General features: G+C 61.7%; 211 protein-coding genes (2 of these 211 cut by a window edge). 130 read left to right on the top strand and 81 right to left on the bottom strand.

Annotated elements, in window-relative coordinates:
• From PPGU16_RS38485 to PPGU16_RS38460, 6 genes are all read left to right on the top strand, one after another.
• On the top strand, positions 1-402 hold the 3' portion of the coding sequence (locus PPGU16_RS38485; RefSeq protein WP_180726036.1) for a GNAT family N-acetyltransferase. 36 nt of this gene lie to the left of the window's left edge; only the last 402 of its 438 coding nucleotides appear in the window; its start codon lies off the left edge, out of view; its stop codon occupies positions 400-402.
• Positions 399-1,058, top strand: a complete 660-nt coding sequence (locus PPGU16_RS38480; protein WP_180726035.1) for an FMN-dependent NADH-azoreductase — start codon at positions 399-401, stop codon at positions 1,056-1,058. Before PPGU16_RS38485 ends, PPGU16_RS38480 begins: the two co-directional genes overlap by 4 nt.
• Before the next feature lie 23 nt (positions 1,059-1,081).
• Positions 1,082-1,540 carry a carboxymuconolactone decarboxylase family protein gene (locus PPGU16_RS38475; protein WP_180726034.1) on the top strand — a complete coding sequence of 153 codons (459 nt, stop codon included), beginning with the start codon at positions 1,082-1,084 and terminating at the stop codon, positions 1,538-1,540.
• Between the two features lie 387 nt (positions 1,541-1,927).
• Entirely contained in the window at positions 1,928-2,170 is a 243-nt protein-coding gene (locus tag PPGU16_RS38470; protein WP_180726033.1) for a hypothetical protein, read from the top strand.
• A gap of 60 nt (positions 2,171-2,230) precedes the next feature.
• Entirely contained in the window at positions 2,231-2,986 is a 756-nt protein-coding gene (locus tag PPGU16_RS38465; protein ID WP_180726032.1) for an SDR family oxidoreductase, read from the top strand.
• Between the two features lie 33 nt (positions 2,987-3,019).
• Positions 3,020-3,436, top strand: a complete 417-nt coding sequence (locus PPGU16_RS38460) for a cupin domain-containing protein (protein ID WP_180726031.1) — start codon at positions 3,020-3,022, stop codon at positions 3,434-3,436.
• A gap of 9 nt (positions 3,437-3,445) precedes the next feature.
• Here PPGU16_RS38460 and PPGU16_RS38455 read toward each other — a convergent pair whose 3' ends face one another.
• Positions 3,446-4,342 carry a LysR family transcriptional regulator gene (locus PPGU16_RS38455; protein ID WP_180726030.1) on the bottom strand — a complete coding sequence of 299 codons (897 nt, stop codon included), beginning with the start codon at positions 4,340-4,342 and terminating at the stop codon, positions 3,446-3,448.
• 151 nt (positions 4,343-4,493) lie between these two features.
• Here PPGU16_RS38455 and PPGU16_RS38450 point away from each other — a divergent pair, with 151 nt between their 5' ends.
• Together PPGU16_RS38450 and PPGU16_RS38445 are read left to right on the top strand one after the other, a co-directional pair.
• Positions 4,494-5,333, top strand: coding sequence for an amidohydrolase family protein (locus tag PPGU16_RS38450; protein ID WP_180726029.1), 840 nt, complete (start codon positions 4,494-4,496; stop codon positions 5,331-5,333).
• Positions 5,334-5,362: 29 nt separating this feature from the next.
• On the top strand, positions 5,363-6,193 hold the full coding sequence (locus tag PPGU16_RS38445; RefSeq protein WP_180726028.1) for an aldo/keto reductase: 831 nt from the start codon (positions 5,363-5,365) through the stop codon (positions 6,191-6,193).
• Positions 6,194-6,969: 776 nt separating this feature from the next.
• Here PPGU16_RS38445 and PPGU16_RS38440 read toward each other — a convergent pair.
• On the bottom strand, positions 6,970-7,752 hold the full coding sequence (locus tag PPGU16_RS38440; RefSeq protein ID WP_180726027.1) for an IclR family transcriptional regulator: 783 nt from the start codon (positions 7,750-7,752) through the stop codon (positions 6,970-6,972).
• A gap of 180 nt (positions 7,753-7,932) precedes the next feature.
• Here PPGU16_RS38440 and PPGU16_RS38435 point away from each other — a divergent pair, with 180 nt between their 5' ends.
• Together PPGU16_RS38435 and PPGU16_RS38430 are read left to right on the top strand one after the other, a co-directional pair.
• Positions 7,933-9,300: an MFS transporter gene (locus PPGU16_RS38435; protein ID WP_180726026.1), complete on the top strand. Its 1,368-nt coding sequence runs from the start codon at positions 7,933-7,935 to the stop codon at positions 9,298-9,300.
• A 16-nt stretch (positions 9,301-9,316) separates the two neighbouring features.
• Complete coding sequence (locus PPGU16_RS38430) at positions 9,317-9,775, top strand: type II 3-dehydroquinate dehydratase (protein ID WP_180726025.1); 459 nt, start codon at positions 9,317-9,319, stop codon at positions 9,773-9,775.
• 10 nt (positions 9,776-9,785) lie between these two features.
• Here PPGU16_RS38430 and PPGU16_RS38425 read toward each other — a convergent pair whose 3' ends face one another.
• Together PPGU16_RS38425 and PPGU16_RS38420 are read right to left on the bottom strand one after the other, a co-directional pair.
• Positions 9,786-10,829, bottom strand: coding sequence for a porin (locus tag PPGU16_RS38425; protein WP_180726024.1), 1,044 nt, complete (start codon positions 10,827-10,829; stop codon positions 9,786-9,788).
• A gap of 92 nt (positions 10,830-10,921) precedes the next feature.
• Positions 10,922-13,342, bottom strand: a complete 2,421-nt coding sequence (locus tag PPGU16_RS38420) for a membrane-bound PQQ-dependent dehydrogenase, glucose/quinate/shikimate family (RefSeq protein WP_180726023.1) — start codon at positions 13,340-13,342, stop codon at positions 10,922-10,924.
• A gap of 889 nt (positions 13,343-14,231) precedes the next feature.
• On the opposite strand from PPGU16_RS38420, the gene PPGU16_RS38415 reads away from it, so the two are divergent.
• Genes PPGU16_RS38415 through PPGU16_RS38400 form a run of 4 tightly spaced genes read left to right on the top strand, consistent with a single transcriptional unit; the run spans position 14,232 to position 17,180 of the window.
• Complete coding sequence (locus tag PPGU16_RS38415; RefSeq protein WP_180726022.1) at positions 14,232-15,473, top strand: SpoIIE family protein phosphatase; 1,242 nt, start codon at positions 14,232-14,234, stop codon at positions 15,471-15,473.
• Positions 15,474-15,475: 2 nt separating this feature from the next.
• Entirely contained in the window at positions 15,476-16,039 is a 564-nt protein-coding gene (locus tag PPGU16_RS38410) for a SiaB family protein kinase (RefSeq protein ID WP_180726021.1), read from the top strand.
• A gap of 18 nt (positions 16,040-16,057) precedes the next feature.
• A complete protein-coding gene (locus PPGU16_RS38405; RefSeq protein ID WP_007578566.1) occupies positions 16,058-16,453 on the top strand; it encodes a DUF1987 domain-containing protein in 396 nt (131 codons plus the stop codon).
• 1 nt (position 16,454) lies between these two features.
• Complete coding sequence (locus PPGU16_RS38400) at positions 16,455-17,180, top strand: GGDEF domain-containing protein (protein WP_180726020.1); 726 nt, start codon at positions 16,455-16,457, stop codon at positions 17,178-17,180.
• Positions 17,181-17,200: 20 nt separating this feature from the next.
• Here PPGU16_RS38400 and PPGU16_RS38395 read toward each other — a convergent pair whose 3' ends face one another.
• Both PPGU16_RS38395 and PPGU16_RS38390 read right to left on the bottom strand, forming a co-directional pair.
• Positions 17,201-18,328 carry a nickel/cobalt transporter gene (locus tag PPGU16_RS38395; protein ID WP_180726019.1) on the bottom strand — a complete coding sequence of 376 codons (1,128 nt, stop codon included), beginning with the start codon at positions 18,326-18,328 and terminating at the stop codon, positions 17,201-17,203.
• Positions 18,322-18,915 (bottom strand): DUF1007 family protein, encoded by a 594-nt coding sequence (locus PPGU16_RS38390; RefSeq protein ID WP_180726018.1) that lies wholly within the window; start codon positions 18,913-18,915, stop codon positions 18,322-18,324. The genes PPGU16_RS38395 and PPGU16_RS38390 overlap by 7 nt, the downstream gene beginning before the upstream one ends.
• 218 nt (positions 18,916-19,133) lie before the next feature.
• On the opposite strand from PPGU16_RS38390, the gene PPGU16_RS38385 reads away from it, so the two are divergent.
• Entirely contained in the window at positions 19,134-19,712 is a 579-nt protein-coding gene (locus tag PPGU16_RS38385) for an NnrU family protein (protein ID WP_180726017.1), read from the top strand.
• A 16-nt stretch (positions 19,713-19,728) separates the two neighbouring features.
• Here PPGU16_RS38385 and PPGU16_RS38380 read toward each other — a convergent pair whose 3' ends face one another.
• Entirely contained in the window at positions 19,729-20,580 is an 852-nt protein-coding gene (locus PPGU16_RS38380) for a LysR substrate-binding domain-containing protein (protein ID WP_180726016.1), read from the bottom strand.
• Between the two features lie 107 nt (positions 20,581-20,687).
• On the opposite strand from PPGU16_RS38380, the gene PPGU16_RS38375 reads away from it, so the two are divergent.
• Positions 20,688-21,326, top strand: coding sequence for a LysE family translocator (locus PPGU16_RS38375; protein ID WP_180726015.1), 639 nt, complete (start codon positions 20,688-20,690; stop codon positions 21,324-21,326).
• A gap of 13 nt (positions 21,327-21,339) precedes the next feature.
• Here the strand turns inward: PPGU16_RS38375 and PPGU16_RS38370 are convergent, their stop codons facing one another.
• A complete protein-coding gene (locus PPGU16_RS38370) occupies positions 21,340-22,278 on the bottom strand; it encodes an AraC family transcriptional regulator (protein ID WP_180726014.1) in 939 nt (312 codons plus the stop codon).
• 113 nt (positions 22,279-22,391) lie between these two features.
• On the opposite strand from PPGU16_RS38370, the gene PPGU16_RS38365 reads away from it, so the two are divergent.
• From PPGU16_RS38365 to PPGU16_RS38355, 3 genes are all read left to right on the top strand, one after another.
• Positions 22,392-23,468 carry a zinc-binding dehydrogenase gene (locus PPGU16_RS38365; RefSeq protein ID WP_180726013.1) on the top strand — a complete coding sequence of 359 codons (1,077 nt, stop codon included), beginning with the start codon at positions 22,392-22,394 and terminating at the stop codon, positions 23,466-23,468.
• Between the two features lie 243 nt (positions 23,469-23,711).
• The gene (locus PPGU16_RS38360) at positions 23,712-24,851 is read left to right on the top strand and encodes a succinylglutamate desuccinylase/aspartoacylase family protein (RefSeq protein ID WP_180726012.1); all 1,140 of its coding nucleotides are present in this window, start codon (positions 23,712-23,714) and stop codon (positions 24,849-24,851) included.
• Positions 24,852-24,862: 11 nt separating this feature from the next.
• Positions 24,863-25,819: a threonine/serine dehydratase gene (locus PPGU16_RS38355; protein WP_180726011.1), complete on the top strand. Its 957-nt coding sequence runs from the start codon at positions 24,863-24,865 to the stop codon at positions 25,817-25,819.
• A 36-nt stretch (positions 25,820-25,855) separates the two neighbouring features.
• Here PPGU16_RS38355 and PPGU16_RS38350 read toward each other — a convergent pair whose 3' ends face one another.
• The 4 genes from PPGU16_RS38350 to PPGU16_RS38335 form a co-directional block, all read right to left on the bottom strand.
• Positions 25,856-26,356: an EF-hand domain-containing protein gene (locus PPGU16_RS38350; protein ID WP_180726010.1), complete on the bottom strand. Its 501-nt coding sequence runs from the start codon at positions 26,354-26,356 to the stop codon at positions 25,856-25,858.
• A 393-nt stretch (positions 26,357-26,749) separates the two neighbouring features.
• Positions 26,750-27,367: a TMEM175 family protein gene (locus PPGU16_RS38345; RefSeq protein ID WP_180726009.1), complete on the bottom strand. Its 618-nt coding sequence runs from the start codon at positions 27,365-27,367 to the stop codon at positions 26,750-26,752.
• 253 nt (positions 27,368-27,620) lie between these two features.
• A complete protein-coding gene (locus tag PPGU16_RS38340) occupies positions 27,621-28,172 on the bottom strand; it encodes a GNAT family N-acetyltransferase (protein ID WP_180726008.1) in 552 nt (183 codons plus the stop codon).
• A 755-nt stretch (positions 28,173-28,927) separates the two neighbouring features.
• Positions 28,928-29,221: a hypothetical protein gene (locus PPGU16_RS38335; RefSeq protein WP_180726007.1), complete on the bottom strand. Its 294-nt coding sequence runs from the start codon at positions 29,219-29,221 to the stop codon at positions 28,928-28,930.
• 669 nt (positions 29,222-29,890) lie between these two features.
• Here PPGU16_RS38335 and PPGU16_RS38330 point away from each other — a divergent pair.
• Positions 29,891-30,607, top strand: a complete 717-nt coding sequence (locus PPGU16_RS38330; protein ID WP_180726006.1) for a transposase — start codon at positions 29,891-29,893, stop codon at positions 30,605-30,607.
• Between the two features lie 137 nt (positions 30,608-30,744).
• On the opposite strand, the gene PPGU16_RS38325 is transcribed toward PPGU16_RS38330, so the two are convergent.
• Both PPGU16_RS38325 and PPGU16_RS38320 read right to left on the bottom strand, forming a co-directional pair.
• On the bottom strand, positions 30,745-32,190 hold the full coding sequence (locus PPGU16_RS38325; protein ID WP_180726005.1) for a DEAD/DEAH box helicase: 1,446 nt from the start codon (positions 32,188-32,190) through the stop codon (positions 30,745-30,747).
• Between the two features lie 199 nt (positions 32,191-32,389).
• A complete protein-coding gene (locus tag PPGU16_RS38320) occupies positions 32,390-33,088 on the bottom strand; it encodes a GntR family transcriptional regulator (protein ID WP_180726004.1) in 699 nt (232 codons plus the stop codon).
• A gap of 226 nt (positions 33,089-33,314) precedes the next feature.
• On the opposite strand from PPGU16_RS38320, the gene PPGU16_RS38315 reads away from it, so the two are divergent.
• The 5 genes from PPGU16_RS38315 (at position 33,315) to PPGU16_RS38295 (ending at position 38,097) form a co-directional block, all read left to right on the top strand.
• Positions 33,315-34,610, top strand: a complete 1,296-nt coding sequence (locus tag PPGU16_RS38315; protein ID WP_180726003.1) for an MFS transporter — start codon at positions 33,315-33,317, stop codon at positions 34,608-34,610.
• 37 nt (positions 34,611-34,647) lie between these two features.
• On the top strand, positions 34,648-35,376 hold the full coding sequence (locus PPGU16_RS38310; RefSeq protein WP_180726002.1) for a maleate cis-trans isomerase family protein: 729 nt from the start codon (positions 34,648-34,650) through the stop codon (positions 35,374-35,376).
• A gap of 10 nt (positions 35,377-35,386) precedes the next feature.
• Positions 35,387-36,802 (top strand): dihydropyrimidinase, encoded by a 1,416-nt coding sequence (gene hydA, locus PPGU16_RS38305; protein WP_180726001.1) that lies wholly within the window; start codon positions 35,387-35,389, stop codon positions 36,800-36,802.
• A gap of 14 nt (positions 36,803-36,816) precedes the next feature.
• On the top strand, positions 36,817-37,569 hold the full coding sequence (locus PPGU16_RS38300; RefSeq protein WP_180726000.1) for an aspartate/glutamate racemase family protein: 753 nt from the start codon (positions 36,817-36,819) through the stop codon (positions 37,567-37,569).
• 108 nt (positions 37,570-37,677) lie between these two features.
• Positions 37,678-38,097, top strand: a complete 420-nt coding sequence (locus PPGU16_RS38295) for a DUF3830 family protein (protein WP_180725999.1) — start codon at positions 37,678-37,680, stop codon at positions 38,095-38,097.
• An 85-nt stretch (positions 38,098-38,182) separates the two neighbouring features.
• On the opposite strand, the gene PPGU16_RS38290 is transcribed toward PPGU16_RS38295, so the two are convergent.
• Positions 38,183-39,079, bottom strand: coding sequence for a LysR family transcriptional regulator (locus PPGU16_RS38290; protein WP_180725998.1), 897 nt, complete (start codon positions 39,077-39,079; stop codon positions 38,183-38,185).
• A gap of 179 nt (positions 39,080-39,258) precedes the next feature.
• Here PPGU16_RS38290 and sdhC point away from each other — a divergent pair, with 179 nt between their 5' ends.
• The 8 genes from sdhC to PPGU16_RS38250 all read left to right on the top strand — a co-directional run bounded on the left by sdhC (position 39,259) and on the right by PPGU16_RS38250 (position 46,162).
• The gene (gene sdhC / locus PPGU16_RS38285) at positions 39,259-39,717 is read left to right on the top strand and encodes a succinate dehydrogenase, cytochrome b556 subunit (RefSeq protein WP_434064439.1); all 459 of its coding nucleotides are present in this window, start codon (positions 39,259-39,261) and stop codon (positions 39,715-39,717) included.
• A 4-nt stretch (positions 39,718-39,721) separates the two neighbouring features.
• Entirely contained in the window at positions 39,722-40,090 is a 369-nt protein-coding gene (gene sdhD, locus PPGU16_RS38280) for a succinate dehydrogenase, hydrophobic membrane anchor protein (protein ID WP_180723227.1), read from the top strand.
• A gap of 3 nt (positions 40,091-40,093) precedes the next feature.
• A complete protein-coding gene (sdhA, locus tag PPGU16_RS38275) occupies positions 40,094-41,869 on the top strand; it encodes a succinate dehydrogenase flavoprotein subunit (protein WP_180723228.1) in 1,776 nt (591 codons plus the stop codon).
• 35 nt (positions 41,870-41,904) lie between these two features.
• Positions 41,905-42,609, top strand: a complete 705-nt coding sequence (locus PPGU16_RS38270) for a succinate dehydrogenase iron-sulfur subunit (protein WP_180723229.1) — start codon at positions 41,905-41,907, stop codon at positions 42,607-42,609.
• 83 nt (positions 42,610-42,692) lie between these two features.
• Positions 42,693-42,965, top strand: a complete 273-nt coding sequence (locus tag PPGU16_RS38265) for an FAD assembly factor SdhE (protein ID WP_180725996.1) — start codon at positions 42,693-42,695, stop codon at positions 42,963-42,965.
• A 295-nt stretch (positions 42,966-43,260) separates the two neighbouring features.
• Positions 43,261-44,820: a methyl-accepting chemotaxis protein gene (locus PPGU16_RS38260; protein ID WP_180725995.1), complete on the top strand. Its 1,560-nt coding sequence runs from the start codon at positions 43,261-43,263 to the stop codon at positions 44,818-44,820.
• Between the two features lie 128 nt (positions 44,821-44,948).
• Positions 44,949-45,236 (top strand): hypothetical protein, encoded by a 288-nt coding sequence (locus tag PPGU16_RS38255; RefSeq protein WP_180725994.1) that lies wholly within the window; start codon positions 44,949-44,951, stop codon positions 45,234-45,236.
• The gene (locus PPGU16_RS38250) at positions 45,236-46,162 is read left to right on the top strand and encodes a YncE family protein (RefSeq protein WP_180725993.1); all 927 of its coding nucleotides are present in this window, start codon (positions 45,236-45,238) and stop codon (positions 46,160-46,162) included. The genes PPGU16_RS38255 and PPGU16_RS38250 overlap by 1 nt, the downstream gene beginning before the upstream one ends.
• 16 nt (positions 46,163-46,178) lie before the next feature.
• On the opposite strand, the gene PPGU16_RS38245 is transcribed toward PPGU16_RS38250, so the two are convergent.
• Complete coding sequence (locus PPGU16_RS38245; RefSeq protein ID WP_180725992.1) at positions 46,179-47,105, bottom strand: LysR family transcriptional regulator; 927 nt, start codon at positions 47,103-47,105, stop codon at positions 46,179-46,181.
• A 944-nt stretch (positions 47,106-48,049) separates the two neighbouring features.
• Here PPGU16_RS38245 and PPGU16_RS38240 point away from each other — a divergent pair.
• The gene (locus tag PPGU16_RS38240; protein WP_180725991.1) at positions 48,050-49,375 is read left to right on the top strand and encodes an epoxide hydrolase family protein; all 1,326 of its coding nucleotides are present in this window, start codon (positions 48,050-48,052) and stop codon (positions 49,373-49,375) included.
• A 52-nt stretch (positions 49,376-49,427) separates the two neighbouring features.
• Here the strand turns inward: PPGU16_RS38240 and PPGU16_RS38235 are convergent, their stop codons facing one another.
• Complete coding sequence (locus PPGU16_RS38235) at positions 49,428-50,411, bottom strand: aldo/keto reductase (protein WP_180725990.1); 984 nt, start codon at positions 50,409-50,411, stop codon at positions 49,428-49,430.
• A gap of 102 nt (positions 50,412-50,513) precedes the next feature.
• Between PPGU16_RS38235 and PPGU16_RS38230 the strand changes: the two genes are divergently transcribed.
• Positions 50,514-51,437, top strand: coding sequence for a LysR family transcriptional regulator (locus PPGU16_RS38230; protein ID WP_180725989.1), 924 nt, complete (start codon positions 50,514-50,516; stop codon positions 51,435-51,437).
• Between the two features lie 34 nt (positions 51,438-51,471).
• Here the strand turns inward: PPGU16_RS38230 and PPGU16_RS38225 are convergent, their stop codons facing one another.
• A complete protein-coding gene (locus PPGU16_RS38225; protein ID WP_180725988.1) occupies positions 51,472-51,819 on the bottom strand; it encodes a GFA family protein in 348 nt (115 codons plus the stop codon).
• 156 nt (positions 51,820-51,975) lie between these two features.
• Between PPGU16_RS38225 and PPGU16_RS38220 the strand changes: the two genes are divergently transcribed.
• The 6 genes from PPGU16_RS38220 (at position 51,976) to PPGU16_RS38195 (ending at position 58,763) form a co-directional block, all read left to right on the top strand.
• Positions 51,976-53,664 carry a methyl-accepting chemotaxis protein gene (locus PPGU16_RS38220; protein ID WP_180725987.1) on the top strand — a complete coding sequence of 563 codons (1,689 nt, stop codon included), beginning with the start codon at positions 51,976-51,978 and terminating at the stop codon, positions 53,662-53,664.
• Positions 53,665-53,710: 46 nt separating this feature from the next.
• Positions 53,711-54,181: a nucleoside deaminase gene (locus PPGU16_RS38215; RefSeq protein ID WP_180725986.1), complete on the top strand. Its 471-nt coding sequence runs from the start codon at positions 53,711-53,713 to the stop codon at positions 54,179-54,181.
• 145 nt (positions 54,182-54,326) lie between these two features.
• A complete protein-coding gene (locus tag PPGU16_RS38210) occupies positions 54,327-55,376 on the top strand; it encodes an aromatic ring-hydroxylating oxygenase subunit alpha (RefSeq protein WP_180725985.1) in 1,050 nt (349 codons plus the stop codon).
• 60 nt (positions 55,377-55,436) lie between these two features.
• The gene (locus PPGU16_RS38205) at positions 55,437-56,798 is read left to right on the top strand and encodes an MFS transporter (protein WP_180725984.1); all 1,362 of its coding nucleotides are present in this window, start codon (positions 55,437-55,439) and stop codon (positions 56,796-56,798) included.
• Between the two features lie 21 nt (positions 56,799-56,819).
• Positions 56,820-57,779: a PDR/VanB family oxidoreductase gene (locus PPGU16_RS38200; RefSeq protein WP_180725983.1), complete on the top strand. Its 960-nt coding sequence runs from the start codon at positions 56,820-56,822 to the stop codon at positions 57,777-57,779.
• A gap of 75 nt (positions 57,780-57,854) precedes the next feature.
• On the top strand, positions 57,855-58,763 hold the full coding sequence (locus PPGU16_RS38195) for a LysR substrate-binding domain-containing protein (protein WP_180725982.1): 909 nt from the start codon (positions 57,855-57,857) through the stop codon (positions 58,761-58,763).
• Between the two features lie 18 nt (positions 58,764-58,781).
• On the opposite strand, the gene PPGU16_RS38190 is transcribed toward PPGU16_RS38195, so the two are convergent.
• Positions 58,782-60,017, bottom strand: coding sequence for a citrate/2-methylcitrate synthase (locus PPGU16_RS38190; RefSeq protein ID WP_180727226.1), 1,236 nt, complete (start codon positions 60,015-60,017; stop codon positions 58,782-58,784).
• Positions 60,018-60,286: 269 nt separating this feature from the next.
• On the opposite strand from PPGU16_RS38190, the gene PPGU16_RS38185 reads away from it, so the two are divergent.
• From PPGU16_RS38185 to PPGU16_RS38150, 8 genes are all read left to right on the top strand, one after another.
• Complete coding sequence (locus tag PPGU16_RS38185; protein ID WP_180725981.1) at positions 60,287-61,414, top strand: cupin domain-containing protein; 1,128 nt, start codon at positions 60,287-60,289, stop codon at positions 61,412-61,414.
• 28 nt (positions 61,415-61,442) lie between these two features.
• A complete protein-coding gene (dapA, locus tag PPGU16_RS38180; RefSeq protein WP_180725980.1) occupies positions 61,443-62,336 on the top strand; it encodes a 4-hydroxy-tetrahydrodipicolinate synthase in 894 nt (297 codons plus the stop codon).
• A gap of 41 nt (positions 62,337-62,377) precedes the next feature.
• Positions 62,378-62,932, top strand: a complete 555-nt coding sequence (locus tag PPGU16_RS38175; RefSeq protein ID WP_180725979.1) for a hypothetical protein — start codon at positions 62,378-62,380, stop codon at positions 62,930-62,932.
• Positions 62,929-63,918 (top strand): ornithine cyclodeaminase family protein, encoded by a 990-nt coding sequence (locus PPGU16_RS38170; RefSeq protein WP_180725978.1) that lies wholly within the window; start codon positions 62,929-62,931, stop codon positions 63,916-63,918. Before PPGU16_RS38175 ends, PPGU16_RS38170 begins: the two co-directional genes overlap by 4 nt.
• Before the next feature lie 139 nt (positions 63,919-64,057).
• On the top strand, positions 64,058-65,119 hold the full coding sequence (locus tag PPGU16_RS38165) for a porin (RefSeq protein WP_180725977.1): 1,062 nt from the start codon (positions 64,058-64,060) through the stop codon (positions 65,117-65,119).
• A 14-nt stretch (positions 65,120-65,133) separates the two neighbouring features.
• Positions 65,134-66,495 carry an MFS transporter gene (locus tag PPGU16_RS38160; protein WP_180725976.1) on the top strand — a complete coding sequence of 454 codons (1,362 nt, stop codon included), beginning with the start codon at positions 65,134-65,136 and terminating at the stop codon, positions 66,493-66,495.
• Between the two features lie 44 nt (positions 66,496-66,539).
• Complete coding sequence (locus PPGU16_RS38155) at positions 66,540-67,529, top strand: substrate-binding domain-containing protein (protein ID WP_180725975.1); 990 nt, start codon at positions 66,540-66,542, stop codon at positions 67,527-67,529.
• Between the two features lie 13 nt (positions 67,530-67,542).
• Complete coding sequence (locus PPGU16_RS38150; RefSeq protein WP_180725974.1) at positions 67,543-68,463, top strand: alpha/beta hydrolase; 921 nt, start codon at positions 67,543-67,545, stop codon at positions 68,461-68,463.
• Positions 68,464-68,511: 48 nt separating this feature from the next.
• Here PPGU16_RS38150 and PPGU16_RS38145 read toward each other — a convergent pair whose 3' ends face one another.
• Positions 68,512-69,150 (bottom strand): GNAT family N-acetyltransferase, encoded by a 639-nt coding sequence (locus tag PPGU16_RS38145; RefSeq protein ID WP_180725973.1) that lies wholly within the window; start codon positions 69,148-69,150, stop codon positions 68,512-68,514.
• A gap of 184 nt (positions 69,151-69,334) precedes the next feature.
• Here PPGU16_RS38145 and PPGU16_RS38140 point away from each other — a divergent pair, with 184 nt between their 5' ends.
• Positions 69,335-70,300 carry a GlxA family transcriptional regulator gene (locus PPGU16_RS38140; RefSeq protein WP_180725972.1) on the top strand — a complete coding sequence of 322 codons (966 nt, stop codon included), beginning with the start codon at positions 69,335-69,337 and terminating at the stop codon, positions 70,298-70,300.
• Positions 70,301-70,369: 69 nt separating this feature from the next.
• Here the strand turns inward: PPGU16_RS38140 and PPGU16_RS38135 are convergent, their stop codons facing one another.
• The 4 genes from PPGU16_RS38135 to PPGU16_RS38120 form a co-directional block, all read right to left on the bottom strand.
• Positions 70,370-71,311 carry an ABC transporter substrate-binding protein gene (locus PPGU16_RS38135; RefSeq protein ID WP_180725971.1) on the bottom strand — a complete coding sequence of 314 codons (942 nt, stop codon included), beginning with the start codon at positions 71,309-71,311 and terminating at the stop codon, positions 70,370-70,372.
• A 92-nt stretch (positions 71,312-71,403) separates the two neighbouring features.
• Positions 71,404-72,429, bottom strand: a complete 1,026-nt coding sequence (locus PPGU16_RS38130; RefSeq protein WP_180725970.1) for an ABC transporter permease — start codon at positions 72,427-72,429, stop codon at positions 71,404-71,406.
• A gap of 19 nt (positions 72,430-72,448) precedes the next feature.
• Entirely contained in the window at positions 72,449-73,960 is a 1,512-nt protein-coding gene (locus PPGU16_RS38125; RefSeq protein ID WP_180725969.1) for a sugar ABC transporter ATP-binding protein, read from the bottom strand.
• Positions 73,961-74,005: 45 nt separating this feature from the next.
• Positions 74,006-74,767, bottom strand: coding sequence for a GntR family transcriptional regulator (locus tag PPGU16_RS38120; protein WP_180725968.1), 762 nt, complete (start codon positions 74,765-74,767; stop codon positions 74,006-74,008).
• A gap of 150 nt (positions 74,768-74,917) precedes the next feature.
• Here PPGU16_RS38120 and PPGU16_RS38115 point away from each other — a divergent pair, with 150 nt between their 5' ends.
• Both PPGU16_RS38115 and PPGU16_RS38110 read left to right on the top strand, forming a co-directional pair.
• Positions 74,918-76,216 (top strand): L-fuconate dehydratase, encoded by a 1,299-nt coding sequence (locus PPGU16_RS38115; RefSeq protein ID WP_180725967.1) that lies wholly within the window; start codon positions 74,918-74,920, stop codon positions 76,214-76,216.
• 31 nt (positions 76,217-76,247) lie between these two features.
• A complete protein-coding gene (locus PPGU16_RS38110; protein ID WP_180725966.1) occupies positions 76,248-76,970 on the top strand; it encodes a haloacid dehalogenase type II in 723 nt (240 codons plus the stop codon).
• 55 nt (positions 76,971-77,025) lie between these two features.
• Here the strand turns inward: PPGU16_RS38110 and PPGU16_RS38105 are convergent, their stop codons facing one another.
• From PPGU16_RS38105 to PPGU16_RS38090, 4 genes are all read right to left on the bottom strand, one after another.
• Positions 77,026-78,054 (bottom strand): alpha/beta hydrolase, encoded by a 1,029-nt coding sequence (locus PPGU16_RS38105; protein ID WP_180725965.1) that lies wholly within the window; start codon positions 78,052-78,054, stop codon positions 77,026-77,028.
• Positions 78,055-78,094: 40 nt separating this feature from the next.
• A complete protein-coding gene (locus tag PPGU16_RS38100) occupies positions 78,095-78,520 on the bottom strand; it encodes an organic hydroperoxide resistance protein (protein WP_035993017.1) in 426 nt (141 codons plus the stop codon).
• 190 nt (positions 78,521-78,710) lie between these two features.
• Positions 78,711-79,277, bottom strand: a complete 567-nt coding sequence (locus tag PPGU16_RS38095) for a TetR/AcrR family transcriptional regulator (RefSeq protein WP_180725964.1) — start codon at positions 79,275-79,277, stop codon at positions 78,711-78,713.
• Between the two features lie 82 nt (positions 79,278-79,359).
• Positions 79,360-80,280: a LysR family transcriptional regulator gene (locus PPGU16_RS38090; protein ID WP_180725963.1), complete on the bottom strand. Its 921-nt coding sequence runs from the start codon at positions 80,278-80,280 to the stop codon at positions 79,360-79,362.
• 73 nt (positions 80,281-80,353) lie between these two features.
• Here PPGU16_RS38090 and PPGU16_RS38085 point away from each other — a divergent pair, with 73 nt between their 5' ends.
• Positions 80,354-81,094, top strand: coding sequence for an SDR family NAD(P)-dependent oxidoreductase (locus PPGU16_RS38085; protein WP_180725962.1), 741 nt, complete (start codon positions 80,354-80,356; stop codon positions 81,092-81,094).
• A 26-nt stretch (positions 81,095-81,120) separates the two neighbouring features.
• On the opposite strand, the gene PPGU16_RS38080 is transcribed toward PPGU16_RS38085, so the two are convergent.
• Entirely contained in the window at positions 81,121-82,197 is a 1,077-nt protein-coding gene (locus tag PPGU16_RS38080; protein WP_180725961.1) for a LacI family DNA-binding transcriptional regulator, read from the bottom strand.
• 498 nt (positions 82,198-82,695) lie between these two features.
• On the opposite strand from PPGU16_RS38080, the gene PPGU16_RS38075 reads away from it, so the two are divergent.
• From PPGU16_RS38075 to PPGU16_RS38015, 13 genes are all read left to right on the top strand, one after another.
• Complete coding sequence (locus PPGU16_RS38075; RefSeq protein ID WP_243460702.1) at positions 82,696-83,058, top strand: RidA family protein; 363 nt, start codon at positions 82,696-82,698, stop codon at positions 83,056-83,058.
• 124 nt (positions 83,059-83,182) lie between these two features.
• Positions 83,183-84,487 carry an MFS transporter gene (locus tag PPGU16_RS38070; RefSeq protein ID WP_180725959.1) on the top strand — a complete coding sequence of 435 codons (1,305 nt, stop codon included), beginning with the start codon at positions 83,183-83,185 and terminating at the stop codon, positions 84,485-84,487.
• A gap of 62 nt (positions 84,488-84,549) precedes the next feature.
• Positions 84,550-85,173: a flavin reductase family protein gene (locus PPGU16_RS38065; RefSeq protein ID WP_180725958.1), complete on the top strand. Its 624-nt coding sequence runs from the start codon at positions 84,550-84,552 to the stop codon at positions 85,171-85,173.
• A 131-nt stretch (positions 85,174-85,304) separates the two neighbouring features.
• On the top strand, positions 85,305-86,468 hold the full coding sequence (locus PPGU16_RS38060) for an acyl-CoA dehydrogenase family protein (protein WP_180725957.1): 1,164 nt from the start codon (positions 85,305-85,307) through the stop codon (positions 86,466-86,468).
• Complete coding sequence (locus tag PPGU16_RS38055) at positions 86,458-87,990, top strand: AMP-binding protein (RefSeq protein ID WP_180725956.1); 1,533 nt, start codon at positions 86,458-86,460, stop codon at positions 87,988-87,990. The genes PPGU16_RS38060 and PPGU16_RS38055 overlap by 11 nt, the downstream gene beginning before the upstream one ends.
• 17 nt (positions 87,991-88,007) lie before the next feature.
• The gene (locus tag PPGU16_RS38050) at positions 88,008-88,802 is read left to right on the top strand and encodes a citryl-CoA lyase (RefSeq protein ID WP_180725955.1); all 795 of its coding nucleotides are present in this window, start codon (positions 88,008-88,010) and stop codon (positions 88,800-88,802) included.
• A complete protein-coding gene (locus tag PPGU16_RS38045) occupies positions 88,799-89,275 on the top strand; it encodes an acyl-CoA thioesterase (RefSeq protein WP_180725954.1) in 477 nt (158 codons plus the stop codon). The genes PPGU16_RS38050 and PPGU16_RS38045 overlap by 4 nt, the downstream gene beginning before the upstream one ends.
• 44 nt (positions 89,276-89,319) lie before the next feature.
• The gene (locus tag PPGU16_RS38040) at positions 89,320-90,087 is read left to right on the top strand and encodes an enoyl-CoA hydratase/isomerase family protein (RefSeq protein WP_243460701.1); all 768 of its coding nucleotides are present in this window, start codon (positions 89,320-89,322) and stop codon (positions 90,085-90,087) included.
• Between the two features lies 1 nt (position 90,088).
• Positions 90,089-90,838, top strand: a complete 750-nt coding sequence (locus PPGU16_RS38035; protein ID WP_180725952.1) for an electron transfer flavoprotein subunit beta/FixA family protein — start codon at positions 90,089-90,091, stop codon at positions 90,836-90,838.
• Between the two features lie 15 nt (positions 90,839-90,853).
• Positions 90,854-91,810 (top strand): electron transfer flavoprotein subunit alpha/FixB family protein, encoded by a 957-nt coding sequence (locus PPGU16_RS38030; protein WP_180725951.1) that lies wholly within the window; start codon positions 90,854-90,856, stop codon positions 91,808-91,810.
• A gap of 31 nt (positions 91,811-91,841) precedes the next feature.
• The gene (locus tag PPGU16_RS42820; RefSeq protein ID WP_243460700.1) at positions 91,842-92,168 is read left to right on the top strand and encodes a hypothetical protein; all 327 of its coding nucleotides are present in this window, start codon (positions 91,842-91,844) and stop codon (positions 92,166-92,168) included.
• Positions 92,165-93,541 (top strand): NAD-dependent succinate-semialdehyde dehydrogenase, encoded by a 1,377-nt coding sequence (locus PPGU16_RS38020; RefSeq protein WP_180725950.1) that lies wholly within the window; start codon positions 92,165-92,167, stop codon positions 93,539-93,541. Before PPGU16_RS42820 ends, PPGU16_RS38020 begins: the two co-directional genes overlap by 4 nt.
• A gap of 38 nt (positions 93,542-93,579) precedes the next feature.
• On the top strand, positions 93,580-93,990 hold the full coding sequence (locus PPGU16_RS38015) for a GFA family protein (RefSeq protein WP_491565749.1): 411 nt from the start codon (positions 93,580-93,582) through the stop codon (positions 93,988-93,990).
• 94 nt (positions 93,991-94,084) lie between these two features.
• On the opposite strand, the gene PPGU16_RS38010 is transcribed toward PPGU16_RS38015, so the two are convergent.
• The 3 genes from PPGU16_RS38010 to PPGU16_RS38000 all read right to left on the bottom strand — a co-directional run bounded on the left by PPGU16_RS38010 (position 94,085) and on the right by PPGU16_RS38000 (position 97,456).
• The gene (locus tag PPGU16_RS38010; protein WP_180725949.1) at positions 94,085-94,735 is read right to left on the bottom strand and encodes an ureidoglycolate lyase; all 651 of its coding nucleotides are present in this window, start codon (positions 94,733-94,735) and stop codon (positions 94,085-94,087) included.
• Positions 94,736-94,895: 160 nt separating this feature from the next.
• A complete protein-coding gene (locus PPGU16_RS38005; RefSeq protein WP_180725948.1) occupies positions 94,896-96,125 on the bottom strand; it encodes an MFS transporter in 1,230 nt (409 codons plus the stop codon).
• A 221-nt stretch (positions 96,126-96,346) separates the two neighbouring features.
• Positions 96,347-97,456, bottom strand: coding sequence for an alkene reductase (locus tag PPGU16_RS38000; RefSeq protein ID WP_180725947.1), 1,110 nt, complete (start codon positions 97,454-97,456; stop codon positions 96,347-96,349).
• A 323-nt stretch (positions 97,457-97,779) separates the two neighbouring features.
• On the opposite strand from PPGU16_RS38000, the gene PPGU16_RS37995 reads away from it, so the two are divergent.
• The 14 genes from PPGU16_RS37995 to PPGU16_RS37930 all read left to right on the top strand — a co-directional run bounded on the left by PPGU16_RS37995 (position 97,780) and on the right by PPGU16_RS37930 (position 116,122).
• Complete coding sequence (locus PPGU16_RS37995) at positions 97,780-98,769, top strand: zinc-dependent alcohol dehydrogenase family protein (RefSeq protein WP_180725946.1); 990 nt, start codon at positions 97,780-97,782, stop codon at positions 98,767-98,769.
• Between the two features lie 45 nt (positions 98,770-98,814).
• Positions 98,815-99,933, top strand: a complete 1,119-nt coding sequence (locus PPGU16_RS37990) for a Gfo/Idh/MocA family protein (protein ID WP_180725945.1) — start codon at positions 98,815-98,817, stop codon at positions 99,931-99,933.
• A 695-nt stretch (positions 99,934-100,628) separates the two neighbouring features.
• The gene (locus PPGU16_RS37985; RefSeq protein WP_243460698.1) at positions 100,629-106,226 is read left to right on the top strand and encodes a discoidin domain-containing protein; all 5,598 of its coding nucleotides are present in this window, start codon (positions 100,629-100,631) and stop codon (positions 106,224-106,226) included.
• Positions 106,227-106,298: 72 nt separating this feature from the next.
• The gene (gspG, locus tag PPGU16_RS37980; RefSeq protein WP_180725943.1) at positions 106,299-106,763 is read left to right on the top strand and encodes a type II secretion system major pseudopilin GspG; all 465 of its coding nucleotides are present in this window, start codon (positions 106,299-106,301) and stop codon (positions 106,761-106,763) included.
• A gap of 75 nt (positions 106,764-106,838) precedes the next feature.
• Positions 106,839-108,026, top strand: a complete 1,188-nt coding sequence (locus PPGU16_RS37975; protein WP_180725942.1) for a type II secretion system F family protein — start codon at positions 106,839-106,841, stop codon at positions 108,024-108,026.
• Positions 108,023-109,711, top strand: coding sequence for a GspE/PulE family protein (locus PPGU16_RS37970; RefSeq protein WP_180725941.1), 1,689 nt, complete (start codon positions 108,023-108,025; stop codon positions 109,709-109,711). Before PPGU16_RS37975 ends, PPGU16_RS37970 begins: the two co-directional genes overlap by 4 nt.
• Positions 109,704-110,501, top strand: coding sequence for a hypothetical protein (locus PPGU16_RS37965; protein WP_180725940.1), 798 nt, complete (start codon positions 109,704-109,706; stop codon positions 110,499-110,501). Before PPGU16_RS37970 ends, PPGU16_RS37965 begins: the two co-directional genes overlap by 8 nt.
• Entirely contained in the window at positions 110,498-111,049 is a 552-nt protein-coding gene (locus PPGU16_RS37960) for a PilN domain-containing protein (protein ID WP_243460697.1), read from the top strand. Before PPGU16_RS37965 ends, PPGU16_RS37960 begins: the two co-directional genes overlap by 4 nt.
• A gap of 2 nt (positions 111,050-111,051) precedes the next feature.
• Entirely contained in the window at positions 111,052-111,645 is a 594-nt protein-coding gene (locus PPGU16_RS37955; RefSeq protein ID WP_243460775.1) for a hypothetical protein, read from the top strand.
• Positions 111,642-112,166, top strand: a complete 525-nt coding sequence (locus tag PPGU16_RS37950) for a hypothetical protein (protein WP_180725937.1) — start codon at positions 111,642-111,644, stop codon at positions 112,164-112,166. Before PPGU16_RS37955 ends, PPGU16_RS37950 begins: the two co-directional genes overlap by 4 nt.
• Positions 112,167-112,192: 26 nt before the next feature.
• A complete protein-coding gene (locus PPGU16_RS37945) occupies positions 112,193-114,700 on the top strand; it encodes a secretin GspD/PilQ domain-containing protein (protein WP_243460696.1) in 2,508 nt (835 codons plus the stop codon).
• The gene (locus tag PPGU16_RS37940; RefSeq protein WP_180725935.1) at positions 114,697-115,203 is read left to right on the top strand and encodes a type II secretion system protein; all 507 of its coding nucleotides are present in this window, start codon (positions 114,697-114,699) and stop codon (positions 115,201-115,203) included. The genes PPGU16_RS37945 and PPGU16_RS37940 overlap by 4 nt, the downstream gene beginning before the upstream one ends.
• On the top strand, positions 115,197-115,595 hold the full coding sequence (locus PPGU16_RS37935; protein ID WP_180725934.1) for a type II secretion system protein: 399 nt from the start codon (positions 115,197-115,199) through the stop codon (positions 115,593-115,595). The genes PPGU16_RS37940 and PPGU16_RS37935 overlap by 7 nt, the downstream gene beginning before the upstream one ends.
• Before the next feature lie 2 nt (positions 115,596-115,597).
• Positions 115,598-116,122 (top strand): type II secretion system protein, encoded by a 525-nt coding sequence (locus PPGU16_RS37930; RefSeq protein WP_180725933.1) that lies wholly within the window; start codon positions 115,598-115,600, stop codon positions 116,120-116,122.
• Between the two features lie 87 nt (positions 116,123-116,209).
• Here the strand turns inward: PPGU16_RS37930 and PPGU16_RS37925 are convergent, their stop codons facing one another.
• The 4 genes from PPGU16_RS37925 to PPGU16_RS37910 all read right to left on the bottom strand — a co-directional run bounded on the left by PPGU16_RS37925 (position 116,210) and on the right by PPGU16_RS37910 (position 120,303).
• The gene (locus PPGU16_RS37925) at positions 116,210-117,370 is read right to left on the bottom strand and encodes an NAD-dependent formate dehydrogenase (protein WP_180725932.1); all 1,161 of its coding nucleotides are present in this window, start codon (positions 117,368-117,370) and stop codon (positions 116,210-116,212) included.
• A gap of 128 nt (positions 117,371-117,498) precedes the next feature.
• Positions 117,499-118,485, bottom strand: coding sequence for an NAD(P)H-quinone oxidoreductase (locus tag PPGU16_RS37920; RefSeq protein WP_180725931.1), 987 nt, complete (start codon positions 118,483-118,485; stop codon positions 117,499-117,501).
• The gene (locus PPGU16_RS37915) at positions 118,482-118,853 is read right to left on the bottom strand and encodes a carboxymuconolactone decarboxylase family protein (RefSeq protein WP_180725930.1); all 372 of its coding nucleotides are present in this window, start codon (positions 118,851-118,853) and stop codon (positions 118,482-118,484) included. Before PPGU16_RS37915 ends, PPGU16_RS37920 begins: the two co-directional genes overlap by 4 nt.
• Before the next feature lie 13 nt (positions 118,854-118,866).
• Positions 118,867-120,303, bottom strand: a complete 1,437-nt coding sequence (locus PPGU16_RS37910; RefSeq protein ID WP_180725929.1) for an NAD-dependent succinate-semialdehyde dehydrogenase — start codon at positions 120,301-120,303, stop codon at positions 118,867-118,869.
• 342 nt (positions 120,304-120,645) lie between these two features.
• Here PPGU16_RS37910 and PPGU16_RS37905 point away from each other — a divergent pair, with 342 nt between their 5' ends.
• Entirely contained in the window at positions 120,646-121,593 is a 948-nt protein-coding gene (locus tag PPGU16_RS37905; RefSeq protein WP_180725928.1) for a LysR family transcriptional regulator, read from the top strand.
• A gap of 14 nt (positions 121,594-121,607) precedes the next feature.
• Here PPGU16_RS37905 and PPGU16_RS37900 read toward each other — a convergent pair whose 3' ends face one another.
• Complete coding sequence (locus PPGU16_RS37900; RefSeq protein WP_180725927.1) at positions 121,608-122,633, bottom strand: AraC family transcriptional regulator; 1,026 nt, start codon at positions 122,631-122,633, stop codon at positions 121,608-121,610.
• A 191-nt stretch (positions 122,634-122,824) separates the two neighbouring features.
• On the opposite strand from PPGU16_RS37900, the gene kce reads away from it, so the two are divergent.
• From kce to PPGU16_RS37880, 4 genes are read left to right on the top strand one after another with little or no spacing between them, the layout of a single operon-like run.
• Positions 122,825-123,763, top strand: a complete 939-nt coding sequence (gene kce / locus PPGU16_RS37895; protein ID WP_180725926.1) for a 3,5-dioxohexanoate:acetyl-CoA acetone transferase — start codon at positions 122,825-122,827, stop codon at positions 123,761-123,763.
• 41 nt (positions 123,764-123,804) lie between these two features.
• On the top strand, positions 123,805-125,151 hold the full coding sequence (locus tag PPGU16_RS37890) for an MFS transporter (RefSeq protein ID WP_180725925.1): 1,347 nt from the start codon (positions 123,805-123,807) through the stop codon (positions 125,149-125,151).
• 34 nt (positions 125,152-125,185) lie between these two features.
• Positions 125,186-125,926: a 3-oxoacyl-ACP reductase FabG gene (gene fabG, locus PPGU16_RS37885; RefSeq protein ID WP_180725924.1), complete on the top strand. Its 741-nt coding sequence runs from the start codon at positions 125,186-125,188 to the stop codon at positions 125,924-125,926.
• Positions 125,927-125,956: 30 nt separating this feature from the next.
• Complete coding sequence (locus PPGU16_RS37880) at positions 125,957-126,748, top strand: SDR family oxidoreductase (RefSeq protein ID WP_180725923.1); 792 nt, start codon at positions 125,957-125,959, stop codon at positions 126,746-126,748.
• Between the two features lie 30 nt (positions 126,749-126,778).
• On the opposite strand, the gene PPGU16_RS37875 is transcribed toward PPGU16_RS37880, so the two are convergent.
• Complete coding sequence (locus tag PPGU16_RS37875) at positions 126,779-127,612, bottom strand: oxidoreductase (RefSeq protein WP_180725922.1); 834 nt, start codon at positions 127,610-127,612, stop codon at positions 126,779-126,781.
• A 138-nt stretch (positions 127,613-127,750) separates the two neighbouring features.
• Between PPGU16_RS37875 and PPGU16_RS37870 the strand changes: the two genes are divergently transcribed.
• Entirely contained in the window at positions 127,751-128,662 is a 912-nt protein-coding gene (locus tag PPGU16_RS37870; RefSeq protein WP_180727224.1) for an AraC family transcriptional regulator, read from the top strand.
• Between the two features lie 80 nt (positions 128,663-128,742).
• Here PPGU16_RS37870 and PPGU16_RS37865 read toward each other — a convergent pair whose 3' ends face one another.
• The 5 genes from PPGU16_RS37865 to PPGU16_RS37845 all read right to left on the bottom strand — a co-directional run bounded on the left by PPGU16_RS37865 (position 128,743) and on the right by PPGU16_RS37845 (position 133,851).
• Complete coding sequence (locus PPGU16_RS37865) at positions 128,743-129,741, bottom strand: transketolase family protein (protein ID WP_180725921.1); 999 nt, start codon at positions 129,739-129,741, stop codon at positions 128,743-128,745.
• Positions 129,738-130,583: a transketolase gene (locus PPGU16_RS37860; protein ID WP_180725920.1), complete on the bottom strand. Its 846-nt coding sequence runs from the start codon at positions 130,581-130,583 to the stop codon at positions 129,738-129,740. Before PPGU16_RS37860 ends, PPGU16_RS37865 begins: the two co-directional genes overlap by 4 nt.
• A gap of 40 nt (positions 130,584-130,623) precedes the next feature.
• Positions 130,624-131,952, bottom strand: coding sequence for an MFS transporter (locus PPGU16_RS37855; protein WP_180725919.1), 1,329 nt, complete (start codon positions 131,950-131,952; stop codon positions 130,624-130,626).
• Between the two features lie 77 nt (positions 131,953-132,029).
• The gene (locus PPGU16_RS37850; RefSeq protein WP_180725918.1) at positions 132,030-132,779 is read right to left on the bottom strand and encodes an SDR family NAD(P)-dependent oxidoreductase; all 750 of its coding nucleotides are present in this window, start codon (positions 132,777-132,779) and stop codon (positions 132,030-132,032) included.
• Between the two features lie 172 nt (positions 132,780-132,951).
• Positions 132,952-133,851, bottom strand: coding sequence for a LysR substrate-binding domain-containing protein (locus tag PPGU16_RS37845; protein ID WP_180725917.1), 900 nt, complete (start codon positions 133,849-133,851; stop codon positions 132,952-132,954).
• A gap of 430 nt (positions 133,852-134,281) precedes the next feature.
• Between PPGU16_RS37845 and PPGU16_RS37840 the strand changes: the two genes are divergently transcribed.
• The 5 genes from PPGU16_RS37840 to PPGU16_RS37820 all read left to right on the top strand — a co-directional run bounded on the left by PPGU16_RS37840 (position 134,282) and on the right by PPGU16_RS37820 (position 140,890).
• Entirely contained in the window at positions 134,282-135,808 is a 1,527-nt protein-coding gene (locus tag PPGU16_RS37840) for an ATP-binding cassette domain-containing protein (protein WP_180725916.1), read from the top strand.
• Between the two features lie 60 nt (positions 135,809-135,868).
• Entirely contained in the window at positions 135,869-136,867 is a 999-nt protein-coding gene (locus PPGU16_RS37835) for an ABC transporter permease (protein ID WP_180725915.1), read from the top strand.
• A gap of 88 nt (positions 136,868-136,955) precedes the next feature.
• Entirely contained in the window at positions 136,956-137,915 is a 960-nt protein-coding gene (locus PPGU16_RS37830) for a substrate-binding domain-containing protein (protein ID WP_180727223.1), read from the top strand.
• 73 nt (positions 137,916-137,988) lie between these two features.
• A complete protein-coding gene (locus tag PPGU16_RS37825; RefSeq protein WP_180725914.1) occupies positions 137,989-138,885 on the top strand; it encodes an amidohydrolase family protein in 897 nt (298 codons plus the stop codon).
• Between the two features lie 169 nt (positions 138,886-139,054).
• Positions 139,055-140,890: an ABC transporter ATP-binding protein gene (locus PPGU16_RS37820; RefSeq protein WP_180725913.1), complete on the top strand. Its 1,836-nt coding sequence runs from the start codon at positions 139,055-139,057 to the stop codon at positions 140,888-140,890.
• Positions 140,891-140,896: 6 nt separating this feature from the next.
• Here PPGU16_RS37820 and PPGU16_RS37815 read toward each other — a convergent pair whose 3' ends face one another.
• Complete coding sequence (locus PPGU16_RS37815) at positions 140,897-141,829, bottom strand: LysR family transcriptional regulator (RefSeq protein WP_180725912.1); 933 nt, start codon at positions 141,827-141,829, stop codon at positions 140,897-140,899.
• A gap of 133 nt (positions 141,830-141,962) precedes the next feature.
• On the opposite strand from PPGU16_RS37815, the gene PPGU16_RS37810 reads away from it, so the two are divergent.
• The gene (locus tag PPGU16_RS37810) at positions 141,963-142,730 is read left to right on the top strand and encodes an SDR family NAD(P)-dependent oxidoreductase (RefSeq protein WP_180727222.1); all 768 of its coding nucleotides are present in this window, start codon (positions 141,963-141,965) and stop codon (positions 142,728-142,730) included.
• 43 nt (positions 142,731-142,773) lie between these two features.
• Positions 142,774-143,391: a glutathione S-transferase family protein gene (locus PPGU16_RS37805; RefSeq protein ID WP_180725911.1), complete on the top strand. Its 618-nt coding sequence runs from the start codon at positions 142,774-142,776 to the stop codon at positions 143,389-143,391.
• 134 nt (positions 143,392-143,525) lie between these two features.
• Here PPGU16_RS37805 and PPGU16_RS37800 read toward each other — a convergent pair whose 3' ends face one another.
• Entirely contained in the window at positions 143,526-146,204 is a 2,679-nt protein-coding gene (locus PPGU16_RS37800) for a TonB-dependent receptor plug domain-containing protein (protein WP_180725910.1), read from the bottom strand.
• A gap of 1,054 nt (positions 146,205-147,258) precedes the next feature.
• On the opposite strand from PPGU16_RS37800, the gene PPGU16_RS37795 reads away from it, so the two are divergent.
• The 13 genes from PPGU16_RS37795 to PPGU16_RS37740 all read left to right on the top strand — a co-directional run bounded on the left by PPGU16_RS37795 (position 147,259) and on the right by PPGU16_RS37740 (position 162,503).
• The gene (locus tag PPGU16_RS37795; protein ID WP_180725909.1) at positions 147,259-147,870 is read left to right on the top strand and encodes a MotA/TolQ/ExbB proton channel family protein; all 612 of its coding nucleotides are present in this window, start codon (positions 147,259-147,261) and stop codon (positions 147,868-147,870) included.
• Between the two features lie 32 nt (positions 147,871-147,902).
• Positions 147,903-148,322, top strand: a complete 420-nt coding sequence (locus tag PPGU16_RS37790) for an ExbD/TolR family protein (protein WP_054931012.1) — start codon at positions 147,903-147,905, stop codon at positions 148,320-148,322.
• Entirely contained in the window at positions 148,319-149,092 is a 774-nt protein-coding gene (locus PPGU16_RS37785; RefSeq protein WP_180725908.1) for an energy transducer TonB, read from the top strand. Before PPGU16_RS37790 ends, PPGU16_RS37785 begins: the two co-directional genes overlap by 4 nt.
• Before the next feature lie 194 nt (positions 149,093-149,286).
• On the top strand, positions 149,287-151,092 hold the full coding sequence (locus PPGU16_RS37780) for an extracellular solute-binding protein (RefSeq protein ID WP_224028076.1): 1,806 nt from the start codon (positions 149,287-149,289) through the stop codon (positions 151,090-151,092).
• 10 nt (positions 151,093-151,102) lie between these two features.
• Complete coding sequence (locus PPGU16_RS37775; protein ID WP_180725906.1) at positions 151,103-152,155, top strand: microcin C ABC transporter permease YejB; 1,053 nt, start codon at positions 151,103-151,105, stop codon at positions 152,153-152,155.
• Complete coding sequence (locus tag PPGU16_RS37770; protein ID WP_180725905.1) at positions 152,109-153,221, top strand: ABC transporter permease; 1,113 nt, start codon at positions 152,109-152,111, stop codon at positions 153,219-153,221. Before PPGU16_RS37775 ends, PPGU16_RS37770 begins: the two co-directional genes overlap by 47 nt.
• Complete coding sequence (locus PPGU16_RS37765; RefSeq protein ID WP_180725904.1) at positions 153,221-154,834, top strand: ABC transporter ATP-binding protein; 1,614 nt, start codon at positions 153,221-153,223, stop codon at positions 154,832-154,834. The genes PPGU16_RS37770 and PPGU16_RS37765 overlap by 1 nt, the downstream gene beginning before the upstream one ends.
• 227 nt (positions 154,835-155,061) lie before the next feature.
• Positions 155,062-155,586 (top strand): VOC family protein, encoded by a 525-nt coding sequence (locus PPGU16_RS37760; protein WP_180725903.1) that lies wholly within the window; start codon positions 155,062-155,064, stop codon positions 155,584-155,586.
• Between the two features lie 1,375 nt (positions 155,587-156,961).
• Positions 156,962-157,267 (top strand): MSCRAMM family adhesin SdrC, encoded by a 306-nt coding sequence (locus PPGU16_RS42815; protein WP_243460695.1) that lies wholly within the window; start codon positions 156,962-156,964, stop codon positions 157,265-157,267.
• Positions 157,209-158,957 carry a glycoside hydrolase family protein gene (locus PPGU16_RS37755; RefSeq protein WP_243460694.1) on the top strand — a complete coding sequence of 583 codons (1,749 nt, stop codon included), beginning with the start codon at positions 157,209-157,211 and terminating at the stop codon, positions 158,955-158,957. Before PPGU16_RS42815 ends, PPGU16_RS37755 begins: the two co-directional genes overlap by 59 nt.
• 458 nt (positions 158,958-159,415) lie before the next feature.
• Entirely contained in the window at positions 159,416-160,063 is a 648-nt protein-coding gene (locus PPGU16_RS37750) for an O-methyltransferase (RefSeq protein WP_180727221.1), read from the top strand.
• 100 nt (positions 160,064-160,163) lie between these two features.
• Positions 160,164-160,787 (top strand): glutathione S-transferase family protein, encoded by a 624-nt coding sequence (locus PPGU16_RS37745; RefSeq protein WP_180725901.1) that lies wholly within the window; start codon positions 160,164-160,166, stop codon positions 160,785-160,787.
• A gap of 258 nt (positions 160,788-161,045) precedes the next feature.
• Positions 161,046-162,503: a sensor histidine kinase gene (locus PPGU16_RS37740; protein ID WP_180725900.1), complete on the top strand. Its 1,458-nt coding sequence runs from the start codon at positions 161,046-161,048 to the stop codon at positions 162,501-162,503.
• Here the strand turns inward: PPGU16_RS37740 and PPGU16_RS37735 are convergent.
• Positions 162,500-162,997, bottom strand: coding sequence for an acyl-CoA thioesterase (locus tag PPGU16_RS37735; RefSeq protein WP_180727220.1), 498 nt, complete (start codon positions 162,995-162,997; stop codon positions 162,500-162,502). The two genes, PPGU16_RS37740 and PPGU16_RS37735, sit on opposite strands and share 4 nt — an antisense overlap.
• Positions 162,998-163,199: 202 nt before the next feature.
• Between PPGU16_RS37735 and PPGU16_RS37730 the strand changes: the two genes are divergently transcribed.
• Positions 163,200-163,655, top strand: coding sequence for a CBS domain-containing protein (locus PPGU16_RS37730; protein ID WP_180725899.1), 456 nt, complete (start codon positions 163,200-163,202; stop codon positions 163,653-163,655).
• A gap of 7 nt (positions 163,656-163,662) precedes the next feature.
• Here PPGU16_RS37730 and PPGU16_RS37725 read toward each other — a convergent pair whose 3' ends face one another.
• The 6 genes from PPGU16_RS37725 to PPGU16_RS37700 all read right to left on the bottom strand — a co-directional run bounded on the left by PPGU16_RS37725 (position 163,663) and on the right by PPGU16_RS37700 (position 169,956).
• Positions 163,663-164,136 (bottom strand): helix-turn-helix transcriptional regulator, encoded by a 474-nt coding sequence (locus PPGU16_RS37725; protein ID WP_238269371.1) that lies wholly within the window; start codon positions 164,134-164,136, stop codon positions 163,663-163,665.
• Positions 164,137-164,484: 348 nt separating this feature from the next.
• The gene (locus PPGU16_RS37720) at positions 164,485-166,779 is read right to left on the bottom strand and encodes a sigma 54-interacting transcriptional regulator (protein WP_180725898.1); all 2,295 of its coding nucleotides are present in this window, start codon (positions 166,777-166,779) and stop codon (positions 164,485-164,487) included.
• Between the two features lie 219 nt (positions 166,780-166,998).
• Positions 166,999-167,646 (bottom strand): glutathione S-transferase family protein, encoded by a 648-nt coding sequence (locus PPGU16_RS37715; protein ID WP_180727218.1) that lies wholly within the window; start codon positions 167,644-167,646, stop codon positions 166,999-167,001.
• A 77-nt stretch (positions 167,647-167,723) separates the two neighbouring features.
• A complete protein-coding gene (locus tag PPGU16_RS37710) occupies positions 167,724-168,470 on the bottom strand; it encodes a glucose 1-dehydrogenase (protein WP_180725897.1) in 747 nt (248 codons plus the stop codon).
• A 220-nt stretch (positions 168,471-168,690) separates the two neighbouring features.
• The gene (locus tag PPGU16_RS37705; RefSeq protein WP_180725896.1) at positions 168,691-169,149 is read right to left on the bottom strand and encodes a DUF4437 domain-containing protein; all 459 of its coding nucleotides are present in this window, start codon (positions 169,147-169,149) and stop codon (positions 168,691-168,693) included.
• A 114-nt stretch (positions 169,150-169,263) separates the two neighbouring features.
• The gene (locus tag PPGU16_RS37700; RefSeq protein ID WP_180727217.1) at positions 169,264-169,956 is read right to left on the bottom strand and encodes a glutathione S-transferase N-terminal domain-containing protein; all 693 of its coding nucleotides are present in this window, start codon (positions 169,954-169,956) and stop codon (positions 169,264-169,266) included.
• Between the two features lie 376 nt (positions 169,957-170,332).
• On the opposite strand from PPGU16_RS37700, the gene PPGU16_RS37695 reads away from it, so the two are divergent.
• Positions 170,333-170,899, top strand: a complete 567-nt coding sequence (locus PPGU16_RS37695; protein WP_180725895.1) for a cysteine hydrolase family protein — start codon at positions 170,333-170,335, stop codon at positions 170,897-170,899.
• Between the two features lie 92 nt (positions 170,900-170,991).
• Here PPGU16_RS37695 and PPGU16_RS37690 read toward each other — a convergent pair whose 3' ends face one another.
• A complete protein-coding gene (locus PPGU16_RS37690; RefSeq protein ID WP_180727216.1) occupies positions 170,992-171,897 on the bottom strand; it encodes a LysR family transcriptional regulator in 906 nt (301 codons plus the stop codon).
• Positions 171,898-172,091: 194 nt separating this feature from the next.
• On the opposite strand from PPGU16_RS37690, the gene PPGU16_RS37685 reads away from it, so the two are divergent.
• On the top strand, positions 172,092-172,433 hold the full coding sequence (locus PPGU16_RS37685) for a LysR substrate-binding domain-containing protein (protein WP_345961197.1): 342 nt from the start codon (positions 172,092-172,094) through the stop codon (positions 172,431-172,433).
• Positions 172,434-172,454: 21 nt separating this feature from the next.
• On the opposite strand, the gene PPGU16_RS37680 is transcribed toward PPGU16_RS37685, so the two are convergent.
• Positions 172,455-173,201 carry an SDR family NAD(P)-dependent oxidoreductase gene (locus PPGU16_RS37680; protein ID WP_180725894.1) on the bottom strand — a complete coding sequence of 249 codons (747 nt, stop codon included), beginning with the start codon at positions 173,199-173,201 and terminating at the stop codon, positions 172,455-172,457.
• Between the two features lie 33 nt (positions 173,202-173,234).
• Positions 173,235-174,101 carry an alpha/beta fold hydrolase gene (locus PPGU16_RS37675; protein WP_180725893.1) on the bottom strand — a complete coding sequence of 289 codons (867 nt, stop codon included), beginning with the start codon at positions 174,099-174,101 and terminating at the stop codon, positions 173,235-173,237.
• Positions 174,102-174,556: 455 nt separating this feature from the next.
• Between PPGU16_RS37675 and PPGU16_RS37670 the strand changes: the two genes are divergently transcribed.
• Positions 174,557-175,615 (top strand): NHL repeat-containing protein, encoded by a 1,059-nt coding sequence (locus PPGU16_RS37670; RefSeq protein ID WP_180725892.1) that lies wholly within the window; start codon positions 174,557-174,559, stop codon positions 175,613-175,615.
• A 47-nt stretch (positions 175,616-175,662) separates the two neighbouring features.
• Here the strand turns inward: PPGU16_RS37670 and PPGU16_RS37665 are convergent, their stop codons facing one another.
• Entirely contained in the window at positions 175,663-177,396 is a 1,734-nt protein-coding gene (locus tag PPGU16_RS37665) for an FAD-dependent oxidoreductase (protein ID WP_180725891.1), read from the bottom strand.
• Positions 177,397-177,664: 268 nt separating this feature from the next.
• Between PPGU16_RS37665 and PPGU16_RS37660 the strand changes: the two genes are divergently transcribed.
• The 5 genes from PPGU16_RS37660 to PPGU16_RS37635 all read left to right on the top strand — a co-directional run bounded on the left by PPGU16_RS37660 (position 177,665) and on the right by PPGU16_RS37635 (position 184,571).
• Positions 177,665-178,066: a hypothetical protein gene (locus PPGU16_RS37660; protein ID WP_180725890.1), complete on the top strand. Its 402-nt coding sequence runs from the start codon at positions 177,665-177,667 to the stop codon at positions 178,064-178,066.
• Between the two features lie 1,043 nt (positions 178,067-179,109).
• The gene (locus PPGU16_RS37655) at positions 179,110-181,662 is read left to right on the top strand and encodes a type VI secretion system Vgr family protein (protein WP_180725889.1); all 2,553 of its coding nucleotides are present in this window, start codon (positions 179,110-179,112) and stop codon (positions 181,660-181,662) included.
• Between the two features lie 8 nt (positions 181,663-181,670).
• Positions 181,671-182,474, top strand: coding sequence for a DUF4123 domain-containing protein (locus PPGU16_RS37650; protein WP_180725888.1), 804 nt, complete (start codon positions 181,671-181,673; stop codon positions 182,472-182,474).
• Positions 182,475-182,521: 47 nt separating this feature from the next.
• Positions 182,522-182,968, top strand: a complete 447-nt coding sequence (locus PPGU16_RS37645) for a DUF3304 domain-containing protein (protein WP_180725887.1) — start codon at positions 182,522-182,524, stop codon at positions 182,966-182,968.
• Positions 182,969-182,978: 10 nt separating this feature from the next.
• On the top strand, positions 182,979-184,571 hold the full coding sequence (locus tag PPGU16_RS37635) for a T6SS phospholipase effector Tle1-like catalytic domain-containing protein (protein WP_243460693.1): 1,593 nt from the start codon (positions 182,979-182,981) through the stop codon (positions 184,569-184,571).
• 273 nt (positions 184,572-184,844) lie between these two features.
• On the opposite strand, the gene PPGU16_RS37630 is transcribed toward PPGU16_RS37635, so the two are convergent.
• From PPGU16_RS37630 to PPGU16_RS37575, 12 genes are all read right to left on the bottom strand, one after another.
• Positions 184,845-186,182 (bottom strand): MFS transporter, encoded by a 1,338-nt coding sequence (locus PPGU16_RS37630; protein WP_180725886.1) that lies wholly within the window; start codon positions 186,180-186,182, stop codon positions 184,845-184,847.
• 40 nt (positions 186,183-186,222) lie between these two features.
• Positions 186,223-187,347 (bottom strand): dihydrodipicolinate synthase family protein, encoded by a 1,125-nt coding sequence (locus tag PPGU16_RS37625; protein WP_243460692.1) that lies wholly within the window; start codon positions 187,345-187,347, stop codon positions 186,223-186,225.
• Positions 187,298-189,022, bottom strand: a complete 1,725-nt coding sequence (locus tag PPGU16_RS37620; RefSeq protein WP_180725884.1) for a GMC family oxidoreductase — start codon at positions 189,020-189,022, stop codon at positions 187,298-187,300. Before PPGU16_RS37620 ends, PPGU16_RS37625 begins: the two co-directional genes overlap by 50 nt.
• A 10-nt stretch (positions 189,023-189,032) precedes the next feature.
• Positions 189,033-189,812: a 3-ketoacyl-ACP reductase gene (locus PPGU16_RS37615; RefSeq protein WP_180725883.1), complete on the bottom strand. Its 780-nt coding sequence runs from the start codon at positions 189,810-189,812 to the stop codon at positions 189,033-189,035.
• Positions 189,813-189,842: 30 nt separating this feature from the next.
• The gene (locus tag PPGU16_RS37610) at positions 189,843-190,949 is read right to left on the bottom strand and encodes an ABC transporter ATP-binding protein (RefSeq protein WP_180725882.1); all 1,107 of its coding nucleotides are present in this window, start codon (positions 190,947-190,949) and stop codon (positions 189,843-189,845) included.
• A gap of 3 nt (positions 190,950-190,952) precedes the next feature.
• The gene (locus tag PPGU16_RS37605) at positions 190,953-191,846 is read right to left on the bottom strand and encodes a carbohydrate ABC transporter permease (protein WP_243460691.1); all 894 of its coding nucleotides are present in this window, start codon (positions 191,844-191,846) and stop codon (positions 190,953-190,955) included.
• An 85-nt stretch (positions 191,847-191,931) separates the two neighbouring features.
• Positions 191,932-192,906: a carbohydrate ABC transporter permease gene (locus PPGU16_RS37600; protein WP_131241999.1), complete on the bottom strand. Its 975-nt coding sequence runs from the start codon at positions 192,904-192,906 to the stop codon at positions 191,932-191,934.
• 78 nt (positions 192,907-192,984) lie between these two features.
• Positions 192,985-194,241: an ABC transporter substrate-binding protein gene (locus PPGU16_RS37595; RefSeq protein ID WP_180725881.1), complete on the bottom strand. Its 1,257-nt coding sequence runs from the start codon at positions 194,239-194,241 to the stop codon at positions 192,985-192,987.
• Positions 194,242-194,329: 88 nt separating this feature from the next.
• Positions 194,330-195,871 (bottom strand): aldehyde dehydrogenase family protein, encoded by a 1,542-nt coding sequence (locus tag PPGU16_RS37590; RefSeq protein WP_180725880.1) that lies wholly within the window; start codon positions 195,869-195,871, stop codon positions 194,330-194,332.
• Position 195,872: 1 nt separating this feature from the next.
• Positions 195,873-196,655 carry an enoyl-CoA hydratase/isomerase family protein gene (locus tag PPGU16_RS37585; RefSeq protein ID WP_180725879.1) on the bottom strand — a complete coding sequence of 261 codons (783 nt, stop codon included), beginning with the start codon at positions 196,653-196,655 and terminating at the stop codon, positions 195,873-195,875.
• Positions 196,648-198,240: an acyl CoA:acetate/3-ketoacid CoA transferase gene (locus PPGU16_RS37580; protein ID WP_180725878.1), complete on the bottom strand. Its 1,593-nt coding sequence runs from the start codon at positions 198,238-198,240 to the stop codon at positions 196,648-196,650. The genes PPGU16_RS37585 and PPGU16_RS37580 overlap by 8 nt, the downstream gene beginning before the upstream one ends.
• Positions 198,241-198,259: 19 nt before the next feature.
• Positions 198,260-199,279: a Gfo/Idh/MocA family protein gene (locus PPGU16_RS37575; protein WP_180725877.1), complete on the bottom strand. Its 1,020-nt coding sequence runs from the start codon at positions 199,277-199,279 to the stop codon at positions 198,260-198,262.
• A gap of 176 nt (positions 199,280-199,455) precedes the next feature.
• On the opposite strand from PPGU16_RS37575, the gene PPGU16_RS37570 reads away from it, so the two are divergent.
• Positions 199,456-200,472, top strand: a complete 1,017-nt coding sequence (locus tag PPGU16_RS37570; protein WP_243460690.1) for a LacI family DNA-binding transcriptional regulator — start codon at positions 199,456-199,458, stop codon at positions 200,470-200,472.
• Between the two features lie 375 nt (positions 200,473-200,847).
• On the opposite strand, the gene PPGU16_RS37565 is transcribed toward PPGU16_RS37570, so the two are convergent.
• The 4 genes from PPGU16_RS37565 to PPGU16_RS37550 all read right to left on the bottom strand — a co-directional run bounded on the left by PPGU16_RS37565 (position 200,848) and on the right by PPGU16_RS37550 (position 203,682).
• A complete protein-coding gene (locus PPGU16_RS37565; protein WP_180725875.1) occupies positions 200,848-201,405 on the bottom strand; it encodes a GNAT family N-acetyltransferase in 558 nt (185 codons plus the stop codon).
• Positions 201,406-201,422: 17 nt separating this feature from the next.
• On the bottom strand, positions 201,423-201,890 hold the full coding sequence (locus PPGU16_RS37560) for a hypothetical protein (protein WP_180725874.1): 468 nt from the start codon (positions 201,888-201,890) through the stop codon (positions 201,423-201,425).
• Between the two features lie 111 nt (positions 201,891-202,001).
• The gene (locus PPGU16_RS37555) at positions 202,002-203,099 is read right to left on the bottom strand and encodes a hypothetical protein (protein WP_243460689.1); all 1,098 of its coding nucleotides are present in this window, start codon (positions 203,097-203,099) and stop codon (positions 202,002-202,004) included.
• Positions 203,100-203,256: 157 nt separating this feature from the next.
• On the bottom strand, positions 203,257-203,682 hold the full coding sequence (locus tag PPGU16_RS37550) for a response regulator transcription factor (protein WP_180725873.1): 426 nt from the start codon (positions 203,680-203,682) through the stop codon (positions 203,257-203,259).
• 428 nt (positions 203,683-204,110) lie between these two features.
• On the opposite strand from PPGU16_RS37550, the gene PPGU16_RS37545 reads away from it, so the two are divergent.
• The 7 genes from PPGU16_RS37545 to PPGU16_RS37515 all read left to right on the top strand — a co-directional run bounded on the left by PPGU16_RS37545 (position 204,111) and on the right by PPGU16_RS37515 (position 209,503).
• On the top strand, positions 204,111-204,545 hold the full coding sequence (locus PPGU16_RS37545; RefSeq protein WP_180725872.1) for a VOC family protein: 435 nt from the start codon (positions 204,111-204,113) through the stop codon (positions 204,543-204,545).
• Positions 204,546-204,622: 77 nt separating this feature from the next.
• Entirely contained in the window at positions 204,623-205,252 is a 630-nt protein-coding gene (locus PPGU16_RS37540) for a TetR/AcrR family transcriptional regulator (RefSeq protein ID WP_238271756.1), read from the top strand.
• A gap of 71 nt (positions 205,253-205,323) precedes the next feature.
• Positions 205,324-206,169 carry an SDR family NAD(P)-dependent oxidoreductase gene (locus PPGU16_RS37535; protein WP_180725871.1) on the top strand — a complete coding sequence of 282 codons (846 nt, stop codon included), beginning with the start codon at positions 205,324-205,326 and terminating at the stop codon, positions 206,167-206,169.
• Between the two features lie 46 nt (positions 206,170-206,215).
• The gene (locus tag PPGU16_RS37530) at positions 206,216-207,073 is read left to right on the top strand and encodes an SDR family NAD(P)-dependent oxidoreductase (RefSeq protein WP_180725870.1); all 858 of its coding nucleotides are present in this window, start codon (positions 206,216-206,218) and stop codon (positions 207,071-207,073) included.
• A gap of 3 nt (positions 207,074-207,076) precedes the next feature.
• On the top strand, positions 207,077-207,751 hold the full coding sequence (locus PPGU16_RS37525; protein WP_180725869.1) for a Rossmann-fold NAD(P)-binding domain-containing protein: 675 nt from the start codon (positions 207,077-207,079) through the stop codon (positions 207,749-207,751).
• 140 nt (positions 207,752-207,891) lie between these two features.
• Positions 207,892-208,737 carry an ureidoglycolate lyase gene (locus PPGU16_RS37520; protein ID WP_180725868.1) on the top strand — a complete coding sequence of 282 codons (846 nt, stop codon included), beginning with the start codon at positions 207,892-207,894 and terminating at the stop codon, positions 208,735-208,737.
• A gap of 13 nt (positions 208,738-208,750) precedes the next feature.
• Entirely contained in the window at positions 208,751-209,503 is a 753-nt protein-coding gene (locus PPGU16_RS37515) for an SDR family NAD(P)-dependent oxidoreductase (RefSeq protein WP_180725867.1), read from the top strand.
• 3 nt (positions 209,504-209,506) lie between these two features.
• Here PPGU16_RS37515 and PPGU16_RS37510 read toward each other — a convergent pair whose 3' ends face one another.
• The gene (locus tag PPGU16_RS37510) at positions 209,507-210,457 is read right to left on the bottom strand and encodes a LysR family transcriptional regulator (protein WP_180725866.1); all 951 of its coding nucleotides are present in this window, start codon (positions 210,455-210,457) and stop codon (positions 209,507-209,509) included.
• A 165-nt stretch (positions 210,458-210,622) separates the two neighbouring features.
• On the opposite strand from PPGU16_RS37510, the gene PPGU16_RS37505 reads away from it, so the two are divergent.
• The 6 genes from PPGU16_RS37505 (at position 210,623) to PPGU16_RS37480 (ending at position 219,775) form a co-directional block, all read left to right on the top strand.
• Positions 210,623-212,356 (top strand): IlvD/Edd family dehydratase, encoded by a 1,734-nt coding sequence (locus tag PPGU16_RS37505; RefSeq protein ID WP_180725865.1) that lies wholly within the window; start codon positions 210,623-210,625, stop codon positions 212,354-212,356.
• 11 nt (positions 212,357-212,367) lie between these two features.
• Complete coding sequence (locus PPGU16_RS37500; protein WP_180725864.1) at positions 212,368-213,957, top strand: aldehyde dehydrogenase (NADP(+)); 1,590 nt, start codon at positions 212,368-212,370, stop codon at positions 213,955-213,957.
• Positions 213,958-214,153: 196 nt separating this feature from the next.
• Entirely contained in the window at positions 214,154-215,503 is a 1,350-nt protein-coding gene (locus PPGU16_RS37495; RefSeq protein WP_180725863.1) for an MFS transporter, read from the top strand.
• 43 nt (positions 215,504-215,546) lie between these two features.
• Complete coding sequence (locus PPGU16_RS37490; protein ID WP_180725862.1) at positions 215,547-216,476, top strand: dihydrodipicolinate synthase family protein; 930 nt, start codon at positions 215,547-215,549, stop codon at positions 216,474-216,476.
• A gap of 142 nt (positions 216,477-216,618) precedes the next feature.
• Entirely contained in the window at positions 216,619-217,938 is a 1,320-nt protein-coding gene (locus PPGU16_RS37485; protein WP_180725861.1) for an MFS transporter, read from the top strand.
• A 697-nt stretch (positions 217,939-218,635) separates the two neighbouring features.
• On the top strand, positions 218,636-219,775 hold the full coding sequence (locus tag PPGU16_RS37480) for an IS481 family transposase (protein WP_180725860.1): 1,140 nt from the start codon (positions 218,636-218,638) through the stop codon (positions 219,773-219,775).
• Between the two features lie 160 nt (positions 219,776-219,935).
• Here the strand turns inward: PPGU16_RS37480 and prpF are convergent, their stop codons facing one another.
• From prpF to prpB, 4 genes are all read right to left on the bottom strand, one after another.
• Entirely contained in the window at positions 219,936-221,117 is a 1,182-nt protein-coding gene (gene prpF / locus PPGU16_RS37475; protein ID WP_180725859.1) for a 2-methylaconitate cis-trans isomerase PrpF, read from the bottom strand.
• A gap of 36 nt (positions 221,118-221,153) precedes the next feature.
• Positions 221,154-223,751: a Fe/S-dependent 2-methylisocitrate dehydratase AcnD gene (gene acnD / locus PPGU16_RS37470; RefSeq protein ID WP_180725858.1), complete on the bottom strand. Its 2,598-nt coding sequence runs from the start codon at positions 223,749-223,751 to the stop codon at positions 221,154-221,156.
• 247 nt (positions 223,752-223,998) lie between these two features.
• On the bottom strand, positions 223,999-225,168 hold the full coding sequence (gene prpC / locus PPGU16_RS37465; RefSeq protein WP_180725857.1) for a bifunctional 2-methylcitrate synthase/citrate synthase: 1,170 nt from the start codon (positions 225,166-225,168) through the stop codon (positions 223,999-224,001).
• 20 nt (positions 225,169-225,188) lie between these two features.
• Positions 225,189-226,082 (bottom strand): methylisocitrate lyase, encoded by an 894-nt coding sequence (prpB, locus tag PPGU16_RS37460; protein ID WP_180725856.1) that lies wholly within the window; start codon positions 226,080-226,082, stop codon positions 225,189-225,191.
• Between the two features lie 196 nt (positions 226,083-226,278).
• On the opposite strand from prpB, the gene prpR reads away from it, so the two are divergent.
• Positions 226,279-228,228 (top strand): propionate catabolism operon regulatory protein PrpR, encoded by a 1,950-nt coding sequence (gene prpR, locus PPGU16_RS37455; RefSeq protein ID WP_180725855.1) that lies wholly within the window; start codon positions 226,279-226,281, stop codon positions 228,226-228,228.
• A gap of 21 nt (positions 228,229-228,249) precedes the next feature.
• Here the strand turns inward: prpR and PPGU16_RS37450 are convergent, their stop codons facing one another.
• The 4 genes from PPGU16_RS37450 to PPGU16_RS37435 form a co-directional block, all read right to left on the bottom strand.
• A complete protein-coding gene (locus PPGU16_RS37450) occupies positions 228,250-228,828 on the bottom strand; it encodes a DUF4337 domain-containing protein (RefSeq protein ID WP_180725854.1) in 579 nt (192 codons plus the stop codon).
• A 119-nt stretch (positions 228,829-228,947) separates the two neighbouring features.
• A complete protein-coding gene (locus PPGU16_RS37445; protein WP_243460688.1) occupies positions 228,948-229,937 on the bottom strand; it encodes a helix-turn-helix domain-containing protein in 990 nt (329 codons plus the stop codon).
• A gap of 271 nt (positions 229,938-230,208) precedes the next feature.
• Entirely contained in the window at positions 230,209-230,457 is a 249-nt protein-coding gene (locus tag PPGU16_RS37440) for a hypothetical protein (RefSeq protein ID WP_180725852.1), read from the bottom strand.
• A 61-nt stretch (positions 230,458-230,518) separates the two neighbouring features.
• Positions 230,519-230,686, bottom strand: partial view of a glycosyltransferase family 4 protein gene (locus tag PPGU16_RS37435; RefSeq protein WP_180725851.1) — the final stretch only. Its footprint extends 960 nt past the window's final position; the window shows 168 of its 1,128 coding nt (coding positions 961-1,128); its start codon lies off the right edge, out of view; the stop codon is at positions 230,519-230,521.

Raw genomic sequence — 230,686 nt, 5'->3', positions numbered from 1 at the left:
GATGCCGATGTGCTGGCCTGTTTCGACGTCATGCATCAACTGCGTCCCCAATTGAATTCGCCCGAGGACTTTGTCGCTCGCGTCGCGCTGCAACGCGCACAAGGCTACCGCCTGCTGGGCGTCTGGGAAAACGGCAAGCCCGTCGCGCTGGCCGGCTATCGGCGTATCGACAACCTGATTCACGGCCGCTTTATCTACGTCGACGATCTGATCACAGACGAGGCGGGACGCGGCCGGGGGCATGGCGAACGCCTGCTTGCCGAACTGGGCGCGCTGGGCCGCGTCGACGATTGCCAGCGTCTGGTGCTCGACACGGCGCTCGCCAACGCGCTCGCGCAACGCTTCTATTTCCGCTGCGGCCTGCTGGCGCGCGGCCTTCACTTCAGCATGGAGCTGGCATGAACAGCCTCAAGGTGTTGCTGCTCGATTGCAGCCCCCGGCGCGACAACTCGACGAGCCGACACTTCACCCGCCATTTGCTGCCTGCCATGGCCGGGCGTCTTGGGCGGGACATCGAAATTACGCGGCGCGATCTCGGCGCGCAGCCGTTGCCGGCCATCACGGAAGCGTACGCGGAGTCGCTGGTGCTGCCCGGTAACGTGGCGAAAGCGCGGTTTGGCGAGGCGCTCGCTGTGTCGGACGAACTGATCCGTGAACTGGATCAGGCGGACATGCTCTGGATCTCGACGCCCGTGCACAACTTCACGGTACCTGCCGTGCTCAAGAACTGGATCGATCACGTGGTGCGTATCGACGTGACGTTCAAAGCGGGCGCGAACGGCAAGGTCGGCTTGCTGCGCGACCGGCCGACTTTCGTCGCCGTGACCGCCGGCGGCGCAATGTTCCGCGAGCCCGCCTATCAGCCGGACTTCTTTCGGCCTTATCTGTCCGCGGTGCTGGGCGTGATCGGACTCAAGGACGTCACGTTCATGCATGCGGCGAGCCTTGTATCGACGGATGAGCCGCTTGCGCTCGTCGAGGCAAAGGCGGCGCAGTGGCTGCGCGACAACCCGCAGCGCTACGCGTCATCCGAATTCAACGCTTCTTCCATTGCTTAACCCCTTACTTTCTGGAGTTCATCATGAATGCACCTCGCCTCGCGTGGACCACGCTCGCACCTGCGCAATTCAAGTCGCTATATGCCGTCAGCCAGTCGCTGGCCGAGTCGTCGCTTGGCAGCAAGCTGATCGAACTCGTGCAGACGCGCGTCTCGCAAATCAACGGCTGCGCCTACTGTCTCGACATGCATGCGCGCGAACTGCGCAAGGGCGGTGAATCGTGGCAGCGCCTGAACGTGTTGTCGGCGTGGCGCGAGACCGACTTCTTCACGGCCAGAGAGCAGGCCGCTCTGGCATGGGCCGAATCGTTGACGCGCCTTCCTGACGGCCATGCGGACCGCGAAGTCGAATATCAGGCATTGCGCGAGCACTTTAACGACGCGGAAATCGTCGAATTGACGTGGGCCGTCGCCGTCATCAACGCGTGGAATCGTATGGCGATTGGCATGCATCAGCCTGTCGACGCAAACCCCATCGACTGATAGCGCGTAAGCGAGGCTAACGATGCGAAGCGGCGAGCGGGACTTGCATTCAAAAGCAGTACGCGGGCCTTTCAAATTGATGTTCCATTTTCCTGAAGAACGTCTATGTTTTTATGGTGCGTTTTCTTTACGCGCGCGGGGCTTACCGGCCCTTTGACGATTCTTCAGGTGCATCTGCCACCTCGAACGCCACCCGCGGTGATAGCCGCGTCTCATTTCCCATGAACCAGGCAGCAGGCCAGGCGCACAGCCGTGCATCGGCTCGTCTGGCCGCTTGGGGAATCGCGAGCAGTGCCTGTCGGGCACCGCTCGTCGCTGCGTCGGCTTCGACGAAGCCAACGCGGTTGCAGGTTCCCGAACCTGATGTCGTATTGAAGGAGTCAAATCATGAAGACACGATTCATCCTTTCCGCCGCATGCACCGCAGCGCTCGCTCTGACGAACGTGGCGCACGCTCAAGGCACGCCGGCGCAACAGAATGCGCAACCGCCCGCCACCACGTCCAGCACCACCGAGTACGGCGGCGTATCCGGAACCACCATGGCGATGGGCAATCCAGCCCACGCAGCGTGGGCACCGCCGGCCAGCTGCGGCCACCTGGCCCGGTGCACCCCGAATTCGGGCCACTGAAGCAGCGTTCGCGTTCGAACCGTTGAACGCTCTGCAACGATCGACGATGGAGGGTGAATCATGAAGATCGTTATCATCGGCGGCACGGGCCTGATCGGCTCGAAGACGGCCGCGATCCTGCGCCAGGCCGATCACGATGTCGTCGCCGCTTCGCCCAGGAGCGGCGTCAACACCATCACGGGCGAAGGGCTCAAAGAGTGCCTGACGGGCGCGCAGGTGGTGATCGACCTGTCCAATTCGCCCTCGTTCGAAGACAAGGCGGTGCTGGAATTCTTCGAAGCGTCTGGCCGCAATCTACGCACGGCCGAGGCGCAGGCGGGCGTCCGGCACCATGTCGCGCTGTCCATCGTCGGAACGGATCGCACGGCCGAGAACGGCTACTTTCGCGCGAAGGTCGCGCAGGAGAAGCTGGTCGAGGCTTCCGGCATTCCCTACACGATCATCCGCTCGACCCAGTTCTTCGAATTTCTCGGCGGCATTGCCGATTCAGGCATGCAGGACAATGCGGTCCGGCTCTCGCCCGGCATGTTCCAACCCATTGCGGCCGATGACGTCGCCGCGATCGTCGCCGATGTTGCGCTTGCCGCGCCGCGCAACGGCATCATCGAAATTGCCGGACCCGAGCGCGCGCCGTTCGACGAAATCGTCGCCCGTTATCTGAAAGCGGCCGGCGATCCGCGCGAAGTCGTGCGCGACCCCGAGGCCCGTTACTTCGGCGGCCTGGTGGGAGATCTGTCGCTCGTGCCACTGGGCGACGCGCGCCTCGGCAAGATCGGCTTCGATGAATGGTTTCGACACTCGCAGAGCAAAGCCTGATTGCGCATCCTTCGAACTAAGAACAGGTGTGACATGAAACGCATCCTCTGTACGCTGCTCGTCGCGAGCTTGCCGTTCGGCAGCGTGCTTGCGCAGACGCCAAAAGAAAAGAGCGCCAAGGTGACGCTCGTCTATCAGCACGAACTGCCCAACGTTCCAGGCAAGAGCATCAAGGGCGTGCTGATCGAGTATGGTCCGGGCGGCTATTCGTCCGGTCATACGCACGCGAAGTCCGCGTTCATCTATGCGACCGTGCTGGAGGGTGCGATCCGCAGTCAGATCAATGACGGACCCGTGACGGTCTACAAGGCCGGGCAGAATTTTTCCGAAATGCCCGGCGACCGCCACGGCGTCAGCGCGAATGCGAGCAAAACGAAGCCGGCAAAGCTTCTCGCTGTCTTCGTGGTGGATACGAACGAGACGGAACTGACGACGCCATTCGGCAATTGAGCTAAAGGCTCAACGGGTCCGTCTGCCGAGTTCGTCTGCGCGACGGCAGACGGCTTGCATCAGCACTGTCGCGCTGCGCGACGGCGGAGAGAATTTCGAATAGACGAACGTCGATACCATCTCCAGATCCTCGACGAGCGGACGCACGATGCAGTCGACCTCGCCCGCCGCGAACTCGTCGACGATCGCCAGTCCGAGGCCGCCGCGCACGAGCGCGAGCGCCTGATCGGCGCGTGTGACGTCGACCACGGATGTCAGTTCGACATTCGCCTGCTGGCATGCGCGCACGATGATCGTGCCGAACGGGATGTCGCGCCGGAAAAGGATCATCGGCTCCTGCTGCAGGTCCGCGAGCGCAATCCGTTCGCGGGCGGCGAGCGGATGGCCCGGCGGCAATGCGCACACCATGCGGCCGCGCATGAACGGCACGGCCTCCAGATGCTCATGCTCGAGCGGCAGCGACGTGATCGCGATATCGACGGTTTTGCTCAGCACTTCGAGCGGCATGTCGGCCATCAGCGTGGTGTGCCAGTCGACGCTGAGCCCCGGCAACTGCCGCTTCAGCTCGACGATGGCGGGCGCGACCACGCCAGGCGCGAGCGACGGGCTGCACGCGACGCGCAGCAGGCTTGCCGGGCCGAGCGCGAGCGCCCGCGCGAATTCATCGACACGCAGGGCCGATTGATAGACCTGCTCGACCTCGCGATACAGCGCCTGCGCTTCGGCCGTCGGAATGAGCCGACCCTTTGCGCGCTCGAAGAGACGCAGTCCGAGCGTCGTCTCGGTGTGTGCGACCAGCTTGCTGACGGCGGGCTGCGAGACATACAGCATCTTCGCCGCCGCGTTGATCGAGCCCGTCAGCATCACCGCGCGGAACACTTCCATCTGTCGCAACTTGAAACGCATCGTTGTTCCGTATCCGTGCAGGCATTAACCAAAGGTTATAGGGTAGCCTAAACACGGCATACGACAGCGGCACGGCAACCCCTTAGTATTGCCGTGCCGCGATTGGCGCTGCTGCGCGCAGCAGACACGACGGCCTGCATAGGGAACTGGGATGAGCGTATTCGACGAAGACAAGATCGATTGCCACTGCCATATCTTCGATCCCGTTCGCTTTCCCTACCGGGACGACACCGCGTATCGGCCGGCACAGCAGGAGATCGGCACGGCTGCACAGTTCGTTCGCGTGATGGATGCATATGGCGTGCGGCACGCGCTGCTGGTCGGCCCGACGAGCGGCTACCGGACCGACAACCGCTGCCTGCTCGACGCATTGGAGACGTACCAGGAGCGCTTTCGCGGCATCGCGGTGGTCGACAACGATATCGGCAGAGGCGAGCTATCGGCGCTGCGTCGCGCTGGCGTGGTTGGCGTCGCATTCAATCCGGCGATGGAAGGCGTCGAACTCGTGCGCGATGCAGGCGCGCTGTTCGCCATGCTGGCCGACTTCGGGATGTTTGCGCAGATCCAGGTGTGCGGCGATCAACTGGTCGCCCTGGCGCCCTGGCTTGCGCAGCAGGAAGCGCAGATCGTCATCGACCACGGCGGGCGGCCCGATATCGAAGCGGGCGTCGATCAACCGGGTTTTCAGGCGCTGCTGCGGCTTGCGGATTCCGCGCGCGCGAGCGTCAAGCTGTCGGGCTGGCAGAAGTACTCGCGCAACGCGTACCCCTATGAGGACGCGTGGCCTTACGCGCATGCGCTACTGAGCGCGTTTGGCCCGCAACGTTGCGTATGGGGTTCCGACTGGCCGTTTCTGCGCGCGCCCGAGCGGCTGGACTATGGGCCGCTGCTGACGCTGTTCGGGCAGATCGTTCCCGACGCACAAACGCGGCATCAGATTCAGTGGGAAACACCGCGACGCCTTTTCGGTTTCGACAGGCAACGATCTTGACACCCGTATCAATGATGGAGAAACAACGCTTGGAACACATCGTCAACCGACACGGCCTCGACATGCCGAAGCTCGGCCTCGGCACCTGGCCGATGGTCGGCGAAGAATGCACGCGTGCCGTCGTTCAGGCTCTCGAACTGGGCTATCGGCATATCGACACGGCGGCGGGCTATCAGAACGAAGATGCCGTCGGCGCCGCGCTCGCAGCGTCGCCGGTGCCGCGCGAGCAGATCCACGTGACCAGCAAGGTCTGGTGGGATCAACTCGAGCCGCAGGCGCTGCGCGCGTCATGCGAGCGTTCGTTGCGAGACTTGCGCAGCGAATACGTGGATCTGTTTCTGATTCACTGGCCGACGACGGACATGGATCTGCGCCGCTCGATCGATGCGCTCGTCGGTTTGAAGGAGCGCGGGCTTGCGCGGGCGATCGGTGTTGCGAACTTTCCGTTGCCGCTGCTGCGTGAAGCTGTCGAGACGATCGGTGCGCCGCTTGCGGCGATTCAGGTCGAGTATCACGTGACGCTCGGTCAGACGAAGCTGCTCGATTTCGCGCGGCAGCATGAGATGGCGCTGACAGCGTATAGCCCGCTGGCGCGGAATCGTGTGTCGGAGATTCCTGCAGTTGTTGCTATTGCGCGCAAGCATGGTGTGCTGCCGACGCAGATCGCGCTGGCGTGGCTGCTCGAGCAGGGGAATGTCGCTGCTGTGCCTAAGGCTGGTGGCGCGGTGAATCAGGCGTCGAATCTGGCATCGCTGGATGTGCGGCTCGATGATGAGGACCGTGCGGGGATTGCGGCGTTGCCGAAGGGTGAGCGGCTGGTGAGTCCTGCGTTCGCGCCGCAGTGGGATGAGGCTATGTGATTTGGGGAGTGGTTTTTGCCGGCCGGCGGTTTGGGGTTTTGGGGTTTTTGCTGGCATCCGCGTTTTGCTTCTGGTTTGCTAGCGTTGCCCCTGTGCGGGGCGGCACCTACTTTTCTTTGCCGCCGCAAAGAAAAGTAGGCAAAAGAAAGCGGCTAACACCGCCAGCACGTGTGCCTATCCACGGGCCCCAACGTCCCCATGCTTCACACGGCAGCATTTCTGTTTGCGCGCATTGCCCACGCTTCGAATGAGCGCCTCACCCACTTCAAATGCCCGCACTTGGGCCAGCGGCAGCGAATGGTTCGTGCCGCCCAGGTGGCAAACTGTGTGTAGGTTGTCACGTCGTAAAAGGTAGCGCTCTTACGGGGTGGAACGCATGCGCTATCGGTCCGAAGTGAGGCGTATGGAGTCCTTGGGCCTACACACAGTTTGCCACCTGGGCGGCAGCGGACTATCTGGCACGGCGTGCTGTGATGCGGGTGCGTGAAGTGGGTGAGGCGTACAGAGAGAACGTTGGCAACGAGCACGAACCAGGGCATTGCCGTATGAAGCGTAAGACCCGTTGGGGGCCCTCAGGCAGGAACAAGGATTGGCGGTGTTAGCCGCTTTCTTTTGCCTACTTTTCTTTGCGGCGGCAAAGAAAAGTAGGTGCCGCCCCGCACAGGGGCAACGCTTGCGAACCAATAACATCACGCGGATGCCAGCGAAAACGCAAACCGCGGATGCCAGCAAAAAGCCCGAAACTCCAAAAACCAAACCGCGCAGGCCGCCCCCCCCTACCTCACACGCGCAAACAACGGCGAAGCAAGACTCGCCGCCGCGAGTTCACTAGCAGCAGCAACCAGCGTCGGCCCAAGCGCCTCCATGCGCTTCTCCGTGAGCCGCACCAACGGCCCAGCAATGCTGATCACACCAATAGCCGGATAGCCACGCCGCTGCACGGGCGCAGCCATCGCCGTCATCCCCGGCGCGAAAACTTCATTGATCGTCGCATAACCGCGCTCACGCGCAGCGTGAACAAACTTGAGCAATCCATCGACCGTAGTGGGCGCCTTCGGCCCATATTGCTTCGGTGAACCAAAACCCTGCCGTGTAACGAGTTCGAGCGCGCGCTCGTCGCTCATCGTCATCATCCACGCGTGACCTGTCGCGCTGCAAGACAGGATCGTATCCATGCCCATATCCGGGTCGTAGCGCAGGCCCTTCAGCGCGCCTTGCGATTTCGCCACCCACGTCAGCCGGTCGCCGTCGACGATGGCGAGCCGCACCAGTTCGCCCGATCCCTCCGCCAGCCGGTCCAGCATGGTCTGCGCAATGTCGACGATACCCGACGTCGCCAGATAGCTGAGTCCCAGGCCGACCATCTTCGTCGTCAGCACGTAGTCGCCGTGCTCGCGAAGCTGCCGCACATAGCCGCATTGCTTCAGATCGACCAGCAACCTGTGGCAGGCGCTGCGCGGAATCTCGAGCTGGTCTGAGATCAGCGCGAGCGGCGTTCCCTCCATTTGCGTCGCCAGAAATTCAAGGACGGCCATGGTCCGTTCGGTCACGCCCGGCATCGTGTGCGTCTCCTGTCTGCGTCAGTTTTTCGCGATGATTGCACGATACGGGATGAAATTCCACCCTGGAATGACATCCCAGCAGCGCTGTTAATCTGTGCACGTCGCGCGGCGCATGCCGCCGAAACAACAACGTCCCGGCACATCGCGTAGCCGGCAAAGGTTTGGAGAGGAGACACCATGAGCAACCCATCGCATCTACCCGCGCAACAGGCGATGCGCACCCGCGCCGTCACGGCGGCCGCCATCGGCACCGCGCTCGAATGGTTCGACTTCACGCTATACGGCGCACTCGCCGCGACCGTGCTGCCCAAGCTGTTCTTTCCGGCAATGGATTCGACATCGGCATTGCTCGCGTCGCTGGCAACGTTCGGCGTCGGCCTCGCGGCGCGGCCGCTGGGCGCCATCATCTGCGGGCATCTGGGCGACAAGCTCGGCCGCCGTAACCTGATGCTCGCGACCGTATCCGTGATGGGCCTGTCGTCGATGCTGATGGGCCTGTTGCCGACCTACGCGAGCATCGGCGTGTGGGCGCCGTTACTGCTCGTGTTGCTGCGCATCTTGCAAGGCTTTGCGCTGGGCGGCGAATCGACGGGCGCGCAACTGATGGCGATCGAACATGCGAGCGCCGACCGGCGCGGCAAATACTCGGGCCTGCTCGGCCTATGCTCGCCGCTCAGTCAGATCATGGCGAATGGCGTGTTGCTAGGGCTGTCGTCGACGATGTCGACTGAGGCATTCGACAGCTACGGCTGGCGCATTCCGTTCGTGATGAGCTTCATTCTCGTGATCGTCGGCGTGTATATCCGTCTGCGGGTCAGCGAGACGCCCGCATTCGAAGCGCTGCGCAAAACGGAAGTCGTGGACGTGGGCAGTCCGTTGCGCGATGCCCTGCGTCTGCACTGGCGCACGGTGCTGCGCTGGATGCTGTTCTTCTGCGGCCCGGCGGCGATTTTCTATCTGATCGTCGTGTTCTCGCTGAGCTATGTGACGAAGACACTCGGCGTGCCGAAACAAACCGGCTTTCTGCTGCTGATGGGCGCGAATGTCTGCGCGATCGCCGGCGCGCTCGCGGGCGGCATGCTGAGCGATCGCATCGGACGACGCAAGGCGCTCGCGCTGGGATCGTGCATGACGCTCGCCATGCTGTTCTTCTACTTCCAGATTCTCGATACGAAGAGCTTCCTGCCGATGCTGCTCGCAATGGGCTTCTTTCTCGGCTTCACGCAATTCCAGAGCGGCATTCAGCCGGTCGCCTTCGCAGAAGCCTTTCCGACCAACGTGCGTTATTCGGGCTCGGCGCTCGCGTACACAGGCGCCAACCTCGTTGCCGGCGGCCCCATGCCCGTCCTCGCCGTATGGCTGTTCGCGGTGTGCAACGGTTCGCCGTGGGGCGTGGTTGCCGTATGCGTCGCGTTCAACGTGATCTCGCTCGTCGCGATTCTGACCGCACCCGAAACGCTCGGCATCGATATGAACCGGGCCGATTCGAAAGCGGAAGTGCTGGGCGCTTCCACGCACGGCTCGATGCAATCCCATTCCCATTGAAACGCAGGCAAGCAAGATGAAACCAACGGTTTATGTGTTGAACGGTTCGAACCTCAACATGCTCGGCAAACGCGAGCCGCATCTGTACGGCACGACGACGCTCGCGCAGATCAAGGAAAGAACGGAAGCGCTCGCGGAAGAACTCGGCGTGCGCTGTGAGTTTCGCCAGACCAATCACGAAGGCGTGATGGTCGACTGGCTACAGGAAGCATACGAAGCGGACGCGGCCGTCGTCATCAATCCTGCTGGCTTTTCGTTCGCTTCGATTCCCGTGCTGGATGCCGTCAAGCTGATCCGTCAGCCGGTGATCGAAGTGCACATCACGAATATTCATCAACGTGACGAGCAATACCGGCATTCGCTGATTTCGCTGGCGGCGCGCGGTGTGATCTGCGGCCTCGGCCCGGACGGTTATCTGCTCGCGATGCGGGCTGTCGCGAGTAGCCTTTCGCAGCAGGCAACGGCAGCGCGATGAGACAGACAGCCTAAAAGCGGTCGATCATCCCGAACTGCACGCCTCGCACCGTCGCGCCTGGCCACGACGGTGTGAGGCCCGTGACGTTCACGCCCTTGAGCGTGAATTCTCCCTGTCCGCGGTTCCTCAACCAGCCCGCGCTCGCATAGAGCAGCACGCGTTTCGACAGATCGTATTCGCACGCCGCGCTGAACTGGTCGGCGTTATTGTCGCCGCCCGAGCGGTCGCGCAGATACGCGTAGCCGAGTGAAGTGCGAAAACGTCCATTGACCGCGTAGCGCGCCGACACCGACACGCCGTCGTTGTGATAACGCGGCGTGCCGCCATCGCCATTGAAGAACGAGACGAAACCCGTCAACGCGCCATACGCGTACGACATGCCGCCAAGATTGGCACGCAGCGCGCCGTCGCCATGCGTCTGTTGATGCGCATAGGAAACCCGCAACGGGCCATTGCGCCATGCGAAGGTTTCGATATGGCCGGCGAGACCGTTGCCGTCGCCGTCGGCGGGGTCGCGCATCATCGCCATCACTGTCGTCGAGAAGCCGTGAAATTCGGGTGACAGATACGTGATTGCGTTGCTCGCGTACGGCGTGATCTTCGACAGGTTGTTCAGGCCCGAGGCGATCGTGCCGGCGCCGAACGCGTCGAGTTGTCCCTTGAACGGGATGTAGATCGGCGAATACTGACGGCCGATACGCACGGTACCGTACGGCGTCGCAGCGCCGATCCACGCCTGGCGATTGAAGATCGTATTCGCGACGGCGAGCGAGCCGTTGCCCGAACTGAATCCATTCTCCAGGTCGAACAGGATCTGGACGCCGTTGCCGATATCTTCCGCGCCGCGCAGCCCCACGCGCGAGCCGCGATACGCGCCGGAATCCATGCGCGCGACGTAGGCCGCGCCCGGATTTGTGATTTCGATGCTGGTATCGAGCGCGCCGTACAGCGTGACGGACGCCTGCGCATGAGCGCTCGCGACGTGCGCTGCGAACACGGCGAATGCAATGGACGTGCGCCGCGCAACAGGCGACGCAAGTAATGAACGTTTCATGAGGGAAGCGGTGAGTCCGTGCGCAACTGGCACGATGAAAAGCGCCTGATGCGCGCCGCGAACGCGCACGCATCAGGCTCGCACTGCACGCGTTATTGCGGCAGCGCGTAGGCGATCACATAGTCGCCGCGATCGGGCGACTGGCGCGCGCCACCCGCCGATATCACGATGTACTGCCTGCCGTTGAGCACATAGCTCATCGGCGTGCCCTGGCTACCCACGGGGAGCCGTGCCTTCCACACTTCCTTGCCCGTCGAACTATCGAATGCGCGCAGGTAGTAGTCTTGCGTCGCGGCGAAGAACACGAGGCCGCCGCCCGTGCTGAGCGACCCGCCGATGGTCGGCATGCCGATCGGCGTGGGCATATGCATCTGCACGCCCCACAGACGCGTGTCGCGCACCGTGCCGAGCGGGACCTGCCACGCGATGCTGCGCGTTTTCAGATCGATCGCCGTCAGGCTGCCGAACGGCGGCTTCTGGCACGGAATGCCGAGCGGCGAGAAGAAGCGGTCCTTCGTCACCGAATACGGCGTGCCGCCGAGCGGTACTGCGCCCATCCCCGCGTTCACCGCCTCATTGCCGTTCGACGTGCCGCCCTTGCGCTCTTCCTTGACGAGATGAACCCACAGCCCGAGGCGCATGTCGTTCACGAAGATCATGCCCGCGTTCGGGTCGTACGACAGACCGCCCCAGTTCATGCCGCCGAGCGAGCCGGGGAAGCTCAGCGACGTGTCGGTATCCGGCGCGGTGAACAGGCCGTCGTAGCGCATGCCGTGGAAGATGATGCGGCACATCATCTGGTCGACGGGCGTCACGCCCCACATGTCGGCGCCCTTCAGCACATCGGCGCCGATCTGCGGCATGCCGACCGACAACGGCTGGGTCTTCGCATACGGCTCGCCTGGAATCGTCGCGGACTTGACCGGCTGTTCGATGACCTTCGTCAGCGGCTTGCCCGTCAGGCGATCGAGCACGAACAACTGCCCCATCTTCGTGCCGACGATCAGCGCCGGCACGGTCTTGCCGTCGACGGGGAAGTCGACGAGCGTCGGCTGCATCGGCACGTCGTAGTCCCACAGATCGTGATGGACCGTCTGGAAGTGCCACTTCTCTGCACCCGTCGTCGCGTCGAGTGCGAGAATCGAGGCGCCGTACGATTCGTCGAGCCTTGTGCGTTTCACGCCCCACAGGTCGATCGCCGCGCTGCCGACAGGCAGGTACACGGTGTTCGATGTGGCGTCGTACGACATCGGCGCCCACACGTTCGGCGTCGAGCGCACGAAGGTCTTGCCGGGCGCGGGCGCCTGTTTGTCCTGCGGGTTGCCCGGATCGAACGCCCACTTCATCGCGCCCGTCATCACGTCGAAGCCGCGCATCACGCCGCCGGGCATGTCGAGCGATACGTTATCCGCGACCCGTCCACCGACCACGACGGTCGTGCCTGCAACGGTCGGCGGCGACGTCAGTTCGTACAACGGGCTCGCCGCGTGGCCGAGGCCAGCCTTGAGATCGATCACGCCGTGATTGCCGAAGTCCTCGCACAGCTTGCCTGTGTCCGCGTCGAGCGCTACGAGTTGCGCGTCGATCGTGTTCATGTAGATGCGGCGACGGCAGGCGGCGTGTTGGTCCGGCGTTGCAACGGGCGTGACGGGTGTCGAACCGGCGACGCTCGGCTGCTGCACGGGTTTCGTCGCGTCGAAGTAGGCGAGGCCGCGGCAGCGTACCCAGACAGTCGTTCTGGTCGGGAATTCATGGCGCCATTTTTCGTGGCCATTCGCGGCGTCGAGCGCGATCACCGTGTTGTGCGGCGAGCACAGGAACAGCGTGTCGCCGATCTGCAGCGGCGTTTCCTGATCTTCCGCGCCGCCGCCCGCCGGGCTGATGGGCACGTCGCCCGTGTGGAAGGTCCACGCGACCTGCAGGTTCTTCACGTTGTTGCGGTCGATCTGCGTGGCGCCGGCAAAGCGGTCGCCGCCCGCCGAGTGGCCATACGCGGACCAGTCGCCGGTGCCGGCATCGGACTTCGCGTTGATTGCGCCGGACTCGCTGCCGAACGTGCCGTGCGGCACGAACATGCCGTACACGAACAGCGCATTGCACGCCAGCAGCACGAGGCCCGCGGTCCACGCGGCGCCCTTCGCCGGGTGTTTGCCCTGGAATCCGCGCAGCGCGGGATACACGGGCGCGAGCAACATGCCGATCATCGTGAACATGAAGATGCGCGCCTGCAGCGGCCAGAAGTCGAATCCGCTTTCCCAGATCGCCCACAGCACGGTCGCAACGATCACGAACGCGAAGATCACGCAGGCGCTCGATTTGCGTCGTGCCAGCTGGATGCCCGTCGCGCAGACGGCGAGGCCCATCAGCAGGTAGTACCAGGTGCCGCCGCGCGCGACGAGCAGCGCGCCGCCGATCGCGAAGTACAGGCCGAGCAGCAGGCCGAGCGCTCCGGCGAGCGTCAGGCCGACGCGGGCCGCCGTCGATAGTGGCTTAGTTTGAGGTTGCTTGGACATGGCTTGTCTTCATGGGTACGCAAAAATTGGGGCATGCAAAGCGCCACGGACCACGCGTTCGCGTGCAGCGGGCCGTGAGGTCGACGCGAGATCGCTTCCATCGTGATGGGGCTGGCTCGGGCGGCTGCTGGGTCGCGGGCTTGCGCCGTGACGAACAGCCAGTTCAGCGCGCTTCGGCATGCGCTACGAACGGCGCGAAGCCTGTTGGCACTGAGCCGTGGGCGTCGTTGCATTGCGCGCCGGGCGATGGCTGGGCGCGATGTGGGCAAATGCGCCCGAAAGTACGGCGCTAATTTTCACCTGACTAACTAGTTCGTACATTTTAACGCAAAATGCGCGGACACCCAAACCAAGGCAACATCACCCGCCGGACGGGCCGCCCTTCGATTTCCGGGAGCGGCGGGGAGAGGCGATTGTGACGATCGACCTTTGATGCGATGTCGATGAGCGGCGCTTACTGAAATTGCCTACTTCTGATTTACGCCATGTCAGGTCAATAAAGCTTTCGCTTTTTATGAACTGATTTGTGCAGACTTAACGTCAGGCAATCGTTTGCGGTCGATAAAAAGCGACAAATGAGTAATGCGATATTTTCAAGTCAGCTGTTTTCCAGTCGACATGGCGGGAGCTAAGACAACCCTTCGATTTCGCGCAAACGCCCGTCAAATAAGGTGATCTTGCAGTATTCCGGATAGCAAACGTTTGCATAAACGCGTATTGCAATGAACATCGCCAAAGAGTAGATCTTTTCCAAATTTCAATCAAACAATTGAATAGAGAAGGCGCGAAATTATTTCGCTAATCGTCTAAAGAAAGTACTCACTGTCACGCAAAGTACACAGAGAAATATTAGCGTGCAGGGTTTCTTCATCGACTGGCTCGCCTCGCCATGCATCCCGCGTTTTCACGGTTACGCCGTCCATCCGCACAGGGAGAACCACGCTCTGCGGGCGACCTGTGTCAGCAGGTTCCATCCGTCGACGCAGAAGATCCCAACTCGGTGGTCATGGAGATTTTCTCTTCGCGTCACGACATGAAGAGTCTCGCCGTGATCGAAGGCAATCGGCCGATCGGGCTGATCAATCGCGATATCTTCCTGTCGCAGATGAGCAAGCCTTTTCACCGCGAGCTTTACGACAAGAAGAGCTGCATCGCGTTCATGGACAAGGAGCCGCTCGTCGTCGACGCCGACATGAGCATCGAAGCGCTCACGTTCAAGACCGTCGAAGTCGGTGAAAAGGCGCTGGTGGATGGCTTCATCGTGACGCGCGACGGTTACTTCGCGGGACTCGGAAGCGGCTTGCAGCTGCTGGGCGCCGTAGCCGAAATGCAGGCGGAGAGAAATCGCCAGATCATGCAGAGCATCGAGTACGCGAGCGTGATCCAGCGCGCGATGCTGCGCGCGTCGAGAGACACGCTGGCCGCGAGGCTGCCCGATGCCGCGCTCGTATGGGAACCGCGCGATGTGGTTGGCGGGGACTTTTATCATTTGGCGGCATTCCCGCACGGCTGGTTCGGTGCCGCCGCCGACTGTACCGGTCACGGCGTGCCGGGCGCATTCATGACGCTGCTCGCATCGGCGTCGCTGTCGCAGGCACTCGAGCAGATCGGACCGCGCGACCCTGCTGCCTTGCTCGCGGCAGTCAACCGCAACGTGAAGAGTTTGCTGGGTCAGGTGCACAGCGCAGCCGAAGTCTCGCAATCGGATGACGGTCTGGACGCTGCATTTTTCTGGTTCGATGCGCGGGAAAGCGAGCTGCATTTCGCGGGCGCGAGGATCGCTCTGCATATTCTCCCGCCGGACGCGGACCAGTTCGAAACGATCGCGGGTGACCGGATGGGTGTCGGCTATGTCGACAGTCTTGCCGACTATGAATGGAAGTTGCGCAAGCTTTCCGTGCCGCCCGGCAGCCTGCTGTTCATTTGCACCGACGGTCTGATCGATCAGATTGGCGGCCCGAAAAATATCGCTTTCGGACGCCGTCGCGCGTTGGACCTGATTCTCGCGAACCGTGCCGAAGCACCGTCGGCAATCTGCGAACAACTGCGGCAGGCGCTCGCCGAATGGCAAGGCGCGCAACCACGCCGCGATGACCTCACCCTGTTTTGTGCCCGCATTACCGACCAATAAGCATGTCTCAACTACTCGATCAAGACAGCGCCTTTTTCGATCTGGCGCAGCGGCGAAACGTCCTCTTCTATCACAAGGGTTATTTTTCTCATAACATCGTGGCCGCCATGGGCGAGGTCGTCAAACTGCAACTGGAAATCGCTGGCGTGAGCGGTCCGACGCGCCGCAAGCTGTTCTCATCGTTCGTCGAACTGTCGCAGAACATCGTCCACTATTCGTCCGATTCCCTTCAACCCGGCAACGACGGCGGCGGGTCCATTCGCGAAGGCGCGGTGTGCATCACCACCGACGGCGAAAGGCATCTGATGATGTGTGTCAATCCCATCTCGGCGGAAGACGTCGAGGGTCTGCGCAACAAGCTGGAACCGTTGCGCAGCATGTCGGTGGAAGAGATCAAGCAGGCCTACAAGGTCACCTTGAGAGCCGACACGCCCGAGGAAAGCAAGGGCGCGGGCCTGGGCTTCCTGACGATGGCGCGCGACGCGAGCGCGCCGCTTGAATTCGCTTTTCATCCGCGTGCTGACGAACCCGGAACCACGCTGTTTTGCCTTAAAGCCATCATCTGAGTAAAAGGCGCACGAGCTATGGACAATCTCTACATTGCCGCTACGGCGACGTCTCCGGAAGTCGACTTTCGGTTCGACCAGCATTCGCTGCTGCTCAGGGGCGAGTCGTACCCCGAGAATGCAGCCGCGTTCTACGCGCCCATCATCGAACAGTTGCGTCAGTACCTCGCGGAATCGGTCGGCGCGGTGATTACCGTCGACGTCGTTCTCACTTACTTCAACAGCTCTAGCACGAAGATGCTGTTCAGCGTGTTCGATGCACTCGATGAAGCCGCGCAGTCCGGCAGCCGCGTGCTGATGAACTGGTATCGCGACGAAGAAGACGAAACGATTGCCGAATTCGGCGAAGAACTGAAGGCCGATTTCCACGCGATCGAATTCACCGATCGCCCCGTCGCTCACCAGGGACAATAAGGTGCCGCGGATATCCTCCCTGGATGCGCCTGCAAACGATGCGCCCGATCTGTTCCAGAACGAGAACGAGGCGCTCGACAAGGCGCGCGCGATCCATGCGGCGGCCGATGCGGATGCGGGCGATTACCGCCAGTCGCTTGGCGAGCTGATTGGGCATTTCGAGCGCCTGATGCGTGAGACGCGGCGCCTGATCGGCCGCAGCGACCGCGCCGAACGCGAGATGCAGGCGTTGACGCAGCAACTGGCGCATCGCGCGACTCACGACGCGCTGACGGGCGTACTCAACCGCAGTGCAGTGATCGAGCGGGCGTCGAAGGCCCTGCGTCACGACAGCGCGGTCATGATCATTCTCGATATCGACGAGTTCAAGCGGGTCAACGACGATTTCGGTCATCCGGCAGGCGATGCCGTCATCACGGGGATCGTCGCCTGTCTGCGGCGCATCGTCGGCGAGCGGGGCGTTATCGGACGGGTGGGCGGCGAAGAATTCACCGTGCTGCTGCCGGGGTACGAAGTGGCCGATGCGCTGCGGCAAGCCGACAACATGCGCGAAGCGATCGGCAAGCATGTCTTTGCGTCGCCCGTGGACCGTCGCATCACGGCCAGCTTTGGCGTCAGCGCAAACCCTGCTGGCACCAGTTTCGACACCGCGTATGGCCTCGCGGACGCGGCGCTCTATCGCGCCAAGCGTGGCGGGCGGAACCGGGTGGAATTTGCGAATCCGTAAAGCTGCGCGTTCGGCTGCTGCTACGTCAATGCGGGTTGCAGATAGCCGGTCAGAATCAGCGCAGTCTGCACAGCGCCGAACAGCACGATAACGAGTGCGCCCGTGACAGCGACAACGCGCTTCGTCGCTTCGATCCGCGAGCGAAGGCGAACGCTGCGCGCCATGATGAAACGGTTCGCGCCCACGGCGCCGAGGCCGAACAGCGTAACGGTCACCGCCACGCCCGCACCGATCGCAAACGTTGCCGCGATGCCTATCCACGGCGCGTGCGCTGCGACCGACGCAATCAATACGAAGATCGACCCGACGCATGGCCGCACGCCCGATGCAAAGCCAGTCGCGAGGATCTGCGACGTCACCGAAAACTTCGATCTCCCGAAGCGCGTCGTGCGACCGGACTGCCGCATGTGCAGTTGCAGTTTCGTGCCGAGGTAAGCAGGTTCATGCACGGACGTCTGCGACGATGCTGTAGAACGCTCAGCAGGCACGAGCTTCAGCGCGCGAGGATCGACGCAGCAGTCACGACGCCCGAGCGTGCTGTAGATCGTCCAACCGCCTGCGACGCACAGCAGAACATAGCTGACGATATCGAGCGAAGCTGCGTTCGACAACACGCTCGAGACGCCCGCCTTCGCAAACCATACCGCGCCGAACACGAGCACGATCGCGCTCATCGCCTGTACGGCTGCGCTCCAGCTCGCCAGCGCAACGGCCTGCGCGATGCGCGTGTCACGCGAGCCGAGCCACGTGCCGGCGACCAGCTTGCCATGTCCGGGCCCGATCGCATGCAGCACGCCGTAGGCGAACGCGAGGCCGATCAACGCGAGCCATGTCCAGGGTGTCGATGTGCGATGCAACTGTTGCGCGGCGTCGGCGATGCGCGCGTTGAGTTTGCCTTGCCAGATGATCGACGTCGCCAGCGCCGTGCGTGCGAACTCGGGGAGCACGAACGTGGGGTGGGTTTCGCTGGCAGCGGGCGTACTCGCCGGAATTGCGCTTTCCGCCGGTGAAGAAGACGATTGAACGGGCCGCCCGAAAACATCGACAGCGGCCGATGCTGCATGCGACGGCGCAGCCAGCGCGAAACCTGCGACTGCCAAGCAAACCGCAAACAGGATGCGCAGCAGCCTGCGTTCGAGCTTCAGCATGATATGGCCGTCGCTTGTGGCACGACGATGCCGTTGAAGATCGGATGCGCACGATCCTGAAAGGGTTTCGCCGCGCAGCTCGATGCGGCGTGTCCCTCTATCGTCACGGCGGTTGCGCCGTCCGGTTCGTAATCGACGAAGAACGAGTCGTCCCAGATGCCGAGCGACACCTTATGGGCGCTCACATCGACCGGTTTTTTCAGCGCTAGCGTAAAGGTGTAGACGAGCTTGCCATGATCGACCGACACGCGAAAACCCATGGGATCGCCTAAACGCTGCGCCTCGCCGTCGACGAAAAGATGAGTGAAGTACTGAGCGCCCGCGAGCGATGAAAATGCCTGATCACGGAAGATGGCGGTCTGCTTCGCGTCGAGCGGCCCGTTGTCGGGCAACGTGTCGATGCCTACGAGCTGGACTGGAAAGCCTTCTGAAAAGCGCCACATTTGCGCGATCGAAATGACGGACGTGCCTTGCATCTGCACGCGCGCCGAAAACCGTGTCCATACGTGCGGATGCGCGGCAGCTACCCCGGATGCGACGAATAGGGCGACGCCGATGAGCCGACTGATGACAGAAAGATTCAACATCGCTTTTGATTGTTAATTCCACGATGACACGCCGGCATGTCTCGAACGACTGTTGAGCATGCCGTTGCTTTCTTTCAGGAGTAAGGCGGTAGCGCGAGAAAGCGCGTCATTGTCGCATGAGCGGTTGCGGGACGCTCGCCGCAGCGTGGGATTGGCAGAGCGTGTCATCATGCGTGACAATCGTCGCCATCCGTCGATGTCTGTCATGAGGAGCCGTCATGTCGATACTGATCTTGGGCTTGCTGCTATTCCTGGGCGGACATTCCGTCCGCATCTTCGCGGAAGACTGGCGCAAGGCGCGCATCGCGCGGATGGGCGAGAAGAACTGGAAGTCGGCGTATTCGGTGGTGTCGCTGATCGGCTTCGTGCTGATCATCTGGGGCTATGGCATTGCGCGGCGAGAGCCAACCGTGCTCTGGTCGCCGCCCCTATGGGCGCCGCATCTCGCGGGCCTGTTGACGCTTGCCGCATTCATTCTGTTGCCCGCTGCTCATGCACCGGGCAACCACTTCAAGGCAATCTTCAGGCATCCGATGACGCTCGGCGTCGCGCTCTGGGCGTTGGCGCATCTGCTGGCGAACGGGACGTTGAACGCGCTCGTGCTGTTCGGCGCGTTCCTCGTTTGGGCGGTCTTGGATTTTGCCGCTGCGCTTCGGCGGGATCGTGTGGAAGGCGTGGTCTACTCGAGTGGCGCGTTGTCACGCGATGTAATGCCCGTCGTTGCCGGTGTGATCCTCTGGGTTGCCTTCGCATTCTTGCTGCACGGCTGGCTGATTGGCGTGAAGCCTTTCGGTTGAAGCGCTGCGGAAAGACTTACGGCCGCAGATCGGCCAGCATCTGCTCTGCGAGAAAATCGCACGGCGGCCGCGCTGAACGCGCGCTACGGGCAAGAACGACTTCGAGCGCACCCAGCGGCGGCAGGTCTTCCGCTTCGCCAAGTTGCGCAAGATGCGCCGGGACACTGCAACGCGCGAGCGGCGCGACTGCGAGACCTGCCTCGACCATGCAGATCAGCCCTAGAAGACTAGGGCTTTCATACGACATCCGGTACTTGATATTGGCCTGTTGCAGCGCGCCGATCGCGTGCGCGCGTGCCGTGCTGCCTGGCGCAAACACGGCAATCGGCAGCGGGCGTTCTTTCCATATCTGCTGATTGCCGCGCGCGGCGGCCCACACCATTGGCTCCGAACGGATCGGTTCGCCTGTGATTCCGCGCGTCTTGGTGATGCACGCCAGATCGAGCGTATTGTCCTTGAGCAAGGGAACGAGCGCGCTGCTCGGCATGCCGAGCACGCGCACCTGCACGCGCGGGTGCGCGACCGCGAATTTTCGTAACACGGTTGGCAGCAGCGACGATGCGTAATCGTCCGGTACGCCGATCGTGACGCGGCCGCGTATCTCCGGACGCACCACCGACGACCACGCTTCTTCGCGCATCGCCAGCATGCGCCGGCCGTAATCGATCAGCGTCCTGCCTTCTTCCGTCAAGGCGACGTTGCGCGTCGTCCGCACGAAGAGCGGCTTGCCGAGCGCTTCTTCGATGGTCTTGATCTGCATGCTCACAGCGGAAGGCGTGCGATGCAGGGACGTCGCGGCACGCGCAAACGAGCCGGTGTCAGCCACGGCGACGACCATTTCCAGAACGTCGAGATCGAGCTTTTTCATCAGTCAGAAAAATTAAAGAATTCATTCAGTTTAAATCGTTTTACTTAGCTGTCGTGCGCTCCGATACTGCAATCGCGATAGGCATCACGGACGTGACGAGGTAGCGCATGAGAACGATGGTCGAATTCATTACGTTGGGCGGCATGCTGGCCGTGACGCCCGGTCCCAACATGGTCTACGTGATGATGCGTTCGGTCGCGCAGGGCACGAAAGCGGGGCTGATCTCGCTGGCGGGCGTGATGCTCGGCTATCTGACGTACATGTTCGGCGCAGCGTTCGGCATCACCACGCTGTTTCTTGCGATACCCGGTGCAGGCCGCATTCTCGCCGTATGCGGCGCGCTGTACCTGCTTTATCTGGCGTGGCAGATGCTCCGGCCGGGCGGGCGTTCGCCGTTGCAGATCGAGGCGGCGTCGATCGAAAGGCCGCGCCGGCTGTTCGCGATGGGCGCGACGACGAGCCTGCTGAACCCGAAGCTCGCGCTGATCTTCCTGTCGTTATTGCCGCAATTCATCGACTATCGCGCGGGCGGCGTGTTCAGGCAGTCGCTGACGCTGGGCTTTTCGCTGATCTTCGCGTTCGCTTCCGTGAATACGGCCGTGGCGGCATTCTCGGGCAATCTCGCGAGGTTTCTTTCGACGCGGCCCAACTGGCTCGGTGTTCAGCGCTGCGTGATGGGCGCGATGCTGTTCGCGCTCGGCGCGAAGATGGCGCTGGATGCGTGGCACTGGAGTCTGTCCGCGTGATGCCTCGCCACCGCTAGCGGACCTCCGCTTCCTGCCGATGCCGGACGCGATAGCGGCCAGGACTGACGCCTGTTGTGCGTTTGAACGCGATGCTGAACGCGGTATCGGACAGATAGCCGATCTTCCCGGCGATCAGAAGCAAAGGTTCGTCCGACTGTTTCAGCGCGCTCATTGCAATCGTCATGCGCCATTGATGCAGATACTCGAGCGGCGCGCTCCCGACGAGCTGCCGGAACCGCGATGCAAACGCCGTCCGCGACATCCCCACATTCGCAGCGAGCGACTCGACGGTCCAGCGCTGTTGCGGCGAGCCGTGCATCAGCGAGAGCGCCGCGCCGATCTTGTTGTCCGATAAGGCATTGAGCCAACCATCCGGCACGTCGCCGCGCTCGATGAACGCCCGCAGCGCCTGCACCAGCACGAGCGTGGCGAGACTCGTCCTGGCAACGTCCGACCCCGGCTTCACGAAGGCTGTTTCGGCGCCAAGCAGCGCGAGCACATGCGACAGCGCGTGGGCCGAGACATCGGCCGCTTTCAGATGCACGATGGGCGGCAAGTGCTGCAGCAAGAGTCCCGTCACGTCGTTGTCGAACACGAACCGTCCGCTCGCAAGCTCGATCGGGCCGGTGGCGCCTTTGCCGCGAAAGCGCACGACGCCATCCGCGCCGCGAATCGACCGATAGGTGGCGGGGCCGTCGAGCGGCGGGCAATCGGGAACGCTCGCGGAGCAAAACGGCTGGCCGTTGGTCAGCAGATAGAAATCGCCTTGCTCGATGATGTGCAGCCCGTCCTGCCCCGCCATTCGCAGATAGAGCCGTCCGCGCAGCACCGTGCCGAACTTCAGGTGCTGGTACGCCGGGAAACTGAACGCCCATGCGCCGCTTCCTTCGAAACGGTCTGACACGCCGCTGCGCACTCTGAGCATCGACAGCACTTCGGACAATGCGTCCATCAATGTACGCTCGATAAGAAAAACCGGTCAGTTGATTATAGGTAGAACGCCATTCCCGCGCGATGATGGTCGGGTTGCGCCGCGTGGCGCGCGTTGAAACCGGGAGCGATCCGATGAAAGCATGGCAGCTCGACCGATTGGGCGGCACCTTGAGGATGATCGATGCGCCCGTGCCCGCACCGAGGCCCGGCGGCGTCGTGGTGCGGATGCAGGCGTCCGCGATGATGTCGTACATGCGCGACTACGTAGCGGGCAAGCTGCCCGTCTATCACGCGCCCGACCATCCGTTCGTTCCGGGCGGAAACGGCGTGGGCGTCGTGCACGCGGTCGGCGGCGATGTGTGGCACCTGAAGCCGGGACAGCGCGTGGTCGTGTCGTCGCATTTCGTTGCGAACGAGAACGTCGCCGATCCCGCGCAAATACTCGTCGGCATCACGGCCACCCAGGCCGACAGTTACGCGATGCAGGCGGACTGGCCCAACGGCACGCTTGCCGACTACGCGCTGCTGCCCGCCGCGACGTTGACGCCCGCCGATGCCGTCGCGGACCTGCCCGCAGCGCAGCTTGCAGTGGCGATGCGTTATGTCGTGCCATTCGGCGGCCTGTTGCGCGGCCGGCTTGCAGCGGGCGAGACGATCGTGGTGTCGGGCGCGACGGGCGCCTATGGGTCGGCGGCGGCGTTGCTGGCGTTGGCACTGGGCGCGGCATGCGTCGTCGCCGTGGGCCGCAATGCTTGCGCGCTGGACGAACTCGTGGCGGCGGGCGGCGGCCGTTTGGTGCCCGTCGTGGCGACAGGCGATGCAGCAGCCGATACCGAGGCGATCCGTTCCGCCTGTGCAGGCCGCGCCGACATCGCGTTCGATATGGTCGGAAACGCCAGCGATCCGAACCTGACGCTGTCGGCGTTGCGCAGCTTGCGGCGCGGCGGAAGGCTGGTGCTGATGGGCAGCATGTGCGTGGATCTGCCGTTGCCCTATACAGAGGTGATGCTGAATGACTGGGAGATTCTCGGCCAGTTCATGTATCCGCGCGACGCGTGGCGACGGCTGCTGACGCTGGTGAGCGCGGGCATGCTCGACCTGCGCGCGATTCGTGCCGTCGAATTCGCCATGAACGATGTCCCGTCAGCCATCGAGCGTGCCGCCAGCGCGTCGGGCCTCGAATGCATTGTCGTCGATCATCAGAGGTGAGCGATGCCGGTTCTGAGGACGATGCCGTAGCGGGCAGAAACGTGACCGTGCGGCATCCCGACGGGTTAGTCGTCGAATACTTCGAGCCCGCGAGAAGCGCGGGCGCGTGAAGCCTGGCGATCTCGCTTGGAAAAAAATCGGCGGTTGGTCTATTATGGACAAAAGTGTCCATGTGAGACTTCGCAGTCTCCGGTGATGAACGTGGACGTTTTCGACCAACCTTTGGAAAGGGGCGAGATCGACGTGACGGTACGCAAAGAGACGACAGAACTGCCGCAGGTTGCGCCCGGCGCGGCGCATCAGTTGATCCGGTACACATTCGACGGGTCAGGCGAGACGCCACGCAGCGCCTATATTCAGGCGGGCTTGCATGCCGACGAGCATCCCGGTCTGCTTGTCGTGCATCATCTGCTGCGCATGCTCGCGGCGCTCGATAAAGACGGGCGCATCAAAGGGCGCGTGGTCGTGTTGCCGTTTGCGAATCCGATCGGAATGAGCCAGCGCATTTTCGGCATGCCGACGGGGCGCTTCAATCTCGAGAACGGCGAAAACTTCAATCGCCACTTTCCGTCGATTGGCGGCGCAGTCGAACAGGCGCTGGGCGACACGCGCTACGAGCGCAACGACGTCGTGCAATTCAAGTCGCTGTTCGACAGGCTGCTGGCCGCGCACGAGCCGCGCGATCCCGTGCGGGCAATGAAATCGCATCTGCTGCGCGAAGCGTTGCGGCACGACATCCTGCTGGATCTGCATTGCGATACGAGCGGCATCCTGCATCTGTACAGCACCCGCGCGCAACAGCCGCGCGCGCTGCGGCTCGCGAAAGCGCTGCGGATCGAAGCCGTGTTTCTCGAAGATCGCGCGGGCGGCGGACCGTTCGATGAAGCCTTCATGGAGCCATGGAACGCGCTGTCGTCGGCGGGTCTGGTCGATGCGGATCACTGCGGCTTTGGGGCGTCCATCGAGTTGCGAGGCCAGGCCGATGTCAGCGACGAGCTTGCAATCGCGGATGCGCGGGGCATCCTGCGCTTTCTCGCCGCGGAGTCGATCGTCGATTACGACGAACGCGATACGGATGATGCAGTCGATCCGCGCATCTATCCTCTTGAAGGCGTCTCGCATGTGAGCGCGCCCTCGACGGGCATTGTCGTGTATCGGAAGAAACCGGGCGATGCCGTTGCGCGCGGCGATGCGATCGCGGAGATCGTGCGTATCGATGCACCGCCGGATACGCCGCGCGACGTCGTGCTCAGCAATGTCGACGGCATCTTCGTCGTCGCGCAGCATTTCAAGCTCGTGAAAGCGGGGCAGCGTATCGCGCTGCTCGCCGGCATGACGCCGTTGCCGGGCCGCACGGCCGGCAATCTGTTGAACGATTTCTAAAGGGCCTGACGATGGACGATCTTTACCAACGCATTCTCGACGCGCACCAAGCACTCAGACCACAAGTGCGCGTGACGCCGCTTGAACACAGCGCGCTGCTGTCGGAGCAGACAGGTTGCGACGTCTATCTGAAGTGCGAGCATCTGCAGCACACGGGGTCGTTCAAGTTTCGCGGCGCGTCGAACAAACTGCGGCTGCTCGGTGCCGACGTTCGACGCCGCGGTGTCGCGACCGTATCGACAGGCAATCACGGCCAGGGCGTGGCGCTCGCGGGCAAGCTTGCTGGCGTGCCCGTGACGGTCTATGCATCGGTGTCCGCTTCGCCCGTCAAGCTGAACGCGATCCGTGCGCTCGGTGCATCGGTCGTGACCATCGACGCATCCACGCTGGAAGTGGAACTCGAAGCGGCGCGGCGCGCAAAAGAAGCCGGGCTGCCATTCGTCTCGCCGTACAACGACATCGACGTGATTGCCGGGCAGGGCACCATCGGCGTCGAACTGAGTGAGCAACATCCCGATCTTGCGGCGGTGTTCGCATCGGTGGGCGGCGGCGGACTGATTTCGGGCATCGGTTCAGCGATCAAGGCGACGAGTGCGAGCACGGACGTGGTGGGATGCTGGCCCGCGAATGCGACGACGCTCTATCGCTGCATGCAGGCTGGCAAGGTCATCGACGTCGAGGAAACGGACACGATTTCAGACGGCACGGCGGGCGGCGTGGAGCCGGGTACGATCACCCTGCCGATTGCGCAGCGGGTGATCGACCGGTGTGTGCTGGTCAGCGAAGACGAAATCAAGGCGGCAATGAAACGGCTCGCGCAAACGGACCGCTGGATGATCGAGGGCGCGGCGGGTGTCGCGCTTGCGAGTTTCCTGCAGGTTGCGCCCTCGTATCGTGGCCGCGCAGTTGCCGTGGTGCTGTGCGGCCGGAACATCATGCTCGACAAGTTCGTGGCAGCCGTGCAGTGAAGTGACGTGCTGGACGCTTCACGCGGCAAGCCTTTATCACGAAGTGGCTTTATCGGCGGCGACCTTCTCTGCCGCGATCATCGTGGATTCGAATGCCGTGAACTCGGCGGTGCTCACCGTTCCGTCGCCATTGCCGTCCATCCGCTTTAGCAGCGATTGCGCTGTCGGATCACTGGGCGTACTCGCCGTGTGGTTCACGGCGCTCAACCACTCAGCGTTCGACAGCGACCCGTCGTGATCGTTATCGAGCGCGGCGAAGAGGTTGTCCGCATCGGTTTTGTTGTCACCGAATTCGGCGAGTACTGTTTCGAAGTCCGACTGCGAAATGTATCCATTCGCTTTTCCGTCTCTTCCTTCGATCGTGGATTGGGCGAACGGCAGGCGGCTTTTGATCGCCGCGCTAATCTGCTGAATGTAGTCGGCGTCCGACTCGCCGGGCGCGCGCGACGTGTTCAATCCCACGAGGCTGACTGTCGCAACGGACACGCCGGTGGTCTTGAATTCGGCGAGAGCCTGCGCATCCGGACTGAACGTCACCTGTGTCGATGAGCTTGCAGCTGATGTCGACGGGGCTGCGGATGTCCCATCATTTGAAAACGTCGACGGCGTTTTGGGCTGTGGCTGAGTGACCGCTCTCTGGCTGCCGATTCCGGAAACTGACATGTACGACTCCATGATGATCCGGATGCTCTGTATCCGGGATTGAAGAGGATCCACCGCAGCGATGGAGTCCGGACTTTTTCAGAAATCGAGGTGGGTCATTCTTCAGAATAGAGGCAGGAAACGCCCCCAATCTTCGCCGGAATCGTAACTATGGTCGTCGAAGGCTTATGCAGTCAGGTCGTTTCCTCTCTGGATCTAAAGGTAGTTTTTATTAACGCTGAGGCAACTATTGGTATTCGAAGTCGAGGTTTAAGGAAACCGTTCCGACTAACGTTCTTTGGAAATACCTTCGCTCGCGACTTCCCGATTCAGGAGCGGATCGGGTCGTGTGTAAAGGATGAGAAACGCGCCCAGCAATCCCATTCGCACCAGAGCCGGAAGAAACACGGCGAGTGCCGCAAAGGCGAACAGCGCCAGCATGATCCACGCCCTGATCCATTGCACGCGGCGTCGGGCGAGAGTCGACGCATCGCGTGAAGGGTGCTGCCGGAAGCTTTCGTACATCAGGACCATGTAGGTCAGCTCGACAAGCAGGAAGACCGTTGCGTACGCCGTCAACGGCACACTTGCAACTCTGCTCGATGCCAGCCACGCCGTCGTGAAAGGGATAAAGGAGATCCAGAAAAGATTGGCGAAATTGGACCAGGCCAGCAAGCCTGTGAGAGAGGTCGCATGTTTGAACACGTGATGATGGTTCAACCACACGACGGCAATGAACGCATAACTCACCACGTAACTGATCAGATCCGGCCACAGTTCGAGCAAGGCGCTGCCATCGTTGCGCGTGGGGATTTTCAGCGCCAGCACCATGATCGTGATGATGACGGCAAAGATGCCGTCGGAGAGGGCGCTGAAACGGTCGAGGTTTTCATCCGGATCGTTCATGGCACGCGATTTTTTCTTTCAGCTTCATGACTCACTCCTTTCGATTGACGGAAGAAATGCGAGAAGCGGAACGGCGCGCTCAGTGAGTTTCAGGCGATAGAGCTTCGCCGATGTGACGAAGGCCAGCGTACTGGCTGGCATCCCTTCGGGAGGTTTCGATTATGCACCTGGACGCGTTGGGTGCGCGGGCAAGGGGATGGGTTCATCGGCCGACGCAAGCAGGCCGCTTATGCGCCGAAAGGGCAGGTGCTTGTTAGCAATGACGAGGGACATCGGCGCGCAACAACGCGAACTGCAGAAGATCGTGGTGAGTGCCATGCCAGTACCCGGCCTGACGCTGGTACCCCTCGCGGAGGAAGCCCAGCGTCTCTAGCGTACGAATGGACGGTGCATTTTGCGGGTGAACCTGGGCTTCGACGCGGTTTATCTGCATCGCTTCGAAACCGTAGTCGATCGTGGCATTCAGCGCTTCCGTCATGTAGCCGTTACCACGCGCAAACGGAGCCAGCTCATAGCCGATGACGCAGCTTCGCCAGTTCCGATTCCATCGGAAGAGTCCGCACGTGCCAAGGAAGGCGCCGTCCGATGGCCTCTCGATAGCCCAGCGGATGCCCGAGCCGCTATGCCGCCAGTCGGCGAATACCTGAATCAGTTTTTCCGCTTCAGCTGGATCGGTCATGGCATCGGTACCGAACCAGCGCATGTCTTCAGCGTCGTGATGGACCGCGTACAACGACGGTGCGTCGCTCGGCAAAAGCTCCCGAAGTAACAGTCGCGAAGTTGTCAGCGTTGGGAACGTGGTCATTTGTCGTGGCTTGCCCTGTTTGCCGGTTCTCGGAGGAACTCAAGCTGTTGCGCACCTTGTACCCAGCCTGACGCGTGCTAGCTGAAATAGCTGCGCGTTCTATCTCATGCCTTATCTACACCGAAGGTCCTTCGGCTTGCCGTCCCATCGCCACCAGTTTCCTGGCCACGACCATTGCAGTGTCATCGCCGCCCAGGTCGTGATCGAAGGAAATTTCAAGGGGACAGCCGCGAGCCATCGATAAACAAGCGGTATCGGGTTTCCAGTTTTATCGATCCTGGGAGCCTCGTCGCGACGACATCTGCGGTCCGGGCGCCAGATAGGCTGTGATCTGCCTTGAGATAGTACAGCTTCGTGTGGAGACAGGAGCGAGCGTGGTCCACGATGACGTGCTCGACACCGAGCGCGGCCAGTCCATCGGCGGCGTCCTGTTCTGTGTGCTTGTCGCTGGAGTAAAAGATGACGCGCGCTCCGCCATCTACGGCCTTCGTCGCAGGGACCTTTCGTGCCTATGACGGCCATGCGCAAACAGGCAGGCTTACCTTCGATGGGACGGGCGATCGCTATCGGCCTGCGAGCCTGAACTCCTCTATGCGGTCCCGGAGCGGCATCCTATGTATCGTGACAGCGGTGGTTCGCCTGACTGATGTACGGCGAACCACCGCATGGCGACGGCGTAGCCACGATTAGCACCGCCCCCTGCGCAATTGCAACGCCGGGTAGCTTTGCGCCCTGGTTGTCGATCTCAACTACTGCTATTTGACGGGCGAAGCGGTGCTGGGAGTCGCCAGCGTGTTGTTGACACCGTAAGCGCTGTTGGTGGGTGTCGAACTACTGCTTGTGCTCTGCGCGCTCGAGTTCGGCGAACCGGTGCCTGTACCGCTTTCCGAGTTGGCGCCGCCAGGCGTGCCATAGTCGCTGGTCGTCCTGGGGGCTGCTGGCGACACAGTGCTCGGGGTCGCCAGCGTGTTGTTGCTCTGCGCGTAAGCGCCGCCCGACAGCGTGAGTGCGGCGACGGCCGCGAGCAATGTGCTGCTTGTCCTGTTCATGATCTGCTCCTCCTTTTTGGATTGGAAATTCGTCGCAAACGATCCGTTTGTATTTCTCGCGCGAGACTACGTCCGCCTGAACCGTCGCTGACGACGGCACTTCGTTCAGGCGCCCGATGCCCTCTATGCCTCCTTCACATCATGCGTCCGAGCAATAAGGCCTCTCGGGCTGTTATTGCTCCGCATTGCGGACACACATTGCAACCTGCAGCCCGAAATTGGGCGCGTGGCAGCAGACAACAGTTTAGAAACGCTGTCTCTGATAATTAAGCGCATTATTCGCAAGGATCAATTTCGATTTTCGAGGTGACCTGCGATAGCTCCGAGGCTGCAACGCGTCACGCGATCCGGCCTGCGAAATCGTTCCAGTGTGAAATTCATGCGACAGGCTTACACCAACCCGCAGCAAGCCACTGCCCCGTTGTCCTGCCTGATGTATTGGTGCCAGATGGCACGCACGCTGCGCGTGTGAAAAACGCAGCGCAGCTCTTCAGCGGCGGCATAAAAAAGACGCTGGTCGCAATCGTCAAATCAACGAAAAGAGGCCAGAAAAAAGGTCTATTCGTGACGCGAGAGCACGCACATGGCCAATAGAATTTTGTTACGCACCGTCACGCGTCCGATACCTGTCGGAACGCACTCTCACATCGGATTTCCGGTTAATTCAGCATGACACGGCTTGCACGGCACTACGTCCCAGAACAACCGCAACACGTTATCTTGCAGGGGCTCACGGGGCCCGCATTCCTGGACGAAGGAGACTACCTGTATTTCCTCGCCTGCCTGGCAGACGCAGCGCGCGTCGCCGATCTGGCAGTCCACGCGTGGGTACTCATGCCTGACGCGGTACAGTTTCTCGTCACGCCTTCATATGAGTCGAGCGTGGCCATGGCGATGCAGGCGATCGGCCGTCGCTATGTCGAGACCTTCAATCGCCGCCATGGACGCCGCGGTACGGTGTGGCGCGGCGGGTACTGCGCAACAGTGATCGAGCCTGACCGGTATTTCCTGCTGGCGAGCCAGGTCATCGATCACGCGCCGGTGCGCAACCGCCTTGCGGCCGAGCCGGGAAGCTACCCGTGGTCGAGCTACACGCATCACATCGGGCTGCGTGTCGACCGCTTCATCAAGGATCATCCCCTCTACCGGGCGCTCGGCGATACGCCTTCCGATCGACACCAGGTTTACCGCGATCTGAGCGCACAGCCTCTTGACGAACTTGCTGTCGATAACCTGATGCAGTCGACGCTCAAGGGCTGGGTACTCGGCAGCGCTGCGTATTGCGAGTGGGCGGCGCAGACAGCGAACCGGCGTTTGATGCCTCTGCTGTTGCGCGACCGGCCGCCCAGGGATCGCACGACACGCGCCCTCGCACACGTGGACTAATCAATAGAAAAACAAGCAAGGAAACCTCCTTGCCTGTTTGAGAGGTGCCAGGTGGGGTCGGCGCGGTTCAAGCCGCTCGGCTGGTGTCGCAAATCGCCAGCCGGTTTCCACGCTGGCGTTACTGAAGCGCGCAGGGTTCAGGGTTGGCGTTTGCCGCGGCCACCAGCGGGTTTGCCAGCCGGCTTACGTGAAACTGCGGCTGGCTTGCTGGCGGGCTTGCTGCGTGGCTTTTGCACGCTGAATGGGCTACCGCTGGAGAAGCTTGTGCCTTTATCCGCGGCCACAGCGCGTTGCGCCGCAGGCTTGTGTTTGTTTTCGCCACTTTGCGGGCGCGGCTTGTTGCTGGGCACCTGCATGGCGCCCGACGCTGCTTGCGGCACTTTCGGCTTCTTGGGCTTTTTGGGTTTCTTGATGATCTGGCCCGTCGCGCTGGTTTCGGGCACGCGGTGTTCGGCTTCAAAACCCGGCTCTTCTTCACGGGGCAGCGTTTGCCGGATCAACGCTTCGATCGCGGCCAGTTGCGGCGCTTCATCGGCACACACAAGGGACACCGCCACACCGCTGGCGCCCGCGCGGCCGGTACGACCAATACGGTGCACATAGTCTTGCGCCACGATCGGCAGATCAACGTTGATCACCAGCGGCAGGTCGTCGATATCCAGCCCGCGCGCAGCCACATCGGTAGCGACCAGCATATTGACTTCGCCCGTCTTGAAGCGCTCCAGCGCACGCATGCGAGCGGGTTGCGGCTTGTCGCCGTGGATGGTGTCGACCGCATAGCCCGCTTCATCCAGCATGGCCGCCAGGTAATCGACGCCATTGCGGGTTTTGACGAACACCAGTGCATGCTCCCATTTGTTCTCAGCCACCAGGTGCATGAAAAGGTCAGGCTTGTTCCTTTTATCTACCGGCACCACCCACTGCTTGATCTTGCTGGCCGTAGCATTGGGCGGGCTGACGCTGATATTGACCGGGCTGCGCAGAATGCCCGCCGCCATCGCGCGGATATCATCGGTAAACGTGGCAGAGAACAGCAACGTCTGGCGCTGAGTGGGCAAGGCAGCAAAGACGGCGTTGAGTTCGCGCGCGAAGCCCAGATCCAGCATGCGGTCGGCTTCATCCAGCACCAGCGTTTGCACCTGATCAAATTGCACGGCGTTCTGGCGATTGAGATCCAGCAAACGGCCCGGCGTCGCGACGAGCACATCCACGCCTTTGCGCAACTTCATCATCTGCGGGTTGATGCTCACGCCGCCGTAGGCGGCCAGAAATCGTAAGTCGAGGCCTTTGCCGTAAGCGACGAAACTTTGCAGGACCTGTTCAGCCAGTTCACGCGTGGGCACCAGCACCAGAACACGCGCGCGGTTGCTGGACACCGCAGGCCCATGTTGCACCAGCCGTTGCAAAAGCGGCAGCGCAAAACCCGCTGTTTTGCCAGTGCCCGTCTGCGCCGCAGCCATGACATCCTTGCCGCTGAGCACAGCAGGAATCGCCTTGACCTGCACCGGCGTCGGTGTCTGGTAATTGAGGTCCTGCACATTACGCAGCAAGGGATCGATCAGGCCGAGCGAGGCAAAAGACATGGACGTGTTCCGGGCTAAAACCGCAATTCTAGCGGGCACCGCGCTGATTGCACCGCGGAAATCAATGCTCGAATAGACCGGCGACGATTGCCGCTGAAAAACGTAGCGGTGCCGGGCGCCGCGCCAACGGTGGCGTCTCATGAAGCGAGATGAACATGGACAGTGCGGCAGAAAGCCGTCATCCGCTCAAGCGCCTTCGCTATTTCGCGGTCGTGGCCTGCAACACTTTCATCACTTCCGCCGCCGTATGTTCCGAATGTTCGCGCAGCAACCGGGCCAGGCGTGCGCCATCGCGCCTGGACAGCGCGTCCAGTATTTCACTGTGTTCGCCAAGAGACTCGGCCCAGCGGAGCACATCGGCATTGGCTGCGCCCCTCGCGCGGTGGATCTTGCTCATCAAGGACGCGTACATGTCGGATAGCACAGGATTGCTGGCGACATCGACGATCTGCTGATGCACTTTCTGGTTGGCGCGGTAGTAGGCCGTCCGCTTGCCCTCGCGGTGATAGGTTTCCATGGTGCGGTGGCGCTCCAGCAGTACCTTCATCTGCTTGTCGTCGATGCGCTGCGCGGCGAGCCGTCCGGCGGTTTCCTCCAGTCCATGCAGCACTTCGAAGATGGCGGCGATCTCGTCCCGATTGATCGGTGCGACCTGAAAGCCCATGTGCTGCCGGTGGGTCACGTGCCCCTCGGTCACCAGCGTTTTGAGCGCTTCGCGCAATGGCGTTCGGGAGATGTCGAACTGTTCGCACAGCGCTTTCTCGTCGATATGGTCGCCGGGCGGCAATTCACCTTCGAGAATCATCTCGCGCAACCGCTCCGCGATCGCCGCGTACATACCCGTGCCGCGCAGGCTGATGCGCTTGCGTGTTTCCGCTGGTAGTGACTTCATGTCCATGTCGCCTGTTTCCGTTTGTATCTTCCGTCTTTGCTTAATTGTCGTACAGGTTAGTCAGACTATCTACAAAAAATAAAACACAGCAAAATCAATGGATTGCAGCGCTTGTAATTCATAATTGGGCATCATATACTGCGTTGGCGCATGCAGCGCACCGGGCCGGAAGCGGTCCCGGTCACAGACATGAAACCCGAAGGCCTGGATCAGGCGAACGGAGGAGACATAGATGCGAACCGTAAATGCGGCCGTGCAGGCCGAGGTCAGGACCGGCGTACGCTGGCGAGTCTTTCTGATCATGTTGATGCTGATTTCGATCAACTATGTGGACCGGGCCTCGCTGTCCGTGGCCATGCCGCTGATCGCGAAGGAGTTTCACATCGCCCCCGCCATGCAGGGACTGATTCTCAGCTCATTCTTCTGGACCTATGCGTTCATGCAGATTCCGGGTGGCATGCTGGCTGACCGTTTCAAGCCGCGTATCGTGATCGCGTGCGCCACGTTGTTCTGGGGCTTCTTCCAGGGCATTGCCGCCCTCTGCACGACGGCCACTGCGCTGATCCTTACCCGTCTGGGCCTGGGTGCTGCGGAAGCACCAATCTACCCGGCGGGCGGCAAGCTCAACGCCATGTGGATGACGCGGCACGAACGCGGCCGCGGTGCAACGCTGCTCGACGGGGGCGCCCCGCTGGGAGCGGCACTCGGTGCCGTGATCATCTCGGGGTTGATCAGCGAGTTCGGGTCGTGGCGCACTTCCTTCGTGGTGGCGGGTGCGGGCACCATGCTTGCCGGCCTGTTTGCCTGGTACTACATCCGTAACAATCCGCGTGAGCATCCGGCTGTGAATCAGGCGGAAGCAGACTATCTCGAAGCGGCCATGCTGGAAGAACACCGCAGTGAGCCGGTTCATGCCAGCGGACGTAGCCTCGATTTTTTCCGCTATCGCTCGGTGTGGGGCATGTTCTTCGGCTGGATGTGCTTCAACTCGCTGTTCTACGGCTTGCTCACCTGGATGCCGAACTATCTGAACAAGGTTCACGGATTCAATATCCAGCAGATGGGCGGCGCCAGTTTCGCGATCTTCTTCAGTGGCTTCGTGGGTGAACTGGCGGGCGGATGGATCGCCGACAAGTGGAAGGCGGCGGGCGGTTCGCCTAATCGCGTGATGCGCACGCTGTTCAGTATCGCCGCCGTGGCGGCCACCGCATCGATCTTTTCGGTCGCCTATGTCGGGAATCCTGTGACGGTGGTGGTGTTGCTCGCCTCCACGTTGTTTTTCCTGCGCTGGTGCGGTCTGTACTGGTGCCTGCCTTCCATTCTCGGCACACGCAACAAGATTGGGTTTCTCGGCGGTCTGATGAACCTGGGCGGCAATATCGGCGGAGTTCTCGTTCCGATCATCGTTGGCTTGATCGTGCAGACTACCGGCTCATACTTTCTGGCCCTGATGTTTTTCGCGGCAGCAGGCGTAGGCCTCCTCGTCTGTTCGACGCTGATCGACTACGAGCGCAAGTTGCCCGTCTGAGCTTTCTCACTTTTAACAACTGTTTCCTGACTTCATCATGAGCAAACGCGTCCTGCTCGGCATGCTTACCCCGTCGTCCAACACCGCGCTCGAGCCGATTACGAGCGCGATGGTGGCCCAATTGCCCGGTGTCAGTGCCCATTTCTCGCGCTTCACGGTCACCGAAATCTCGCTGTCCGATAGAGCACTCGGGCAATTCGACACAACCAACATCATTCAGGCCGCCAGACTGCTGGCAGACGCCAAGGTCGATGTGATCGCATGGAACGGCACTTCGTCCGGCTGGCTCGGTTTCGAGACCGATCGCCGACTGTGCCGCGAAATCGAGGCGGCGACGGGCATCCCCGCCACCACGTCGGTGCTGGCGTTGAACGAGATTCTGGACAAGACCCGTGTGAAGAAATTCGGCCTGGTCACGCCTTACCTCAAGGAAGTCCAGCAGAAGATCGTAGCCAATTACCGCGAGAGCGGCATCGACTGCTCTTCGGAGAACCATCTCGGCCTGACGGTGAACTTCCAGTTCTCCGAGGTCACCGAAGATATGCTGCGCGCGCAGATTCGCGAAGTTGCGACGCAAGGCCCGGAGGCGATCGTCACCTTCTGCACCAATCTGCATGCCGCGCATCTGGCCTCGGAAGTGGAGCAGCATCACGGCATCCCGTTCTACGACACGATCTCCACAGTAGTGTGGAAGTCGTTGAAGCTGGCCGGCTACGATACGACCCGGCTCGCGGGTTGGGGTCGGCTGTTTTCCGAAGTTGCCTGAGAGGCTTGCCATGACATCTGTGTACGACCTCGTGATCCGCAACGCCGACGTGGTTACCGCGTCCGAGCGCTTCAACTGCGATATTGGCGTGAAGGACGGCATCGTCGTAGCGCTGGGCCGCGATCTGGGCGCAGGCAGGCGGGAGATCGACGCGACGGGCCTGCTGACGTTGCCCGGCGGTATCGACGCGCACTGCCATCTCGATCAGCCCATGCCGGAAGGGCTGAAGATGGCGGATGACTTCCTGAGCGGCACACGCGCCGCTGTGTGCGGTGGCACGACGACGGTCATCCCGTTCGCCGCACAGGCAAAGGGGCAATCGCTCAAAGCCGCAGTGGCCGACTACCATCGCCGCGCCGATGGTCGCGCGGTCACTGACTACGCGTTCCACCTCATCGTCTCCGATCCGACGCCCGAGGTACTGGAGCGGGAGTTGCCAGAACTGATCGCGGCCGGCTACACGTCTTTCAAGATTTACATGACCTACGATGATCTCAAGCTCAGCGACCGCGAGATCCTCGAGGTGATGGACGTTGCACGCCGCAACCAGGCGCTGGTCATGGTGCATGCCGAGAATTCGGACTGCATCGCGTGGCTGACCGACAGGCTCACGGAAGCCGGAAAGTACGCGCCCATGTATCACGCGCTTTCGCGCCCGGCCGTGGTCGAGCGGGAGGCGACGCATCGCGCAATTGCCTTCTCCGAACTCGTCGACGTACCGATCCTGATCGTCCATGTATCGGGCGAGGACGCGATCGAGCAGATCGAATGGGCGCAGCAACGCGGCCTGAACATCTACGCCGAGACCTGCCCGCAGTACCTGTATCTGACTGCGGAAGACCTCGGTCAGGAGGACGGCTATCACGGCGCGAAGTGCGTTTGCAGTCCGCCGCCGCGCAACGCGTCCAGCCAGAAGGCTGTGTGGAGCGCGCTAAAGCGTGGCGTATTCAGCGTGTTCTCGTCCGACCACGCGCCGTTCTCATTCGACGATCCGCAGGGCAAGAAGCCCGGCGGGGAAGCAGTCTCGTTTGAACACATCCCGAACGGTATTCCCGGCATCGAAACCCGACTGGCGCTGCTGTTCGATGGCGTGAGCCGCGGCAAGCTGTCGGTGCACAAGTTCGTGGAACTGACGTCTTTGAATCCCGCGAAGCTGTACGGCCTTTATCCGCGCAAAGGAACGATCGCGATCGGTGCAGATGCCGACATCGTGCTGTGGGACCCGCTAAGGCAAGTTGCCATCGCGAACGACGCGCTGCACCACAACGTCGATTACACGCCGTACGAGGGCCGCACCGTCCAGGGGTGGCCGATGCACTGCCTGTCACGCGGCGAACTGCTGGTCGAGAGCGGTCGCTATCTCGAGCCGGAAGCGGGCCGGGGCCGGTTTCTCGCTGCTGGCAAGCCGCAGTACGTCGACCTCTGATATCGGAGAGCAGCATGAAGATCCTGGTAATCAACCCCAACATCTCCGAAAGTGTCTCGACGCTGATTCAGGCAGAAGCCCAACGCAGCGCTTCTCCGGGAACGGAGATCGCGGTCGCGACCGCGCCGTTCGGCGTTGCATATATCGAGACCCGCTTTGAAGCGCTGGTCGGCGCTTACGCGACCGCATGTGTGGCGGCCGAACACCACGGTACCTACGATGGCGTCGTGGTCGCAGCGTTCGGCGACCCTGGCCTGCAGGGCATCAAGGAATTGATCGACGTGCCGGTGGTCGGGCTGACCGAGTCCTCACTGATGACCGCTGCAACGCTCGGGCAGCGATTTTCGATCATCGCGATTTCGCCACGCATCAAGGCGTGGTACCGCGAGACGGTCGAGCGCAGTCGTCTGGCGAGCCGGCTTGCGAGCATCCGCGCGCTCGACGAACCGCTGCGCGATATCGGCAGCGTGCAGCAGGATTACGCTTCGAGATTGAAGGCGCTGTGCAACCAGGTGGTCGACGATGACGGTGCCGACGTGATCATCATCGCCGGCGCGCCTCTCGCCGGGCTCGCTCGTGAGATCCGTGATGAATTGCCGGTGCCCGTCGTCGATGGCGTGTCGAGTGCGATTACCCAGCTCGAGGGCCTTATCCGGCTAGGTCCGAAAAAGGCGGCGAAGGGCAGTTTTGCCCAGCCGCCAGTCAAGCCGAACCGGGGCTTGCCCGGACCGCTTGAACGGCTGCTGAGCGGCGGTCAAACGGATTGATCCGGGTCCGGGCTCTGGAGCCGTTACTATAGACTCCGACCTTGCCGCGCGGAGAGAACCAGGCACGTCAACTGTTGGGTAGTTGATAGATCATCACATGGAGACGATATGAAAAAGATTCTTGTAGAGGCTGGACCATTCCGCTTCGTCGGACAACTCGAAGAACAGAAAGCGCCGCGCACCTGCCAACGCTTCGTCGAATTGCTGCCATTCAGGAACAAGGTCATCCATTCTCGCTGGAGCGGTGAAGCAGTGTGGATTCCGCTTGGCGATTTCGATACCGGTCTGACTTTCGAGAATCACACCAGCCACGCGTCACGTGGCGATATTCTTCTTTATCCGGGCGGCTTCAGCGAGACGGAATTTCTGTTCGTCTATGGCAGCTCCATCTTCGCGAGCAAAATGGGCCAACTGGCCGGCAATCATTTCTTCACGTTGATCGAAGGCCACGAGCACCTGGAAGCATTCGGCAAACTCGTTCTATGGGAAGGCGCGCAAGACATTACGTTTTCGTTGTTGAACGCGTAGCGCCCGTCAGTCGGTTCAGCGGCACATGCGCACGTGATCGCAGCCGTAGCGCTATCGCCAGTCACGCTTACGTTAGCGCCGCAAACTACCGCACGTCCGCCGCAAACACCAACGCCTTCTCAAGAAAATTCGCCGTCTTTGCTGGCGTCGATTCGATCCGCGATGCCAGCACCAGCCGGATCGAAATAGGTTTGCCGAGCGCGTCGGTGTACACGACGCCTTCAACCTGTATCTGACAAACAGAAGCCGGCACCAGCGACACACCGAACTCCGCCGCCACGAGATTCACCACCGACGACAACTGCGGCGCCTGCTGCCCGGCAATCGGCTCGAAGCCAGCGTCCCTGCACGCACCGACGATCACATCATGCAACGTCGGGCTCGCCTCGCGCGGCAGCATCACGAACGGGTCTTCGGCCAGATCCGACAGCGCGATCTTGCGCTTCTTCGCAAGACGATGCGTGGCGGGCAACACGATCTTCATCGGCTCGACAGCGATGTGATGGAATTGCACGCCAGCGGGCGACTGACTACCCAGCCGCACGAACGCGACGTCCACGCGGCGTTCGTCGAGATAGGCGAGCAGTTGCGCCGTGTTGCCTTCCGCCAGCGTTAGCGTGACGTTTGGATAAGCCTGCCGGTAAGCGCGGATCAGCTTCGACACGACAGGATTGAAAGCCGCCGAGCCCGTAAAGCCGATGTTCAACTGCCCGATTTCACCGCGTCCGGCGCTCTGCGCCTTTTCGACGGCAATACGCGTGTCGTGCAGGATGCGTTTGGCGTCGGCGGCGAAGGCTTCGCCCGCTTCCGTCAGCACGACGCCGTGCCCTGTGCGGCGAAACAGGCGCACGCCCATTTCGTCTTCGAGCGCGTGGATTTGCTGGCTGAGGGGCGGCTGACCGATGCCCAGCCTTTCGGCGGCGCGGGTCACGTTGCGCTCTTCGGCAACGGCGAGGAAGTAGCGGATATGACGCAGTTCCATGCGATATATGGAAAAGCTATTTCAGAAAGACGCGATAGATATTGGACAGTATAACAGTCCCGCGACAAAATATCGCTATCGCGCGGTCCGCCGCCCCTGTACGTCTCCCCGGATAACGTCCCCAACAATCGTCAAGAGGAGCAAGGCAGGACGCATCGCGCCTGTGGTGGCGTGCGGCTATGCCGACGTTGTTTCGTTTGAAGAACCGAAAGGGGTCTACTGTGGCAGACACATTGAAAAAACCGAGGCCGGAATACCGGAACATCGGTATCGGGCAGATATTGACGGCATATCGTCTTCCTCTCGCGGGGCGGGTGTCGATTCTTCACCGCGTGAGCGGCGGCCTGCTGTTCATCTTCCTTCCGTTCCTGCTGTACCTCTTTGACCAGAGCCTGACCTCCGAGCTGAGCTACGAGGTGTTCAAGGGCTTCCTGTCCAACATCATCGTCAAGCTGATCGTGCTGGTGCTGGCCTGGGCGTTCCTGTTCCACTTCTGCGCGGGCGTGCGCCATCTGACGATGGACATGAACCACGACGCGGTGTCGAAAGAGCGCGGCAAGAGCACGTCGGTCGTCGTGCTGGTGGTGTCGTCGATCCTGACGATCGCCTTCGCGCTCAAACTGTTCGGAGCATTCTAAAAACATGTCCTCCAATAACCGGATTGGTTCGAAGCGCCTCGTCGTGGGCGCGCACTATGGCCTGCGCGACTGGCTCGCGCAGCGCATCACGGCCGTCATCATGGCCGTGTACACCGTCATCCTGCTCGCCTGGTTCTTCGGCGCGCACGCATTCTCTTACGACGGCTGGGCCGGGATCTTCGCCACGCAGTGGATGAAGCTCGCCACCTTCGTCACGCTGCTGGCGCTGTTCTATCACGCGTGGGTCGGCATCCGCGATATCTGGATGGACTACATCAAGCCCGTTGGCACGCGGCTTCTGCTGCAGGCGTTGACGATCGTCTGGCTGCTCGCGTGTGCGGGCTACGCTGCGCAGATTCTCTGGAGAGTGTAAAGAATGGCTGCAATCAAGAATTCCCTGCCGCGTCGCAAGTTTGATGTGGTGATCGTCGGCGCAGGCGGCTCCGGAATGCGCGCATCGCTGCAACTCGCACGTGCGGGTCTCTCCGTCTGCGTGCTGTCGAAAGTGTTCCCGACGCGTTCGCACACGGTCGCGGCGCAAGGCGGTATCGGCGCGTCGCTCGGCAACATGAGCGAAGACAACTGGCACTACCACTTCTACGACACGATCAAGGGCTCCGACTGGCTCGGCGACCAGGACGCGATCGAGTTCATGTGCCGCGAAGCACCGAACGCCGTCTACGAACTGGAACACTTCGGCATGCCGTTCGACCGTAACGCGGATGGCACGATCTATCAGCGTCCGTTCGGCGGCCACACGGCCAACTACGGTGAGAAGCCCGTGCAACGCGCGTGCGCAGCCGCTGACCGTACCGGTCACGCACTCTTGCACACGCTGTACCAGCAGAACGTCGCGGCCAAGACCACGTTCTTCGTCGAATGGATGGCGCTGGACCTGATCCGCGACGCCGAAGGCGACGTGCTCGGCGTGACCGCGCTGGAAATGGAAACGGGCGACGTCTACATCCTCGAAGGCAAGACCACGCTGTTCGCCACGGGCGGCGCGGGCCGGATCTTCGCGGCCTCGACCAATGCGTTCATCAACACGGGTGACGGCCTCGGTATGGCCGCACGCGCGGGCATCCCGCTCGAAGACATGGAATTCTGGCAATTCCACCCGACGGGCGTCGCAGGCGCGGGCGTGCTGATTACGGAAGGCGTGCGCGGCGAAGGCGGCATCCTGCGTAACTCGGACGGCGAGCGCTTCATGGAGCGCTACGCGCCGACGCTGAAGGATCTGGCGCCGCGCGACTTCGTCTCGCGCTCGATGGACCAGGAAATCAAGGAAGGCCGTGGCGTCGGTCCGAACAAGGACCACGTGCTGCTGGACCTGTCGCACATCGGCGCCGAGACGATCATGAAGCGTCTGCCGTCGATCCGCGAAATCGCGCTGAAGTTCGCGAACGTCGACTGCATCAAGGAACCGATCCCGGTTGTGCCGACCATCCACTACCAGATGGGCGGCATTCCGACCAATATTCACGGTCAGGTCGTGGGCACCGCGAAGGGCCACGAAGACCCGATCAACGGTTTCTACGCCGTGGGCGAATGCTCGTGCGTGTCGGTGCACGGCGCGAACCGCCTGGGCACGAACTCGCTGCTGGATCTGGTGGTGTTCGGCCGCGCGGCCGGCAACCATATCGTCAAGCACGTGAAGGAAGTCAAGGAGCACAAGCCGCTGCCCGCGGATGCCGCTGACTTCGCGCTCTCGCGTCTGGCGAAGCTGGACAAGTCCAGCTCGGGCGAATACGCGCAGAACGTGGCGAACGATATCCGCTCGACGATGCAAAAGCACGCAGGCGTGTTCCGTACGTCGGCGCTGCTGGCCGAAGGCGTCGAGCGCATCCGCGAAGTGGCCGCGCGTGTGGACAACATTCACCTGAAGGACAAGTCGAAGGTGTTCAACACGGCGCGCGTGGAAGCGCTCGAAGTGGAGAACCTGATCGAAGTGGCGCGCGCGACGATGGTGTCGGCGGAAGCGCGCAAGGAGAGCCGTGGCGCGCACGCGCAGAACGACTTCGAACATCGCGACGACGAGAACTGGCTGCGCCATACGCTGTGGTACAGCGAAGGCGACCGCCTCGACTACAAGCCGGTGCACATGAACCCGCTGACGGTCGAATCGGTGCCGCCGAAGGCACGAACCTTCTAAGCGCGTACCTTCTAAAGCACAAAGGACCCCACACCATGGCCAAGCGTACATTCGAAATCTACCGCTACGACCCGGACAAGGACGCCGCGCCGCGCATGCAGACGTACGAGATCGAGATCGACTCGCACGAGCGCATGCTGCTCGACGCGCTGGTGAAACTGAAGGCACTGGACGAAACGCTGTCGTTCCGTCGCTCGTGCCGCGAAGGCGTGTGCGGCTCGGACGCGATGAACATCAACGGCAAGAACGGTCTTGCCTGCCTGACGAACCTGAACGACCTGCCGCAGAAGATCGTGCTGCGACCGCTCCCCGGCCTGCCGGTGATTCGCGACATGATTGTCGACATGACGCAGTTCTTCAACCAGTATCACTCGATCAAGCCGTATCTGATCAACGACACGCCGCCGCCGGAGAAGGAGCGTCTGCAGTCGCCGGAAGAGCGTGACGAGCTGGACGGGCTGTACGAGTGCATTCTGTGCGCGAGCTGCTCGACGTCGTGCCCGAGCTTCTGGTGGAATCCGGACAAGTTCGTCGGCCCGGCGGGGCTGCTGCAAGCGTATCGCTTCATCGCGGACAGCCGCGATGAAGCGACGGGCGAGCGGCTGGACAACCTGGAAGATCCGTACCGTCTGTTCCGTTGCCATACGATCATGAACTGCGTCGACGTGTGCCCGAAGGGGCTCAACCCGACCAAGGCGATCGGCAAGATCAAGGAATTGATGGTCCGCCGGGCTGTCTGAATGATTAACCCCCACGCTCCCTATCGTTCGCTGCCCCCCGAGGGGCGGTCAGTCCGCTTGGGAGCGGCCCTGCGCGTACTGACATGGACGAATCATCGCATCAGTCCGACCCGCTGCGTCGCGCGCGTCTGAAGTGGCGCGCCCGGCGTGGCCTGCTGGAAAACGATCTGATTTTCGAGCGTTTTTTCAGCCGATATGAGCATGATCTCAGTGATGCGGACGTAGGCGCGCTCACGCGCCTGCTCGAACTGAGCGATAACGACCTGATGGACTTGCTGCTCATTCGCAAGGAACCGGAAGGCGACCTTGCCGACGCCGATGTCGTGCGGGTGCTGGAGATGCTGCGTACTGTGTGAACCACAGTCGCGCAGATAGATCTGGCAAAAGCAGCGCCTCTCTTCACGTATTGCTCGCCCGGGCGAGGTCAACCGCCTCCGCCCGACGCGAGATTTCTTCGCGGCGTTTCGCCGACCCCTTCCCCGCACATCGCAATTAGCGCGCTCGCGCCGCAATAGCCCGGTTCACGCGTCATCGCCGACACGACGATCATCGCAATCGTCGATATTTCCCGAACGTCCTAAAGCGTTCCCCGATATTGCCGTTAAAGCTGTTCACTCAACTCTTCGCCAGCGCGTGCTGGCATCGCTCAGCATGCGCAACGTTACGGTACGGGCCAGCCTTCTTGCTTTGCTTGTGGTATTCGCGTCGATGATTCTGCTGGGCGGCGTGGTCGGCATCGGGGCGTTGAAGATCACCAACGGCAACGCGCAAAATCTGCGTGAAATGGCGCGTCAGACCATTCTCGTCAACGATGCGTACAAGGACACGACGCGCACGCGTTCGGCGATGGTGCGCGCCTACTCCGCGCTGAAAGAGCGCAATGACACGGCCACGCGCGACTCGGCGCTGCAAAGCGCGCAGCGCTCGCTCGACCTGTCCGTGCGCGAGACGCAGGCTTTCGAGAAGTCGGACGCGTTCGACGGCATGGACGCCGCGCTCAAGCAGCAGCTGCTCGATTCGGCAACGCAACTTGCCACCACTCTGAACCGTGCCGCCGACGCATTGCGCAACGGCGACACGGCCACCTACGCGGCCCTCAACGATCGCGATATCACCGCGTCGGGCGCGGCCTATTCGGCTAACGTCGAGAAATTCCAGAAGCTCGCCAACCAGCTTTCCGAAGATGCGCTGGCGAGCGGCAACGCTCGCTATCAATGGATCGTCGGCACGGTGATGCTCGGCATCGCGATCGCAGTCGGCCTGATCGTACTCGCGTACATCGCGTTGCAACGGACTGTCACCACGCCGCTTGCGCAGGCGGCCGACGTGCTCGATCGCATTGCTTCCAACGATCTCACGGTGCGCGTGCCCGAAGCGAGCAGGAGCGAGATCGGCCAGCTGTTCGCCGCGATGCACCGCATGCAGTCGGGTCTCACGCGAACGGTGTCCGGCGTGCGCGAAAGCTGCGAAGCGATTCATACGGCGGCGCGCGAGATCGCGGCAGGCAATCTCGATCTGTCGAGCCGCACGGAAGAGCAGTCGGCGTCGCTCGAAGAAACGGCGGCGAGCATGGAGCAACTGACATCGACCGTGAAGCAGAACGCCGAGCACGCGCGCGAAGCCAACAGGCTTGCGACGAATGCAGCCGATCTCGCGCAGCAGGGCGGCGACGTGGTCGAGCGCGCCGTGCATACGATGGCCGAGATCAGTTCGAGTTCGGGCAAGATCGCGGACATCATCGGCATGATCGACAGTATCGCGTTCCAGACGAATATTCTGGCGCTGAACGCGGCCGTCGAGTCGGCGCGTGCGGGCGAGCAGGGCCGCGGCTTCGCGGTCGTCGCAGGCGAAGTGCGCACGCTCGCGCAGCGCAGCGCTGGCGCCGCACGCGAGATCAAGGCGCTGATCGGCACGTCCATCGATCACGTGCAGAACGGCAACGGACTCGTCGCGCAGGCGGGCGCGACGATGACCGAGATCGTGCGGTCGGTGCGCAACGTCGCGGGCATCATGGGCGAAATCACGACGGCGACGGCCGAGCAGAGCGACGGCATCGAGCAGGTCGGCCTCGCGGTGAGCCAGATGGACCAGGTCACGCAACAGAATGCGGCGCTCGTCGAGCAGGCGGCCGCTGCAGCGAGCGCGCTGGAAAGCCAGGCGCAGACGATGCGCGAAGCCGTGTCGGCATTCCGGCTTGCCAAGGCGTTTTGATTCTCCGCAGGCCCGCATTTTTCAGGCTCCGTAAAAGAGCCTTTTACGGAACGCCGCCTTTTTCCGCTCGAGCATGCTCCCTAGACTGCACGTGAGTTCAATCACACGGAAAAGTCGAAGGAGTTCTCATGCAGTTTCTGTTTGCAATGCGCGTCAAGCAAGACGCCACACCCGTCACGAACGAGCAGCGCGCGATGGAAGTCGCGTATGTCAAAGCACAGTACGCGACGGATACGATCCGTCAGGTGTGGACCCGCGCGGACTTGCCGGGTGCGTGCCTGCTGATCGAAGCTGCGGATGAAAGTGCGGCGCGCGCCACGATCGAAGCGCTGCCGCTGATGCAGGCGGGCAAACTCGAGATCCAGCTGTTCGTTCCGCTGCTGCCGTATCGCGGCTTTGCCGTGGCGGGTCAGTGATGGAGCACGCGCTCCTGGACAGCCACGTCGAACGGGCGGACGCATCGGATGACATGCGTCTGTACTTCCTCGACCACGGCGGCAATCGCGTGCTCTCGGCGATGATCGACGGCAGCGGGTTCGAAGTGCTGGTCGACGATTGCTGTGCGGGACCGGACGGCATCGCCATCGACACGGCGCGCGGTCATCTCTACTGGACCAACATGGGCGTGCCGTCGCGTAACGACGGCTTCATCATGCGTTGCGATCTCGATGGCGGCGATCTGACGACCATCGTGCCGCCCGGCCTGACGCACACGCCGAAGCAACTGCTCATCGAGCCGCGCGGCGGACATCTCTACTGGTGCGACCGCGAAGGCATGCGTGTGATGCGTTGCAAGCTCGACGGATCGTCGCTGGAGACGCTCGTGCAAACGGGCTATGGCGCGCACCATCAGGCTGACGCGCGGAACTGGTGCGTCGGACTCGCGCTCGATGTCGAACGGCAGCAGATGTACTGGACGCAAAAGGGCGCGACGAAGTCGAACACGGGACGCATCCTGCGCGCGCCGTTGAATCCGCTCCGCAAGAGCGTGTCGCCAGCCTCACGCGACGATATCGAAACGCTCTTCGACAACTTGCCGGAGCCCGTCGATCTCGAACTCGACGCGGCAACCATGACGCTTTACTGGACCGATCGCGGCGCGCCGCCGTGCGGCAACACGCTGAATCGCTGCCGGCTTCAGCAGCGTGGCGAAACCGGATTGCATGCCGAAGTCCTGTTCGAAGGCTTCAACGAGGCAATCGGATTGTCCGTGCATCCTTACCGCAACGTCGCGTATGTGAGCGATCTGGGCGGCACGATCCGTCGCGTTTCGCTGGACGGCTCCGATATGCACGTCGTGCTGCGCGACGCCGGCAATCTGACGGGAATCGTCGCGGTGTGAGCGACGGCATGCGTCGTCACGAAACCAATGTGGCTTCCTGGGCCGCGAGCCGCTTGCTGAGATCGTCCTTGAGGAAGTCGACGAACGTACGGATCTTCGCATCGACATAGCGGCGCGACGCGTAGACGGAATAGACATTGCGCGTCGGCAGCTGGAATTGCGGCAGGACGCGAACCAGCGTGCCCGCGCGAAGATCGTCGATCGCCGAATAGACCGCGAGCGCGCCGATGCCCGCGCCGGCCCGCAGCGCCACGCGCAACGCTTCAGGATCGTTGATCCGGTAGCGGGCCGCCGACGCATTCAGCAGCACGTCGCCGTCCGCGCCTTCGAGTTGCCATCCATCTGTCGGCGAGGCGGGCGACTGCAGCCGCACGAATGCGTGACCGTCCAGATCGTCCGGCGAGTGCAAAGGCGCATGCTTCTCCAGATACGACGGCGCGGCGACCAGCATGCTGTAGCTGGTGCCCGTCACCTGGCTGACGTAACCCGAATCGGGTAGCGTCTGCGCCGTCACGACGGACACGTCGAACTGTTCCTCGACGAGCCGCGGCATCGTCGACGACAGCACGAGTTCGATCTCGATGTTCGAATAGCGCGCCTGATAGCCGACGATGCATGCGGCGAGATGAGTTTGTCCAAGGCCCGGCATCGCGTGCACGCGCAGCGTGCCGTGCGGCTCGTTCATCGCGTTGCCGGCTTCGGCGTCGGCGTAGTCGAGGTCGGCGAGAATCTGCTGGCATCGCTCGTAATAGCGCGCGCCTGCATCGGTGAGCGTGATGCGTCGCGTCGTGCGATGAAAGAGCCGTACGCGCAAATCGTCTTCGAGTTCCGAAACGGCACGCGAGACGCGCGCCACGTTGCTGTCGAGTACATTGGCTACGGCAGTGAAACTGCCGGTTTCGACGACCCGCGAAAAGACGCGCAGGCTGTGAATCTTGTCCATGAAGCGGTTTCCGTCTGTGGTGATGCGCCGGCGTTCATGCACTTCGAAACAGCACGAACGCGCGACCGATAAAACGCACAGGCCGCGCGCCCAACCCGGCTCACATCCTTTCCGAATGGGGAATCGTGACGTCTCACGATCTGCATCGCGATTAGGCAAGATATAACTATGATAATCATAGTGTCAAGCGCCTTGCGCTTCCAAGGCGTTGTCCGGTGCCAGATTCGAGCAGGTAGTCATGCGCGAAGAAACGCTTTGGGAAGTGCCGCGACAGCATATGACTGTCTGTGAGGTGGCTGCATCCGAAGGGGCATGTGGGTTCATCGTCTTTGCAGACGGCTCGCGCTAAGGGCTTGCCTGGCAACAATGGAGAACTTTCTTTCTCGCAGAGAAAGAGCGTGCTTTTATGTCGGCCTTGTCCGTTCCAAACGTGTCGCACGCAACCAGACAGTTGGGCTGCGGGTGTGGGATTGAACGCTTCAAGACGCGGAATCATCGACATTCATGCGTTAGCGTCGCGTCAATTGCACGGCTGTCCTTGCGCTGCGTGACATTGGCCAGGTCTATAAGATCACGCGTGACGAAGGTTCCCTTTCCGCTGTCCTGCCTTCCGGATTGGCCGGACATTCAATAGCACTACTGTTTTCCGATGATCAGACGCTCCATGGCATCGACCATGAGTTGTTCATCGCCGACACAAGTGTTGTGCCGCCGCTGGTATTTACGCCATGTGGCCGCGTTCACATAATCCGCTCACTTGCTGCGAATTATGAATCACGAATCACGAATTTCGATTCGCAGCGAACCGGTGACGATGTGAGTTTTGCCGAATGGCTCGACGTATGGGCTTTCAGACGGGCAGTGACAAGCGGTATGCCCGGGATATCAATCGCTGCGGCGCTCATCGCTCCACCTACTCGTGCTTATTGCCAACAGGAGCTTCCATGCAAAACGATATCCTTCCTCAAGTCCCGTCGCGTCGCCGCTTCATCGGCGTGGCCGCTGCCGCGGTTGCCGCAGGTTCGTTGAGTCAATTCGCGTTTGCGCAAACCAGTCAGGGCATCACTGAAATCACGCCCGCCACAGGCGGCGACAAGATGGCCATTCGCAAGCTTCGCGTGCACGTGCCGGAGTCGCAGTTGACGGATTTGCGCAGACGCATCAAGGCAACCAGATGGCCCGAGCGCGAGACTGTCACCGATGCCTCACAGGGCGTGCAACTCGCGACGATGCAAAAGCTCGCCACTTACTGGTCGACCAACTACGACTGGCGCAAGGTAGAAGCAAGACTGAATGCGCTGCCGCAATACGTCACGGAAATCGACGGGCTGGATATTCACTTCATCCACGTACGCTCGAAGCAGAAAGACGCGTTGCCGATGATCATCACCCATGGATGGCCTGGCTCGATCATCGAGCAGATGAAGGTGATCGATCCTCTGACCAATCCGACAGCGCACGGCGGCAATGCATCGGATGCGTTCGATGTCGTGATTCCCTCGCTTCCTGGCTACGGTTTCTCAGGCAAGCCGACGGCGACGGGTTGGGACCCGGCCCGCATTGCACGCGCGTGGGTGGTGTTGATGCAGCGTCTCGGCTACACGCGCTACGTCGCGCAAGGCGGGGATTGGGGCAATGCCGTCACCGAGCAGATGGCGCTGCTCACGCCGCCCGGACTGATCGGCATTCATACGAACATGCCCGCCACCGTGCCCGACGACATCGCGAATGCGCTCAAGTACGGCAACCCGCCGCCCGCCGGTCTGTCGCCCGACGAACAGCACGCATTCGATCAACTCGACTACTTCTACAAGCACGGCTTGGGCTACGCGCAAGAAATGGCGGGTCGGCCGCAAACGCTGTATGGCATCGAAGATTCGCCGATCGGTCTTGCCGCGTGGATGCTCGATCACGACGCCGCGAGTCAGGCGATGATTGCGCGCGTGTTCGACGGTCAATCGGAAGGGCTGTCGCGCGACGATGTACTCGATAACGTCACGCTGTATTGGGTGACGAATACGGGCATCTCGTCGGCGCGTCTCTATTGGGAGAACAAGCTCAACTTCTTTGCACCGAAGCACGTCACGCTTCCCGTCGCGGTCAGCGTGTTCCCGGATGAAATCTACTCGGCGCCAAAGAGCTGGACTGAAAAGGCGTATCCGAAGCTGATCCACTACAACCGTCTGCCGAAAGGCGGCCACTTTGCAGCGTGGGAACAACCGCAAGCGTTCACGGACGAAGTGCGCGTGAGCTTCCGCTCGCTGCGCTGACATGCGAGAACGGACGACGCGATATACACGTCGTCCGTATCGCGCCGGCTGGTTAGCGGTCGACGCGTTGCTGAAGATGCGCCGGATAACGGTCGCCGACAATCGCAATACCGTTCAGCGCCGTATCGATCCGCGCGAGTTCATCCGCCGACAGCACGATCGCAGCCGCGCCGATGTTTTCTTCGAGACGAGCCAGCTTCGTGGTGCCGGGAATCGGCGCCATCCACGGCTTTTGCGCCAGCAACCAGGCCAGCGCGATCTGCGCGCGCGTCACGCCTTTGCTATCGGCAATCGCGCCGAGCGCTTCGACGAGCACCGCATTGGCCTTGCGGTTTTCTTCCGTGAATCGCGGCACGATGTTGCGGAAGTCGGTTTTGTCGAACGTCGTGCTGGCATCGATGGCGCCTGTCAGGAAGCCTTTTCCTAGCGGACTGAACGGCACGAAGCCGATGCCGAGTTCTTCGAGCGTCGGCAGCAAGGAGGCTTCCGGCTCGCGCCACCACAGCGAGTACTCGCTTTGCACGGCAGCGACGGGTTGCACGGCGTGCGCGCGACGGATCGTGCTGGCGCCTGCCTCCGACAAACCGAAATGCAATACCTTGCCTTCCTTGATGAGATCGCGCACGGTGCCCGCGACGTCTTCGATCGGCACGGCGGGATCGACGCGATGCTGGTAGAGCAGATCGATGCGGTCTGTCTTCAAGCGCTTGAGCGATGCTTCGGTGACGGCCCGGATGGTTTCCGGCCGGCTGTCGAGTCCTTTCGGCGGCAGGCCGTCGATGAAGCCGAACTTGGTGGCGATGACGACCTTGTCGCGATTCGCTGACAGAGCGTTGCCAAGCAAGGTCTCGTTCGTGTGAGGGCCGTAGGCTTCGGCGGTGTCGAAGAAGGTGACGCCCTGGTCGAGCGCCGAGTGAAGCAGACGGATTGCCTGCTGCTCTTCCGTCGCGGGGCCGTATGCAAAGCTCAGTCCCATACAGCCCAGTCCGATGGCGGATACCTTGAAACCGGACTTGCCCAGTTCGCGCTGCTGCATGATTTCCTCTTTGATAGTCAGGTGCGGACATACAGAATAGGCTCGATAATTGCGCTCAACAATCGGCCTGGGTTTGCAAGACCTTATGAGAGATTTTCATTAATGCCGCGTCCTGGTCTGTCGGAACTATCGGCCTTCGTTTCCATTGCGCAGCACCGCAGCTTCAGTGCCGCTGCGCGCGCAATGGGTGTGACGCCATCCGCGCTGAGTCACGCCATGCGCGCGCTGGAGGGACGTCTGAACGTACGGCTCTTTACGCGCACGACGCGATCGATGGCGCTGACCGAGGCTGGCGAGCAACTGCTGCGCCGCGTGAGTCCCGCGATTCGCGACCTCGAAGACGCGGTGGATGAGGCCACGTCGGGGCAGCACCGGCCCTCGGGATCGATTCGTATCAATTGCTCGGAGAATGGCGCGAAAGAAGTGATCCAACAGGTGCTGCCGGCATTTCTCGAGAAATATCCCGAGATTCAAGTGGAGTTCGTGGTGGATACGCGGCTCGTCGATATCGTCGCGGGTGGCTTCGATGCGGGTATTCGCGTGATGGAAGACGTGCCGCGGGACATGATCGCGATCCGCTTCGGACCGGAGATGCGCTTTTGCGCGGTCGCTTCACCGGAGTACATCGAGCGGCATGGGCGGCCGCAGAATCCGAATGATTTACTCGATCACCGCTGCATCCGTTTTCGCTTCGAAAGCGGCGCGCTGTTCCGCTGGGATCTCGAACATCGCGGCCGACGTGTATCACTCGATGTCGGCGGGTCAGTCACACTCGGCAACCTGAATCTGATGGTGTGGGCCGCGCTGTCGGGCATCGGCATAGCGTGGGTGCCCGAGACGCTCGTGAGCGAGCTGCTTGCAGCAGGCGTGCTGATCGACTTGCTGCCGGCGGCGGGGCCGTCGTTCGGGCAATGGTGCCTCTATTACCCGGCGAACCGGCACACGCCGCCCGCGCTGCACCTGTTCGCGAACGCGGTGCGCGAATGGTCGCGCGAGCAAAGTGAGCAGATACCCAATCCCGCCTGAGCTTGACGCGCGAGCAGCGTCCTGGACGCGACCGTTAGTGCGACCGGCCGTCGAAGTGCGTGACGGGCAATGCGTCGATGTCGATATCCTCGAGACAGCGCACGTTGATGGCCGCCATCGGACGGCCGTCGGGCGCAGTGCCTTCGCCGTACGGATGCATGCCGCAATTGGGGCAGAAGCGGTGACGGATCACGTGCTTGTTGAAGGTGTACGTGCTGGCGTTCTGCTCGGGTGTCGTGAGATGGAGATGCTCGAAAGGGACGAACCACATCAGCGCGCCCTTGCGCTGGCATATCGAACAGTTGCACGCCATGACGCCCGTCGGCTCGCCTTCGACCTCGAACGCGATGCGTCCGCAATGACAGCTTCCTTTGTGCGACATGGCGATCTCCTGATGGGTATTGGAGGGTGCCGTCACGCATCGGTAACGGCTATTCGCGAACGTCCGTATTCTATTCGCAGTGTGGCATAAAGCCGCCTTCAGTCGTTCGTTGGTTTGCCGTAAACAAGTTGTAACCAACAACGGGGCACGACTGCAATGAAGCTGCGCAACCTGAATGTCTCGACCCGCCTGCTTGCCGGATTCGGCTTGTTGACGGGCTTGCTGCTCGCTGTGGCGATGATCGGTTTTTACGGCCTATGGGCGTTGAACGGCAAGCTCGATGAGATTGCGCGCGTCAACGGTACCCAGGCGCGTCTCGCCAATGAGCTTCGCGCATCAATACAGGACCGCGCGATTGCGATGCGCAACGTCGTGCTTTACACGACTGCCGCAGACCGGCGGACCGAAGCCGAACGGATCGCGAAGCAGGGCGAACTTTATGCGGACGCTTATCAGAAGCTCGACCGTATGTTCGCGGAAGAGGCTGGAACCGACCCGCGCGAGCGTTCGCTAATGGCCGCGCTCAAGCAGGAAGAGTCCGCCGCCGTGCCGCCGATGAGCAAGGTGGTCGAACTCAGTCTCGCGAACGACACGATCGCCGCGACGCAGTTGCTGCTCGAACGCGCGAGGCCGACGCAACGCACCTGGCTTGCGCGCGCGGTGGAGCTGGCGGACTTCGAAGACGAGTCGAATCTCATCGCGCAGCAGGATGCCATCGCGACCTACGCGCGGATTCGCGTGCTGATCGCGGTGATCGTGGTGGCGGCGATTGCGCTCGCGCTCGTCACGGCAACGCTGATTACCCGCAGCATCTTGCGACAGCTGGGCGGCGAGCCGCGCACCGCACAGGAGATCGCCGCGCAGATTGCGCAGGGCAATCTCGCCGTCAAGGTCGATCTTGCGAACAGCGATGCCGACAGCCTGATGGGATCGCTGGACACGATGCGCTTGCGTCTCACGTCGATTGTCGGCGACATCAAGAAATCGGCCGAATCGATCTCGGTCGCGGCGAGTGAAATCGCGCAAGGCAATACCGATCTGTCACAGCGTACGGAAGAGCAGGCGGCGTCGCTGGAAGAAACGGCGGCGAGCATGGAAGAGCTGACATCGACGGTCCGGCAGAACACCGAAAACGCTCGCCAGGGCAGCACGCTCGCGAGCAATGCGTCGCAGACGGCGACCACGGGCGGCGACGTGGTACGCAAGGTCGTCGCGACGATGGACGACATTTCATCGAGTTCGTCGCGCGTGTCCGAGATCATTTCGGTGATCGAAGGCATTGCGTTCCAGACGAACATTCTCGCGCTCAATGCCGCCGTCGAAGCGGCGCGCGCCGGCGAAGAAGGCCGCGGCTTCGCGGTCGTCGCGGGCGAAGTTCGCACGCTCGCACAACGCAGCGCCGCCGCTGCGAAAGAGATCAAGGCGTTGATCGAAACATCCGCTGCGCACGTGTCGACGGGCTCGACGCTCGTGCACGACGCGGGCGAGACGATGAACGACGTGGTCCGCTCGGTGAAGCGTGTGACGGACATCATGAGCGAAATCGCGGCGGCGTCGACGGAACAGTCGACGGGTATCGAGCAGGTCAATACGGCTGTCGCGCAGATGGATCAGGTGACGCAGCAGAATGCCGCGCTCGTCGAGCAGGCGACGGCGGCCGCGCAGGCAATGGCCGATCAGGCTGCGAGCCTCAAGGCGGCGGTGGCGATGTTCAGGCTCGATGGCGGGCAGCGGGCGACGGACGCGACGCCGTTGCCCGCTCGCGCGGTTGCTGTGAAGAAAGCAGGCGTGCAACGCGAGCCAGCCGGTCAATCAAGGGCAGAAGTCGACTGGCAGACGTTTTGAAACGTCGTAGCGTAAACTCCTCGGACGTATTCAAGGAGTGACTGCCATGACCCCGCAACAACGTTACCTGGCTGAGGCCATCGAACTTGCTTACCGCAATGTCGAAAGCGGCGGCCGGCCGTTCGGCGCCGTGATCGTCAAGGATGGCGAAGTCGTCGCAACCGGCGTGAACGAAATTCTGCACACCAACGATCCGACTTCGCATGCGGAGTTGAACGCGATCCGCGCGGCGAGCCAGAAACTCGGCTCGCCGAATCTCGCGGGCTGCACGGTATATGCAAGCGGTCATCCGTGTCCGATGTGTCTTGCCGCGATGCGGATGGCGGGCATCGGTGAAGTGTTTTACGCGTACTCCAACGAGGATGGCGCGCCTTATGGGCTATCGACAGCGGCTGTGTACGCCGATCTGGCGAAGCCGTTTGCGGAGCAGACTATCAAGATCCGTTATGAGCCGGTTCGGCTGGAGGCGCATGCGGATCTTTACGCTGACTGGAAGCAGCGCCAGGGCGCACAGTAACTTCCTGATCGGGCCTGTCGTTTCCCCCGATACAGGCATCGAAAAATTGCGACTCAGCCGCCAAATAATTGCGTTTGTCGTACTCGTGTTTCGCCGATAACCTGCCCTTGTCCCCAACGACAGCGTTATTCGAGGAAAGCGAGTCATGAAATTGCTGAGGAACACGTGGTACGCCGCGGCGTGGAGCCGCGACGTCGGCGCCGATTTATCCACCCGGGAGCTTCTCGGCGAGCCGATGCTGCTGTACCGCAAACGCGATGGCGCGCCCGTCGCGATGATCGACCGCTGCCCGCATCGATTTGCGCCCCTGTCGATGGGCAAGCGTGTCGGCGACGGCATCGAATGCGGCTATCACGGCTTGCAATTCGACTGCAGCGGCGCCTGCGCGAAGAATCCGCACGGCGACGGCCGCATTCCGCCCGGCGCGCGCGTGCGCAGCTTTCCAGCGGAAGACCGGCATGGCCTCGTGTGGATCTGGGCGGGCGAACCATCGCGCGCCGACGCGAGCCTGATCCCCGATTTCTCGCATCTGGTGTCGCCGCGACTGAAGACCGTCGGCGACGAGATGACGCAGAAGGCGCACTACGAACTGGTCGTCGATAATCTGATGGACCTCTCGCATGTGAACTATCTGCATGCGCCGTATCAGCAGGTCGATGATTTTCTTCAGGCGAAACACGACGTCGTGCAGGATGGCGGTGCGCTGGAAAGTCGGCGCACGGTGGCCGCCACGCGCGCGCCGCAATCGTTTCGCCCGTTTCTCGACGATCCCGATGCGCCCGTGGACTACTGGCTGAACATACGCTGGCACGCGCCGGGCTGCTGCCTGCTGGAGACGGGCGTGGTAGCTGCCGGCAGGCCGCGCGAGCATGGCCTCGTGCGGATCGGCACGCACATCGTGACGCCGATCGGCGCGGCGTCGACGCAGTATCTGTACGCGAGTTCGCGCAACTACCGTCTCGACGATCCTGACGCTGACGACGAAACGGCACGCTGGCAGCAAATGGGCTTTCACGAACAGGACAAGCCGATGATCGAAGGCGTGCAGACGCGCATGGGCGAGCGCGAGCTGTTCTCGATGCGCCCTGTGCTGCTCGCCACCGACGCCGCCGCGATTCGCGCAAGGCGTCTGCTGGCCGCGATGATCGACGCCGAGACGCGTAGCGATCAGCCCGCGCCTGCAGCGATGGTGTGAACGACGCAAGAAACCAGAAAAAACAGGCCGGACGCACGGCGCCCGCTCATGGAGACAGACATGCAATCGACCGCAACGCCTGGCGCTGCCGCCGCGCTGATCGACGGCCGGCCGCTCTCGGCCTATCAGCGGCTGATCCTCGTGTTATGTGGATCAGTCATCTTCCTCGATGGTCTCGACACGCAGTCCATCAGCGTTGCCACGAAAGCGATGGCCCACGCGCTCGACGTGCCGCTCGCGAGTTTCGGCGCGGTGTTCTCGGTATTGCAACTGGGCGGATTGATCGGCACCTTTGTGTTCGGCTATCTCGCCGACCGCGTCGGACGCCGGCCACTCGTGATCGCCGCCGCATTGCTGATCGGCGCGCTCACGCTGGGAACGGCGTCCGTGCAGACCTATACGCAACTGCTGATCGTGCGCTTTCTCGGTGGCATTGGCCTTGGCGGCATCTTTCCCTGTGTGCTGGCGCTCGGCGCGGAATACGTGCATAGCCGCTCCAGAGGTCTCGCGGTCGCGGTGCTGTTTGCCAACTATTCGCTCGGCGCGGCAGTGGGCGCAGTCGTCAACGGTTATGTGCTCGCGCATTTCGGGTGGCGTGCGGTGTATGTGGTGGGCGGCGCGCTGTCGATCGCCGCGGCGCTCGCGATCGTTGCGTGGTTGCCGGAGTCGCCGCATTTCCTGATTTCGCGCGGCAAGATGCACAAGCTGCGTGCCGTGTTCAAGCGGCTCTTTCCGAACGAGGTCATCGACGTCGAGCAGTTGCGGTTGAATGCGGCGACAGGCGCAGGTCAGACGGCGCGCAAAGGCGTGCCCGTGCGGGAAATATTCAGCGAAGGCCGAGCGGGCATCACGTTGCTGCTGCTGGGCATCCTGATGCTGAGTTACGCGACCATCAAGGTGATGACCGTATGGCTCACACCGCTCCTGCAGACAGCGGGTATTTCGATCGTGCACACCTCGTATGTGCTCGCGAGCCTCGATATCGGTTCGATGCTCGGACTCGGGTTTGCCGGATACCTGGTGAGCCGCTTCGGTCCGACACGTTCGCTGTTGCCCGCGTTGCTCGTGCTCGCCGTGACGACGGTGGTCGTGGCATTCGAGGTCACTCGCTTCGCCGCGCTGCTGCCGAGCGGTTTCGTGATCGGCTTTACGGGCGGTATCGGACAGTCCGCGCCGCTCGCGTTGTTCGCGCTGATCTTTCCGACGCGAGTGCGTTCCACGGCGCTCGGCCTCGGCGGCGCGGCGGGACAGATCGGCAAGATCGGCTCGCCGATGCTGGTGGGCGCGGTGCTCGCGAACGGCTGGAAGCCGGACACGATTCTCTTTGCTGTCGCACTGCTGCCTGCTATCGGCGTGCTGCTGATGCTGCTCGTGAGGCTGTCGCGCCGCTACGCGGTGGCGAGCGTGAGCCAGAGCGCCTGACGTCATCAATCCGAATCCCCCATGAAAACAGGTATCAGAAGGATCGAAGAGGTTGCGGACGGCATTCGCATGTTCGAACTCGCGCCGCTCGACGGCACGCCGCTGCCGCACTACACGCCGGGCGCGCACATCGACGTGCATCTGCCGGCAGGTCTCGTTCGACAGTACTCGCTCTGCGGGCGTCCACAACAAAGCGACGCATACGTGATCGCGGTGCAGAACGACGCGGCATCGCGCGGCGGCTCCCGCGCGATGCACGCCTTGCAGGTGGGCGACACGTTGCGTATCGAAGGGCCGCGCAATCATTTTCCGCTCGCGCACGATGCGCGGCATTCGGTGCTGCTCGCCGGCGGCATCGGCATTACGCCGCTGCTGAGCATGGCCGAGCGGCTCGCGCAGACGCAGGCTTCGTTCGAGTTGCACTACTGCGTGCGCAATCGCAAGCGCGCGGCCTTTCTCGACCGGCTCGATGCGCTGGATCTGCGAGGCCGTTGCACGCTCTACACCGACGATGCACCCGCCGATGCGCGAATGGACTTTGCACGCGTCGTGCGCGATCCGCCGCCTGGTTCGCATCTGTATGTGTGCGGCCCGTCTGGCTTCATGGACCATGCGCTCGATGCCGCGAAACAGGCTGGCTGGGTGGACAGCCATTTGCATCGCGAGTACTTCAGCGCGCCCACAGCCGACACCCGCGATAACACGCCTACGGCACACGCGTTCACCGTACGGCTGGCGCGCAGCGGCAAAGTGGTGCGCGTGAGCGAACGGGAAACGGTGGTGCAGGCGCTGGCCGCGCACGGCGTGCGCATCGAGACGTCGTGCGAGCAGGGTGTCTGCGGCACGTGTCTCACACGCGTGCTGGCGGGCGACCCCGAACATCGCGACCTGTATCTGACGGACGACGAGCGCGCCCGCAACGACCAGTTCCTGCCATGCTGCTCGCGTTCGCGATCGGACGAACTCGTTCTCGATCTCTGATCGCGGCAATCCCGGATTGCGACGCGCGGCGCGGCTGGATACGATGGGTGACGTCCATCGACGGAGCCTTTCCCCTTGAGCACACAAGCGCTGCCTTCGATCAATCATCTGCGCAGCTTCCAGGTGATCGGCCACCATCTGAACCTCGTGCATGCGGCACGCGAACTGCATCTGAGCCCATCGGCGCTCAGCTATCAGCTTGGCGTACTCGAAGAGCGGCTAGGCACGCGGCTGTTCACACGCACGGGACGTGGACTCGCTTTCACGGAAGCGGGGCGGATGCTGCACGGCGAAGTCGATCAATGTCTGCAACGGCTTTGGTCGGCGTGGCAGCGCGTAGCAGCAAACGAGCGCTCGGCGCCGCTCGTCGTGAACTCGCTGCCGACGTTCGCGATGCATTGGCTGTTGCCGCGGCTCACGGCCGTGCAGGAACAGTTCGCCAATGTCGAGATTCGCGTATCGATTGCGCAGGTGGATCTGGAACGCGAGGCGCTCGATTGCGCCATCGCCTATGGCGACGGTCACTGGCCCGGCGTGCATTGCGATTTCCTGCGCGAGGAGTCGCTGATCGTCGTGTGTTCGCCTGAAACGCTGACGGCGAATGGGCCGCTGTCAAGCGTCGTCGATCTCGCGCGCTTCACGCTGCTCTCGGCCAAAACGCGGCCAGACGATTGGGCCTTATGGGCCGATGCTGCGCAGGATACATTGCCGCCGGGTGGCCGTCAGTTGCTGCTCGCCTCGCGCAACATGGTGATCCAGGCCGCCTGCGAAAGCCTGGGTGTCGCCGTGGTGGACCCGGCAATGGTGCGGACCGAACTGTCGTCGGGCCGTCTCGTGCAGGCGTTGCCGCAGACCGCGAAAGGCCAGGGCTCGTATTACCTCGTTTATCCGGCGGGCGAGGAGTCTCTCGCGCGTGTTTCGGCATTTCGCACATGGCTGCTCGCGGAAATGGCGCGTGACACGGTTTCGGGCCTTACTGTCTGAAGTCGCGCGCGGGTCGCGCTACATCCGCAACGCCGCAATGTACTTCGCTCGCGGCCGCAGCAGAAAAGCCTGCGCGCGCTGTTCCAGCACATGCGCCACCCAACCCGCCGTACGGCTGATGATCCACAAGGCCGTGGCCGTGCCATCCGGCAGGCCGAGCGCACGTGCAAGAACGACGAGCGCGATCGCCACGCCGGGATGCATCGACAGTTTGTCTTTTGCGAGCGAGAGGAATTCGAGTGTCGGGACGGTCTCCGGCGTCGCATGCTGCAGCGCGCGCACCTGTTCGAGAATCAGATTGGCGCGCACGTCGCCTTCCGGATAGAGCGGATGGTTGAAACCGAACAGACTCGCGCCCACTTCGCGGACCATCTGCAGGCGTGGTGCCGTATCCGGATTGGCAACGTCGCGTAACAGCAGCGTTTCGACTTTCTCCGTCGCCGTGCCCGTCGAAAAGCCGACGTGCGAGCCGATCGCCGCCGCGACGCAGTTGTAGAGGTCGGCATTCGTCGATGCCGCGACTCGCGCCGCGAAAGTGGCGGGCGCCAGTTCGTTGTCGGCGAGTACCGTCAGCGCGCCGTTGACGGCAAACACGGCATCGGGCGTACACGTGCCGCCCGCCGCGCGCAGCAGATAGGCGGCCAGACTTTCGCCGCGCTCGCGCATCACGAACGCGCGCGCTTTGCTCAGGAATCCGAGACATCCCGCCATCGTCTGCATGATGAGGCGCGCGGCCTGCACCGCGCTGCCATCGGAAATCTCCGCCGCGCCGCGGCCCTGCATGCCGAGCGCGAGCGGCACCATGCCGAGCAGGTTGGCGATATCGCTGCCGTCGAGCTTGCCCGCGTACGCATCGAATAGCGGCAACACGGCTTGCGGCGTGTCGAGCGCGCCCCACGCGGTGACGCCGTCCTGCCAGACGCCCGTCATCAGCAGTTGCGAAACGGATTCGAACGACGAGCCTGCCTTCGCCATTTCGACGGCTGACCGGTTGCGGTACAGGGGACCTTGCGGCGTGATGTGCGTGATCGCGGAGGCGAGCACGGGCTCGCCCCAGCGCATCGTCGATTCGGCCGACGCCGCCTTCGGCATGCGGCCCCGCTTGCGGCTGCCCACCCGTTCGACATCGGCGCGCACGTACAGACTGCGCCGTCCGTCGTCATGCGGCGCGGTGCCGATCAGGCCGCGGCTCACGTACGAGTAGAGGGTGGCCGGCTTGATGTTGAGCCGGGCCAGTACCTCCTCACGCGTCATCAGATCTCGGGTCGTCATGAAATCAATCTAATCAATATAAATCAACTAAAAAGGGTGTAACGATCGGGCATTCCGCAGTCTAGCAGAATGGCTGTGAATAATGACTTTCGGACGTTTTGCATCGTAGCAGCAAGCGCTTTCGATGTTTATGTTGATTTGAAATATCAATCTTGATCGACAGAGCTTCGGCGAGTAATTTTCAGTCCTCGATTCCATTTTTGCACCGCGCCGCGAACCGCTTCGGGCGGGTGCCTTGAGGAGACTTTCCGATGCATGACCTGAGACGCGAATTCGGGCCGGCGCAAGCGAGCTTCGTCGATCAGACGGGCCAGCGTCCCCGCGACAATCATTACTGGGCGCCCGTGATCGTGAGCCGCGAACAGATCGACGCGGAAGTGGAGCGCCTGGCCGCGCTGCCGAGGCCCGCAGACGGCCGCCGTCATTCGTTGATCGTTCATCCGTCAGCGCGCGCTGGCTCGCCCGGACTTGCGCCCGGCATTCAGGTGTCGCTGCAAGTCCTGTTGCCTGGCGAATCGACCGAGCCGATGCGCCACAACGCGACCGAGGTGAACTTCTGCATCCGGGGCGGCGGCTCGACGCGCGTCGCGGGCCGCACCATCGCGTTCCGTCAATACGACGTGTGGAATCACCCCGCCTTCGTCGCCTTCGCGCATACGAACGACACCGACGACATCCAGGTGCGGCTGGTCTACTCGAATGCGCCGCTGCTGCAGCACATGGAAGTGTATGTGCCCGAGTTCGGCGTCGAACTGGAAGTGCCGACGCAAACGCTCACCGCGCACGCGAGCGACGACCCGAAGCGCCGCAGTCCGTTCGGCACGTTCCCGATCGGCGAAGACGGCGGTCTGCTGATGCCGTACGAAACGCTGATCAATCCGCAGGTGGTCGAGTCGCGTCCGCTGCATTTTTCGTGGCAACAGGTGAAGGCCGAACTCGACAAGCTCGAGGCGCTGGGGAGCGACTACGTCGGCCGCCGTCTGTACATGATGTACAACCCGGTGACGGGCCGCACCAACGGCATCACGCCGAATTTCTTCGCGACCATGACGATCCGTCCGCCGAAGATCGTCGACCGTCCGCATCGCCACGTATCCGCGGCCATCAACTACTACTTTTCGGGCTCGGGCTACAGCATGGTGGCGGGCAACCGCTACGAGTGGAAGGCCGGTGACCTGATGCTGTCGGCGCCCGGCTGGGCCGTGCACAACCACGCGTCCTACGACGACTACGTGTACGAGCTGACCATTCAGGACCAGCCGCTCAACATCTACATGCAGTCGCTGCTGTGGCAGGAGAGCATGAAGGAGCCGCCCGCGCTGCTCGGCACGCAGACCGGTTTTTCGACCAATCGCACGAATGCCGCCAAGGCCGCATAAGCCGCTTCATCGACAAGGAATCCAGATCATGCGCGAACTTTCCTGGCTGAAGGGCTCGATCACCCCGATCGTGACGCCCTTCCGCAATCAGGCCGTCGACTACGAAACGTATGCACGGCTCGTCGACTGGCAAATCGTCAATGGTGGCCACGGCGTGCTCGTGAACGGCACGACGGCCGAGCCGAGCCTGCTGACCGTGGCCGAGCGCAACCGCCTCGTCGACGTCGCCGTCGAGGCAGCGGCTGGCCGCGTTCCCGTGCTGGCCGCGACAGGCTCGCAATCGCACGCGGAGACGGTCGAACTGACGCAGCACGCCGACAAGGCGGGCGTCGATGCGATGCTGGTCGTCACGCCTTACTACATCCGTCCGCCGCAGCGCGGGCTGGTCGAGTACTACGCGGATGTCGCCGCGCGCACCGAACGGCCGCTGCTGATCTATCACATCCCGGGCCGCGCGGCGGTCAGCATGGACCTCGCCACCGTCAAGGCGATCCGCGAGCGCGCGCCGAATCTCGTCGGCATGAAGCACGCGGTCAACGACATGGCCTTCGTCACGCACATGCTCGATGCGTTCGGACCCGAGTGGCGCGTGTTCGTCGGTCTCGAAGAGCTGAGCTATCCGATGCTGGCGGTCGGCGCGTGCGGGCTGATGAACGCGGTCGGCAATCTGGCGCCGCGCAAGGTCGCCGATCTCGTCGAAGCCGTCGAACGTGATGACTACGAGGCGGCCCGCAAGCTGCATTTCGCACTGTTCGAGCTCAATCAGTCCGTGTTCTACGACACGAATCCGATCCCCATCAAATACATGATGAAGCGCATGGGCCTGATTCCCGCGAACGAACATCGCTTGCCGATGATGCCTGCTACGCGCGAACTGGAAGCGCGGCTCGATGGCGTGCTCGATCGCGCTGGCCTGCTTTGAGTGCCCGCGACGATCCGAACGACAACGAAACGGAGACCCTGATGAGCGACAGGATTCCACGGCTGGAAATGGCCGACATGCGGGCCGATCTGGCCGCCTATCTGACGCCGCGCGTCGAGCGCTTGCGCTATCTCGGCGAGCTGTTCAAGTGCGCGGGCCATGCGCCCGACGTGCTCCTGCAATTCATGCATTTCACCGACGCGCTCAAGCAGGCGCTGCCCGACCGGCTCACGGAACTCGGCGCGCTGACGGTGGCGAGTTACATGGAGAACCGTTACGAGCGTCACCAGCATGAACGACTGAGCGTGAAGCTCGGTTTCCCGCGCACGTGGATCGCGCAGGTCAACCGGCTCGATCCCGCCGCTGCGACGGAACTGAGCGACGTCGATAAAGCCGCGCAAGCGTGTGCGCTGAAGGCATTGCGTACGCGCGGTCTCGAAGCGCAGGCAGAGTTCGACGCATTCGCGAGCCTCGTGACGCCTGCGGAAGCCATGGCTTTCGTGATGCTGATCGGCCGCTACGTCACGCATGCGATCGCCGTCAATACGCTGCGGCTCGAACCGCCCGTCGCGTCGATTTTCGAGGATGAGCAATGAACGCGGCCAGCACACCCGTGTGGATTTCCGAGCAGCAGATCGTCTCGCTGATGAATCTGTCGGGCGCCATCGAAGCGCTCGAAGCAGGCCTCGCGCAGCAGGCGAGCGGCGCGGCGAGCAACATGGGCAAGACACATGTCGCGTGGGGACACAGCAATCTCCACGCGATCGGCGCGGCATTTCAGGACGCCGGCACAGTCGGCACCAAGACGTGGGCGCACACGGAAGGCGGCGCATGTCCGCTGCTGATTCTCTTCGATAGCGCGAACGGCCAGCTGAAGGCGATTCTCGAAGCGTTCGCGCTCGGCCAGATGCGCACGGGCGGCATCTCCGGCGTGGCGACGAAGTGGCTCGCGCGGCCCGATGCGGAGGTGCTCGCGCTGATCGGCACCGGCAAGCAGGCGCTCGCGCAACTTGCGGCCGTCGCTGCCGTGCGTCGTCTGAAGCTGGTGCGTGTGTACAGCCCGACGCCGGACAAGCGGCGTGCCTTCGTCGAGCGGGCACGCGAGAAATTCGACATCGAGATCGTCGAGGCGGCGTCGGTGGAAGCCGCCGTCGCCGACGCGCCGATCGTCACGACGGTGACGCGCGCCACGCAAGCGTTCCTGCCTGCATCCGCGCTTGCCTACGGAACGCACGTGAACGCGGTAGGCGCGATTACGGAAGAACGCATCGAACTCGCCGACGATGTGTTCGCCCGCTGCACGCGTGCCGTGGTCGACGATCTCGGCGCGGCGAAACGCCTGTCGACCGAGTTCGTGCGTGCATATGGCGCGCGCGACGCATGGAACGAAGTGACGCCGCTGTGCGACGTGATCGCCGGGGGACGCGCACGCACCGCATCCGACGACATCACGGTATTCAAGGCAATGGGCATGGGCGTATCGGATCTCGCGCTCGGTCTGCGTCTGTATGCACTCGCGCTCGAGAGAGGGCTCGGATCGCCCTTGCCGCAGCCTCGGCGCGAACCGCCGCGCCTGAACTGACACGCGGTTCGTCGAAGCAGTAGCGCCCGTGGATACACGGGCGGGTTTGTCCGCGCCCGGCGGCGCGCGTGCCGCCATGCCGGCCGGACAAACCGGATCAACACAAACACACGAATACAAAAACTTTGGAGACACTCTAGTGAAGAGACGCCACACTCTCGCCGCGTTCGGCCTGACATGCGCCGCCACCTCTTGCGCGTATGCGCAAGGTTCGGTGACGCTCTATGGCATTACGGATGTCGGCGTGGAAGTCGCCAATCACGTGCCCGGTCCGAACGGCACGTCCGGCACGGCTGTACGCATGGAGTCCGGCAGCCTTGCCGGTTCGCGCTGGGGCTTGCGCGGCACAGAAGACCTCGGCGGCGGCCTGAAGGCCATATTCGTGCTGGAGAACGGTTACTCGATCAACAACGGGACGCTCGGGCAAGGCGGCCGGCTGTTCGGGCGCAAGGCGTATGTCGGGCTGAGTACGCCGTATGGCGACGTGACGCTCGGCCGGCAATACAACTTGCTGTATGACCTGATGTACGTGTACGACGCGCTTCAGTTCAATCCGAGTTATTCGGCGCAAGGTTACGACGCAACGCTCGTGGGGCGTGCCGACAATGCCGTCCGCTATACGGCGCGTTTCTCGGGCGTGACGTTCGCGGCGCTGTATAGCACCGGGTTCGATTCGACGATCCCCAACGGCGCGCAGGTGCCGGGCCATTCGAAGGTCGGACGCGAATACAGTTTCGCGCTGCAGTACGCAAACGGCTCTGCCAACGTCGGCGTTGCCTATGATCAGATGCAAGGGACGTCGATCGCCACGCAGGATGCCACGCAGATGCGCGTCGTGGGCGGTGCGACCTATACGTTCGGACCTGTGAGGGCGTATGTCGGAACGCGCTGGCTCAACATCCGTAACACGACGGCGCTGCAAAGTTCGCTGCTGTACTGGCTGGGCGCGTCGTGGCAGCCTACTTCGCCGCTGATCTTCTCGCTTGGCGGGTATCAGGAACGCATTCATGGCACGGGACAAAAGGCCACCAGCGGCGTGCTGCTGGCCGACTACTTTCTGTCCAAACGCACGGATCTCTACGCCGAAGTATCGTACGTCACCAACTCGAACGGGTTGAACGTCGGTGTGCGCGCGACGGGCGACGTGACGACGGGCGGCAACCAGACGGGTGCCATGGTCGGCATCAAACACACCTTCTGACAGTGGAGAACATCATGGCCCAACACAAAGTGTCGATGCCTGCGGGACGCATCGACGTTCGCCAGGAACTGGAGGAAGCGCCGCTGGGCGGCTTTCATATCCGGCTCGGCGTCCTGATCGCGATGATTCTGCTGTTCGACGGCTACGACCTGTACAACTCGGCGTACATCGTCCACTACGTGGCGGGTCCGTGGGGACTGTCGCCGGCGCGCATCGGCATCATGCTGTCGAGCGGGCTGGCGGGGTTCGCCGCGGGTTCGGCTGTCAGCGGACTGCTCGGCGATCGCTTCGGGCGTCGCAGCATTCTGCTGCTCGGCTGCTGGGGCTCCGGCGTGATGAGTCTGGCGATTGCACTGTTCGCGCACAGCCTCGCGTCGTACATCGCGCTGCGCGTGACGATGGGCCTCGCGCTCGGGCTGCTGATGCCGCTCGCGATCACCTACATCAACGAGATCGCGCCGAAGCGTTCGTCGAACGTGTTCACGAGTCTGTTCTTCTCGCTTGGCTGGGTGAGTGGCTCGTCGTCGGCGGGATTGATCGCGGCGTGGCTCACGCCGCATTACGGCTGGCAGAGTCTTTATTACGTCGGCGGCGTCGCGCTCGTGTTCGCGCTTGCGATTCAATTGTGGTTGCCTGAATCGCCGCGCTTTCTCGCCAGCCGTGGACGTTGGGAAGAGGTCAAGCCGTTGCTGTATCGCTTGCGTCCGGACCGCGCGGCAGCCTACGACGCGGGCCAGTTCGCCACGGGCGGCGCGGTCTCGCACAGAAGTCCGCTCGGCCTGCTGCTGTCGCGCGACTATCGGCTGCGCACGCTGAGCTTCTGGGCTGCTGGCGCGTTGAGCCTGTTTTCGGCCTACGGCCTGTCGGGCTGGCTGCCGACCATCATGCTCAAGCGTGGCGAGAACCTGTCGTCGAGTTTCGCGTATGGCTCGCTGTTCGCGGGCATGGCGGTGGCGGGCGGCCTGATTTCGGGCTTTATCGCTGACCGCGTCGGCGATCGCCGTCGCGTGATCTCGGCATCGTACCTGCTCGGCGCAGCGATGGTCGCGCTGCTTGCCTGGGCGACCGACCGCACCACCACGCTGATTGCGGTCGCGGGTGCGGGCGCGTTCGTGGTCGGCTCGCAGATCGTGCTCAATAATCTGGTTGCCGCTGCTTACCCGACTGAAATGCGCGGCACGGGCGTTGGCGTGTTCCTGGGGCTGTCGCGTATCGGCGCGATGTTCGGGCCGGCCGTGGCGGGTGTCTTGCAGCAGTGGTCGGGCGGACCGGGCATCATGTTCGCAGCGATCGGCGCCGCCGTGCTGATGACGGCAATGCTCGTGCTGACCGTCGGTCCATCGCAGCCGCATGTGGTCGTCACCAATGCCCACTGAGGCCCACTGAGGCTCACTGAACTTCCGTTTCAAAGAGAACCATTATGTCGAGATTAACGCTCAGCCTCGCTGTCAGCGACTATGACCATGTGCGCGACCTGGTAAGCGGGCGCGTGCAGCCCGAAGGCATCGAGCTGGTGCCGTCCGTGCTCGATGTCGAAGAGATCTTTTATCGCACGACGCATTTCCAGGAGTGGGACATTTCGGAAATGTCATTCGGCAAGTATTCGTCGCTACGCTCGCAGGGCGATGACCGGCTGGTCGGCATTCCCGTGTTTCCGTCGCGTTCGTTCCGCCAGTCGTCGCTCTATGTGCGCCGCGACGGACGCGTTCGGCGTCCCGAGGATTTGCGCGGCAAGCGCATCGGCATTCCCGAGTGGGCGCAAACAGCCGCGATCTACTCGCGCGGCTGGATTGCCCATTCGCTCGGCATCCCGCTTTCGGAAATCGAATGGGTGCAGGGCGGTGTGAATCAGGCGGGCCGCAAGGAGAAGGTGAAGGTGCGCGTGCCCGAAGGCGTGTCGTATCGGTCGGAGCCGGAGCATTCGCTCACATCGCTGTTGCTCGACGGCGAGATCGACGCCGTGCTGAGCGCGCGTCCGCCCGAGCCGGGACACGAACGCGCGGATGAGATCGTGCGGCTCTTTTCGCAGTTCGCCGACACGGAACGCGAATACTACGAGGCCACGCGCATTTTTCCGATCATGCACCTGATCGTGTTGCGCCGTGAGACGTTTGAAAAGCATCGGTGGATAGCGGGCAATCTGCTGAAGGCGTTCGAAGAAGCGAAGCGCAACAGTTTGTACCGGCTGAGCGATATCACCTGCTCGCATTTCCCGCTGCCGTGGATGCCCGCGCGTGTAGCCGAAGCGCAAGCGCTCTTCGGCGCGGACATCTGGCCGTACGGGTTGGAGCCGAATCGAACGACGCTCGAAGCGTTCCTGAAGTTCGGCTATGAACAGGGTGTGTGCCATCGCCTGCTGAAGCCGGAGGACCTGTTTCCGGCCGAAACGCTCAGTGCGGTGCGGGTGTGACCCGGGGCGAGCGATGATCACGCTTCAGAAGACTGGCAGTTTCTTCGTCGGCGGACGGCGTGTGAACGTCACGGGGCAAGCGCCGCATCGCGTCACGCTGTCGTCGACGTCGACGCGCGACTACGATCCGAACGGCACTTACTGGATCGAAGCGGCCTACGTGCAGTACTTTCTGCAGGCTACGCCGCGCTATTCTGTGCCACTCGTGCTGATGCACGGCGGTGGCCTGACGGGCGCGATGTGGGAAGACACGCCGGACGGCAGGCCCGGCTGGCTTCAGCGGCTACTCGAGGCAGGTGTGTCGGTGTATGTGGTGGACAACGTCGAGCGTGGGCGTGCGGGCTTCTGCGCGCTCGACGGTATCTGGCCTGACCGGCCGTTGTCGCGCAGCGATGAAGAGTCCGCCGGGATCTATCGCTTTGGTTACACGGGCCACCGCTTTCCGCTCGATGCGATGCAAGGCCTGTCGGCGCAAACCGTGCCGCGTTGGGCAAGCACGAGTGCGCTGCAAAGGCAGGCGTTGATCGATGCGGTGCGGCGTATCGGCCCGTGTGCGCTGCTTGGTTTCAGTCAGGGCGGCGGTCTGGTTTTCGATGCAGCCGACGCGGCGCGCGATCTCCTGCGCGCATGTATCGCGCTCGAACCGCACGGCGTGCCTGCGTCGTTCGATGCCGGTTTGCCGGGCACGCCGGCACTCGTCGTGTTCGGCGATTTCATCGAAGAAGATAGAGCGTGGCGCGCGCATGCGGCTCGCGCGAGCGCGTCGATCGACGCGTGGAATGTCGCGGGCGGAAAGGGCGAACGTATCGATCTGCCGGCGCTCGGCATGCGCGGCAACACGCACATGATGATGATGGATGAGAACAGCGACGACGTATTGCGTGTCGTGCTCGACTGGCTGGATGGTTGTGATGGGATGCGTTCGCTGCGTTGATCGACGCAACATGCAGCCAGCTACGACTCCGTTCGCCAAACCTGATCTTCACGCCGCGAAGCGAACAAGGCGCGCGCCCGGTAACGCGATCTGGTGCGTCCACGCGGCCAGCGTGCGCGCGACGACGGGCGCCTTGCTGAGAATCGCGCTGTCGTACACCTTGCCCGCAAAGCGGATCGCGTCGACGATGCGGAAGCCCTGCCCGCGATAGAAAGCAACGAGATGCGAAGCCGGATACGGCGTATCCAGCGCCAGCTCTGCATAGCCACGCGTCGCGGCCCAATGCTCGGCGAACGCCAGCATCGATTTACCGATGCCGCGGTTCTGCCACGAAGTATCGATGGCCAATTGACGAATCGTCGCGACGTCGTGCCGATGATAGTGCTCGCAGAGCGACTCGCTGTCGCTCGCATATAGCGTCATCGTGCCGATGATCTTTCCACCACTGACCATCACGAAACAGTCGCCACGTTGAGCGCGTTTCATCGTGACGGCCACATCCTGATCCACACACGTGCAGTTCAACCCCATCATGCCGAGTCGCGCAAACGCGCGATGCAGCATGGTCGTGAGTTGCTCGTACGAGTCGCGCGACGGATCGAAACGCCGTAGCACCACACTGCCGCTGCTCCGTTCGCTATAAGAAGGGGGTGTGTGCTTTTCGATTGTCGCGCATCGTTTCGACATGGTGTCTCTCCGGGCTTCCTGACTTTGAGTGAAGTCTAGAATTGGCCATGACGGGTCACAAGAAAAAATCTCGTAAAAATTGCGAGCCTCTTTCCAGGCGCGTCGCGCGATCGGCAATCAGATCTGGCCTTCAGCCGGAAAAGGCGGTATCGTCGCATATGACAACGTTAGGGTCATTTACGCCATGCGCATCACCGTGCTCGCACTCGATGGACTGTTCGACACAGGGCTCGCCGTTACGCTCGACGCGCTCGGCGCCGCGAACAAGCTCGCTTCCCGCATGATGGGCGCCACGCCCAAATTCAACGTGACCGTCGTGGGCGTGCGCAAGCGTGTGCGCTCGGGACAGGGCTTCACGATTCCCGTGCAGGCGATCACGCCGGACCTGAAGCCGGACTGGGTCATCGTCCCCGCGCTCGGCAAGACCACGCCGGATGAACTGATTCCCGCGCTGGATCGGGCGGACGTGAAGCAGGCCACCGCGCAACTGGTGAAGTGGCGCGCCGAAGGTGCTCTGATTGCCGCTTCCTGTATCGGCACCTTTCTGCTTGCCGAAGCGGGTCTGCTCGATCATCGTGAAGCGACATCGACCTGGTCGCTCGCACCGCTATTCCGGCAACGCTATCCGAAGGTCTCGCTCGACGAAACGCGCATGCTCGTTGCGACCGATATCGGCGTGACGGCGGGCGCAGCATTAGGGCATCTCGATCTCACGCTCTGCCTGATCCGAAAGGCGAGTCCGGAACTGGCAACGCTCGTTTCGCGTTACCTGCTAGCCGATATCCGCTCGCTGCAGGCGCCGTACATCATTCCCAATCATCTGGCGCTCGCGGACCCGTTGATGCAGCGTTTCGAACGATGGTCGCGAGACCATCTGAAGGAGGGTTTCTCGCTGCAGGATGCCGCCAATGCGCTGGCGACGAGCGCGCGGACGTTGCAGCGCCGCTGCCAGGAAGTGCTGGGAAAATCGCCGCTCGCGTACTTTCAGGACTTGCGCGTCGAACGCGCGCAATCGCTGCTTCATGGCAGCGGTCTCGATCTCGAAGCGATTGCGGCCGAAGTGGGTTATGTCGACGGCGCGACGCTGAGAACCTTGTTACGTCAGCGTTTGGGGCGGGGCGTGCGCGAGTTGCGCGCGGATTTGCGGTAACAGCAATCTATGCGGCGTTCGATAAAAAAAGAGGAAGGTCTCGAACCTTCCTCTTTCATCGCACGCTACTTAGTCATAGAGCACAGCAGCGATCTTCGGATCATTCATGTTTGACTTGTCGTACCAGTAAAAACCGGTATCGACTTTCTTCGGCAGCTTCTCGCCCTTGAGCGCTTTCACGGCCGAATCGATCACGCATTTGCCGATCCCAACCGGGTTTTGCGTAATCGCGCCCGCCATCAGGCCGGACATGATGTCCTCTTTCTGTTCCTTGCCCGAGTCGTAGCCGATCAGCACCAGTTTCTTGCCCGATTCCTTCACGCCGATGGCCGCGCCTTCCGCCGAACCTTCGTTGGCGCCGAAAATGCCTTTGATGTTCGGATTGGCCTGAATCATCGCCTTGGCAATCTCCGCCGATTTCAGGTGATCGCCGCCACCGTATTGCACCGAAACGATCTTGATGTTCGGATGCTTCGACTTCATTTCGTTCAGGAAGCCGTCGCGCCGGTCGATGCCCGTGCGGCTCGTCTGGTCGTGAACGATGACGCCGACTTCGCCCGTATTGCCGATCATCCCGGCCATCTTGTCCGCGGCGAGCGCAGCGGCCGCAAGGTTATCCGTCGCGCACGTGGTCAGCGGAATATCGCTGTCGACGCCCGAGTCGAACGCGATGACGGGAATCTTGCTGGACTGCGCACGCTTGAGCAGCGGAATGGCTGCCTTGCTGTCGAGCGCGGCAATGCCGAGTGCCTGCGGTTTCTTCGCGAGCGCAGCCGACAACATGTCGATCTGTTTATCGACCATCGCCTCCGTTTCCGGGCCTTCGAACGTGATGCGCACGTTGTTTTCCTTCGCGGATTGCTCCGCGCCCGATTTCACGGCCTGCCAGAACTGATGCTGGAAGCCTTTTGAAATCAGCGGAATGTAGGGCTCGTCCGCGTACGCCAGACTGCTCGCACCGACGAGTGCGCCGACACCGATCGCGATACTGAGTACTTTTCTTTTCAACATGGTTTTCTCCTCCTAAGGTGGCTATTGACCTCCAGCCGTTGAGAGAGCCTTCCGGTACTCTCCTTTCTTTGATTTCTATTCTTTGTGCAAGCTCAGCGTTTCCGGCGTCGCAAGATGTCGGCGTACACGGCGAGAATGATGATGAGACCTGTCACCACGATCTGCCATTCCTGTGCAACCGACATGATGCGCAAGCCGTTGGTCAGCACGCTCATGATGAATGCGCCGATGATCGTGCCGAGTATCGTGCCCGAACCGCCGCTCAGCGACGTGCCGCCAATCACCACTGCCGCAATCGCTTCCAGTTCGTAGCCCTGGCCGAGGGCCGGTTGCGCCGAATTCAAACGCGATGCGATCAGCAATCCAGCAATGCCGCAAATCGCGCCGCCCAGACCGTAAATCGCAATCTTCCATCTGTCGACGTTGACACCCGACAGACGCACGGCTTCTTCATTGCTGCCGAGCGCGAACGTGTAACGGCCGAGCGCCGTGCGATTCAGCGTGATCGAACTGACGATGGCGAGCACGAACAGAATCAGGACGGCATTCGGCACGGGGACACTGGGCAGGAAATACGCGATCAGAGAATCTTGCGAGATCATGTAGAAGTTCTCTGTGTCGGTGAAATAGATCGGCTTATCGACCGATACGACGAGCGAAAGTCCTTTGAGCAGCAGCATCATGCCCAACGTCGCAATGAACGGCGGTATTTTCATTTTCGCCGTCAACGTGCCCGAAATCGTGCCGCACACTGCGCCCGTCGCGATGGCGGCGAGTACGCCCATCCACATCGGCAAATGCCAGTACGTCAGGAATACGCCGCAGATGACGGCCGTAAATGTCATCAGCGTGCCGACGGACAGATCGATGCCGCCCGTGATAATGACGAAAGTACTGGCAATGGCCAGCACACCATTGACGGCCGTCGCTTGCAGAATGCCGAGGATGTTGTCCATCTGCATGAACGCAGGGGACGCAAAGCTGAAAAAGATCAGCAGCAATATCAGGCTTGTGAACGCGAGCAGCTTTTGCAAAGCCGTCGGCGAGAAAAGACGGGCCCTGAAGCCCGATAATCTTCTTTCGTTGGACAGTGCCGCGGTATCCGATTGCGATGTCATCGATCCGACCTCTTCAGGCTCATGCTGTTTTCAGGGATTCGCGCTGCGTCGCGAGATGCATGATGCTTTCCTGCGTGGCCTCGCTGGCGGAAAGCTCGCCAGTAATGCGGCCTTCGCACATCACCACGATACGGTCGCTCATGCGCAGAATTTCCGGCAATTCCGACGAGATCATCACGATCGCCTTGCCTTGCGCGGCGAGCGAGCGCAACAGCTTGTAGATCTCGCTCTTTGCGCCGACATCGATGCCGCGCGTCGGCTCGTCGAAGAACAGTACGTCGCAGTCGCGCTCCAGCCATTTCGCAATGACGATCTTTTGCTGATTGCCGCCCGACAGCAGTCGGACAGGCTGTGTAGGAGACGGCGTGCGAATGGCGAGCAGATTGATGAAATGCGAAGCCCGCTTGCGTATCTGCGCGCGACGGAGGAACACACGCAGTGACAGGAATTTGCCGAGATCCGACATCACGATGTTCGATTCGACGTCCATGCCCGTCGCGAGACCGAAGCGTTTGCGGTCCTCGGAGAGATAGCCGATGCTGTGCGCGACGGCATTGCAGGGTCTTTTGATGAGCGCTTTCACGCCTTTCACGAAGATATCGCCCGACTCGATCGGGTCCGCGCCGAATACCGCGCGCGCGACTTCCGTGCGGCCCGCGCCCATCAAACCCGCAAAGCCCAATATCTCGCCCTTGCGCAGCGTGAAGCTCACGTCCCTGACGAGTGGACCGGCGTTCAGATGCTTCACCTCGAGCGCGATATCGCCCGTGCATTCGTCTCCTTGATAGGGCGTGACGTCGGCGAGCGTGCGGCCCACCATCATGCCGATGATCGTGGCCACAGTCGTGTCGGCCGTCGAAACCGTGGCCACATACTCGCCGTCGCGCATCACGGTGACGCGATCGGAGATCTGCTTGAGCTCATCCATCTTGTGCGAGATGTAGATGATGCCGACGCCGCGTTCCTTCAGCTGACGGATGATGCGGAAAAGCTCGGCAATCTCCGCGTCGTTGAGCGCGGAGGTCGGCTCGTCCATGATGAGCACGCGCGAATCGAACGACAGGGCCTTCGCGATCTCGACCATCTGCTGGCTCGCGACCGTCAGCGACTCGACGACGGTACGCGGATCGAGATTCACATGCATGCGCGCGAGGATCTCGCGAGCCTGCGCGTTGAGTTTGTCTTCGTCGAGAAACAGGCCCAGGCGCCCGCGCGGCTCGCGGCCAATGAACATGTTCTGCGCGACGGTCAGATGATTCATCAGCTGAAGTTCCTGATGAATGATGCCGATGCCTGCCGCCTGGGCTTCGCGCGGGCTGGTGAAATCGACGGGCTTGCCGTCGTAGAGCATTTCGCCGGAATCGCGCGTGTACACGCCGGCGAGAATCTTCATCAGCGTGGACTTGCCTGCGCCGTTCTCGCCCATCAGCGCATGCACTTCGCCCGCCATGAGCTCGAACTGCACTTCGTGCAGTGCCCTCACGCCGGGAAAGCTCTTGTTGAGCTTGCTGACGGAAATGAGCGGTGTCATGGCGCGGCAGTCGTGCAAAGAGAAGCCAGAGACATGGCCTTGTCCTTAAGGTGCGAAAAGATCGGGTCTTTCTTGCGCGGACCGGTGCAATTCGGCGACCACCTCGTCGAGATGATCGTGCATGGCTTTTGCAGCCGTATCGGCGTTTCCGGCGCGGATCGCCGCGAAGATGCGCTCATGCTCATCGAGCGTATGCGCGAGGCGCTCCGGACTTGCTAACAATTGTCTTGCGCGATCCAGTGCATTGCGCGATACAGCGACGATTTCCTTTACGCGCGGCAAATTCACCGCGTCGAGCATGATTTCGTGAAAAGCCAGATCGAGTACATGAAACGTCAAACGCTCTCCGTTGCCGGCGACGTCGCGCTGCTGATCGAGATTGACGGCGAGCGCGTCGATTGTCGCGGCGTTCCGCATCAGCGCGACGGCGCGCACCGTTTCGACCTCTAGCGCGCTGCGTATGAACAGATGCTGGTGTATGTCGTGAAGCGCGATGGGTTTGACGCGCGTGCCGCGCTGCGGCAGAACTTCGACGAGGCCCGCATGTTCGAGCCTCGCCAATGCGGCGGAAACCGGAAAGCGCGATACGCCCATGCGCTCGCACACGGCGAGCTTGTCGATCATCATTCCGGGTTCCAGCACCAATGTCACGATCGCTTCTCTCAGCGCCAGTTCCACCGCGTCGGTCAGGCTGCCTCGCTCGCCGCCTTTGACCTTTTGCAGTGCGACATACGGATTACTGGCGGCATTCGCTACATCTGACGAAGAGCTCACGGCACGCTTGATTTCCAGAAGACATGCTAGCATGCTAGGAAGTGGATTGAGCGTTGTCAACGCGTGCAAACGCCTGGTAGGTCTTATCAGGGTGTACCCGGATCTATACCGGCAATGCACGCATCATGCGGTTCGTCTTCGCTAGCAGGTCAATGCCGGTAGCCATCCCTGGAGGGTGCTCAGATGACCACGATCACGAGGCTGTCCGTTCGCGACATTCGTTTCCCCACTTCCCGTTCTCTCGATGGCTCCGACGCAATGAATGCCGCGCCGGACTATTCCGCCACGTACGTCACGCTCGAAACCGATTCGCCGCAACCACTCACCGGCCACGGGCTGACGTTTACGATCGGGCGCGGCAATGAAATCTGCGTGACAGCGGTGAATGCGTTGACGCCGCTGATCGTCGGCAAGAAGCTCGAAGATATCGCCGCGAATATGGGCGCATTCTGGCGCGCCTTTACCTCGGATAGTCAGTTGCGCTGGATCGGTCCCGACAAGGGCGCCATTCATCTGGCGACAGCCGCTGTCGTGAATGCCGTATGGGACCTGTGGGCGAAATCGGTTGGCAAGCCTGTGTGGAAACTGCTTGTCGACATGAGCCCGGAAGAACTCATGCGCTGTCTGGACTTTCGTTACGTGACGGATGCGATCACACCTTACGAAGCGCTGGCGCTATTGAATCGCCACGCGAAGACGAAAGGCGAACGCGAAAAGGAAATGCTTGCGCAAGGCTATCCGGCTTATACGACATCAGCGGGCTGGCTGGGCTATGACGACGACAAGATCCGCAGGCTCGCACGTGAAGGTGTGGCGCAGGGATGGACGCATTTCAAGCAGAAGGTCGGCGGCAATCTCGAAGAAGATGTGCGGCGCGCGCGCATCCTGCGCGAAGAGATCGGCGAGAACCTGAAGCTGATGATGGATGCGAATCAGGTGTGGGACGTCGATGAAGCCGTCGCGAACATGCGGCGTCTTGCAGAGTTCGACCCATGGTGGATCGAAGAACCGACGAGTCCCGACGATGTGCTCGGTCACGCAGCCATTCGTCGGCGGTTGGGAACGATCGGTGTCGCCACGGGCGAGCACTGCCAGAACCGTGTGATGTTCAAGCAGTTATTGCAGGCTGAGGCGATCGATTTCTGTCAGGTCGATAGTTGTCGTCTGGGCGGACTGAATGAAGTACTCGTCGTGCTGCTGATGGCGGCGAAGTTCGGCGTGCCTGTGTGCCCGCATGCGGGTGGTGTCGGATTGTGCGAGTACGTGCAGCACATTTCGCTATTCGACTATATCTGCGTGTCGGCGTCGCTGGAAAACCGTGTGCTCGAATATGTCGATCATCTGCATGAGCATTTCGTCGATCCCGTCGTCATTCGCAATGGCCACTATATGCCGCCGCAAAAGCCGGGATACAGCATCGAGATGAAGGCACCGTCACTCGACACCTATGTATTCCCCGATGGCGAGGCATGGCAGCCTTGAGGCCGTCGAGTAACTAAAACTGGATTGCCACATGACTACAGCGGACGTAAAGGCCTGCGTATTCGATGTATTCGGCACGCTAGTCGATTGGCGAGGCGGCGTTGCGCGTGAAGCGGCCGCATTTCTGCAGAGGCATGGACGAAGCGCGCAGGAAGCTGAAGCATTCGCAGATGCGTGGCGCGCGCACTATCAGCCCGCGATGCAACGGGTCCGCAGCGGCGAGCGTGCGTTCACGAAGCTCGATGTATTGCACCGTGAGAACCTCGAAGCCGTGTTGCGCGAATTCGGCATCGACGCCGGACAGGTCGAGACTACGGAACTCGACGATCTCAATCTGGCGTGGCATCGGCTCGATCCATGGCCGGATACCGTAGAAGGACTCACGCGGCTCAAGTCGCGATACATCATTGCGCCGTTGTCGAACGGCAATGTCAGGCTGATGGTCGATATGGCAAAACACGGCGGCCTGCCATGGGACGCGATTCTCGGCGCGGAAGTGGCGCAAGCGTATAAGCCATCGCCCGAAGCGTATTTGCGCACGGCGGAGATTCTGGCGTTATCGCCTGAAGAGGTATGCATGGTCGCCGCGCACAATAGCGATCTTGCGGCGGCACAGAAATGCGGGTTGAGAACCGCGTTCATCGCACGTCCCCATGAACACGGCGCGTCGCAAACAACCGATCTACAGGCGCAAGGGAATTGGGATTGGGTCGCCAACGACCTCGTGAATCTGGCGAAACAGCTTGGCGGGTGAACGAAACACGGCATGATGGCGCGCAAGCCCATCATGCCGTTGAAACAAACCGCGATTACTTCAGGCGCGTCTTGATCTCATTCGCGAGTTGCTTCGTTGCGGCCTGTGTCGGCGCATCGGCAGCGAGTGCGTTGAGCAGACCGAAATCGTGGATCGTGCCGTTGTAGCGTGTCGTCGTGACTTCGTTGCCCGCTGCATCGAGCTTGCGTCCATAGGCTTCGCCTTCGTCACGCAGCACGTCGAATTGCGCGACCTGAATCAGCGCAGGCGGCAGACCCTTCAACTCTTCCTCAGACGCACGCAACGGCGATGCGTAAATCTGCGCGCGCTGTGCCGGGTCCTTCGTGTACGCGTCCCAGAACCACTGCATCATCGCGCGGGTCAGGAAGTGCTTGTCGCGATACGCGAGGTACGAGCCATCGTTGAAGTTGGCATCGGTGACGGGCCACATCAAGCCCTGGAAGCGGATTTGCGGACCATGCTTGTCCTTCGCCATCAGGCTGACGACGGCGGCCATGTTACCGCCCACGCTGTTGCCCACCACGGCGAGGCGGCTGCCGTCCACGCCGATGTCGTTGCCGTGCTCGGAGACCCACTTCGTCGCGGCATACGCCTGATTGATCGCGACGGGGTAACGAGCCTCGGGCGACGGCGTGTAATTCACGAACACGGCCACTGCGCCGGATTGCACGACGAGGTCACGCACGAGTCGTTCGTGGGTCGGGAAATCACCAAGGATCCAGCCGCCGCCATGGAAGAACATGAACACCGGCAGCGTGCCCGTCGCGCCTTGCGGGCGCACGATCGTAATCGGCACGCTGATCCCGTCCTCTTCGATGGTGCGGTTCGACACGTCGATGCCCGACAGGTCGACCTTCACGCTGTTCTGCGCATCGACCAGCACCTGACGCGCCTTTGCGGGCGGCAGCGTGTTGAGGGCAGGACCCGTGCCGCTGTTGAGCTGCTTGAGGAATCCCGTGGTGACGCGATCGGGCGTCGGTTGCGTGACGGGTGTCGCGGCGACGGCAATTGCGGCGTTTGCTGCGAGAACGGCGGCAAGGACGAGTGGCTTCAGGGCTTTCATTTTTTTACGCTCCAGTGTTCTGTTTATCAGGCGAAGTCGATCAAACCAGCGTCAACGTGACGTCGATGTTGCCGCGCGTTGCATTCGAGTACGGGCATACGATGTGGGCCTTGTCGATCAGCGCCTGAGCGGCGTCGCGGGGCATGCCGGGCAGCGAAATCTTCAGTTCCACTTCGATGCCGAAGCCATTCGGAATCGCGCCGATGCCGACGCTGCCGTCGATCGATACGTCCGCGGGGATCGCGGTCTTGTCGCGCGCCGCGACGAACTTCATCGCGCCGAGGAAACATGCGCTATAGCCGGCCGCGAACAGCTGTTCCGGATTCGCGCCTTCGCCGCCCGCGCCGCCGAGTTCACGCGGCGTGACCAGCTTGAAATCGAGTTTGCCTTCGGGGACGACGGCGCGGCCGTCGCGGCCTCCCGTTGCATGAGCGTGGGCGCGGTACAGAACTTTTTCGATCGACATGATGTAACTCCTGACTGGCAATAGTTGAGTGAACCTGCAAGATTGAATCGATTTGCTATCTACTACTAGATAGACAACATGGCAAACCTCTGTACATCAACAACATCTCTTTGTATCCGTTATTTATCTACTAGAAGATAGACAACGGGATCAAACAAAAGGCGGTCGACCGCAACCGCCTCGAATACCGCTACTTCGAAACCTTCCATGAAGCCTCGACGTCTTCGAGCCGAGCCTTCGTCCTGAACAGCCGGCTTGCCAGCACGCTGCCCTGATAAGCGGCGTACAGTGCTCGCGCCGCATTTTCAGGCTTGCCGTTGACGTGCAACGTGCGCTCCTTGACGCCTTGCGCCAGCACCTTCGCGAGCCAGCTTTCGTTGGCCTTGAAGAATGCCTGCACGGCTGTGCGCACGTTATCGGGCAATGCCTCGATATCCGCGGCGAGCATGCCGCATAGGCAGATCTGGTCGCCTTCGCCAAGGGTTCTGCCAAACAGCTTCGTGTACTTGCCGAGCTTCTGATCCGCCGGAAGAGAAGTATCGATGGAGCCGAGCGCGCCGAGAATCTCGTTGCTGTACTGGCTGACGGCTTCGAGCACCAGGTCGTCTTTCGACGGGAAGTAATAGTGGATGCTCGAAGTCTTCACCCCGACCAGCTCCGACAGATCGCGATAGCTAAAGCCGTTGTAGCCGCGCAGCATCATCAGCGTGATGGCGTGCTCCAGAATCTGATCGCGGACTGTAGTGGTCGGTTCCATGGGTTGAACTTTATCTACTGCTAGATAGAGAGTCAAGCACTTTTTTCGAAGGCTTCATGTTCGTGTGCAATCGCGGCGCAAATCACGACCGCGTCTGCATGAAGTCGATGAACGCACGTAGCTTGCGCGGTACATGCACGCGGCTCGAATAGTAGAGGTGGAAGCCCGGAAAACTCGGCCACCACGGTTCGAGCAGCGGAATCAGGCGGCCGGCGCGGATGTCGTCGGCGATCACGGCTTCCAGCGTGCAACCGATGCCCGCGCCGCTGCGAATCGCGGAGAGCAGCAGATCGCCGTCGTTGGTCAGAAACGGCCCTGGCGTATCGACGCTGAACTCGCGCTCGTCGGCCTGATAGGCCCAGCGGAAGAGGCCGTTTTGCAGGCGCACGTTGAGGCAGCGATGCGCGGCGAGATCGCGCGGTTCACGCGGCAAGGTTCGTCCGCTCAAATAGTGCGGCGCGGCCACGGTCGCGAGGCGCTGCGTGCTGCCGAGCGGCACGGCCACGACATCCTGCGACAGGTTTTCCGAAAGCCGGATACCGGCGTCGAACCCTCCGCTGACGATATCGATCAGTGCATTGTCGCAATGCAGCTCGACTGTGATGTCCGGATAGGCTTCGAGAAACGGCGTGAGATGCGGCATCACGAGTATCTCGGCGGCGATGCGCGACACGTTCAGGCGCAATAGCCCGGCGGGTTTGTCGCGCATGTCGTGCACTTCGTTGACTGCGCCGCGCAGCGCCGCGAGCGCAGGCTGCGCGCTTTGCAGGAAGCGCTGGCCAAGTTCGGTCAGGCCGACCTTGCGTGTCGAGCGTTCGAGCAGCCGCACGCCGAGGCGCGCTTCGAGCGTGCGCAGCGTCTGCGAGAGCGCCGACGTCGATACGCCCAATTCGTGCGCCGCCTTCGTGAAACTGCGGTGATGGGCGACCCGCGCGAAGGCCGCTATGCCAGGAAGCAGTTCCGGCAAATTCGCGGGATTGTGAAGCGCGTCTTCATGGTTCATCCTGCTTTGCGCCTTTATCGGGTGACTCGGGCAGCCTAGCATACAGTTTGACTTCACAATCAAGGAGCAGGGCATGAGTCGACTGGCAGGCAAGGTGGCGATCGTCACGGGTTCGTCCAAGGGCATCGGCGCGGGCATCGCGGAACGGCTCGCAGCAGACGGTGCGAAGGTCGTGGTGAACTACACGCGGGACGCTTCACATGCGGATGCCGTCGTCGCGCGCATCGTTGCAGCAGGCGGCGCGGCGATTGCGGTGCGCGCCGATGTCGCGAAAGAGGGCGAGCCGAGGGCGCTCGTCGACGCAACGCTGGAAGCGTTCGGCAAGCTCGATATCCTCGTGAACAACGCCGGCATCTACGATATCGATTCGCTCGATACGCTGACGACCGAAAGCATGGACCGGCATTTCAGCGTGAATGTGCGCGGCCTGCTGCTGATGACGCAAGCGGCGGCGCGCGTGCTGCCTCAGGGTGGCGTGGTGGTGAACATCAGTTCCGGCGTCGCGAAGAGCCCGAATCCGATGGCACATGTGTATTGCGCGACCAAGGGCGCTGTCGACGTGCTGACGCGCTCGCTCGGCATGGAACTCGGCGCGCGGCAGATTCGCGTGATCGGCGTGGCGCCCGGGTTCACGGAGACCGAGGGCAACAGCCACTTGCCGCGCGATCTCATTCAGCCGTTCATTGCGAAGACGCCGCTTGGCCGCGCCGGGCTGCCGAAGGATATCGCGGCAGCCGTGTCGTTCGCGGTATCGGATGACGCCGCGTGGGTGACGGGGTCCACCATCGATGTCGCGGGCGGTCTGGTTTTCTAGTTCGCCTGGACCGGCGCCCGCGCGGCCTACGCCTGAACAGCGCGTGAACGTTTGAGCGAGACCGCTTTGTTGTCCGCGCCGCTCGCGTCCGGGACGCGATGCGGGCCGTCGGACGCACGAATGATCAGTTCCGGCGCCCACACTTCCTGAAGCTCCTGCGGCGGCGTACCCGCGAGCCGCGCGAGCAGCATCTCCGCCATGCGCTTGCCGGCGCGGTGCGTTTCGGCCGAAAACGTCGTCAGCGCGGGCTGCACATAGCGGCCAATCGGATGATTGTCTCCGCCGATGACACCCACGTCGCGGCCGGGCACCCGGCCAGTTTCGGCGATACCGCGCAGCACACCCAGCGCGATCAGATCATGCCCGCACACAATGGCCGTAGGCGGATCCGGCAGCGCGAGCAGACGGCGGGCGGCGTCTGCTCCGCCTTCTTCGGATATTGCCGCTTCGACACACAGTGACTTGTCGAAGCGGATTTTCGCGGCGCGCAATGCTTCCGCGTAGCCCTGGTGTTCGAGGTGGCTGAACATCAGATACTCGGGCGCATGCACGAGCGCGATCCGCCGATGACCCAGTGCGATGAATCGTGCGCAACCGGCGCGACCCACGACGTGATGATCGATGTCGACATAGGGGTAATCGTCGGATGTCTCGCTTCGGCCGAAAGCGACGAACGGAATGTCGCGCTCGAGCAGATAGGCAATGCGTTCGTCTTGCCTGCGGGTGCGGCCGAAAAGAAGTGCATCGACGCGTTGACGCTCGATGAGGCGCTTGAACACGTCGATTTCCGTTTCCACGCTTCGCGCGGAAGCGACGATGACCTGGAAACCGCTGTTATCCATCGCATCGTTCACACCCATCAACATATCCAGAAAGAACGGGTGCGCGAATGATGTTTGCGGAGGCGATACGACGAACGCGATCGTATCGGCCGATTGCCGGCGCAAGCGGCGTGCCGCGGGGTCGGGAGAAAACCCGTGCCGCTCGGCCGCTTCGAGTACGCGCTTGCGAGTCTCGGGGCTCACGTCTTCCCGGTTGTTCAACGCCTTCGACACAGTGCTGACGGAAAGCTTGAGCGTGGCCGCCAATTCCTGAATGTTCATTCCGCCTGTTCTCCCCAAGATTTCCTTTCGGTGCCGCGCCGAAAACGATTTTCGACATTCTACCCGTCTCGGTGCGCCTTTAATCGTCGGCAGCGACTGATCTGACAAAAACGATTTCGATCCTTGGGCGTTTCGACCATACGTCGGGTCGCTCGGGCGTCGGTGTTTACCCGCCGTTCCCCCGAAGAGCATGTCGCGAGAACGGCCGTGCCATTAGGGCTGAGGTGCTTGTGGAGCATGGCTGCAACAGCGATGGCAATCTTGCGTGGCGCAGAACGCGGCGTCGAAATCGATTTCGAACTTCTTGAATTTCTCCGGGACGGCTGCTATCTTTCAATCGAAATCGTTTTCGAAAGAAGGTGGCGATGCCGACGAACCGCGTGACAGCTGCGGCGCTCATGGCAGCCAGATGAGCTTTTCCACAACGTCTACACAATGGTGAGCGTGTTGATCGAACATATCGTGACTGCGAAAGCGCCTCTACCGCGAGGGCATTACGTGCAAGCAACCAAAGCAAACGGCTTCGTCTTTGTCTCGGGGCAACTGCCCGTGCTGGACGGCAACGGCGACGTCGTTCTTGCGGAAGGGCTCGATGCGCAGGTCCGCCAGGCGCTCTCGAATGTGCGGGAAATACTCGTTGCAGCAGGAAGCGACATCAGAAAACTGCTGAGCGTGCAGATCTACGTTTCCGACATCGAAAACTGGCCGCGCGTGAACGAGATTTACCGGGAGTGGATCGGCGATCCCGCGCCAGCGCGCACGGTCGTGCCGTGCGGACCATTGCACTATGGGGCGCAGGTGGAGATCAGTGCGATCGCCCTTTGCGGCGATGTGTACAAAACGCGCGACGGAGGTGCATGACACGACGGGTCGAGTCTAGAACGCAGGTCTAACGAGGTTGCGCATGTCCCCAGCACGCCGTCGCGACGAGTGGCGCTGCAAACGGGGACTGCCCATCAGCGGTGTTCCAGTTTAGGAGGTCATGGTGCAGGCATTTGATTGGTATCGAGCCGCTGCCCCTGCAGAGCGGCGCACGTTCTGGGGATGCTTTTGTGGTTGGACGCTGGATAGCTTCGACAACCAGGTGTTGGCGTTTCTGTTGCCGACTCTGATGGCGGCGTGGCATTTCTCCAAAGGCGAGGCAGGCCTGATTGCAACGTCGTCGCTGCTCGCCGCGGCGATCGGCGGATGGATTTCCGGAATCTTGAGCGATCGGCATGGACGCGTACGCGTTCTGACAGGGTCGATCATCTGGTTCACAGGGTTCAGCGTCATTGCTGGTTTTACGGGTTCGTATCACCAGTTGCTGGTCGTGCGTGCGTTGCAGGGTGTGGGGTTCGGTGCGGAGTGGGCCGTTGGCGCGGCGCTGATGGCCGAGGTCATCAATCCCGTCCATAGAGGGAAAGCACTTGGCCTGGTACAGAGCGGCTTCTCTGTCGGTTGGGCGCTTGCGGCAGTGGTGACAGGCGTGCTTCTGGCGAATCTCCCTTCATCGATTGCATGGAGGTCGGCGTTCTGGATTGGCGTCATCCCCGGCGTGGTCGTGCTGCTGATCCGTCGATATATCCCGGAGCCGGAAATGTTCCGCGAGATGAAGAAGGCGACAGGCGGCGCGATTGTTGCGACATGGCGCTCCGCGTTTCATCGGGATGTCCGGCGCGCCAGCTTTCTCGCTGCGCTTCTCGTGACAGGGCTGCAGGCGAGCAGTTACGCCATCATGATCTGGCTGCCCACGATGCTCGTGCAGTCCCGTCACCTGGCCGTGTCGTCGGTCGCACTGATGGTGACGATGATGAGCGTCGGATCGTTCATCGGACAAGTGAGCTTCGCTTACCTCAACGACTCGCTCGGTCGCAGGTCCACAGCGATTGCGTTCTGTCTCTTCTCGGCGTTCGTCACCGGCTGTTATCTGTTCATTCCCATGGACGCGTGGATGCTCGCGGCGTTGGGGCTTCCCGTCGGCATGGGCATCAACGGCGCATTTGCTGGAATCGGTCCGATGTTGTCGGAGCTGTTCCCGACGCAGATTCGAACGACATGCATGGGCTTTTCGTACAACGCCGGCAAGTCGCTTGGTGCGCTGAGCGTCGCGCTGGTGGGCATAGCCGCTGAGCATCTGGGTCTGGTCAGCGCGATTGGCGTGTTCTGTTTCATTGGCTATTTCTGCGCGCTGGTTGCCTTGAGCTTCCTGCCCGAAACACGTGGCCGGGATCTGAAAAGCGTTGCCTTCCGCGACGAGACATTCGACGAGATGGATTTGCTGGAGCCGGCAAGTCCGACCCGGAGATAGTCACGATGGCATGCATTGAAACATTGGAGACATACATGAGTAGCGAATCGGGAATCGCGGTAATGGATTCCACGTCAGATGTTGCGTTTTACGATCCTGCCGCTGGCCACGGCTTGCCGCACGATCCCTTCAAGGCGATCGTCGCGCCGCGCCTGATAGGCTGGGTATCGACGCATTCTGCAACTGGCCGGTTGAATCTCGCGCCCTACAGCTTCTTTGGTGCATTCGCGAGCTTTCCGCCCATCATCGGCTTTTGCAGCGAAGGGCGTAAAGACAGCCTCCGCAATATCGAAGAGACGCATGAATTCGTGTGGAATCTCGCGACACGTCCGCTTGCCGAGCAGATGAACCGTACGTCGGCGTCCGTCGCGCCGGATGTCGACGAGTTCGAGCTAGCGGGTCTCACGCCGGTGGCGGGACGCAACGTGTCGGTGCCGCGTGTCGCCGAATCGCCAGCAGCGCTCGAATGCAGGCTGCTACAGATTACGCAGTTGCACGATCTGCGCGGCAAGCCGACGGACAACTGGCTTGCGCTTGGGCAAGTGGTTGGCGTGCATATCCAGAAGGCGTATCTGAAAGACGGTCTGTTCGATACGCGCGCCGCGCAGCCAATCCTGCGTGCCGGCTATCTCGGCGACTACGCGCAAATCGGCGAGATATTCCAGATGTTTCGCCCGACCCTCTAGGCACTGCGCGCGACTCGCGCGGAGCATTCATCAATCAATATCTACCGCGATTCAGATAACACCAGCTAGCGCTTCATCACTGGCAGGCTTTCGCAAACACAGCATCGAAATCGTTTTCGTAAGAGAGCATCATGAACCAGATCGACAACGAAGTATCCATGATCCGAGAAACCGCACATCGATTCGTGCGCAACCGGCTCGTACCCCTCGAACAGCAGATCGAGACCGACGATGACGTCAGCAACGAACTGCTCGCGCAGCTGCGCTCCGAAGTCGCGGCACTCGGCTTGTACGGATTCAACCTTCCCGAAAGCATTGGCGGTCCGGGGCTTTCGGCGGCTGCGAAAGTAGCGATTCTCGAAGAAGTCACGCATACGTCGGTGCCGTTGAGCGAAGTATTCGGTCACCTGCCGCTGCAACTTACGCAGGCGAATGAACGTCAGCGAGCGGAGCTTCTGCCGGACATTCTGTCGGGCAGGAAGATCGTCACGTACGCACTGACCGAGCCGAATGCGGGATCGGATCTCAGCGGACTTCGCACGAGAGCCGGGAAAACGGCGGGAGGATGGCTGCTCAACGGCAGCAAGCATTTCATCTCGCACGCCGAAACGGCCGACTACATCATCGTGCTCGCTGTCACCGAACCGTCGGCCGCACTCAAGAACAAGCTCACGACGTTCATCGTTCGCCGCGGCAATCCGGGCGTCGTCGGCATGACGCGTTATCGGAAGATGGGCTGGCGCGGCTATCACCTCAACGGCTTCACGCTCGAAAACTGCTTTGTGCCCGACGAAGATCTGCTCGGCGAGCCCGATGCGGGCTTTCTCGGCATGATGCAGTCGATCAATCAGGACCGGTTGCTGTCCGCAAGCCGCTCACTCGGTCTTTCCGCACGCGCCCAGGCAATGGCCTGTGAATACGCGCTCGAACGCAAGGCGTTTGGCGCGAGCCTCGCGCAACATCAGGCCGTCCAGTTCATGGTGGCCGACAACGATGTCGAAATCGAAGCGGCGCGAATGCTGATTCGTGCGGCAGCGGAGATGATCGAAGGCAATGATCCGCGAGCACACGTGGCGGCATGCCGCGCGAAGCTGTATGCGAGCGAGATGGGATGTCGGGTGACGGATCGCGTGCTGCAGATCTTCGGCGGCATGGGCTACATGACCGAGCTTCCCATCGAACGTTTCTATCGCGATGCGCGCGCATTCCGGATTGGCGAAGGCACTTCGGAAATGCAGCGCATCCAGATTGCGCGCGGCGCTTTTGCTGCGGCGGGAGCGCGTCATGGCCTTTGATCTGCTCGAATCAGGCAATGCCGATCGCGTCGCCTTGCATCACGGCGCGCACACCTTGACTCGCGGCGAACTGGCAATCGCATCGCGGAGAGCGGCTTCGTTTTTGCGCGAGCTTGGTATCAGGCGCGGAGACACGGTAGCCGTCTGGTTGCCCGATGGCGCCGTGTGGATGCAACTGTTCTTCGCCGCGGCTCAACTCGGGGCGCTGATGGTCCCCGTGAGTACGCGCTTCAGGTTGCAGGAAGCGTTGCATGTCGTGAAGACGGCTCAAGCACACGTGCTCGTGGTGCCACAGCGATTTCTGGATTACGACTACGCGGGCGCCGCGAACGAAATCAAGGCCGCTAGCGCTGTGTTGCAGCACGTAATCGAAGTCTCGCAATTCGATGACCTGCAATGGGGCGCATTCGAGCCGTATCCACAGTGGGAAGGAAGGGACACCGATCTGCTCTGCACGTTCATGACGTCGGGAACCACGGGACAGCCCAAGCTCGCGGCACACACGGCGGGCGGGATAGCGCGGCATGCGCGCAATGTCGCCCGGTACAACGACATGCGTGTTGGCGACGTCGTGCTGTGCGCGCTTCCGCTCTATGGCGTGCTCGGGTTCGTGCAGGCCATCGCCGGGCTCGCTTCGGGCGCAGCCTGCGTGCTCTTGCCGGTGTTCAAGGCGGATGCCGCCGCAGCCGCCATCGAGCGCCACCGCGTGACGCATTTCTTCGGTTCGGACGCCATGTTGGACATGGTGCTCAACGCAGGGGATTTTTCTCTGGTGAGCTGGCGGCGCGGTGCATTTCCCGAGTACGCGGGCCTTGGCCAAAGCGTGATTGCGAAGGCATGGACGGACTGGGGCGTGCGCCTGACCGCCTTGTACGGCATGTCCGAATGCTTTGCGATGACAGCGATGCGCGACTCCCAAGGCGAGCCCGAGCAAAGAGGCATGCCGGGCGGTACGCCCATTTCTGCCGAGATCGCGTTTCGAATTGCCGATCCGGCAAGCGGAGCCCAATTGCCTGACAGGCAACAAGGCGAATTGCAATTGCGCGGCTATAACGTGATGGCAGGCTATCTGAACAATCCTGTCGCGACGGCTGGCGCATTCACACCTGACGGCTGGTTCAAGACCGGCGATCTCGCTTACGCCGACGGCGGCGCCTTCTGCTACGTCGGGCGGATACGTGACAGTCTGCGACTGCGAGGCTACCTGGTCGACCCTGCCGAGATCGAGATCTTTCTCACACAACATCCCGGCGTGCTCGCAGCGCAGGTTGTCGGCGTGCATATCGACGGTGAAGGCGATGTTGCTGTTGCGTTCGTTCGCAACTCGGCGGCACCCGCAACTGAGCACGAGCTGATCGCGTATTGCAAGCAGGGAATCGCCGGCTTCAAGGTGCCGCGGCGCATCGTCACCGTCGATGCATTTCCGCAGCGTGACGGTCCCAACGGAGTCAAGATCCTGAAGAACGAATTGCGGGCAATGGCCTCGCAATGTCTCGGCCTTGCTCAAACCTCATCGGTATAACAGACGGGAGACCAATCATGAAGCAAGCTGAAATTCGTTCGGACATTGCGTGGGCGACGCCGAAACAGGTAGTGATTCACGGTCTGGATCTGTGTGAAGAGATCGTCGGCAAACTCGACTTCGGTCAGATGACATTTCTGCAGTTGTTCGCGCGTCTACCTGCAGAGCGCGAGTTGCGGATGTTCAACGCGATGATGGTCATTCTCGTCGAACATGGCATCACGCCATCTTCGCTGGCGACGCGCATGACCTATGCGGGCGCCCCCGAAGCGGTTCAGGCGGCCGTCGCTGCAGGGTTGTTGGGACTGGGTTCGGTATTCGTCGGATCGCTCGACAACGCCGCGAGACTGTTGCAGGCGTCTCTGCCTGATCGCGACAACGTACCGGATATCGACATGCTCGCCAACGCGATCGTCGACGACTATCGCGCGCGCAAGGAAATCTTGCCGGGCATTGGGCATCCGTTTCACAAGCCGGTCGATCCACGTGCGCCTGCGCTATTCAAGGTCGCGCAAGAGACCGGTTATGACGGCCCGTACATCCGCCTGATGATGGCGATCGGCAAACAGGCTGAGCGGAAGCTCGATCGTTCGCTGCCGGTGAATGTCACGGGCGCGATGGCCGCGGTCGCCTCGGAGATGGGCATCCCCTGGCAGATTTGCCGGGGCCTGGCGGTGGCCGCGCGCTCAGTGGGGCTCGTCGGGCACATCCTGGAAGAAATGCGCCAGCCGATCGCAACCACGCTTTACCTGCGCACCGAACACGAAGCGAGTGCACATCTGATCCCTGACGAACGCCAGGAACAGGCATGACGGCATTCGATGGAGGCCAGACGCCGCCCACGCAGCGCATGGATGCGCAGCGCGGCAGCTTTCGATTCTGGACCGAAGAGAAGTTGCGCAATGCGGATACCGACCAGTTCAGACACGTCAATAACGCCGCAATCGCCACATTCTTCGAGGCGGCCCGGATGGAGATCTTTGCCCCGTCTTCTGTCAACACGTTGATGAACGGGGCGAATCTCGCCGTCGTCAGGTTGCTGATCGAGTTCAGCACGGAGTTGCATTTTCCCGGACGCGTGTATGTGGGCAGCACGGTCGTCGAAACAGGCAACACGTCGTTCAAGGTACGGCAGGGCATGTTTGATTGCGTGCACGACAACTGTTGCGCAGTCGCGGAAGCCATTTGCGTGCTCGTTCGTGGCGATACGAAACGCCCCTCGACTATCGCACCCGAATTGCGCGCGTATCTATTGAAGAATGACGACGCGGAGAACTTCGCATGAGTGGAAACAAGGTTCTTTATGAGCGGCGCGGAGAGATTGCGCTGGTGACGTTGAACGACCCCGACCGGCGCAATGCCCTATCGCGAGAGATCGTGCGCGGACTGTCGGAGGCATTGGACACGGCGTTGGGCGAAGGCACGCGCGCGGTCGTGATCGCAGCGAACGGATCGGCATTTTGTGCCGGCGCCAATATCGACGATCTCCGAAACGGATGGATGGAGTGTCCCGATCCTGCCGAAGATCCCGCAGTGATGTTCAGGCGTATTGCCGAATTTGACCGGCCCGTGATCGCTGCTGTGCACGGTGCAGCCGTGGGCGGCGGCATGGAACTTACGCTTGCTTGCGATCTGGTCGTCGCTGCCGAGGCCGCGTGGTTTTCGATGCCCGAACTCGGGCACGGCGTGATTCCGAATACCGGCCTCGCATTGCTCTCTCGCGTGGTAGGCACGCGCAAGGCATTCGAACTCATATTGACGCGACGCCGTGTGTCTTCGGTCGAGTCTTTGGACATGGGTCTCGTCAACCGTATCGCGCCCAATGACGAACTGACTGAGAGTGCGTTGTCTCTGGCCGGGCAGATCGTCGAGTCAGTGCCACCCGGCGCGCTTAAGGCAGCCAGGCTCAATTTGCGCGCGCATATGGCAATTGATTGGGGCCGTGTGCTGAGTTCGCCGCTCGATGTCCCGCGTAACGAGTGGCAAGAGGGCCTTGATGCCTTTACGGAAAAGAGAGCGCCGGATTACGGGCGCTTCTGGGCAGAGATCAAGGAAAACCGTGGCACACGGGTATTGCAGAGTATTGAAGGAGAGTGATGTGAAAGTGCTGGTTTCAGTCAAGCGATCCGCGGACGCCAACGTAAAGGTTCGCGTGAAGTCGGATAACACGGGCGTCGACCTTGCGAACGTGAAGATGTCGATGAATCCATTCGATGAGATCGCCGTCGAAGAAGCGGTGCGCTTGAAGGAGGCAGGCGTTGCCAGCGAGGTCATCGCTGTTTCTTGTGGCGTCGCGCAATGTCAGGAAGTGCTGCGCACAGCGCTGGCGATCGGGGCCGATCGTGCTGTTCTGGTCGAGTCGGGTGAAGACCTGCAACCGCTGGCAGTCGCGAAGCTATTGAAGGCGCTGGTCGACAAGGAACAACCTTCACTGGTGATCCTCGGCAAGCAGGCGATCGACGACGATTCCAACCAGACGGGCCAGATGCTCGCTGCGCTGGCCAATCTGCCGCAAGCGACGTTTGCATCGAAGGTCGTTGTGGCTGACGGCAAGGCGACGGTGTCGCGTGAAGTGGATGGCGGCGCGGAAACGTTGTCGCTGACATTGCCCGCGGTCATCACGACGGATCTGCGCCTGAACGAGCCGCGCTACGTGACGCTGCCCAACATCATGAAGGCGAAGAAGAAGCCGCTGGAAACCGTGACGCCCGAAGATCTGGGCGTCGATGTCACGCCGCGTCTGAAGACGCTGAAAGTCAGCGAGCCGCCGAAGCGCTCGGCTGGTGTGAAGGTGGCCGACGTAAAGACGCTGGTCGAGAAGCTCAAGACCGAAGCCAAAGTTCTCTGACGTACGGGAAAGAACATGACGATTCTGGTAATTGCCGAACACGACCACGCGTCGATCAAGGTGGCGACACTGAACACGATTGGCGCGGCGGCGGTCGTCGCGACATTCACGAACCAGCCGATCCACGTGCTGGTGGCAGGACACGGCGCACGCGCGGCGGCGGACGCTGCGGCGAGAGTGGCGGGCGTCGGGAAAGTACTGCTCGCCGATGCCCCGCAACTAGCCGAAGGTCTCGCGGAGAACCTCGAAGCGACGGTGCTGAACGTTGCAAAAGACTATTCGCACATCCTCATACCGGCCACCGCGTATGGCAAGAACATCGCGCCACGCATCGCGGCAAAGCTCGACGTCGCACAAATCAGCGAGGTAACAGCGGTGGTCAGCGCCGATTCATTCGAGCGCCCCATTTACGCGGGAAACGCGATCGCAACTGTCCAGTCTCTGGATTCCATCAAGGTGATCACCGTTCGCGCGACGGGCTTCGACGCGGTGGCGACGGAAGGCGGCGGCGCGTCGATCGAAACGATCGCCGCACCGGCAGATGCAGGCGTTTCGCAGTTCGTGAGCCGGGAAGTGACGAAGCTCGACCGCCCCGAGCTGACGTCGGCGAACATCATCGTGTCGGGTGGCCGCGGACTCGGCAGCGGCGAGCACTACCGAGAGGTGCTGGAACCGCTCGCGGACCGGTTGGGCGCAGCGCTGGGCGCATCGCGCGCAGCCGTCGATGCTGGCTACGTGCCGAACGACTATCAGGTCGGCCAAACGGGCAAGATCGTCGCGCCGCAACTGTACATCGCAGTCGGCATCTCCGGTGCGATTCAACACCTTGCGGGCATGAAGGACTCGAAGGTCATCGTCGCGATCAACAAGGACGAAGAGGCGCCCATTTTTAGTGTCGCGGACTACGGACTGGTCGGCGATCTTTTCGATTGCGTTCCTTCTCTATTGAATGAGTTGAACGCTCATCAATGAGCGTATCGCGCTCGACAACCCGGAACCGGCTTTGAATCCGATCGATATCGTCCGTTTGCAAGGACTCGCGGTCGCAAACGCGGAAGACGCGACATTGTGGCGGTGGTTCTCACTGATGCTGCAAGACGCGCGCATACGGTGGCGTCATGCGCACGGCAACTGGCTGGTTTCGATCGATCATCGACATGTGGCGACTGAAGCAACGTTCGACGAAGCGATGCGCGCAGCCAAAGCCAGGTTCGACTCACCCGACAACCGGCGACGAATAGCGGATTCGTCAATGCACCGTTCGACGCCCGGCTCAATAGAGCCGCCCACCCGTGTTTTATCAAATTCAGAAAGGAGTAAAAGACTATGAGCTTTCGTACTGTCAATCCGGCTACCGGAGAAGTAGTCAGGGAATATCCATTGCAAACGGATGAACAGGTATTCGCCGCGCTGAACACAGCAGACAAACGCTATCGCGAGGACTGGAAGTTCCGGACGGTGGCCGAGCGGGCCGGCATCGTTCGCAGGGCTGCGCAGATCCTGCGTGAAAAGCGCGACGAATACGCAACCTATCCGACTTTGGAAATGGGCAAGATCACGCGCTTCAGCTATCTCGAAGTCGATCTGGTCGCCGATATCCTCGACTACTACGCGGAGCACGGCGAAAAATTTCTCGCACCACAGCCTGTGCCTGGCGAGCCGGGCGCGACGCTGCATGCCGAGCCAGTTGGCGTGCTGCTGGCCATCGAGCCATGGAACTTCCCGTTCTATCAGCTCGTTCGCGTCGCCGCGCCGCAACTCATCGCGGGCAACGTCGTGTTGATGAAACATGCGGAGAACGTGCCACAGTGTGCGCTCGCCTTCGCGCGGTTGTTCGACGAAGCGGGCGCGCCCGAAGGCGTCTATACCAATCTCTTTTGCAGCATCGACCAGATCGCAAAGCTGATCGACGATTTCCGCGTACGCGGCGTGGCACTGACGGGCAGTGAAAGGGCAGGGGTGTCCGTCGGCGAACGCGCGGGGCGCAATCTGAAGAAGGTGATCCTCGAACTGGGCGGCAGCGATCCTGCGCTGATTCTGGAAGGCGCGTCTCTCGATCTGGCCGTCGAGCAATGCGTGATGGGACGCACGTTCAACTCGGGACAGGGCTGCGTCAACATCAAGCGCGTCATCGTGGTGGGCAAGGCGCGCGGTGAGGCGATGCTGGCCGCGTTGACGGAGCGCTTCGCGGCGATCAAGGTGGGCGATCCCACGGACGAGTCGACGGCGCTCGGCCCACTCGTAAGCGAGCGCGCGCTGGAAGGGCTGCTTGCGCAGATCGACGACGCTGCAGCAGCGGGCGCGCGAATCGTACACGGCGGCAAACGCGTCGACCGTCCCGGGTTCTATCTCGAACCGACGATCATCACGGACATCGGGGAGAACAATCCGCTCTATCAGCAAGAGGCATTCGGCCCTGTGTTGTCTTTCTATGTCGTCGACAGCGAAGAAGAAGCGATCAGGCTCGCCAATGCGACCAAGTACGGCTTGGGCGCGTTTGTGTTCGACGCGGATGTCGAGCATGCGAAACAGGTTGCGTCGCGTATCGAATCCGGCATGGTGTACATCAATTCCTGTTTCTCCGATTCGCCGGGATTGCCGTTTGGCGGAATCAAGAACTCTGGCTTTGGACGTGAACTGTCGGAGCTGGGTATTGGCGAATTCCTCAACCGTAAGCTGGTGCGAGTCGCCGGCGAGGCCTGAGAGATGCGACGCGATAGCCACACGCTTAGGGAGAAAGAATGATGCAGTACCGGAAAGGGGGCTGCTTGTGCGGCGCCGTGCGATACGTGCTGAAGGCGGAGCCGCAAGCAGCCGCGATATGTCATTGCACGCATTGTCAGAAGCAAAGCGGGAGTGTGTTCTCGTTCAACCTCTTCATCGACGAAGCGGATTACGAGCAAACTGGCGAGACGATGGTATACGAGGACCGAGGCAACAGCGGCCATCTTTCATACCGTCATTTTTGCGGGAGTTGTGGCTCGCCTGTCATCACGAAGGTAGAGATGCTGCCCGGTAAGGTGATCGTGAAGGCCGGTACGCTTGACAGCATGGAAGGTCTGCAAGGTCCTCAAACGGAGATCTATACCGACCGTGCAGTGAAATGGCTCGAACCGTTTGCAGGCGTTACACGCTTTCCGCGGAGTCCGTGACGCCCTTGCTCTTTTGCGGGCGCGCGCGGTGATTCATCAAGCCTTTGGCACGTCGATCACCGCGCGCAGTCGTCTCACCGCGAACGCTCCGGCTTTACGGATGAACGATGGGCGCTTCGACCAGACAACCGAACTCTTGCGCAAACTCGACGGACACGCGTGCATGAACGGCGCCCTGTTTGTCGAAGAAGCGCTGTGTCCCGCCTGGCGTGAATACGCCTTCGTGCCAGATGTTCGGATGAATATAAAGACCTTGCCGTCCATCGAAGCGAAAGCACACGAACTTCTCGGGCGTCACATCGTCGCCGGGCAGCGCCAGCGGAACATAGAACGGCCGATGATCGAGCGGGAAGAACAACTGTCCGCCGTCCGGATGGTAGTTCGCGTGCCAGAGCAGCATGCGCTCGGGCGGCGCGGCGTTGTCTTCTCGCGCTTCGTCTGGCTCGGTCGCGTATGCGAGGACGTAGTGGCCGCCTACTGCTTCGTTGCGACCGTAGAGGATGTCACCGCGCCATTCGCTGACGAAGACACCTTCCGTCGTGCCCGCTTCGTCACCCGTGCCCGGATCGATCGGCCGCGATCCCATCGCCGGCCATTGCACGATTTCGACGCGGCATTCGTTCGGGTCGTCGACGAGCCTGCCGTAGCCGTCGAGTGTCGCCGGTGTCGCGTCGACGACGGGCATGGTGACGCGCCGAAGCCCCTTGGGTAGCGCCGGGTTCAGATAATCGATCGGTGTGGACATCGTCAAACCCTTTCAGGAGTCGAGGTATCGGGGCAATGCGTCAGGGCAATGCCCGAAGATGATACTTGAACACCCTGTACGCCGACTCCTGGCGCGCAATTTCTTTGCATGCAAACAGACGTGATGACTTCGACACACGCCACTGCAGCAGAAAAAGCACTCAATCTTCGAGCACGCTTGCCAGCGTGCGCCGCGCGGTGGCGAACGATGCGAGCACCGCAAGCCCCAACGCCGAGAGCAGCACGCCAAGATGCATCGCGCCCGTTGCGCCCGCGTGATCGACGGCCACGCCGCCCGCGAGTGAACCCGCAGCAATGGCGGTCTGCACGGCGCTGACGAACAACGCCGATGCGGCTTCCGGATGCTTCGGCGAAGTCATCTGCATCCACACGCTCAGGCACAGCGGAATCGCACCATAGGCGATACCCCACGCGAGCACGCCAGCGATGACCGCGCCGTGCGTGTGCGCCAACGCGGGAAGCGCCACCAGCGACGCCATCACGAGCGCAGTCATCGTGAACAGCGACAGCCGCGGATGCGATGTCACGAACGCCGACGCGACGAAGTTCGATATGAAGCCGACGATGCCGAAGCCGAGCAGCAGCGCCGTCACCCACGTTGCGCCGAGCAACGCGTTGTCTTCGAGAAAGGGCGCGATATAGGTGTACGCGCAGAAGTGAGCACCGAACAGCAATGCCACTAGCAGCAGGCTGCGCAACACCGTCCCTCGCGCGAGCATGCGGCCGAAATCGGCGATGCGCGCTGCCGCGCGCGGCGGCAGATCGGGCAGCAGCGTCGCCTGCATCAGCAGCGCGGCGAGTGCGAGCGCGGCCGTAGCAAAGAACGAAACGCGCCACGACGACAGTTCGGCAATGAACGTCCCAAGCGGCACGCCAATGACAGTCGCCAGCGTGATGCCCATGAAGATCGTCGCACTGGCTTTGGCGCTTTCCTCTTCCGCGACGATCTGACCGGAAACGCCGAGCGCGACGGTCCAGAATCCGCCGAGGCTGATACCGAGCAACGCGCGTCCGACCAGCATCGTCGCGAAGTTCGTCGCGAGCGCCGCGACGAGATTCGACGCGACCAGCGCGACCGACAGCAACAACAGGATCGAACGCCGGTTCAGGCGGCCAGCCGCGAGCAGCAGCATCGGCGCGGAGATCGCGGCGATGAGTCCGGGCGTGGTCGTCATCAGGCCTGCCGTGCCGGGCGTGACACCGAGGTCGGCCGCGATCTTCGGCAGTACGCCGACGGGCAGATATTCCGTCGTCACGAAAGCGAACGAGCCGAGCGCGATCGAGAACACCGCGAGCCAGCGTCGTTGGCTCGCGCTGGATGACGACGATATGGGCGCGTCGGCAAGCGACGCGGATTGATCGGTATTCATGTGAAAAGCTCCAGCAAGCGCGCGGCCGTAGCCGGGCGCGAAGTGCATCGCGCGCGGCAGCTGCGAAGCGCAATGAGAAAAAAGCTGAGGAAGTAAAGAGTCGGCGTCAATCGAGACAATTGACGCGCGCTATCGAATGCCATTGACGCCAGAAGCGACCATGCGTGAACGCATGGTCGCTTCTGGCTGCGCTACGAATCAGCTGTTACGGCTTACGCATCTCACGCTGCGACAGCGGCTTCGTCGTGGAACGCGTAGTCGGTGTAACCCACGTCCGTGCCGCCGAAGAACGTCGCGCGGTCATACGCGTTCAGCGTCAGGCCCTTGCGCAGCCGCTCCGGCAGATCCGGGTTCGCGATGAAATGGCGTCCGAATGCCACGAGATCGGCATCGCCGGATTGCAGGATCGCTTCGGCGCTTTCGCCATCGAAGCCGCCCGCCGCGATGATCGGCCCATGAAAATGCGCGCGCAGCGATTTCGCGGCGACGGGTTGCTGGTCGCGCGCTTCGTCTTCGACGTTGCCCGCGATGCGCGGCTCGATCAGATGCAGATAGGCGATGCCGAGCTTGTCGAGTTCATCGGCCACATAGGTGAACAAGGCTTCCGGGTTGCTATCCGACATGTCGCCCCATGAGCCGCTCGGTCCGAGACGCACCGCAACCTTGTTCGCGCCCCATACGGAAATTACAGCGCGCGTGGCATCGAGCAGCAGGCGCGCGCGGTTGGCGATCGAGCCGCCGTATTCGTCCGTGCGCTTGTTGCTGCCGTCCTGCAGGAACTGATCGAACAGATAGCCGTTGGCGCTGTGCAATTCGACGCCGTCGAAGCCTGCCTTCACGCCGCGCTCGGCGGCGGTCCGGAAACTCTCGACAATGCCCGCGATCTCCGCCGTTTCCAGCGCACGGTTCGGCGTGTTGGGCACCCAGCCTGCTTCGGTGTACGCGACTCCGCCGTGCGGCACTTCGGAAGGTCCGACGGGACGGCCGCCATCGGGCTGCAGTTGCGAGTTCGATTGACGGCCCGCGTGATAAAGCTGAAGAAAGATCTTGCCGCCTTTCGCATGCACCGCATGGGTGACGGCTTTCCAGCCGGCGATCTGGTTGTCGTCATACAGACCGGGCGCGCCGAGATAGCCATTGCCGTTCGGCGCCGCGATCGTGGCTTCGCCGATCAGAAGCGCACCCGGCGACGTACGCTGCGCATAGTATTCAGCCATCAGCGGGCCGGGGCGCGCGCCGCTCTCGGCACGCATGCGGGTGAGGGGAGCGAGGACCACGCGGTGAGCGATGTCGTACGAACCGACCGCGACTTTCGAAAACAGTTTGGACATTTCAATCTCCACAATCCAGTGATTCAGGGAAGCTGTTGCGTAGTGCCGGTGATCGGCGACGCTTGACGCTAATGTAGATGCGGCGATGCGCCAGAAAAACAGCCCATGGGTTCGCTTACTTGGGACTCCCGTGTCCGCAATCGCGCGAGCCTTGCTGCACGCGGCTCCGCGCGTCCGAAGGACCATTGTTGGCGGCAAGAGAACAGTGATGTCGGCGGGACCGCATTTATCCTGCGAAGCGCGATTCCGATAATTCGAGCCACTTGAAAGGGCGTTTCGTTTCGAGGCGCCTGTAATGGATGGATTGAAAAAAGGAACGAATCATGGCGAAAGTCATTACCTTTGCGCAGCACGGCGGTCCCGAGGTTTTCGAATACACGGAAATCGGCACGCCCGAGCCTCGCCCTAACGAAGTGCGTATTCGTGTGAAGGCCATTGGTCTGAACCGCGCGGAGTCGATGTGGCGGCGCGGCGAATACGTCGAGCCGGCGAACTTGCCGGCACGTGTCGGGTATGAAGCGTCGGGCGTGGTGGATGCCGTTGGCGCGAACGTCACGCATGTGGCAGTCGGCGATAACGTCAGCACTGTGCCGTCGTTTTCGATGAACGATTACGGCGTATATGGCGAACTCGTGCTGGCGCCTGTGCACGCTGTCGTGAAGAGTCCCGCGTGGCTTTCGCACGAAGACGCGGTAGCGATCTGGAATGTGTTCATCACGCCCTATGCGGCATTCACGGAGAACGAACGCGTCAAACCCGGCGATGTCGTGCTGATTCCCGCGGCGTCGAGTGGGGTAGGCATCGGCGCGATTCAGGTGGCGAAGCGTCTGGGCGCGACGGCCGTCGCACTTACGCGGACGCGCGAAAAACGCGATGCACTTGTCGCACTCGGTGCCGACCACGTTATCGTCACCGACGAAGAAGATCTCGTCGAAGCAGTGCAGCGCATCACCGAGGGACGCGGTGCCGACCTCGTATTCGATCCCGTCGGCGGCAAGACATTTGCGCGCCTGATCGAAGCAACGCGGCCCGGCGGAACGATCCTGCTGTATGGCGCACTGAGTCCCGACGACACCGTATTGCCCGTGTTGCCACTACTCTTTAAGCGCATCACCGTGCATGGCTACAACCTCTTTTCGACGACCACGGACGCGCAACGCCAGGCCGACGCGGCGGCATTCATCTTCGACGGATTGCAGTCGGGGGCGCTCAAAACGGTGATCGCGCATCGCTTTGCCTTCGACCAGATCGCGCAGGCGCATACGGTGCTCGAACGCAACGCGCACTTTGGGCGCATCGTGGTGTCGGTGTGATACGCGCGACGTCACCGTCTGTCATTCACTGGAGAATCGAGAATCATGGAAGCATCACTGAATGTGCCATTGCGCGTCGGCGTGATCGGCGTCGGCAACTGGGCGAAGCACGGGCATCTGCGCGTACTCGATCTGTTGCCGCAATACACGTTGCAAGCCATTTATAGCCATCGACATGAAGCCGCTGAAGCGGCGGCGCAGGAACATCGGATCGGTCGCGTGGCTGGGTCGATCGACGAACTGATCGAAAGTCCCGACATCGATCTCGTGATCGTGCTGAACACGGCTCCGCAACATGCGCAGACAGTGAAACGCGTGATCGCGGCGGGCAAGCATGTGTACTGCGAGTGGCCATTGACGACCACGCTCGCAGAATCAGAAGAACTATTGCGACTCGCAGAGGAACACGGCGTGCGTCATTTCGTCGGCTTGCAAAGACGTCACGCGCCGCATAACCGTTATGTGCGCGATCTCATTCAGCAAGGTTATGTCGGCGAACTGCGTTCGGTGCGCATGCATGTGAGCATGAACTACTTCCAGGCGACGCGTTCGCGCGCACTCGAATGGACGGTACCGCCGGAGAACTTTTCTTCCGTGGTGTCGATCTATGGCGGCCACTTTCTCGACATGCTCTTTTCGGGAACCGGTTGGCCCGTTTCTATCGCAGCGCTTACGCCTAACCAGTTTCCGTCGGTGACGATCAGGGAGACAGGTGTTTCGATACCGACATCGACACCCGATCAGCTGGTACTCGCAGGCATGTTGAACGACAGCGCAGTGGTGTCGGTTCATATCGAAGGCGGCAAGCGCAACGGTTCTGGCGTGCAGATCGATATCACCGGGACGGAAGGCGATTTGCGGATTACGAACGTATCGGCTTTTGGCGACGTGGGCGACGACTATGCAATCTTCGGCGCGCACGGCGACAAGCTGCCGCTCGAACGGCTCAAAGTACCGGTGAGCTATTTGCGCCTGCCCGAATCGGATCTGCCTTCTGCCGTGCTGGAACTGGCCGAACTCTATTGGGCTTATGCGCACGATGTGGCGAATGGCACGCGCACGGCGCCGACGTTCGCTGATGCAGTGCGTATGCACCAACTTATCGAAAGCGCACAGATTTCCTTTGCGTCGGGTGAGTTCGCGCACTTGAATCCCACAATGTAAATCGCGAGTGGGACGGTCGGGCAATGTTGCCCACTATGCAACATGATGTTGACTACGTTGCGCTTGCATTTGAAATTTGATGAATGTCTAATGCCCGACCGGATGAGTGGCTGTGAGCAGACTGAAAGCTTGTGCTGAATGGAAAAAGATCTGAGAACTTTCCATTCAATGACAGGCTTAAGCGATTGTTGCTCATTTGAAATTGTTCGTAACATCACCGTCATAAAACTAAAGAAAAATGCTGCGCCAACGCCAGGATCGATCAAAGGCACTAGCAATTGCACTGGAACGGGGAACCTCACATTCCATGCGATGCTGATCGAAACCGGGCACAGGTATTAGAAGAAAGAGATCAAAACAACTATCACCTTCACATGAAAAATTAAATAGTGGGATTGGGGCGTCTTTAAGCCAGCCTGTTCAAATCGAAGAGCAAACGTTTGCCTGGCATTTGGGTGGTTCGGCAAAAATTGAAAAGTGGCGAAGTCGTACTCGCCGGTGCACCAGGCGCGCATGTCGCGCTAAAGCACCGGCGAGCGCGCGTGCTCGTGCATCGATAACGTTGCAGGGCATGGCGCGAGCGTAAAGCCACATCTATTCAAAGAAAGACCGGGAAGAACGACAAGGAAACCATAATGCGCTATCGCGTTCGGTTGTTTACGGGGCAGCTTGCAAGCTGTTTAGTAGTACTTTGGATGATGTTGCTTTGCGTTGCGACTCACGCTGTCGCGAGCGAAGCGCTGCCGCCATCCAATCACATCAGGATCAATCTGGGGGCGACGCCCTGGAAGTACGTCAAGGACAACGACGACGCCAATTCGATGCAGCCGGGTTTCAACGACTCGGGCTGGGCGCAGGTCGGTGTCCCGCAGACGCCGTCGGATAACGACACCTTCCTGAACTGGAGGTCGGGCGGCGATCAGGGATACCTGACCGGCAATATCAACTGGTATCGCAAGCACTTCACGCTCGATCCGTCCTTTGCGAACCGCAAGATCTATATCGAGTTCGAGGGCGCGCATACGGGTGCGCAGGTCTATATCAACGGCACGTTGATTCGCGGCAATAGCCAGATCAACCGCGACGCGACGCACGTGCTCGGCTTCATTCCGTTCATCGTCGATATCACGAACTATGTGAAATTCGACGGCTCGGACAATGTACTGGCCGTCAAGGTTGCGCGCGGCGACAAGTTCTTCGAGTCACCCGATTTCGCGGGCGCATTCCGTTTTGGCCAGGACGATACGGGCCTGTTCCGTCCGGTGTGGATGCACATCACGGACCGCGTGCACATTCCCGAGAACATTTACGCGGTGCTCAATACATGGGGCACGTATGTCGCGACGGTTGCGGCGAGCCCATCGTCGGCAACGATCCGTGTGCAGACCAACGTGCTGAACGAGTACTCGACGGATCAGAAGGTGACGTTGACGACGCAGATCGTCGACGCGACCGGCGCCGTCGTGGTGACCGCGCAGGATACGCGCACGGTGCCCGCCAACGTGCAGCCGGGCCTCCAGCCCACCTTGTTCAATCAGGTGCTGACGGTTTCCAATCCGAACCTCTGGTATCCGAACAACAGCATCTACGGCAAGCCGTATCTGTACCGCGTGATTCACTCCGTCAGTATCGACGGCGTGGTCGTCGATACGACGGAAAGCCCGCTCGGCATCCGCACGATCACGTGGGACCAGAACTTCCCGATCATCAACGGACATCCGCACTATCTGTGGGGCGCGTCGGGCCGTTACGACTATCCGGCGCTCGGCTCGGCCGTGCCGCCCGAGCTGCAATGGAAAGACCTGAGCCTGCTCGCGCAGGCGGGCGGCAGTCTGTACCGTCCGGGCCATTCGAGCCAGGGCCGCGATTTTCTCGATGCCGCCGACGCCTACGGCGTGATGATGGTTCAGCCGAGTGGCGAAGGCGAGGGCGGCTTCGCCGTCATCTGCACGGCGCAGACCGCTCCCGACGTCAAGTGCATGACGCAGAACAACGTCACGCTGAAGACCGAACTGCATCGCGACATGATCGTTCATGATCGCAACCATCCGTCCGTGCTCGCATGGGAAGCCGACAACGGCGCGACCGACACGGCCTTCGCGCAATCGCTGAAAGCGCTGTCGCAAGTGTGGGACCCCATCAACACGCGTGCCCAGGCCGACCGTACGCCGAATCCGAACAACGGCGACCTTCTCGGCTGCAGCGGCAACGGTTGCGACATCAACGTCAAGAAGGACTACCCGAATTCGCCTGCCTGGGGCTCGGAATATTGGGGCGACGGCGTCGGCCGATGGAAGTACGACTTCGAGCTGGCGTTCGCCGTCAAGTATCTGAAGACCTGGGTGGCGAGCGTGGCCGGCAAGTCGTTTGGTATTGCGCACTGGTACCTCGCCGATACACCAGGCGAAATCAACACGCAGACCGACGGCATCGCGCCCGAGGCCGTGCGCGGCAATGGCGCGTCGATGATGGACGCGAACCGCCTGCCGCGCCTGATCTACTACATCTATCAGGCGGCATGGACGCCGTTCGAGATCAAGCCCGTGGTCAAGCTTGCGCACACGTGGAACCGCGCTGGTACCGTGACCGTCAACGCGTTCAGCAACTGTCCCGCAGTGCGGCTGCGCCTGAATGGCGAGCTGATCGGCGGCGACCAGGTGCCGAATCCGACCTCGATGGACCCGACCGATCTCACGCAGAACACCACGTCGCTGCCGACGCAGGTGCATTGGGACAACATCAAGTGGGCGCCGGGCACGCTGACGGCGGAGTGTCTCGACAACAACCGCCAGGTCGCGGCATATGACTCGCTGGTGACGGCAGGTCCCGCCGACCATATCCTGTTGACGGTCGAACCCGAACTCGTGAAGCCGAGCGGCGAATCGTTCGCGCTGACTGCGAACGGCACGGATGCCGCCGTCATCACGGCGACGGTCGTCGATGCGAACAACGTTCGCGTGCCGGACGCATCGCAGACTTTGACGTTCAGCGTCAGCGGCCCCGGCACATATCGCGGCGGCTCCGACCATGACGTGACGCCGAACCAGCCGCTGTCGTATCACGCGCCGGGCGATCCGAACCTGTCGGTCGAAGGCGGCATGACGCGTGTCGCGGTCAAGACGCAGTTCACGCCGGGCGCCGTCACGGTGACGGCGACATCGCCCGGACTCGGCAGCGGCACCGCGACGTTCAACGTCGTGCCGACCAGCGCGCAGCAAACCTTCAACGGCAATGCGCTGGTAGTCGGTCCGCAGCCGCCGAGCGCGCTGAAGATCATCACGCAACCGTCCGACCAGCGTGTCACGCAAGGCCAGAGCGGGCAGTTCTACGTGCTGTCGGCGGGCGCGGCGCCCATCAGCTATCAATGGATGAAAAACGGCGCGGCGATTCCCGGCGCGACCGGCTACACGTACACGACGCCTGCTGTACAGACGAGCGACGACGGCGTCACCTACAGCGTCGCCGTGCGCAACGCCAACAGCAGCGTTACGTCGAACGCCGCGCGCCTGACGGTCGTGCAGCCTGCTGCGCCGACCATCACGACGCAACCGCTGTCGCTGAGCATCACCAGCGGGCAGAGCGCGGAATTCACCGTGCTCGCGGCGGGCTCGCCCGTGCTGTCGTATCAGTGGCTGAAGAATGACGAGCCCATTCCGGGCGCGAACCAGCCGGTGTACGACACGCCCGCGACGCAGACGTCGGATAGCGGTTCCGTCTACAAGGCGGTCGTGACCAACAGCGCCGGCACGATCACGTCGGCGGGCGCAACGCTGACCGTGAGCGTCGCGACGCCGCCCGTCATCGTGTCGCAACCGCACAGCCAGAGCGTGCCGTTTGGTCAGAGCGTGACCTTCAACGTGCTCGCGAGCGGCTCGGCCCCGCTGAAGTATCAATGGACCAAGGACGGCAAGCCGTACGGCACGAACTCGGCGAGCATCGTCATTGCGTCGGCGCAGGGCAGCGACGGCGGCAACTACGCCGTCACCATCACCAACAGCGCAGGCAGCGTCACGAGCGACCCGGCCACGCTGACGGTGAGCGGCGCGGACAACAGCAACCTCGCGCTCAACGCGAAGGCGATGTCGAGCAGCGACCAGAACGGCGGCCTGAAGGCGCAGTACGCAGTCGACGGCTCGGTCGCATCGCGCTGGTCGTCGGCACCGGAGATCGATCCTTCGTGGATCACCGTCGATCTCGGCTCCATCCAGACCTTCAACAAGGTCGTGCTGATGTGGGAAAACGCGGCTGCGTCGGCCTACAAGCTTCAGGTATCGAACGACAACAGCAACTGGACCAACGTTCTGCCGAACGACCAGATCATCGCGGGTCACGGCGGCACGGAAACGACGGTGTTCCCGAGCACGTCGGCGCGCTATGTCCGCATGCTCGGCCTGCAACGCACCACGCAGTATGGCTATTCGCTGTTCGAGTTCCAGGTCTTCGACGCACCGCAATGCGGCAGCGAGACCGAGCGCTTCACGTTGCTGGGCGCAAAGCCGGGCACGTGGAATTCGACGATCGCAGGTCTGCCGTCGGGCCCGTACGTGCCGAATGTGAAGGACAACGTCAGCGGCCTCGTCTGGCAGCAGTACTACACGACGTTCCCGAATCAGGGCGCGCAGTTCACGCAGACGGTCGCGAAGCAGTATTGCGCGGCTATCGGCATGCGCCTGCCGACGCAGAACGAAGCATTGACGGTGGCTCGCTCGAACTTCGCATCGTGCGCGTTCCCGGCTCCGTGGGGCACGTGGACCACGACGGGTGTGCCGAATGCGTCGACGCAGGCGTATCTCGCGTTCTCGTCGGGTCAGTCGGTGCCCGGCATCATCGACAACACGCCGGGCTGGTCGCTGTGCGTGTCGGGCAATACGGCCGATGCGCCCGTCATCTCGGCGCAACCGGCGAGCGTGAAGGTCAGCGAAGGGCAAGCGGCGCAGTTCTCGGTGGGCGTGACGGGCACGGGACCGTTCAGCTTCCAGTGGATGCGCGGCACGACGGTGGTGGCGATCACGACCAATCCGACGTACACGACGCCGCCGACCACGGTGGCAGCCGATAACGGCGCTGCGTACAGCGTCGTGGTCACCAATGGTGGCGGCAGCGCAACCAGCGCCACGGCAATCCTGACCGTGATAGCAGCAACGGGCGGCGATGGCGGTAACGGCGGTGATGGCGGCAACGGTGGCGATGGTGGCAATGGTGGTAATGGCGGTGACGGTGGTGACGGTGGCAATGGCGGTGTGCCGAGCGCCAACCTCGCGCGCGGCAAGGTCGCGACGTCGAGCGGCGTGCAGGACGAAGGCTATGCGCCGACGAATGCCGTCGACGGTAACCTCGGCTCGCGCTGGTCGTCGGACTTCAATGACGACGCGTGGATCACGGTCGATCTCGGCCAGCAGACGCAGTTCGACCGCGTCGTGCTGAACTGGGAGAACGCTTACGGCAAGGCCTATCTGATTCAGGCGTCGAACGATAACCAGACGTGGACGAACATCATCCCGCAACGTGCCGGCGCGGGCGGTGTCGAGGATATTTCGCTGCCTGTCACGAATGCTCGCTATGTCCGCATGCAGGGCGTCAAGCGCGCATCGCAGTACGGTTATTCGCTGTTCGAGTTCGAGGTGTACAACTCGGCGGCGACGCCGAAGCTGACGGTCACGGCGAGCAGCAGCGCCAACGGCACGATCAGCCCGTCGGGTGCAGTCGGCGTGATCCAGGGTGGCTCGCAGACGTTCACTGCGCTGCCGGCAGCCGGCTACGGCGTGGGTTCGATGACCGTGGATGGCAAGAACCTCGGCGTGCAATCGACGTACACGTTCACCAACGTCACGGCGGAGCACAGCATCAGTGTGAACTTCGTGCCGCTGTCGGCAAGCGTGAATCTGGCGCAGAACCGGCCGGCCACGTCGAGCGGCGACGAGAACGACAACACGCCGCCCACGCTGGCCGTCGATGGCAACACGGGTACGCGCTGGTCGTCGAAGTTCATCGACCCGTCGTGGATCATGATCGATCTCGGTTCGGAGCAGACCTTCAACCGCGTGGTGCTGAACTGGGAGAACGCGCACGCGATCGCGTATCAGATCCAGACCTCGCACGACAACGTCGACTGGTCGAACACCGTCTACACGGCGACGGACAGCAAGGGCGGCGTGGAAGACCTGTCGTTCCCGGCCACGACCGCGCGTTACGTGCGCCTCTACGGCACGAAGCGCTCGACGGACTACGGCTACTCGCTGTTCGAGTTCGGTGTGTACAACAACGTGTCGTCGACGCAGCGCGCGCGTCAGTAACGCGCACGCAGGTTTAGCAACGTGGGATGGACGCCCGCCTGGCGGGCGTCCAACTTTTTCAAGGAAGTGTCGATGCAGTCAGTCAACCATCGCCACGCAGCCAACGCGAGACGATCGCGGCGCGCGCGGCTCATGAAACAGGGCGGCTTCACGCTGCTCGAACTGCTGGTGGTGCTCGTCATCATCGGCATGCTGGCGGCGCTCGTGGGGCCGCGCTATTTCTCGCAGCTGGGGAAGTCGCAGGCGACTATCGCGCGTGCGCAGATCGACGTCTTCACGAAGTCGATCGATAACTTCCGGCTCGACGTCGGCCGCTATCCGACCGCCGACGAAAACCTGGCCGCGCTCTTCGCGAAGCCCGCGAACGCGGACAAATGGGCCGGGCCGTATCTGAAGAAAGAAGCACCGCTCGACCCGTGGGGACATCCGTATGTGTATCAGGTACCGGGCACGAAGGGCGACTATGCGGTGATCTCGTATGGCCGCGATGGCCAACCGGGCGGCACGGGAGAAGACGCCGACATCAGCAGCGAATGAAGCATGGATGAAGCACACATGTAGCGGGCGGCAACGGGGCAGCAGCAGACCACAACAAACCAGTAGCACAGCACTATGCCGTATGAAGTGAGGGCGCTTTCGCCCGACAACCAGATCGTCGCGCTCGTCGTCGATGCGCAGGACGAAGACGACGCGCGCCGTCAGGTCGAAGCGCGCGGCCTGCACGCGACCCAGTTGCGCGCGTTGCGCACGCTGCGTCCGTCGAAGGGGGCGCGCGGCGGCATCTCGCTCGTGCTGTTCAGCCAGGAACTGCTGGCGCTATTGACGGCGGGGCTGTCGATCGTCGAAGGGCTGGAAGCGCTGGTGGAACGCGAAGGCAACGCAAGGCTGCGCGGCATTCTCGAACGGCTGCTGGCGGGCTTGCGCGAGGGCAAGCGCTTTTCGAGCCTGCTCGCCGAACAGCCGGACGTATTCCCGCCGCTTTACGTCGGCATCGTGCGCGCAGCGGAAGGCACCAGCGACTTGCCGCTCTCGCTGCAACGCTATGTCGACTATCAGGCGCGCATCGACATGGTGCGCAACAAGCTCATCAGCTCCGCGATCTATCCAAGCATTCTCTTTATCGTGGGCGGCGGCGTGTCGACCTTTCTGATCACCTTCGTAGTACCGCGCTTCGCGACGATCTATGAAGGCACGGGCCGCAGCTTGCCGTGGATGTCGCAGGCGCTACTCGACTGGGGCAAGTTCGCGGCGGCGCATGGACTGCCTTTGTTAGCCGCCGCCATAGCCATTGCAATCGCAGGCGGCGCGGCCGTGCGCGCCACGATTGCGCGCGTGGGACTCGTCAGCCTGCTGGGCCGCCTTCCGCTGCTGGGTCCGCACTTGCGCATCTATCAGCTTTCGCGGCTCTATCTGACGCTCGGCATGCTGCTCGAAGGCGGGATCCCGATCGTCTCGGCGATGGAGACGGCAGGCGGCACGATCTCGCCTGCGTTGCGCGATGGCTTGCTGCGGGCGCGCGCCGCCGTTCAGGCCGGCGCGCCGCTGTCCAGTTCATTTCACGCGGAAAATCTCACCACGCCGATTTCGCTGCGCATGCTGCGCGTCGGCGAGCGCTCGGGCGAACTCGGCAACATGCTCACGCAATCGGCGGCGTTCTACGACGGCGAGATCAGCCGCTGGATCGACCGCTTCACGCGCATGTTCGAACCGCTGCTGATGTCGGCGATCGGGCTGGTGGTCGGCACGATCGTCGTGTTGCTCTACATGCCGATCTTCGATCTCGCGGAAGGACTGTCATGAACGCGCCCGAGACCATCGCGCCGTTGTTCGACGCCGCCTTGCTGGCGCGCGCCCGCGCGGCGGCTGCGGCCACGCAGCGGCATCTCGTCGTCGAACTGGAGGCGCTGACGGGTGCCGAGCCGCGCCAGCTGTTGCAGGCGCTTGCGCAAATGCTGGACATGCACGTCATCGAGACGGCCGACATGCTGGCGCTCAAGCCCGCCTTCGACCGCGTGCCGCTGTCGCGCGCGATGCAGCGCCGCTGCGTGCTGCTGCGCGACGAAGCCGGGCGCTGCATTGGCGTGGTCACGAATCCATTCGATCTCGATCTGCAAACCTGGCTCGCCGCGCAAGCCGGTGCCGCGATCGACATACGCCTTGCGCTGCCATCCGATCTTCAGGCTTATCACGCGCGCATGGAGGAATCGACGCGCGCCATCGACAGTCTCGTGACGGGCGGCGTCGAAGCGCAGGTCGAAGGGCGCACGGCGCAGGTGCTGTCGTTCGAGACGGTCAGCGAAGCGGCCAGCCCGGCCGTGAAGCTGGTGAACTCGACGCTCTACGACGCACTGAAAGCCGGCGCATCCGATATCCACCTCGAAAGCACGCCGAGCGGTCTCGCACTGAAGTATCGCGTGGATGGCGTGCTCGACGCGGCGGCCACGCTGAACGGCGTGGAGACGGCCGAGCAGGTGATCTCGCGGCTCAAGGTGCTCGCGGAACTGGACATCGCAGAGCGGCGCGTGCCGCAGGACGGCAGCTTCCGCGTGGCGGCGGGCGGGCGCGACATCGATCTGCGCGTGTCGATCATGCCGAGCATTCACGGCGAGGATGCCGTGATCCGGATTCTCGACAAGCGCGCGATGATCGAAGCGTACGGCTCGTTGACGCTCGAAGCGCTCGGTTACGACAGTGAATCGCTGGTGGCGCTGCGCGCGCTGGCGGAAGAGCCGTACGGCATGCTGCTCGTCACGGGGCCGACCGGCTCGGGCAAGACCACGACGCTCTACGCGGCGCTGACGGAAATTCACAATGGCCGCGACAAGATCATCACGATCGAAGACCCCGTCGAATATCAGTTACCGGGCATTCTGCAGATTCCCGTCAACGAGAAGAAAGGGCTGACGTTCGCGCGCGGCTTGCGCTCGATCCTGCGGCACGATCCGGACAAGATCATGGTCGGCGAGATCCGCGACCGCGAGACGGCGGAGATCGCCGTGCAGTCGGCGCTGACGGGCCACCTCGTGCTGACGACGGTGCACGCGAACAACGTGTTCGACGTGTTCGGCCGGTTCAGCCATATGGGCATCGATCCGTATGCGTTCGTGTCGGCGCTCAACGGTATCTGGGCGCAGCGGCTGATGCGCGTGAACTGCGCGCACTGCGCCGCGCCGTACACGCCGACCGATGCCGAACTCGCGCGTCTCGGCTTGAGCCGCGCCGACGTCGCCGGTTTCGATTTCCGCCAGGGCACGGGTTGCGGCGACTGCCGCGGCACCGGCTACCGTGGACGCCGCGCGATTGCGGAAATCCTGATTCTCGACGACGAGATCCGCGACATGGTGGTCGAAAAGCAGCCGATCCGCGCAATCAAGGACGTCGCGCGTAAAAACGGCACGCGCCGCTTGCGCGATGTCGCGTTGAATCTGGTGAAGCGAGGCGAGACGACACTCGCGGAAGTGAAGCGGGTGACGCTCAATGCGTGACAGGCTGATGCGTATTTTTCCGCGCGGACATTGCCGGGTTCGGCTGTCGTGCGACGCAGTGTCCGTGCTGCGTGTGAGCGGCTCACGCAAGGCGACGCCCGTTCTTGTCGAACGGCCTTTGCCCGCGTTCGCGAGCGCGACGCCCGATATGCTCTCTGCGCCCATTGCGGCGGCGCTCGACGCGGCGGGCGCCGCTCGCGTGCCCGTACACGCGACGCTCGACGACGATCTCGTGCGCTATTTCATCGTCACGCCGCCCGCCAACGCCGCGCGCATGCAGGACCTGCGCGCGGCGGCCGGCGTGCGCTTCCAGGTGTTGTACGGCGAGCCGCTGGCGGACTGGCATCTCGCCGCCGACTGGCAATGCGCAGCGCCGTTTCTGGCCTGCGCGGTTTCGCGACGTCTGCATGCGGCGCTGCAGCTTGCGGTAAATGCGCAGCGCGCATGCCTCGCTTCCGTGACGCCGAGCTTCGTCGCTGCGTGGAATCGCTCGCGGCGTCGCCTTGGCGCCGATACGTGGCTCGCGACGCTCGGCGAGCACGCGCTCACCTTGGGTCTCGTCGCTGGCGTAAAGAAGCCGCATCTTGCCGCCGTGCGCACGCTGCAGCTGCCTAAAACGATTCCGTCGATGGCCTGGCTGCACGATCAGTTGGCGCGCGCGGCGCTGCTCGACAATGTGCCCGCGCCTTCCGTGCTGCACATCCACGGTCGTCCGCTCGATGAGTGGCAGCCCGATCCGGCGTCATCCGCTGATGTGGGTTTGAGCGTCCAATGGCATCCGCAACGATGAAACGCCTGCACATCGACCTCGCGCCGTTCGGCTGGCGTCGCACGCTGTATCGGACTCATGCTGTGGTGCGCGTGCTGGCCCTCGTCGCGCTGGTGTTGTGCGTGCTTGCCGGCTTGTGCGCATACAAGCTGTTCGCAAATCTCGATTCGCTCCAGTTCGAAGCGGCGCGTCTCGCGTCGCGCACGGAACGCATGGTCCGCGCTTCGGGCGCATCGTCCAGCGCGCCTATCGACGCGAAGCAGGCGGCAGCCGTCAATGTCGCCGTGGCGCGTCTCAATCTGCCGTGGGGCAGCATCCTCGATGCTGTCGAATCCGCGACGCCTTCGCAAATCGCGCTGCTCTCGATCACGCCCGAACCGGGTCGCGCGCTGCTCAAGATCGAAGCCGAGTGCGCCAGCAGCAAGGACATGATCGACTATCTGACGCAGCTGGAACAGCAGCCCTTGTTCGAGCGCGTCACACTGGTCCGGCACGAACGCATGCGCGACGGCATGGACGGCGTCATCCGCTTTCAGATCGAAGCGCAGTGGCGGAGGGCGCAATCGTGAGCATGCCGAATGTCGGGCGGATGCTGTTGCGTCTGTTTCTCGCGTCGCGTCGATCAGGCGTGGTTGCCGTGCTGGCGGGCGCGCTCGTGCTCGGCGCGGCCGCATTGTGGCTTGCGCTGTTGCCGGCACTCGCGTCGCGTATCGATCAGCAGACGCGCACCGTTGCCCGCGCGCGCTCCGCGCCACCGCCGCAGCCGGTCGTCACCGCGCCTGCGATGGCCGCCGCGCGCCTGTCGGCCTTCTATGCGGCACTCGGCGACGCGGCGCATAGCGAACAGATCGTCGCCCATCTGTTCGATGCCGCCGACGAAGCAGGCGTCGCGCTGGACAAAGCGGAATACAAGCCCGCTCGCGATACCGCCGGACGCTTCGAGACCTACACGATCGTGCTGCCCGTGAAAGGCGACTACGGGCATCTGCGGCGCTTTTGCGAAAAGGTTCTGCTGACGGTTCCGTACGCCGCGCTCGACGACATGCGCTTCAGGCGCAGCTCGGCGAGCGACACCGCCGTCGAGGCGAGCCTGCGCTTCACGGTCTTTCTGCGTCCTGCCGCGTCGCTGGATGCGCGTGCCGATGCGGCAGAGGTGCGGCGATGAAGCGCAAGCACATTGTTCTCGCGCTGGTGTTTCTGCTTTGCGCGGGACTGCTCGCATTCGGCCGAACGAATCCGGTAGATCAGGTCGTCGAAGCGGTACCGCGCGCCAGTGCGCACGCGGCGACGCAATTCGCGCGAGCGGCGGGCGCAGAGACTGTCGGCATTGCGGCGCTGCGCGCGCGCACCGAACTCATCGGCGCGGCCACGGGCGAACACCATGCGCTATTCGGCAGCCGCTCGATGGCGCCGCCGCTGCCGTCCGCGGCACCCGCCGGGGCGGAGATCCCGCCGCTGCCGTCCGAACCGGCCGTGCCCGGCCTGCCGTTCACCTATCTCGGCAAGCAGGGCGCCGACGGTAACTGGGAGGTGTATCTGACGCGCGGCGACGAGACGCTGATCGTGCACGACCAGATGGTGATCGACGGGACGTATCGCGTCGATGCCATCAGGCCGCCGACCATGACGCTCGTCTACCTGCCGCTAAAGCTGGTTCAGACCATGGATATCGGCAGCGCCGACTGATGAACGCAACCAAAGGAAGTGAACAGTTGGCTACGCCACTTGCAACATCATTCACGCGACGCGGTCTGTGCCGTTTCGCGGCACGCCACGCACGCACGCTCGCACTGCTCGTCGCCGTGCCGATCCTGCTGACGGGCTGTGCAGCGGAACGCGCATACCGCGACGGCAAGGACCTCGTTGCCCAGGGCAAGGTCGACGAAGGGCTGGCGAAGCTGCAACAAGCCGTCACGCAAGATCCGCATGACGCGCATTACCGCGCGGCCTGGCTCGCGGAGCGCGAGAGCGCCGTCGCGCGTTTCGACGAGGAAGGCGACCGCCTCGCGGCGGGCGGCGCGCGCGCGGCGGCGCGCAAGTCGTATCAGCATGCGCTGACCATCGACCCCGCCAACGAACGCGCGCTCTCCGGCATCGCCGCGCTGGAAGGCGCGGCGCGCATCGATGGACTCGTCGAGCGCGCGGAAATGCTGGCCGCGAAGCAGGATAGCGACAGCGCGCGCGGCGTGATCGCGAAGGTGCTGACGGAAGCGCCCGCGCATCCGCGCGCGCTCGCGTTGCAACGCAAGCTGAACGCCGACATGGGCTTTCTGCGCGTCGAAGCCGCGCTGGCGAGCGCGTATCGCAAGCCGGTTCGGATCGACTTCAAGGATGCGCCGCTCAAGCAGGTTTTCGAAGTGATCTCGCGCAGCGCGGGGCTCAACTTCCTGTTCGACAAGGACGTCAAGACCGATCAGCGCACGTCGATCTATCTGCGCAACAGCACGATCGAGGCCGCCGTGCGCTACGTGCTCGCGACCAATCAGCTCGCGCAGCAGGTGCTCGACGAAAACACGGTGCTGATCTATCCGAACACGCCTGCCAAGCTGAAGGATTATCAGGAACTGGCCGTGCGCACCTTCTTCCTGTCGAACGCGGATGCGAAGACGGTGGCGAACACGTTGAAGACGATCGTCAAGTCGCACGATGTCGTCGCTGACGAAAAGCTCAACGTCGTGATCGTGCGCGACACGCCCGACGCGATCCGGATGGCCGAAAAGCTCGTCGCGCTCGAAGACGTGCCCGAGCCGGAAGTGATGCTGGAAGTCGAAGTGCTGGAAGTGCAGCGCAACAGCATGCAGGATCTCGGCATCGCATGGCCGTCGTCCATCACGTTCACGCCGACAGCGGCGGGCAGCACCTTCGGTGCAATATCGTCAGGGAGCGGCTCGTCGTATGGTTCCTCGTCTTCCAGTGGCTCGGGTGCTTCGCCCGCGCTGTCATTGCACGATCTGCTGAATCAGACGTCGCGCACGGTCGGTGTCTCGTCGCTGCAGGCGACGGTGAATGCAAACCGCCAGGACTCGAACGCAAAGCTGCTGACCAATCCGCGCATCCGCGTGCGCAACCACGAAAAGGCCAAGATCCTGATCGGCGAGCGCGTGCCGAACATCACGTCGACGGCGACGTCGACGGGTTTCGTTTCGCAGTCGATCAACTATCTCGACATCGGCCTGACGCTGAACGTCGAGCCGACCATCTATCTCGACGATACGGTCGGCATCAAGGTCGCGCTCGAAGTCAGCAGCCTGCTCAACCAGATCACGGGCTCGTCGGGCACGACGGCGTACGAGATCGGCACGCGCACGGCGAGCACGGTGCTGCAGTTGAAGAACGGCGAGACGGACGTGCTGGCGGGTTTGATCGACAGCCAGGAGCGCACGTCCGGCAACAAGATTCCCGGCCTCGGACAGTTGCCCGTGCTGGGCCGCCTGTTCGGCGCGACCACCGACGACGACAAGAACACCGAAATCGTTCTGTCGATCACGCCGCACCTGGTCCGCAATATCCGGCATCCGGATGCGTCGCTGGCGTACTTCACGTCCGGCACCGAAACGAACATGCAGAGCATGATCAAGTCGAATGGGATCGTGACGCCCGCGCCTTCCAGCGGTTCATCGGCAACGACACAAGCTGCGGATTTCGGCGGTTCTGGGCAGCGCGGTGGGTCGAACACGCCGCAGACGGGCGCATATGGAGCATCGGGCGCGTACGGCGCGGGATCGAACGCCTACGGGGCAGGCGCGGGCGCCTATCTCGGCGGCGAGACGACGCCGCTCGTCGGAGGCGCGGGAGCGCCGGGCACGGCCGAGATGTCGATCCAGGGGCCGCCACAGGTGAAGACGGGCGACTCGGTCACGGTCGCGTTGCTGATGCAGGCCGATCAACCCGTGACGAGCGCGTCCGCGACCGTGAGCTACGACGTGTCGAAACTGCAGTTCACGGGCGTGACGGAAGGCGACTTCCTCAAACAGGGCGGCGCGCAGACGAGCTTCTCGAACCGCGTCGCGCAGGGCGGCCAGTTGATTCTGGCCGACTCGTCGCCGGGCGGCACGGGCGGCTCCGCGCAGGCCACCTTCGCCGTGCTGAGTTTCAAGGCGCTCGCGCCCGCCGCGCAGACGTCGATCCAGGTCCAACCCGGCTCCGTGCTCGGTGCGAGCGGCCAGTCCGTGACGATGCCGCCGCCGTCTGCCTACAACCTGAGCGTGGGCGCGCGATGACGAAGGCCGTCGTGCGCACAGCAACGCGTCGCAAGGCGGCGAGCGGCTTCACGCTGATCGAGATGCTCGTCACGCTGGCGATTCTCGGTGTGCTCGCCTGCATGACGGTGCCCGTCGCGCAGGTCATGCGTCAACGCGAACGCGAGCAGGAACTGCGCGTCGCATTGCACGAAATACGCAACGCCATCGATGCCTACAAGGCCGCGAGCAAGGAAGGGCGCATTGCCAAAGAGGCGGGCGCGACGGGCTATCCGACGAGTCTCGATGTGCTCGTCGACGGCGTGAAAGACCAGACCGATCCCAAAGGACACAAGCTGTACTTCCTGCGCCGCATTCCGCGCGATCCGATGAACCCCGACGCGCAATCGGGCGATGCGGGCACGTGGGGCAAGCGCGCCTACGCGAGCGAAGCCGACGATCCGCAGGAAGGCGACGACGTGTACGACGTCTACTCGACTTCCGTGGGCATTGGCCTCAATGGCATTGCCTACCGCAAATGGTGACGCCGATGACCGCGCGCGTGCGTGCCGCGAAGGGCTTTACGCTGATCGAACTGCTGATCGTGCTGTCGGTGATCGCACTGATGCTGACGATCGCATTGCCGAACTACTTCCATTCGATCGACGCATCGAAAGAAAAAATCCTCGCGCAGAATCTGCTCGCGACGCGCGATGCGATCGACAGGTTTTATGGCGATGCCGGGCGTTATCCGGATTCTCTGGAAGAACTGGTCGAGAAACACTATTTGCGTTCGCTGCCCATCGATCCCATCACCGACAGCGCGACGACCTGGCACATCGTGCCGCCCGACGAGCCGTATCCGGGCAAGGTCTATGACGTCAAGAGCGGCGCGCAGGGCGTGGACAGCAACGGCAAGCCGTACGAGGCGTTATAGCGATGCGAAGCGCAAAAGCGTGCAGGCGGCGGACTGCGCAACGAGGTTACGCGTACCTCTCGCTTCTGATCCTGATCTCGATCATCGGCGTCGCGGCTGCCGCGACGGCGCAACTTGGTGCCGTCTATCAGCGGCGCGTGGCTGAACAGGAACTGCTGTTCGTCGGTGGGGAGTTTCAGCGCGCGTTGCTGAGCTATGCATTGGCGACGCCCGTAGGGCAGCCGAATCAGCCGCGCACGCTCGACGACCTCGTGCGCGATCCGCGTTATCCGAATGTCGTGCGGCACTTGCGCAAGCTGTATGCGGACCCGATGACGGGCAAGGCCGATTGGGAGTTAGTCAGATCGCCGGATGGGCAGACCATTGTCGGCGTTCATAGCGTGTCTCATGCGCGGCCCATTCAGATCGCGCATTTTTCGGGCGAATTTCGCGGTTTTAACGACGCCAAGACCTATATGGACTGGGTGTTCGTCGCTCGCCTTCCTGTCGTGGTGCGGGATGGTGGGTCTTCGTCCGGTACGCCATAGCCGCTCCGCGCGCGTTTACCAGAAAGGATCTGTATTCAATTCGGGGCCTGCGCGAAGGCCCCGAACTGAAACGCATGTGCGTGAAGATCAGCTCAGCTTGTACGAGCTGGCGCCCGTTCCCGCGAGATTGCCGCCGTCGACGATCAGATACTCAGGGCGGATCGGCTTGCCTTCGAAGAAGCACTGAAGAATTTCGAGCGTGCCAGCGGCGTACCGCGCCTGGCCCGACAGCGAACTACCCGAGATGTGCGGCGTCATGCCGTTGTACGGCATCGTGCGCCACGGATGATCGACGGGTGCCGGTTGCGGGAACCAGACGTCGCCCGCATAGCCCGCCAGTTGGCCGGACTCCAGCGCCTTCACGATCGCATCGCGGTCGCACAACGCGCCGCGTGCCGTGTTGATGAGGTAAGCGCCGCGTTTGGCGAGGCTCAACATGCGCTCGTTGAAAAAGCCTTCGGTGGACGGGTACAGCGGCATCTGCAGATTGATGATGTCGCAGACCTTGACGAGATCTTCGGGCGTCTCATGATGAATCAGTCCGAGTTCCGCTTCGACTTCGGGTGCGAGACGATGACGCTGATAGTAGTGAAGCTTCACGTCGAACGGTTTGAGCCGGCGCAATACCGCGAGTCCAATGCGACCCGCGCCGAGCGTGCCGAAATGCATCCCTTCCAGATCGTAGCTGCGGCTCACGCAATCCGCGATGTTCCAGCCGCCGTTGACGGCATACTGATGCGCGGGAAGATAGTTACGCACCAGCGAGAGCACCATCATCACCACATGTTCGGCGACGCTGATGCTGTTCGAGAACGTCTCTTCGGCAACGGTCACGCCATGCGCCGCAGCCGCCTGCAGATCGACGTGATCCGAGCCGATGCCTGCTGTCAACGCGAGCTTGAGCTTCTTTGCTTTCGCGATCCGCTCCGCCGTCAGATAGGCTGGCCAGAATGGCTGCGAAATGACGACGTCGGCGTCGACGAGATGCTTGTCGAAGGTAGAGTCGGCACCGTCCTTGTCGCTCGTCACGACGAGTTCATGGCCGTGCGCTTCCAGATAACTGCGCAGACCCAGTTCGCCGGATACGCAGCCAACCAGTTCACCCGGTTTGAATCCAAGCGGTCCTTGCGGCGACGGCACCGTTTGACCGTTTGGATATTGCGTAATGACGGGGATGTCGTCGCGCACGTACCTGGGTGGATACCCGGTTACGGGATCGGGATAGAGAACACACAATACTTTTGCCATGTCAGTTCCTTGAGGACTGTGAGCGCATTTCGCGAATCAGGGTCCTCATTCAACTCCGTCTGATCGATGGCGTCTTTCGTATTTGCACGGGTATTTCCCGGGCATGGCGCGACGAAGGGAGGCTGAACTTATTGCATCGTCAGGATGATCTTTCCGACATTCGCCGAAGACTCCATGCGCCGATGCGCATCCGCCGCGCGAGCGAGCGCGAACGTGCTGTCGACGACAGGTTCGAGGCTCGCGCCGCCTTCGAAACGGTCGAGCCAATGCTCGCGAAAACGCCGCACCATTGCATGCTTTTCTTCCTGTCGGCGCGATTTCATCACCGTCCCCTTGATCTGCAGATGGCGGTAAAGAATCTCTTCGAGCGCAACGGAAACCTGACCGCCACCGCCCAGAATGCCAACCTGAACCAGCCGCCCGCCGTCGCTCATCGACGCCACGTTGCGCGCGAAATACGGCGCACCGACGAAGTCGATCACGACGTCGACGCCGCGACCTTCCGTGGCCTTTGCGATCACGTCAGCGAAATCCTCGCTGCGATAGTCGATCACGACGTCGGCGCCGAGTTGCGCAACGCGTTCGAGCTTGCTGCCTTCCGCTGTCGCGAAGACTCGCGCCCCCGTCGCGTACGCCAGCTGTACGGCGGCGGAACCGACCCCGCCCGCTGCAGCGTGAATCAGCACCGAGTCGCCGCGCTGCAAGTTGCCCAGATGCAGCATCGCTTCGTGAGCGGTGACGAACACCTCGGGAATGGCCGCGGCGTGCACATAATCGAGCGATGCGGGAACGGGCATCGCCATCCGCCAGTCGATGCGCGCGAGCTCCGCATAAGCGCCGCCGCCCACCACGCCCATAACGCGGTCACCCACCTTGTAGCCTTGCGTGTCGCGGCCCACTTCGATGACTTCGCCCGCTATTTCAAGGCCCATGATGGTCGAGTCGCCGAAGTTCGGGCGACCATAGCCGCCGCGCCGGTGCGTGAGATCGGCGCGATTCACGCCGGCGGCGTGCACGCGCACCAGCAGATCGGTGGGGCGCACTTCGGGCGCGGGAGCGTCGGCGAGTTGAAGCACGTCGGCTTCGCCGAACTGTTCGAATGCAATGGCTTTCATGATGACTGTTCCTTCGTTGCGCGATCTGCCTCGCGGTTGACGTCGTGTTGAGCGGCGAGCGTGGTTTGCGCCACGGCGGAGGCCGATATGGCCGCCGGAAAGCCGGCGTAGAACGCGAGGTGCGTGATCGCGGCCGACAGCTCTTCGTTCGTGAGGCCGTTGCTCACTGCGCGGCGCAGATGCGCGGGCAATTCGTCGAGGTGGCCTCCGGCGATCAGTGCGCCGATCGTGACGAGACTGCGGTCGCGCGGCGACAGCGCCGGGTCGTTCCAGATCTGCGGATAGAGCGTGCTGTCGACGAATTCCGCGAGCTTCGGGGTGAATGCGCGCGCGGCTTCGCGCGGGCTGCTGAAATCTGCGTGGGACATGGTTGCGCTCCTTTCATGCCTGGCTGATGAACTTGTGCGTGAGGTAATACTCGATGCCCTCGACGCCGCCTTCCGAACCATGCCCGCTTTCCTTCATGCCGCCGAACGGCAGTTCCGTTGCGATGATCCGATACTGGTTGATGCCGATCATGCCGGCTTCGAGCCCATCGGCGACGTCGATGGCGGTGCGCGCGTTTTGCGTGAAGGCATACGCCGAGAGGCCATAGGGCAGGCGGTTTGCTTCGGCGAGTCCATCGGCGAGCGTATCGAATGGCATCAGCACGGCAATCGGGCCGAACGGTTCTTCGTGCATCACGCGAGCGTCCATCGGCACATCGGCGAGTACGGTCGGTTCGAAGAAGAAGCCTTCGCGAGCGATACGCTTGCCGCCTGCGAGCACCTTCGCGCCGCGTGCCACCGCGTCGGCTACGAGTTCTTCCATCTTCGCCAGCTGACGTGGATTGGCGAGCGGGCCGACCTGGGTGCCAGATTCGCTGCCGTCGCCGACTTTGAGCGCTTGCGCGGCCTGCACGAACTGTTCGACGAATACGTCGTAGACGCCGCGCTGGATCAGAAAGCGTGTCGATGAGATGCAGATCTGGCCGGTACCGCGAAAGCGGTTGGCCGCGCCTTCGACAGCGGCCTTCTCGACGTCGGCGTCGTCGAATACGAGCACGGGGCCGTGTCCGCCGAGTTCGAGCGTGATCGGCTTGACGCCTTCGGCGGCGCGCGCCGACAGCAGGCGACCAATCGGCACCGATCCCGTGAACGTGACCTTGCGGATCACGGGCGACGCGATCAGCTGCTTCGAGACTTCGTCAGGCACGCCGAACACGACTTGCAGCACGCCTTTCGGCAAACCGGCATCGTCGAGCGCGCGGGCCAGCGCGAGGGCCGTCGCGGGGCTTTCCTCGCCCGGCTTGATGATGACGCTGCAACCCGCCGCAAGCGCCGCCGAGAGCTTGCGCGCTGGCGTAATGGCAGGGAAATTCCACGGCGTGAAGGCAGCGACAGGGCCGATGGCCTGTTTCTTCACGAGTTGCTGCACGCCTGGCCGGTTCGACGGTACGACGCGGCCGTCGATGCGGCGCGCCTCTTCGGCAAACCATTCGAAGTAGTCGGCGGCGCGCAGCACTTCGTCGCGGCTTTCTGCGAGCGGCTTGCCTTCTTCCAGCGTCATCAGTTCGGCGATATGCTGCACGCGTTCGCGGATCAGGTTCGCGGCGCGTTTCAGGATGCGGGCGCGATCGGCGGGCACAGTGTTGCGCCAGACGTCGAAAGAGGCTTGTGTCACGGCGAGTGCACGGTCGAGATCGGCCGAGGTGGCGAGCGGCACGCGGCCCAGTTCGCGCTCCGTGGCCGGGTTGACGACGGCAGCGGTGTTGCGTTTATCGGCGGCGATCCATTCGCCGTCGATGAACAGATAAAGCGGATCGTAGTTTGTGTTCATGACAGGTTCCTATGCTGGTAATTGATTCGGTATCCGTAATATGTAGACATCTCGTTAGCCCTTGCGGATGCTGCGCATTTCCCTGAATGTGCGTAACGGGTGTCTGACTACGAAACGAAGTCTATGCGGGAAGCTCTGGCGCTTTTAGTGGGGCGGGAAAGAATGAATGTTTCCGCTAGAGGGAAAATCGAAAATCGCGTATCGAACGATCGTGCGAAGTGGGGCTCACGCCTGCGGGAAGGGCCTCGCGCGTGTCATCATGCGGCTTGCGCATGAGGTACGGCTTCCGGCGTGCCGTGCTCGTCGAAAGAATAATGAAAGATCACCGAGGTTTTTGCCCGAATGGACAAGCTCTACAACATGTCGGTGTTCGCGAAGGTCGTCGAGATGGGCAGCTTCACGGCTGTCGCCAATCATCTGGACACGACGGTCGGCAATGTGTCGCGTGCGGTTTCGGTACTCGAAGAGGGGCTCAATACGCGTTTGCTGCAACGCTCGACACGCCGTCTCGTCATCACCGACGCGGGCCGGCGCTTTTACGAACGCAGCGTCGCGATTCTCTCTGACCTCGAACACGCCGAAGCCGAGGCACGCGATGCGCTGCTCGAACCGCGCGGCACGCTGCGCGTTCATGCTGTGCCCGGCCTTGGCCGTCAGTTGATGACACGGGCGGTGCTTGCTTACCGCGACGCATACCCGGATGTGTCCGTCGATTTATTGCTGTCGCAGCGCATGCCGAACCTGCTCGAAGAACAACTGGACGTGGCCGTCGTGATTGCGCGCGCGTTGCCCGATTCGGCGTACGTGAGTCAAAGAATCGGCGCGAGCCACTGTGTACTGGCGGCTTCACCGGCGTATCTGGCGAAGCATCCCGCGCCCGAGCGGCCCGAGGACCTGGCCGATCACACCTGCATCCAGCTCGGCACCGTCGATTACGCGCCGGATGAATGGCAGCTCGAAAGTGCCGAAGGGAATGCGACGTATCGTCCGGCAGGGCCGCATTTCAGCGTGAACGATATGGAGGCAATGAGCGTTGCCCTGCGCGACGGCGCGGGAATCGGCTTGCTGGCGGCGTTCTCCGCCATCGACGATTTGCGTGACGGCAAGCTGGTGCGCGTGCTGCCGCAATATCACACCTGTGAACGAAGCGTCTACGCGATGTATTCGTCGCGACAATTCGTCGATGCGAAGATCAAGCGCTTCGTCGATGTGCTGAAAACGCACGTCGGTGACGAACTGACTGCGTATGCGGAAGAACTCGGTATCGCCGTTGCCGATGCCCGCGCGTAGCGATGCCGGCCGCGCTACTTCCTCAACTCCCCCGGCCCTTTCCCCGTCCACCGCTTCAACGCGCGGCGAAAATTCGCGGCATCGCTGAACCCCAGCAGCATCGCGACATCTTCGGTGCTCATTTTCGTCGACTGAAGGTATTCGAGCGCGAGCGAACAACGGACGTCGTCGACGATGGCGACGAACGACGTTCCTTCCGCTTCGAGATGCCTGCGCAACGTGCGGCTCGTCAGGTTGAGCCGCGTCGCGACTTCTTCCATGCCGGGGAACACACCGGGCGTGCTCATCAGGATCTGATAGACCTCGCCGGACGTGCCCACCGACGTCTTCGCCTGCCCGATCAACCGGTCGCAGGTTTCCTGCAATAGCGTCGCCGTGAGCTGGTGCGCGAGTTGCGGCTTCTGGTTCAATATCGCGCTGTCGTAAATCAGCTCGCATTGCGGCGCGTCGAACACGCACGTGCAGCCCAGATACTGCGGATAGAGATCGGCATGCGCGGGTGCCGGGTACGAGAAGCGCGCCTCGAGCGGCGGGCAGCTATGGCCCGCGACATCCTGAAGATGCGTGACGTGTTGCGTGAACTGCTGCTCGATGATGAACTCGCGCAATTCGCGCGACGGGCTCGAAACGAACGCGTCCGGAAAGGTCCACACGGCCTTGTCGGGATACTCGGTCCATTCGATTGTCACCGTCGGCGTCGCAAGGCCGTGATACTTGACGCCAAACCTGAAGTAATCGCGCAACGACAGACATGACATCAAGGCATAGCCGTACATGCCGTAGGCGGAAAGATGCAGGCGCGAGCCCACCTTGAACGGCGTGGCGGGATCGTGCGACAGCATCACCGCGTTGCGCGCCACGATCGCGTACTGATGAACCGAGGTCATCACCGACGCGTCGTCCAGTTGAGCGACGCTCAACCCGCTTCCCTTCAGACTGTCGTCGGGCGCAATGCCTTGCTCCGCGAGCACTTCGACCAGTGCGGCAATTTTGTACGGCGCATAAATACGCTCGTTGATCGGGGGGCGACTCGACGCCATGCAAGCTCCCAAAGAATGTCCTTCGAAGACATCCTCGTGTCCGTAAATGACCTTACGGGCGCCATCGTATCCCACTAAGATGGGTATTCACAAGCGTTGCGTCTTCGACAGGCCAGCGCGTGGATACAACCTCGGAGACAGCGTGCGCGCCGAGATTTCAGCGCGTACGCCGACAAGATCAGGATTTCCCAATGAGCGACACCAGCCGCAAGGTCATCATTTCGTGCGCGATCACGGGCGCAACCCACGTCCCGTCGATGTCCGAACATCTGCCCATCACGCCCGCGCAAATCAGGGATCAGGCCATCGAAGCGGCTGAAGCCGGCGCCGCGATCATCCATCTGCATGCGCGCGACCCCCATGACGGCCGCCCCACGCCGAGTCCGGAGATCTTCAAGGCCTTCGTGCCCGCCATCGCCGAAGCAACGGACGCCGTCATCAACATCACGACAGGCGGCAGCACGCGCATGACGCTCGAAGAACGTCTCGCGTATCCGCGACTCGCGAAGCCTGAAATGTGCTCGTTGAACATGGGATCGATGAACTTCTCGATTCATCCCGTCGCCGCGAAGATCTCGTCGTGGCGCTACGGCTGGGAGAAAGATTACGTCGAAGGAATGGAAGACATGATCTTCCGCAATACCTTCAAGGACATTCGCAACATTCTTCTGGAGCTTGGCGACAACGGTACGCGTTTCGAGTTCGAGTGCTATGACGTGGGGCATTTGTATAACCTCGCGCATTTCGTCGAGCAAGGGCTCGTCAAGCCACCGTTCTTCATTCAGTCGGTGTTCGGCATTCTGGGCGGATTGGGCACGGACCCGGAGAACATGGTCGTGATGCGTTCGACGGCGGACAGGCTGTTCGGCCGCGAGAACTATCAATTCTCCGTGCTCGGCGCGGGCCGGCATCAGATGCCGCTCGTGACGATGAGCGCGATTCTCGGCGGCAATGTGCGCGTGGGTCTCGAAGACAGCGTGTATCTGTCGAAGGGCGTGAAGGCGGAGACCAACGCGCAACAGGTCCGTAAAATCCGCCGGATTCTCGAAGAACTCTCCTTCGAGATCGCGACGCCCGCGGAGGCGCGCAAGATGCTGGGACTCAAGGGCGCCGACAAGGTAACGCTGTAGGCCCCTAAAAAAGCCATTAAAACGATATTGGAGACGACGTCATGGACACTACTGCCATCGACCATCGCGTTGAACAGCTGCATCGCCTGGCCACGCACAAGGCCATGCTCAGGCTGATCCCGCTGATGTGCGCGATCTACTTCATGTCCTTTCTCGATCGCACGAATGTTGCGCTCGCGAAGATTCAGCTTGCGGCGGATGTCGGCATCAGCGCTGCCGCATATGGCTTCGGCTCGGGCATTTTCTTTCTCGGCTATGCATTGCTCGAAGTGCCGAGCAATCTTGCGGCTCACCGCGTCGGCCCGCGACGCTGGATCGCACGCATCGCGGTGACATGGGGCATTCTGTCCACCGCAATGATGTTCGTGCAGGGTCCCTCATCGTTCTATGTGTTGCGCGTTCTGCTGGGCATCGCGGAAGCGGGTCTCTTTCCCGCGCTGATGTATATGGTGACGCTGTGGTTTGCGCCGCATGACCGGCCCGTCGTGGTCGGCTGGATCTACATCGCGCCCGCGCTCGCGCTGATGCTCGGCAATCCGCTCGGCGGCGCGCTGATGCAGATGAATGGGCTCGGCGGATTGCATGGCTGGCAATGGATGTTCATGATCGAAGGCATTCCGAGCGTGATCGTCGGTATCGTGCTGTTCTTTGCGATGCCGGAGCGGCCGCGAGACGCGCGTTGGCTGTCGGCGGCCGAGCGCGACGTGCTCGAATCGCATGCTGTCATCGACGTGCATGGACGCGCGGAGTACTCGTCCGCAAACTGGATTGCCGCACTCAAACGTCCCACTACCGTGCTGATCGGCTTGATCTATTTCCTGAATCAGGTTGCGTTCGTGGGGCTGTACTTTTTTGCGCCGGCCATCGTCCATCAGATGCATGTCGATTCGCCGCTTCTGATCGGCTTCCTGGCCGCAAGCGTCGGGCTCGGGTTTCTGCTCGGCGTGCTGATTCTGCCGCGCATCCACCGGCGCGTGAATAGCGATTGCGTGTTTCTCGGCGTGCTGACGGCGGGGCTTGTCGTCGGGGCATGCGTTTATCTTGCCGTGACGACGCCTGCTGCGCGGATCTGCCTGCTCACGGTAACGGCGTTCTTTGGCGGCGGCGTGTTGCCGTCTTATTGGGCCATTGCGATGAAGCGCCTGCAAGGCATCCAGGCCGCGGCAGGTCTGGCGTTCATCAACACGATCGGTTTGATCGGCGGCTTTGTCGGGCCGTATCTGTTCGGTATGGCAGAGACGTCTTCCGGCCGAAGCGATGCCGGCTTCACCGTGATTCTGGTCGCGGCGGTGCTCGGCCTCGCTCTGGTCCCGCTACTGGCGAAAGCGATTCGCAGTGAGGATCATGTAGAGTCCTTGCGCGAGCCGGCTGCGCAAATGAAGCCGTAGACGAACTGCGTTCTATCGAAGGAATACACCAACAATGAAGTTGAACGGAAAAGTTGCCATCATCACGGGCGCGGGGCAGGGGATCGGCGCAGCAACCGCGTTGAAGTTCGCGCGTGAAAACGCGGTCGTGATCGCGTGCGACATGAATCTCGATGCTGTCGAAACGGTCGCGCATCTGTGCCGTGAAGTGGGTGCGAAGGCGGATGCGTTCGCCGTCGATGTCACGCAACGTGCGCAAGTCGATCAGATGGTCGCCAGCGTGCGCGACAAGTATGGGCGCGTCGATGTCGTCGTGAACAATGCGGGCATCACGCGCGATGCCCGTCTGCAAAAGATGACGTTGCAGCAGTTCGAAGATGTGATCGACGTGAATCTTCGCGGTGTCTTTCATACCGCGCAGGCAGTCGTCGATTCGATGATCGAGCAAGGTTCCGGTGTCATCCTGAACGCCAGCTCTGTGGTGGGCATTTACGGCAACTACGGGCAGACGAACTATGCCGCGGCCAAGTTCGGCGTGATCGGCTTTACGAAGACCTGGAGTCGCGAACTGGGCCCGAAGGGTATCCGGGTCAACGCGGTTGCGCCTGGCTTCATCGACACGCCTATCCTCAAGACCATTCCGGAAGACGTGCTCGCGAAGATGCGCGAAGACGTGCCGCTGCGCCGGCTCGGCAAGCCCGAAGAGATCGCGAATATTTACGCGTTCCTGGCCAGCGACGAAGCAAGCTATATCAACGGCGCAGTGATCGAAGCGACGGGCGGATTGACGCTGTGATGCGTGTGCAAATTGTGAAGAGGTAGCGGCATGAATATCATTGATCTCCTGAAACCGCGCGCCGGCCTGCGTGTATTCGTCTCGGCGGGCGCGGCGGGAATTGGCGCGGCAATCGCCGAGGCGTTCGTACAGGCGCAGGCGAAGGTTTATATCTGCGATGTGAACGCGGCGGCTGTCGCTGACGCCAGATCGCGCTTGCCGGGCCTTCACGCGGGTATCGCCGACGTGTCGGACCGGGCGCAGGTCGACGCCATCATCGACGATGCGCGGCAGAAGCTAGGCGGACTCGATGTGCTCGTCAACAACGCCGGCATTGCGGGACCGACGGGCGCAGTCGAAGATCTCGATCCGGCGCAGTGGGAAAGCACGGTGTCCACCAACCTCAACAGCCAGTTCTATTTTCTGCGCAAGGCGGTGCCCGTTTTGAAGGAGACGTCGGATTGCGCGAGCATCATCGCGATGTCTTCGGTGGCGGGACGTCTGGGCTATCCGTTTCGAACGCCGTATGCGTCGACGAAATGGGCGATCGTGGGACTGGTGAAATCGTTGGCGGCTGAACTCGGCCCGAGCAATATCCGTGTGAATGCGATTTTGCCGGGCGTCGTAGAAGGCGAACGGATGAGCAAGGTGATTGCCGCGCGTGCCGACGCGCTCGGTATTTCGTTCGATGCGATGCGCGACGAGTACCTGAAGAAGATTTCTTTGCGCCGGATGGTCACCGTCGACGATATTGCCGCGATGACCTTGTTCCTCGCGTCGCCGGCTGGCGGCAATATCACGGGGCAGGCGATCAGCGTCGACGGGAATGTCGAGTACCTGTGAGTCTGTTAATTCAGACCTGGATATCGACGCTTAACCGTCCGTCGACCGGCTGACGGCCTCCCACGCGTCGATTTCGCCGCCGATAGCCGAGAGCTTCTCGCGCACAAGTCCAAGCGCATCACTTCCCAGAAGCAGATGCGCCGGCGGATTGTCGCTGCCAATCGCGGACAGCATCGCGCGCGCCGCCTTCACGGGGTCGCCCAACTGCTTGCCGCTTTTTGCCTCGCGCGCTTGTCTGATGGGATCGAAGAGCGGGTCGTAGTCCGGGATCGAACGCGGCGTCCGGATCATCGAGCGGCCGGCCCAATCGGTCCGGAACGATCCCGGTGCGACGGCAGTAACGAAGATGCCCAATGCCCTCACTTCCTTGCCGAGCGCCTCGGAGATGCCCTCCAGCGCGAACTTGCTGCCGCAGTAATAGGTAATGCCGGGCATCGTGATGAAGCCGCCCATCGACGTGATGTTGACGATATGGCCGCGCCGCCGTTTGCGCATGCCCGGGATCACGGCCTTCATCATCGCGACGGCGCCGAATACGTTGACGTCGAACTGCCGGCGCATCTCATCCAGCGAAGACTCCTCCATCACGCCCTCATGACCGTACCCGGCGTTGTTGACGAGCACGTCGATCGGGCCGACCGTCGCCTCGATTTCAGCGACGACGCCGTCGATCGCTTCGAAGTCGGTCACATCGAGCACACGACCCACGGATTTACCCGGAGCCAGTGCTTCGAACGCATGCCTGGCCTGTTCGCTTCGGACGGTGCCGACCACGCGGTGACCTGCGGCAAGCGCTTCTTCGGCGAGCGCGCGTCCGAAGCCGCTGCTGACGCCGGTAATGAGGAGAGTTTTGAACGATGGCATGCGCACCTCGAAAGAGAAGAGAGACGAATGCATAATATTCTTTCGCACAGGTATGATTCAGGTCTTATAGTCTTGACTTATTGCCTATTCCTATGACGAGGGTGAAGCGTGGTCAGTAAGATCGACGGGCAGCAAGCGATGATCGCATTGATGAAAGCACTCGCGCCCAATGAGGGATACAACCTCACGGCCTTGCCGGATGTGCGCATCCTGCGTTCGGATCGTGCGTTGTCCCGCACGCCTGTTCTCTATGATCCCGGCATCGTGATCGTTTGCCAGGGAACCAAGCGCGGCTATTTCGGCGATCAGGTCTACGTGTACGACGAGCAGCAGTATCTCGCCGTCGCTGTGCCCGTGCCGTTCACGATGGAAACCGACGCTACGCCGCAACGCCCGTTGCTGGCCATCTACCTGCATCTGGATTTTACGCTGGCGGCCGAACTGATGCTGGAGATCGACCGTCATCATGCGCCCGTTCAGGCATACGCCCCGCAAAGCATGATGTCCAGTCCGATGGACCCGGCACTTCGAATGTCCGTGATGCGATTTCTGGAAGCGATGAGCCGGCCGCTCGACGCATCCATCCTCGGTCCGGCGCTGAAGCGCGAGCTGTATTTCCGCGTGCTGACGGGCGAGCAAGGCAACGCGATGCGCGCGGCTTTGGCGATGCAAGGGCAGTTCGGCAAGATCGGCAAGGCGTTGCGCCGCATCCACGCGACCTATGCGCAGCCGCTCGATGTGTCACAGCTTGCGAGCGACGCGGGTATGAGCGTACCGACCTTTCACAGCCACTTCAAGACGATCACGCAAACCTCGCCGATGCAATATGTGAAATCGGCGCGGCTGCATCAGGCGCGACTGTTGATGCTGCGTCAAGGCATCACGGCCGAAGCGGCGTGTCACGCCGTCGGCTACACGAGCGCGTCGCAGTTCAATCGCGAATTCAAGCGTCTGTTTGGCGCGACGCCCGCAGCGGAGACGAAGCGTATGCGCGAGACGTTCTCGATGCCGCCGGCGTTTGCGGATTCGGATTATGTGTCGTCGCACTGACGTAGTCGAAAAAACGACCGCATCCTTTCGGCTCGCGGTCGTTCGATCATGCAACCAGGGTGCGATAGGAATTCGATTCGTTACCCGAGCCACGTCTTGATGTTAGCGGCCATGATGCTGGTCGAGATGCCATAACGGTCGTGCAGCGTGGGCAGGGCGCCTGCATCGAGGAACTCGTCGGGCAGCGCGATCTGGCGGAACGGCGGCGTCACGCCCGCGCCAAGCAGCGTGCTGGCCACCGCTTCGCCGAGCCCACCGATCACCGTATGGTTCTCCGCGACAATCACCATGCGTCCCGTGCGCTTTGCTTCGCGCAGGATGGTGGCGGTATCGAGTGGCTTGATGGTCGGCACGTGCAGCACGCCGACGCCGATGTTGTCCGCTTCGAGTGCCTTGGCGACTTCGAGCGAGCGCATCGTCATGATCCCCGACGAGATCAGCAGCACCTCCGCGCCGTCGCGCAGCAGCTTGGCCTTGCCGAGTTCGAACGTGTAGTCGTACTCGTCGAGCACGGCGGGCACGTTGCCGCGCAACAGGCGTGCGTAGACAGGGCCTTTGTGCGCAGCGATCGCGGGCACCATCTGCTCGATATCGAGCGCGTCGCACGGATCGATCACCGTCATGTTCGGCATCGCGCGCATCAGCGCGAGGTCTTCGGCGGCCTGGTGGCTCGGGCCGTAACCTGTCGTGAGACCGGGCAGCGCGGCAACGATCTTCACGTCGAGGTTGTCTTCGGCGATCGTCTGATGGATGAAGTCGTAGGCGCGGCGTGTGGCGAATACGGCGTAGGTCGTCACGAACGGTTGCGCGCCTTCATGCGCGAAACCAGCGGCAGCGCCCATCAGCAGTTGCTCGGCCATGCCCATCTGATAGTAACGGTCCGGAAACTCTTTGCCGAAGATATGCAGGTCCGTGTACTTGCCGAGATCGGCCGTCATGCCGACCACGTTGCTCTTCGAGCGCGCCAGTTCAGCGAGCGCGTGGCCGAACGGCGCGGAACGCGTGACCTGGCCTTCGCCTGCGATCGACGCGATCATCGCCGATGTCTTCAGGCGCGGCTTCTTCATAACGGTGCTCATGCTTGTCTCCCGGCTTCGAGTGCTTCGAGCGCGAGCTTCCACTCGTGTGCGTCGACGCGGATGAAATGGTTCTTCTCACGTTCTTCGAGGAACGGCACACCGCAGCCCATCTTCGTATCGCAGACGATGATGCGCGGTTGCGGCTTGTCGTGATGGCGGGCGTTGTCGAATGCCTGCTTGACGGCATCGATGTCGTTGCCGTTCACGCGCTGCGTGTACCAGCCGAACGCTTCGAGTTTTTCGACGAGCGGCTCGAAGGCCATGATCTGCGTCGACGGGCCGTCGGCCTGCTGGTTGTTCACATCGACGATCGCGATCAGGTTGTCGAGCTTCCAGTGCGCGGCGGACATGAGGCCTTCCCAGATCGAGCCCTCATCGAGTTCGCCATCGGAGAAGAGCGTGTAGACGAATGCATCCGAGTTCTTGCGCTTCAGTCCCAGGCAGCGGCCGACGGCGATCGTCAGACCGTGGCCGAGCGAGCCGCCCGACATTTCCATGCCGGGCGTGTAGCTCGCCATGCCGGACATCGGCAGACGGCTGTCGTCGCTGCCATAGGTCTCGAGTTCGTCGGCGGGCAGGATGCCGGCTTCGAAGAGCGCGGCGTACAGCGCAATCGCGTAGTGACCATTCGACAGCAGGAAGCGGTCGCGGCCTTCCCATTCGGGATCTTCGGGGCGGTAGCGCATCGCGCCGAAGTAGGCGACGGCGAGCGCGTCGGCAATGTCGAGCGCCTGGCCGATATAGCCCTGGCCCTGTACTTCGCCCATCAGCAGCGCGTTTCTACGAATGCGGTAGGCGTGCTCGGCGAGCGTGACCGTATCGTTGACGGTTTCAGTGTCCATCGATAGCTCCAGTGTTCAAACGAAAAGGTTGCAAAACGGATTAGCGGTTGACGGATCGGGCAGGCACCAGAAACACGAGCGCTGCGCCAAGCGTGATCGCGACGGAGATGAAGATCAGTCCGGCCGTGGACTTCCCCGTGAAGTCGTTCAGCCAGCCGACGATCGCCGGGGAGAAGAAGCCCGCCAGGTTGGCGAAGCAGTTCACGGCGGCGATGCCCGCTGCCGCCGACATGCCGCCCAACAGGGCTGTCGGCAGCGACCAGAATTGTGACGACGACGCGAGAATGCCCGCCGCTGCGATACTCAGACAGACGATCGACGCCCCCACGCTGCCGAGCATCGGCAAGGTCGCGAAGCCCGCAGCGGCGACCAGCATCGGAATGGCGAGGTGAAACCGGCGCTCGCGTCGACGATCCGCGCTCATGCCGATCAGCGGCAAGGCGATGATGGCGCACAGATACGGAATGGCCGTGAACGCGCCCACCCACAGCGGATCGGCGACACCCGCCTTGCGGATGATGGTCGGCAGCCAGAAGGTCAGGCCGTATTGCCCCAGCACGACGCAGAAGTAGATCGAGGCCATCAGCCACAGGCGGCGGTCGCCGATGAACGCGCGGATCGAGACGTGCGCGGTCTTGTGTTCGGCATCGGCGGCGACGTTGCGGGCGAGCAGCGCTTTCTCGGCATCGTTCAGCCACTTCGCCTGCTTGATGCCGTCGTCGAGATACAGCAGGATCGCGAAGCCGAGCACGAGCGACGGCAACGCTTCGAGCAGGAACAGCCACTTCCAGCCGGCCATCGACATCGCGCCTTGCAGCGAGTGCATGATCCAGCCCGACAGCGGTCCGCCGATCATCCCTGCCAGCGGAATCGCCATGAAGAACAGCGACAGTGCCTTCGCGCGGCGCTCGGACGGAAACCAGTACGTGAGATAAAGAATCACGCCGGGCGCAAAGCCCGCTTCCGCGACGCCGAGTAAAAACCGCAGCACGTAGAAGGCCGTCGGTGACTTGACGAACACGAAGCTCGCCGAGATCACGGCCCAGGTCAGCATGATGCGCGCAAGCCAGCGGCGCGCGCCGACGCGATGCAGGATCACATTGCTCGGCACTTCGAACAGGAAATAGCCAAGAAAGAAAATGCCCGCGCCCATGCCGTAGACGGTTTCGCTGAAACGCAGATCGCTGAGCATCTGCAGCTTCGCAAAGCCGACGTTGACCCGGTCCAGATAGGCGCCGAGATAGCACAGCATCAGGAAGGGAATCAGCCGGCGGCCGACCTTGGCGTAGGTCTTCGCTTCGAAAGTCTGCGTATCGTTGCGCGGCAGTACATCACCTGTGATCGGTGACGCGGTGTACTTCGCTTTCATGGAATGTCTCCTGCCATGTTTGCCCCGGGTTTTCCCGGGTGCGTCGATTGCGCCGCCTTGGGGCGGCGGCGCGGTTCTCAGTGAATCAGCATGCCGCCATTGACGTCGAGCGTAATGCCCGTCAGATAGCTCGACAGATCGCTCAGGAGGAACAGGCATGCGTTGGCGACGTCGGCGGCATCGCCGAGCCGGCCGAGCGGAATGCCCTTGATGATGTCTTCGCGCATCGCGGGCGTCAGCTTGTCGCCCGTGATGTCGGTCTGGATCAAGCCCGGCGTGATCGAGTTGATGCGAATGCGGTTCGGGCCGAATTCGCGCGCCATTGCTTTCGCGAGACCCAGCACGCCAGCCTTCGCCGCGCTATAGTGCGGGCCGCCGAAGATCCCGCCGCCGCGTTGTGCGGACACCGACGACATGCAGACGATGCTGCCGCCGTTCTGTTCCTTCATCGCGGGAACCACGGCTTGCGACATGTACAGCGTGCCGCGCAGGTTCACGTCGACGATGGCGTCGAAGTCCTTGCCCGTGATGTCCATCGTGCGAACCGGCTGTGTGATGCCTGCGTTGTTCACGAGTCCGTCGATGCGGCCATAGCGTTCGAGCGTGATGCGCGCAGCGGCCACGCAGGCGTCTTTATCGGTGACGTCGCAGGCGAGGCCGAGGTGTCCGGCGCCGAGGTCGGCTGCGGCGGCTTCCGCGTCTTCCTTGCGCAGATCGAGGATCACGACGCGCGCGCCCTGCGCAACGAGTGCGTTGGCCGTCGCCCGGCCGATCCCTCGCGGCGAGGCCGCGCCCGTCACGATGACGATCCTGTTCTCGAGCAACATGGGTTGTCTCCTGTGTGTTGATGTGTGCCCAGAGTGTCGGCTGACGGGGCGCGCGCATCAACGCGGAAACGTTCAACAATGGCTGAGAAAAATTCAGATGAAGCTCGCGCGCGAAATGGCCGCGATTCGTTGCAGCGCAGTAAGACCGTACCGACGCACTGCCACGCCGCGACTATGACTGGCGCGGAGGCTCAGCAGCGGCCTCGCGCTCGATCCACGCGAGAAAGCGCGCCACGCGCGGCAGCTCCGCGTTTTGCGCCGGATAGACGACGTGATGCGCGCCGACTTCGACGGCATAGCTGTCGTCGAACACGGGCACCAGCAAGCCTTCGCGAATCTTCACCGACGCCAGCATCACGCTTTCGAGCGCGATCCCCAGGCCGAGCGCCGCCGTTTCGAGCGACATGTACGAGCGGTCGAACGAAAAATCGAAAGTCTTGTGCGCCGCCGATACCCCCGTTCTGCCGAACCATTGTTTCCACTGCACGAGCGGCGACTCCGAATAGATCAGCCGGTGCGACAGCAGATCTTCCGGCGTGTTCACGGGATGACGCGCGAGGTACGTGGGCGATGCAAGCGGCGCGATGAATTCGCCGCGCACGGTCTTGACTTCGACGTTGCTCCAGTTGCCGTAGCCGTGCCGCACGTCGATATCGTAGAAGCCATTCGAGAACGAGACATTCTCGTAGGAACACGCGAGGTTCAACTGGATGTCGTCGTTCGCTTCCTGAAACGACGACAGCCTCGGCATCAGCCACATGAGGCCGAAGCTCGGGCTCGAATGCACGCGCAGGATGTCGACGTCGGTGCGGCTCGACGCGCGCTCGGTGGCGCGGCTCAGATCGGCGAGCGAACCCGTCACGTCGGACAGATAGCGCTCGCCCGTCGGCGTCAGCACGAGACCACGCCCCGAGCGCTGGAACAGCGGCTGCCCGATGATCGACTCGAGGTTGCTCAGCTGATGGCTCACGGCCGATGCCGTCAAACCCAGCTCGTCGGCCGCGCGATTCACGCTGCTGGTTCGGGCGACGCTTTCGAAGGCGATGATCGCCTTGAGCGGGGGAATACGCATAGTGAAATTTTTTTCAGTTGTAGTTGAACGAAACCGCCTTGTTTGCGAGTGACAGGCGCTGCCATTCTGTCGACAAGCCGCACAGGTCCGTGATGCATGACAGCAGGGACCCACGATGCGGCAGGCTGGAAGGCTTCACGCTTCCACCTCAGACCGGCATGGCGCAGTGCACCACTGCGATGACCGATGCCGGTCGACACAGGAGACAGCAATGCATTATCCGTTTTTCCCTCTTCCCGCGCGATTACGGCGATCGCCCATCCGACGTTGTATCGGGCGTCGCGTCCTGCGCTACATCCTTTAAGCAAGCAAGGTTCGATCCGCGTCCGCGCGCTGCCTGTCGCGTACGTCTTCCTCCTTCTTTCCATCTGTGCACGCCGCACCGGCCTCATGCCGCGCGCGCGTTTCGTATCGCGCCGGGAGAATCGACATGGCTCAACCGCCATTCCTGCTGTCTGCACGTTCCATCGTCAAGAGCTTCGGCCCGACGACCGTCTTGCGAGGCTTCGATCTGTCGATCGCGCCCGGTGAAGTGCACGCCTTTCTCGGCGGCAACGGCGCGGGCAAATCCACCTTCATCAAGATCATCTCGGGCCAGCACGAACGCGATGGCGGCACCCTCGAATTCGACGGACAGGATCTCGGCGCGTCCGTTGCCGCGCATGTCGATGCGGGCGCGATTGCCGTCGTGAATCAGGAGCTGGCGTTGCTGCCGCATCTGTCCGTTGCCGAAAACATCGCGATGCCGCGTTTGCGGCGCGCGACACGCATGTATAGCGAGCGGTCGTCGAAGGCGCTGGCCGTCGATGCGTTGTCGCTGATCGACCCGCATTTCGCTCGCGAATCCGTTGGACGTCTGGTTGGCGAGCTGACCTTGCATGAGCGGCAACTCGTCGAAATTGCGCGTGCGCTCGGTTCGGGCGCGCGGCTGCTGTTGCTCGACGAGCCCACGGCCAATCTGACGGCCGCGGAGACGGGGCGCCTGTTCGCCGTCATTCGCAGGTTGATCGCCGACACAGGTCTTGCCGTGCTGTTCGTATCGCACCGGATGCGCGAGATCCGTCAGATCGCCGATGTCTGCACGATCATCCGCGACGGCAAGACGGCTGTCGACCGTGCCGCGCTCGACGCAATCACCGACAGCGAAATCGTCGAATGCATGGGACAGAGCGTCGAGCCAGACGAGCATGCGGGCGCTGCGGCGGCAGACGCCATGCAGATCAAGTCCGAAGCGGGCGCGACGCTGAGTCTTTCGCAAGGCGATGCCATCACGATCGAACAGGCGGGCATACGCGTCGAGATCCGCCGTGGTTCGATCGTCGGGCTGGCGGGCGCGCCGACTGGCCCATCCGCGCTGATCAACGCGCTCACCGGCCTTGCGGCCGGGAATGATTGGGACGTCCGCCGCAACGGCGCGCCGATGCGTTACGCGAGTCCTTCGGCGGCGGCCCGCGACGGCGTCGGCTTCATCTCCGGCGACCGCGCGAACAAAGGCATCCTCGAAACGCTGCCCATCGTCGACAACCTGGTCGCGGCGCAGCGCATCGTCGAGCGGCGCAGCGTGGCGCGCAACCAGGAAGTGCAACAGGGCACGCGGCTGCTCGAAGCACTGAACATTCGCGCGGGCTCGCTGTGGGACTTGCCGTCGACACTGAGCGGCGGCACCCAGCAGAAGCTGCTCGTCGCCCGGTGGCTACCCCTCAAGCCGAAGCTGCTGGTGCTCGAAGAACCGACGCGCGGCGTCGACATTCGCACCAAGCGCGAGATCTACGCACTGATTCGCAAGATGGCGTCGCAGGGCACGGCCGTCGTCTGGTGGTCGACGGAGTACGTCGAACTGGTCGAGCTATGCGACACGGTGCTTGCCTTCGATCTCGACGGACATCCGACGGGCGTGCTGACTCACTCCGACGTCAACGAAACCAGGCTCGCCAGCGCGACGGGCATGGCTGCCTGAAGACGGCGCACCTGATGTGCGGCACCTGAACGCCACACGCATACCAATCCGGAGACACTCATGAAGACAGCCACCACTCACACGATCGCAAGCGAGCGCCGCCAGCCGGGCAGGGCGGGACGGCGGCTGCTGTCGACGTATCGCACCGAAATCGCGATCGCCATTGCGATCATCATCATCGAGCTGGCCGTCGGCATGGTCGTGCCCGCCGCGCTGTCGGGCGGCAACATCGCGAACGTTTCGCAGGCCGCCGCGCCGCTCGTCATCATGGCGTTCGGCGTGCTGCTCGTCATCATCACGGGCGGCATCGATTTGTCCGTCGGCTCGGTGTTCTCGCTGACGGGCATGGTGACGGGGCTTGCGATGGCGCACGGGTTCGGCGCCATTGCCAGCAGCCTTGCGGGGCTGTCGGTCGGTCTCGTAATCGGCCTCATCAATGGTGCGCTGGTCACGTTCGTCGGCCTGGCGCCGTTCGTCGTCACGCTCAGCACCTATGCGATTGCGGGCAGCCTGTCGTTCATCGTCACGGACGGCCATTCGCTGCCGATCTCCGATCCCAACTACTGGCTGCTCAACTCCGGCTCGCTGATTCCCGGCTTGCCGAACTACGCGCTGTGGTGCGTGCTGTTGCTCGTCGCGATCGAATTCTGCCTGCGCAAGGTCGTGGCAGGCCGCTGGCTGTATGCCGTGGGCAGCAGCAGTTCGTCGGCGCGCGTGATCGGCATTCCCGTCAATCGCGTGCGACTGGCGGCGTATCTGCTGTCGGGGCTGTTCGCATCGTTTGCGGGCATCGTCAGCGTTTCGTACATCAGCAATGCGGAGGCGACGGCGGGTTCGAGCCTCATGCTGCAGGCGATCGCGGCCGTCGTGATCGGCGGCGCGAGCCTGTTCGGCGGCACGGGTTCGGCCATCGGCGCGCTGCTCGGCTCGCTGATGATCACGATCATTCAGAACGGCGCAAACCTGATCGGTGTGAACAGCTTCTGGCAAGGCACCGTCACGGGGATCGTCATTCTTATCGCGGTGCTCGTCGACCGCATCACCAAAGCACGGCGTTAAGCCGCGGCCAACAAGGTTCAAGGAGACAAACATGATCACGATCGCAACGAAGCAGGCCGGCGGCGCGCGAAAGCCACTCGGCCGGGTGATGGCGGCAGCCGTTCTGCTGGCTGCAACGATGACCGCGCAGCCGGTGTTCGCCCAGGCGAAGAAGACGGTCGCCTATATCGCGCCCTCACTGGATATTTCGTACTGGCAATGGGTCGCGTACGGCGTCAAGCAGCGCGCCAAGGAACTCGGCATGAACTACGTCGAACTCACGTCCGAGAACTCGCCCGCCAAGCAGATGGACAATGTTCGAACCGCACTGACGCGCGGCGTCGATGCAATCGTGATGGGACCGGTCAGTTCGACGAGCACGCCACCCGTGTTGCGTCTGCTGAAGGAGAAGTCCGTGCCGATCGCCTTCACGGGCATCGGGCCGCAGGCGGGGCAGACCGATTTCACGTCGGCCGTCACGGCGAACAACTATGAAACGGGCAAGGCGCAAGGGTCTTTCGTCTGCAAGCTCGCGAAGGAGCGCGGCGGCAACAAGATCGCCATGCTGTCGCTGCCGCAGGATCGCGAGAATGCGCAGAAGTACATGAAGGGCGCGAAGGAATCGTTCAAGGCCGATGGCTGCGATCTCGTTCAGGTGCTGGAAACGCATGGCCTGACTGTCAACGAAGCGGTTTCGCAAGCGAACGACATTCTCACCGCGCACCCGGACGTGAAGGCGATCTACGGCATGTACGACGAAGCGGCGACAGGTGCGGCGAAGGCGTTGCAAACGCGCGGCATGACGGGGAAAGTGGCCGTCGTGACAGCGGACGGCAGCCCGACGACGATACGCCTGCTGCGCGACGGCTCGATTCAGGGCATTTTCCTGCAGGAAGCCGTCGGCCAGGGCATCGACGCCACCACACAGGTATTCAACGCGCTGAACCACAAGCCGACCACGCAGGAACTGGCGCTGAAGGAACCGCTCGTGACGAAGGACACGATCGATCATCCCGATGCGCAGGCGACCGTGAAGCGCGTGTATCCGCCGTCGGCCGGCAATTATTGAGCAGGACCTGAGAGGCATGCCGCCCGTATGGGCGGCATTGCGTTGCGAATGAATTCGTCATACCGGAGATACCGTGGACAATCTGCCCATCATCGATCCGCACCACCACCTCTATGATCTGAAGACAGGGAATTACCCGTGGCTGCAGGGGCCGATGCTCGATCGCGTGTTCGGCGACTATTCGGCGATACGCAAGGATTATCTGATCGACGACTTTCTGGCCGACATCAAGAATCAAAACGTGGTGAAGACGGTGCATCTGCAGGTCGAGTACGACCATAACGACCCTGTCGCCGAAACACGCTGGCTGCAATCCGTCGCTGACACGCATGGGTATCCGCATGGCATCGTCGGGTTTGCGGATCTGTCTTCTGCCAATGCGCAGGCGGTGATCGAAGCGCATTGCGAATTTCCGAATGTGCGCGGCATCCGCCAATGCCTGAACTTCCATCGCGACCCGGTGAAGACGTTCATCGACAGCCCGCATCTGATGAGCGACGGGCAATGGCGCAGCGGCTATGCACTGCTCAAGCGCTATAACCTGTCGTTCGATTTGCAGCTGTACTACACGCAGATGGAAGAAGCCGTTGCGCTGGCGCGCGATTTTCCGGATACGCCGATCGTGCTGAATCACACGGGCATGCCCGTCGACCGCTCGCCGGAAGAAATCGAAGCATGGAAGAAAGCGATGAAGCTGCTGGCGTCCGCGCCCAACGTGTCATGCAAGATTTCTGGTCTTGGCATGGGCGACTGGAAATGGACCGTCGACAGTATCCGCCCGTTCGTGCTGCACGCAATCGAAGCATTCGGTGTGGAGCGTTGTCTGTTCGCGAGCAATTTTCCCGTCGATAAGCTTTTCAGCAGTTACGACGACGTGTTCAACGCATTCAAAACCATTACGAAAGACTTTTCGCCGCAGGAACGCGCGGCGCTCTTTCACGACAATGCGGAGCGTGTTTACCGTCTGTGACGCGCGCGACGCCGCGCCTTCCCGGCCCCCATTGTTTCGCCATCCGCGTCAAGGCGCGGGAACAGCGTATGCTTGACCGATGCGTCGCCTTGGTCGGCAGAAGAGTCGTTCGACTATTCGCGCGTTCGACGATTCGTTTCATCGAGGCGGAACACCGGAGCGGTCCACAATGGGTATGCCGAGTTCAGAGGCGGCGGGCGTCGCGCCAGCCGTGCGCACGCGCGGGCGGCGCGTCAAGGAGCTTGCGGGTTACGCGTCCAGTCCCGTGAGCCTGTTGTTCCGCTACGTTCGCCTGCATCCGGCGCAACACGCGGTCGTTGTCTTGTGCATCGTTGCCGCTGTCGGTTGCTCGCTCGGGTCCCAGTTCGCCATCCGGAATCTCATCGACGCGCTGCCCACTGGCCGCGAACATCCCGCGAACGTGGTGCATGCGTTTCTTGTCATCCTCGGGCTGCTGTTCGCCGACAATCTGTTCTGGCGGGTCGCGGGCTGGGCCAGCGTGCGGACTTTCGTCGAAGTCACAGGCGACGTGCGGCGCGAACTGTTCGGCTATCTGATCGGCCATTCGACAGGCTATTTCTCGAACGTGCAGCCCGGCACGCTCGCCAGCCGCATCTCCGCGACGGCCAATGCCGTGTTCACGATCGAGAATCTGACGGCATGGAATGCGCTGCCGCCGCTGCTGTCGGTTATCGGGTCGGTTGTGTTGATCGGCTGGATCAGCGTGTGGATGGCGCTTGCGCTCGTCGCCATTTCCGTCTGCATGACCGCCTTTCTGTTCTGGCTCGCGAAACGGGGCGGCGACCGTCACGTGCACTTCGCGTCGCGCGCCGCGTCCGTCGACGGCGAGATGGTGGACGTGATCGGCAATATGGCGACGGTGCGCACTTTTGTTGCGACGGCGCGTGAATGTCTGCGTATCGGGAGCTTTCTCGAGCAGGAAATGGTGTCCCGCGAGGCAAGCCTGCGGCACCTCGAAAAACTCCGGCTGGTGCACGCGCTCATCACGGTGGTGCTGTCCTGCTGCCTGCTCGGCTGGATTTTGTGGCTGTGGACGCAGGAGCGTGCGACGACGGGCGATGTGGTGCTGGTCAGTTCGCTCGGTTTCGCGATTCTGCACGGCACGCGCGATCTTGCCGTGGCGCTGGTGGGCATGATCCAGCATCTGGCGCGGCTTGCCGAGGCCGCGCAATCGCTGCTCGTGCCGCGCGAGATGGAAGAGACGGTTGGCGTCCCGACCTTGCAGGTCCGCGACGCGAACATCGACTTCGAGAACGTCACGTTTTCGTACCCCGGGCGCCGGCGCGTGCTGGATCATTTCAGCCTTCATATCGATGCGGGGCAACGCGTGGGTCTGGTGGGGCCGTCGGGCGCGGGCAAAACCACGATCCTCGCGCTGCTGCAACGGTCATTCGATCCGCCGCCAGGTTTGGGCGCCGTGTGTATTTCCGGCCAGCGTCTGAGCGATATCAGCCTGGGCAGCCTGCACGACGCAGTCGGCGTCGTGCCGCAGGATATCTCGCTGTTCAATCGTTCGTTGCTCGACAACCTGCGTTACGGCCGTCCCAACGCGACGGAAGACGAAGTGCTGCAAGCGTGCGAGAACGCCAATAGCCTCGATCTGATCCGCTCGTTGCCCGACGGCTTGCAAACCAATGTTGGCGAGCGTGGGACGCGGCTGTCCGGCGGACAACGGCAGCGCATCGCGATTGCACGCGCGTTCCTGAAAAACGCGCCTATTTTGCTGCTCGACGAGGCGACGTCGGCGCTCGACAGTGAATCGGAAGCCAAGATTCAGGACGCGCTGGACCGGCTGATGAAGGGACGCACCGTGGTGGCGATCGCTCACCGTCTGTCTACGTTGCAGAATTTCGATCGTATCGTGGTGATCCAGCATGGGCGGCTGGTCGATGATGGCGCGCCCCAGGAGCTTGCGTCCCGGCCCGGCATTTACCGCGATGTGCTGCTGCGTCAGGAGCGCCGCACGGCGGGGGCGCATGCGTGATCGGTCTTACGGTGCCACACCGCGCTCGCTTCTCGCCGTCGATTCATTCCCCGCAAACAGTTCCGCCAGCCAGTCGATGAACACCCGCACCTTCGTGCTCAGGTGCCGGTTGGGCTGATACGCGACGAACACGGGCACGGGGTCCGAGACCCAGTCGCTCAGGACGGCTTCCAGCGCGCCGCTTCGAAGATGCGTATTGGCGGAGAACGTCAACGCATGCACGACGCCGAGACCCGCGAGGCTCATCGTCAGGCACCCCATGATGTCATTCGACGTGAGCGCGCGCCGGTTCTGCACCTCGATGCGCTGGCCATCCTTTGTCACGACGATCGGAAAGGGCCGGTTGGTGCGCGACGCGATCGTGCGAATGACGACGTGTCCCTGTTCGAGATCCGACGGATGCGAAGGCCGCCCGTGCCTGTCCCAGTACGCTGGCGTCGCGCACAGAATCTGCCGGACCGCGCCGATCTGCCGTGCCGCCAGCGACTGATCGAAGATCTCTCCCGCACGCACGACGCAATCGACGTTCTCCGCAATGAGGTCGACGGGGCGGTCGCTGAGCCCGAAATGAAACTCGATGTTCGGATACCGTGCGGTGAACGTCGGCAGCGCCGGAAGGATCACGGACAAGCCTAACGGCACGGGCAGATCGACACGCAGTCGTCCGCGCGGATTGCTTTTCGCGTGCGACATCGAGCTTTCCAGCTCCGCGAGATCGCCCATCAATTGCAGCGCGCGCTCGTAATAGGCCGCGCCGTCCGCCGTCGTCGAGACCCTGCGTGTCGTGCGGTTGAGCAGCTTCGTGCCCAGTTCGATTTCGAGCGACGCGATCAGGCGGCTCACCGCTGTCTTCGGCAGATCGAGCATCTGCGCCGCCCTGGTGAAGGTGCCGCTTTCGACCACCCGGATGAACGCCTGCATCGCCTGAAACTTGTCCACGGTCCCGCTCCTGTCTCGGTCTGCATTGTTTCATGGGAGAAACAATGTGGAATCGTAGCAGCGGTTTATCCCTTCGAGCACCCCAGGTATCGTTCAGTCATTGCAATCGTCGGAAAGGGAAAGACCCATGTCCATGTCTATCACTGGAGCAACGCCTGTCGCGGACCGCCCGAAAGCGGTCGTCATCGGAGTCGGACCCGAGCACGGACTCGGCGCGGGACTGTCGCGCCGCTTCGCCGCCGAGGGGCGCCACGTCATCATCGCGGGGCGCACGGAAGCGAAGGTCGAACGCGTGCGTGAGCGCATCGTCGAGGCGGGCGGTTCGGCGAGCGCTGTCGTCATGGACGTGACGCGCGAAGCCGACGTAATCCGGCTGTTCGATATCGCGATGCAGGCAGACGAAAACGGCGGCAGCGCGGATCTCATCGCGTACAACGCGGGCAACAATCAGCCGCTCGATCTGCGCACGATGGAAGCCGACGTTTTCGAATCGTTCTGGCGGCTGAACTGCTTCGGTGGATTTCTGGCAGGACGCGAGGCTGCACGGCGCTTTACGCCGCTCGGGCGAGGCTCGATTCTGTTCAGCGGCGCGACGGGTGCGCTGCGCGGCATGCCGAACTACGCTCACTTTGCCTCGAGCAAGGCGGGGCTGCGCATGCTCGCGCAAAGCATGGCGCGCGAATTCGGGCCGCTCGGCTTGCACATCGCGCATGTGGTGATCGACGGCGGCATCGACGGGGAGCGCGTGCACACGCGCTTCGCCGAGCACGTCAAGCATAAGGGCGAGGACGGACTGCTCGATATCGACGCGATCGCCGATGCGTTCTGGTCGCTTCATGTCCAGCACCGTTCGGCGTGGACGCATGAACTCGATCTGCGTCCCTTCAAGGAATCGTTCTGAACGCGCAGACGTCCACTACATTGAATTTTTCGAGGAATCAGCAATGAAGCTTATTGGCCCATGGTTTTCCGGCTATACGCGCCGGGTCGGCATCACGTTGAAGCTGCTCGGCATACCCTTCGAGCATTTGCCCTATCACGCGTATGAACAGAAAGATCTCATTCGCCCGTTCAGCCCGATGGTGAAAGTGCCGGCACTCGTGCTCGACGAAGGCGAGATTCTCTACGACAGCGGCAGCATCATCGACTATCTGCACGAACAGGTCGGCCCCGCTCGCGCATTGCTCGCAACAGGCGGCGCGCAACGGCGCGACGCGTTGCAGTTCATCGGCATCGCCTCGGCGATCTACGGAAAGCTCAGCGACATCTATGACGAATCGATCCGCCCACCCGAGCGCCAGATTGCGTCGATTACCGAATCGCTGCGCGAGCAGGCGCTTGCCGGATTCACGATGCTCGAATCGAGAGCCGGCGATGGCTGGCTGATCTGCGACGCACTCTCGCAAGCCGACGTACTGGTTGTGATCACATACCAGTCGGCATCGCTCGCGATGATGCCCGATGTCGTCAATCCGGCTGCATTCCCGAAGCTTGCTCGACTGGCGGCGCGCGCAATGGAACTCGAAGCGTTCTCCAGCACGCTGCCGTTCAGCCAAACGTGAAAGCGAAAAAGCGGCGGTGCGAATCATCGCACCGCCGGTAAGCCCCAAAAACAAGGGGTGGAATTGCAACAACAACGTCTCCCGCGGCCGGGAGACTCCTTCATCACACGCTAGAACATTCGATAACGCGTGAATCAGAACCGGTACGTCGCACCGACCTGGAAGAAGCGGCCGAGATCGGTGTACAGCGACTGGTCATAACCCGTGATGTCAGGCACGGCTTGCCACTCGACGTCGAACGGCGGCTTCTTGTCGAACAGGTTCGTGATGCCGCCGTAGATCGTCCAGTGCTTGAAGCCGCGATACGTGGCCATCAGGTTGAACTGGCTATACGATGCGACCGACAACGTGCCGCCATCGCCGAATTCCGCGGCGACAGCATTCGTGTACGGGCCCGTGTACTGCCACGTCAGCGTCGTCGTGAACTTCTGGTAATCCCAGCTCAGGCTCGTGTTGCCCTTCCAGCGCGGGTTACTCGCGCCGAACGGCTGCAGCAGCGCGAGGTTGTTGCCCGCGAAGTCCTGCGTCGGGCTGCCCGGGCTGTTCAGCTTGAAGTGCCACACGTAGGCCCAGTCGCCCGACAGCGTGAACGTGCCGTACCTGGTGCCGACCGACTTGCGGAAGTTCATGTCGAAGCCGTCGGTATCGAGCGAGCCGAGATTCACGAACTGCTGCGCGACATAGCGGATCGTGCCGTCCGGATTGCGTATGACGACGGACGGATCGTTCTGCTGAAGCAGCGCGTTCGGATCGTTGGTGCCGATCACGCCGTCGATATGAATCTTGTAGAACGATGCGCCGATATCCGTCGACGTATCCGGCGAGAGCTGGAAGCCGATGTTGTAGTTCTTCGTATGCTCCGGCTGCAGATCGGGGTTGCCGTTGATCTGCTCGGTCGTGAAGTGCTTGGTCGGCACGCCGCTCGGGTCGTTCGGGTCGACGAGGTTCTGGTGCGCGAGATACGCGGCCTGCGAGTTCTCCACCAGCGTCGGCGCGCGGAAGCCACGGCTATACGATGCGTACGTCGTGAACATCTGCACCGGCTGGAAGCGCAACGCGAAGCTCGGCGAGAACGCGCCGCCGAAGTCGCTGTAGTGGTCGTAGCGACCCGCCTGCGTGAACGTGAGGTTGCGGATGATCGGAATCTCGACCTGGTAGAACACGGCCGCGACGTTGCGCGAACCGTCCACGCTCTGCACGTTCGCCGGCGCCGCGATGCCTTCCGATGCAAACGTGCGCGGATTGATCGTCGAGCTTTCGTGACGGAATTCCGAGCCGATGCCGAAGCCGACATTGCCCGTCGGCAGCGTGAACAGATTGCCCGTCGATGTCTTCGCCGTCACGCTATCGAGCTTCGAGATTGCCTGCTGATAGTCGTCCATGAACGCGCCGTTCAGGCCATTCGGCGTGGAAGCGGGATTCGCGAAGTTGTAGACGCCGTTCGCAAGAATGTTCTCGACGCCTGCCACGTTCAGCGAGTTCGAGTAGTGCGTATCGACCGTGCTCTGCGAGTGGCCGTATTCCGCCGACCAGTCCCAGTCGCCGAGCTTCTGCGTCGTGAACGAGCCTTTGACGCCCGTCGATGCCTTCCAGAACGTCGACACCGTATCGGCCGACGCGACGTTGTTCGGGAACGTGAGGTTGATCGGCGTGTCGACACCGAACGGGTTGAACGGATTCGTGCCGGCGACGGTGCGCGGCAGCGGCGCGACCGAGCCCGTTGCGGGGTTGAATACGTTGGTGGTCGACGAAATCGAAGCCGGGCCCATCAGCTGCACGGTTTCGTTGCGGCTCGCCCAGAAGTCGGCGAAGGCCTGCGTTTCGTCGTTGATCTTGAACGTGCCGCGCACGTTGGCATTCAGGCGCGTCGTCGACGGAATCAGCGATGTCGCGGCGGCCGTGTTGTACGTGCACGATGCGCCTGCCGTGTTCGCCGCGCTGCTGCCGGGCGGGCACGGGCTGAGTGCCTGCGTCGAGCCGTCAGGCAGGCCCCAGTAGGACTGCTGGTTCGGACCAAGTGGCGCCTTGAGGCCGCCCGGATATTGCGTGAAGTCCTGGTTCTTCGTCATGTCGCGATCGGCCAGCGTCGAGCCGCTGTCGCGGTAGTAGCTCGCCGCCGCCGTCACGTTGAAGCGGTCCGCGTTGAGATCGCCGAAGCCGCCCAATACGCTGAAGCTGCCCTGGCCATCGCCGGGATGCTGCGCCTTGCCCAGTTGTCCGTCGATCTGCAAGCCCTGGAAGTTCTTCTTCGTGATGATGTTCACCACGCCCGCAATCGCGTCGGAGCCGTACTCGGAAACGGCACCCGTTTTCACGATTTCGATGTGATCGACCATGTTCAACGGGATCGAATTCAAGTCGAAAAACGTGTCGGTGAAGTTCACGGCCTGCGCGTAATTGGCGACGCGCTGCCCATCGACCAGCACCAGCGTGTACTTCTCGCTCAGCCCGCGCAGCGCGATACCCGCGCCGCCAGGCGCCGTGCCGTTCATCGTGCTTTGCGACCAGCTGCTCGCGGAGTTCGCCGATGTGCCGCGCAGGAAATCGGCCACGGTGGTGTAGCCACTCGCCTGGATTTCCTTCGGCGTGATGGTCTGGACTTCGACGTTGCCGACCTTGTCCGATGTGCGGATCAACGACCCGGTGATCTCGACCTTGTCGAGTTTGCTGACGGCCGGTGCGCTGGCCGCAGTCGGCGCGGCTGCGCTATCGGGTTGGCTCTGTGCATGCGCGAGCGGGATGAATGCCGCCGTCAGCACCAGCTCGGCTCCTATGATTGTCCTGATCGCCGAGACCAGTCTCTTCTGTTTCACTTGCGCTCCTTCTTGTCGTTGAGACGACTTCTGTTGAACGATCTGCACGCATGCGAGTTGCTGTGTGCAGTCGTGCGACCGGGTTCAGCAAGGTCCTCGCTGCTGACGCGTTACGGCGCCATGTCGCACGTCCCGTCCAGAGCGCATTGCCGATCGTGTCGGGCGCGCTCTGGTTCAAAGCGAGCGCTCCCGAAAGCGAAACGCATGCCACATCGGCGGGAAAAGAAGCGTGTCGTGGCGTTCGACACCAATTAATTCGCGCGCAAAGGATTGATTGAACTGGTAAAAAACAAAGTTAGATGGGAATCCGAAACGTCTATAAAAATGATTAAAAAAACTTTCGCGCGAGTAACACAATGGAAGAATTGTGAGCATCCGGAAACGACGTTTAGAGCCATTCGTCTATTTCCGTTTACAGTGCGTAAACAGCACTAATTAAAGGCGTGTTTTTCAAATCGGTGCGAAGCATTACATTCGACTTAAAATCTGTTTAGTGACTAAATCGGGGCATCCGCTTTAGCGCACAAAGCGATGCTCATCAAACTTTGTTTGCATGGATGTCGTACTCAATCCCTTGCTGGACAAGAAACCTTGCACGACACGCAAGTGCCGACATAAGGTCTCCAGATCTATTAATGCAAATGTAAATAACTTGTCTAATTCGAATTGGATAAATGCACTGTTTATTTACACGGAAAACCGCCATGCACCAATTGCGCAACTAAACAACGCGCCTGTCTCCGTGAAAATAAGCGTGCGTAGGTCTAAGTCACAGTGTTGCTATTTAATTTGACGCGCTATACGCACGCGCGAGATCGACATGCGGCGGGCGGAGTTGTTTTATCGGTGAAATTCGGTAATGCCTTGAAAGGCGGGCTTCAGCGCGTCGATGCGCGGGTGTCGACGCACGCGCACGCGCTTCGCATGCGGCCACCTGGTACGGCCTTTGCATTGGAGGGCGCGCCTTTTTTCCCGGCGACCCACGAAGCCGCCGGTCCACTGAAACCCATGCCGTCATGCAACGGCTGTTCGATCGTACTAACCGGAGTCCGCAGTGCTGAATACGCTCATTACCTACTCGATCCAGTCGATGGGTCTGATTCCCCTTCTTGCCTTTATCTTCCTGCTCGGCATCGCCATCATCATCGAGCGCTTCATGTTCTTCTCGCGCGCCGTGCAGGCGGGCAAGACGCTCGAACACGATCTGAAGCTCGTCGATCCCGCCAAGCCGGACGACGCCGCGAAGGTCGCCGAACACTACCGCTCGACGGTGCAGGGCGAACTCGTGAAGACGGCCATGAAGGCGAAGGGCAAGACGGAAGCCGTCGTCGAACGCGAGATCGAAGAGACGATCATGTTTCAGCTGCCGCGCCTCGACCGCAATCTGTGGATTCTCGATACGGCCGTGACGCTGGGACCGCTGCTCGGTCTGCTGGGCACGATCATCGGCATGGTGGAGTCGTTCAACGTGCTCGGCACGAGCGGCACGGCCAATCCGAACGGCGTGACGGGCGGCATCGGTCACGCGCTGACGGCGACGGCCTGCGGCCTGACCATCGCGATCATCTGCGTGATCTTCCTGAACTATTTCAACAAGCGCATCCGCATGACGGTCAACCAGTTCGACCTCATCAAGTCGCTGCTCGTTTCGCGTTTCGCAGCATGACGCGCCCGCTATTGCCGTAAAGGAGAAGCACCATGCGAAACCATCGCAGCCACTATCTGGGCGGTGAAGAAAAGGCGCGCATCGAGATCATTCCGATGATCGACATCATGATGTTCCTGCTCGTCTTCTTCATGCTCGCCACGTTGAAGATGATCCAGGGCGCGGGCATCAAGCTCGACCTGCCGCAATCGAGCACGGCCGAACAGTTGCAGCAGACGGTGAAAGTGTCGATCGGCGTCACGAAGAACGACGAACTATATCTCGACGCCAAACAGGTCACGCCCACCGAGCTGACGGCACGTCTGGAAGGGCTCGTGCACGACGCGAAGAAGGTGGACGTCGCGATCGCAGGCGATGAGGGAACGAGCTACAAGAACATCGTGAAGGTGATGGACCTGGTGCGCGCGGCGGGCATCAGTTCGGTCGCGCTGGCCACGAATCCAACCACATGAGTTCACCCACCATCGACATGAAAGAACCACAACGGCGGCTCAATGGCGCATTGTGGGCATCGTCGACGCCATCGCATCACGGTCGCATTCCGATGCGGCTCGCGATAGGCGCGGCGCTGCTGATCGAACTGCTGTTGGTCGTTGGGCTATCGCACGTGAAGTTTCAGCAGGACCCGCCGCCTGCGCCGAAAGAAATGCGCGTGCAGATTGCTCCGCCTCCGCCGCCACCGTCGCCGGAAGTGAAGAAGATCGAGCCGCCGCCCGCGCCCGAGCCGCAAAAGACCGTGCCGAAGCAGGTGCAGCCGAAGCCGCAACCGGTGCCGAAGCCGCCCCCCGCGAAGCCGTCCCCGGCACCGAAGGAAGCGAACATCCCAGCGGCAGCGAATCCGGCAGCGAATGCCCCCGCGCTCGCTACGGCGCCGCCGTCAGCGACACCCGCGCCCGCTACGGCGGCTACGGGGACGGCGCCCGTTGCGCCGCCCGCGCTGCATGGTGTGGTCGATGGACGTGGGCATTGCCAGTCGGTGCAGCCGCAGATACCGCGTCGCGCGCTGGAGCAGGGCATCTCGGCGAACGTGCTGGCGCATCTGTCAATCAACGCGGACGGCAGCGTCGGCGATGTGAAGATCGTTCGCGTCACGCCGCCTACGACCGTCTTCAACGAGGCGGTCGTCGCTGCGGGCCGTGCGTACAAGTGCGAAAAGAACGCGGAGCCGTATGTCGGCGAGGTGGAGTTTTCGTTCAAGACGACGGCATCGGACGACGATTGACAGATTAAGGGCATGACCTGAGAGACAGTCGACGCGCACAGGCAGCCACCCGCTGCCGATGCGCCCGTTCGATGCAGCGCGCGCGGGTTACGAGCCCGCGCGCGTATTCAACCACGCTGATGATGAGACTCACCCCGTATCTCCGTTCCCGCGCGACGGCCGGCCACGTATGCGCGCTTGCGCTCATGGCCTGCATGACGCTTCATGCAATGCCCGCGCAGTCGAAGCCATCGATCGCGCAATACGACGAGCCCAAATACCCGGCCGAATTCACGCATTTCGACTACGCGAATCCCGATGCGCCGTCGAATGGCTCGCTCAATTTCCAGAACTACAACGAAGCGCAAAGTTACGATTCGCTCAATCCGTTTCTCGTGCGCGGTTCTCCCGCACCCGACATCCAGCATCTGATGTTCGATACGCTGATGCAGCGTAGCTGGGACGAACTCGCCTCCGAATATCCGTTGATTGCCGATGACGTGGAAGTCGCGCCCGATGGATTGTCCGCGACATTTCATATCGATCCGCGCGCGCGCTTTTCGAATGGCGACGCGGTGACGGCAGCGGACGTCAAGTACTCGTTCGATACATTGAGCAGTTCTGCCGTATCGCCGCTATTCAATTCGCAGTTTGCGCTGATTAAAAGCGCCACCGTGATCGATGCCTCGCGGGTGCGTTTCGACTTTCGGCACGCAGATCGCGCTGCGCCGCTGATCGCGGGCGACATTCCTGTCTTTTCGCCGAAATGGGCCGCACAGGCCGACGGCAAACGCATTGCGTTCGATCAGTTGACCAACGTACCGCCCATTGCGAGCGGCCCGTATCTGATCGAGCAACGCAAGAACGACAAGCAGATCGTTTACCGGCGCAACCCCGCGTACTGGGCCGCCGATCTGCCCTCGCGGCGCGGCATGTACCGCTTCGAGCGCATCACGTTCAAGCTTTATCTCGATCACTACACGCAGCTCGAATCCTTCAAGGCAGGCGACACCGATGTGCAGGTCGAGTACAGCTCGACACAATGGGCGCGCAAGTACATCGGCAAGAACTTCGACAATGGCTTGCTGACGCGTCAACTCTTTTCGAATCACGGCGCGCAGATGCAAGGCATGATGTTCAACACGCGCAAACCGATGTTTCGCGATGCGCGCGTGCGCAAGGCGCTGTCGTACGCGTTCGATTACGACTGGATGAACCGGATGATGTTCTACGGTCAGTACCGGCGTCTGAACAGCTACTTCCAGGACAGTCCTTTTGCGGCAAGCGGCCTGCCTTCGGAGCAGGAGCTTGCATTGCTGGAACCCTACCGTGCGCAATTGCCCGCGAGCGTGTTTGCAGCGATGCCGAAGCAACCTGACACGCTGCCGCCGCACACGCTGCGCGACAACCTGAGACAGGCGCGCGACCTGCTTGCCGAAGCAGGATGGCACGTGCGCGATGGACAGTTGCGCGACGCGAGCGGCACGCCGATGAGCATCGAGATCATCGACGACCAGCCGGGCATGGACCGCGTGATCCTGCCGTTCATGCGCAACCTGCAGACGCTCGGCATCGACGCGCGCTTGCGGGAGATCGACAGCGCGCTCTATCAGAAGCGGCTCGACAACTTCGAGTTCGACATGACCACCTTTATCTATCCGACCGTGACGATTCCGGGCGTCGAACTGGAACATCGCTTCGGCACGGCGTCGGCATCGCAAAGCGGATCGGAGAATTATCCCGGCGTGCGTTCGCCTGTCGTCGATGCGCTGATTCGCGCCGTGTTGCGGGCGAAATCGCTGGAGGAACTGCAAACGGCGACGCATGCGCTCGACCGCGTGCTGATCGCCGGCTGTTATCAGATCCCCGAGTACTATTCGCCCGCTTCGCGCATTGCGTACCGCACTTCGCTCGGCTTTCCCGATCTCGTGCCATATACCTATCAGGCGGAAGACTGGGTGATCAGCTATTGGTATCGCAAGCCGTCGGCTGCGAGCGTTGCGTCCGCGAACGCGCATTGAGGAGCAGACCGTGCTGATGTATATCCTGAAACGCCTGGCCCTGATGGTGCCGACGCTCATCGGCGTGGTCACGCTGACTTTCGTCGTCACGCAGTTCGTGCCGGGCGGCCCCGTCGAGCAGATCATGACGCAACTGCGCCACGGCGCGCGCCCGGGCGGCGAAGGCGGCGCGGGAGGCGGTGGCTATCACGGCAGTCAGGGCGTGGACCCGCAGCAGATGGAGCAGATCAAGAAGCAGTTCGGCTTCGACAAGCCGCCGCTCACGCGCTACTTCGCGATGCTCGAAGACTACGCGACATTCGATCTCGGCCAGTCCTACTATCACCACCAGAGCGTGTGGGGCGTCATCCGTTCGAAACTGCCCGTCTCGATCACGCTCGGATTATGGACGGTGATACTCACTTACCTCGTGTCGGTGCCGCTCGGCATCGCGAAGGCGGTCCGCAACGGGTCGCGTTTCGATACCGTCACGAGTGTCGCCGTGCTGGCGGGCTATGCGATTCCTGGCTTCGTGTTCGGCGTGCTGCTATTGATGCTGTTCGGCGGTGGCACGTTATGGCAGGTGTTTCCGATGCGCGGCCTGACCTCCGACGACTTCGACGATCTCAGCGCGATCGGCAAGGTGCTCGACTATCTGTGGCACATCGTGTTGCCGGTGACGGCCGCCGTGGTCGGCAACTTTGCGGTCGTCACGATCCTGACCAAGAACACGTTTCTGGAAGAGATCGGCCGCCAATACGTGCTGACTGCAAAAGCCAAAGGCGTGCCGCAACGCGACGTGCTGTTCAGACACGTGTTGCGCAATGCTGCGATTCCGCTGCTGACGGGCTTGCCCGCGGCATTCGTCGGTGCGTTCCTGAACGGCAATCTGCTGATCGAGACGTTGTTTTCGCTCGACGGCATGGGCCAGCTTTCTTATGACTCTGTGATCCGTCGCGACTATCCCGTCGTGCTCGGCTCGCTATTCCTGTTCACCTTGATTGGTCTCTTGACCAAACTCATCGCTGACGTGTGCTATGTCCTTGTCGACCCCCGCATCCAGTTCAACCGCACAGAGCGCTAGAAGCGCAGTCGCCGCGCTGCCCGTGTCGCCGTCGCCGTGGCGGCGCGTGTGGCGGCGTTTCAGAAGTCAGCGCCTCGGTTTCGGGAGCGCGGTGATCTTTTCGACGCTGTTCGCGCTGAGCCTGCTAAGCGACGTCGTTGCAAACGACAGGCCGCTTCTCGTGCGCTACGAAGGCCACTATTACTTTCCGATTGCGAAGGATTACCCGGAGACGCTATTCGGCGGTGACTTCACGACCAGGGCGAATTACCTTGATCCGTTCATTCGCAGCCGCATTCAGTCGAACGGCAACTTTGCGATCTATGCGCCGAATCATTACCGCTACGACACGATCGATTATTTCGCCACGCGTCCTTACCCGGCGCCGCCCAATGGCGACAACTGGCTGGGCACGGACCAGTATGGACGCGATGTATTGTCCCGGCTTCTCTATGGCTTCCGCCTGTCGGTGCTGATGGCGCTTGCGCTCACTGTGTCGGGTGTGGCATTCGGCGTGCTGGTCGGAGCCGTGCAGGGCTTTTATGGCGGCAAGGTCGATCTGATCGGCCAGCGCCTGATCGAAATATGGAGTTCGATGCCGGATCTGTATCTGCTGATCATCTTTGCATCGATCTTCGAGCCGAGCCTGTGGCTGCTCTTCATTCTGCTTTCGATGTTCGGCTGGCTGGTGCTATCGGATTACGTGCGAGCCGAGTTTCTGCGCAACCGTTCTCTCGATTACGTGCGGGCAGCGCGCACGATGGGCCTGTCGAATGGGCAGATCATCTGGCGTCATGTATTGCCGAACAGTCTCACGCCCGTCATCACGTTTCTCCCGTTCCGCATGAGCGCAGCGATTCTCTCGCTGACGAGCCTCGACTTTCTGGGGCTTGGCGTTCCGGCGCCGATGCCGAGTCTCGGCGAATTGCTGCAGGAGGGAAAGAATAATCTCGACGCATGGTGGATTTCCGTGTCGGCATTCGCGGCGCTCGTCGTGACGTTGCTGCTGCTGACTTTCATGGGCGACGCGTTGCGCAACGCCATGGACACGCGTGCGCGTGGCTCTGCGTTCGGTGGAGCGCGATGATGGCAAAGCCGCTTCTCGAAATCGAGCACCTGTCCATTCGCTTTGGCGAGCAGGGCGAAAAACTCGTCGTCGACGATCTGTGTCTGAGCGTGGCGGCGGGCGAGCGCGTTGCGCTGGTCGGCGAGTCGGGCTCGGGCAAGAGCGTGACCGCGCTCTCCGTTTTGCGGCTCGCCGAGCATGCGAAGACGAGCGGGCGCATCATGCTCGACGGCGAAGATCTGCTGCAAAAGACCGAACAGCAGATGCGCGGCATACGCGGCGCGGATGTGGCGATGGTCTTTCAGGAACCGATGACCGCATTGAATCCGCTCTTCACCATCGGTCAGCAGATTGCCGAAAGCCTGCGGCTGCATGAAGGATTGCGCGCCAACGCGGCGCGGGCGCGCGGCATCGAACTGCTGGCGCGTACAGGCATTCCCGAGCCGGAGCGGCGCATCGACAGCTATCCGCATCAACTGTCAGGCGGTCAACGTCAACGCGCGATGATCGCGATGGCGCTTGCATGCAGGCCGCGTCTGCTGCTCGCCGACGAACCGACAACGGCGCTCGACGTGACCGTGCGCCGGCAGATAGTCGATCTGCTGATCGAACTGCAGGAACAGGAAGCGGCGCATCACGGTATGGCCGTGCTGCTGATCACGCACGACCTCAACCTCGTGCGGCACTTCGCGCAACGTGTGGCGGTGATGGAGAAGGGCGTGCTCGTCGAAAGTAACGCGACGGCGGAACTGTTCGATGCGCCGCGTCATCCCTATACGCAAAGGCTGCTTGCAAGCGAGCCGCAGCGGCAGGTCGAGCCTGTGGCGTCGGGCGCGAAACGGGTGATGGAAGTGCAAGGGCTATGCGTCGACTATGCGACGAGCGGATTGTTCAGGCGTCGGGCGTTTCGCGCGTTGCACGGCGTCGATCTGTCGTTGCGGCATGGCGAGACGCTGGGCGTCGTCGGCGAATCCGGCTCGGGCAAATCGACGCTCGCGGCGACCTTGCTCGGCTTGCAACCTCCGGCTGCGGGAAGCGTACATATCGATGGCATGCCGCTGTCGACCTTGCGTACCGCGTCATCGCGCAAGTCGCTGTATGCGAAGTTGCAGGTCGTTTTTCAGGACCCGTTCGGTTCCTTGTCGCCACGCATGACAGTCGAGCAGATCGTGGGCGAAGGCTTGCGTGTGCATCGTCCTGAGCTGGATGCGGGCGAGCGCCGCGAGCGGGTCGCCGCGCTGTTGCAGGAAGTGGGCATGCCGTGGGATGTGATGCTGCGCTATCCGCAGGAGTTTTCGGGCGGGCAGCGGCAGCGTATTGCGATTGCCCGCGCGCTTGCCGTCGAGCCGGAAATCCTGATTCTCGACGAGCCGACTAGCGCACTGGATGTGTCGATACAAAAGCAGGTGCTGAGCCTGCTCGCGAATCTGCAAAAGAACCGCAGGCTGAGCTATCTGTTCATCACGCACGATCTCGCCGTGATACGCGCGATGGCGCATCGGGTGGTGGTGATGAAGTCGGGGCGTATCGTCGAAACGGGCGAGACGTCGGATGTGATGGATGCGCCGACGCATCCGTACACACGCAAGCTCGTGGCGGCGTCGATGATCGCTGCGACTCCGCTTGCAGTCTGATCGACGGCCATCCGTGCCGTGAAGTGGCAATCATACGATGGTATCGCCCGAACAAGCCATCGTATGGACGAGTGCCTTTTGAAGGCCTTGCGTTCGAGCTTCTCACTCCATGACGCGTCGCTCATACCATGGTATGAGCGACATGCCGGTGCTTCGGCGACTACATTGCATTCCGATAGATCGCGCGATTTGCGCCAACCGGTTGCAACATGTCCACGGAGCCAGCCATGAGCATCAGTTTCGACATGAAGATCGAAATCGTCGTCATCCCCGTATCGGATGTCGATCGTGCGAAGCGCTTCTATGGAGACCTGGGCTGGCGGCTCGATCTCGACTTCACATCCAGCGAGGGCGACTATCGCGTGATCCAGTTCACGCCGCCCGGCTCCGGATGCTCGATCATGTTCGGCAAGAACATGACGGCAGCAACACCAGGCTCGGTACAAGGCATTCATCTTGTCGTGTCGGACATCGTGGCTGCGCGGAGCGAACTGATGCGTCGTGGTATTGAGGTGAGCGAGCCGTTTCACGACGTAGGCGGCGTGTTCCATCATGCCGATGGGAAATGCCAGGAGTCTGGCCTCAATCCGGAGCGGAAGAGCTACGCGTCATACGCAACGTTCGACGACCCCGACGGCAACGGCTGGGTGCTCCAGGAGGTGACCGCGCGCCTCGCGGCCGGCCTCGAGTTGAATGACCCGAGATTCACTCGCGAGGTGCTCGCCGCGATTCATGGCGGGACGACGGCTTGAAGCGAGAGGCTCGCGCTTGCCGTGAAGTTCTATCGCAGCGCCCGGCTGCACAACACGACATCGGCAAGCTCATGCAGTTGGGACTGCAACGAAAGGCGGATGTCGACATCCATCTCGATCGATACACGGGCAAAGTAAATCAGCCTGGTCATTGAGATGCCCGTGAAAGTGCGGCATATACCGTAACGGGCGATGTCGCCTTTCGAGCGAATCGGATGCGCCCCATTTAATCGGGCGGTGGATTTTCATAAAATCGACCCCATATTTCGATAATCGGGATCGATCATTTTCCCCATAATCGTGCGCACTAAAAATTAAAACGCATGAATGGCGCATTTGTATTACGAAAAACCCGAAAAAATAACCATATCGATCATGAATTTACTTTTTCCGGGCCGTCGCGGGTGAATCTTCCCTGATCGATACTGCTTCACGAAAGCATATCTCAAAATTTCTCCCAATTTACCGGCGACATTACCTTTTGGGTTTTTTTCGGGCAACGTTACATGAATGAAACGTTTATAATTCGTCTGCCTTGAAATAGTCTGTAATTAATACTTGATAGGAGTCGAGCAGAAGTAATTACTACCTAAGGCGCTTGCGCATAGAGGTGCCGTTTCGTCTCGTTCAGGCGGGTGCACGCAGGTTCCGCGTAGATGTCGACCGCGGAAATGTGATGCCCGTTGTCGCCTGTATCACGTGGATGTACTTCGATCCGTGAACCGGAAGGGTTCGTGGCGGCATGCTGCTGTCAAAACGCGCAGGACGACTCAGCCGTAGTTAAGGATTCCTGATCGTCAGGGGTCGGCTCGATCTGTCTATCAATTCATCTGATCTGACATCAGATGCGTACGGGGTTCTCTATCCGCGGCAACGCGGGGCCTCGTCACGTTCCCGGTCATCGAAAGCGAGATTGCATGAATACGTGTCCTGCTCATATTCGGACACAATAGTAAGCAATCCGTAATAAATACGCGATACCGGCTTCTTTGCATTTTCGAAAACGCCACAGCGGGACGATCTGTACACGATCTCGCTGGACTTTCGGGGAAAACCGATTTCACCGGGATCAACGAACAATGATGAGTTACTGGAAACTATTGGGGGTTGCGTCTGCAACCGTGCTGGCATCGTTTGCTGCCGAGCAGGCCTACGCCCAGGCATCGACAATTACCGTCGCAGGCCAGTCGTACACGCTGTGCGGCAAAGAGAATGGCAACTGCTCGTTCCTCGGAACGGCCTCTGTCGTGTTCGGCGCTGTGCCGCCTAACGCGCCGTCGGTGATGCTGACGGCGCCGCGTACGTTTACGAATGGCGTTGGCTGCTACGTCGGCGCGGTTTCGAATACCGACCCTGCGTACGGCTACGGAAAAGCATGCTGGGTGCATGCAGTCGCCGCCGGCGCGCCGACGCCGACTCCCACGCCGACACCGACGCCGACTCCCACGCCGACGCCGACTCCGACACCGACTCCCACGCCGACGCCGACTCCGACACCGACCCCCACGCCGACGCCGACGCCGACGCCGACGCCGACTCCCACGCCGACCCCGACGCCGACGCCCACTCCGGCTCCCGCACCGTCGCCTTCGTCCAGCGCGGCGCTTTCATGCGGCACGCCGGTGCAAAAGGCTGGCGGCACGCCGAACGGTCTGATCACGGCCGACACGCCGACCACTGACGGCCTGCGCGTGTTCCAGAACAACGCACCGTTCAACCTCACGGTGACGACGAACTCGCCGAACGCCGATACCGTGGTCTGGTCGATTGCCGATTCGAATGGCGCGATCAAGACGCAGGGCAGTTTCCCGGTCAGCGCTGGCGTGCAGACCAACACCATCTCGTGCAAGTCGACGTGGTCGGGCTATGGCGCGATCACGGCCACGCTGCGCGCGAATGGCGGCACGTTGCCGCATAGCGGCACGCGTCCGACGGGTATCGCGACGTTCGGCGTGCTGCCGAATCTCACGTCGGCACTCGGCACGGTCACGTATGCGCATCAGGACCAGCATCGCTTCGGCATGCAAGGTTTCAACGGCAACATCGCGGCGCTGCGCGCGCTGGGCATCACGTGGACGATCGACGACCGTCAGCAGTCGCAGATGGAGCCGAACGGTCCGAACACGTACACGCCCAGCGTGAACGATCTCGATCCGTTCTATAAGGCCAATCCTGACCAGATGCGTATCGTGCGTCTCGACGGCATTCCTGCGTGGAATTCGAAGACGGGCCAGTTCACCGACAGCTATTACGCGCCGAAGGATCTGAACGAGTACCAGAGCTTCATGGCGAAGGTCGGCACGGACACGAGCCTGATCCGCGCAGCGAACTACCCGAACCAGCAGAGCAACTACTATCAGGTGACGTGGGAGCCGAGTCTCGGCTGGGCCGATAGCGATGCGAACTTCGTCGCGATGTACAAGGCTGCCTACCAGGGCATCCACTCGACCGATCCGAACGCTGTCGTGATGGGCACGGGCAATCCGTTCGCAGCGAACTGCACGACCTGCACGACGGGCTATCTGCAGAAATTCGGCGCGCTCGGCCTGTGGAATTACATCGATGCCGTCTCGACGCACGGCTACTGGAATGCGGGCACGTACCCGGCGCATCCGCCGGAGCAATACGATTCGGATCCGAGCCCGGCGAACCAGGCTAACGCGCTCGACAATCAGATGGCGCAGCTGCGTCAGGTGATGCAGAACGGCAAGCCGAACATGAAGCTGTTCTTCACGGAAGCGGGCACGAGCTACGATCCGGGTCTGGCGTATGGTCCCACCGTGCCGTCGCAAAACCAGCTGTTCGCGCATGCGGCGGTTGGGGTGCGCTCGCACATCATCGTGCTGGGCGGCGGCGCGCAGCTCACGACGCTGTTCTATGGCGCGGACTATCCGGGCGAAGTGGGCTACGGTTCGTTCTTCGACCTGAACAATGCGCAGGGCGCGTTCGGTGCGTCGAACCTCTCGCCGAAGCCGGAAGCGATGGCATTCGCAACGATGACGCGTGTGCTCGACGGTACCAATACGCTGGGCCGCGTGAAGAACACGCCCTCGGGCACGTTCGTGTACGACTTCCAGCAGCTGAACAACGGCAAGGTCGTGACGGCCGCGTGGACGCACAACAACAGCCAGTGGCCCGCCAATGGCGTGTATAGCACGACCTATTCGACGAGCTATTCGCTGCAGGTGGACAACGCGGGTACGTCGGGCAACGTGACGAAGATCGACGGTTACGGCAACGTCACGACGCTTCCGTATTCGAACGGCCAGGTGTCGCTCACGCTGACGGAAGTGCCGCAGTACATCGTGTCGAACAACGCGACGGTCGCGAAGAACAACTCGACCGTGCCGGTTGGATACACGGGACAATAAGCGTCAAAGCGAGTTGTCTTTGAGGGACCCAGGAGGGCAACTTCCTGGGTCCCTTGTTCGTTAACGGGTACAGCACGCCGAATCGATGGTCGCCAGTGCCGGGTCGTCCGGCACGACCGGCCCGTCCGACAGCAGCACGCGAACCATATAGTTGTAGTCTTTTCGGCGTATTACGAAGGAGGAAGACGGAAGATAGAGGCGGATCGGGAGCCGAGGGCCATTTGGGCGCGGTATCCGGCGCTATAGATGCGTTTGCGACCGGAGACAGATGCCGCTGGCGCAGATCGGACGACAATGCGTCGTAAGGGGCGGTAAGCCGGGGCGGGGAACAAGGCTGGAAAATCGGAGCCAGTCCACTGTGTGCGGAGTGCGCGCACGTTTCCGTATGCAACCCGGTCGCCGTGGCGTCGCCTGATGCGCGTTGCCGCGACTCATCAAGGAGCCGTTTCATGAGAGACATGCCTGTATCCACATCGCCCGTGAGTCCCATCAAGGATGAACGCGTCAATCAGGTGCTGCAGCGCTTGAACGCGTCGCGCCGCTTTCCTGGGCGCGAGGCGTTTGGCGGGCCGTCGGGCAACGATCCGGAGGCTTTCGCCGATTACGGCTTTTCGATTCATCCCGATCAGGGCGAGTTGATGTACGTGCTGTGTCGCGGGATGCGCGCCACGCGGGTCGTCGACTTTGCAACTTCAATCGGCATGTCGGCGCTGTATCTGGCGGCGGCCATGCGTGACAACGGCGGCGGGCTCGTGATCGGATCGGAGCTGGTCGCGTCGAAGGCAGAGATCGCGCGTCAGAATCTGAATGAAGCGGGGCTCGCCCAGTACGCGGATATTCGTGTCGGCGATGCGCGGCAAACGCTGCGCGACGTAGGCGGTCCGATCGACTTTGCGTTGATCGACGGCTGGCCGTTGCCGGACGGGCCGTCACTCGCGCGCACGGTGGTCGAACTGGTCGCGCCGCAGTTGCGCACCGGCGGATACATCCTGAACGACAATGCCGAACCCGATTTTCTGGAGTACATCCGCGACCCGGCCAACGGTTTCATTTCGATCACGCTGCCGATCAAGCGCGGAACCGAGCTGGCGCTGAAGATCAGCTAGGGCTCGACGGTAAAGTGGAACGGGGTTGATTCATCAAAGTGTGTCTTAAACTTATTGCACTGAGCCTGGACTCATCGCACTGAACCTCTTTCACTTCCACATGCTCAAGATCCTTGGAAAGGCATCATCCATTAACGTTCGAAAGGTGCTGTGGACTTGCGCCGAACTGGATCTTCCCTTCGAACGGGAGGATTGGGGAACCGGGTTCCGGTCCACGCAGACGCCAGCGTTTCTCTCGTTGAACCCGAACGGCCTGGTACCCGTCATCAAGGACGGCGACTTCGTGCTCTGGGAATCGAACGCGATCATCCGCTACCTCGCGTCGCGCTACGGCGGCGCGCACCTTTATCCGGCAGATCCACTGATGCGTGCCGCCGTCGATCAATGGATGGATTGGCAGGCAACGGACCTCAACCGCTCGTGGAGCTACGCGTTTCTCGCTCTCGTCCGGCAATCGGCTGCGCATCAGGCACAGGCGGAGATCGCGACGTCGATTGCCAGCTGGACGGCGCACATGCGCATATTGGACGGACAGTTGCAGGCAACGGGCGCATTCGTCGCCGGCAAGCAGTTCTCTCTCGCGGACATTCCCGTGGGATTGTCGGTCAACCGCTGGTTCAGCACGCCTTTCGAACACACGCCATTCCCGGCCGTATCGGAGTACTTCGAGCGCCTGCGCGAACGTTCGGGCTATGGAGACTATTGCGCCAACGGGTTGCCATAACCGGCACGGATCAGGCGAGATGTTGCGCTAAAATCGTGGCACCGCCGGGACGAAAAAGCCGGGCGGTCTGGTACGAACACTGCTGCCAGTGCGACCGAGAACAACAACGCCGCTGTGCTGACGGGGAATGCGGGCCGCTCGACGACATTCAGGCAAACGTTGTCGGCCTGTTACCTGAGCGTGGCAACTGAGCTTGCCGCAACTCGATCCGTCCAGCCTGCCGAGGAACAATCAGCGGCGAACTACACATAAGGCATTATGTATTCGACCTTGCCAGCGTTCGTATCCGCGCTGTTCCTGGGCTTCGGTGTCTACGTCCTGCTGACTGAAGGCGTGACGCGTCTGTCGATGCCCTTCGCGCTGATGTGCATGGCGACCTTCGCGTGGCAGGGCACGTGGGCGTTCCTGTTTCAGACCACGAGCCCCGAAGCGGCCGGCATGCTGGTCAAGGCTGGCTACCTCTTCATCCTGTTTCTGCCGACGACGTTCTATCACTTCGTGACCGAACTCGTCGAACGGCGCGACGAGCGGCCCTTGCTGATGGCGTCGTATGCGTTGTGCGTGATACTCGCGGTGTTACTGGTGACGAGCGACGAGGTGGTTGCCGGCTTCGGCATTCATTTTTTCGGCGATTATCCGCGGGCGGGGCGCTTGCACCCCGTGCACGTGATGCAGACCGTGTTGCTCGCCGCTCGCAGCGGTTGGCTGCTGATCGTGTCGAGGCGTCAGGCGCGTGCGCGTCACAGGCGGCGTCTGCTGGGTCTCTGTCTCGTGAGCTTGTGTCTCTATTCGCTTGCGGCGAGCGACTACGCCGTCAACTACGGGTATGTCTTTTATCCGCCCGGCGTCATCTTCATTGCAATCAGCCTGGGCATTCTCGCTGTCACCATCGTGCGGCATGGTTTGATGCGGCAGTACTTTCTCGCCGCGACGGTCGCGCAAGAAGTCGCGATGCCGCTCGAAGTCATCGGCATGCATGCCGATGAACTCGGCAACGCGCTGCCCGAGTTGCTGCGCGGCTATCAGCTTGCGGTGCGGCACCAGTTGCTCGTGAACGGGCTGTATCCAGGCCAATCCGAGCGTTTGCCAACCCTGACCCGCGCAATTCGCCGTCAGATCGACAGCACGAGTACCGTGGTCGAGATGTCGCTTGCGTCGTTTACGCTGGACCGGCTCGATCGCCGGAGCTTCGGCCCGCAGTCCATCCGGCACTGCGTCGACTCGGCGCTGGATCGCTATCCGTTCTTGCCGGGCGAGCGCAGTCGCGTGTCCGTCATTCCGATCGACACGCAGTTGCGATTCTCCGGCACGGATTCGCTGTTCGTCTTCGTCATCTTCAACCTGCTGAAAAATGCCTTGTACGCAATCGAGTCGAGCGGCTCGGGCATCATCACGATCAGCGCGGGGCGCGATGGCGGCTTTTGCGTCGTCCATTTCAACGACACGGGCCCGGGTATCGCGGCCGACGTGCTGCCGCATATCTTCGATCCGTTCTATTCGACGAGGCAACAAGGACACGCAGGCGGCATGGGACTCGATTTCTGCCGGCGAGTGTGCGACGCGTTCGGCGGCACGATCTCGTGTGCATCGACACCGGGCGTGCTGACCACCTTCACGCTCAGATTGCCGGAACCGGGTTCGGCGGCGGACCGCGCAGTGCACGATCCGCCGGCACGGGCCCGGCGCTCGCGCGCCGGGCAGGGTGGAATCAATTAGTTCGTAACGGACGGCAGGATCACTTCATATTCCTTGACCCGCTCGATGATTCCTTCCGGGAAACGCCGGATCCGCTTGTCCATTCCGGCGAACAGGATCTGCTGATATCCGTGCGACACCGGACGTCCGTCCACGCAGAAGCGGAACAGCAGATACGCCGAACATTGCCGGACCTGGAACGTGTTCAGGTAGCAGTCGACGCGCTGGAACGGAAACGTCTCCTGCACGTATTCCTGATGCGCGCGTTTCGTGACAAAGGTGCCCCCTGCGGCCAGCAGATTGTTGTGAATGCACTCATGGAACCAGCGTTCCCGACACACGCCCTGCCACTCGAAATAGCGGGCGAAATACGTATTCATGAAGGCATTGGAGTCCTTGAGGTAGATGTCGATGACATGGTGAAAGGTCTTCTGAGGGGCCCCCTCGAGGTTATCGCTCGACAACAGTTCGGAAGTACGCGACAGAACTTGAGGGATGGCTTCGCGAGTCAACATGCATTGCTCCTTGGGATGGCCGCTAGCGGCGGCCACGCATTCCTTCTGCATGAAGGAATGCCCCAATTCTGGCCCCTCGACTGGAGTTTCCATTTCCGCTGCCGTTAATGGTCTGGTGGGGCGTGAACCGGCGACAGTCGACGGGAGCGGGGGCGCGGTTCCGCGCTGCACCCGTTTTCCTGCAATAACAGAGAGTTCAGCGATGAAAGTAGAAGATCTGATGACGAAGCGCGTCGTAACGGTCGGTTTCGACGACACGCTCGAAACCGTCAAGGACATATTCGAGCAATCCGGTTTTCATCATCTGCTCGTCGTTGAGGATAGGGAACTGCAGGGCGTGGTGTCCGACCGCGATCTGTTGCGGGCGTTGAGTCCGTTTATCGACAGCGTGGTCGAAACCCAGCGCGATGTCGGCACGCTGAGCCGGCGCGTGCATCAGATCATGAGCCGCAAGCCCATTACGCTGCGCCCGGACGCCGAGGTGAGCGAGGCCATCCAGCTGTTTCTGGCGCATCCCATCTCGTGTATTCCGATTGTCGACGGCGGGTCGAGGCCGGTGGGAATCGTCAGCTGGCGCGATGTATTGAAGGTCTGTTCGGAGATGTTGAAGTCGCCCGTCGATGCGGCCGGCGGCGTCGAGCCGGAAGCGCGCGCCTAGTCTCGGTTCATTTGCCAGCCAAAGCGCGATATTCCTGCGGCGCCATGCCATAGGCGCGCCGGAACGCACGCGTAAAGACGGACGCGCTTTTGAAACCCAGTCCGAAGGCAATCTCCAGTACCAGCGCGTGCGGATAGCGGATGAGGTCATCGGCTGCATGGCGCAGCCTGAGATCGCGGATGTAGGCGCCGAGGCCGCCCTCATGCTGAAACAGGCGATACAACGTCGAGCGCGGAAGCTGTAGCGCGCTCAGTACGCTTTCGGGCGAGAGTTGATCGTCGCACAGATGCGCGTCGACGTAGCGGTGCACCCGCTTGACCATGGCTGCTTGTGATTCCGTGCAGGTGTCGTCGCGCGCCAGGCGCTGCGGTAGATAGCAAACGTCAAATGGGGTAGCGCAGTGGTCCATGCGGAATTGTTCTTTGCCGGAGCGCGTCCGGAAGTTTCGAGGTGAAGCGACGCGCTTCTCTCGGGAAGCCATCCGTCGCCACCTGCATCTACGACTACAACAGCACGGCCCTATCGATTGGGTGCTGGGACGCTGCAATATCAGCCCCTCCATTCAGCAAGCGTTGTGCCATGCGGTCAAAGCCGATGGCAGCGGGAAAACCCCGGTGCCCGGGCGGACAATGTGGACGTTTTCGACCGCTGGTTATCGAAGACCTGGACGATTTCGGCCAATAGGCGATCGGGGCGCCGGCGATGTGCCAATACCGTCCACGCACGGGGCGAGCGCGGTCGTCCCGACGAAAAGGGGATAACCGCGAGGGAGTCCGGCGCGGCCTACGATGCCACGCCGGATAGAAGCGCAGAGGCAGCCGCGCGCCGGCTACGCGTTGCCTTGAGAAACCTCATGGCGCAGTTCGGCGAGCAACGCCACTGCGCTGGCGATCCGGCTAGTCGGGTCCGTGGGCAACGCGCGTAGTCCGCGTTCGAGCGTCTCGATCGCTTCCGCCCGGCGTCCCGTCGACCGAAGCAGGTCCGCGAGATGACGCGCGGCATCCACGCGCGCCGGCACGGAACCGAACGCGAGCGCCGTCGACAGGGCGGTGCGCAGCCCCTGTTCCGCGGCCGTCAGATCGCCGAGCGCCCATTGCGCCCGCGCCCGCGTAACCAGCAGTTCGCCGAGATAGACGCGTTCCTGGCGGGCCAGCGTTTCATCGATGGCGGCAGCGAGCATCGCCTCGCAGCTTTGCGCGCGCCCGGCGCGCAGCAGCAGTTCGCCGTGCTGCCACGCCATGAACGAATAGAACAGCGCACCGCCATTGCAGACGACATGATTGTCGAAACCGTCGAGCATGATGGTTTCCGCTTCGTCCGAATGGCCGAGCGCGCTGAGATGACAGGCGCGCAGGATCTGGCCCACGCCGCGATAAAACGCGAAGCCGTTCGCAATCGACACCGATTCGAGTTCGCTCGACAGGCTGCCGAGCCGGTCCGTGTCATCGAACAGGCACGCGAGCCACGAAGCGCCCTGCAGATTGACGGCATGCGCGAACGCATGCGGACCGGGTTCCGACGAACGCAGGATCAACATTTCCATCGCGCGCCGCGCCTGCCCGAATGCGCCGATCTGATAGGCGGCGAGTCCTTCGAAAGTCAGCGCGAGACTGGCGAGGTCGATGCCCTGCGAGCCGGTGCGCGTGTCGTTGCGCCCCACGCCGAGCAGATTGCCGCGCGCGAGACACGCCAGCGCTTCTTCGCTGTCGCCGAGCCAGAAGAGCGTGTTGGTCATCGCGACGTGGGCTTCGTCGAGCGACACGGGGTCGCGGCTGTTCTGCGCGCGCTGCAGCATGTCCTGCGCGGTGGCGCGCGCCTGCTTGAGTTGCAGTGTGGTCAATTGCGTCGTCCAGACGCCGAACTGGATCGCGGCGATTTCCGCTGGCTCGCAGATGCCATCGCCGATCGACAGCGCGGCTGCGTAACAGGCGGTCGCTTCCGCATAGAGCCAACCGTGCACGCTGCGCAGGCTCATGCCAAGCAGTCTGTAGGCATCGAACTGCAGGCGGCGCACGGCGTCGTGATCGGGGTTCGCCTGCAGCACGTCGAGGCAGCGGCGCAAAGGCGGAATGGCTTCGGCGAAGCGCGACGCCTCGACCAGCGCAGTCGCATGTTCGAGACACTTGCGGGCCTCGCGGTGATCCTCCTCGCGCGATTTCAGACGCCGCTCGATCGTCTTGCGACCGACGCCGAGCAACGTCGCCGCGGCGCTCTTGTTGCCCGCCGTCCGTTCGAGCGCGCGGTCGATCAGCAGATCTTCGGCGGCGGCCAGTTTGTCGCGTCCGTCGAGTTGCAGCAGCATGTCGGCGAGGCTCGCGCGCGAAACCGGACCGCTGGCTTCGTTGGCGAGAAACGGCTCAAGCGTGTCGACGTCGATCAGGGTATGTTCGGCCAGCACGCTCAACTGGCTGATCAGATTGCGCAACTGCCGGATGTGGCCGGGCCACGTGTGCTGGCTGAGCCGCCGCACGGCAGCGGGCGAAAACTCCAGATGCCGCGCCTGCTGCGAAGCGAAATGCGCCACCAGCGCGGGTATGTCTTCGACGCGCTGTTCGAGTCCCGGCACGGCAAGCACGAAGACTGCAAGCCGGTAGAACAGATCTTCCCGGAAACGACCTTCACGTGAGAGTTCGCGCAGATCGCGGTGAGTCGCTGCGACGACGCGCCCTTCGAAACGCAGGTTGGTCGAAGAACCGATGGGACGAAACGTGCGCGTTTCGAGCACGCGCAACAGTTTCGGCTGAAGGGCGAGCGGCAACTCGCCGATTTCGTCGAGCAGCAGCGTACCTTTGCCGACCTGCTGAAAGAGTCCCTGACGGTTTTCCGCGGCGCCGGTGAATGCACCTTTCACATGGCCGAATAGTTCGGCTTCGACGAGATGTTCGGGAATTGCGCCACAGTTCACGTCGACGAACGGTTCCTCGTGACGCGCGCTGCGCATGTGCACGCGGCGAGCAACCAGTTCCTTGCCCGAGCCTGTCGGCCCGAAAATGAGCAAGGCGTGATCGGTCGGCGCGACGCGATCGATCAGGCGGACCAGTTGACGGAATGCAGGCGCGGTGCCGATGAACCCGCCGGAATTCATTTTGTTTTGGGCGAACGGAATGACCGGGGAAGAACTCATTGGCAACTGGGCTCCAGATAAATCCGCGCATGGGGTGCCGGGACCGTCCGCGGCGAAACTGGAAGTATGACGGGTTGTGCGGGATCGGGTGCTTTGAAATTAATCGGCGACGTTATAGTACCTGGGAATGGGCACGCGCTATTGTTTTGTGAATGCGTGCGATCTTTCTATGCGGTGCCTGGAAGGCCAGACACCGCTACCTCAATTCAAAAAAGTTCTCTACGCCTTCGAAGCAGGGCGTGTCGAAACCTTGTCGTACCACGTCTGCAACGCGTCGAATTCCGCTGGAATGGTCATCTTCATGCCAGCTGCCGCAAAGTCTATCGTCACCAGCGTCGTGATGTCGGCCGCTGAAAATGCGTCACCCGCGACGAACGGCACTTGCTTGAGGCGATCATTGAAGTCGGCAAAGAAGTTGGCCACGCGCAGCTTGCTGCGTTCGACGATCTCGGGAATCTGTTCGTAAGCATGCGGACCTGACAACGCGCGACCTTTCAGGCCGGCTACAGCATTGCGCACACCTTCCATCACCGCCGCAAATCCGTCGAGTTCGGCGCGTCGTTCCCACATTGCAATCAGCGCTTTCTGTTGTGGTGTGGTACCCAGCAAGGCGGGCTTCGAAGGATACGCTTCTTCGACATAGCGCCAGATTGCCGGGACTTCGCCAATCGTCGTGCCGTCGTGCAGGGCAAGCGCAGGAACCTGGCGACGCGGATTGATCGCTACATACGCTTCGGAGAATTGCTCTTTTGCGCCAAGGTCCACGGCTTGAGTCGGGATCTCGATGCCCTTCTCGGCAAGAAAAATACGCACGCGGCGAGAATTAGGAGAAGCTTTGGATTCGTAAAGCGTGAGGTCGGTATTCATGTTCTGATCCAGTTCGATAAAAAGTTCTGGCTCGCCCTCGAAGGTTTTAATCTGAGGGCGAGCGCCTTCGCGCAAACTCAACCTGCTGTTTTGCCGCCGTCGACGGTAAGGATCTGACCGGTGACGAACGCGGCGCCATCGGCAGCGAGGTAGAGGACGGCTGCGGCGATGTCATCGGGTTTGCCGATGCGCGCGAGCGGCACCTTTGCGGCGAGCGCAGCCTTGTTTTCCGCTGTGCTGGTGAAGCGGTCGAGCATGCCCGTGTCGGTCGGACCTGGCGCGACGGCATTGACGCGAACGCCCGTCGAGGCGACCTCGAGCGCGGCCGACTTCGTGATGCCCTCGACCGCGTGTTTGCTTCCCGCATACACCGACGCGAACGCCGCGCCTTCGTGACCGTAGGTCGATGAGATGTTGACGATGCTGCCCGCCCGCTGAGCCGTCATCACGCGCAGCTCGTGCTTGAGGCTCAGCAGCGTGCCGAGGACGTTGGTGTCGAATGTGTCGGCGTAACTGTCCGCAGTCTGGTCGACCACGGGCCCCGGCCGGCCCTCCGTTCCAGCATTGTTGACGGCCACGTCCAGCTTGCCGTATCGGGCGACGGTCTGATCGACCAGATTGCGGACTTCTTCATCGTGGCGCACATCGGCCTGGACGAAGTGGGCTTCCGCGCCCGCTTCGCGCAATTCGGCTTCGAGCGCCGCGCCTTCTGCGGCACGACGGCCCGACACGACGAGGCGTGCGCCTGCGCGAGCGAATGCAAAGGCGGTTGCACGACCGATGCCCGTCAGGGCACCCGTAATCAAAACGACGGGGTGGTTCATTTGAGGCTCCTGTCAGATAGGTCCGCGACACATCGTTTGTGTCGCGCTGCTCGGTGAGCATGACGGAGTCAACTTTAGGCTTCTTGCGTGCTGCTGAAAAAGACTTTCCAGGCTGGAGGGCATGCCTGTCAGGCATGCGACCCACGTCCAGCCAAACCCGTGACCGAGCGCCGCACCTACGATCGCGCCCGATGGATCGAGCGCCTTGAGAGCAGGAACATCACCTGGCCGGCAGATAATCGAATGCGCCCTTCGATGTCACGAAGAAGATGCATTCAGTCTGCGAAATGCACTTCGTGACGTGCTGCTCGCCGCCCTTCTGGTACCAGTACGAGCCTGCCGGCAGTGGATGATCCTGCTTTGAACCCGGAGGTTCGTTGGCTACGACGCCAGCTATGACGACGCCATAGTAGGAGGAAGTGTGCGTGTGCACGCCACTCGCTGTGCCACCCGGCATCTTGATGTAATTGCTGTGCGCGCCGTTTGCCGGATCGCCCCAACCGTTGGCAACCGTCAGACCTTCCTTGTCCTGATAGAACTTCAGTTCAGTAACGGGCACGACCTTGGAGCTGTCTGCGTAGAGGTCGGCGTTTCCTCCGGTCGCAGCGGCGAGTGCAGGGATCGAGGCCAAAATCGCGGCGGCGATCGTGATGTGTTTGACGTTCTTCGTGAAAAACATTCTCAGTTCCTTTGAATTCAAGTTGAATAAGATAAGTATTGCGAAATGGATCATTGATAGAAAGATCCGGACGGGTGTGTTATCCGTCTCGTCTTTAGTTGATCAGGCGGTCGGCTACTGTTGGGCGTACAACTGCTTGCGATGTTCATCCGTCAGTTGCGCGGGGCGTACGGCTTCACCCAGTGCATATGCGCGTTTGACGGCAGGTCGTTCGGCGACGTGCTCGAGCCAACGTGCGACATGTGGAAAGCGATCCATCGCGATGCCCTGCGCGGCATGCTGCGCTACCCATGGATAAACCGCCATATCGGCAATCGAGTATTCGCCCGCAATGTATTCACGGTCGGCGAGTCGCTTGTTCAGAACGCCGTAGAGCCGCGTCGCCTCTTTGGTGAACCGTTCGATCGCCAGAGGCAATTGTTCTGATGCGTACGTACGGAAGAAAACCGTTTGACCCAGAATCGGCCCGAGACCGCCCACTTGCCAGAACAACCATTGCATGACGTCAATGCGACCACTCGGGGTGGAAGGAATGAACTGCCCCGTCTTTTCCGCGAGATGCAACAGGATCGCACCGGATTCGAATACCGATGCGCCGAGTTGGCGGTCCACAATGGCCGGCATCCGGTTGTTTGGCGAAATCTTTTCGAAGTCGGCGGTTAGCTGCACGCCTTTGCCGAGATCGATGGGGTGTACCTGGTAAGTCAAACCTGTTTCTTCGAGGAAGATGGCAACTTTCTGGCCGTTTGGCGTGGGCCAGTAGTAAAAGTCGATCTCGGTACCGTTGATGGTCGCTGCAGTAGTCATGGAAATCTCACTGGTGATAGTCGGCATCACGTGGTTCGTGATTGATGGCGCCGAGTATGGGCGATCACCAGGATTCCAGAAACGGGTTGGACCAGAAAAGACCATTCGCGTAACGAGAACGCCGACATGGGCTGGTGGCCAAGGCAATTCACTGACGAAAGGTTGCAGGCGTTTTCGACAACACCGATCCACTCATCTTGTTACGCGAACGGTGCATTCTTCATTCGGGTCATTCCGCGTGTCCGATGGATCGGGCAGTATCCAGACCGTTGCGTCGCGGCCGCCTTCCATCTGGTCGGGGGCTACGTGCGCTGCTGATACGAATTCGGTCCCCAATGGAGCCGAATCTTTGTTCACCGTTCGAGGTACAGGAAACATGACGAAACAGGCACTGATAGTGGTCGATATTCAGAACGATTACTTTGCGGGAGGGAAGTGGATATTGGATGGCGTCGACGCTGCCGCGGATAACGCACGCAACGTCATCGACGCCGCAAGGAAGAACGGCGATCTGGTCGTGCATATCCGCCATGAAACGCTGTCAAAAGATGCGGCGTTCTTCGTGCCGGACACCGACGGCGCTCAGCTTCATCCGAAGGCTGTCAATCTGCCCGGCGAACTCGTGATCGTCAAACACCATATGAATCCATTCCGTGGGACCGACCTGAAGAAGATTCTCGATGCTCGAGGTATCGAAACGGTGGTGGTAGTGGGAAACATGAGCCACATGTGTATCGATGCAGTGACCCGTGCTGCAGTGGACTTCGGCTACAGCACGACGGTGATTCACGATGCCTGCGCCACGCACGCCCTCGAGTTCAACGGAGTCAATGTGCCGTCATTGCAGGTACACGCGGCGTTTATGGCGGCCTTGAGTTTCGGATACGCGAAAGTCGTCTCTGCCGCGGACTTTCTGAATTCAGAGCGCCAACGCGCTGATTGAGGCAGGCAAGCGGCGATACCGCGCGCTTCCTGCGCGGTTCAATCGAACCTCAGTTTGTACGAGTAGAAACACGACGCCGCGACAGTGGTCAACTATGCGCGCCACAGGGAAGCCTTCGCCCGGAATGTTTCGATGGCGAGGTCGAGAAATGCGCGCACTTTCCGGTTGGCATGTCGGCCCTCGCGGTGCAACACGTGCACGGGTAGTGTCGCAAGCTCATACTCTGGCAGCACGATCCGAAGCCGGCCTTCTGCCAGTTCGGAAGAAATCTGACAAGACAGCAGGCACACGATGCCGAGTCCCGACATGGCGGCCGTCATCGCGGAGTCGTTTATCGTGGTGATCAGGCGTGGCTGGATCGGCACGACGACAGGCTTCCCGTCCACGCGAAAGCGCCACTCAGGGGATGACGTCGAAGGCGTCGACTGGATGGCGACGTGAGACGTGAGGTCACCGGGGTGTCGCGGCTCGCCGTGTGCATCCAGATAGGCGGGAGAGGCGCAGAGCACGCTACGCACCTTGCCGATCGCGACAGCTTGCAGTGAGGAATTGGGCAGTTCCCCGATGCGAATCGCAACATCGACACCTTCGTCGACGAGATTTACCGTTCGGTCCAGAAACCAGCAACTCACGGTCACGGCCGGGTAGCGCGACAAATACTCCTGAACGATGGGCGTGACATAGTTCTTTCCGAACACTACGGGTGCCGTCACTGTCAGCTGGCCACGCGGTGTGCTGTGTGCGCCGACCGCGGCCTGCTCTGCTGCCTCCACTTTTGCAAGGATGTTACGGCAATCTTCGAAAAATTTTTCGCCGGCATCGGTCATTCTGACGATGCGGGTTGTGCGGTTCAACAGACGCACGCCGAGATGCGCCTCGAGTTCGTTGATCAGGCGACTGATGACGGATGGCGAGGTTTTGAGCTTGCGTGCCGCAGAAGCGAAGCCTTCTGTTTCGACGACGCTCACGAACGTCGTCATTGCCTGAAGTCTGTCCATGTTCAAAGAGACTGGCGCGGAAAAGAAAAGGCGGTGCATGTCGCTCCGCATCCGGTATCACGATCTATCGTCGACGCTTGCAAAAGGCGACTGATCGTTGCCGAGTGTAGTCACACATTGAACTGGGCAGAATCCCTCGGTAGGTCAATTCACACTTCGCGAAACGAGAACGGTGAGTAGTCTTATGTCCCCGAATCAGGCGGCTTCAGCTTGCCGCTTCGCGATACTTTGCAATTTACGATTCGATTATCGGCGCCTGTCACGCAGCGGGTTTTGCGCCGTCGATCAGCATGGCGTCGCCGCAGATTTCGTCGGCGGCGAATCTGGTATCGGCGGGTTTCGGTGTCGCGGTGGTGCCGTCGTCGATGCGGCAGGTGCAGGTCGGAGGCGTCTCATACCATGAGCTGCATGGCAAGCCGCTCGCGACGGGTAGTGCGCTGATCCATCGGCAGCGCGAAAGATCGCCGGCCGTGACGAATTTCGTCAGGATCGTGAAGCAGTATCGCTCGGCGGCGCGGCGTTCGTCGGGATCATGACGTACGCCGCGCAAGGATCGATCAGAGCTTCGATCCGCCGTCGACGCGCAACGTGTCGCCTGTGATCCAGCGCGCGTCGTCGGAGGCGAGGAACACGGCGGCGCCCGCGATATCGTCGGGCTGCGCGACGCGTTTGAGCGCCTGCATGCCTAGCGTGAAGTCGCGGCCGGCGTCCGTCTTCGCGAAGTTCGACATGTCCGTTTCGACGACGCCCGGCGCAATCGCGTTGACGCGGATGCCCCGTTCGCCGAGCGCGGACGCGAAGTGACGCACGAGCGTGTCGACAGCGCCCTTGGTGGCTGCATACGCGGAGAGATTGTTGACGGACGCGCGCGCCGCAAGCGACGACAGCAACACGACGCTGCTGCCTTCACCGAGCACGGGCAGCAACTGCTGCACGAGGAAGAACGGAGCGCGCACATTGACGGCGAACAGGTCGTCGAAATCTTCGACGGTCGTGTCTTCGATCGGCGCGGCCTTCGAGATGCCTGCGTTCGCGACGAGGATGTCGAGACGATCGCCCGTCAGCGAGCGCACGCGCTTTGCAAGTTCGTGCGGCCCGTTTGCGTCGCGCAGATCGGCGGCGACCTTGTCGGCCTGTCCGCCTGCCGCGCGGATCGCGTCGACGACGGCGTCGGCGGCTTGCGCTGCGCTGCTGTAGTGGACCAGCACGCGCGCGCCTGCTCGTGCGAGCGCGATGGCGGTGGCGCGGCCGATGCCGCGGGATGCGCCCGTTACGAGCGCGGTCTTGCCTGTCAGGTTGTTCATGATGAGATTCCGTTGAATGTGATGAGCGTGCGTTTACGCGTTGGATACGTCGGCTTCCGAGAGAAACTGATCGACATGCGCGACGAAGCGCTGCGGGTACTGGTACAGCGAGCCGTGATTGGCGTCCGGATAGAGGATCAGTTGTGCGTTCGGAATGTGCTGCTGCAGGATCCACGAGTTGATCGAATAGATGATCACGTCGTTGTCGCCGTTGATGACGAGCGTCGGCTGCCTGAGCGCGTCGAGATAGTCGTACGGGTTCTCGCGCGGCGCGCCCCATTTCGCGAGCGCGGCGAGTTGGGCGGGCGCGACCTTGTCGTTGGCTTCGGGGTCGCGGTGCCCGGTGCGCAGACGGAAGCGCTCGACGAAGCCACGGCCTGCGGCCTGGCTCGCTTCGGACGGTGCGAAGTGCACGCGCAGCCACAGGTCATCGGGATGCGCATACGATGCACCGAAGATCTCCTGCGCTTCAGGCGTCAGCGACGCCATGCCTTCGCCGCTGCGCGGGCCGGTGCCGACGAGGATCACCTTGCGCACCAGGCGCGGCTTCGTGATCGCGAGTTCCTGCGCGATCAGGCCGCCCATCGAAAAGCCGAGCACGTCGACCTGCTTTAGCGCAAGCGCTTCGATGAACGCAGCGGCATTGGCGGCCATTTCTTCGATCGACTCCGGCACCGTGCCCGAGCTGCTGGAAATCCCGGCGTTGTTGAACAGGATCACTTCGCGGTGTTGCGCGAGACCGTCGGTGACGGCGGGGTCCCAATGGTCCATCGTGCCCGTGAAGTGAATATTCATCACGAGCGGTACGCCGTTCGTCTTGCCGAAGCGGCGATACGCGAAGCGGATACCGTTGGCCTCGACGAACTGGGTCGGCGCGGTCTGGTGAGTATGGCGGGTCATGGCAGTCGTCCTTTGATGAATCCGTTGCGAGTTGTATGCGACGCGATATCGCTGAAACGTATGGGCTATCTGTGGAGTGCTGCGACTGGCCCGTTCGTCTGAGTTTGTGTCAACGCCGTCCTGCAACGTAATGTAGGCGCCTCTAACTCCGAGGGAAAAGACTTTGTAGGCTGTACGGCATGCTTTTCAGGCATGACTCAGACCGCCAGTGCGGCCCACCGTTTGCGCGCAGGCTTCGCCCGGCATGAGGCTGGCCGATGTCGCGTACGCGATTGCTTCGCGATTTCATCCAGGGACGGCGGCGCGCTTGAGCAGCGCGGCGTTCGACAGCGTTCGGCATGCTCTTGCATCGTCCGCCAAAACACAGGTTGCAATTGGCGGCGCGTCGTTTGGTCTCCAGCGGGCGTCTATGCTTAATCGGCGCATTCGCTCAATTGTGACCAAGGAGGCATGTCATGAAACCCGCGCTATGTGTCGCCGCCGTCAGTATGTTTTTCGGAGTCCAGCTGGCGCACGCCGTCTGCTCTCACGACGCCGTCTTTGTCACGTTCAGTGACCAGATTCGCGGTTACTCCGCGCGCGCCAACGGAGCGACCGAACCCTGCCAGGTGCTGCAGGGGCCGCTCACCACCCTGATGTCGGCCGGGGCGATAGTGATCGACAGGAAGGACGCCTTTCACGTTGCGCAGTTTGGCAATGACGCCGTCGACATCTTTCCGCGCAAGGCCGAGGGCAATCAGGCGCCGGGCCGCTCAATCACGTTGCCCATGACAAATGACCTGCCCGGCATTGCGGTGGACTCTCGCCTCAACGACTTCGTCCTGAGCGTTCGTCCCTCGACTGCGGGCGTGATGGTCCTTCCCGTCAATAGCTCGGGGCCGATACCCAATCCCGTGCGCATTACCGATCCGAACATCACCCAGTACCAGAGCATCGCGATCGACGGCGACGACAATCTGCTGATCGCCGGTTATGACATACAGGGAGCGGCGATCATCGACACGTTCGGCACGAGCCGAAGCGTGAGCGCGCCACCGCTTCTGCGCAGCCTCACAGGTCCCAAAACCGGCCTGTTTCCGGGCCGCGACGTTTTTTTCTCGCAGATCGCCACGTCCATCGCTGTCGATCCCCGTACGGACGAATTATTCGTCTACAACACGACTGCCGATGCGAGCCAGACCCAGGTGAGCGTTTTCGCCGCCAAGGCGAGTGGCAACGTGCGCCCGCTACGGACTATCAGCGGTCCGGCCACGGGAATCATCGGCGAACGCTTGCCGCTGCCGGGTAACAAGATTGCCGTCTCCGAAGACGGGCGGCTCTTCATTGCCGGGCAGAACCTGCGCATTCTCGCGTTCGCGCCGGGAGCAAGGGGCAATGTGGCGCCGTCTCAGATCATCGAGGACTCCACGCCCAGTCCGGCCCGTTTCGCGGGGATCGCCTTCCGGTCGGGACGAGGCGAGCATAAGGATGATGACGGATGCTGGAGGAGAACAGACGAAGCCGGTAGAAACTGATCCGGTCGAATCGCAGCGCGTCCTGCAAGCTCGCTCAGTCAGCTCGCTCAATAAGCGCGAGACAGAAAGACCTGAATCTGCGCGACCACACCCGCGCCTTCGCCTACTGCCGAAGCGACACGCTTGGTCGACCCCGAGCGGACATCGCCAATTGCGAACACACCTTCGACGCTCGTCTGCAGCGATATCGACAGCATGTTCGCGTCGGGAGGGTCAATGCCCGTCTGCACGAAGCCTTTGCTGTCGAGCGAGATGCCGCACGTGTTGAGCCAGCGGGTGTTGGGGTCCGCGCCGATGAACACGAACAGGTGATGGATGGTCATACTCCCCTCGATTCCACCGGCGCCGCGATAGTGCACCCGTTCAAGCCGCCCTGTTCCTTCGAGCGCGGTCAGCTCGACCCGCGTATGAACCGTCACGTTCGGCAGCGACGTGACGCGCTCGACCAGGTAGTGCGACATGCTGTCCTCGAGCTTTGCGCCTCGAATGAACACGTGCACATGCTCGGCATGCGACGCGAGAAACACGACTGCCTGTCCCGCCGAATTGCCGCCCCCGATCAACATCACCGGTTCGTTGCGACATAGCTTCGCTTCGATCGGCGTCGCCCAGTAGTAGACGCCTCGGCCCTCGAAACGCTCGAGATCCTCGACGACGGGTCGACGGTACTCGGCGCCCGTCGCGATGACCACGGTGCGCGCGGTGATTCGATGGCCATCGGTAAGCTCGACGACGGGTGGTTGCCTGTCGCAATACAGCGCCTTGACCTCGCACGGGATGCCGATGTGCGCACCGAACTTCTGCGCCTGAACGAACGCGCGGTCCGCGAGCGCGTGCCCCGTGATGCCTGTAGGGAAACCGAAAAAGTTCTCGATGCGCGCGCTCGCACCGGCCTGGCCACCGGGCGCGCGACAGTCGAGCACCGCGACCGACATTCCCTCGGATGCCGCGTAGACGGCTGCCGCAAGTCCGGCGGGACCCGCGCCGACGATCGCCACATCGTAGACATGGGCGGGGTCGAAGTCGGGAATCAGTCCGAGACACGACGCAAGCTGCCCTTCATCGGGGTTGCGCAGCACCGTGCCGTTTGGACAGATGACGAGCGGAAAGTCATCCGGCCGGGGTGTCAGTCCTTCGAGTAGCGCGACGGAACCGGCGTCCTGTTCAGCATCGAGTGTGACGTTCGGATAGGTGTTGCGGCGCAGGAAGTTTTGCAGCGCGAGCAGCCGCGGATTACCGGTCACGCCGACCAGAACGGCGCCGTTCACGCGCTCCATTGCAACGAAGCGCCTGAGAATCAGCGCGCGCATGATCTTTTCGCCGAGTTCGGCTTCACCCGTCAGTAGCGGACTGAGGTCGTCGGGCCGGACCAGCACTGCTTCGACGTCTTCGATGACGCAGGAATCCACGAACGAAGGCTTGTTCGAGAACTGGTTTACGTCAGAGGTGAATTCGCCGCGCTGGGTGAACGTGTGGATGATCTGCTCACGACCGAGGCCATCGCGGGCGACTGCCCGGATCTTGCCCGACAGCAGCACGAACATGCCCGGGGTGCGCTCTCCCACGCGATAGAGCATTGCGCCTTTGGGGTAGCGCGATACCCTGCCAAAGCGCCGCACTCTGCTGAGTTCCGCTTCGGTAAGGACGGGAAACAGTTGCTGCAGGCGTGGATGACTGCGCACGAAGGGCGCGTTGGTCAGCGTGTCGTCGTCGCTGCGGGTGTCCCCTTCTGCGGGCTGAGGGGGCGGCGTAGGGTCGCCCGGTACGGACTCGTTGCTCATCACTCATCCTCCTCTAGAGGCTAGCGAGTGAGAATCGTGTTGACGCGTCATCTTATCGATCTGGCGAATGCCGCGCATGCAAGGTGTCAAACCCACCTGGGCGCTCGTTCACGACACGACATGAATGGGGTGTCGATCCCGTCGCAGAGGTATTATTGCACCGTGGATACGCTGCTCTTTGGGTCTAATGCTATTGGGGCGTTTGAACGGGCGCATCTGGACGAAGCAAGGAATGGCGTCGTACGTGACGCAGCGACGGGAGCGCATCATGTCAAGTGAGTGGAAACGCAGGATGCGCCTGTTTGCCCAGCGTTTCTGGCAACCCACCAGTGCGTGCATGACCTGCATGCCGGGGAGCTGGGGCAATATCCTGAGCCTCGTGCACTGGACGATTGCGATCCAGACAGGGCTGCTCACGGGAGTCCTCGCGGTACTGTTGACTTTCACGCCAGCTGCGAAACTCTATTCGCATCGATATGGCAATGCGCTGATCGTCGGCTGTCTGACGGCGATAGGCGATGCGTTCTCGCATACGAGTCACTACCGGTTTCCCATTGTCGAACATGTCGCGACGGGCGTCGTTTCGGGTCTGCTTGCGCTGGCGGCTTCATATCTCCTTGCAGACCGTGCGCGGCGAATTCGGGCGGTATGGGCGCGGGTTTTTGGATAGGTTTTTGCTGGTCGGTGGAGAGGCGGTGGATGTCTTGTCGGAGGGGCGCTTCTTCGGGTTGGGGGGCGGCGATGAGCGGCCTTTAACCGGTCGTTCGAGATTGGGATTAGAACCGTCGACAGTTTCCACAAACGACTTGTAGATCGTTGTGAGCAACCTGTAGGGCACCGCACCTGATTCAATTTGCGCGAGACGAACTGATGATCCACTGGGCGGGATGGGTGACTATGTTTTGATCCCTCCGGTTTGCAGTTACGAGATCGTCCTGCGGTATGAAGCGGAGCCGCCGAATGGAGATTCGTATCATATGCTCGGTCTGGGCGACCGGCGATTGCCAGGCTTCGCGTAGGGTCGCATATTCTCGATGTCAGCGTGCTCGAACTTTTTAGCGTTCAGTTGGATGGAGCGGAGATTCGAACGATTGACGACAGTTGTCGACGTGAGGCTTGGTCGGTACTTCGTCTTGCCCAGCTATACATACCACCCGCGCGTCGGATGGCCGGTAGTCCTGGACGCGGGCGCTACGGAGCAGCCGTATGAATTCATGGGTAATTTGGCGTGGCGGACGTTTTGAGACGGTTGCTTGACCTGCACTGCTGCCCAACTGATTCAGGCGGAATCGGCCAATAGGAGCCATTCGATGCGATGACATGAATCGCTGACAATACCTCCATTCGTCTTTACCGAAGGAAGTCTCGTGATGTTCGACGAAGCGGTTCTGTCAGCGTCGCGCCGAGCTACCGGTTGTATCCCGTCATGACCGAGTCGCAGCAGATCGATTCGGCTACGAGCGCTTACGGTGTGCGGGCGGCTTGATTCGCCGCAATGCATCCGTTAGCCGCCGACCCTACGCGAAAGCACCCGGTATGCATTACCGGATATACGAATCATAAGTAGAATTTTCGCGTCATTTAAAATGCCCGACGCATATTTAACCTTTCTCGATTCCAAACTAATGATTTTTTAAAATCTGGCCAATGGTTTATTCGTTTTATTCTTGTAGAATCGCGCGGGCTAAATAGTAACGGATAAAAAGAGGGGTTATGGGGGCGCAGGACGTTATCGCAGCCATCACAGGTCGTCTTGCACAGGGCGACCGGCTGCTGAAACTGGATACACTGCTCGGCAGCGATGTACTCGTGCCGCAACGAGTGGTCGGCAACTCGCGCGTCGGGCGACACTTCGAGTTCACGCTGGACGTCGTTTCGATGTCGTCGAACATCGAACTCAAGAAACTGATCGCGCAGCCCGTTACGCTCTGGATCCAGCAGTCCGATAAGTCCTATTTGCCGCATAACGGCTTTGTCCATACCGCACGCCGGCTCGGTTCGGATAGCACGCTAACGAGCTATCAGATCGGCTTTGCGTCGTGGATGCACTTCCTCAAGTTCAGGCGCGATCAGCGTATCTGGCAGGACGTGAGCGTCGAAGAAATCGTCAGTGATGTTTTCAATGCTCATCCTCAGGCTCAAGGACGATTTCAGTTTGCACTCTCCCGGCAGTTGCCTACGCGTTCGTATTGCCGGCAGGACGAATACGACTGGAACTTCGTGCATCGATTGCTGGAATCGGAAGGTCTTTATGGTTTCTGGCAGCAGGCAGAGGACGGCAAGTCACATACGCTGGTGATCGCCGACAATCTGTCGTCATTCAAGCCCACGTCGCCGAAAACGGTGAGCTTCTACCGTGCTGGAGCGAACAGCGAGACGGATGCGCTCACGCAATGGTCGGGCACGCGCACGTTGCAAAGCGCGCTGCTGACGACGCGTACGTTCGACTATAAAAACCCCGCCGGTATCTATAACCCGAAGGGCACCAGCACGCCGACGATGCCGTCACAGGGCGCATTGCCGGCGCAGGCAGAGGTGTACGAATATACCGGTGCTTATACCTACGGCGAGCAGGATCGCGGCGATCAGCTTTCGCGCATCCGTATGGAAGAGTGGGAGTCGCGAGCGAAGCGCTTCCATGGTGTCGGCGGTATGCGCGGTATCGATGCCGGACAGCGCTTCACATTGAGCGGCCATCCCGATCACGATCGCGATGCGGCCGATCAGCGGGAATTCGCCGTGATTGAAACCGTCTGGACAATCGAGAACAATCTGCCTGTCAGCAACGATGCGCCCGTCTTTCCGCATAGCCTTCAGGCAACTGTGGCGGCAGTGCGCGCGCGACATGAAGGTGCATCTGCGCCGAGCACGCTGATCGGAGACGGAGCGGAAGGCTTCTATCGCGTCGATATCGAAGCGCAGCGGACGACGGTGCCCTATCGCAGTCCGTTCGAGCACGCGAAGCCGGATGTGCAACTCGAATCGGCGATAGTCGTCGGCCCGCAGAACGAAGAGGTCTATACCGACGAACTGAATCGCATCAAGGTGCGCTTCATCTGGGACCGGCTCAATAGCGGTGATGAACGGGCGTCGTGCTGGTTGCGCGTCGTGCAGTCGGATGCCGGCGGTGGTTATGGTGGCGTGCATCTGCCGCGCGTTGGCGAGGAAGTCCTGGTGGATTACGTCGATGGCGATTGTGATCGTCCGATTGTGGTGGCAAGGGTCTACAACGACGCGGCGAAACCGCAGTGGCATTCGAATGGTTTGCTGTCTGGCTATCGTTCGAAGGAATTCGGAGGTAGTGGATACAACCAGATGGTGATGGACGACGCGACGGGCCAAAACCGCTTGCACCTCTACAGTACGACGGCAAATTCAGGTCTGCACCTGGGCTATCTGGTCGCGCAGAATGGCAACACGCGCGGTGCGTATCTCGGCAGCGGTTTCGATCTCGCCACAGACAACTACGGCGCGGTACGGGCTGCCGAAGGTCTCCTCATGACGACGTACGCGAAGAGCGTGGGCAGCCAGCAACTGGATGTGAGCGAGACGCGGCAGCAAATCGCGAATTCACAGGGTGTGATCGATGCGATGTCCGCGGCTGGCGAGATGCATCAAGCGGAGAACCTCAAGGGCGGTTCCAACGCGTTGAAGTCGTTTGCCGATGCGATGCAAGACAGCGTCGAGGGTTCAGCCTCGGGTGGTCGAACAGCGGGCGGCGGCACGGGCAGTGCGAATGCGTTCGCGCAACCCGTAATCGCGCTCGCGAGTCCGGCAGGTATCGGCATGTCGACGCACGATTCGACGCATGTGTCGGCGGCACAGCAGATCACTCTGGTCAGTGGGCAAAGCACGCATATCGCAGCGGGTAAGTCGCTGATCGCAAGCGTGGGGGAGAAGCTCAGCCTGTTTGTCCAGAACGCAGGGATGAAACTCTTCGCGGCCAAGGGCAAACTCGAGATTCAGGCCCATGCCGATAACATCGAATTGACCGCGCAGAAGACCTTCAAGGTACAGTCCGCGACGGAAAACATCGAAGCGGCGGCGAAGCAGGAGATCCTGCTCACGTCGGGGGGCGCGTACCTTCGGATCAAAGGCGGAAACATCGAGATTCACGCGCCAGGGAAGATTGACATCAAGGGAAGTCAACATTCGTTTGCGGGGCCGACGGGCGATGTGTATCCGCTGCCGTCGATGCCGAAATCCATCTGCATTCCTTGCCTGCTCGCTGAATACTCGCAGGGCGCGCTGCTGGGTACGAAATGAGTTCAAACGTGTCCGTCAACGAGTCTATGGCGCCCGGAGCGCTGGAGCAGGAAATCGCCGGATTCCATGCACACGCCGCTGGACGGGCGCTTTATGCCTTGGTATATGGCGTCGCCTATCCAACGCTTTTCTCTGTGTTATCGGGGAAAGCGCTCGATTTTCCGGCGACCCCGAACATCGAGCTGGTGTTCGACGCGCCGGATGACATCGGCGCACGGCAATTCGGGCCATTTGTCATCGCAATCCACTCGCCGCAGTCCGATGTAGTGCGCCTGCTTTGCGAGAAATGTGTCGAGGATCCACGCGGGTTATCGTTCATCGTGTCACCGCTTTCGCTTCAACGCCTGACCGACGCGATCCGGATTAGACTGGATGCCAGATGCGACGACGGAACTGAATGGCAGGTCAAACTGTTCGACACACGCGTGATTCCCGTATTGGTAAAAGCATTGACGGAATACCAATTGAAGTCGTATCTCGCGATGTTGGACGAATGGTGGTATCTGGATCGCAAGGGTTCGCTTCAGAAAGTGATCCGCGAGTTTCAGGCTGACGCGCCGTATCTCGCGCCACTGAAGTTGAACGATCGACAGGTAAGCGTCTTTACCGACGCGGGGATCGTCGATTCAATCTTATATATGTTGGCGCAGACGGACGACGATTTGCTGGCAATGATCGATGAATCGATGCGCTACGACCTTGTAGCCGACGCGCTGAATGGGGCGAGCGATCAGGAAAGGAACAGTTCTTTGCTGCTCGCCGACCGTGCACGTTGCGCGCTGATCGCATTTTGTGAGGACAAACTCGAGTGATGCGTTTGAGAAATCTGCTCAAGGTCGGAATTCTTGTCGGAGTCGGTATGGTGGGATCTTCAAGTTTGACGGGTTGCACGAAAGAGCCGTATCAGCTCGAACTGGTCGGTTACGACTACACGGATCGGGCATTGCTGGACTTCGCGGTCAACGGCATATCGGGTGGCAACGTCTTTTTGAGTACAAAGACATCGGGTGGCGGCAAATACGCCTGCTGTGTGCTGCTCGATCGTTCGACGAAAACGCCGTTTACGATCGACGTCGACTACATGCGCGAAGCACTCGTGGCCTATCCGTCGGACAAAATTGTCGAACCCGCCGACAAAGATCATCTGAAGGCGCACGTCGAAGTCAAAGGGCCTATTCCGGAGAAGCCTGCATATCTCGAAGTGCACTTCTATCCGGATGGACATATCGAAGGCGCGATTTCAGGGGACGACGGCCCTTCGCCGCCGCGTTTGAAGCTCGAACGCCGTTTGCCTTACGTTCGCTGACGGGGTAGACATGCTCGACGATACCCAGCTTCCGCCATTGGCAGGATTACGCCCGTTGTCGCTCGAAGAGCGCAGGCAACGGGCGGCCGCAATCGCTTGCCTTGACCCGTCGAAAAAGCCCGGAACGCCTGACTGTTCCCAGACGGTATGGGTCTCGGTGTTCTTTGATGGAACGGGCAACAACCGCTTCAACGACACACCGAAACTCAAGCACAGCAACGTCGCGCGGCTCTTCCTGACACATCCGGAAAGCGATGACGAGTTGGGCAAGTACGCCATCTATGTTCCCGGACTCGGTACGCCGTATCCGGAAATCGGCGAGCATGACTACAGCACGATGGGGCTTGGCGTGGCGTCGGGCGGCGACGCGCGGCTCGTGAAAGCTCGCGCTGATTTCGACAAACTGGTGGCGAAAGCCAAAGCACGCGCAAAGAATCCGTCACAGCCGATACGAATGATCAATCTGGCGCTGTTCGGCTTTTCGCGCGGTGCGGCACTTGCACGGGCTTTCGCGATTCGAATTGCGAAAGACTGTCGCCAGGGTGCCGGCGGCTGGACGTATCAAGGGCATCCCATTCGCCTCTATTTCATGGGACTGTTCGACACCGTCGCTTCGGCCGGCGTGCCCGCAAGCGCCAAAACGTATGATCACAGTCCTCTTGTCAGGATTGGCACCTATGTCATTTCGCCGTTGGCAGGTATCGGATTGTCCGTCACGAGCAAGGACGGCCACTACGAGTGGGCGAAGGATCTGCGCATACCGGCGATGGTGGAGCAGTGCGTTCACTACATCGCCGCACATGAAGTCAGAGACTCGTTTCCGCTCGATTCCGTGCGTGACGGAAAGCACTATCCGGCCAATGTTCACGAAGTCATCTATCCGGGTGTGCATTCGGACGTCGGCGGCGGATACGCGCCGGGCGAGCAGACGCGCGCCTTGAAGGACGAAGACAAACTCAGCCAGGTGCCGCTGCTTCATATGTATCGCGCGGCAAGAGCGGCGGGCGTACCGCTGTCCGCGCTTGACATTCTGGGTCCGGGTATCAAGGGGGCGTTCGCCGTTTCGTCAAAGACAGCCGCGCTCTTCGACTCGTACATGAGCCGCGCGAAGGCAAGCGGCCCCGTTGAGAAAGCGACGTCGGATCATCTCTTTCAGATGTATATCGCGCGCAGCTATCTGTCGAAGCTCACGAACGACGAGAAAGCCCAGGCGCGGGTTGCGGCAGCCGAACAGGTACTGACCGAGACCCACAATAACGACCTCGTGCCGAACGTCAGGAAGGAACTCGCCATTATCACGGCGGATGGCAACGCTGTGAATGAGGCGACTGCTTCCGCCGAGACCAAACGGCTCGACGGCGGCAAACTCAGCTTGCGGGAAGAGACGCTTGCAAGGGCATATGAGGATGTCTCGCTGATTGTCGGCGAGGCGGAACAGCGCGACCGTTTGCTCGACTTCTTCGACTATCTGGTCCACGATTCCGTCGCGGGTTTCGCGAAAGATTTTTCCAAATTGCAGAATTGGCGGATGGTGTATTTCGGTCAGGTTGCGTACGAGCCGGCAAACGACTGGAGTCTGTCAGGACCTGCATCGCCGCTTTGAAGCCATGTAGCACAGGCCTCGTCGCCGCCTGCAGCACAAACCATAAAAGGACTGTTCTTCGCCGCACTAGCAGCGACCAGTACCCAAAGCCTCGTATTGTATGACTTTGCATACCGTTCAGAGTCAGGTTAGTCTGCTTACGTTCCTAGCCTGTGACAGCGGCTTGCACTTCTGCCAGTTGTTGAATGAGTCGTTCCGGCCACAAGGAGACACTCCCTGAACTTCAACGAGCGTCTCCTGCGAAACGGTAACCGGCCGTTCGACGTTCGCGAACTATTGTCGAAGACTGATCCCCTGAGTCTCCGGTGCAAAAAGTGTTGCGATGAAGCTGATACCTGCTAACACAGCGATGTAGGTAGAAATCGGCCAGTACGCACCTTGTGCCCACGCGAGCAACGCAGCCGCTATAAAGGGCGCGATGCCTCCGGACGCGACGGCAGCGAACTCCTTGCTGACCGCGATGCCCGTGTATCGATAGCGCGCATTGAACAGTTCAGGAAAATACGCGCCCTGAATCCCATACATCCCGAACACGCCGACACCGATCGCGACAGCCATGCTGATCACGATCAGCACGGGGTCCTTCGTGGTGAACAGCCAGAAGGCAGGAAATGCCCAAAGGCAGGTGAACAGCGCAACGAGCCGATACATCAGCCGCCGGCCGAAGCGATCGGACAGCCAGCCCATCATCGGAATGGTGAACACCGCGAGCGCTGCAGCGATCGTGAGACCGATCGTACCAACCGACTTGTCGACCAGCAGCACCTTGGTCAGATAGCTGAGCGCGAATACCTGATACAGGTACGAAGAGCCGTTTTCGCCGACGCGCAGGCAGAACGCGACCAGCAGCGTGCCGCGTGCCTCCGACATTAGATCGCGCACCGGCTGTTTGCTCGCATGCCCCGACTTCCTGATCTCTTCGAACACAGGACTTTCCTTCACGCGCATCCGGATCACGATACCGGCAACGATGACGAACACGCTGAACAGAAACGGCACCCGCCAGCCATAGCTGAGAAATTCGTCCTTCGGCAGCCGCTGGACGAGCGTGAAGATGCCGTTCGCGAGCAGAATGCCGATGATGCAGCCAGCAAAAGGCAGTGCCGCATAGAAGCCACGCCGGGCGGGTGGCGCGAACTCCGACACGATCAACGAAGCGCCCGCCTGTTCCGCGCCCGCGCCGAAACCCTGGAGCAGACGCAATGCCACGAGCAATGCGGCCGCCCACACGCCGACCTGGTGCCACGTTGGCAACAGGCCGATGCAGAAGGTCGAGCCGCCCATCAGCAGCACGGTCGCAACCAGCACGCTCTTGCGACCATATTTGTCGCCGAGCCAGCCGAAGAACAGCCCGCCAAACGGCCGCGCGAAGAACCCCGCGGCGTACGCGCCGAAGATCGCGAGCAGTCCTGCGGCCTTGTCGAGTCCCGGAAAGAACAAATCCGAAAAGATGAGCGCTGAAGCGGTCCCGTAGATGCTGAAGTCGTACCACTCCATTGCGCTGCCGGCGACGCTTGCCGCGATGACGCGTCGAAGATCCTTGCCTGTCACATTCGCATCGGCATCGCTCACCGACGACGCTGAAACTGCGGAGGTTGCCTGTGTTGTCATGCTTCGTCTCCAATCGGGCTCGCGATGCGCGAACCGGTTTTCAGTTATCGATACCCGCAGCGAGACTCAGATACTCGCTCATGCGACGGCGAGCCAGTTCGGGGCGAGTCAATACGCCCGCGACGTCCGCCTTCCTGAACACCTCCGCGTAGTGCGCGACAGATCGCGCCGACTGCATGCCGCCTGCCATCGAGAAGTGCCGTTGATGTCCGTTGAGCCATGCGAGAAAAACGACGCCAGCCTTGTAATACTGCGTGGGCGCAACGAAGAGTTCGCGCGATAGCGCAACCGTGGGATCGATGATCTGGCGATATGCATCGGTCTCGCCAGCCGCGAGCTTCACCAATGCGCGCGATGCGACAGGCGCGATCGGGTCGAAGATGCCGAGTAGCGCATGCGAATGGCCGGTGCTGTCGCCCGCGATGAGTTCGCCGTAATTGTAGTCGTCACCGGTGAACATCACGACGCTCTCGGGCAGCCGCGATCTGAGCTGACGCTCATATTCCGCGTTGAGCAGCGAGATCTTGATGCCTTCGATCTTGTCCCGATGAAGCCGGATGATGTCGAGCACAGTCGCCATCGCTGTCGCGACGTCGCGGCTACCCCAGTAGCCGGAGAGCGAAGCATCGAACGCGTCGCCGAGCCAATGCAATACGACCTTGTTGCGTGACGCGGAGATCACGGCATCGTAGACGTGCTTGTAGTCGTCGGCGGACTGCGCTGCTGCGCACAAAGCGCGGCTCGCCATCATGATCGGCCGGCCGCCCGCTGATTCGATTACTTCGAACTGGTCCTTGTAGGCGCCGACAATGTCGGCAAGCGTATGGCTGCGCGTGCCGTCGAGATGATCGGTGCCCGCGCCGCACGCCAGGTCCGCGCCGGGGATGCTGCGCGCGTGCGCGATGCTGCGTCGGATCAGTTCAGCGGCGGTTGGCCAGCCGATGCCCATGCCGCGTTGCGCGGTATCCATCGCTTCGGCCACCTTGAATCCCAGGCCATACAGGTAGCTGCGAAATGCAAGCGTTGCGTCCCAGTCGACGGGCGGCGTATCGCCCCAAGGCTCGTACGCACGCGATGGATCGACGACGACATGCGCCGCCGCATACGCGACGCGGTTAAACGTCGGCGCGGTGGACGGCGGAACCTGGTCTTCCCGGTGCTGCATCGTGTACGGGCTGGTTGAACCTTCCGGCGTTGGCAGATTGATGTTCACGGAAACCTCTCGATGTCTGGGATTGAATGATCATGTCGGCGGCTTTTTCGGCGACCATGATCGTCGGTGCATTCGTGTTGCACGAAGGCAGATAGGGCATGACGGACGCGTCGACGACTCTCAGGCCATCCAGTCCGATAAGACGCAAGTCGGGTGTGACGACGCTGTCGGGATCGTCGGGCCGTCCCATGCGGCAGGTGCCGACGGGGTGGTGGTCCGTTTTTGCATTCGCGCATGCATAGTCGAACAGTTCCTGATCGGTATTCACGCGCGCTCCCGGCAGAACTTCGCTTTGCACATAACGCTTCATCGCTGGGGCGCGCAGGATGTCGCGCGCGAGCCGCAAGCCCTTGATCGCCATGTCGCGATCGTATGGATCGGCCCAGTAGTTCGGATCGAGCAGCGGTGCGGCAGCGGGGTTCGCGCTGGCAAGGCGCACCGTGCCGCGCGAGCGCGGGCGAAGATACGCGGTGTTCAGCGTAACGCCCGCATTGTTCAGCTTCGCCATGCCCGCTTCGATACCGGACCCGAGGCCGAGATGAAACTGGATATCGGGCGAGCGGTCCCGCGCGTCGCGATCCGCATACCAGAAGCCACCCGTTTCAAAGAGACTCGATGCAACCGGGCCTTTCTTCAGCAATAGGTATTGCAAACCGGCCCACGCGGCGTTGTGCAGCTTGTTGTACTTGTCGTAGGTGTGATCGCCCGTGCATTCGGCGATGACGAAGAGGTCGAGATGATCCTGCAGATTGGACCCGACGCCGCGAAGATCGTGGACAGGTTTGATGCCAACGGACGCCAGATGATCGGCGGGACCGATGCCCGATTGCATCAACAGCTTCGGCGACCCGATCGCACCCGACGACACGATCACTTCACGCGATGCGCGCACGATCTGCGGATCGCGGCTATCGCCTGTCACGTATTCGACGCCTGTCGCGCGGTTTCCCTCGACGATCACACGCAGCGTTCGCGCCTGCATCGAGACCGTCAGATTCGCACGTCCGAGCACCGGTCGGATAAAGCCCGCTGCCGTCGATGAACGCCGTGCATCCAGTTGCGTGAGTTGGTAATAGCCCAGCCCTTCCTGGCTCGCGCCATTGAAGTCCGGATTGAACGGAATACCGAGTTCCTGTCCAGCCTGAAAGAACGCCTCGCAGATCGGCAAGGGGCTAATCGGATTCGATACGCCGAGCGGGCCGCCATAACTGTGATACTCGTTCGCAAAGCGCTGGTTGTTTTCGGACTTCTTGAAGTACGGCAGCACATCGCGATAAGACCAACCCGTCGCGCCCGCTTTCTGTTCCCAATCGTCGTAATCGGCAGGGACTCCGCGCGTATAGATCTGCGCGTTGATCGACGAACCGCCGCCGATCACCTTCGCTTGCGTGAAGCGCAGCACGCGATTGTTCAGATGCTTCTGCGGCACGGTGAACCAGCCCCACGAACCGATGCCGCGCGTCATCTTCGCGAAGCCGGCAGGCATCGAGAAGAACGGATGGCGATCGGAACCGCCGGCTTCGAGCAGCAGGACCTTGATCGAGGGATCGGCGCTCAGGCGATTGGCCAGTACACAACCGGCCGAGCCGCCGCCCACGATCACGTAGTCATATGTCGTCGTTTTCATGTCAGTCGGCTCAGAATGCGGGGATGGACAGGCCGCCATCCACGTTGACCACGCTGCCCGTCGCGAAGGGCAGCAAGCCGCTGGCAAGCGTCGCGACCGCCTGGCCCACTTCGTCGCTTTCGCCCCAGCGGCCGGCGGGAACCAGGCCCTCGCGGAAACGCGCCTCGTATTTCTCCGCGACACCGGATGTCATCGGCGTGCGGATAATGCCGGGCCGTACTTCGAACACGCCGACATTTGCGCTCGCAAGGCGCAATGCGAACAGGCGCGTCATCATCGGCAGCGCGGATTTGGACAGGCAGTATTCGGCGCGCTCGGGCGATGCCATGTCCGCCGATACCGACGAAACCGTTACGATCGAACGGGCGGCCGTCGACGATGTCGCACACATGTGGCGAGCGACGACCTGCGTCGTAAAGAACGTGCCGCGCAGATTGACGCCGAGCACGGCATCGAATGCTTTCGGCGATACGTCGAGCAGGTCGCCGCGGCTAGGCGATCCGATGCCCGCGTTGTTGACGAGACATTCGAGACTTCCCTTGAAGCGCACGGCTTCTTCGACGACGCTTTCATGCGAAGCGACGTCGCTGAGATCGCTCTGAATGAAGAGCGCCTCCTGACCTTCGTCGCGTACGAGGCCGCAGGTCGTCGCGGCGTCCTGGTCGTCCACGACATCCGTCAGCACGATGTCGAAGCCGCGCCGCGCGAGCGCGACGCAGATCGACCGGCCGATGCCGCGTCGCGCGCCCGTTACCAGCGCGGTTGAACACTTTCCAGATATCTTGCTCATGGCTGCACCATCCGTCGTTGTGCTGTGTGCTCAGCGAATGCGTTCTTCCGTATCCGTGTCGAACAGCACGAGCTTCGACAGATCGACGCGCAGCTCGCACCGTTCGCCCGACGCGTGCGGCATGTCGGCGCCGAGTCGCGCGGAGACTTCCATGCCGCCGAGATCGAGCACGGCGAGCGTGTCGGGGCCCGTCGGTTCTAGCACGTTGATCGTGACGGGCACGGTACGCAGCGCCGACGTGGCACGCTCGTTTTCCACGCCGATCGCCTCAGGGCGCAGACCCGCAATCACCTTCTTGCCGATGTAGCGCTCGACTGCAGCCGATTGCGGCGGCAATGCAAGGTCGATAGCCTTCTGGCCTTCACCCACCAGCAGATGCAGTGCGCCATTCGCGCGCTCGATGCGTGCCGGAATCAGATTCATAGACGGCGAGCCCATGAACGTCGCGACGAACGTGTTGGCGGGCGTGTTGTAGACCTCGGCGGGCGTGCCGAGTTGTTGCAGCACGCCGCCCTTCATCACGGCGATACGCGTGGCGAGCGTCATCGCTTCGATCTGGTCATGTGTGACGTAGACGATGGTCGCGCCCAAACGCTGATGCAGCTTCTTGATCTCGGTACGCATATCGACGCGCAGTTTTGCATCGAGGTTCGACAGCGGTTCATCGAACAGGAAGATCTTTGGATGACGCACCAGCGCGCGTCCCATCGCTACACGCTGACGCTGTCCACCCGACAGCTGTCCTGGACGCCGGTCGAGCAGGTGCTCGATCTGCAGCAAACGGGCGGCGTCCTTCACGGCTTTCTCGCGTTCGGGCTTCGAGACCTTGCGCATCTCCAGACCGAAGCTGATGTTCTGCCCGACGGACATGTTCGGATACAACGCATAGCTCTGAAACACCATCGCGATGTCGCGCTCGCTCGGATGCAAGTCGTTGACCTTGTCGTTACCGATGCGGATCTCGCCGCCCGAGAGCGTGTCGAGTCCGGCGATCAGCGAAAGCAGCGTCGATTTTCCGCAGCCCGACGGTCCGACGAGAACGAGAAAATCGCCATCGTCGACATCGATGTTGATCTCCTTGAGGATTTCGGTGGCGCCGTAGGCTTTGCGAACGTTGGATACGTGCAGAGAAGACATGATTTACCCCTTGACCGAGCCGGCCATCAGACCGCGTACGAAGTAGCGCCCACCGATCACATAGACGAGCAGTGTCGGCAGCGCGGCGATCATGGCCGTGGCCATGTTGACGTTGTATTCCTTGACGCCCGTCGATGTATTGACGATGTTGTTCAGCGCGACCGTGATGGGCGCGGAACTGCCCGTCGTGAACGAAGCGCCGAACAGAAAGTCGTTCCAGATATTCGTGAATTGCCAGATCACAGTGACGGTGATGATGGGCACCGAGTTAGGAAGCAGGATGCGAAAGAAGATGCGAAAGAAACGCGCGCCATCGATCATTGCCGCTTTCACGAGTTCATCGGGAAATGCGATGTAGTAGTTGCGGAAGTAAAGCGTCGTGAAGCACAGGCCATATACGACATGTACGAACACGAGGCCGCTGATCGATTGCGCGAGACCGACCTTGCCGAGGAACGACGCCATCGGAATCAGCACGATCTGGAACGGGATGAAGCATCCGAACAGGATCAGGCCGAACAGCATGTTGTCGCCTTTGAAGCGCCATTTGGTCAGCACGTAGCCGTTCAATGCGCCGAGCAGGGTGGAGATCGCTACGGCAGAGAAGACCATCCGGAAGGAATTCCAGAAGAAGCCTTTTACGCCGGAGCATTCGAGCCCCACGCACGCCGATCCCCAGGCTTTTTCCCACGCTTCGAGCGTCCACTGATGAGGCAGCGCGAGGATATTGCCGGAATAAACTTCGGGCAACGGCTTGAACGATGTCAGCAGCATCACGAGCAGCGGTACGAGATAGACCACGGCTGCAATCGCCAGCATCGAATAAATGACGATCCGCGAGACGTAGTTATGCTTGCCCACCACCATCTGTGGTGAGTCCCATGTCTTGGTAGCCATCGTTGTCTCCTGTTGGCCAGAGTTGGTTCTTTGGAGCCTTACTCTGACCTCATGCAAATAGGTTGCTAAGGGGTATCGGTTGAGTTCAATGGCCGCCGCTCTTCCGGCGAGGTCTCATTTCGGAGTAGAGGTAGGGCACCATGATGGCCGCGACCGTGCACAGCATCATCACCGCGCTCGCCGCGCCCATGCCGAGTTCGTTGCGGGTGAAAGTGAACGAGTACATGAAGGTCGACGGCAGTTCGGTCGAGTAGCCGGGACCGGCGCCCGTCAATGCGATGACGAGTTCATAGCTCTTGACGGCGAGGTGCACGAGAATCACGAATGCCGATACGAACACGGGCCGCAGCTGCGGAATGATGACTCGTCGATAGATCGAAGGCATGCGCGCACCGTCGATCGAAGCGGCCTTGATCTGTTCCTGGTCGATGCCGCGCAGGCCGGCCAGAAACATCGCCATCACGAAGCCCGACGCCTGCCAGACAGCGGCGATGACGACGGTATAGATCGCCATGTCGTCGTTGATGATCCAGTCGAACTGGAAGCTCGTCCAACCCCAGTCATGGAACAGCTTGGTGAGTCCCAGGCCCGGATTGAGAATCCATTTCCATGCGGTGCCCGTGACGATGAACGAGAGCGCCATGGGATAAAGAAAGAGCGCACGCAATCCGCCTTCGGCGCGAATCCGTTGATCGAGCAGAATGGCGAGGCCGAGACCGATCGCCATGCACAGCACGACATAGAGTGATGCGTAGATGCCGAGGTTGCCGATCGCCACATGCCAGCGCGGATGCTCCCAGACGCGCCCATACTGAAGCAGACCGGCCCAGTGGAAGTTCGCAAAGGCGCGTGAGCGGGTGAACGAGAGCACCGTCGTCCACGCGATAAAGCCATAGACGAAGATCAACGTGATGATCAATGTCGGGCTGAGGACGATCTTGGGCAGAACCGCTTCGAAGCGGTTTCGGAACGTCGATCGCTTTCGTGTCGGGCTTTGACCCGAGCTGTTGTTCAGATCATCAAGCGTGGTCGCCGCATGGGCGCGATTGTGCAATAGCATGGCAACACCTACCGTCGGAGATGACGGGCCTCGCGGACAGCGGCGTTGGGTGCCGCATCCGCACAAGGACCATTTGGCTTACTGCGAGTTCTTTACTGCCGCGACGAGCGCTTTCACGGCATCCGCAGACGACTGGTTCGAATTGAAGAAGTGCGTGACGACGTCATACACGGCGTTCTTCGGACCGTCGGGCATCGCGTGTCCGTGCGCGAAGCTGCCGACCATCGAGTCCGTCTTGAGCGCTGCGCGCAGGTCGTTCATCGACTTCTTGCCGCACTCGTCGAAGCCGTCCTGTGGCACATCGAGCCGCGCAGGTATCGAGCCTTTGATCTGGTTGAATTTCGCCTGGACGCCCTTGTCCATGATGGTCGACGCAAACGCGTACTCGCCGGGGAGACTCGCGTCGCCCTTCTTGAAGCCCGCGAACTGGTCGGTGTTGAAGATGAACGCGCCATCTGTTCCGGGGTAGTTGAAGCAGAGATAGTCGACGTTCGGCTGTTTGCCTGCCGACGCAAACTCGCCCTTCGCCCAGTCGCCCATGATCTGCATGGCAGCCTTACCGTTGATGACCATCGATGTGGCGAGATTCCAGTCACGGCCCGGGAAGTTCGGATCGACCATGCCGCGCAACGCGCGCATCTGGTCAAAGGCTTTTTCCATTGTCTTCGAGCCGAGCGCGCTCGGGTCCAGCTTGACGAGCGCTTGCTGATAGAACTTCGGGCCGCCCGCCGACATCACCGCGCTATCGAAGATCGTCGCTTCCTGCCATGCCTGGCCGCCGTGCGCGAGCGGAATATAGCCGGCCTTGCGGATCTTGTCGGCGTCGGCGACGAGTTCATCGAAGGTCTTCGGCGGCGTGAGCTTCAACTGATCGAAGATCTTCTTGTTCGCCCAGATCCAGTTCGTGCGGTGTACGTCGACGGGTGCAGCAACCCAGTGACCATCGACTTTCGAAAATTTCTGGATCGGACCGGGCACGAGCTTGTCCCAGCCTTCCTTCGACGCGACAGGATCGAGGTTCTGCAGATAGTCCTCCTGCGCGTATTCGGGGATCGTGAAGCCGAGCATCTGGATTGCATCGGGCGGATTGCCCGATGCGACGCGCGCCTTCAGCACCGTGCGCGCCGCTTCGCCGCCGCCGCCCGCGATCGGGCTGTCTTTCCATGCATAGCCCTTGGTTTTGAGGCCGTCCTTCAGCACGGAAAGGGCCTTGGCTTCGCCGCCGGAAGTCCACCAGTGCATGACTTCCACGGTTTTCGTGTCAGCCGCATAAGCGGACAGCGTGTGGCAGGCAACGAGGCCGACTGCAATTGCAGCAATACGCTTCTTGTACATCTTTGTCTCCTTGATGACGCTCTCTTGGCGGGCTTTCTTGTGGACCCCACGGCGGGCATGCCGTGGCGCGATCTGGATGGATTCGTGGTCAGGCGGCGGGGCGCGGCAGCCACCAGTTCTTGCGCTCCCCGATGTGAAGCTGAATCGTCTTCGTCTCGGTGTAGTCTTCGACGGCCTGCTTGCCGAGTTCGCGTCCCACGCCGCTCGACTTGAAGCCTCCGAATGGCAGTTCGGGGTAACCGTCGAGGAAGGTGTTGACCCAAACCGTGCCCGCATCGACGCCGCGCGCAACGGTCAGGCAAGTGTTGATGTCGTTGCTCCAGACGGCGGCGGAGAGTCCGTAGGCGGTGTCGTTCGCGATATCGATCGCGTTCTGCGTGTCGGAGAAGGGGATGATCGTGAGCACGGGGCCGAAGATTTCTTCGCGGGCGATGCTCATGTCGGGCGTGACATCGCTGATAACGGTCGGCTCCAGATACAGGCCGTTCGCGTCATAGCGTTTGCCGCCCAGACGCAGGCGCGCGCCTGCCGCAACACCCTTGTCGATGTTGCCGAGAATCTCGACCAACTGGTTCTCGCTGACGATCGCGCCGATCTTGCACTCGGGATGCAGCGGATCGCCAACGGGTACTTGCCGTGCGCGCTCGACGACCGCCTGCGCAAAGCGCTCCGCAATCGATTTGTGTACGAGCACGCGGCTGCCGCTGTTGCAGCATTCGCCCGCGTTGAAGTACACGCCGAACACGACGGCATCGACCATCGCGTCCCAGTCGCAATCGGGGAAGACGATCTGCGGATTCTTGCCGCCGAGTTCGAGCGCGACCTTCTTCAGCTTCTTCGATGCGAGTCCGCCGAGCAAACTGCCGACGCGTGTTGAACCGGTGAATGACAGCATGTCGATTGCGTCGTGCTCCGCGAGCGGTTGGCCGACGGATGGACCTTTGCCCGTCACCACATTGACGACGCCCGCGGGTACGCCGGCCTGTTCGAGAATCTCCATCAGCATGACGGTGGTGCTCGACGTCAATTCGCTTGGCTTGACGACGCATGTGCAACCCGCCGCGAGTGCGAACGGCAGCTTCTGCGAAAGAATCCACAGCGGGAAATTCCACGGCGTGATGAGTCCGACAACGCCGATCGGTTGACGCAGCACGATGCCGAGCATGTCTTCGCCGAGCGTGTCGTAGGCATCGCCGCTCGTCGTGCGCGCAAGGCTCGCCGCGTATTGCCAGAGATCGATACAGCCGGAGACTTCGCCGCGTGCCTGCGCAAGTGGCTTGCCTGTTTCGAGCGATTCGAGCAGCGACATCTTGTCGACACGTGCCTTGATGCCGTCAGCGATCGCGAGAAGCACCCGTGCGCGTTCCGCGCCCTTGAGCTTCGGCCACGGACCTTGACGGAAGGCGAGATCGGCGGCCTTGATGGCTCGCTCGACGTCTGCGGGCGTCGCTTCAGGAAACGAACTGACAATGTGGCCATGCGCGGGACTGCGGCGCTCGAAGCGCTGTTTGTACGTGGATTCGGTCCACGCGCCGTCGATGTACATACGGCCGTTGAAGGCTTCATGTGCAGGGGTTTTATCGCTTGTCAAAAGCGCGGTTGCAGTGGGGATTGCGGTGTCGTACGTCATGTCATTGACCCTCGTATTGCGCCGGGCGCCGTTCGCGGAAACTGGCCATGCCTTCGCGGGCGTCGTGCGTCGATGCGGACAGCGCGCCCGCCATGGCTTCCAGGGTTGCGCCGGTCCCGAATCCCGAGGCGGCGTTGATCAGTTGCTTGGTCAGTTGCACCGAAACGGGTGCGAGCGTCGCGATCTTTTCAGCGATCGCGAGGGCTGCCGCAACGGACTCTTTAGGCGCGGAGATTTCATCGATCAGACCGATGCTGTATGCGCGTTGCGCGTCGATCCGCCGCGCGGTAAGCGCAAGCGATTTCACGTGGCTCGGACCAATCAGCGACACCAGCCGTTGCGTGCCGGACCACCCGGGGCAGGTCGCGATGCTCGCTTCGGGCAGCGCGAACGTGGCAGCAGGGTCCGCGACGCGCACATCGGCGACTGAGGCCAGTTCGAGGCCGCCGCCGAATGCGGGGCCGTTGATCGCCGCGACGACGGGCAGACGCAACGCCGCCCATCGGTCGAAAATGCGATGACCGCGCGAGACCCACACGCGCCACATGTCGAGCGGCGCGAGTGCCGACCACTGGTTGATGTCGGCTCCCACGCAGAATGCGCGTTCACCTGCGCCTGTCAGCACGACGGCGCGCACGCCTGCATCCGATTCGAGCTGTGCCGCTACAGCTTCGAGTTGATCGAGCATTTCCGGCGTCAACGCGTTGAGCTTGTAGGGACGATTGAGCGTGACGACGGCAACGGCGTTCGTCTTCTCGATCTGGATCAGTGGCTGATCAGCCATGACGCGCCTCCTTCAGCTTCAGACCGAACGGAGCGTCCGTGAAAATGGACACATCCATCGTCTTCAGGGCAGGGGAGACGCCCAACTCGATATCGCACTGATCGAGTACATCCCTTTGCAGATCGATGCCGGGCGCGATCTCGATCACTTCGAGGCCTTCGTCGCCGAGTTGGATCACGCAGCGTTCCGTGACGTACAGCGCTTGCTGATGGCGCAGTCTTCCCATGCGTCCGCTGAACGTCACGTGGTCCACATCGGCGATGAACTTCTTCTTGCCTTCCTTGACGATCTTCAGACGGCCATCGCCGACTTCGATCTTTGCGCCCGCCGTGAAATAGCCACTGAAGACCACCCGCTTCGCATGCGTCGTGATGTCGATGAAGCCGCCGCATCCGGCAGTGAGATACGGTTTGCTCGGTAGCTTCGACACGTTCACGTTGCCGAAGCGGTCCACTTGCAGGAACGACAGCAGCGATACATCGAAGCCACCGCCCTGGAAGTACACGAATTGCGAAGGTGAGGGCATGATTGCGTCGGCATTGCCCGAGCATCCGAAGGCGAAACCGAGCAACGGCACCCCGCCGACAGCGCCTTGTTCGATGACCCATGTCACGTCGTCGCGGTAGCCTTCTTCGAGCAGAACGCGCGGCACGTTTGCGGAAATACCGAAGCCCAGATTCACCGCATCGTTCTGCGCGAGTTCCATGGCCGCTCGCCGCGCGATGACCTTATCCGTGTGCCACTCGGCAAATGCGAATGCGCTTTCGGGCAGCTTTATTTCGCCGCTGATTTCCGGGTCGTATTCGATTTGCGTCGTTTGTTTCTGCTCGGGATCGACCACCACGTAGTCGACGAGATTGCAGGGAATATGCACCTGCTGCGTGTGCAGCGAACCGGCCTTCACGACGCGCTTGACTTGCGCGATCACGATGCCGCCGTTATTGCGCACGGCCAGCGCCTGATCGCGTCCGCCAAGCAGCGCGCCTTCATGTTCGAACGACAGGTTGCCGCGTTCATCGGCTGTCGTTGCGCGCACGATTGCAACGCGCGGCACGAAGTTTTTGTAGTGCAGCCACTCGTCGCCCGCAAACGTGATCTTTTCGACGATGGGATGTCCGGCAGCCTGCGTGTTCATCGCGCCGCCCTGGCGGTCGGGATCGACATACGTATCGAGGCCGACCTTGGTCAACACGCCGGGGCGTTTCGCCGCGACCTCGCGATGCATGTCGAACAGAACGCCGCTCGGCAGGTTGTAGGCGCGGATGTCGTTGTCGGTGATGAGATGCCAGATGTCGGGCATCGGCAGGCTCGATGGGCCGCTCGGAAACGACCCGGCGATGACGGTATGAATCAGCCCTTTCTTCGCGATGTGATCGATGCCCTTGATGCCGTACATATCGCCGGCGGCGATCGGATGCAGCATCGTCAGATTCCGCGGATGATCTTCCGCCTCGAAGCGGGCGCCGATAGCGGCGAGCATTGCATCGGGACAACCCAGACCGCTCGACGAACTGACGGTGACGACATCGTCATCGTTGATCAGGCTCGCCGCGTGGGCCAATGAAACAACCTTGCTGGAACGCACAGTCAATCTCCTCGAACTTTTATTCAGCGAAACGGGATGGCACCGTCACGTGGCCGCCTGCTTCGGCGGACTTCACGAGCGACAGCGCGGCGACGAGCGAGCGATAACCGTCGACACCCGTCGCGGCAGGGTGCTGTCCTTCCGTGATCGAGCGATGGAATTGCGCGACTGCGGTGCAATACAGGTCGCGATGTTCGACTTCGATGTCTCGCGTGCCCTCTGCCGAGCGCAGCGTGATTTCGCCGACCGGGCGCTGCGTCATCACGTCCTTCGCGAACAGCGAACCCGCCGTGCCATGAATCTCGATCCCCGTAGGCGCGTAAGGCACGGTGAACGCATCGTGGAGTTGCGCGAGCACGCCGTTTTTGAAGCGCACGATCGCCATCACGCCGTCCGCGAGTCCCGCCGTCGACATCGCTCCCGACGACGTCATGGCGCTGACTTCGACGGGTTCGTCGTCGAGCAGGAAGCGCAGCGTGTCAATGTCGTGAACGGAGATGTCGAGAATCACGCCGCCGCCCGCATCGGGCCGCTCGATGCGCCAGCCGCGCAGATGCGGCGGCAGCGAGACCGCATGGAAGACGCGGACGAAGAGGGGCGTGCCGATCGCGCCAGCGCGAATGAGCTCGCGCATCTTCTGGTGCGTCGCCGCGCAACGCAGGTGATGGTTCGTGCCGAGCTTTACGCCGTGTGAGGCGCATGCTTCGATCATTTGCGCCGCTTCGTCTTCCGCCAGCGCGAGGGGCTTTTCGCACAGCACGTGCTTGCCGGCTTTTGCCGCCGCGAGCACTTGCGGCAGATGTTTCTCGTTGGTGCTGCTGATGTAGACGGCCGTGATAGACGGGTCGGCGAGTACGGCGTCGAGGTCTGCAGAGTGCGACGGGATGGCGTACTTTTTAGCAAACTCGCGTGCGCGCTCCGCGCTGCCGCTCACCACTGTGGCGATCTCACCGGCTGGCTGCGAGCGGATGGCATTGACCATCCATTCGTCGGCGATCGTGCTGGCGCCGATCAGCGCCCAGCGGATGTTTTCTATCATGTCTCTCTCCATTGGAACGTTCCAATTCGCGTTCGTTGGATCGTTCCAACAAACTGTAGTAGACTGATTTCACGATGTCAAATACTTTTTGGAACGTTCCAATTGTGCAAAGCAACATAAAATCCGGTCCGACCATTCAGGACATTGCCGCTGCGGCAGGCGTATCGAAATCGACGGTGTCGCTCGTTTTGCAGGAGAGTCCGCGTATCAAGGCCGAAACGGCAGACAAGGTGCGCGAGGCGGCTCGCGCGCTCGGCTATGTCTACAACCGCGGGGCGGCCATCCTGCGAGGACGGCGCAGCACGACGATCGGCATGGTGATCAACGATCTGACCAACCCGTTCTTTGTCGAATTGCTGGTGGCGATCGAGCGGGTGCTGGCTCAAGCCGGCTATACGACGTTGATGGCCCACACTGCCGAAAGCCTCGAAACGCAGACGAGGGTCTTGCGTTCCATGCGCGAGCAGAACGTCGCTGGCCTGATCATGTCTCCCGCACTCGGGACGCCGGATGCGTTGCCCGCCGAAATCCAGTCGTGGGGAATTCCCCTTGTACTGGTTATGCGTCCGATGGGGCCGGACGTCGATACCATCGGTGTCGATAACGACTACGGATTCGCACTGGCGACCGAGCATCTGATCGGGCAGGGGCATACGCGCATCGCTTTCGCTGGCAACAGGAAGGGTTACGCAGTCGCTAATCAGCGCAGGCAGGGCTATCTGTCGGCGATGGAGAAGCACTCGCTGCCTGTCGATGACGACTGGATCATCGATGTCCCATTGACGCCCGAGGGTGGGCGCAATGCCGTCCGCACGATCTTCGACATGAAGCCGCGCCCGACGGCGGTGGTTTGCTACAACGATCAGGTTGCAATCGGCGTGCTGCACGAACTCGACAGAATGGGCAAGCGCGCTGGCAAGGCTCTGGCTGTGGTGGGTTGCGACAATGTCGTCGCGGCCGAGCATACCAATCCGCCTTTGACGACGCTGTTCGCGGGCGCGGATAAGCTTGGCACCATTGCTAGCGAGACACTGTTGGCTCGACTGAGCGACACCTCTGAAGATGAAAAACCGCCAGTGCAATACTTTGCGGTGCCGGAACTCGTGGTCAGGGAATCGAGCATTGGCGCGGAGGCATCCCACGCCAACGCGGCGAAAAAAGCGCCGCGAAATCATGCGATTGTTGCTGAATAGGAGAGTCGTCCGTGCAAGTGCCACCTGCAGCAGCGATCCGGACTCCGCACCAGAACATGCGAGCAAAGCCGCGCAATCACGATCGTCGGTAAGAGCCGGATGACCGGCGAGGCTGATACATCCGGGTTTTGATGATCGTGGGATGCCGGGAGTCGAAAGCAACCGTTGGTCGGACTGCTTAACCGCTTATGAGACATTCGCCGGCAATGGGCGAGTGGCTCTTGAGGGTCGAAATGAGGCATTCGAGAGCACGAGCGAATCGCGCTTGACCCAGCCATTCGCCACCCCAGCAGCCTGCAGTGCAAACAGCACTGTCTCATCCACGCGTTCGCCCTGCCGCAAAGCGTCGCGGTTGCCGCATGATGTTATTCGGTGTTAGTCGCAACCGAGCGCTGCTCTCGGATGACGCATGACATCGACACGATACGTAAAAAGGGGCACCGGGTTTTCTGCGTCCTCAAACCTGTGCCAGTAAGCTTCCGCCACTTCCATGCCGGCTTTTTGAAGCACGCGTTGCGAACCGATATTGTCCCGATGCACACACGCGAATACCGGTTCAATTGCTTCGTTCGCATAGAGTAAGCGCAGCACGCATGAAACGATTTCGGTAGCGTATCCTCGTCCCCAGAACTCAGAGGCAAGCCAGAATTCCAGTTCGCCGCCTGAGGCTGGGACGGTGACTTCTCCGATAGGAACACCGTCCCGCCGCCTTGACGCAACGAAGTCGAAGCGCTCCGGACCAGCGATCGAAATCGCTGCTTCAAAGAGCGCTTCGGCATCGTGTATCGACACGATCATGCGCAATGCAGGCATCCAGACAAGTACAGCAGGATCGAATAGAAGTCGCGCCAAGGTCGACACGTCGTTACGCACTATCGGGCGCAACGCGACACGATCCGTATGGATGATCGTGTCGGGCAGGACGTCGAACATCGCGAACGAACCACTTATCACAGTACGCCGAGAATCGGCAAAAGAAACTGCTGCAAGAGTTGCGTCGCCGCATGATCCGCGGCCGCGATATTTCCTTGCCTTAGCGCCTGACTCAACGCGGAGAGGAGACCGACGACTACGCCCGGGACGACGACGTTGGGGACGTTGTTCGTTAGCCATGTCGTCATCTGAACCCAGCCTGGGCCATTGATGAATGCGTTGATCGCGTTGCCATCGTTCAACGCTACGGCAAGGTTCAGGAAGCAAGGTGGTAGTGCCGCGATGCTCTGCTGGAATGCTTGCGTGCCCATTTCGCACTTTGACAACTGCTGAAAGTTTCCTGTGAATGTTTTCAGCAGAGCGCCTAGAGGTGGTGTGTGCGCGGCAAGTTGCTGATTGATGCCTGCTATAAGGAACTGGGCATCGACAACGCCATTCTGACCCGGGTTGGCGTTGCCGAGGTTGAGCGGCGGGGGCTTTCTCATGATTTCACTCCTTGATTGCATGTTGCAGAACGTGACTCACCGGCAGCTTGGTGTGCAACTGCAAGGCATCACGATCTGGTGGTTTGACGATGGAACTCGAGGTCGTGGCGTTCAGCGTTCCTGAGCATGCGTCTGCCCAGGCCATACACCTGTCATCTCGATCTCGCGACGCCCCGTCAGCCATTGTCCGAGCGGGCTCGGCCAGTTAAAGCTGTAGTTGTCGCTGTTCATGACGCCCTGAAACCGTACGTTCACCTGGATATTTGTCGCGTTCAGCGGGATATTGCCGACCGTCTTCGATACGCCACCCGTCAATGAGAATTCGTCGTTGCGCCGCCCTTGTGGCGTGTCGTAACCGAGCTGGATGTGAGTCACGTAGGTGCATCCCGGCCGGTTGTTGAAGAAGATCTCGAATGCGCCGAGCCGGGTGATCCAGTTCGGAATCAGAAGGTTGCCGTCGAAGGATGCAACGGTGTAAGCGACAGGGATCGGACCTGCAGCGAGTTTTTCGGCCTGAAACGGCCACATGTGCTGATCGACGCTCTTGCTTTGATTGACCGACAGGAAAGAGCCATTGCCGTTAGCGCCACCCAGCATGTCGTGAATTGCGCTTGCCGACCCGGTCACCGAGAACGACGACCCATTGTCTTGAGAGCCAACGTTCAGTCCGCTATGTGCATAGATTGCACTGGTGACGACACCAAAGCCTTGCGCGATATTGCCGCCTGAACCCATGCTGACAGATTGCGCCTGTTCGGCTAACCACTTCAGCGTTTCCGGCTTTGTGAGCACAGTCAGATCGCCGATATACGATTCGCACGCAATGCCGAATTCGGAAGCGATCGACCCCACCGAAGAGAATTCCCATTTGACTTCGACACCCGCCTCGACCTTCGTGCCCGTGTCGGGGTCGGTGCCCGACCCATCCAGCTTTACATTGCTTTCGTTGCGATGGACATTGTTCGACGACAGCTTCCACTGATTAGGTACATCGCGAGTGGCGACGGTTATCCCCGGCGTTTCTTCCTTGACTAGCGTGAAGTCTCCGGTGTCCGGAGTAATAATGCCGACGGCCCCGGGTTTCAGTTTCGGCGACAGTGTCCAGTTGCCCCAGCAGGCGGGACGCCCATTTCGCAATAAGTCGGTAAAAGCTCGATTCCAGTTCATGATTTGCCTCAGAGGTAGAAATGAACCCTTGATGGGCGACACCGTGAAAAAGATGCCGCTGGCTTCAGTGTTGTTCCTGAAATCGGCTTCGGGTATTACTCGAAATACGTAGGGTCAAAATTTTCGTTTTTATACCAATGCGATGGATTATTTCCGAATTTAGGTAATCGTCATTGGATGATGCAAAAATGGAAACCGATCAGTCGTCTAAATCAGGTTTTGAAATAGTGTTTGCGATCCTGATTAGCGACGCCAGCGTATTGGGAGAGATTTTTTTTCTGATATTTTCAATGTGCTTGCTGACCGTCCGGTGGCTGATGCATAAGATTTTTCCAATTTCCTTACTGGTTCGACCTCTTGACAGCTCGCGCAGTATGCCGACCTCACGCGAGGTCAGTGAAAGCATTGTTGAGTCGGGGGCGTGCGTTGAGGCATCGGGTGATCGAGACACGCAAAACGACACGAGTTGCGCCGATGTGTGCAAATCGAATTTTCTGGATATGTTGCTTCGATGTTTTTGGACCGTGAACACGGTCACCCGGAGTTCTGCTGCAATGTGTGCGGTTGGTTTTCCTTCTGCAATCAATGCGACGATCTGTGCTTCACGCTTCGTCAGATTTGACATCTAACTTGCGGAGTGAATTTATCGAGTTGTGTGGGTATAACGACTGAATTTGATGCTTCTGCGCACCGAATAACACAATTGGGGCTTTTGTCTCGTCGTTGCTTGTTGACTTTTCACGAGAAGTCCCCAGCGACTTGTAATTGAATTACGTTCGCACGTCGGATCGCGAAGATCGACGTCCATCGTTTGCTGCGGTGGAGAGCTAAAGCGGCGGAAAACGTTCGAAATGCAACGATGCCAGAGATGTGTATGTCATGTCTCGACAAGTTCGGCTGATTGTTAATCGAATTATTTGCTTCGGCGATGCACACGCCGCCCAGAGAGATCAGCGCCCGGATAGGCTTTTTCCCCGTAAAATCATTCACACGGCTCTATCTGGACGCTCATTCACAACACGCACGACACCGTTGAACGGGAGACCGAAGGACATGACAGTCAAGCGAATGGACAACGTCCTGATAGTTGTCGACGATCTCGAAGCGGTGATGGCATTCTTTATCGAGCTGGGTCTCGCGTTCGAGGGCCAAACTACGGTTGAAGGGCCTTCTGTCGGGAGCCTCATAGGGCTCGGAGACGTCCGGGCCACCATCGCGATGCTGCGGACTCCGGACGGGCAGGGAATTGAACTGGACAAATTTCACACGCCAGATGCGGTCAGGTTTGGACCCGTGGAGGCGCCAGTGAACGCTCTCGGTCTCAGGCGCATCATGTTTGCCGTCGAGGACATCGATGCGGTCGTAACACGGATGCAGGCACACGGCGCAGAACTCATCGGCCGGATGAATTACGAGAACTCATACCGGCTCGCCTATATTCGTGGGCCCGAAGGCATCATCGTCGGGCTTGCCGAGCAAGTCGGATAACGGCAAGCGGCTCGCACGCGCGACAATCACCGTGCAGGCAGGACCCGGGTGCCCCGGCATGAGAACGACACCCACGTTTGCCTCGCTCAAAAAAGACGATTATACTTGAGCAAGTAATCAATCATTTAAGGCAGCCGATGGCGCGTCCGTTAAGTCCCGAAAAGCGTAGCGCCCTGTTGGAATCGGCGACACAAGCCGTTGCAGAGTTGGGTGTGCAGGCGACTACGGCGAGCATCGCGCGGCGCGCTGGCGTCGCAGAGGGCACCCTGTTCACGTACTTCGAGAGCAAGGAGGCGCTGTTTCAGGAGTTGTATCTGCACCTCAAAGGCGGCCTCGCCGGCGCGGTGATGCCGGACTATCCTGTGGACGCCGATTATATGCAACGCATGCAGCACGTCTTCGAACGTTATGTGAGCTGGGGCCTCGCCAATCCGCCTGCGCGGTTCGCTGTCGCCCGGCTTGCGGGTTCGGGGCAGATATCGGACGACACGCGATCGCTGGGCATGGAGCCGTTTCTGGCCGTCGCCCAGATGATGCAGGATGGCGTGCGCGACGGCGTACTGGTCCGCGCGCCGATCAGCTTTCTCTCGTCGTTGATCGAGCACATTGCCGATACGACGATCGAGCATATCGAGAGGCATCCCAAAGACGCCCGGCTGCAAAGGAAGCTTGGCTTTCGCGTTCTGTGGCGCGCAATCACAGCGTAATTTTTTAGGTAATTAATGAGTGATTGGGCGCTCATTTATATGTGGCTACATGATTCGTTAAAGGAGAAGGCATGTCCAGTCAGAAGTGGTTCATCTCGGGAGCCTCGGGTGGGCTCGGGCTCGCCATCACGGAAAAAGTGCTGGCGCAGGGTCATCGGGTGGTTGCAGCGGTGCGTCGTATCGACGGAATGCGGACACTGCAGCAGGCGTATCCGGACCGGATCGAAGCGGAGTCGGTGGACGTGACCGATCTCGAACAGGTTCAAGCGGCCGCGGCACGCCATCCCGATGTCGACGTCGTGGTCAACAATGCAGGCGGTGCGGTGATCGGCGCGATGGAGGAAATGAGCGAGGCCGATATTCAGCAGCAGATCGCGCTGAACCTGCTTGCGCCGATCCATATGACGCGTGCGTTTCTCGGCGGGATGCGCGCCAGAAAGCGCGGCATGTTCATTCATGTCAGCAGTGTCGGAGGACGTGCCGCGTTCGCCGGAGGCTCGCTGTATCACGCTGCGAAGTTCGGTCTGGAGGGTTTCGCCGAGTCCGTCAGCCAGGAGGTTGCCGAGTTCGGTATCAAGACCGTCATTATCGAACCTGGCTCCATCAAGACGGGCTTCGTGGCCAATATCCGCTGGACGCCGGAACTCGACGCCTACAAGGACGGCGCGGTTGGCAAGCTGCGTCGATGGCTCGAGGAACACGGTGAAACCAGTGTTTCGGGCGACCCGGTGAAAATGGCCGAGGCAATCTATACGATCAGCCAGATGCCGGAGCCGCCGCTGCGCACCGTGCTCGGCGGCGATGCTTACGCTGTGCTCGAAGCGGGCTATAGCCGGAGTCTGGCTGCGCTGCAAGCGCAAAAGGATCTCGCCGGATCGGTGATGTTCCAGGGTAAGACTGGCTTCATGCCCGAGTGAGGATCTCCCTCCGAAATCACAGCGTATATCAAAGGATTAAACGATCATGTCCAAAGTCTGGGTGATTAGCGGTGCGTCCCGCGGTTTAGGCCGTGTCATTCTCGAAGCCGCGCTGGAGGCAGGCGCCAACGTGCTGGCCACTGCGCGCGACATCACGCGCTTCTCGGATTTGCAGGCGCGGTACGGCAAGCGCCTCGCGACGTTCGAACTGGACGTCACGAACGAGTTGCAGGCGAAGGAGGCCGTGGCTGAAGCCTTGCACCGCTTCGACCGCCTGGATGTGCTGGTCAACAATGCTGGATACGGCCACATACAGCCCTTCGAGCACATGCCAGTCGACGATTTTCGCGCGCAGATAGAGACCAATCTCTTTGGCGTGATCAACCTCACGCGTGCAGCGATTCCGGTGATGCGTGCGCAGGCTGGCGGCGACATCTTTCAGGTATCGTCGGCGGGCGGGCGCATCAGCAGCCCGGGGCTCTCCGCTTATCAGGCGGCGAAATGGGCCGTAGGCGGATTCAGCGATGTGGTCGGCAAGGAAGTCGCGCCGTTCGGGATTCGCATTTGCACGCTCGAACCGGGCGGCATGCGTACCGAGTGGGGCCATGAGGCCCGCGCGACCTTGCAGCAACTTCCTCAAGACTACCAGGCATCGATGGGCGATTTCAAGGCGTTGATCGATGCATACGTCGGCCATGAAGTCGGCGACCCCGAGCGTGTTGCGAGGCTGATCGTGGCGCTCACGTCGAGTGCGACGCTACCCGCGCGGCTGCTGTTGGGCTCGGACGCATGGCAGGTGGTCGAAGCAGAAGAACACACGCGCCGCGAGACGATGCAGCGCTGGAAGGCGGTGACGCTCGCCGCCGATTTCGGCGCAGAATCGCCGCAATGGCCCACGGAGTAGACGATGCGTATTGTTCTGATCGGCGCGACGGGCATGGTTGGCGAAGGCGTATTGCGTGCGTGTCTGAAAGCACGCGACGTCACCGAAATCATCGTGATTGGCCGCCGCGCGCTACAGGGTTACGAGGATCCGCGACTCAAGGTGGTCATCACGCCGCATCTGGAGCGCTTTCAAGCCGAGGGCGACCTTTTCGCCAACATCGATGCGTGCTTTTTCTGCGTGGGTGTGTCGTCCTTCCGCATGTCCGAGGCGGCATACCGAGCAGTGACTTACGACCTCACGCTCCACGTCGCGCAACGACTGCTGCGCGCGAGTCCCGCGATGACGATGGTGTACGTGTCGGGCGCCGGCGCGGACAGCAGTGAGCGGGGCAAGACGATGTGGGCCCGTATCCGCGGAGAAACCGAGAATGCATTGCAGCGGCTCGCGTTTCGGCAAGTCGTGGTTTTTCGGCCCGCCGCCATCATTCCTGAGGACGGCATTCAGTCGCGCACCGCCGCGTATCGGTGGATGTATGTCGTGCTGAAGCCGTTTCTGATTCTGGCACGCCGCATTTGGCCGGAGCATGTGTTGACGACGTCGGTGATCGGCGACGCCATGCTCAACGCCGCGCGTCACGGAGCGCCGCAATTCATCCTGAACCCTGCGGATATTTATCGATTGTCCATCATCTCGTGATCAAACCGCCAGCCAACATCGGCTGAGGATAACCAGAAGTTATCACCCCCGCAGCAGCTTTCATTATTCAACCCCGCCCCGTTTCCCTACATTGTGCGGCAGACGCAATGTAGCTCAGTCAACTGGAAACGAGGAATCACATGAAATTGCTGCGATATGGCGCCCCGGGTCACGAAAAGCCCGGCATTCTCGACCGCAACGGTGCAACCCGCGACCTGTCTGGCGTGATCGACGATATCGCGGGCTCGACGCTGTTGCCCGAATCGCTGGAACGCCTGCGCCAGATCGACATCGACTCGCTGCCCATCGTCTCTGCAGAAGAACGCATCGGCGCGTGCGTGGGGCGCATCGGCAAGTTCATCTGCATCGGACTGAATTACGCGGACCACGCGGCCGAATCGAATCTACCCGTACCGAGCGAGCCGGTCGTGTTCGGCAAGTGGACCTCGGCAGTCGTCGGTCCGAATGACGACGTGCGCATTCCGCGCGGCTCGCAAAAGACCGACTGGGAAGTCGAACTGGGCGTTGTAATCGGCAAGGGCGGCACGTATATCGACGAAAGCGAAGCGCTCAGCCACGTCGCGGGCTATTGCGTCGTCAACGATGTCTCCGAACGCGAATACCAGATCGAGCGCGGCGGCACCTGGGACAAGGGCAAGGGCTGCGACACATTCGGCCCGATTGGCCCATGGCTCGTCACCGCCGACGAAATCCCCGACCCGCAGCGCCTGAGCCTGTGGCTCGAAGTGGACGGCAAGCGTTTTCAGAACGGCAACACGAGCACGATGATCTTCAACGTCGCGCAGATCGTTTCATACCTGAGCCGCTTCATGAGCCTGCAACCGGGCGATGTAATCTCGACGGGCACGCCACCGGGCGTTGGCATGGGGCACAAGCCCGAGCCCGTCTATCTGCGCGCGGGGCAGACGATGCGCCTCGGTATCGAAGGACTCGGCGAGCAGCAGCAACGCACCGTCGCCGCATAAAAGGAGCGCGCTGATGAACCAGTACGACTTCACGCAGCGTGCCGCCGTCGTCACGGGCGGCGCGCAAGGCATCGGCTATGCGGTCGCGGAACGGCTGTTGCAGGGTAAGGCGCGCGTCGCGCTGTGGGACCGCGACGAAGCGGCGCTCGCCGAAGCGAAGGCAAGCCTCGCGCGCTTCGGCGATGTTCATACGGTGCTGGTGGACCTCACGCAGCGCGACGACGTGCAGGCGGCCACGCACGCAAGCGTCGCGCATCTCGGCGCCATCGACATTCTCGTGCACAGCGCAGGCATCGCAGGCGCCAATGCGCCCGTCGCCGACTACGCGCCCGACGAATGGACGCGCGTGATCGACGTCGATCTGAACGCGGCCTTTCACGTGAACCAGGCGGTGGTGAAGACGATGATCGCGCGCGGTTATGGGCGCATCGTCAATATCGCGTCGATTGCGGGCAAGGAGGGCAATCCGAACGCGAGCGCCTATAGCGCGGCGAAAGCCGGCGTGATCGCGCTGACGAAGAGTCTCGGCAAGGAAACCGCGCAGCACGATATCGCCGTCAACGCGATCACGCCCGCCGCGGCGCGCACCCGCATCTTCGAGCAGATGTCGCAGCAGCACATCGACTACATGCTGTCGAAGATTCCGCGCGGGCGCTTTGTCGAAGTGAAGGAAATCGCGGCGATGGTCGCGTGGCTTGTTTCTGCGGAAAACTCGTTCACGACGGGCGCGGTGTTCGATCTGTCAGGCGGCCGTGCCACCTATTGAGCGTCACGTAATCGCGCCGTAAAGCTCGCCCGCGACCTGCTTCAACGCGCGCACCACTTGCGTCGAAGCAGGCGACAGCAGTTGCCCGGTGCGCGTGATGATGCCGAAGTCGTCCATCCGCAGCGGCATGTCGAGCGGCAGGATCGACAGCAGACCGTGCGCCGCGTAGTAATGCGCGACCTCGGCGGCGAGCACGGCGAGCATGTCGCTTTGCGACAGCAGGCTCGTGACGAACAGCAGTTCCGCGCTTTCGACCACGTTGGACGGCGGCGCGAGGCTTTGACGCTGGAACATCAGCTCGAAGCGGTGGCGCAGCACGCTTTGCGCGGGCGGCACGACCCACGACGCGTCGACGACATCCGCCAGTGTCAGCGATTGCGCCGTCAGCAACGGATGACCTGAACGGGCGACAGCGAGCGCCTGTTCCTCAGCGAGAGGCTCGTAGCGCAGATGCAGCTTGTCATGTTCAACGGACAGCCGGCCGATCACGAGGTCGAGCTTGTCCTGCGCGAGGCTTTCGAGCAGCACATTGCTGCTGTCGATCTCGACGCTCACGCTCAAGCCGGGATGATGCTGCTTGACCTGCGCGATCGCGGCGGGCAGCAGGCTGACGGCGGGCGACGTGATCGTGCCGACGGCAACGCGCCCGAGCTGCCCCGATTTCAGCGCGAGCACTTCCTCGCGCGCCTGATCGAGACTGCCGACTACGGCGCGGGCGTGGCGAATCATGACCTCGCCGTAGAGCGTCGGCCGCATGCCGCGCGGCATCCGCTCGAACAGCGGCGCATCCAGCATCTCTTCCAGCTCGCGCAGCAGTTTCGAGGCGGCGGGCTGCGACATGCTCAGCGCGTCGGCGGCGCGGTGGATATTGCCTTCCTCGTCGAGCGCGACGAGCAGCAGCAATTGCCGCGTTTTCAGGCGCGTGCGGACGTACCAGGGGTTCGAATCGAGCATAAGGGTTAATACCAATAATTAAAGCGATATCAGTTCGACGCCAATTTTCATTAGAAAGATATCAGACCGCTTCGTAGACTTCTCTTTTTCCCATGATCCGCAACCACCATTCGTCTCTTCCCCAACGGTTGCGCATCCATCAGCACTTGCCTTCAGGAAGTAAGCATGTCGGATAAGAAAACGAAGCTGCGTTCGACCCAATGGTTCGGCACGGCCGACAAGAACGGCTTCATGTATCGAAGCTGGATGAAGAATCAGGGCATCCCCGATCACGAGTTCGACGGCCGGCCCGTCATCGGCATCTGCAACACGTGGTCGGAACTCACGCCGTGCAACGCGCACTTCCGCAAGATCGCCGAGCACGTGAAGCGCGGCATCTACGAAGCGGGCGGCTTTCCTGTCGAATTCCCCGTGTTTTCCAATGGCGAATCGAATCTGCGTCCCACCGCGATGCTCACGCGCAATCTCGCGGCGATGGATGTCGAAGAAGCGATTCGCGGCAATCCGATCGACGCCGTCGTGCTGCTGACCGGCTGCGACAAGACCACGCCCGCGCTGCTGATGGGCGCGGCAAGCTGCGACGTGCCTGCGATCGTCGTCACGGGTGGCCCGATGTTGAACGGCAAGCTCGACGGCAAGGACATCGGTTCGGGCACGGCCGTGTGGCAACTGCACGAATCGCTGAAGGCGGGCGAGATCGATCTGCACAAGTTTCTGTCGGCGGAAGCGGGCATGTCGCGCTCGGCAGGCACCTGCAACACGATGGGCACGGCTTCGACGATGGCGTGCATGGCCGAAGCGCTCGGCACCTCGCTGCCGCACAACGCGGCCATTCCCGCCGTCGACTCGCGACGCTACGTGCTCGCGCATATGTCGGGCATGCGTATCGTCGAAATGGCGCACGAAGGGCTCACGCTGTCGAAGATCCTCACACGCGAAGCGTTCCTGAACGCGATCCGCGTGAATGCCGCGATCGGTGGTTCGACCAATGCCGTGATTCACCTGAAGGCGATTGCGGGGCGTATCGGCGTGCAACTCGATCTGGACGACTGGGTGCGCATCGGCCGCAACACGCCGACGATCGTCGATCTGATGCCGTCGGGCCGCTTCCTGATGGAAGAGTTCTATTACGCGGGTGGCTTGCCTGCCGTGCTGCGGCGCCTGGGCGAAGCGGACCTGTTGCCGCATCCGGGCGCGTTGACGGCGAACGGCAAGGCGTTGTGGCACAACGTGATGGATGCGCCCATCTACAACGACGAAGTGATCCGTCCGCTCGACAAGCCGCTCGTGAAGGACGGCGGCATCCGCGTACTACGCGGCAATCTCGCGCCGCGCGGCGCGGTGCTGAAGCCTTCGGCGGCGACACCTGAGTTGCTCAAGCATCGCGGACGCGCCGTCGTATTCGAGAACTTCGAGCACTACAAGGCACGGATCGTCGACGAAACGCTCGACGTCGATGCGAACTCCGTGCTCGTGCTGAAGAACTGCGGACCGAAGGGTTATCCGGGCATGGCCGAAGTCGGGAACATGGGTTTGCCGCCGAAGCTGTTGCGTCAGGGTGTGAAGGACATGGTGCGCATTTCGGATGCGCGGATGAGCGGCACTGCGTACGGCACGGTCGTGTTGCACGTGACACCGGAAGCGGCAGACGGCGGGCCGCTTTCCGCCGTGCAGGACGGCGACTGGATCGAACTGGATTGCGATGCGGGCACGTTGCGCGTCGATATCAGCGACGAAGAACTGGCGCGCCGCCTCGAAAGCCACACGCCGCCTGACATGCCTGCGGGCGGCGGTTATCAGCGGCTGTATATCGATCATGTTTTGCAGGCGGACGAGGGGTGCGACCTGGACTTCCTCGTCGGTTGCCGGGGCGCTGACGTGCCGCGCCATTCGCATTGAGGAGAGAACATATGAACCTGACAGGTGAACTGCTGATTGGCGCGAGCGCGCGGCGTGGACAAGGCGCTGAGTTTCATGCCATTGACGCTGCAACGGAACAATCGCTGCAAGTGCCGACGTACTACAGCGCGCAATCAGGCGACGTCGACGAAGCCTGCACACTGGCCGAGAACGCATTCGACGCCTACCGCACGCTACCCGCGGAGCGTCGCGCACGCTTTCTCGACGATATCGCTGCACGTATCGAAGCACTCGGCGACGCGCTGATCGAACGCGCGATGAGCGAATCGGGCTTGCCGAAAGCGCGTCTCGAAGGTGAGCGCGCGCGCACGGCGAACCAGTTGCGCATGTTCGCAACGCTCGTGCGCAGCGGCGATGCACTCGATGCACGTATCGAACCGGCGCTGCCTGAACGCCAGCCGCCGCGCACCGATCTGCGTTTTCAGCGCATCGGCGTGGGTCCCGTCGCTGTGTTTGGCGCGAGCAATTTTCCGCTCGCGTTTTCGGTCGCGGGTGGCGATACAGCGGCGGCGCTTGCGGCCGGTTGTCCGGTTGTCGTGAAGGCGCATCCGGCACATCCAGGCACGTCGGAACTCGTGGGCCGTGCGATTCAGGACGCCGTACGTCACGCGGAGTTGCCCGAAGGCGTGTTCTCGATGCTGTTCGACGCGGGCCATGAAGTGGGCGCAGCGCTCGTCGCGCATCCGTCGATCAAGGCTGTCGGCTTCACCGGTTCGCGTGCAGGCGGACGCGCGCTGATGGCGATTGCGAACGCGCGCGCGGAGCCGATTCCCGTCTACGCGGAAATGAGCAGCGTGAATCCGAATCTGCTGATGCCCGCTGCGCTGGCCGCGCGCGCCGAAACGCTGGCGCGCGATTTCGTTGCATCGGTGACGCTGGGTTGCGGGCAGTTCTGTACGAATCCGGGCTTGATGCTCGGTATCGCGGGCGAAGGCTTCGAGCGTTTTGCTGCGACCGCCGCGCAGAGCATCGACGGCGTGCAAGCGGGCGTGATGCTGACGGGCGGCATTCTGCGCGCTTACGACGCAGGCGTCGAACGGTTCGCGGCGAATCCCGCGGTGACGACGCTCGCGCGCGGCAAGGCGCCCGAAGCGGGCAGCCGGCGCGCGCAAGCGGCATTGTTTCGCGTGAATGCAAAGAGTCTGCTTTCGGATCACACGCTTGCCGACGAAGTATTCGGCCCGTGCAGCGTGCTGGTCGAATGCGCAGACGCTGATGAGTTGCGCACGGTGTTGAACCGTATCGAAGGCCAGTTGACGATCACGCTGCATCTCGATGACGCCGATCAACCCGCCGTGCAAGCACTGCTGCCGATTCTCGAACGCAAGGCCGGCCGTATTCTCGCGAACGGTTTTCCGACGGGCGTCGAAGTCTGCGACGCGATGGTGCATGGCGGGCCATTCCCCGCGACATCGGATGGACGCAGCACGTCTGTCGGCACGGCGGCGATCGAACGTTACATGCGGCCTGTCTGCTATCAGAACCTGCCTGCCGCGTTGTTGCCCGAAGCGTTGCGCGATGCGAATCCGCTTGGCGTGCATCGGCGTGTTGCGGGACGGTACGAGCGGACGCCGGGTTGAACAAGCACGCCGTCAACGCAGACCATAACGATATAGCTACGCATGGGACCCGAGTAAAGAGCTAAAGCTCCAACTCTGGTCGACAGCTTTGCATGGGACCAGAGTAAGGAGCTAAAGCTCCAACTCTGGTCGACAGCTTTGCATGGGAACAGAGTAGGAGCTAAAGCTCCAACTCTGGTCGACAGGAGACATTGTAATGACCACACCCTACGCCAGTGCGCAGCAGGCCGCGCCCGCCGTCGATGCGGGCACGGCCGCGGCACTCGCCGACGAACAGCGGATCATGAGTCTGCTGGTTCGCCGGCTGATTCCATTTCTCGCGCTGATCTACGTCGTCGCCTATATCGACCGCTCCGTGGTCGGCTTCGCCAAGCTGCACATGAACGCGGCCGTCGGCATCAGTGACGCATCCTACGGCCTCGGCGCGGGGCTGTTCTTCATCGGCTACTTTCTGTGCGAAGTGCCGAGCAACCTCGCGCTCGAACGCTTCGGGGCGCGCGTATGGTTCGCGCGCATTCTGTTCACGTGGGGCGTCATCACGATGCTGATGTCGCTCGTCAGCGGACCGACGAGCTTCTACGTGCTGCGCTTTCTGCTCGGCGCGGCGGAAGCGGGCCTGTATCCGGGCATTCTGTACTTCCTCACGAAGTGGTTTCCGATGCGGCATCGCGCGCGCATCATCGGCTTGCTGGTGCTCGCGCAACCGCTTGCCGGGATTCTGACGGGACCCGTCGCGGGCTTCGTGCTGTCGACGCATGGCGTGTTCGGCCTGTCGAACTGGCAGACGCTGTTCGTGCTGAGCGGTCTGCCCGCCGTGCTGCTGTGCGTGCCGACGTTGCGCGTGCTGCCCGAGTCCCCCGCGAACGCGAAGTGGCTCGCGGCGTCGGACCGCGCGTGGATCGAACGCGAACTCGCCGCCGATAGCGCGTCGTATGGCCTGCAGTCGCACGGCAATCCGCTTGCGGCGCTGAAGGACAAACGCGTGTTGTTGCTCGCGCTGCTGTTTCTGCCGTTTCCGTTGAGCATCTACGGCTTGTCGTTGTGGCTGCCGACGATCATCAAGGCGTTCGGCGTCACCGATGCCGTGACGGGTCTGCTCTCCGCCGTACCGTATCTGTTCGCGGTGGTGGGACTGTGTGTGGTGCCGCGTCATTCGGATCGCAAGCGCGAACGGTATTGGCATATCGTCGTCGTGTCCGCCTTCGCGGCGCTGACGATGGCATTGAGCGCATGGACGCATACACCCGCGCTGCAATTTCTGTTCATCTGCCTGACGGCGTTCTCGCTGTATTCGATCCAGGCCGTCGTGTGGGCGCTGCCGGGCCAGTTCCTGTCGGGCGCGCGCGCAGCCGTCGGCATCGCGACGATCAACTCGCTCGCGAACCTGGGCGGCTACGTCGGGCCATATGGCATCGGCCTGATCAAGGATGCAACGGGCAGCCTCGCGTCCGGCCTTTACTTCCTGTCCGCGACGCTGCTGTTCGCCGTCGTGATCACGTTCGTCGTGCGGGCGTCGTTGCCCGAACCGAAGGCGCATGCGCGCTGATGCGCGTGTGACCCGTTCAAAACATTTCTAGCGGAACCCAAGCATGAACTCACAACGCACTCCACGTTATCGCGGCATCTTCCCCGTGGTGCCGACCACGTTTACTGAAACGGGCGCGCTCGATCTGGAAAGCCAGAAGCGCGTCGTCGATTTCATGATCGACGCAGGCTCGGACGGCCTGTGCATTCTCGCGAACTTTTCCGAGCAGTTCGCACTCTCCGACGACGAGCGCGAAACGCTCACGCGCGTCATGCTCGAACACGTCGCCGGCCGCGTGCCCGTGATCGTGACGACGAGTCACTACAGCAGCGCCGTGTGCGTCGAGCGCAGCCGCCGCGCGCAGGAGCAGGGCGCACAGATGGTGATGGTGATGCCGCCGTATCACGGCGCGACATTCCGTGTGCCCGAGGCGCAGATTTACGAGTTCTACGCGCGGCTGTCGGATGGCATCGATATCCCCATCATGATTCAGGATGCGCCCGCCAGCGGCACGGTGTTGTCGGCAGCATTCCTTGCACGGATGGCGCGCGAACTCGAACAGGTGTCGTACTTCAAGATCGAAACGCCGGGCGCGGCCGCGAAGCTGCGCGAGCTGATCCGACTCGGCGGCGAGGCAGTGGAAGGTCCGTGGGACGGCGAAGAAGCGATCACGCTGTTCGCGGACCTCAACGCGGGCGCGACGGGCTCGATGACGGGCGGCGGTTATCCCGATGGTATTCGCCCGATTCTCGAAGCGTTCCGCGAAGGCAAGCGCGATGAAGCGTTTGCGCACTATCAGCGCTGGCTGCCGCTGATCAACCACGAGAACCGTCAGACGGGTCTGCTCGCCGCGAAGGCGCTGATGAAAGAGGGCGGCGTGATCGCATGCGAGGCTCCGCGTCATCCGCTGCCGCCGATGCATCCCGACACGCGTGCCGAACTGATCGACATCGCGCGCAGGCTCGATCCGCTGGTACTGCGTTGGGGCAAGTGAACGCATAGTGCAATGCGCGTCAGCATCGGCGGCGACGCCGCAAGCTGACGCGCGCTTCGGCGGACAGACAGCCGAACCACTCCAGCCAGCATCAGATCGGACCATACAGAGTTCACAGCAGGCAACGAAAGGAGGAGACACGATGGATGACAAGCTCACGGCCACGCACGCGTCGGCCACAGGCGCAACGCGCATGAATTTTCGCTGGCACGTGCTGATCTGGCTGCTGCTAGGCGGGATCATCAACTACATGGACCGCGCGAGCCTGTCGATCGCGGCGCCCGGCATGATTCAGGATCTCGGCCTCACGCGCACGCAGATCGGCCTGCTCGGCACGGTGTTCGCCTGGACGTATGCGGTGATGCAATTGCCTGCGGGCTGGATCATCGACCGTTTCGGCGCAAAGAAAGCGTATGCGATCGGTATGATCTGGTGGAGTGTTGCGACGTGGCTGACGGGCGTGGTCGGCTCGATCTCCGGACTGATCGTGATGCGCGCGTTGCTCGCCGTCGGCGAAGCGCCTTGCTGGCCGACATCGGCGAAGATCACGGCGGCGTGGTTTCCGGGCAAGGAACGCGGTTTCGCGACGGGCATCTGGGACTCGTCGTCGAAGTGGGGGCCGGCGCTCGCGCCTGCCTTGCTGGTTGCGCTGATGATCGCGTTCGGCTGGCGCTCGCTGTTTCATGTGACGGGCGCGGTGGGCATCGCGTTCGCCATTCTGTTTTTGTTCCTTTATCAAAACCCGGTACAGAGCAAGCGTTTGTCGCGTGAAGAGTTCGCGTATATCGAAGCGGGCGGCGGCGGGCATGAGCGATCGCTGACGACGTCGTCGATCAAATGGCGCTCGCTGTTCGGGCATCGCAGTGTGTGGGGGATGATTCTCGGGTATTTCTGCGCGATCTGGCTGTGGAATCTGTTTCTCGTGTTCTTACCGCTTTATCTGCTTGATCGTTTTCATATTTCGCTTGCGCAGCTTGGGGTGTATGCGAGTATTCCGTGGTTCGGCGGTGCGCTTGGGGAGATCGTTGCGGGGTGGTTTGCGACCCGGCTGGTCGATCGCGGGGTGGCGTCTTCATTGGGCGCCAAGCGGATCATTATTGTTTGCTGTTCGCTCGGCGCAGCCGTGTGTGCGATTGCATTGCCGTTCACGCAGTCGATTACGATGACCATCGTGCTGATGACGGTTGGGCTTGCGTTTATTGCTGCGACGATTGGGAATGCGTGGGCGCTTGCGGCGGATATCGCGCCTTCGTCGATGGTGGCTTCGGTTAGTGCTATTCAGAATTTTGGAGGGTATTTTGGGGGGGCGTTTTCGCCTGTGGTGGCGGGGTTTATTGTGGACCGTACGGGCTCGTATTCACTGGCGTTCGTGAGCGGCGGCGCGATTGCTGGATGCGCTGCACTGTTTTATTGGTTTATGGCGAGGGAAAGGGTGGAGGCTGCCTCAAGCGCCGGCGGCTGATGGCTGGTTCGTTTTTTGTTTTTGTTTTTTCTGGCATCCGCGTGATGTTATTGGTTCGCAAGCGTTGCCCCTGTGCGGGGCGGCACCTACTTTTCTTTGCCGCCGCAAAGAAAAGTAGGCAAAAGAAAGCGGCTCACACCGCCAGTTCTAGTGTTTGCCTGAGGGCTCCCACAGGGTCTTACGCTTCACGCGGCAACCGCATGACCTATGCTCGTTGCTAGCGCTCTTGCAGTGCTCATCACCCGCTTCAAGCTCCCGCGTTACAGCATGGCGCGCCAAACATTCCACCGCCGCCCAGGTGGCAAACTGTGTGTAGGTCGTTGTGCCTCACGCGCCTCACTTCGGGCCGATAGCGCACGCGTTCCACCCTGTAAGAGCGCTACCCTTTGTGGCGCGACAACCTGCACACAGTTTGCCACCTGGGCGGCACAAACCGGTCGCTGCTGTTAGTCGGTGTACGGGTATTCGAAGCGGGTGAGGCGCTTAATCAGCGCGTTGGCAACGCACCTGAACAGCGAAGATGCCGTGTGAAGGATGGGGACGTTGGGGGCCCGTGGATGAGAACACGGGCTGGCGGTGTGAGCCGCTTTCTTTTGCCTACTTTTCTTTGCGGCGGTGTACAGACTGGAGACATCGCTGACAGGTGTACAGGGACATGACTGACACTTTCGGGTAATCAAACGCCCGGATTCCAACCATGCCCTGGGATGTAAAAGACACCATGAATCGTCGCGAAGATTTCGTCTGCGAGGCTGCCACACAGGCGGTCCCGTTCAGCGAGCTATGCCGTAAATTCAAGATCACCCGCCAGACCGGCTACAAGTGGCTCGCCCGCCACAAGTCTGAGGGTAGCAAGGGGCTGGCCGACCGCTCCCGGCGCCCGCTTCACAGCCCCACACGCTCACCGGAGCACATCGAGGCACTGGTGCTGGACCTGCGCCGCCAGCATGGCTGGGGCGGACGCAAGATCGCACGGCGCCTGCGCGATCTGGGCCAGATTGAGGTTCCCGCGCCCGCCACCATCACCGAGATCCTGCGACGCCACGGGCTCATTGATGAACAGGCGTCCCGCCAGCGCCAGCACTGGCAACGCTTCGAGCACGAGCATCCGAACTCGTTGTGGCAGATGGACTTCAAGGGCGACTTCCCGACCCTGGAGAGCGGGCGCTGCGCGCCGCTGACGGTCATCGATGACCACTCGCGCTACAACATCGTGCTGAGCGCCTGCGCGCGCACCACCACCGGGATCGTGCAGGCAGAGCTTGAGCGGGCGTTTCGCTGCTACGGGCTGCCATCGCGCATCAACACCGACAACGGCGCGCCGTGGGGCTCGCCCAGTGCGCCGGGGCAGCTCACCGAGCTCGCGGTCTGGCTGATCCGGCTGGGCATCCAGGTGAGCTACAGCCGCCCGTATCACCCGCAGACCAATGGCAAGGATGAACGGTTTCACCGCTCGCTGAAGGCCGAAGTGCTGGAGCGGCACACGTTCACCACGCACGCGCACGTGCAGCAGGTACTGGATCGCTGGCGGCAGGTGTACAACACCGAACGACCGCACGAGGCACTGGGGATGGCGGTGCCGGTCACCCGCTACGCGTGCAGCCTGCGCAGGATGCCGGAGCGGCTGCCCGAGCCCGAATACGGTTGCGGCGATGAAGTGCTACAGGTCAATGCAAGCGGCGTGGTGCGCGTGCGAGGCGAGAAAGTGAAGCTCTCGATTGCGCTCAAGGGGCTGCAGGTGGCAGCCCGCCCGAGCGAAGAAGACGACGGGGTGATCGAGATCTGGTTTGCCCATCAGCGAGTCGCAAAACTTGACCTGAAGACAGTAAAACCCTGACCATCATGTGTCAGCGATGTCTCTGTACATGTGTCAACCATGTCTCCAGTCTGTACACGGCGGCAAAGAAAAGTAGGTGCCCGCCCCGCACAGGGGCAACGCATGCGAACCAATAACATCACGCGGATGCCAGCGCAAACCAAACCAAAACAAAAAAACCTCAACCAGGCACTCTCACCCATCCCTCCATCAAAACCCGCGCACTCCGGCTCATGACGGCCTTCTTCACGGCCCACTCGCCGTCCTCGAGTGTCGCCACCGCACCAACCCGCAAAGTCCCCGATGGATGCCCGAAGCGCACAGCTTCCCTTTCCCCACCGCCAGCGGCAAGATTAACCAGTGTGCCAGGAATAGCCGCCGCAGTCCCAATAGCAACAGCCGCCGTCCCCATCATCGCGTGATGGAGCTTCCCCATCGACATCGCCCGCACGAGCAGATCGACATCTCCCGCAGCAACGGCCTTGCCGCTCGAAGCGGTATATCCGGAAGGCCGAGCCACGAACGCCACCTTAGGCGTATGCTGCCGCGTCGCGATCTCGTCGAGACTCTTGATCAAGCCCATCCGCAGCGCCCCATGCGCGCGAATCGTCTCGAACTTCTTCAGCGCCGCATCATCGCTATTGATCGCGTCCTGCAACTCGGTTCCCGTATAACCAATCGCGTCGGCATTGACGAAAATCGTCGGAATACCGGCATTGATCATCGTCGCCTTGAGCGTGCCGACGCCGGGCACTTCCAGATCATCGACGACGTTCCCCGTCGGGAACATCGCCCCGCCCGCGCCTTCTTCTTCTGCCGCAGGGTCCATAAACTCGAGCCGCACTTCGGCAGCAGGAAAAGTCACGCCATCCAGCTCGAAGTCCCCCGTCTCCTGCACGGAGCCCTGAGTCATCGGCACATGCGCAATGATCGTCTTGCCGATATTCGCCTGCCAGATTCGCACGACAGCAACGCCGTTATCCGGCACCCGGTCAGGATCGACAAGTCCGCCAGTAATCGCGAACGGTCCCACCGCCGCCGACAGATTCCCGCAATTCCCGCTCCAGTCGACAAACGGCTTGTCGATCGACACCTGGCCGAACAGATAATCCACATCGTGATCCGGCCTGCTGCTCTTCGCGACGATTACCGTCTTGCTCGTACTCGACGTCGCGCCGCCCATGCCGTCGATCTGCTTGCCATACGGGTCAGGGCTGCCGATCACGCGCAGCAGCAACGCATCGCGCGCGGCGCCCGGGACCTGCGCCGCTTCGGGCAAATCCTTCAGGCGAAAGAACACGCCTTTGCTGGTGCCGCCGCGCATATACGTCGCGGGAATCTTGATCTGAGGTGCGTGTGCCATGTGTTTTGATCCTGTTGAATCCGATGACGATCCGTCTCAGGCCGCTGCCTTCGACGACTCCAGGAAGTCTTGCGCAAAGCGCTGCAGCACGCCGCCCGCTTCGTAAATCGACACTTCTTCCGCCGTATCGAGTCGGCACGTGACGGCCACTTCGACGCGTTCGCCGTTCTTGCGATGAATCACGAGCGTCAGGTCCGCGCGCGGCTTGCGCTCGCCGATCACGTCATACGTCTCGGTCCCGTCGATACCCAGTGCCAGCCGGTTCACGCCCGGTTTGAACTCGAGCGGCAGCACGCCCATACCGATCAGGTTCGTGCGGTGAATGCGCTCGAAGCCTTCGGCCACGATCGATTCGACACCCGCGAGCCGCACACCCTTAGCCGCCCAGTCGCGTGACGAACCCTGGCCGTAGTCCGCGCCCGCAATGATGATGAGCGGCTGCTTGCGGTCCATGTACGTTTCGATGGCTTCCCACATACGCGTGACCTTGCCTTCCGGCTCGATGCGCGCCAGCGATCCCTTCTTCTGCTGACCGTCGACCACGGCCATTTCGTTGATCAACGTCGGATTGGCGAACGTCGCGCGCTGCGCGGTCAGGTGATCGCCGCGATGCGTCGCGTACGAATTGAAGTCCTCTTCGGGCAGACCCATTTTCGTGAGGTATTCGCCCGCCGCGCTGTTCGCGAGAATCGCGTTCGACGGCGACAGGTGATCCGTCGTGATGTTGTCGCCGAGCACGGCGAGGGGACGCATACCTTGCAACGTACGCGCGCCGGCCAGCGCACCTTCCCAGTACGGCGGACGGCGAATATAGGTGCTTTGCGCGCGCCAGTCGTACAGCGGGCTGATCGGCTCGCCGCTCGCCGCCGTCACGGCGAACATCGGCTCGTAGACCTTGCGGAACTGCTCGGGCTTCACGCTCTGCCTGACGATTTCGTCGATTTCTTCGTCGCTCGGCCAGATGTCCTTCAGATACACCGGCTTGCCGTCCTTGTCCTTACCGAGTACATCGCGCTCGATATCGAAGCGGATCGTCCCCGCAATCGCATACGCGACGACGAGCGGCGGCGACGCGAGAAACGCCTGCTTCGCATACGGATGAATGCGGCCGTCGAAATTGCGGTTGCCCGACAGCACGGCCGTCGCATACAGATCGCGATCGATGATCTCCTGCTGGATCGTCGGATCGAGCGCGCCCGACATGCCGTTGCACGTCGTGCACGCAAACGCGACGATGCCGAAGCCGAGCTTCTCCAGATCGGGCAGCAGGTTCGCTTCCTGCAAATACAGTTCGACGGCCTTCGATCCCGGTGCAAGCGACGACTTCACCCACGGCTTGCGCGTCAAGCCGCGCGCGTTCGCATTGCGCGCGAGCAAAGCCGCTGCGATCACGTTGCGCGGGTTGCTGGTGTTCGTGCAACTCGTGATGGCCGCGATGATGACCGCGCCGTCGGGCATTTGCCCCGGCACTTCTTCCCATTTGCCCGCAATGCCGCGTTCCGCGAGATCGGAGGTCGGCAGGCGCTTGTGCGGATTCGACGGACCCGCCATATTGCGCACGACCGTCGACAGATCGAAGCTGAGCACGCGCTCATATTCGGCGTGCTTGAGCGAATCGGCCCACAGGCCAGCTTCTTTTGCATACGTCTCGACGAGCTTCACTTGCGCGTCGTCGCGGCCCGTGAGGCGCAGATACTCGATGGTCTGCTCGTCGATGAAGAACATCGCGGCTGTCGCGCCGTATTCGGGCGCCATGTTGGAGATCGTCGCGCGGTCGCCGAGCGTGAGGCTCGACGCGCCTTCGCCGCGGAACTCCAGATACGCGCCGACCACTTTCTCTTTACGCAGGAATTCCGTCAGCGCGAGCACGATGTCGGTTGCGGTAATGCCCGGCTGACGTTTGCCCGACAATTCGACGCCGACGATATCCGGCAAGCGCATCCACGAAGCGCGGCCCAGCATCACGTTCTCCGCCTCCAGGCCACCGACGCCCACGGCGATCACACCAAGCGCATCGACGTGCGGCGTATGACTGTCCGTGCCGACGAGTGTGTCGGGATACGCGACGCCATCGGCAGCGTGAATGACGGGCGACATCCGCTCCAGATTGATCTGGTGCATGATGCCGTTGCCCGGCGGAATCACGTCGACGTTCTTGAATGCCTTCTTGGTCCAGTTGATGAAGTCGAAGCGGTCTTCGTTGCGCCGGTCTTCGATTGCGCGGTTCTTCGCAAACGCATCCGGGTCAAAGCCGCCGCATTCGACCGCGAGCGAGTGATCGACGATCAACTGAACGGGCACGACGGGGTTCACCTTGGCCGGGTCGCCCCCCTGATCGGCGATCGCGTCGCGCAGACCTGCGAGATCGACGAGTGCCGTCTGGCCGAGAATGTCGTGACACACGACACGCGCCGGAAACCACGGGAAATCCAGTTCGCGCTTGCGTTCGATGAGCTGCCGCAGCGAATCTGTGAGCGTCGCGGGATCGCAGCGGCGCACCAGGTTTTCGGCGTGCACGCGCGACGTGTACGGCAGCTTGTCATAAGCGCCCGGCTGGATCGCGTCGATCGCGGCGCGCGTGTCGAAGTAATCCAGCGAGGTGCCGGGCAGCGGTTTGCGGTGTGCAGTATTCATGGCGTAGGGACACATGCGATATTGATCGTGGGCCGGCGTGCGATGCCGTGTCGCGGCTTCGGCACGCATGACTCCTTGTGGTGAGCGGTCTTGCCGTCCACCTGTTTCTTGCGAAGTGTAGCGCTTCAGCGGGCGCCGGGTGTAGCGGCGAGAGCATAAAAAGCAGCCTTGGCTCGCGGGTACGACGAGCCAAGGCCTAACAGGATTGCGGCTCTCGCACCGCAAATCCAGGAGTCGACTTGCTCGTTCAGGCGCGCTTCGAAAGCGGCACGAACGCGAGATCGTCCGGACCCGTGTAATTGGCGCTGGGTCGAATGATCTTGTTGTCGATGCGCTGCTCGATGATGTGCGCGGCCCAACCGGACGTGCGCGAGATCACGAACAGCGGCGTGAACATGGCCGTCGGCACGCCCATCATGTGATACGACACGGCGCTGAACCAGTCGAGATTCGGGAACATCTTCTTGACGTCCCACATCACGCTTTCCAGCCGCTCGGCGATCTCGAACAGCTTCGTGTTCGACGCTTCTTTCGACAGCTTCTTCGCGACGTCCTTGATGACCTTGTTGCGCGGATCGGAGATCGTGTACACCGGGTGGCCGAAGCCGATCACGACTTCCTTGTTCTCGACGCGGCGGCGGATATCGGCTTCTGCCTCATCCGGCGTCTGATAGCGCGACTGGATCTCGAACGCGACTTCGTTCGCGCCGCCGTGTTTCGGGCCGCGCAGCGCGCCGATCGCGCCGGTGATGGCCGAATACATGTCGGAGCCCGTGCCCGCGATCACGCGGCCCGTGAACGTCGATGCGTTGAATTCATGTTCCGCGTACAGGTTCAGCGACACATGCATCGCATCGACCCACGACTTCGGCGGCTCCACACCATGCAGCAGATGCAGGAAGTGGCCGCCGATCGAATCGTCGTCGGTTTCGACTTCGATCCGCTTGCCGTTGTGCGAGTAGTGATACCAGTACAGCAGCATCGAGCCGAGCGAGGCCATCAGCTTGTCGGCGATATCGCGTGCGCCCGGCAGGTTGTGATCGTCTTTTTCCGGCAGCACCGTGCCGAGCACGGAGACGCCCGTGCGCATCACGTCCATCGGATGCGCGGCGGCGGGAATCCATTCGAGCGCGGCCTTCACGTTCGCGGGCAGGCCGCGCAGCGCTTTCAGCTTCTTCTTGTAAGCGGCGAGTTCGGCGACATTGGGCAGCTTGCCGTGCACGAGCAGATACGCAATCTCCTCGAATTCACTCGCGCCCGCGAGTTCGAGAATGTCGTAGCCGCGGTAGTGCAGGTCGTTGCCCGTCTTGCCGACCGTGCACAGCGCGGTGTTGCCCGCCGTCACGCCCGACAGCGCCACGGATTTCTTCGGCTTGAATGCGCCCGCGCTCGTTGCGCCGTTGTCTGCTTCGCTCATGTGTCTTCCTCCAGGTGCCATTACTTGTGTGCGGCGAACAGCGCGTCGAGCTTGTCCTCGTACGCGTGATAGCCAAGGTATTGGTACAGATCTTCGCGCGTCTGCATCGTCGGCACGGCGGCCTTTTGCGTGCCGTCGCGCAAGACGGTCTCGTAGAAGTTGAGCGCCGCTGCGTTCATCGCGCGATATGCGCCACAGCAATACAGCGCGATATCGACGTTCGCTTCGCGCAGTTCCGTCGCCGTGAAGAACGGCGTGGCGCCGAACTCGGTCAGGTTCGCGAGAATCGGCACCTTCACGGCGGCCTTGAAGCGGCGGTAGTCGTCGAGCGTCTTCATCGCTTCGGGGAAGATCATGTCCGCGCCCGCTTCGACATACGCAACGGCACGCTCGATCGCGGCGTCGATGCCTTCGGCAGCGGCTGCATCGGTGCGGGCCATGATGACGAACTGGTCGTCGGTGCGCGCATCGACGGCGGCTTTCACGCGGTCCACCATCTCTTCCGTCGCGACCACTTCCTTGTTCGGGCGATGACCGCAGCGCTTCTGGCCGACCTGGTCTTCGAGGTGAACGGCCGCGACGCCCGCCTTGATGAACGAGCGGACCGTGCGTCCGATGTTGAAGGCGCCGCCCCAGCCCGTGTCGATGTCGACGAGCAGCGGCAGGTTGGTCGCGTCGGTGATGCGGCGGGCGTCCGTCAGAACGTCGTCCATCGTGCTGATGCCGAGGTCGGGCACGCCGAGCGAGTTCGCGGCGACGCCGCCGCCCGACAGATACAGCGCCTTGAAGCTGACGGCTTCGGCCATCTTCGCGACGTATGCGTTGATCGCGCCGACGACCTGCAGCGGTTGTCCTTCTGCGACGGCCTGGCGGAATGCTGCGCCGGCGCTGGTGGGTTGTTTGGCTGAGTTCACTGTGAGGCTCCGTTGTTTGCGTGCTCTTATCTGCAAGGTGTGTGCCAAGTGGTCATTTGTCGCTAAGTCTCTGATTTTGCGGGGTGCCTTCCCGTACGGGCGTTCGCGAAAATTTCACAAATGAAATCGGCAGTTTCCATTGTGAAATGAGGGGCGCATAATCAAACGTCACGCCGTTTTGAACCGGAACGCCTTGATGAGCACGCCTTCCACCGTTTCCAACCCGCGCCCGCGCATCTGGGCGATGGGCATCAGCCGTTTGCGCGACCTGTTCGTCGATATCGCCAGCGAGTACGCAGGGCGCGCGGACCTGCGCGTGGTCGCGCGCGGCTTCGACGACGCCATGCAGGAAATCGACGCGGCGGGCGGCGAGCGTCCCGACGTGATCGTCGCGGGCGGCTCGAATGCCGCGTATCTGAAAGCGCGCGTCAACGTGCCCGTCGTCGCCATTACGCCGACCGGCTTCGACGTCATGCAGGCGCTCGCACGCGCGCGGCGCGAAGGCAATTCGGTGGCGCTCGTCACGCACGGCGAGACACCCGACGAGGTGAAGCGCTTCACGGCGGCCTACGGCATCGACGTGATCTTCGCGTCGTATCGTTCGACGGAAGATGCGGAGGACTGCGTGCGCGAGCTGCAAGAACGCGGCGTCGATGCTGTGGTCGGGCCGGGGCATGTGACCGATCTCGCGGAGCGTGCGGGCATGGGCGCTGTCTTTCTGTACTCGCGCACATCGGTGCGCAGCGCGTTCGACACCGCGCTCGAAGTCGCCCAGGCTACGCGCGCCGAGGGCGTGCGGCGCCAGCGTCTCGACAACCTGTTGCAGCACTTGCGCGATGGCGTCGTGGCGCTCGACGCGCAAGGGCGCGTCGAAGCAATCAATCAGCGTCTTGCGGGCGTGCTCGGCATCGACGCGGCGAGCGCTGCGGGCATGCCTTTGCAGCAGCTCGCGCCGGACATCGCCAGCGCGCTGCCCGATGCCGATGGCGATACGCTGGTGTCCGTGCGCGGCACGAGCTATCTCGTGCATCGCGGGCCGCTGGCGGGCGCGGGGCATGCGGCGGGCACTGTACTGACGTTCCAGGAATCGCGTGCCGTCGAACGGCTCGATCGCACGCTGCGTTCGCGGCAGCGCGGGCAACAGTTCACCGCGCGCTACAAGCTCGACGATCTGGTCGGCGAATGTCCGTCGATCGAACGCGTGCGTACGCTGGTGCGGCGCTACGCGAAGTCGGATGCAACCGTGCTGATCCTCGGCGAAAGCGGCACGGGCAAGGAAATGGTCGCGCAGAGCATGCATCGGTTGAGCGCGCGGCGCGACTTCGCGTTCGTCGCGATCAATTGCGGCGCGTTTCCAGAGGCCTTGCTGGAAAGCGAGCTGTTCGGCTATGAGGAAGGCGCGTTCACGGGCGCGCGCAAGGGCGGCAAAGCGGGTTTGATCGAAGCCGCGCATCGCGGCACGCTGTTTCTCGATGAAATTGCCGAAATGCCGCTGCCGTTGCAAAGCCGGCTGCTGCGTGTGTTGCAGGAACGGGAAGTGGTGCGGCTCGGTTCGACGGAGCCGACGCGCGTCGACATACGCGTCGTCGCCGCGACGCACCGCGCACTGACGGAGGGTATCGAAGCAGGGACCTTTCGCGCCGATCTCTACTATCGGTTGAACATTCTGAGCATCGCGCTGCCGCCGCTGCGTGAGCGCACGACGGACGTATTGCCGCTCGCCGCCGAACTGCTGTTGCAGGCTGCCGCGCGCGAGCCGAGGCTCTCAACACGCGTCCCCGATTTGCAGGCCGCGACGCGTGTGCTTGCGCAGATCGGCGAGCCTTTACGCGGTTATGCGTGGCCCGGCAATGTGCGCGAATTGCAGAACGTGATCGAGCGGATCGCCGTCGAACTCGCCGACGCGGAAGAAGACACCGGCGACGCGTTCACGCGCGAGATGCTCGATGTCGTCGCGCCCGAACTGGCCGCGTCATCCGTGCCGAAAAAGAACGATGCGCTGACCTTGCGCGAGCGCAGCCGTCATGTCGAAGCGGACGAAATACGCGCGATGCTGGCTGCGTGCGGCGGAGATCGCGACGCCGCGTGCAAGGCACTCGGTATCAGCAAGACCACGCTGTGGCGCAAGCTGAACGCGACTCAATGACTCGCGCAATAGGCAGCGTGCTTACCATCCCATCAACGCGGTGCCAAAAAGACCAACGGCGACGACAGCCATGCCGATCGTGAGCTTTTGCAGCCAGCGCTTTTTCGTGAGCAACGTGATTGCCGCGAGCGCGATGGAGATCTGAATCAGCGTGGTTGCCTGCGCCCAGCGGTGATGCTGATGCTGCAACGCCTCGCTCACTTCATTGTCCTTCTTCACCTGCTTTTCGAGCGTCTCCGCCTGCTGGCGAATCGGCTCTTTCTCGGTCTTGTAGCGCTGCGTGTCGCTGATGAACTTCGCGTGCGCGGATGAGGCCGGATCGGTCAGTGCCGCGCCCAGTTCGGCGAGATTCTGCTTTTCGCCCTTGGCCTGATAGTAGGCCCACTGGTTTGCGGCTTCCGTCTTGAGTATCGCAGCCTCGTTCTTGAAGAAGAGCGCCTGGTTTTCGTTGGCGCCGCTCTGATACGCGGCAATCGCGCCGACGCTCGCCAGCACCGCCGTCATGACGGCGAGGCGCGAAGCGCTGTTGTCGCCGCCATGACCGCCTGCGTGCTCGATCGCGTGATCGTGCGGGCCGTGCACTTCGTATTCGTCTGACATCGTGATTCGAGAAGTCGAAAAGCCGCCAGCATACCGCAGCGCGCGCCGGGTAAAAAAGCGGCAATAAGCGGGTGTTGTATCCAGGCGAATGCGTCAGCCGGCAGAGGAGGGCGGGTGGTTCAGCATTGAAGCCTGCGCTGCGCGCGATACTCGGTCGGCGACGTTTTCATATGCCGCCGGAAGCTGCGCGCGAGATGATCGCCGCTGCTCAAGCCGGCGCGCTTCGCGACCTTGTCGACAGGCAGGTCGGTTTCGACCAGCAGATTGCAGACGACCTGAAGGCGCGCGTGCATCAGATAGTCGGACGGCGTCATGCCGAGTTCGCTTCTGAAGTGACGCAGCAGGCTCCGTTCGCTCATCGCGGCAACCTGCGCCGCGTCTTCTATCGTGACCTGACGGCGGCAGTTGTCCTGCAACCAGTGCGCGGCCGCGCGCACCTTCTCTGCGGGCGTATTGCCCACCACGTCTTCGAAGATTGCGTTGAGCACGTCGTGGGAGCAGATCGACAGCCGTTCGGCGACGCGGCGCGCCATACCGTCGCCCATGTCGCGGCGAATCAGCTTCAGCGCGCCCGTGAGCGCGTCGTGGAGACTCTGCGATCTCGTCTGGCAATCACCGGAGTGGCGCGCCACGCTCGCTTGCGAATCGCACTCGAGTCCATTCGGTTCGCCGCATGCATGACCGTCGAGGCCGGGCAGCGGCGCGCCGACGAGCCGCACGTCGGCCGCCTTCGAGCGCGCGCGATTGATCCATGAAATCAGCGGTACTGAGCGCGAGTCGATGCACGCTTCGGCGCCGACAATCGCGAAGATCGCATCGAATTCGTGGCCGGCGTGCGCATCGAACATTTCCGCGCTGACCAGCAGCGCAGCGGAACTGGCGATATACCCTTCGTGATCGGAAAGCGTGGTGATCTGATAGAACCACTGGATGGGGCCGCCCGCGGACAACTCGCTCGCGGCTTCGAACGCATTGGCGATGACGCTGGCGCACAGCAGATCGAAGCCGTCGAACAGCACGACGGCGACGCGCCGCAATCGCCGGGGAATGACGTCCGAGCCTTCGGGAGCTTGCGTTTCGAGTCGTAGAGGCGGACGTGTCGACATCATTTCTTCCCCAACCTGAATGAACAGGACCAGAACCTCGAGGACCGACTCCGATACGTAAGCATTTCCACGCGATGCGTATGCGAGGGAAGCTCCACTTCGCTCGCTAACCACTCATGCTGCCTCGATAAAACCATCAGCGAATGTGGGCGACCGCACGCAACGCGATGTGTTTCCGAAGAACAGCAACGTTCCCCCCATTGACAGTCAATCGCGCATTCAGACGCATGCGCGCAATCTGCAGATCACTCGCTGACAGTTGGCTGACGCCTTGTTAGTCTTCGCGCGTCGCGTAGCCTTCCCGTTGTCTTGCCACGATCTCGACCAGCATGGCGCGATATGTTGAATGACTTCGTTCGGCGGCGTGAAGGATTTCGGCCAGCGCCGCGCGGGCCGAGGTGGCGTCGTGAAGGCGGGTTGTGTCCGAGAGCGCGAGTATGGTCCGCAACGTATCGCGTTGCTGGCTCACCAGCATCTGCATCGCACTGCCGAAGCTGTCCTGTTGATTCGTCGTGAGCTTCATGTCGGTTCCGTTGAGCGTGTACGTAATGGAAAACGTTTGAAGGACAGATCTTGTTCCACGCTCACATCGATGATTCGTTGCTCTCCAGGCCTGATATCGACGATTTCGCGGCAATGCCTCGCGGTTTGTAAATGGTTTGCGCGATCTTCAGATAGTTCTCTGCCGTGTCGTGCAATGTATAGCCGTCGAGCGCGCGATACGCGCGAGGCAAACGTAGCGCGCGCAGCAA

The sequence above is a fragment of the Paraburkholderia largidicola genome (assembly GCF_013426895.1).
Classification (GTDB): domain Bacteria; phylum Pseudomonadota; class Gammaproteobacteria; order Burkholderiales; family Burkholderiaceae; genus Paraburkholderia; species Paraburkholderia largidicola.
This window is presented reverse-complemented; position numbering and strand designations above follow the sequence as displayed.

Coding starts and splice junctions, on each gene's coding strand:
- PPGU16_RS38480 (WP_180726035.1), top strand. CDS start 399: ATGAACAGCCTCAAGGTGTTGCTGCTCGATTGCAGCCCCCGGCGCGAC.
- PPGU16_RS38475 (WP_180726034.1), top strand. CDS start 1,082: ATGAATGCACCTCGCCTCGCGTGGACCACGCTCGCACCTGCGCAATTC.
- PPGU16_RS38470 (WP_180726033.1), top strand. CDS start 1,928: ATGAAGACACGATTCATCCTTTCCGCCGCATGCACCGCAGCGCTCGCT.
- PPGU16_RS38465 (WP_180726032.1), top strand. CDS start 2,231: ATGAAGATCGTTATCATCGGCGGCACGGGCCTGATCGGCTCGAAGACG.
- PPGU16_RS38460 (WP_180726031.1), top strand. CDS start 3,020: ATGAAACGCATCCTCTGTACGCTGCTCGTCGCGAGCTTGCCGTTCGGC.
- PPGU16_RS38455 (WP_180726030.1), bottom strand. CDS start 4,342: ATGCGTTTCAAGTTGCGACAGATGGAAGTGTTCCGCGCGGTGATGCTG.
- PPGU16_RS38450 (WP_180726029.1), top strand. CDS start 4,494: ATGAGCGTATTCGACGAAGACAAGATCGATTGCCACTGCCATATCTTC.
- PPGU16_RS38440 (WP_180726027.1), bottom strand. CDS start 7,752: ATGCCGGGCGTGACCGAACGGACCATGGCCGTCCTTGAATTTCTGGCG.
- PPGU16_RS38435 (WP_180726026.1), top strand. CDS start 7,933: ATGAGCAACCCATCGCATCTACCCGCGCAACAGGCGATGCGCACCCGC.
- PPGU16_RS38430 (WP_180726025.1), top strand. CDS start 9,317: ATGAAACCAACGGTTTATGTGTTGAACGGTTCGAACCTCAACATGCTC.
- PPGU16_RS38425 (WP_180726024.1), bottom strand. CDS start 10,829: ATGAAACGTTCATTACTTGCGTCGCCTGTTGCGCGGCGCACGTCCATT.
- PPGU16_RS38420 (WP_180726023.1), bottom strand. CDS start 13,342: ATGTCCAAGCAACCTCAAACTAAGCCACTATCGACGGCGGCCCGCGTC.
- PPGU16_RS38415 (WP_180726022.1), top strand. CDS start 14,232: ATGCATCCCGCGTTTTCACGGTTACGCCGTCCATCCGCACAGGGAGAA.
- PPGU16_RS38410 (WP_180726021.1), top strand. CDS start 15,476: ATGTCTCAACTACTCGATCAAGACAGCGCCTTTTTCGATCTGGCGCAG.
- PPGU16_RS38405 (WP_007578566.1), top strand. CDS start 16,058: ATGGACAATCTCTACATTGCCGCTACGGCGACGTCTCCGGAAGTCGAC.
- PPGU16_RS38395 (WP_180726019.1), bottom strand. CDS start 18,328: ATGCTGAAGCTCGAACGCAGGCTGCTGCGCATCCTGTTTGCGGTTTGC.
- PPGU16_RS38390 (WP_180726018.1), bottom strand. CDS start 18,915: ATGTTGAATCTTTCTGTCATCAGTCGGCTCATCGGCGTCGCCCTATTC.
- PPGU16_RS38385 (WP_180726017.1), top strand. CDS start 19,134: ATGTCGATACTGATCTTGGGCTTGCTGCTATTCCTGGGCGGACATTCC.
- PPGU16_RS38380 (WP_180726016.1), bottom strand. CDS start 20,580: ATGAAAAAGCTCGATCTCGACGTTCTGGAAATGGTCGTCGCCGTGGCT.
- PPGU16_RS38375 (WP_180726015.1), top strand. CDS start 20,688: ATGAGAACGATGGTCGAATTCATTACGTTGGGCGGCATGCTGGCCGTG.
- PPGU16_RS38370 (WP_180726014.1), bottom strand. CDS start 22,278: ATGGACGCATTGTCCGAAGTGCTGTCGATGCTCAGAGTGCGCAGCGGC.
- PPGU16_RS38365 (WP_180726013.1), top strand. CDS start 22,392: ATGAAAGCATGGCAGCTCGACCGATTGGGCGGCACCTTGAGGATGATC.
- PPGU16_RS38355 (WP_180726011.1), top strand. CDS start 24,863: ATGGACGATCTTTACCAACGCATTCTCGACGCGCACCAAGCACTCAGA.
- PPGU16_RS38345 (WP_180726009.1), bottom strand. CDS start 27,367: ATGAACGATCCGGATGAAAACCTCGACCGTTTCAGCGCCCTCTCCGAC.
- PPGU16_RS38340 (WP_180726008.1), bottom strand. CDS start 28,172: ATGACCACGTTCCCAACGCTGACAACTTCGCGACTGTTACTTCGGGAG.
- PPGU16_RS38335 (WP_180726007.1), bottom strand. CDS start 29,221: ATGAACAGGACAAGCAGCACATTGCTCGCGGCCGTCGCCGCACTCACG.
- PPGU16_RS38330 (WP_180726006.1), top strand. CDS start 29,891: ATGACACGGCTTGCACGGCACTACGTCCCAGAACAACCGCAACACGTT.
- PPGU16_RS38325 (WP_180726005.1), bottom strand. CDS start 32,190: ATGTCTTTTGCCTCGCTCGGCCTGATCGATCCCTTGCTGCGTAATGTG.
- PPGU16_RS38320 (WP_180726004.1), bottom strand. CDS start 33,088: ATGGACATGAAGTCACTACCAGCGGAAACACGCAAGCGCATCAGCCTG.
- PPGU16_RS38315 (WP_180726003.1), top strand. CDS start 33,315: ATGCGAACCGTAAATGCGGCCGTGCAGGCCGAGGTCAGGACCGGCGTA.
- PPGU16_RS38310 (WP_180726002.1), top strand. CDS start 34,648: ATGAGCAAACGCGTCCTGCTCGGCATGCTTACCCCGTCGTCCAACACC.
- hydA (WP_180726001.1), top strand. CDS start 35,387: ATGACATCTGTGTACGACCTCGTGATCCGCAACGCCGACGTGGTTACC.
- PPGU16_RS38300 (WP_180726000.1), top strand. CDS start 36,817: ATGAAGATCCTGGTAATCAACCCCAACATCTCCGAAAGTGTCTCGACG.
- PPGU16_RS38295 (WP_180725999.1), top strand. CDS start 37,678: ATGAAAAAGATTCTTGTAGAGGCTGGACCATTCCGCTTCGTCGGACAA.
- PPGU16_RS38290 (WP_180725998.1), bottom strand. CDS start 39,079: ATGGAACTGCGTCATATCCGCTACTTCCTCGCCGTTGCCGAAGAGCGC.
- sdhC (WP_434064439.1), top strand. CDS start 39,259: ATGCCGACGTTGTTTCGTTTGAAGAACCGAAAGGGGTCTACTGTGGCA.
- sdhD (WP_180723227.1), top strand. CDS start 39,722: ATGTCCTCCAATAACCGGATTGGTTCGAAGCGCCTCGTCGTGGGCGCG.
- sdhA (WP_180723228.1), top strand. CDS start 40,094: ATGGCTGCAATCAAGAATTCCCTGCCGCGTCGCAAGTTTGATGTGGTG.
- PPGU16_RS38270 (WP_180723229.1), top strand. CDS start 41,905: ATGGCCAAGCGTACATTCGAAATCTACCGCTACGACCCGGACAAGGAC.
- PPGU16_RS38265 (WP_180725996.1), top strand. CDS start 42,693: ATGGACGAATCATCGCATCAGTCCGACCCGCTGCGTCGCGCGCGTCTG.
- PPGU16_RS38260 (WP_180725995.1), top strand. CDS start 43,261: ATGCGCAACGTTACGGTACGGGCCAGCCTTCTTGCTTTGCTTGTGGTA.
- PPGU16_RS38255 (WP_180725994.1), top strand. CDS start 44,949: ATGCAGTTTCTGTTTGCAATGCGCGTCAAGCAAGACGCCACACCCGTC.
- PPGU16_RS38250 (WP_180725993.1), top strand. CDS start 45,236: ATGGAGCACGCGCTCCTGGACAGCCACGTCGAACGGGCGGACGCATCG.
- PPGU16_RS38245 (WP_180725992.1), bottom strand. CDS start 47,105: ATGGACAAGATTCACAGCCTGCGCGTCTTTTCGCGGGTCGTCGAAACC.
- PPGU16_RS38240 (WP_180725991.1), top strand. CDS start 48,050: ATGCAAAACGATATCCTTCCTCAAGTCCCGTCGCGTCGCCGCTTCATC.
- PPGU16_RS38235 (WP_180725990.1), bottom strand. CDS start 50,411: ATGCAGCAGCGCGAACTGGGCAAGTCCGGTTTCAAGGTATCCGCCATC.
- PPGU16_RS38230 (WP_180725989.1), top strand. CDS start 50,514: ATGCCGCGTCCTGGTCTGTCGGAACTATCGGCCTTCGTTTCCATTGCG.
- PPGU16_RS38225 (WP_180725988.1), bottom strand. CDS start 51,819: ATGTCGCACAAAGGAAGCTGTCATTGCGGACGCATCGCGTTCGAGGTC.
- PPGU16_RS38220 (WP_180725987.1), top strand. CDS start 51,976: ATGAAGCTGCGCAACCTGAATGTCTCGACCCGCCTGCTTGCCGGATTC.
- PPGU16_RS38215 (WP_180725986.1), top strand. CDS start 53,711: ATGACCCCGCAACAACGTTACCTGGCTGAGGCCATCGAACTTGCTTAC.
- PPGU16_RS38210 (WP_180725985.1), top strand. CDS start 54,327: ATGAAATTGCTGAGGAACACGTGGTACGCCGCGGCGTGGAGCCGCGAC.
- PPGU16_RS38205 (WP_180725984.1), top strand. CDS start 55,437: ATGCAATCGACCGCAACGCCTGGCGCTGCCGCCGCGCTGATCGACGGC.
- PPGU16_RS38200 (WP_180725983.1), top strand. CDS start 56,820: ATGAAAACAGGTATCAGAAGGATCGAAGAGGTTGCGGACGGCATTCGC.
- PPGU16_RS38190 (WP_180727226.1), bottom strand. CDS start 60,017: ATGACGCGTGAGGAGGTACTGGCCCGGCTCAACATCAAGCCGGCCACC.
- PPGU16_RS38185 (WP_180725981.1), top strand. CDS start 60,287: ATGCATGACCTGAGACGCGAATTCGGGCCGGCGCAAGCGAGCTTCGTC.
- dapA (WP_180725980.1), top strand. CDS start 61,443: ATGCGCGAACTTTCCTGGCTGAAGGGCTCGATCACCCCGATCGTGACG.
- PPGU16_RS38175 (WP_180725979.1), top strand. CDS start 62,378: ATGAGCGACAGGATTCCACGGCTGGAAATGGCCGACATGCGGGCCGAT.
- PPGU16_RS38170 (WP_180725978.1), top strand. CDS start 62,929: ATGAACGCGGCCAGCACACCCGTGTGGATTTCCGAGCAGCAGATCGTC.
- PPGU16_RS38160 (WP_180725976.1), top strand. CDS start 65,134: ATGGCCCAACACAAAGTGTCGATGCCTGCGGGACGCATCGACGTTCGC.
- PPGU16_RS38155 (WP_180725975.1), top strand. CDS start 66,540: ATGTCGAGATTAACGCTCAGCCTCGCTGTCAGCGACTATGACCATGTG.
- PPGU16_RS38150 (WP_180725974.1), top strand. CDS start 67,543: ATGATCACGCTTCAGAAGACTGGCAGTTTCTTCGTCGGCGGACGGCGT.
- PPGU16_RS38145 (WP_180725973.1), bottom strand. CDS start 69,150: ATGTCGAAACGATGCGCGACAATCGAAAAGCACACACCCCCTTCTTAT.
- PPGU16_RS38140 (WP_180725972.1), top strand. CDS start 69,335: ATGCGCATCACCGTGCTCGCACTCGATGGACTGTTCGACACAGGGCTC.
- PPGU16_RS38135 (WP_180725971.1), bottom strand. CDS start 71,311: ATGTTGAAAAGAAAAGTACTCAGTATCGCGATCGGTGTCGGCGCACTC.
- PPGU16_RS38130 (WP_180725970.1), bottom strand. CDS start 72,429: ATGACATCGCAATCGGATACCGCGGCACTGTCCAACGAAAGAAGATTA.
- PPGU16_RS38125 (WP_180725969.1), bottom strand. CDS start 73,960: ATGACACCGCTCATTTCCGTCAGCAAGCTCAACAAGAGCTTTCCCGGC.
- PPGU16_RS38120 (WP_180725968.1), bottom strand. CDS start 74,767: ATGCTAGCATGTCTTCTGGAAATCAAGCGTGCCGTGAGCTCTTCGTCA.
- PPGU16_RS38115 (WP_180725967.1), top strand. CDS start 74,918: ATGACCACGATCACGAGGCTGTCCGTTCGCGACATTCGTTTCCCCACT.
- PPGU16_RS38110 (WP_180725966.1), top strand. CDS start 76,248: ATGACTACAGCGGACGTAAAGGCCTGCGTATTCGATGTATTCGGCACG.
- PPGU16_RS38105 (WP_180725965.1), bottom strand. CDS start 78,054: ATGAAAGCCCTGAAGCCACTCGTCCTTGCCGCCGTTCTCGCAGCAAAC.
- PPGU16_RS38100 (WP_035993017.1), bottom strand. CDS start 78,520: ATGTCGATCGAAAAAGTTCTGTACCGCGCCCACGCTCATGCAACGGGA.
- PPGU16_RS38095 (WP_180725964.1), bottom strand. CDS start 79,277: ATGGAACCGACCACTACAGTCCGCGATCAGATTCTGGAGCACGCCATC.
- PPGU16_RS38090 (WP_180725963.1), bottom strand. CDS start 80,280: ATGAACCATGAAGACGCGCTTCACAATCCCGCGAATTTGCCGGAACTG.
- PPGU16_RS38085 (WP_180725962.1), top strand. CDS start 80,354: ATGAGTCGACTGGCAGGCAAGGTGGCGATCGTCACGGGTTCGTCCAAG.
- PPGU16_RS38080 (WP_180725961.1), bottom strand. CDS start 82,197: ATGAACATTCAGGAATTGGCGGCCACGCTCAAGCTTTCCGTCAGCACT.
- PPGU16_RS38065 (WP_180725958.1), top strand. CDS start 84,550: ATGGATTCCACGTCAGATGTTGCGTTTTACGATCCTGCCGCTGGCCAC.
- PPGU16_RS38060 (WP_180725957.1), top strand. CDS start 85,305: ATGAACCAGATCGACAACGAAGTATCCATGATCCGAGAAACCGCACAT.
- PPGU16_RS38055 (WP_180725956.1), top strand. CDS start 86,458: ATGGCCTTTGATCTGCTCGAATCAGGCAATGCCGATCGCGTCGCCTTG.
- PPGU16_RS38050 (WP_180725955.1), top strand. CDS start 88,008: ATGAAGCAAGCTGAAATTCGTTCGGACATTGCGTGGGCGACGCCGAAA.
- PPGU16_RS38045 (WP_180725954.1), top strand. CDS start 88,799: ATGACGGCATTCGATGGAGGCCAGACGCCGCCCACGCAGCGCATGGAT.
- PPGU16_RS38030 (WP_180725951.1), top strand. CDS start 90,854: ATGACGATTCTGGTAATTGCCGAACACGACCACGCGTCGATCAAGGTG.
- PPGU16_RS38020 (WP_180725950.1), top strand. CDS start 92,165: ATGAGCTTTCGTACTGTCAATCCGGCTACCGGAGAAGTAGTCAGGGAA.
- PPGU16_RS38015 (WP_491565749.1), top strand. CDS start 93,580: ATGATGCAGTACCGGAAAGGGGGCTGCTTGTGCGGCGCCGTGCGATAC.
- PPGU16_RS38010 (WP_180725949.1), bottom strand. CDS start 94,735: ATGTCCACACCGATCGATTATCTGAACCCGGCGCTACCCAAGGGGCTT.
- PPGU16_RS38005 (WP_180725948.1), bottom strand. CDS start 96,125: ATGAATACCGATCAATCCGCGTCGCTTGCCGACGCGCCCATATCGTCG.
- PPGU16_RS38000 (WP_180725947.1), bottom strand. CDS start 97,456: ATGTCCAAACTGTTTTCGAAAGTCGCGGTCGGTTCGTACGACATCGCT.
- PPGU16_RS37995 (WP_180725946.1), top strand. CDS start 97,780: ATGGCGAAAGTCATTACCTTTGCGCAGCACGGCGGTCCCGAGGTTTTC.
- PPGU16_RS37990 (WP_180725945.1), top strand. CDS start 98,815: ATGGAAGCATCACTGAATGTGCCATTGCGCGTCGGCGTGATCGGCGTC.
- PPGU16_RS37985 (WP_243460698.1), top strand. CDS start 100,629: ATGATGTTGCTTTGCGTTGCGACTCACGCTGTCGCGAGCGAAGCGCTG.
- gspG (WP_180725943.1), top strand. CDS start 106,299: ATGCAGTCAGTCAACCATCGCCACGCAGCCAACGCGAGACGATCGCGG.
- PPGU16_RS37975 (WP_180725942.1), top strand. CDS start 106,839: ATGCCGTATGAAGTGAGGGCGCTTTCGCCCGACAACCAGATCGTCGCG.
- PPGU16_RS37970 (WP_180725941.1), top strand. CDS start 108,023: ATGAACGCGCCCGAGACCATCGCGCCGTTGTTCGACGCCGCCTTGCTG.
- PPGU16_RS37965 (WP_180725940.1), top strand. CDS start 109,704: ATGCGTGACAGGCTGATGCGTATTTTTCCGCGCGGACATTGCCGGGTT.
- PPGU16_RS37960 (WP_243460697.1), top strand. CDS start 110,498: ATGAAACGCCTGCACATCGACCTCGCGCCGTTCGGCTGGCGTCGCACG.
- PPGU16_RS37955 (WP_243460775.1), top strand. CDS start 111,052: ATGCCGAATGTCGGGCGGATGCTGTTGCGTCTGTTTCTCGCGTCGCGT.
- PPGU16_RS37950 (WP_180725937.1), top strand. CDS start 111,642: ATGAAGCGCAAGCACATTGTTCTCGCGCTGGTGTTTCTGCTTTGCGCG.
- PPGU16_RS37940 (WP_180725935.1), top strand. CDS start 114,697: ATGACGAAGGCCGTCGTGCGCACAGCAACGCGTCGCAAGGCGGCGAGC.
- PPGU16_RS37935 (WP_180725934.1), top strand. CDS start 115,197: ATGGTGACGCCGATGACCGCGCGCGTGCGTGCCGCGAAGGGCTTTACG.
- PPGU16_RS37930 (WP_180725933.1), top strand. CDS start 115,598: ATGCGAAGCGCAAAAGCGTGCAGGCGGCGGACTGCGCAACGAGGTTAC.
- PPGU16_RS37925 (WP_180725932.1), bottom strand. CDS start 117,370: ATGGCAAAAGTATTGTGTGTTCTCTATCCCGATCCCGTAACCGGGTAT.
- PPGU16_RS37920 (WP_180725931.1), bottom strand. CDS start 118,485: ATGAAAGCCATTGCATTCGAACAGTTCGGCGAAGCCGACGTGCTTCAA.
- PPGU16_RS37915 (WP_180725930.1), bottom strand. CDS start 118,853: ATGTCCCACGCAGATTTCAGCAGCCCGCGCGAAGCCGCGCGCGCATTC.
- PPGU16_RS37910 (WP_180725929.1), bottom strand. CDS start 120,303: ATGAACACAAACTACGATCCGCTTTATCTGTTCATCGACGGCGAATGG.
- PPGU16_RS37905 (WP_180725928.1), top strand. CDS start 120,646: ATGGACAAGCTCTACAACATGTCGGTGTTCGCGAAGGTCGTCGAGATG.
- PPGU16_RS37900 (WP_180725927.1), bottom strand. CDS start 122,633: ATGGCGTCGAGTCGCCCCCCGATCAACGAGCGTATTTATGCGCCGTAC.
- kce (WP_180725926.1), top strand. CDS start 122,825: ATGAGCGACACCAGCCGCAAGGTCATCATTTCGTGCGCGATCACGGGC.
- PPGU16_RS37890 (WP_180725925.1), top strand. CDS start 123,805: ATGGACACTACTGCCATCGACCATCGCGTTGAACAGCTGCATCGCCTG.
- fabG (WP_180725924.1), top strand. CDS start 125,186: ATGAAGTTGAACGGAAAAGTTGCCATCATCACGGGCGCGGGGCAGGGG.
- PPGU16_RS37880 (WP_180725923.1), top strand. CDS start 125,957: ATGAATATCATTGATCTCCTGAAACCGCGCGCCGGCCTGCGTGTATTC.
- PPGU16_RS37875 (WP_180725922.1), bottom strand. CDS start 127,612: ATGCCATCGTTCAAAACTCTCCTCATTACCGGCGTCAGCAGCGGCTTC.
- PPGU16_RS37870 (WP_180727224.1), top strand. CDS start 127,751: ATGATCGCATTGATGAAAGCACTCGCGCCCAATGAGGGATACAACCTC.
- PPGU16_RS37865 (WP_180725921.1), bottom strand. CDS start 129,741: ATGAGCACCGTTATGAAGAAGCCGCGCCTGAAGACATCGGCGATGATC.
- PPGU16_RS37860 (WP_180725920.1), bottom strand. CDS start 130,583: ATGGACACTGAAACCGTCAACGATACGGTCACGCTCGCCGAGCACGCC.
- PPGU16_RS37855 (WP_180725919.1), bottom strand. CDS start 131,952: ATGAAAGCGAAGTACACCGCGTCACCGATCACAGGTGATGTACTGCCG.
- PPGU16_RS37850 (WP_180725918.1), bottom strand. CDS start 132,779: ATGTTGCTCGAGAACAGGATCGTCATCGTGACGGGCGCGGCCTCGCCG.
- PPGU16_RS37845 (WP_180725917.1), bottom strand. CDS start 133,851: ATGCGTATTCCCCCGCTCAAGGCGATCATCGCCTTCGAAAGCGTCGCC.
- PPGU16_RS37840 (WP_180725916.1), top strand. CDS start 134,282: ATGGCTCAACCGCCATTCCTGCTGTCTGCACGTTCCATCGTCAAGAGC.
- PPGU16_RS37835 (WP_180725915.1), top strand. CDS start 135,869: ATGAAGACAGCCACCACTCACACGATCGCAAGCGAGCGCCGCCAGCCG.
- PPGU16_RS37830 (WP_180727223.1), top strand. CDS start 136,956: ATGGCGGCAGCCGTTCTGCTGGCTGCAACGATGACCGCGCAGCCGGTG.
- PPGU16_RS37820 (WP_180725913.1), top strand. CDS start 139,055: ATGGGTATGCCGAGTTCAGAGGCGGCGGGCGTCGCGCCAGCCGTGCGC.
- PPGU16_RS37810 (WP_180727222.1), top strand. CDS start 141,963: ATGTCTATCACTGGAGCAACGCCTGTCGCGGACCGCCCGAAAGCGGTC.
- PPGU16_RS37805 (WP_180725911.1), top strand. CDS start 142,774: ATGAAGCTTATTGGCCCATGGTTTTCCGGCTATACGCGCCGGGTCGGC.
- PPGU16_RS37790 (WP_054931012.1), top strand. CDS start 147,903: ATGCGAAACCATCGCAGCCACTATCTGGGCGGTGAAGAAAAGGCGCGC.
- PPGU16_RS37785 (WP_180725908.1), top strand. CDS start 148,319: ATGAGTTCACCCACCATCGACATGAAAGAACCACAACGGCGGCTCAAT.
- PPGU16_RS37780 (WP_224028076.1), top strand. CDS start 149,287: ATGACGCTTCATGCAATGCCCGCGCAGTCGAAGCCATCGATCGCGCAA.
- PPGU16_RS37770 (WP_180725905.1), top strand. CDS start 152,109: ATGTCCTTGTCGACCCCCGCATCCAGTTCAACCGCACAGAGCGCTAGA.
- PPGU16_RS37765 (WP_180725904.1), top strand. CDS start 153,221: ATGGCAAAGCCGCTTCTCGAAATCGAGCACCTGTCCATTCGCTTTGGC.
- PPGU16_RS37760 (WP_180725903.1), top strand. CDS start 155,062: ATGAGCATCAGTTTCGACATGAAGATCGAAATCGTCGTCATCCCCGTA.
- PPGU16_RS42815 (WP_243460695.1), top strand. CDS start 156,962: ATGCTGGGTGCATGCAGTCGCCGCCGGCGCGCCGACGCCGACTCCCAC.
- PPGU16_RS37750 (WP_180727221.1), top strand. CDS start 159,416: ATGCCTGTATCCACATCGCCCGTGAGTCCCATCAAGGATGAACGCGTC.
- PPGU16_RS37745 (WP_180725901.1), top strand. CDS start 160,164: ATGCTCAAGATCCTTGGAAAGGCATCATCCATTAACGTTCGAAAGGTG.
- PPGU16_RS37740 (WP_180725900.1), top strand. CDS start 161,046: ATGTATTCGACCTTGCCAGCGTTCGTATCCGCGCTGTTCCTGGGCTTC.
- PPGU16_RS37735 (WP_180727220.1), bottom strand. CDS start 162,997: ATGTTGACTCGCGAAGCCATCCCTCAAGTTCTGTCGCGTACTTCCGAA.
- PPGU16_RS37730 (WP_180725899.1), top strand. CDS start 163,200: ATGAAAGTAGAAGATCTGATGACGAAGCGCGTCGTAACGGTCGGTTTC.
- PPGU16_RS37725 (WP_238269371.1), bottom strand. CDS start 164,136: ATGGCTTCCCGAGAGAAGCGCGTCGCTTCACCTCGAAACTTCCGGACG.
- PPGU16_RS37720 (WP_180725898.1), bottom strand. CDS start 166,779: ATGAGTTCTTCCCCGGTCATTCCGTTCGCCCAAAACAAAATGAATTCC.
- PPGU16_RS37715 (WP_180727218.1), bottom strand. CDS start 167,646: ATGAATACCGACCTCACGCTTTACGAATCCAAAGCTTCTCCTAATTCT.
- PPGU16_RS37710 (WP_180725897.1), bottom strand. CDS start 168,470: ATGAACCACCCCGTCGTTTTGATTACGGGTGCCCTGACGGGCATCGGT.
- PPGU16_RS37705 (WP_180725896.1), bottom strand. CDS start 169,149: ATGTTTTTCACGAAGAACGTCAAACACATCACGATCGCCGCCGCGATT.
- PPGU16_RS37700 (WP_180727217.1), bottom strand. CDS start 169,956: ATGACTACTGCAGCGACCATCAACGGTACCGAGATCGACTTTTACTAC.
- PPGU16_RS37695 (WP_180725895.1), top strand. CDS start 170,333: ATGACGAAACAGGCACTGATAGTGGTCGATATTCAGAACGATTACTTT.
- PPGU16_RS37690 (WP_180727216.1), bottom strand. CDS start 171,897: ATGGACAGACTTCAGGCAATGACGACGTTCGTGAGCGTCGTCGAAACA.
- PPGU16_RS37680 (WP_180725894.1), bottom strand. CDS start 173,201: ATGAACAACCTGACAGGCAAGACCGCGCTCGTAACGGGCGCATCCCGC.
- PPGU16_RS37675 (WP_180725893.1), bottom strand. CDS start 174,101: ATGACCCGCCATACTCACCAGACCGCGCCGACCCAGTTCGTCGAGGCC.
- PPGU16_RS37670 (WP_180725892.1), top strand. CDS start 174,557: ATGAAACCCGCGCTATGTGTCGCCGCCGTCAGTATGTTTTTCGGAGTC.
- PPGU16_RS37665 (WP_180725891.1), bottom strand. CDS start 177,396: ATGAGCAACGAGTCCGTACCGGGCGACCCTACGCCGCCCCCTCAGCCC.
- PPGU16_RS37660 (WP_180725890.1), top strand. CDS start 177,665: ATGTCAAGTGAGTGGAAACGCAGGATGCGCCTGTTTGCCCAGCGTTTC.
- PPGU16_RS37655 (WP_180725889.1), top strand. CDS start 179,110: ATGGGGGCGCAGGACGTTATCGCAGCCATCACAGGTCGTCTTGCACAG.
- PPGU16_RS37645 (WP_180725887.1), top strand. CDS start 182,522: ATGGTGGGATCTTCAAGTTTGACGGGTTGCACGAAAGAGCCGTATCAG.
- PPGU16_RS37635 (WP_243460693.1), top strand. CDS start 182,979: ATGCTCGACGATACCCAGCTTCCGCCATTGGCAGGATTACGCCCGTTG.
- PPGU16_RS37630 (WP_180725886.1), bottom strand. CDS start 186,182: ATGACAACACAGGCAACCTCCGCAGTTTCAGCGTCGTCGGTGAGCGAT.
- PPGU16_RS37625 (WP_243460692.1), bottom strand. CDS start 187,347: ATGCAGCACCGGGAAGACCAGGTTCCGCCGTCCACCGCGCCGACGTTT.
- PPGU16_RS37620 (WP_180725884.1), bottom strand. CDS start 189,022: ATGAAAACGACGACATATGACTACGTGATCGTGGGCGGCGGCTCGGCC.
- PPGU16_RS37615 (WP_180725883.1), bottom strand. CDS start 189,812: ATGAGCAAGATATCTGGAAAGTGTTCAACCGCGCTGGTAACGGGCGCG.
- PPGU16_RS37610 (WP_180725882.1), bottom strand. CDS start 190,949: ATGTCTTCTCTGCACGTATCCAACGTTCGCAAAGCCTACGGCGCCACC.
- PPGU16_RS37605 (WP_243460691.1), bottom strand. CDS start 191,846: ATGGCTACCAAGACATGGGACTCACCACAGATGGTGGTGGGCAAGCAT.
- PPGU16_RS37600 (WP_131241999.1), bottom strand. CDS start 192,906: ATGCTATTGCACAATCGCGCCCATGCGGCGACCACGCTTGATGATCTG.
- PPGU16_RS37595 (WP_180725881.1), bottom strand. CDS start 194,241: ATGTACAAGAAGCGTATTGCTGCAATTGCAGTCGGCCTCGTTGCCTGC.
- PPGU16_RS37590 (WP_180725880.1), bottom strand. CDS start 195,871: ATGACGTACGACACCGCAATCCCCACTGCAACCGCGCTTTTGACAAGC.
- PPGU16_RS37585 (WP_180725879.1), bottom strand. CDS start 196,655: ATGGCTGATCAGCCACTGATCCAGATCGAGAAGACGAACGCCGTTGCC.
- PPGU16_RS37575 (WP_180725877.1), bottom strand. CDS start 199,279: ATGATAGAAAACATCCGCTGGGCGCTGATCGGCGCCAGCACGATCGCC.
- PPGU16_RS37565 (WP_180725875.1), bottom strand. CDS start 201,405: ATGTTCGACGTCCTGCCCGACACGATCATCCATACGGATCGTGTCGCG.
- PPGU16_RS37560 (WP_180725874.1), bottom strand. CDS start 201,890: ATGAGAAAGCCCCCGCCGCTCAACCTCGGCAACGCCAACCCGGGTCAG.
- PPGU16_RS37550 (WP_180725873.1), bottom strand. CDS start 203,682: ATGTCAAATCTGACGAAGCGTGAAGCACAGATCGTCGCATTGATTGCA.
- PPGU16_RS37545 (WP_180725872.1), top strand. CDS start 204,111: ATGACAGTCAAGCGAATGGACAACGTCCTGATAGTTGTCGACGATCTC.
- PPGU16_RS37535 (WP_180725871.1), top strand. CDS start 205,324: ATGTCCAGTCAGAAGTGGTTCATCTCGGGAGCCTCGGGTGGGCTCGGG.
- PPGU16_RS37530 (WP_180725870.1), top strand. CDS start 206,216: ATGTCCAAAGTCTGGGTGATTAGCGGTGCGTCCCGCGGTTTAGGCCGT.
- PPGU16_RS37525 (WP_180725869.1), top strand. CDS start 207,077: ATGCGTATTGTTCTGATCGGCGCGACGGGCATGGTTGGCGAAGGCGTA.
- PPGU16_RS37520 (WP_180725868.1), top strand. CDS start 207,892: ATGAAATTGCTGCGATATGGCGCCCCGGGTCACGAAAAGCCCGGCATT.
- PPGU16_RS37515 (WP_180725867.1), top strand. CDS start 208,751: ATGAACCAGTACGACTTCACGCAGCGTGCCGCCGTCGTCACGGGCGGC.
- PPGU16_RS37510 (WP_180725866.1), bottom strand. CDS start 210,457: ATGCTCGATTCGAACCCCTGGTACGTCCGCACGCGCCTGAAAACGCGG.
- PPGU16_RS37505 (WP_180725865.1), top strand. CDS start 210,623: ATGTCGGATAAGAAAACGAAGCTGCGTTCGACCCAATGGTTCGGCACG.
- PPGU16_RS37500 (WP_180725864.1), top strand. CDS start 212,368: ATGAACCTGACAGGTGAACTGCTGATTGGCGCGAGCGCGCGGCGTGGA.
- PPGU16_RS37495 (WP_180725863.1), top strand. CDS start 214,154: ATGACCACACCCTACGCCAGTGCGCAGCAGGCCGCGCCCGCCGTCGAT.
- PPGU16_RS37490 (WP_180725862.1), top strand. CDS start 215,547: ATGAACTCACAACGCACTCCACGTTATCGCGGCATCTTCCCCGTGGTG.
- PPGU16_RS37485 (WP_180725861.1), top strand. CDS start 216,619: ATGGATGACAAGCTCACGGCCACGCACGCGTCGGCCACAGGCGCAACG.
- PPGU16_RS37480 (WP_180725860.1), top strand. CDS start 218,636: ATGCCCTGGGATGTAAAAGACACCATGAATCGTCGCGAAGATTTCGTC.
- prpF (WP_180725859.1), bottom strand. CDS start 221,117: ATGGCACACGCACCTCAGATCAAGATTCCCGCGACGTATATGCGCGGC.
- acnD (WP_180725858.1), bottom strand. CDS start 223,751: ATGAATACTGCACACCGCAAACCGCTGCCCGGCACCTCGCTGGATTAC.
- prpC (WP_180725857.1), bottom strand. CDS start 225,168: ATGAGCGAAGCAGACAACGGCGCAACGAGCGCGGGCGCATTCAAGCCG.
- prpR (WP_180725855.1), top strand. CDS start 226,279: ATGAGCACGCCTTCCACCGTTTCCAACCCGCGCCCGCGCATCTGGGCG.
- PPGU16_RS37450 (WP_180725854.1), bottom strand. CDS start 228,828: ATGTCAGACGAATACGAAGTGCACGGCCCGCACGATCACGCGATCGAG.
- PPGU16_RS37445 (WP_243460688.1), bottom strand. CDS start 229,937: ATGATGTCGACACGTCCGCCTCTACGACTCGAAACGCAAGCTCCCGAA.
- PPGU16_RS37440 (WP_180725852.1), bottom strand. CDS start 230,457: ATGAAGCTCACGACGAATCAACAGGACAGCTTCGGCAGTGCGATGCAG.